209 protein-coding genes, 1 tRNA gene, 2 pseudogenes and 2 riboswitches (2 of these 214 cut by a window edge) are annotated in these 228,321 nt (G+C 70.8%); of the genes and pseudogenes, 112 read left to right on the plus strand and 100 right to left on the minus strand.

Annotated features, from left to right (window positions below):
• Positions 1–887, minus strand: the 5' portion of a protein-coding gene (locus ABD331_RS07045) for an MFS transporter (RefSeq protein WP_344471764.1). Its footprint begins 265 nt before the window's first position; only the first 887 of its 1,152 coding nucleotides appear in the window; its start codon is at positions 885–887; the stop codon falls past the left edge of the window.
• Between the two features lie 140 nt (positions 888–1,027).
• Between ABD331_RS07045 and ABD331_RS07050 the strand changes: the two genes are divergently transcribed.
• From ABD331_RS07050 to ABD331_RS07060, 3 genes are read left to right on the plus strand one after another with little or no spacing between them, the layout of a single operon-like run.
• Positions 1,028–1,768 carry an SDR family NAD(P)-dependent oxidoreductase gene (locus ABD331_RS07050; protein ID WP_344471766.1) on the plus strand — a complete coding sequence of 247 codons (741 nt, stop codon included), beginning with the start codon at positions 1,028–1,030 and terminating at the stop codon, positions 1,766–1,768.
• Positions 1,769–1,796: 28 nt separating this feature from the next.
• Complete coding sequence (locus tag ABD331_RS07055; protein ID WP_344471768.1) at positions 1,797–2,045, plus strand: type B 50S ribosomal protein L31; 249 nt, start codon at positions 1,797–1,799, stop codon at positions 2,043–2,045.
• 15 nt (positions 2,046–2,060) lie between these two features.
• Positions 2,061–3,008: a DUF1152 domain-containing protein gene (locus ABD331_RS07060; RefSeq protein ID WP_344471770.1), complete on the plus strand. Its 948-nt coding sequence runs from the start codon at positions 2,061–2,063 to the stop codon at positions 3,006–3,008.
• Here ABD331_RS07060 and ABD331_RS07065 read toward each other — a convergent pair.
• The gene (locus tag ABD331_RS07065) at positions 3,005–3,550 is read right to left on the minus strand and encodes a TetR/AcrR family transcriptional regulator (protein ID WP_344471771.1); all 546 of its coding nucleotides are present in this window, start codon (positions 3,548–3,550) and stop codon (positions 3,005–3,007) included. The genes ABD331_RS07060 and ABD331_RS07065 overlap by 4 nt on opposite strands.
• A 115-nt stretch (positions 3,551–3,665) precedes the next feature.
• Here ABD331_RS07065 and ABD331_RS07070 point away from each other — a divergent pair, with 115 nt between their 5' ends.
• Entirely contained in the window at positions 3,666–3,908 is a 243-nt protein-coding gene (locus ABD331_RS07070; protein ID WP_148443530.1) for a DUF3040 domain-containing protein, read from the plus strand.
• On the opposite strand, the gene ABD331_RS07075 is transcribed toward ABD331_RS07070, so the two are convergent.
• The 4 genes from ABD331_RS07075 to ABD331_RS07090 form a co-directional block, all read right to left on the minus strand.
• The gene (locus ABD331_RS07075; RefSeq protein ID WP_344471774.1) at positions 3,879–4,136 is read right to left on the minus strand and encodes a DUF6343 family protein; all 258 of its coding nucleotides are present in this window, start codon (positions 4,134–4,136) and stop codon (positions 3,879–3,881) included. The genes ABD331_RS07070 and ABD331_RS07075 overlap by 30 nt on opposite strands.
• A 10-nt stretch (positions 4,137–4,146) precedes the next feature.
• A complete protein-coding gene (locus ABD331_RS07080) occupies positions 4,147–4,851 on the minus strand; it encodes a maleylpyruvate isomerase family mycothiol-dependent enzyme (RefSeq protein WP_344471776.1) in 705 nt (234 codons plus the stop codon).
• Between the two features lie 16 nt (positions 4,852–4,867).
• On the minus strand, positions 4,868–5,563 hold the full coding sequence (locus tag ABD331_RS07085; RefSeq protein ID WP_344471778.1) for a DUF4344 domain-containing metallopeptidase: 696 nt from the start codon (positions 5,561–5,563) through the stop codon (positions 4,868–4,870).
• A 149-nt stretch (positions 5,564–5,712) separates the two neighbouring features.
• Complete coding sequence (locus tag ABD331_RS07090; RefSeq protein WP_344471780.1) at positions 5,713–6,399, minus strand: hypothetical protein; 687 nt, start codon at positions 6,397–6,399, stop codon at positions 5,713–5,715.
• 240 nt (positions 6,400–6,639) lie between these two features.
• Between ABD331_RS07090 and ABD331_RS07095 the strand changes: the two genes are divergently transcribed.
• Positions 6,640–7,512 (plus strand): PfkB family carbohydrate kinase, encoded by an 873-nt coding sequence (locus tag ABD331_RS07095; protein WP_344471782.1) that lies wholly within the window; start codon positions 6,640–6,642, stop codon positions 7,510–7,512.
• Here ABD331_RS07095 and ABD331_RS07100 read toward each other — a convergent pair.
• Positions 7,509–10,787, minus strand: a complete 3,279-nt coding sequence (locus ABD331_RS07100) for a galactose-binding domain-containing protein (protein ID WP_344471784.1) — start codon at positions 10,785–10,787, stop codon at positions 7,509–7,511. The two genes, ABD331_RS07095 and ABD331_RS07100, sit on opposite strands and share 4 nt — an antisense overlap.
• A gap of 240 nt (positions 10,788–11,027) precedes the next feature.
• On the opposite strand from ABD331_RS07100, the gene ABD331_RS07105 reads away from it, so the two are divergent.
• The 5 genes from ABD331_RS07105 (at position 11,028) to ABD331_RS07125 (ending at position 17,122) form a co-directional block, all read left to right on the plus strand.
• Positions 11,028–12,017, plus strand: coding sequence for a LacI family DNA-binding transcriptional regulator (locus ABD331_RS07105; RefSeq protein WP_148443523.1), 990 nt, complete (start codon positions 11,028–11,030; stop codon positions 12,015–12,017).
• 418 nt (positions 12,018–12,435) lie between these two features.
• The gene (locus ABD331_RS07110) at positions 12,436–13,788 is read left to right on the plus strand and encodes an ABC transporter substrate-binding protein (protein WP_344471787.1); all 1,353 of its coding nucleotides are present in this window, start codon (positions 12,436–12,438) and stop codon (positions 13,786–13,788) included.
• 4 nt (positions 13,789–13,792) lie between these two features.
• On the plus strand, positions 13,793–14,659 hold the full coding sequence (locus tag ABD331_RS07115) for a carbohydrate ABC transporter permease (RefSeq protein ID WP_344471789.1): 867 nt from the start codon (positions 13,793–13,795) through the stop codon (positions 14,657–14,659).
• Positions 14,656–15,588 carry a carbohydrate ABC transporter permease gene (locus ABD331_RS07120; RefSeq protein ID WP_344471791.1) on the plus strand — a complete coding sequence of 311 codons (933 nt, stop codon included), beginning with the start codon at positions 14,656–14,658 and terminating at the stop codon, positions 15,586–15,588. Before ABD331_RS07115 ends, ABD331_RS07120 begins: the two co-directional genes overlap by 4 nt.
• A gap of 4 nt (positions 15,589–15,592) precedes the next feature.
• The gene (locus tag ABD331_RS07125; RefSeq protein WP_344471793.1) at positions 15,593–17,122 is read left to right on the plus strand and encodes a glycoside hydrolase family 13 protein; all 1,530 of its coding nucleotides are present in this window, start codon (positions 15,593–15,595) and stop codon (positions 17,120–17,122) included.
• A 99-nt stretch (positions 17,123–17,221) separates the two neighbouring features.
• On the opposite strand, the gene ABD331_RS07130 is transcribed toward ABD331_RS07125, so the two are convergent.
• The gene (locus ABD331_RS07130) at positions 17,222–17,695 is read right to left on the minus strand and encodes a GNAT family N-acetyltransferase (protein WP_344471795.1); all 474 of its coding nucleotides are present in this window, start codon (positions 17,693–17,695) and stop codon (positions 17,222–17,224) included.
• Positions 17,696–17,759: 64 nt separating this feature from the next.
• On the opposite strand from ABD331_RS07130, the gene ABD331_RS07135 reads away from it, so the two are divergent.
• Positions 17,760–18,287 carry a carboxymuconolactone decarboxylase family protein gene (locus ABD331_RS07135; protein ID WP_344471797.1) on the plus strand — a complete coding sequence of 176 codons (528 nt, stop codon included), beginning with the start codon at positions 17,760–17,762 and terminating at the stop codon, positions 18,285–18,287.
• Positions 18,288–18,399: 112 nt separating this feature from the next.
• On the opposite strand, the pseudogene ABD331_RS60900 reads toward ABD331_RS07135, so the two are convergent.
• The 7 genes and pseudogenes from ABD331_RS60900 to ABD331_RS07165 all read right to left on the minus strand — a co-directional run.
• Positions 18,400–19,080: pseudogene (locus tag ABD331_RS60900) on the minus strand (phosphotransferase); the annotation flags it as partial.
• A gap of 5 nt (positions 19,081–19,085) precedes the next feature.
• A complete protein-coding gene (locus ABD331_RS07140; protein ID WP_344471799.1) occupies positions 19,086–20,327 on the minus strand; it encodes a phospholipase D-like domain-containing protein in 1,242 nt (413 codons plus the stop codon).
• A 49-nt stretch (positions 20,328–20,376) separates the two neighbouring features.
• Positions 20,377–21,372 (minus strand): LacI family DNA-binding transcriptional regulator, encoded by a 996-nt coding sequence (locus ABD331_RS07145; protein ID WP_344471801.1) that lies wholly within the window; start codon positions 21,370–21,372, stop codon positions 20,377–20,379.
• Between the two features lie 33 nt (positions 21,373–21,405).
• On the minus strand, positions 21,406–22,776 hold the full coding sequence (locus ABD331_RS07150; protein WP_344471803.1) for a GH1 family beta-glucosidase: 1,371 nt from the start codon (positions 22,774–22,776) through the stop codon (positions 21,406–21,408).
• On the minus strand, positions 22,773–23,576 hold the full coding sequence (locus ABD331_RS07155) for a carbohydrate ABC transporter permease (protein ID WP_344471805.1): 804 nt from the start codon (positions 23,574–23,576) through the stop codon (positions 22,773–22,775). The genes ABD331_RS07150 and ABD331_RS07155 overlap by 4 nt, the downstream gene beginning before the upstream one ends.
• Positions 23,573–24,535 (minus strand): carbohydrate ABC transporter permease, encoded by a 963-nt coding sequence (locus tag ABD331_RS07160; protein ID WP_344471807.1) that lies wholly within the window; start codon positions 24,533–24,535, stop codon positions 23,573–23,575. Before ABD331_RS07160 ends, ABD331_RS07155 begins: the two co-directional genes overlap by 4 nt.
• Positions 24,532–25,836, minus strand: coding sequence for an ABC transporter substrate-binding protein (locus tag ABD331_RS07165; RefSeq protein ID WP_344471809.1), 1,305 nt, complete (start codon positions 25,834–25,836; stop codon positions 24,532–24,534). Before ABD331_RS07165 ends, ABD331_RS07160 begins: the two co-directional genes overlap by 4 nt.
• Before the next feature lie 217 nt (positions 25,837–26,053).
• On the opposite strand from ABD331_RS07165, the gene fepB reads away from it, so the two are divergent.
• Both fepB and ABD331_RS07175 read left to right on the plus strand, forming a co-directional pair.
• Positions 26,054–27,037, plus strand: coding sequence for a Fe2+-enterobactin ABC transporter substrate-binding protein (gene fepB / locus ABD331_RS07170; RefSeq protein ID WP_344471811.1), 984 nt, complete (start codon positions 26,054–26,056; stop codon positions 27,035–27,037).
• Complete coding sequence (locus tag ABD331_RS07175; protein ID WP_344471813.1) at positions 27,037–28,002, plus strand: alpha/beta hydrolase-fold protein; 966 nt, start codon at positions 27,037–27,039, stop codon at positions 28,000–28,002. Before fepB ends, ABD331_RS07175 begins: the two co-directional genes overlap by 1 nt.
• A 139-nt stretch (positions 28,003–28,141) precedes the next feature.
• Here ABD331_RS07175 and ABD331_RS07180 read toward each other — a convergent pair whose 3' ends face one another.
• The 4 genes from ABD331_RS07180 to ABD331_RS07195 all read right to left on the minus strand — a co-directional run bounded on the left by ABD331_RS07180 (position 28,142) and on the right by ABD331_RS07195 (position 33,135).
• Positions 28,142–29,158 (minus strand): FecCD family ABC transporter permease, encoded by a 1,017-nt coding sequence (locus tag ABD331_RS07180; RefSeq protein ID WP_344471815.1) that lies wholly within the window; start codon positions 29,156–29,158, stop codon positions 28,142–28,144.
• Positions 29,159–29,243: 85 nt separating this feature from the next.
• A complete protein-coding gene (locus tag ABD331_RS07185; protein ID WP_344471817.1) occupies positions 29,244–30,215 on the minus strand; it encodes a FecCD family ABC transporter permease in 972 nt (323 codons plus the stop codon).
• Positions 30,216–30,260: 45 nt separating this feature from the next.
• On the minus strand, positions 30,261–31,151 hold the full coding sequence (locus tag ABD331_RS07190) for a serine/threonine-protein kinase (protein ID WP_344471820.1): 891 nt from the start codon (positions 31,149–31,151) through the stop codon (positions 30,261–30,263).
• A gap of 40 nt (positions 31,152–31,191) precedes the next feature.
• A complete protein-coding gene (locus ABD331_RS07195; RefSeq protein WP_344471822.1) occupies positions 31,192–33,135 on the minus strand; it encodes an N-6 DNA methylase in 1,944 nt (647 codons plus the stop codon).
• 76 nt (positions 33,136–33,211) lie between these two features.
• Here ABD331_RS07195 and ABD331_RS07200 point away from each other — a divergent pair, with 76 nt between their 5' ends.
• On the plus strand, positions 33,212–33,982 hold the full coding sequence (locus tag ABD331_RS07200) for a PP2C family protein-serine/threonine phosphatase (protein ID WP_344471824.1): 771 nt from the start codon (positions 33,212–33,214) through the stop codon (positions 33,980–33,982).
• A 182-nt stretch (positions 33,983–34,164) separates the two neighbouring features.
• A complete protein-coding gene (locus tag ABD331_RS07205) occupies positions 34,165–34,989 on the plus strand; it encodes a CHAP domain-containing protein (protein ID WP_344471826.1) in 825 nt (274 codons plus the stop codon).
• Between the two features lie 3 nt (positions 34,990–34,992).
• On the opposite strand, the gene ABD331_RS07210 is transcribed toward ABD331_RS07205, so the two are convergent.
• A complete protein-coding gene (locus ABD331_RS07210; RefSeq protein ID WP_344471828.1) occupies positions 34,993–36,045 on the minus strand; it encodes a glucose 1-dehydrogenase in 1,053 nt (350 codons plus the stop codon).
• A gap of 104 nt (positions 36,046–36,149) precedes the next feature.
• On the opposite strand from ABD331_RS07210, the gene icmF reads away from it, so the two are divergent.
• The 4 genes from icmF to tpx all read left to right on the plus strand — a co-directional run bounded on the left by icmF (position 36,150) and on the right by tpx (position 45,030).
• Positions 36,150–39,335 carry a fused isobutyryl-CoA mutase/GTPase IcmF gene (gene icmF, locus ABD331_RS07215; protein WP_344471830.1) on the plus strand — a complete coding sequence of 1,062 codons (3,186 nt, stop codon included), beginning with the start codon at positions 36,150–36,152 and terminating at the stop codon, positions 39,333–39,335.
• Positions 39,336–39,426: 91 nt separating this feature from the next.
• Positions 39,427–42,990, plus strand: a complete 3,564-nt coding sequence (locus ABD331_RS07220) for a S8 family peptidase (RefSeq protein ID WP_344471832.1) — start codon at positions 39,427–39,429, stop codon at positions 42,988–42,990.
• 108 nt (positions 42,991–43,098) lie between these two features.
• The gene (locus ABD331_RS07225; RefSeq protein WP_344471834.1) at positions 43,099–44,400 is read left to right on the plus strand and encodes a hypothetical protein; all 1,302 of its coding nucleotides are present in this window, start codon (positions 43,099–43,101) and stop codon (positions 44,398–44,400) included.
• A gap of 132 nt (positions 44,401–44,532) precedes the next feature.
• A complete protein-coding gene (gene tpx / locus ABD331_RS07230) occupies positions 44,533–45,030 on the plus strand; it encodes a thiol peroxidase (RefSeq protein WP_344471836.1) in 498 nt (165 codons plus the stop codon).
• A gap of 223 nt (positions 45,031–45,253) precedes the next feature.
• On the opposite strand, the gene ABD331_RS07235 is transcribed toward tpx, so the two are convergent.
• Together ABD331_RS07235 and ABD331_RS07240 are read right to left on the minus strand one after the other, a co-directional pair.
• Positions 45,254–46,156 (minus strand): TIGR03619 family F420-dependent LLM class oxidoreductase, encoded by a 903-nt coding sequence (locus ABD331_RS07235; protein ID WP_344471838.1) that lies wholly within the window; start codon positions 46,154–46,156, stop codon positions 45,254–45,256.
• A 4-nt stretch (positions 46,157–46,160) separates the two neighbouring features.
• A complete protein-coding gene (locus tag ABD331_RS07240; protein WP_344471840.1) occupies positions 46,161–46,970 on the minus strand; it encodes an SAM-dependent methyltransferase in 810 nt (269 codons plus the stop codon).
• 68 nt (positions 46,971–47,038) lie between these two features.
• Between ABD331_RS07240 and ABD331_RS07245 the strand changes: the two genes are divergently transcribed.
• Positions 47,039–47,785, plus strand: a complete 747-nt coding sequence (locus ABD331_RS07245) for a helical backbone metal receptor (RefSeq protein WP_344471842.1) — start codon at positions 47,039–47,041, stop codon at positions 47,783–47,785.
• A gap of 156 nt (positions 47,786–47,941) precedes the next feature.
• Here ABD331_RS07245 and ABD331_RS07250 read toward each other — a convergent pair whose 3' ends face one another.
• From ABD331_RS07250 to ABD331_RS07270, 5 genes are read right to left on the minus strand one after another with little or no spacing between them, the layout of a single operon-like run.
• A complete protein-coding gene (locus tag ABD331_RS07250) occupies positions 47,942–49,099 on the minus strand; it encodes an ROK family transcriptional regulator (RefSeq protein WP_344471844.1) in 1,158 nt (385 codons plus the stop codon).
• Positions 49,100–49,102: 3 nt separating this feature from the next.
• Complete coding sequence (locus ABD331_RS07255) at positions 49,103–49,948, minus strand: carbohydrate ABC transporter permease (RefSeq protein WP_344471846.1); 846 nt, start codon at positions 49,946–49,948, stop codon at positions 49,103–49,105.
• Complete coding sequence (locus tag ABD331_RS07260) at positions 49,935–50,906, minus strand: carbohydrate ABC transporter permease (protein WP_344471848.1); 972 nt, start codon at positions 50,904–50,906, stop codon at positions 49,935–49,937. Before ABD331_RS07260 ends, ABD331_RS07255 begins: the two co-directional genes overlap by 14 nt.
• Positions 50,903–52,273: an ABC transporter substrate-binding protein gene (locus ABD331_RS07265; protein WP_344471850.1), complete on the minus strand. Its 1,371-nt coding sequence runs from the start codon at positions 52,271–52,273 to the stop codon at positions 50,903–50,905. The genes ABD331_RS07260 and ABD331_RS07265 overlap by 4 nt, the downstream gene beginning before the upstream one ends.
• A 32-nt stretch (positions 52,274–52,305) precedes the next feature.
• Positions 52,306–53,193, minus strand: a complete 888-nt coding sequence (locus tag ABD331_RS07270) for a sugar phosphate isomerase/epimerase family protein (RefSeq protein ID WP_344471852.1) — start codon at positions 53,191–53,193, stop codon at positions 52,306–52,308.
• Positions 53,194–53,306: 113 nt separating this feature from the next.
• On the opposite strand from ABD331_RS07270, the gene ABD331_RS07275 reads away from it, so the two are divergent.
• From ABD331_RS07275 to ABD331_RS60905, 3 genes and pseudogenes are all read left to right on the plus strand, one after another.
• Entirely contained in the window at positions 53,307–54,335 is a 1,029-nt protein-coding gene (locus ABD331_RS07275; RefSeq protein WP_344471854.1) for a zinc-binding dehydrogenase, read from the plus strand.
• A gap of 2 nt (positions 54,336–54,337) precedes the next feature.
• Complete coding sequence (locus ABD331_RS07280) at positions 54,338–55,123, plus strand: sugar phosphate isomerase/epimerase family protein (protein WP_344471856.1); 786 nt, start codon at positions 54,338–54,340, stop codon at positions 55,121–55,123.
• A pseudogene (locus tag ABD331_RS60905) lies at positions 55,120–56,298 on the plus strand (MGH1-like glycoside hydrolase domain-containing protein); the annotation flags it as partial. The gene ABD331_RS07280 and the pseudogene ABD331_RS60905, both read left to right, overlap by 4 nt.
• Positions 56,299–56,307: 9 nt before the next feature.
• Here the strand turns inward: ABD331_RS60905 and ABD331_RS07285 are convergent.
• Together ABD331_RS07285 and ABD331_RS07290 are read right to left on the minus strand one after the other, a co-directional pair.
• Complete coding sequence (locus ABD331_RS07285) at positions 56,308–57,414, minus strand: zinc-binding dehydrogenase (RefSeq protein ID WP_344471858.1); 1,107 nt, start codon at positions 57,412–57,414, stop codon at positions 56,308–56,310.
• On the minus strand, positions 57,404–58,441 hold the full coding sequence (locus ABD331_RS07290) for a Gfo/Idh/MocA family protein (RefSeq protein ID WP_344471860.1): 1,038 nt from the start codon (positions 58,439–58,441) through the stop codon (positions 57,404–57,406). The genes ABD331_RS07285 and ABD331_RS07290 overlap by 11 nt, the downstream gene beginning before the upstream one ends.
• 29 nt (positions 58,442–58,470) lie before the next feature.
• Between ABD331_RS07290 and ABD331_RS07295 the strand changes: the two genes are divergently transcribed.
• Positions 58,471–59,433: a glucosyl-3-phosphoglycerate synthase gene (locus ABD331_RS07295; protein WP_344471862.1), complete on the plus strand. Its 963-nt coding sequence runs from the start codon at positions 58,471–58,473 to the stop codon at positions 59,431–59,433.
• On the plus strand, positions 59,430–60,548 hold the full coding sequence (locus ABD331_RS07300) for a glycosyltransferase (RefSeq protein ID WP_344471864.1): 1,119 nt from the start codon (positions 59,430–59,432) through the stop codon (positions 60,546–60,548). The genes ABD331_RS07295 and ABD331_RS07300 overlap by 4 nt, the downstream gene beginning before the upstream one ends.
• Here ABD331_RS07300 and ABD331_RS07305 read toward each other — a convergent pair.
• Together ABD331_RS07305 and ABD331_RS07310 are read right to left on the minus strand one after the other, a co-directional pair.
• On the minus strand, positions 60,537–62,939 hold the full coding sequence (locus tag ABD331_RS07305; RefSeq protein ID WP_344472490.1) for an FtsX-like permease family protein: 2,403 nt from the start codon (positions 62,937–62,939) through the stop codon (positions 60,537–60,539). The two genes, ABD331_RS07300 and ABD331_RS07305, sit on opposite strands and share 12 nt — an antisense overlap.
• Positions 62,939–63,670: an ABC transporter ATP-binding protein gene (locus tag ABD331_RS07310; RefSeq protein ID WP_344471866.1), complete on the minus strand. Its 732-nt coding sequence runs from the start codon at positions 63,668–63,670 to the stop codon at positions 62,939–62,941. The genes ABD331_RS07305 and ABD331_RS07310 overlap by 1 nt, the downstream gene beginning before the upstream one ends.
• A gap of 99 nt (positions 63,671–63,769) precedes the next feature.
• Here ABD331_RS07310 and ABD331_RS07315 point away from each other — a divergent pair, with 99 nt between their 5' ends.
• Positions 63,770–64,378, plus strand: a complete 609-nt coding sequence (locus tag ABD331_RS07315; protein ID WP_344471868.1) for a response regulator transcription factor — start codon at positions 63,770–63,772, stop codon at positions 64,376–64,378.
• Here the strand turns inward: ABD331_RS07315 and ABD331_RS07320 are convergent.
• Both ABD331_RS07320 and ABD331_RS07325 read right to left on the minus strand, forming a co-directional pair.
• Positions 64,319–66,406, minus strand: coding sequence for a sensor histidine kinase (locus tag ABD331_RS07320; RefSeq protein WP_344471869.1), 2,088 nt, complete (start codon positions 66,404–66,406; stop codon positions 64,319–64,321). The genes ABD331_RS07315 and ABD331_RS07320 overlap by 60 nt on opposite strands.
• Positions 66,407–66,479: 73 nt before the next feature.
• Positions 66,480–67,274: a universal stress protein gene (locus ABD331_RS07325; RefSeq protein WP_344471871.1), complete on the minus strand. Its 795-nt coding sequence runs from the start codon at positions 67,272–67,274 to the stop codon at positions 66,480–66,482.
• A gap of 79 nt (positions 67,275–67,353) precedes the next feature.
• Here ABD331_RS07325 and ABD331_RS07330 point away from each other — a divergent pair, with 79 nt between their 5' ends.
• Entirely contained in the window at positions 67,354–67,656 is a 303-nt protein-coding gene (locus ABD331_RS07330) for a hypothetical protein (protein WP_344471873.1), read from the plus strand.
• A 90-nt stretch (positions 67,657–67,746) separates the two neighbouring features.
• A complete protein-coding gene (locus tag ABD331_RS07335; RefSeq protein ID WP_344471875.1) occupies positions 67,747–68,508 on the plus strand; it encodes a phosphatase PAP2 family protein in 762 nt (253 codons plus the stop codon).
• On the opposite strand, the gene pip is transcribed toward ABD331_RS07335, so the two are convergent.
• The 3 genes from pip to mscL are packed head-to-tail and all read right to left on the minus strand — an operon-like array spanning position 68,439 to position 70,495.
• Positions 68,439–69,407 carry a prolyl aminopeptidase gene (pip, locus tag ABD331_RS07340; RefSeq protein ID WP_344471877.1) on the minus strand — a complete coding sequence of 323 codons (969 nt, stop codon included), beginning with the start codon at positions 69,405–69,407 and terminating at the stop codon, positions 68,439–68,441. The two genes, ABD331_RS07335 and pip, sit on opposite strands and share 70 nt — an antisense overlap.
• A 52-nt stretch (positions 69,408–69,459) precedes the next feature.
• Positions 69,460–70,035, minus strand: a complete 576-nt coding sequence (locus tag ABD331_RS07345) for a hypothetical protein (RefSeq protein WP_344471879.1) — start codon at positions 70,033–70,035, stop codon at positions 69,460–69,462.
• A gap of 37 nt (positions 70,036–70,072) precedes the next feature.
• Positions 70,073–70,495 (minus strand): large conductance mechanosensitive channel protein MscL, encoded by a 423-nt coding sequence (gene mscL / locus ABD331_RS07350; protein ID WP_344471881.1) that lies wholly within the window; start codon positions 70,493–70,495, stop codon positions 70,073–70,075.
• A gap of 250 nt (positions 70,496–70,745) precedes the next feature.
• Here mscL and glgX point away from each other — a divergent pair, with 250 nt between their 5' ends.
• Genes glgX through treZ form a run of 3 tightly spaced genes read left to right on the plus strand, consistent with a single transcriptional unit; the run spans position 70,746 to position 77,416 of the window.
• Positions 70,746–72,839: a glycogen debranching protein GlgX gene (gene glgX, locus ABD331_RS07355; RefSeq protein WP_344471883.1), complete on the plus strand. Its 2,094-nt coding sequence runs from the start codon at positions 70,746–70,748 to the stop codon at positions 72,837–72,839.
• On the plus strand, positions 72,832–75,711 hold the full coding sequence (treY, locus tag ABD331_RS07360; RefSeq protein ID WP_344471885.1) for a malto-oligosyltrehalose synthase: 2,880 nt from the start codon (positions 72,832–72,834) through the stop codon (positions 75,709–75,711). The genes glgX and treY overlap by 8 nt, the downstream gene beginning before the upstream one ends.
• Complete coding sequence (gene treZ, locus ABD331_RS07365; RefSeq protein WP_344471887.1) at positions 75,701–77,416, plus strand: malto-oligosyltrehalose trehalohydrolase; 1,716 nt, start codon at positions 75,701–75,703, stop codon at positions 77,414–77,416. Before treY ends, treZ begins: the two co-directional genes overlap by 11 nt.
• 311 nt (positions 77,417–77,727) lie before the next feature.
• On the opposite strand, the gene ABD331_RS07370 is transcribed toward treZ, so the two are convergent.
• Both ABD331_RS07370 and ABD331_RS07375 read right to left on the minus strand, forming a co-directional pair.
• Positions 77,728–78,708: a hypothetical protein gene (locus tag ABD331_RS07370; protein WP_344471888.1), complete on the minus strand. Its 981-nt coding sequence runs from the start codon at positions 78,706–78,708 to the stop codon at positions 77,728–77,730.
• A gap of 411 nt (positions 78,709–79,119) precedes the next feature.
• A complete protein-coding gene (locus tag ABD331_RS07375) occupies positions 79,120–80,238 on the minus strand; it encodes a winged helix-turn-helix transcriptional regulator (protein WP_344471889.1) in 1,119 nt (372 codons plus the stop codon).
• 138 nt (positions 80,239–80,376) lie between these two features.
• Here ABD331_RS07375 and ABD331_RS07380 point away from each other — a divergent pair, with 138 nt between their 5' ends.
• The gene (locus tag ABD331_RS07380; protein WP_344471890.1) at positions 80,377–80,964 is read left to right on the plus strand and encodes a hypothetical protein; all 588 of its coding nucleotides are present in this window, start codon (positions 80,377–80,379) and stop codon (positions 80,962–80,964) included.
• Between the two features lie 233 nt (positions 80,965–81,197).
• Here the strand turns inward: ABD331_RS07380 and ABD331_RS07385 are convergent, their stop codons facing one another.
• The 9 genes from ABD331_RS07385 to ABD331_RS07425 form a co-directional block, all read right to left on the minus strand.
• The gene (locus tag ABD331_RS07385) at positions 81,198–82,811 is read right to left on the minus strand and encodes an FAD-dependent monooxygenase (RefSeq protein WP_344471892.1); all 1,614 of its coding nucleotides are present in this window, start codon (positions 82,809–82,811) and stop codon (positions 81,198–81,200) included.
• Between the two features lie 93 nt (positions 82,812–82,904).
• Positions 82,905–83,195, minus strand: a complete 291-nt coding sequence (locus ABD331_RS07390) for an MTH1187 family thiamine-binding protein (RefSeq protein WP_344471894.1) — start codon at positions 83,193–83,195, stop codon at positions 82,905–82,907.
• 112 nt (positions 83,196–83,307) lie between these two features.
• Positions 83,308–83,631 (minus strand): hypothetical protein, encoded by a 324-nt coding sequence (locus ABD331_RS07395; protein ID WP_225272082.1) that lies wholly within the window; start codon positions 83,629–83,631, stop codon positions 83,308–83,310.
• A gap of 10 nt (positions 83,632–83,641) precedes the next feature.
• Positions 83,642–84,319 carry a uracil-DNA glycosylase gene (locus ABD331_RS07400; protein WP_344471898.1) on the minus strand — a complete coding sequence of 226 codons (678 nt, stop codon included), beginning with the start codon at positions 84,317–84,319 and terminating at the stop codon, positions 83,642–83,644.
• Positions 84,320–84,388: 69 nt separating this feature from the next.
• The gene (locus ABD331_RS07405; protein WP_344471900.1) at positions 84,389–85,765 is read right to left on the minus strand and encodes a M1 family metallopeptidase; all 1,377 of its coding nucleotides are present in this window, start codon (positions 85,763–85,765) and stop codon (positions 84,389–84,391) included.
• An 82-nt stretch (positions 85,766–85,847) separates the two neighbouring features.
• Positions 85,848–86,759, minus strand: coding sequence for a carbohydrate ABC transporter permease (locus tag ABD331_RS07410; RefSeq protein WP_344471902.1), 912 nt, complete (start codon positions 86,757–86,759; stop codon positions 85,848–85,850).
• Positions 86,756–88,138 (minus strand): ABC transporter permease subunit, encoded by a 1,383-nt coding sequence (locus tag ABD331_RS07415; RefSeq protein WP_344471904.1) that lies wholly within the window; start codon positions 88,136–88,138, stop codon positions 86,756–86,758. The genes ABD331_RS07410 and ABD331_RS07415 overlap by 4 nt, the downstream gene beginning before the upstream one ends.
• Positions 88,139–88,150: 12 nt before the next feature.
• Positions 88,151–89,476, minus strand: coding sequence for an ABC transporter substrate-binding protein (locus ABD331_RS07420; protein ID WP_344471906.1), 1,326 nt, complete (start codon positions 89,474–89,476; stop codon positions 88,151–88,153).
• Positions 89,477–89,483: 7 nt separating this feature from the next.
• On the minus strand, positions 89,484–90,731 hold the full coding sequence (locus tag ABD331_RS07425; RefSeq protein ID WP_344471908.1) for an ABC transporter substrate-binding protein: 1,248 nt from the start codon (positions 90,729–90,731) through the stop codon (positions 89,484–89,486).
• Between the two features lie 129 nt (positions 90,732–90,860).
• Between ABD331_RS07425 and ABD331_RS07430 the strand changes: the two genes are divergently transcribed.
• Genes ABD331_RS07430 through ABD331_RS07440 form a run of 3 tightly spaced genes read left to right on the plus strand, consistent with a single transcriptional unit; the run spans position 90,861 to position 94,356 of the window.
• Positions 90,861–91,367 (plus strand): PadR family transcriptional regulator, encoded by a 507-nt coding sequence (locus ABD331_RS07430; protein ID WP_344471910.1) that lies wholly within the window; start codon positions 90,861–90,863, stop codon positions 91,365–91,367.
• Positions 91,364–92,092 (plus strand): ABC transporter ATP-binding protein, encoded by a 729-nt coding sequence (locus tag ABD331_RS07435; protein WP_148434946.1) that lies wholly within the window; start codon positions 91,364–91,366, stop codon positions 92,090–92,092. Before ABD331_RS07430 ends, ABD331_RS07435 begins: the two co-directional genes overlap by 4 nt.
• Positions 92,089–94,356, plus strand: a complete 2,268-nt coding sequence (locus tag ABD331_RS07440) for an ABC transporter permease (protein WP_344471921.1) — start codon at positions 92,089–92,091, stop codon at positions 94,354–94,356. The genes ABD331_RS07435 and ABD331_RS07440 overlap by 4 nt, the downstream gene beginning before the upstream one ends.
• On the opposite strand, the gene treS is transcribed toward ABD331_RS07440, so the two are convergent.
• Positions 94,343–96,055: a maltose alpha-D-glucosyltransferase gene (gene treS, locus ABD331_RS07445; protein ID WP_148434948.1), complete on the minus strand. Its 1,713-nt coding sequence runs from the start codon at positions 96,053–96,055 to the stop codon at positions 94,343–94,345. The two genes, ABD331_RS07440 and treS, sit on opposite strands and share 14 nt — an antisense overlap.
• A gap of 263 nt (positions 96,056–96,318) precedes the next feature.
• A complete protein-coding gene (locus tag ABD331_RS07450) occupies positions 96,319–97,956 on the minus strand; it encodes an asparagine synthetase B family protein (protein ID WP_344471923.1) in 1,638 nt (545 codons plus the stop codon).
• Positions 97,957–98,063: 107 nt separating this feature from the next.
• On the opposite strand from ABD331_RS07450, the gene ABD331_RS07455 reads away from it, so the two are divergent.
• The gene (locus ABD331_RS07455) at positions 98,064–99,878 is read left to right on the plus strand and encodes a glycosyltransferase family A protein (RefSeq protein WP_344471924.1); all 1,815 of its coding nucleotides are present in this window, start codon (positions 98,064–98,066) and stop codon (positions 99,876–99,878) included.
• Here the strand turns inward: ABD331_RS07455 and ABD331_RS07460 are convergent.
• Positions 99,871–100,521 (minus strand): hypothetical protein, encoded by a 651-nt coding sequence (locus ABD331_RS07460; RefSeq protein WP_344471925.1) that lies wholly within the window; start codon positions 100,519–100,521, stop codon positions 99,871–99,873. The two genes, ABD331_RS07455 and ABD331_RS07460, sit on opposite strands and share 8 nt — an antisense overlap.
• Positions 100,522–100,563: 42 nt before the next feature.
• Between ABD331_RS07460 and ABD331_RS07465 the strand changes: the two genes are divergently transcribed.
• The 5 genes from ABD331_RS07465 (at position 100,564) to ABD331_RS07485 (ending at position 104,831) form a co-directional block, all read left to right on the plus strand.
• A complete protein-coding gene (locus ABD331_RS07465) occupies positions 100,564–101,181 on the plus strand; it encodes an anticodon-binding protein (protein ID WP_344471926.1) in 618 nt (205 codons plus the stop codon).
• Positions 101,182–101,305: 124 nt separating this feature from the next.
• On the plus strand, positions 101,306–102,688 hold the full coding sequence (gene lysA, locus ABD331_RS07470) for a diaminopimelate decarboxylase (RefSeq protein WP_344471928.1): 1,383 nt from the start codon (positions 101,306–101,308) through the stop codon (positions 102,686–102,688).
• Entirely contained in the window at positions 102,685–103,974 is a 1,290-nt protein-coding gene (locus tag ABD331_RS07475) for a homoserine dehydrogenase (protein ID WP_344471930.1), read from the plus strand. The genes lysA and ABD331_RS07475 overlap by 4 nt, the downstream gene beginning before the upstream one ends.
• 42 nt (positions 103,975–104,016) lie before the next feature.
• Positions 104,017–104,478: a hypothetical protein gene (locus ABD331_RS07480; RefSeq protein WP_344471932.1), complete on the plus strand. Its 462-nt coding sequence runs from the start codon at positions 104,017–104,019 to the stop codon at positions 104,476–104,478.
• Positions 104,475–104,831, plus strand: coding sequence for a hypothetical protein (locus ABD331_RS07485; protein ID WP_344471934.1), 357 nt, complete (start codon positions 104,475–104,477; stop codon positions 104,829–104,831). The genes ABD331_RS07480 and ABD331_RS07485 overlap by 4 nt, the downstream gene beginning before the upstream one ends.
• 3 nt (positions 104,832–104,834) lie before the next feature.
• On the opposite strand, the gene ABD331_RS07490 is transcribed toward ABD331_RS07485, so the two are convergent.
• The 4 genes from ABD331_RS07490 to ABD331_RS07505 are packed head-to-tail and all read right to left on the minus strand — an operon-like array spanning position 104,835 to position 110,444.
• A complete protein-coding gene (locus ABD331_RS07490; RefSeq protein ID WP_344471936.1) occupies positions 104,835–106,547 on the minus strand; it encodes a glycosyltransferase family 2 protein in 1,713 nt (570 codons plus the stop codon).
• Positions 106,544–108,499, minus strand: coding sequence for a glycosyltransferase (locus ABD331_RS07495; protein ID WP_344471938.1), 1,956 nt, complete (start codon positions 108,497–108,499; stop codon positions 106,544–106,546). Before ABD331_RS07495 ends, ABD331_RS07490 begins: the two co-directional genes overlap by 4 nt.
• Positions 108,496–110,010 (minus strand): glycosyltransferase family 2 protein, encoded by a 1,515-nt coding sequence (locus ABD331_RS07500; protein ID WP_344471941.1) that lies wholly within the window; start codon positions 110,008–110,010, stop codon positions 108,496–108,498. The genes ABD331_RS07495 and ABD331_RS07500 overlap by 4 nt, the downstream gene beginning before the upstream one ends.
• Positions 110,007–110,444, minus strand: a complete 438-nt coding sequence (locus ABD331_RS07505) for a hypothetical protein (RefSeq protein ID WP_344471943.1) — start codon at positions 110,442–110,444, stop codon at positions 110,007–110,009. The genes ABD331_RS07500 and ABD331_RS07505 overlap by 4 nt, the downstream gene beginning before the upstream one ends.
• A gap of 240 nt (positions 110,445–110,684) precedes the next feature.
• Between ABD331_RS07505 and ABD331_RS07510 the strand changes: the two genes are divergently transcribed.
• Complete coding sequence (locus ABD331_RS07510; protein WP_344471945.1) at positions 110,685–111,758, plus strand: glycosyltransferase family 2 protein; 1,074 nt, start codon at positions 110,685–110,687, stop codon at positions 111,756–111,758.
• Positions 111,755–113,380, plus strand: a complete 1,626-nt coding sequence (locus tag ABD331_RS07515; RefSeq protein ID WP_344471947.1) for a glycosyltransferase — start codon at positions 111,755–111,757, stop codon at positions 113,378–113,380. Before ABD331_RS07510 ends, ABD331_RS07515 begins: the two co-directional genes overlap by 4 nt.
• A 225-nt stretch (positions 113,381–113,605) precedes the next feature.
• On the opposite strand, the gene ABD331_RS07520 is transcribed toward ABD331_RS07515, so the two are convergent.
• Positions 113,606–115,093, minus strand: a complete 1,488-nt coding sequence (locus tag ABD331_RS07520) for a glycosyltransferase family 2 protein (RefSeq protein WP_344471949.1) — start codon at positions 115,091–115,093, stop codon at positions 113,606–113,608.
• Between the two features lie 167 nt (positions 115,094–115,260).
• Here ABD331_RS07520 and thrC point away from each other — a divergent pair, with 167 nt between their 5' ends.
• From thrC to ABD331_RS07640, 24 genes are all read left to right on the plus strand, one after another.
• On the plus strand, positions 115,261–116,319 hold the full coding sequence (thrC, locus tag ABD331_RS07525; protein ID WP_344471952.1) for a threonine synthase: 1,059 nt from the start codon (positions 115,261–115,263) through the stop codon (positions 116,317–116,319).
• Positions 116,320–116,347: 28 nt separating this feature from the next.
• The gene (gene thrB, locus ABD331_RS07530) at positions 116,348–117,253 is read left to right on the plus strand and encodes a homoserine kinase (protein ID WP_148434962.1); all 906 of its coding nucleotides are present in this window, start codon (positions 116,348–116,350) and stop codon (positions 117,251–117,253) included.
• Between the two features lie 457 nt (positions 117,254–117,710).
• Positions 117,711–119,822 carry a transcription termination factor Rho gene (gene rho, locus ABD331_RS07535; protein WP_344471955.1) on the plus strand — a complete coding sequence of 704 codons (2,112 nt, stop codon included), beginning with the start codon at positions 117,711–117,713 and terminating at the stop codon, positions 119,820–119,822.
• Positions 119,823–119,989: 167 nt separating this feature from the next.
• The gene (locus ABD331_RS07540; RefSeq protein ID WP_344471957.1) at positions 119,990–121,252 is read left to right on the plus strand and encodes a sensor histidine kinase; all 1,263 of its coding nucleotides are present in this window, start codon (positions 119,990–119,992) and stop codon (positions 121,250–121,252) included.
• A 9-nt stretch (positions 121,253–121,261) separates the two neighbouring features.
• Complete coding sequence (locus ABD331_RS07545) at positions 121,262–121,897, plus strand: response regulator (RefSeq protein WP_344471959.1); 636 nt, start codon at positions 121,262–121,264, stop codon at positions 121,895–121,897.
• A 127-nt stretch (positions 121,898–122,024) separates the two neighbouring features.
• Entirely contained in the window at positions 122,025–122,243 is a 219-nt protein-coding gene (gene rpmE, locus ABD331_RS07550) for a 50S ribosomal protein L31 (RefSeq protein WP_043616312.1), read from the plus strand.
• A gap of 90 nt (positions 122,244–122,333) precedes the next feature.
• Entirely contained in the window at positions 122,334–123,386 is a 1,053-nt protein-coding gene (gene prfA, locus ABD331_RS07555; protein ID WP_344471964.1) for a peptide chain release factor 1, read from the plus strand.
• Positions 123,383–124,237: a peptide chain release factor N(5)-glutamine methyltransferase gene (gene prmC, locus ABD331_RS07560; protein ID WP_148434966.1), complete on the plus strand. Its 855-nt coding sequence runs from the start codon at positions 123,383–123,385 to the stop codon at positions 124,235–124,237. Before prfA ends, prmC begins: the two co-directional genes overlap by 4 nt.
• 10 nt (positions 124,238–124,247) lie before the next feature.
• Positions 124,248–124,895 carry an L-threonylcarbamoyladenylate synthase gene (locus ABD331_RS07565; RefSeq protein ID WP_344471967.1) on the plus strand — a complete coding sequence of 216 codons (648 nt, stop codon included), beginning with the start codon at positions 124,248–124,250 and terminating at the stop codon, positions 124,893–124,895.
• A gap of 88 nt (positions 124,896–124,983) precedes the next feature.
• Positions 124,984–126,759, plus strand: coding sequence for a hypothetical protein (locus tag ABD331_RS07570; protein WP_344471969.1), 1,776 nt, complete (start codon positions 124,984–124,986; stop codon positions 126,757–126,759).
• Positions 126,759–127,127 (plus strand): hypothetical protein, encoded by a 369-nt coding sequence (locus tag ABD331_RS07575; protein ID WP_344471971.1) that lies wholly within the window; start codon positions 126,759–126,761, stop codon positions 127,125–127,127. Before ABD331_RS07570 ends, ABD331_RS07575 begins: the two co-directional genes overlap by 1 nt.
• Before the next feature lie 58 nt (positions 127,128–127,185).
• A complete protein-coding gene (locus tag ABD331_RS07580) occupies positions 127,186–128,451 on the plus strand; it encodes a serine hydroxymethyltransferase (protein WP_344471973.1) in 1,266 nt (421 codons plus the stop codon).
• Positions 128,452–128,508: 57 nt separating this feature from the next.
• Positions 128,509–129,801: a glycosyltransferase family 4 protein gene (locus tag ABD331_RS07585; protein ID WP_344471975.1), complete on the plus strand. Its 1,293-nt coding sequence runs from the start codon at positions 128,509–128,511 to the stop codon at positions 129,799–129,801.
• A gap of 130 nt (positions 129,802–129,931) precedes the next feature.
• Positions 129,932–130,354 carry a Cg1360 family ATP-synthase-associated protein gene (locus ABD331_RS07590; RefSeq protein ID WP_148434971.1) on the plus strand — a complete coding sequence of 141 codons (423 nt, stop codon included), beginning with the start codon at positions 129,932–129,934 and terminating at the stop codon, positions 130,352–130,354.
• A 64-nt stretch (positions 130,355–130,418) separates the two neighbouring features.
• Positions 130,419–130,634, plus strand: coding sequence for an AtpZ/AtpI family protein (locus ABD331_RS07595; protein ID WP_043616299.1), 216 nt, complete (start codon positions 130,419–130,421; stop codon positions 130,632–130,634).
• Positions 130,635–130,701: 67 nt separating this feature from the next.
• Positions 130,702–131,496, plus strand: a complete 795-nt coding sequence (atpB, locus tag ABD331_RS07600) for a F0F1 ATP synthase subunit A (RefSeq protein ID WP_344471979.1) — start codon at positions 130,702–130,704, stop codon at positions 131,494–131,496.
• A gap of 73 nt (positions 131,497–131,569) precedes the next feature.
• Complete coding sequence (gene atpE / locus ABD331_RS07605; RefSeq protein WP_043616287.1) at positions 131,570–131,800, plus strand: ATP synthase F0 subunit C; 231 nt, start codon at positions 131,570–131,572, stop codon at positions 131,798–131,800.
• 32 nt (positions 131,801–131,832) lie between these two features.
• Complete coding sequence (locus ABD331_RS07610) at positions 131,833–132,384, plus strand: F0F1 ATP synthase subunit B (protein ID WP_148434973.1); 552 nt, start codon at positions 131,833–131,835, stop codon at positions 132,382–132,384.
• Positions 132,384–133,193, plus strand: coding sequence for a F0F1 ATP synthase subunit delta (locus ABD331_RS07615; protein WP_344471983.1), 810 nt, complete (start codon positions 132,384–132,386; stop codon positions 133,191–133,193). Before ABD331_RS07610 ends, ABD331_RS07615 begins: the two co-directional genes overlap by 1 nt.
• Before the next feature lie 23 nt (positions 133,194–133,216).
• Positions 133,217–134,866, plus strand: a complete 1,650-nt coding sequence (gene atpA / locus ABD331_RS07620; RefSeq protein WP_344471986.1) for a F0F1 ATP synthase subunit alpha — start codon at positions 133,217–133,219, stop codon at positions 134,864–134,866.
• Positions 134,867–134,869: 3 nt separating this feature from the next.
• Positions 134,870–135,772 (plus strand): F0F1 ATP synthase subunit gamma, encoded by a 903-nt coding sequence (locus ABD331_RS07625; protein WP_344471989.1) that lies wholly within the window; start codon positions 134,870–134,872, stop codon positions 135,770–135,772.
• Position 135,773: 1 nt separating this feature from the next.
• The gene (gene atpD / locus ABD331_RS07630) at positions 135,774–137,222 is read left to right on the plus strand and encodes a F0F1 ATP synthase subunit beta (protein ID WP_344471991.1); all 1,449 of its coding nucleotides are present in this window, start codon (positions 135,774–135,776) and stop codon (positions 137,220–137,222) included.
• A 66-nt stretch (positions 137,223–137,288) separates the two neighbouring features.
• The gene (locus ABD331_RS07635; protein WP_080042501.1) at positions 137,289–137,690 is read left to right on the plus strand and encodes a F0F1 ATP synthase subunit epsilon; all 402 of its coding nucleotides are present in this window, start codon (positions 137,289–137,291) and stop codon (positions 137,688–137,690) included.
• A 45-nt stretch (positions 137,691–137,735) separates the two neighbouring features.
• Complete coding sequence (locus ABD331_RS07640; protein WP_344471997.1) at positions 137,736–138,101, plus strand: DUF2550 domain-containing protein; 366 nt, start codon at positions 137,736–137,738, stop codon at positions 138,099–138,101.
• 72 nt (positions 138,102–138,173) lie between these two features.
• Here ABD331_RS07640 and ABD331_RS07645 read toward each other — a convergent pair whose 3' ends face one another.
• Positions 138,174–138,764 carry a cob(I)yrinic acid a,c-diamide adenosyltransferase gene (locus tag ABD331_RS07645; protein ID WP_344472000.1) on the minus strand — a complete coding sequence of 197 codons (591 nt, stop codon included), beginning with the start codon at positions 138,762–138,764 and terminating at the stop codon, positions 138,174–138,176.
• 128 nt (positions 138,765–138,892) lie between these two features.
• Here ABD331_RS07645 and ABD331_RS07650 point away from each other — a divergent pair, with 128 nt between their 5' ends.
• The 4 genes from ABD331_RS07650 to ABD331_RS07665 are packed head-to-tail and all read left to right on the plus strand — an operon-like array spanning position 138,893 to position 142,420.
• Positions 138,893–139,789, plus strand: a complete 897-nt coding sequence (locus ABD331_RS07650) for an ABC transporter ATP-binding protein (protein ID WP_344472003.1) — start codon at positions 138,893–138,895, stop codon at positions 139,787–139,789.
• The gene (locus ABD331_RS07655) at positions 139,786–140,895 is read left to right on the plus strand and encodes an ABC transporter permease (RefSeq protein ID WP_344472006.1); all 1,110 of its coding nucleotides are present in this window, start codon (positions 139,786–139,788) and stop codon (positions 140,893–140,895) included. Before ABD331_RS07650 ends, ABD331_RS07655 begins: the two co-directional genes overlap by 4 nt.
• The gene (locus ABD331_RS07660) at positions 140,896–142,062 is read left to right on the plus strand and encodes a sensor histidine kinase (protein WP_344472009.1); all 1,167 of its coding nucleotides are present in this window, start codon (positions 140,896–140,898) and stop codon (positions 142,060–142,062) included. It abuts the gene before it with no gap.
• A gap of 40 nt (positions 142,063–142,102) precedes the next feature.
• Entirely contained in the window at positions 142,103–142,420 is a 318-nt protein-coding gene (locus tag ABD331_RS07665) for an STAS domain-containing protein (protein WP_344472012.1), read from the plus strand.
• A gap of 121 nt (positions 142,421–142,541) precedes the next feature.
• Here the strand turns inward: ABD331_RS07665 and ABD331_RS07670 are convergent, their stop codons facing one another.
• The 5 genes from ABD331_RS07670 to nucS all read right to left on the minus strand — a co-directional run bounded on the left by ABD331_RS07670 (position 142,542) and on the right by nucS (position 147,348).
• Positions 142,542–143,084, minus strand: a complete 543-nt coding sequence (locus ABD331_RS07670) for a TetR/AcrR family transcriptional regulator (RefSeq protein WP_344472015.1) — start codon at positions 143,082–143,084, stop codon at positions 142,542–142,544.
• 144 nt (positions 143,085–143,228) lie between these two features.
• Positions 143,229–144,701, minus strand: coding sequence for an aldehyde dehydrogenase family protein (locus ABD331_RS07675; RefSeq protein WP_344472018.1), 1,473 nt, complete (start codon positions 144,699–144,701; stop codon positions 143,229–143,231).
• Positions 144,702–144,739: 38 nt separating this feature from the next.
• Positions 144,740–145,288: a GNAT family N-acetyltransferase gene (locus ABD331_RS07680; RefSeq protein WP_344472021.1), complete on the minus strand. Its 549-nt coding sequence runs from the start codon at positions 145,286–145,288 to the stop codon at positions 144,740–144,742.
• A complete protein-coding gene (locus ABD331_RS07685; RefSeq protein WP_344472024.1) occupies positions 145,285–146,583 on the minus strand; it encodes a carotenoid oxygenase family protein in 1,299 nt (432 codons plus the stop codon). Before ABD331_RS07685 ends, ABD331_RS07680 begins: the two co-directional genes overlap by 4 nt.
• 102 nt (positions 146,584–146,685) lie before the next feature.
• Complete coding sequence (nucS, locus tag ABD331_RS07690; RefSeq protein ID WP_344472027.1) at positions 146,686–147,348, minus strand: endonuclease NucS; 663 nt, start codon at positions 147,346–147,348, stop codon at positions 146,686–146,688.
• Between the two features lie 36 nt (positions 147,349–147,384).
• On the opposite strand from nucS, the gene ABD331_RS07695 reads away from it, so the two are divergent.
• The 5 genes from ABD331_RS07695 to ABD331_RS07715 all read left to right on the plus strand — a co-directional run bounded on the left by ABD331_RS07695 (position 147,385) and on the right by ABD331_RS07715 (position 159,597).
• Positions 147,385–148,839, plus strand: coding sequence for a 3-hydroxyacyl-CoA dehydrogenase family protein (locus ABD331_RS07695; RefSeq protein WP_344472029.1), 1,455 nt, complete (start codon positions 147,385–147,387; stop codon positions 148,837–148,839).
• Positions 148,836–149,126: an ATP/GTP-binding protein gene (locus ABD331_RS07700; RefSeq protein WP_344472031.1), complete on the plus strand. Its 291-nt coding sequence runs from the start codon at positions 148,836–148,838 to the stop codon at positions 149,124–149,126. Before ABD331_RS07695 ends, ABD331_RS07700 begins: the two co-directional genes overlap by 4 nt.
• Positions 149,127–149,200: 74 nt before the next feature.
• Positions 149,201–149,905, plus strand: coding sequence for an alpha/beta hydrolase (locus ABD331_RS07705; RefSeq protein ID WP_344472033.1), 705 nt, complete (start codon positions 149,201–149,203; stop codon positions 149,903–149,905).
• Positions 149,906–150,125: 220 nt separating this feature from the next.
• The gene (locus ABD331_RS07710) at positions 150,126–153,335 is read left to right on the plus strand and encodes a LamG-like jellyroll fold domain-containing protein (RefSeq protein WP_344472035.1); all 3,210 of its coding nucleotides are present in this window, start codon (positions 150,126–150,128) and stop codon (positions 153,333–153,335) included.
• Between the two features lie 34 nt (positions 153,336–153,369).
• A complete protein-coding gene (locus ABD331_RS07715) occupies positions 153,370–159,597 on the plus strand; it encodes an RHS repeat domain-containing protein (protein WP_344472037.1) in 6,228 nt (2,075 codons plus the stop codon).
• A gap of 66 nt (positions 159,598–159,663) precedes the next feature.
• Here the strand turns inward: ABD331_RS07715 and ABD331_RS07720 are convergent, their stop codons facing one another.
• Positions 159,664–160,146 (minus strand): CAP domain-containing protein, encoded by a 483-nt coding sequence (locus ABD331_RS07720; protein ID WP_344472039.1) that lies wholly within the window; start codon positions 160,144–160,146, stop codon positions 159,664–159,666.
• 218 nt (positions 160,147–160,364) lie between these two features.
• On the opposite strand from ABD331_RS07720, the gene ABD331_RS07725 reads away from it, so the two are divergent.
• Complete coding sequence (locus ABD331_RS07725) at positions 160,365–161,108, plus strand: alpha/beta fold hydrolase (RefSeq protein WP_344472041.1); 744 nt, start codon at positions 160,365–160,367, stop codon at positions 161,106–161,108.
• 12 nt (positions 161,109–161,120) lie between these two features.
• On the opposite strand, the gene ABD331_RS07730 is transcribed toward ABD331_RS07725, so the two are convergent.
• The 3 genes from ABD331_RS07730 to mce form a co-directional block, all read right to left on the minus strand.
• Positions 161,121–162,248 (minus strand): AI-2E family transporter, encoded by a 1,128-nt coding sequence (locus ABD331_RS07730; protein WP_344472043.1) that lies wholly within the window; start codon positions 162,246–162,248, stop codon positions 161,121–161,123.
• A gap of 153 nt (positions 162,249–162,401) precedes the next feature.
• Positions 162,402–163,694: a DivIVA domain-containing protein gene (locus ABD331_RS07735; RefSeq protein WP_344472045.1), complete on the minus strand. Its 1,293-nt coding sequence runs from the start codon at positions 163,692–163,694 to the stop codon at positions 162,402–162,404.
• A 201-nt stretch (positions 163,695–163,895) separates the two neighbouring features.
• Positions 163,896–164,321 (minus strand): methylmalonyl-CoA epimerase, encoded by a 426-nt coding sequence (mce, locus tag ABD331_RS07740; protein ID WP_344472047.1) that lies wholly within the window; start codon positions 164,319–164,321, stop codon positions 163,896–163,898.
• 85 nt (positions 164,322–164,406) lie between these two features.
• Here mce and ABD331_RS07745 point away from each other — a divergent pair, with 85 nt between their 5' ends.
• Complete coding sequence (locus ABD331_RS07745; protein ID WP_344472049.1) at positions 164,407–165,594, plus strand: acetyl-CoA C-acetyltransferase; 1,188 nt, start codon at positions 164,407–164,409, stop codon at positions 165,592–165,594.
• 64 nt (positions 165,595–165,658) lie between these two features.
• Here ABD331_RS07745 and ABD331_RS07750 read toward each other — a convergent pair whose 3' ends face one another.
• On the minus strand, positions 165,659–166,033 hold the full coding sequence (locus ABD331_RS07750; protein ID WP_344472052.1) for a nitroreductase family deazaflavin-dependent oxidoreductase: 375 nt from the start codon (positions 166,031–166,033) through the stop codon (positions 165,659–165,661).
• A 60-nt stretch (positions 166,034–166,093) separates the two neighbouring features.
• On the opposite strand from ABD331_RS07750, the gene ABD331_RS07755 reads away from it, so the two are divergent.
• Positions 166,094–166,774: a TetR/AcrR family transcriptional regulator gene (locus ABD331_RS07755; protein ID WP_344472054.1), complete on the plus strand. Its 681-nt coding sequence runs from the start codon at positions 166,094–166,096 to the stop codon at positions 166,772–166,774.
• 3 nt (positions 166,775–166,777) lie between these two features.
• Here ABD331_RS07755 and ABD331_RS07760 read toward each other — a convergent pair whose 3' ends face one another.
• The gene (locus tag ABD331_RS07760; protein ID WP_344472055.1) at positions 166,778–167,140 is read right to left on the minus strand and encodes a hypothetical protein; all 363 of its coding nucleotides are present in this window, start codon (positions 167,138–167,140) and stop codon (positions 166,778–166,780) included.
• Between the two features lie 77 nt (positions 167,141–167,217).
• On the opposite strand from ABD331_RS07760, the gene ABD331_RS07765 reads away from it, so the two are divergent.
• Together ABD331_RS07765 and ABD331_RS07770 are read left to right on the plus strand one after the other, a co-directional pair.
• Complete coding sequence (locus tag ABD331_RS07765) at positions 167,218–168,639, plus strand: PI-PLC domain-containing protein (RefSeq protein ID WP_344472057.1); 1,422 nt, start codon at positions 167,218–167,220, stop codon at positions 168,637–168,639.
• Between the two features lie 153 nt (positions 168,640–168,792).
• On the plus strand, positions 168,793–169,905 hold the full coding sequence (locus tag ABD331_RS07770) for a terpene synthase family protein (RefSeq protein WP_344472058.1): 1,113 nt from the start codon (positions 168,793–168,795) through the stop codon (positions 169,903–169,905).
• 194 nt (positions 169,906–170,099) lie between these two features.
• On the opposite strand, the gene ABD331_RS07775 is transcribed toward ABD331_RS07770, so the two are convergent.
• From ABD331_RS07775 to ABD331_RS07785, 3 genes are all read right to left on the minus strand, one after another.
• Positions 170,100–170,252: a hypothetical protein gene (locus ABD331_RS07775; protein ID WP_187414375.1), complete on the minus strand. Its 153-nt coding sequence runs from the start codon at positions 170,250–170,252 to the stop codon at positions 170,100–170,102.
• 153 nt (positions 170,253–170,405) lie between these two features.
• Positions 170,406–171,077, minus strand: a complete 672-nt coding sequence (locus tag ABD331_RS07780) for a DUF4230 domain-containing protein (protein ID WP_344472060.1) — start codon at positions 171,075–171,077, stop codon at positions 170,406–170,408.
• A gap of 28 nt (positions 171,078–171,105) precedes the next feature.
• Positions 171,106–172,926: a hypothetical protein gene (locus tag ABD331_RS07785; RefSeq protein ID WP_344472062.1), complete on the minus strand. Its 1,821-nt coding sequence runs from the start codon at positions 172,924–172,926 to the stop codon at positions 171,106–171,108.
• Positions 172,927–173,205: 279 nt separating this feature from the next.
• Between ABD331_RS07785 and ABD331_RS07790 the strand changes: the two genes are divergently transcribed.
• The 4 genes from ABD331_RS07790 (at position 173,206) to ABD331_RS07805 (ending at position 176,808) form a co-directional block, all read left to right on the plus strand.
• Positions 173,206–173,757, plus strand: a complete 552-nt coding sequence (locus ABD331_RS07790) for a MarR family winged helix-turn-helix transcriptional regulator (RefSeq protein WP_344472063.1) — start codon at positions 173,206–173,208, stop codon at positions 173,755–173,757.
• Positions 173,741–174,682 (plus strand): tetratricopeptide repeat protein, encoded by a 942-nt coding sequence (locus ABD331_RS07795; RefSeq protein ID WP_344472065.1) that lies wholly within the window; start codon positions 173,741–173,743, stop codon positions 174,680–174,682. The genes ABD331_RS07790 and ABD331_RS07795 overlap by 17 nt, the downstream gene beginning before the upstream one ends.
• A 9-nt stretch (positions 174,683–174,691) precedes the next feature.
• Entirely contained in the window at positions 174,692–175,321 is a 630-nt protein-coding gene (locus ABD331_RS07800) for a cytidylate kinase-like family protein (protein WP_344472067.1), read from the plus strand.
• 77 nt (positions 175,322–175,398) lie between these two features.
• On the plus strand, positions 175,399–176,808 hold the full coding sequence (locus ABD331_RS07805) for an NAD-dependent malic enzyme (protein WP_344472069.1): 1,410 nt from the start codon (positions 175,399–175,401) through the stop codon (positions 176,806–176,808).
• Between the two features lie 110 nt (positions 176,809–176,918).
• On the opposite strand, the gene ABD331_RS07810 is transcribed toward ABD331_RS07805, so the two are convergent.
• The 4 genes from ABD331_RS07810 to ABD331_RS07825 all read right to left on the minus strand — a co-directional run bounded on the left by ABD331_RS07810 (position 176,919) and on the right by ABD331_RS07825 (position 181,337).
• Positions 176,919–177,422, minus strand: coding sequence for a hypothetical protein (locus tag ABD331_RS07810; protein WP_344472071.1), 504 nt, complete (start codon positions 177,420–177,422; stop codon positions 176,919–176,921).
• Between the two features lie 59 nt (positions 177,423–177,481).
• Positions 177,482–179,032, minus strand: coding sequence for a glycerol-3-phosphate dehydrogenase/oxidase (locus ABD331_RS07815; protein ID WP_344472074.1), 1,551 nt, complete (start codon positions 179,030–179,032; stop codon positions 177,482–177,484).
• Positions 179,033–179,037: 5 nt separating this feature from the next.
• Positions 179,038–180,516 carry a glycerol kinase GlpK gene (gene glpK, locus ABD331_RS07820; RefSeq protein ID WP_344472077.1) on the minus strand — a complete coding sequence of 493 codons (1,479 nt, stop codon included), beginning with the start codon at positions 180,514–180,516 and terminating at the stop codon, positions 179,038–179,040.
• A 74-nt stretch (positions 180,517–180,590) separates the two neighbouring features.
• Entirely contained in the window at positions 180,591–181,337 is a 747-nt protein-coding gene (locus tag ABD331_RS07825) for an IclR family transcriptional regulator (protein WP_344472079.1), read from the minus strand.
• A gap of 84 nt (positions 181,338–181,421) precedes the next feature.
• Between ABD331_RS07825 and ABD331_RS07830 the strand changes: the two genes are divergently transcribed.
• On the plus strand, positions 181,422–182,048 hold the full coding sequence (locus tag ABD331_RS07830; protein ID WP_344472081.1) for a TetR/AcrR family transcriptional regulator: 627 nt from the start codon (positions 181,422–181,424) through the stop codon (positions 182,046–182,048).
• A gap of 15 nt (positions 182,049–182,063) precedes the next feature.
• Here ABD331_RS07830 and ABD331_RS07835 read toward each other — a convergent pair whose 3' ends face one another.
• Positions 182,064–182,591, minus strand: a complete 528-nt coding sequence (locus ABD331_RS07835) for a hypothetical protein (protein WP_344472083.1) — start codon at positions 182,589–182,591, stop codon at positions 182,064–182,066.
• A gap of 111 nt (positions 182,592–182,702) precedes the next feature.
• Between ABD331_RS07835 and ABD331_RS07840 the strand changes: the two genes are divergently transcribed.
• On the plus strand, positions 182,703–183,281 hold the full coding sequence (locus ABD331_RS07840; protein ID WP_148435015.1) for a YqgE/AlgH family protein: 579 nt from the start codon (positions 182,703–182,705) through the stop codon (positions 183,279–183,281).
• Here the strand turns inward: ABD331_RS07840 and ABD331_RS07845 are convergent, their stop codons facing one another.
• Positions 183,282–183,899, minus strand: coding sequence for a TetR/AcrR family transcriptional regulator (locus ABD331_RS07845; RefSeq protein WP_344472085.1), 618 nt, complete (start codon positions 183,897–183,899; stop codon positions 183,282–183,284).
• A 143-nt stretch (positions 183,900–184,042) separates the two neighbouring features.
• On the opposite strand from ABD331_RS07845, the gene ABD331_RS07850 reads away from it, so the two are divergent.
• From ABD331_RS07850 to ABD331_RS07875, 6 genes are all read left to right on the plus strand, one after another.
• Positions 184,043–185,638, plus strand: coding sequence for an MFS transporter (locus ABD331_RS07850; protein WP_344472087.1), 1,596 nt, complete (start codon positions 184,043–184,045; stop codon positions 185,636–185,638).
• 135 nt (positions 185,639–185,773) lie between these two features.
• The gene (locus tag ABD331_RS07855) at positions 185,774–186,034 is read left to right on the plus strand and encodes a DUF3039 domain-containing protein (protein WP_148435018.1); all 261 of its coding nucleotides are present in this window, start codon (positions 185,774–185,776) and stop codon (positions 186,032–186,034) included.
• A gap of 78 nt (positions 186,035–186,112) precedes the next feature.
• The gene (locus tag ABD331_RS07860; protein WP_344472090.1) at positions 186,113–187,111 is read left to right on the plus strand and encodes a zinc metalloprotease; all 999 of its coding nucleotides are present in this window, start codon (positions 186,113–186,115) and stop codon (positions 187,109–187,111) included.
• 28 nt (positions 187,112–187,139) lie between these two features.
• The gene (locus tag ABD331_RS07865; protein ID WP_344472092.1) at positions 187,140–188,525 is read left to right on the plus strand and encodes an MFS transporter; all 1,386 of its coding nucleotides are present in this window, start codon (positions 187,140–187,142) and stop codon (positions 188,523–188,525) included.
• An 83-nt stretch (positions 188,526–188,608) separates the two neighbouring features.
• Positions 188,609–189,772 (plus strand): hypothetical protein, encoded by a 1,164-nt coding sequence (locus ABD331_RS07870; RefSeq protein WP_344472094.1) that lies wholly within the window; start codon positions 188,609–188,611, stop codon positions 189,770–189,772.
• A 124-nt stretch (positions 189,773–189,896) separates the two neighbouring features.
• Positions 189,897–191,648 (plus strand): DEAD/DEAH box helicase, encoded by a 1,752-nt coding sequence (locus ABD331_RS07875; RefSeq protein WP_344472096.1) that lies wholly within the window; start codon positions 189,897–189,899, stop codon positions 191,646–191,648.
• A 233-nt stretch (positions 191,649–191,881) separates the two neighbouring features.
• Here the strand turns inward: ABD331_RS07875 and ABD331_RS07880 are convergent, their stop codons facing one another.
• Both ABD331_RS07880 and ABD331_RS07885 read right to left on the minus strand, forming a co-directional pair.
• Positions 191,882–193,006, minus strand: coding sequence for a hypothetical protein (locus ABD331_RS07880; protein ID WP_344472098.1), 1,125 nt, complete (start codon positions 193,004–193,006; stop codon positions 191,882–191,884).
• Positions 193,007–193,016: 10 nt separating this feature from the next.
• On the minus strand, positions 193,017–194,090 hold the full coding sequence (locus ABD331_RS07885; protein WP_344472099.1) for a helix-turn-helix domain-containing protein: 1,074 nt from the start codon (positions 194,088–194,090) through the stop codon (positions 193,017–193,019).
• 351 nt (positions 194,091–194,441) lie between these two features.
• Between ABD331_RS07885 and ABD331_RS07890 the strand changes: the two genes are divergently transcribed.
• A complete protein-coding gene (locus ABD331_RS07890; protein WP_344472101.1) occupies positions 194,442–194,666 on the plus strand; it encodes a hypothetical protein in 225 nt (74 codons plus the stop codon).
• A 183-nt stretch (positions 194,667–194,849) separates the two neighbouring features.
• Positions 194,850–195,227 (plus strand): STAS domain-containing protein, encoded by a 378-nt coding sequence (locus tag ABD331_RS07895; protein ID WP_344472103.1) that lies wholly within the window; start codon positions 194,850–194,852, stop codon positions 195,225–195,227.
• A gap of 27 nt (positions 195,228–195,254) precedes the next feature.
• Here the strand turns inward: ABD331_RS07895 and ABD331_RS07900 are convergent, their stop codons facing one another.
• The 3 genes from ABD331_RS07900 to ABD331_RS07910 form a co-directional block, all read right to left on the minus strand.
• Positions 195,255–195,797, minus strand: coding sequence for a hypothetical protein (locus tag ABD331_RS07900; protein ID WP_344472105.1), 543 nt, complete (start codon positions 195,795–195,797; stop codon positions 195,255–195,257).
• Between the two features lie 117 nt (positions 195,798–195,914).
• The gene (locus ABD331_RS07905; RefSeq protein ID WP_344472107.1) at positions 195,915–196,484 is read right to left on the minus strand and encodes a nicotinamidase; all 570 of its coding nucleotides are present in this window, start codon (positions 196,482–196,484) and stop codon (positions 195,915–195,917) included.
• A gap of 15 nt (positions 196,485–196,499) precedes the next feature.
• Complete coding sequence (locus ABD331_RS07910; RefSeq protein ID WP_425565962.1) at positions 196,500–197,783, minus strand: nicotinate phosphoribosyltransferase; 1,284 nt, start codon at positions 197,781–197,783, stop codon at positions 196,500–196,502.
• A 46-nt stretch (positions 197,784–197,829) separates the two neighbouring features.
• Here ABD331_RS07910 and clpS point away from each other — a divergent pair, with 46 nt between their 5' ends.
• The 5 genes from clpS to ABD331_RS07935 all read left to right on the plus strand — a co-directional run bounded on the left by clpS (position 197,830) and on the right by ABD331_RS07935 (position 200,450).
• Positions 197,830–198,123: an ATP-dependent Clp protease adapter ClpS gene (gene clpS / locus ABD331_RS07915; RefSeq protein ID WP_344472112.1), complete on the plus strand. Its 294-nt coding sequence runs from the start codon at positions 197,830–197,832 to the stop codon at positions 198,121–198,123.
• A 28-nt stretch (positions 198,124–198,151) separates the two neighbouring features.
• Positions 198,152–198,676: a DUF2017 domain-containing protein gene (locus tag ABD331_RS07920; RefSeq protein ID WP_344472114.1), complete on the plus strand. Its 525-nt coding sequence runs from the start codon at positions 198,152–198,154 to the stop codon at positions 198,674–198,676.
• Positions 198,677–198,685: 9 nt separating this feature from the next.
• Positions 198,686–199,087 carry a M67 family metallopeptidase gene (locus ABD331_RS07925; protein ID WP_148435032.1) on the plus strand — a complete coding sequence of 134 codons (402 nt, stop codon included), beginning with the start codon at positions 198,686–198,688 and terminating at the stop codon, positions 199,085–199,087.
• Positions 199,088–199,228: 141 nt separating this feature from the next.
• Positions 199,229–199,501: a MoaD/ThiS family protein gene (locus ABD331_RS07930; RefSeq protein ID WP_344472116.1), complete on the plus strand. Its 273-nt coding sequence runs from the start codon at positions 199,229–199,231 to the stop codon at positions 199,499–199,501.
• 1 nt (position 199,502) lies between these two features.
• Positions 199,503–200,450 (plus strand): PLP-dependent cysteine synthase family protein, encoded by a 948-nt coding sequence (locus ABD331_RS07935; RefSeq protein WP_344472118.1) that lies wholly within the window; start codon positions 199,503–199,505, stop codon positions 200,448–200,450.
• 60 nt (positions 200,451–200,510) lie between these two features.
• Here ABD331_RS07935 and ABD331_RS07940 read toward each other — a convergent pair whose 3' ends face one another.
• Positions 200,511–202,367, minus strand: coding sequence for a DUF3352 domain-containing protein (locus ABD331_RS07940; protein WP_344472120.1), 1,857 nt, complete (start codon positions 202,365–202,367; stop codon positions 200,511–200,513).
• A gap of 85 nt (positions 202,368–202,452) precedes the next feature.
• The gene (locus ABD331_RS07945) at positions 202,453–202,779 is read right to left on the minus strand and encodes a hypothetical protein (protein ID WP_344472122.1); all 327 of its coding nucleotides are present in this window, start codon (positions 202,777–202,779) and stop codon (positions 202,453–202,455) included.
• A gap of 102 nt (positions 202,780–202,881) precedes the next feature.
• On the opposite strand from ABD331_RS07945, the gene ABD331_RS07950 reads away from it, so the two are divergent.
• The 3 genes from ABD331_RS07950 to ABD331_RS07960 all read left to right on the plus strand — a co-directional run bounded on the left by ABD331_RS07950 (position 202,882) and on the right by ABD331_RS07960 (position 205,365).
• A complete protein-coding gene (locus ABD331_RS07950; RefSeq protein WP_344472124.1) occupies positions 202,882–203,673 on the plus strand; it encodes a thioesterase family protein in 792 nt (263 codons plus the stop codon).
• 118 nt (positions 203,674–203,791) lie between these two features.
• A complete protein-coding gene (murI, locus tag ABD331_RS07955; RefSeq protein ID WP_344472126.1) occupies positions 203,792–204,616 on the plus strand; it encodes a glutamate racemase in 825 nt (274 codons plus the stop codon).
• Positions 204,613–205,365 carry an MBL fold metallo-hydrolase gene (locus ABD331_RS07960; RefSeq protein ID WP_344472128.1) on the plus strand — a complete coding sequence of 251 codons (753 nt, stop codon included), beginning with the start codon at positions 204,613–204,615 and terminating at the stop codon, positions 205,363–205,365. Before murI ends, ABD331_RS07960 begins: the two co-directional genes overlap by 4 nt.
• A 52-nt stretch (positions 205,366–205,417) precedes the next feature.
• Here the strand turns inward: ABD331_RS07960 and ABD331_RS07965 are convergent, their stop codons facing one another.
• Entirely contained in the window at positions 205,418–206,671 is a 1,254-nt protein-coding gene (locus ABD331_RS07965; protein WP_344472130.1) for an MFS transporter, read from the minus strand.
• Between the two features lie 53 nt (positions 206,672–206,724).
• On the opposite strand from ABD331_RS07965, the gene rph reads away from it, so the two are divergent.
• From rph to ABD331_RS07990, 5 genes are all read left to right on the plus strand, one after another.
• A complete protein-coding gene (gene rph / locus ABD331_RS07970) occupies positions 206,725–207,444 on the plus strand; it encodes a ribonuclease PH (protein ID WP_344472132.1) in 720 nt (239 codons plus the stop codon).
• Positions 207,441–208,031: an RdgB/HAM1 family non-canonical purine NTP pyrophosphatase gene (gene rdgB, locus ABD331_RS07975; protein WP_344472134.1), complete on the plus strand. Its 591-nt coding sequence runs from the start codon at positions 207,441–207,443 to the stop codon at positions 208,029–208,031. Before rph ends, rdgB begins: the two co-directional genes overlap by 4 nt.
• Before the next feature lie 46 nt (positions 208,032–208,077).
• A complete protein-coding gene (locus ABD331_RS07980; RefSeq protein WP_344472136.1) occupies positions 208,078–209,802 on the plus strand; it encodes a molybdopterin-dependent oxidoreductase in 1,725 nt (574 codons plus the stop codon).
• A gap of 125 nt (positions 209,803–209,927) precedes the next feature.
• Complete coding sequence (locus tag ABD331_RS07985) at positions 209,928–210,950, plus strand: toxin glutamine deamidase domain-containing protein (RefSeq protein ID WP_344472138.1); 1,023 nt, start codon at positions 209,928–209,930, stop codon at positions 210,948–210,950.
• Positions 210,947–211,216, plus strand: coding sequence for a hypothetical protein (locus tag ABD331_RS07990; protein WP_344472140.1), 270 nt, complete (start codon positions 210,947–210,949; stop codon positions 211,214–211,216). The genes ABD331_RS07985 and ABD331_RS07990 overlap by 4 nt, the downstream gene beginning before the upstream one ends.
• Positions 211,217–211,334: 118 nt before the next feature.
• Here ABD331_RS07990 and ABD331_RS07995 read toward each other — a convergent pair whose 3' ends face one another.
• From ABD331_RS07995 to ABD331_RS08010, 4 genes are all read right to left on the minus strand, one after another.
• Positions 211,335–213,815: an ABC transporter permease gene (locus tag ABD331_RS07995; protein ID WP_344472142.1), complete on the minus strand. Its 2,481-nt coding sequence runs from the start codon at positions 213,813–213,815 to the stop codon at positions 211,335–211,337.
• A 1-nt stretch (position 213,816) separates the two neighbouring features.
• Positions 213,817–214,569, minus strand: coding sequence for an ABC transporter ATP-binding protein (locus tag ABD331_RS08000; protein WP_344472144.1), 753 nt, complete (start codon positions 214,567–214,569; stop codon positions 213,817–213,819).
• 107 nt (positions 214,570–214,676) lie between these two features.
• Positions 214,677–215,345 (minus strand): response regulator, encoded by a 669-nt coding sequence (locus tag ABD331_RS08005; protein ID WP_344472146.1) that lies wholly within the window; start codon positions 215,343–215,345, stop codon positions 214,677–214,679.
• Positions 215,346–216,515, minus strand: a complete 1,170-nt coding sequence (locus ABD331_RS08010) for a sensor histidine kinase (protein ID WP_344472148.1) — start codon at positions 216,513–216,515, stop codon at positions 215,346–215,348.
• Positions 216,516–216,680: 165 nt separating this feature from the next.
• Here ABD331_RS08010 and ABD331_RS08015 point away from each other — a divergent pair, with 165 nt between their 5' ends.
• The gene (locus ABD331_RS08015) at positions 216,681–217,190 is read left to right on the plus strand and encodes a hypothetical protein (protein ID WP_344472150.1); all 510 of its coding nucleotides are present in this window, start codon (positions 216,681–216,683) and stop codon (positions 217,188–217,190) included.
• A 6-nt stretch (positions 217,191–217,196) separates the two neighbouring features.
• On the opposite strand, the gene ABD331_RS08020 is transcribed toward ABD331_RS08015, so the two are convergent.
• Together ABD331_RS08020 and bcp are read right to left on the minus strand one after the other, a co-directional pair.
• Positions 217,197–217,279: transfer RNA gene (locus ABD331_RS08020), tRNA-Leu, on the minus strand.
• Positions 217,280–217,382: 103 nt separating this feature from the next.
• A complete protein-coding gene (gene bcp / locus ABD331_RS08025; protein WP_344472152.1) occupies positions 217,383–217,856 on the minus strand; it encodes a thioredoxin-dependent thiol peroxidase in 474 nt (157 codons plus the stop codon).
• 148 nt (positions 217,857–218,004) lie between these two features.
• Here bcp and ABD331_RS08030 point away from each other — a divergent pair, with 148 nt between their 5' ends.
• A complete protein-coding gene (locus ABD331_RS08030; RefSeq protein ID WP_344472154.1) occupies positions 218,005–218,346 on the plus strand; it encodes a DUF3618 domain-containing protein in 342 nt (113 codons plus the stop codon).
• Positions 218,347–218,373: 27 nt separating this feature from the next.
• Here ABD331_RS08030 and ABD331_RS08035 read toward each other — a convergent pair whose 3' ends face one another.
• The gene (locus tag ABD331_RS08035; protein ID WP_344472156.1) at positions 218,374–219,561 is read right to left on the minus strand and encodes an amino acid deaminase/aldolase; all 1,188 of its coding nucleotides are present in this window, start codon (positions 219,559–219,561) and stop codon (positions 218,374–218,376) included.
• A 137-nt stretch (positions 219,562–219,698) separates the two neighbouring features.
• On the opposite strand from ABD331_RS08035, the gene ABD331_RS08040 reads away from it, so the two are divergent.
• Entirely contained in the window at positions 219,699–220,298 is a 600-nt protein-coding gene (locus tag ABD331_RS08040; RefSeq protein ID WP_344472158.1) for a DUF6286 domain-containing protein, read from the plus strand.
• 67 nt (positions 220,299–220,365) lie between these two features.
• The gene (locus ABD331_RS08045; RefSeq protein ID WP_344472160.1) at positions 220,366–220,860 is read left to right on the plus strand and encodes a hypothetical protein; all 495 of its coding nucleotides are present in this window, start codon (positions 220,366–220,368) and stop codon (positions 220,858–220,860) included.
• 10 nt (positions 220,861–220,870) lie between these two features.
• Here ABD331_RS08045 and ABD331_RS08050 read toward each other — a convergent pair whose 3' ends face one another.
• The 9 genes from ABD331_RS08050 to ABD331_RS08090 form a co-directional block, all read right to left on the minus strand.
• Complete coding sequence (locus ABD331_RS08050; RefSeq protein WP_344472162.1) at positions 220,871–221,128, minus strand: Txe/YoeB family addiction module toxin; 258 nt, start codon at positions 221,126–221,128, stop codon at positions 220,871–220,873.
• Positions 221,125–221,265: a hypothetical protein gene (locus ABD331_RS08055; RefSeq protein WP_344472165.1), complete on the minus strand. Its 141-nt coding sequence runs from the start codon at positions 221,263–221,265 to the stop codon at positions 221,125–221,127. Before ABD331_RS08055 ends, ABD331_RS08050 begins: the two co-directional genes overlap by 4 nt.
• The gene (locus ABD331_RS08060; protein WP_344472167.1) at positions 221,259–222,635 is read right to left on the minus strand and encodes an L-serine ammonia-lyase; all 1,377 of its coding nucleotides are present in this window, start codon (positions 222,633–222,635) and stop codon (positions 221,259–221,261) included. Before ABD331_RS08060 ends, ABD331_RS08055 begins: the two co-directional genes overlap by 7 nt.
• A gap of 54 nt (positions 222,636–222,689) precedes the next feature.
• Positions 222,690–223,079 carry a glycine cleavage system protein GcvH gene (gcvH, locus tag ABD331_RS08065; RefSeq protein WP_344472169.1) on the minus strand — a complete coding sequence of 130 codons (390 nt, stop codon included), beginning with the start codon at positions 223,077–223,079 and terminating at the stop codon, positions 222,690–222,692.
• The gene (gcvT, locus tag ABD331_RS08070) at positions 223,076–224,161 is read right to left on the minus strand and encodes a glycine cleavage system aminomethyltransferase GcvT (RefSeq protein WP_344472171.1); all 1,086 of its coding nucleotides are present in this window, start codon (positions 224,159–224,161) and stop codon (positions 223,076–223,078) included. The genes gcvH and gcvT overlap by 4 nt, the downstream gene beginning before the upstream one ends.
• A gap of 34 nt (positions 224,162–224,195) precedes the next feature.
• Positions 224,196–224,292: riboswitch (glycine riboswitch) on the minus strand.
• A riboswitch (glycine riboswitch) is annotated at positions 224,293–224,390 on the minus strand.
• A 52-nt stretch (positions 224,391–224,442) separates the two neighbouring features.
• A complete protein-coding gene (locus tag ABD331_RS08075) occupies positions 224,443–225,129 on the minus strand; it encodes a gamma-glutamyl-gamma-aminobutyrate hydrolase family protein (RefSeq protein WP_344472173.1) in 687 nt (228 codons plus the stop codon).
• 2 nt (positions 225,130–225,131) lie between these two features.
• Positions 225,132–225,896: a 3-oxoacyl-ACP reductase gene (locus ABD331_RS08080; protein WP_344472175.1), complete on the minus strand. Its 765-nt coding sequence runs from the start codon at positions 225,894–225,896 to the stop codon at positions 225,132–225,134.
• Between the two features lie 8 nt (positions 225,897–225,904).
• On the minus strand, positions 225,905–227,248 hold the full coding sequence (locus ABD331_RS08085; protein WP_344472176.1) for an aldehyde dehydrogenase family protein: 1,344 nt from the start codon (positions 227,246–227,248) through the stop codon (positions 225,905–225,907).
• Between the two features lie 3 nt (positions 227,249–227,251).
• Positions 227,252–228,321 carry the 3' portion of a glutamine synthetase family protein gene (locus ABD331_RS08090; protein ID WP_344472178.1) on the minus strand. 301 nt of this gene lie beyond the right edge of the window, so only the last 1,070 of its 1,371 coding nucleotides appear in the window; its start codon lies beyond the right edge, outside the window; it ends in the stop codon at positions 227,252–227,254.

A 228,321-nucleotide genomic window follows, 5' to 3' on the forward strand; every position in this document is an offset into this window, starting at 1 on the left:
ACCGCCACCACCGCCCCGGCCGCGTCCCGCCCGACCAGCGGCAGCAGGACGGCGGCCAGCCCCTGGAGCAGGAACATGGCGGCCGTGATCAGCGCGACGGGCCAGCGCGCCTGCAGCCCGGTGGTGACCAGCCGCCCGGTCACGGACAGCACCCCGAGCAGCCCGGCCACCCCGGCGGCGAACACGGGCTCGTGCCCGAGCGTGATGAGGTAGGTGATCAGCAGCACCCCCATGACGGCCACGGCGCCCGTCTGCGTCAGGAAGGCCGCCGCCAGCAGCCAGAACGGCCGCTCGCGCAGCGCCGCCCCGACGATCTCGCCCCGGTTCACGTGGGCGGGCGCGCCCCGGTTGCGGACGGCCAGCCCGTGCAGGGGGACGGCGATCAGCGCGTACCCGACGGCCAGGATGACCAGCGCCTGCCGCCACCCGTACAGCTCGACCAGCAACCCTGTCAGCGGCAGGAAGATGCTGGACGCGAACCCGGCCACCACGGTCACCGCCAGCAGCGCCCGCGCCCGCCGGCTCGCGTCGAACCAGGCGACGATCACCGCGAACGCGGCCTCGTACAGCACCATGGCGGACGCCACGCCGAGTACCCCGCACACCAGATAGAGCTGCGCCACCGAGCGCACCTGCGACCAGGCGAGCACGGCCAGCGCGCCGAGCGCGGACCCGAGCGTCATCAGGCCGCGTCCGCCGCGCCGGTCCAGGAGGCGGCCGATGAGCGGCGCGACGAGCCCGGACACCAGGACGGACAGCGTGATCGCCCCGGTGAGCTGCGCGACCCCGGCCTGCAGTTCGCGCGACATGGGCGGGATGAACACGGAGAACGCGTAATAGAGAATGCCGTATCCGGCGGTCTGGGTGATCGCGAGTGCGCCGATCATTCGCGCCGGCGCTTTCGGTCCTGCGGTCGTGATCACGATGTGATTTGTTCCCGTTCGCCTGCCGTAAATACGGTGATAAAAGTCACTTCGCCACCGAAAAGACTTCGAGAATTGCACCAATGCCGTCATAGCGTCGGATCATGACTGTTTCGTATGTGGTGACCGGCGGCGGGCGTGGCATCGGCAGGGCCGTGGTCGAGCGCCTGATCGGTGATGGGAGCGTCGTGGTGGCCGTCGAGCGCGACAAGGACGCGCTCCGCTGGGCGGGCCCCGGCGTCGTCCCGGTGATCGGGGACGCGGCCGACGAGGAGGTGGCCGCCTGGGCGGCGGACCTGGCCCAGGAGTCGGGCACCCTCGCGGGCTGGGTCAACAACGCCGCCGTGTTCCGTGACGCCTCCGTGCACTCGTCCCCGATCTCCGAGGTCAGAGCGCTGATCGCGGCCAACCTCGACCTGGCCGTGGTGGGCTGCGCCACCGCCGTGCGGCACTTCCTGGACGCCGGCACCCCGGGCGCCATCGTGAACGTCACCTCGCACCAGGCCACCAGGGCCGTGCCCGGCAGCCTGCCTTACTCCACGGCGAAGGCCGCGACGGAGGGGCTGACCAGGGCGCTCGCGGTCGAGTACGGCAGGCGCGGCATCCGCGTCAACGCCGTCGCCCCAGGCTCGGTGGCCACGGAGCGGTACGAGGCCACGCGAACGCCGCAGATGGAGTCGGAGCTGGCCAGACTGCACCCCCTGGGCCGCGTCGCGACCCCCGCCGAGGTGGCCTCCGTGGTGGCGCACCTGCTCTCCCCTGACGCCGCCTTCGTCAACGGCGCCACGATCCCGGTGGACGGCGGCCGTACGGTGCTCGGACTGGATCCAGAAGCGAGGGAATGAAAACCGTTGCCACTTGGTTGCAGGGGCCATGAAGAAGAACCTGCACCCCGACTACCGCCCCGTCGTCTTCCGCGACCCCAGCGTCGGCTTCGCCTTCCTCACCCGCTCGACCCTGACCAGCGACAGGACGGTCGAGTGGGAGGACGGCAGGACGTACCCGGTCGTCGACGTGGACGTCTCGTCCGCCAGCCACCCCTTCTACACGGGCCGCGGCCGCATCCTCGACACCGCCGGCCGCGTCGAGCGCTTCAACCAGCGCTACGGAAGGGGCAAGTGAGGCAGGATGTGACGTGTGCTTGACTCGCCGCTGTCCGCCCGGTTAGCGCGCTCCCGCCGGATCCTCGTCGCAGGCGCGGGCGGCGGCTCCGACGTGTACGCCGGGTTGCCCCTGGCCCTGTCGCTGCGGGAGGCGGGCAAGGAGGTGCACCTGGCGAACCTGTCGTTCAGCCACCTCGACGCCCTCGACCTCGACGTCTGGCTGTGCGAGGACGTCGCGGAGATCCGGCCCGACACCGAGGCCCGCGACTGGTACTTCCCCGAGGGCTGCCTGTCGCGCTGGCTGGCGGCGCACGGCCAGCCGTCCACCGTCTACGCCTTCCCCAAGGTGGGCGTCAAGCGGCTGCGCGCCGCGTACGCCAGGCTGGCCGAGCACCTCGCCCTGGACGCGGTCGTCCTGGTGGACGGCGGCACCGACATCCTGATGCGCGGCGACGAGGCCGGCCTCGGCACCCCGGCCGACGACATGGCGAGCCTGGCCGCCGCGCACGCCCTCGACGTGCCGGTCAAGGCCGTCGTCTGCCTGGGCTTCGGCGTGGACGCCCACCACGGCGTCAACCACGTCCAGGTGCTGGAGAACCTGGCGGCACTGGAGCGCGAGGGCGGCTACCTGGGCGCGTTCTCCGTCTCCAGGTCCACGAAGGCGGGCGCGCTCTACCTCGACGCCGTCGCCCACGCCCAGGCCGAGCTGCCGGCGTACCCGAGCATCGTGAACGGCTCGATCGCGGCGGCGGTGCGCGGCGAGTTCGGGGACGTGCGCTTCACCGACAGGACGAAGGGCAGCGAGCTGTTCGTCAACCCGCTGATGGCCATCTGCTTCGCCGTGGACCTCGACGCCCTGGCCAGGCGCTCGCTCTACCTGGACCGCCTCGGCGACACCGTGCTGATGCGTCAGGTCGTCTCCGTGATCGAGGCGTTCCGCGACGAGGTGACGCCCCGGCCGCCGAAGGCGTTCCCGCACTAGAGCAGCCCCATGGCGTCGGCGAGCGCGTCCATCTCGGCCGTCAGCAACGCCTCCCCGACGCCCGTGAACGGCCCCCGCAGCTCCACGCTCAGCACCCCTTGCAGCCGCGCCCACACCAGCACCGTCGCGGGCGGGCCGCCGCCCGCCGCCCCCGCGAGCACCGGCTGGAACGGCCTGAGCACCTCCTCGACGCCCGGCAGGGTCGGCGCCGAGGCCACCAGCCGGTACAGGCCCGGATGCGCCACGGCCCAGTCGAAGAACGCGCGCGCCAGCGCGTGCAGCCGCTCACGCGGCCCGCTCTCCGCGGTGGCGGTCCCGGCCTGCCGTACGGCCGCCGCCAGCTCGCCCAGCCCGTCGTCCACCAGCTCCGCGAGCAGCCTGTCGCGGCCGGCGAAGTACTTGTACAGGGCGGGCCCCGTCATCCCCAGCCGCCTGGCCACCGCGGTGACGTTCAGCTCCTCGCCCCCGCTGATCTGGGCGAGCGCGGCCTGCTTGATCTCCCTCCTGACCTGTTCCCTGTAACGCTGTCGCGGTGTCGCCATGCCCTCATTATCCTGAGTTTCCGGTCCGGCACACACTGTGATCACCAAGGCCAGGGCATGCGGGGGCTACCGGTGGGTAAAACACGGTCATCGGCGTGAGAGCAGTGGTGGTGTGATGAGTCTCTCCGGAAGGGAGCGCCGTATTCTCGCCGAGATCGAGCGAGCCCTCGAGCGAGACGACCCCGAGCTGGCCAGGCGCGTCGCGGCCATCAACAGGATCGAGGCAGGTGGCGAGCCGCTGCCCTCGCAGCCGTACGGTGACCGGCTGCGCATGTGGGCGCTGGCCCACGTCTGGGCGCTGTTCTGGGCCGCCGCGCTGGTGATCCTCCTACTGCTGCTGGCGGTGCTGACGACCTGAGCGGTGATGCCGCAGCACCACCAGGCTGGTCGCGGCGCACAAGGCGACCAGGGCGGCGATGGCGGCCTCCCAGCGCCACACCTCCTCGCCCGTCCGCACGGCCATCACGGTGCAGAACACGGCCGCCACGACCCCGAACGCCAGCGCGACGATCGACAGGACGCGCCGGGCGCGCAGCGGGCTGCGGGCTGTCAGCGGCTCGGTGCCCTCGCGGTTACGCAGCCACATGGCCCCCTCCTCACGCCAGGCACCTCAGTGCCGAGGCGATGCGCGGGTCGAGGTCGTGCGAGGCGGGCAGCCTGCCCACCGTGGCCTCGACGAACTCCGGGTACGACAGCGTGGCGGTCACCCCGTCCACGGCGGCGAAGATCTGCTCGGCCGTCTGTTCCACCTGCACCTTGGCGTCCTGCTCGGCCAGCACGAACCGGCCGACCGCCACCCGCCACAACGCCCGGCCGTCCGCCTCGTCGCCGGCGACGGGCGCGCCCACGTCGTCGGCGTGCGTGGCGTACTCGGAGTCGTAGTGGAAGGCCTGCTGACCGACGGGGTAGGGCCCGGCCATGGTGTCGAGCATGGCGTGACTTCCCAGCTCCCGCATGCGCGCGCGGGTCTCGCCGTTCTTCGTGCGCCACTCCGTCAGTACGTCCTCGACGGGCAGGTCCCTGCGCGCCCGCACGCACCACTCGTTGAAGTCGTTGTAGCCGCCGATGCCCTCGTCGGCCAGCCGGCCCATCAGGTCCTGCACGGTTCCGTCGAGGCAGGCGTGGTTGTACATCTCCTCGCCCGCCAGGTGCGCCAGCACGTCGCGGACCGACCAGCCCTCGCAGCGGGACGGCCGCCGCCAGCCGGCGTCGTCGAGGCCGGAGAAATACCTGTCGAGCCTGGCTGCCTCGGCGTCGAAGATGTCGAACGGGTTGAAGTCTTTGAGCAGGTCGTCGGCCATACCCGGACGCTACCCCTCACGTCCTGACTTTATCTCCCAGGGCAGTCCGGACCCGGCCGTACTCGCCCGCGCAGGACGGCGCGCGCCCGGCCGGCACCCAGCCGCCCTTGGCGATCTCGCCGTACTTGCCGGGGTCGGCGCCGTAGAGCAGGCAGGCGAAAGTGGCCGACTCGGCCATGCCCGACAGGTGGTCGATGCCGGTGTGCCCGGCGAGCAGGTGGCGGGCCTCGGCGGCGGCCACCACGCGCTTGGGCGTGTCGGCCACCAGCGTCAGCGCGGCGAACTGGTCGGCCTGGGCGTCGCTGTCGGTCATGCCGTTGAGCGTGGTCAGGGCGTGCCCGAGCTGGTGGTGGAAGAGCACGGACAGGGCGCCGCGCACGCGTTTCCTGGCGGCCTTCTCGCCGGTCTCCTCGGTCTCGGAGATGCCCTTGATCGTCCGGTTCACCTGGTCGACCAGCGCGTAGCAGATGCTGATCTCCCGCTTGTCGTGGTCCCAGGCGGCCTTCGGCTCGGCGCAGTCGCGGGCCACGACCTTGACCGGCTCGGGCAGCCGGACGCCGGTCTTCAGCGCGTCGCTCTCCTTCAGCAGCCGCTCGGCCTTCTCGGCGCGCGGTGAGTCGGGGCGCTCGTACCGGACGGACAACTCCGGCGAGGGTGCCGCTCCCAGCGTGCTCGTCATGGTGAGGACGAGGGCGATCACGGGATGCGGCATGCGTGTGCTCCTTCGGGGGTTCGATCAACGCAATGGGACTTCCCATGCGGCGATCGGATGATCGCTAAACCTCCCGAACGCGAAAAAGCCGGAGGCCCAGCCCCGAAGGACTGGGCCCCAGCATGATGGTGCTTCAGTACCTGGTGGTACTAGCGGCGCCAGGAGTAGACGCGCACGTAGTCCGAGCGGCTCTTGGCGCCCTCGAGCTCGTCGTCGCCGGCGTACACGGCACGGAAGGTGCCGCTCTTGTAGGCCTTGGTCTTGGCGTAGAACTTGCCGCCGCGACCGGTCCAGTCGGAGGCCACCCACTTCCAGCCACTGCGGTAGCTGGCCTTGTAGTAGATGTTCACCTTCTCGCCGCGGACGCCTTCCCAGCCGTCGTCGTCGGCGAGGAGGCGGCCGGAGAAGTGGATCGACTTGCCCTTGCGGACCTTGGACGGGTCAGCGCTGAAGCGCGAGATCGTGGTCTCGAGCTTGCCCTTCTCGACCTCGACCGAGAAGAACGCGTCGTCCTTGGCGATCTCCTTGCCGTCCTTGTCGAAGGCCACGGCGGTGGCCTTCCACTTGCCGGCGTAGTCGTTCTCGTTGAACCCGATGGCCCAGCGCCAGCCCTCAAGGTCCTTGATGTCCTTGGTGCGCAGCGTGCGGAAGTTGTTCTCCGCGGGCGCGACGCTGAGCTCGACCTTCTGGACGTCGGAGCTCGCGCCGACGTCGAAGTACGCCGTCGTCTCCGAGCCCTTCTTGACCACGACAGGGTTCGGGCTGATGTCGCGAATCACGAGCTGGGTGTCGGCCTTGGTGGCAGCCGAGGCGATCCCCGCGCCCGACACCAGCATGGCACCGCCGATAGTGGCGGAAAGGATACCTACTGCGATCTTTCTCATGAGGGTGCTGATTCCTCTCCCCGTATTGACTTCGGAGCCGACTTCGGGGCGGCCGGCTCCCTCTACTACTTTGAGGCACGATCAGGGGGAAAAGTTGTCTAAAGTTACGAAAAATATTTGATCACGGCTTTAACCAGGGCATATGCGGAAAAATCTCTTTTTGTCGACCTTGAGCGACTACAGTCGGGGCGCATGACCGACGTCTACACGCTGGGCGAGCCGCTGGGCGTGGTCTCCAGCGGTCGCGTCCGACACGAGAGCGAGGCCAGGCTCGACGTCTGCGGGCCTGAGTTCACCCTGGCCATCGCCCTGGCCAGGCTCGGCCACCGGTGCGCCTACCTGGGCAAGGTGGCCGGCGACGAGCTGGGCGCCAGGGCGCTGACCGTCCTGCGCGGCGAGGGCGTGGACGTCTCCGACATGCGCGTGGCCGAGGGCGCGCGCACCGGGCTGCTCCTGCGCGAGTCGCGCGTGGGCCGCGAACTCTCCGTCACCCACTACCGCACCGGCTCCGCAGGCGCGCTGCTCGCGCCGGGCAACGTGCCCATCGACCGCATCGCCGCCGCGCGCATGCTGCACGTCACCGGCCTCACGGCGGCGCTCGGCAGGGACGCGCTGGACGCCGTCCGCGCCGCCGTCGCCGCCGCCAGGAGCGCCGAGGTGCCGATCTCCTTCTCCGTCGAGTACGTCCCCGAGCTGTGGCCGTCCGTGCGCGAGGCCGAGGAGGTGCTCAGCGAGCTGGCCTGCGAGTCACACCTGCTCTTCCTCCGCCAGGACGAGCTCGACCTGGTCAAGCTCGCCCTCACCCCCGAGCGGGAGGTCGTGGTGGACCGCGGCGCCAAGGGCGTCAGCGTGCGGGCCGACCGCATGCGCTACGACGTCCAGGGCTGGCAGGTGCCCGTGGTGGACACCGCCGGAGCGGGGGAGGCGTTCGCCGCCGGCTACATCAGCGCCGCCCTCGACGGCCTCATCCCCCAGGAACGCCTGCACCGCGGGGCGCTGCTGAGCGCCGCCGCGGTGTCCAGCGTGAGCGACTGGCAGGGGTTGCCCACCAGGGCCGAGCTCTAGCTGATGTTGAGCGTGAACGTCGAGGTCGTGTTCTTGATGTTCTGCGCGTTGTTGCTGAACCGCAGGTTGCTGAACGTGGCCGAGCCGACCGCCGGGCCCTGACCCGGCTCGGGCAGCTCGTTCACCCAGATGCCGAACCCCGACTTGGCGTCGAAGGCGTCACCGCTCTTCTGCGCCCCGCTGATCGACACGTTCGTGAAGACCGTGTCCTTGATCGGGTTCAGCGGGGTGGTGGGGCTGGAGTAGCCGGTCTGGAACATGATCCCGCTGTACGTCGGGTCCACGATGTCCAGGTTGCTGACCCGGATGCCCTGGAACACCTTCGAGGAGGAGAACAGCCACATCGCCGGGAACGTCTGCTGCCCCCAGAAGTGCCCTCCGGCCCTGACCAGCGAGATGTTGTCGAAGGTCGTGGGCGGGCTGGCGCCGAAGCCGTGCATCGGGATCCCGAAGTCCAGCGAGCTGATCGTGACGCCCGAGTACACCAGCGTGTCGGCCACGTAGATGTTCCTGAACGTGTTGTCGTAGCCGCCGTACACGGCCAGGCCCGCGGCCCGCCAGGTCAGCAGCGACGTCAGGTTCTCGTAGACGTTGCCGAACTGCTCGCCCGAGTTGTTGTCGATGGCCGAGAACAGCGCGAAGCTGTCGTCGCCCGTGGACCTGGTCTCGATGTTGGTGACGTGGTTGCCGGTGCTGCCGTTGGTCATGTTCAGGCCGTCGGCGAACACGTTGCGGATCCGCGAGTTCCTGATCGTCAGGTTGTCCACGTTCGAGCCCCACAACATGCAGATCTGGTGCTCGATCCAGACGTTGTCGATCGTCATGTTCGCCACATTGTTGAAGTCGAACACCTTGCCGGGGCCGTCGATCCGCTCGACGTAGTTGCCGAAGTAGGCGAAGCCCGTGAACGTCGAGCCGTTGGCCGTCGCGTCCGCACGGAAGCCGACGTCGGTGTTCGACTGGCCGGACGGCGCGTGGAACCTGGTGAACCAGGGGCCCGCTCCGACGACCCTGATCGACTTGCCGTACACCTGGAACTTGGAGTTCGTCTGGTAGTCGCCGGGCGGCAGGTAGACGCCGCTCAGGCTGGCGTCCATGCGGGCCTTGTCGAGGGCGTTCTGCACGTCCTGGTGACCGAACCCGGCCGGTACGGCGTACTTCGCCGGGTCCGGGTTGGCGGCCTGCGCGGCCAGCTCGAAGTCCACGAAGTCGATCGCGTAGTTCAGCGAGTTGGCCGCGTCCTTCTGCAGCCTGATCCTGCTGCCCTTCGGCACGGTGGTGCCGAGCAGCAGGTTCGCCTCGTCGTAGATGTGCCTCGGCGGGCCGGAGCCCGGGTTGTTGTTCGGGCTCGCCTCGGCGCCGTACAGCCAGGCGTAGCGCGAGGTCAGGTTGATCGCCTTGAGGAAGGAGCCGTTGACGTAGACGTTCAGCGTCGAGCTCTGCCCGCCGCCGCCCGGCGCGTCCGGCATCGAGAAGCGGGTGACCAGGGTGTTGGTGTCCGCCCTGGTGGTGAACTCGACGTAGGCGCCCGTCTGGTTGAGCGTGACCGCCCGGCGGCCCGACGCCTCGCCGGCGATCGTGCCGATCTCCCTGCTCGGGCCGACGCGGGCCGCGCCGCCGCCGAGGGTGGCGTCCTCCGCCTCGTACGTGTCGTACGGCATGTTCGCGCCGCGGCCCACGAACAGCGGCAGCGTGCTGGTGTTGTTGGCGCGCTTGACCGGCAGCTCGTTGGCGTCGTCGGCGAGCACCGTCCTGACCGTGTACTTGCCGTTGGCGGCCGTCCACGTGCCCAGGGTCACCGGGCTGGTGGTGGCTCCGGCGGCGATCGCGCCGCTGGTGGAGCCGGTCAGCGTCCTGACCACGTTGCCCGCCTCGTCGGCGACCGTCAGCGTGATGCCGTGCGCGCCGCCGCCGGAGGCGATGGTGCCCTGGTTCTTGATCGCGACGGAGAACGTCACCGTGGTGCCCGCCGCCGGGTTGCCCGGCGTCCAGGCGACCGGGGAGGCGATCAGGTCGGCCGTGTCCACCGGCCGCACGGTCAGGGTGCACGTCGTGGCGTTGTTGCCCTCGTTCTGCTCGACGACCTTGTTGTCCTCGTCCACCTTGGCCGAGAGCTGGTACGTCCCCGCGTCCCTGGCCCCGATGCCCGCCGACACGGTGGCGGACGCCCCCGCGGCCAGCGCGCCCACGGCGGCGCTGCCCACCTTGGCGTCGCCTGCGTAGAAGTTGACCGACGTCGCGGCGGAGGCGGCGGTGCCGGCGTTCCTGACCGTCGCCGACAGCGTCACCGTGTCGGTCTCGACCGGGGAGGCGGGGGAGGAGGCCAGGCCCGACACGGTCAGGTCGGGGTTCGGGGCCGGGGTGCCGAAGATCTGGAACTCGGCCACCTGGCCGCTCGGCGCGCCCGAGTTGGCCGTGAACTGCAGCCGCACGTCGGCGGCCTTGCCCGTGACCGGGATGGTCACGCTGTTGCCCGAGGCCGGGTCGAAGGTGTAGGTGGCCTGGCCGAGCAGCGTGCTGAAGCCGGTCGCCGACTGCTCGCGGCCGAGCACCTGGAGGGTCTGGGTGCGGCGGCCCCAGGCCGGGTCGGGGTTGAGCTTGAGCACGATCGACGACAGGTCGGCGTTCGCGCCGAGCTGCGCGGTGAGGGTCGCCGGGTAGGCGGCGCCCTCCCAGTAGGTCTGCACGTTGTCGTCGTTGGCGTTGGCGGCCACGTACGTGTGGGTATGTCCCGACTCGGTCATCGTCTTGCCGAGCGCCAGGTTGGTGCCGCCGGGGCCGGGGCCCGGGTCCGTCTGAGTGGTGCCCCACACCTCCAGCTCCGAGAGCTGGCCTGCGGGCCAGCCCGAGTTGGCGGTGATCTGCACGCGCACATGGCGGGCGGTGGTGCCGGCGGTCAGCGTGATGGTCGCGGCAGGGCTGATCGTGTACGTCGCCGAGGCCGCGAGCGTGGTGAAGCCGGAGCCGTTCGTGCTGCCCTGCACGCTCAGCGTCTCGGTGCGGCTGGGCCAGCCGGCGGGCAGCTTCAGCACCACCTTGCTGAGGCTCGCGGCGGCGCCCAGATCGACCTGGACCCACTGCGGGAAGGCGTTGTTGGCCGACTCCCAGTAGGTCGCCTGGTTGCCGTCGGTCACGTTGGCGGCGCGGTAGACGTCGTTGAAGCTGCTGGCGGTCGCGCTCTTGCCGGCGGCGAGGTTCGTGTCGGCGGCGGCGTGCGCGGGAGGTACGGCGAGGAATCCGATGAGTAACGTAAGGGCGGCTAACAGAGCTCTCATGGGGGTGTGGCCCTTCGGGTAAGGCGGATGGCCGAACCATAAGATGTCGAGCAGATAGCCGCAATATTTCGACTACATTTCGCAAACAGTTGACTGACTCTGAGATTGCGCTTCCGGCTCCCGCCCCTGGTCAGAGCCCGGGAAGCGGCAGGAACCCCGGCGTGGACGCGGTGCAAGCCACAACGTCGGATGCACGTAAGCCGTTGCAAGCACTTGCGTGGAAGGCCGTATAGTTTGCGCATGACGCGACGACTCGCAGAGGTGGCCAAGAAGGTCGGAGTGAGCGAGGCGACCGTGAGCCGCGTGCTCAACGGCAAGCCGGGAGTGTCCGACGCGACCCGCGAAGCCGTGCTGACGGCGCTCGACGTCCTCGGCTACGAACGCCCCACCCAGCTCCGCGGCGACCGCGCCCGCCTCGTCGGCCTCGTCCTCCCCGAACTGCAGAACCCGATCTTCCCCGCCTTCGCGGAAGTGGTCGGCGGCGCCCTCGCCCAGCAGGGCTTCACCTCCGTCCTGTGCACCCGCACCGTCGGCGGCGTCTCCGAGGCCGACTACGTCGACCTCCTGCTCCAGCAGCAGGTCAGCGGCGTCGTCTTCGCCGGCGGCCTGTACGCCCAGGCCGACGCCTCCCACGGCCACTACGAGCTGCTGCACGAGCGCAAACTCCCCGCCGTCCTGATCAACGCCGCCGTCCAGCACCTCGACTTCCCGCAGGTGTCGTGCGACGACGTGGTCGCCGCCGAGATGGCCGTCGCCCACCTGCGGGCGCTCGGGCACGAACGCATCGGCATGGTGCTCGGTCCCAAGGACCACATGCCGTCGCGACGCAAGCTCGAGACCTTCCGGGGGGTCGGCGGGGATGAGGAGCTGGTGGAGCGGGCGATGTTCTCGCTGGAGGGCGGGCACGCGGCCGCTGCCCGGCTGGTCAAGCGGGGGGTGACGGGGGTGATCTGCGCCAGCGACATACTGGCCCTCGGGACCATTCGCGCCGCTCGGCGGGCTGGGCTCGCCGTTCCTGCCGACATTTCCGTCATCGGGTTCGACGACTCGGCGTTGATGAACTGCACCGAGCCGCCGTTGACCACCGTGCGGCAGCCCATCGACGCCATGGGGCGGGCGGCTGTGGATCTGCTGGTGGCGCAGATCGACAAGGCTGTTGTGCCGGCGGATGAGCTTCTGTTCGAGCCCGAGCTCGTCGTACGCGCCTCCACAACCCGCGCCCGCCCCTAACCCCGCACCCCGCCCCGCCCTGCTCCGCCCCGCCTCCGCCCGCGCCGCCTCGCCCGCGCCCCGCGCCGCCCCCGCTGCGTCGCCTGCGCTGCCCCGCCGCGCTGCCCTGCCCGCGCTGCGCTGTGTGTGGCGTCGGGCCGTGCGCTGCCGCTCGCCATGCCGCGGTGCGCCGCCCGCTCCATGCCGCGCCGCCCGCTCCATGCCGCGCGCTGCGCCGTCCGCCCCGCGCCGCCCCGCGTCGTCCGCGCTGTGTGGCGCTGCGGCGTGCGGGCGGCGTGCGGCGCCGTGTGCCGTGCCATGCGTCTGGCCTGGCCGCCCGGCGTAACTCAGTCGTTATCTTGCAATATGAAGTCGAAATCTTGCGCACATACGTCACGGATCCTATGGTGTGGGCACCTCGCATCAGAAGGGTCAGACCATGCAGAGATCCACCGGACTCTTGCTCGTATCCGCGCTAGCCCTGTCCACCGCGGCCTGCGGCTCAGGAAGCGAGCCCGCCACCCCCACCGCCGGCGGCGCCAAGGCCGTGTCGATCACGGTGGCCTGCCAGCCCGCGAAGTCGGCGCCGAAGGAGCGGCAGGCCTGGGACGACGACGTGGCCGCGTTCATGAAGGCGCACCCCGGCGTGACGGTCAAGAGCACGGACCAGCAGCCGTGCTTCGACCCCAAGACGTTCGGTCCCAAGCTGGCGGGCGGCCAGATGGAGACGGCGTTCGTGGTGCCCGTGACGAACTACAACGACGTGATGGCCAAGGGCCAGGCGCTCGACATCACCCCGTACACCAACCTGATCAAGAACTGGAACGACCTGCGCGCCGACCACAAGGCGCTGGTCACCAAGGACGGCAAGGTCTACGGCGTGCCGAACGTGCACTACAGCGTCGGCCTGGTCTACAACCGGGCGCTGTTCACGAAGGCCGGGCTCAACCCGGACGCCCCGCCCCAGACGTGGGCCGAGGTGCGCGAGGCGGCCAAGAAGATCGCCGGGCTGGGCGCGGGCTACGTCGGGTTCGGCGAGTACTCCGGCGGCAACACCGGCGGCTGGCACTTCACGCAGTCGATCTACGGTCGCGGCGGCAGCATCCTGTCGCCCGACAACAAGACGGCCGCGTTCAACTCGCCCGAGGGCAAGGCGGTGCTGCAGACGCTGCACGACATGCGCTGGGTGGACAACAGCATGGGCACCAAGCTGCTGGTCGGCTGGGAGTCGCTGATGGTCGCCATGGGCAGCGGCAAGGTCGGCATGATGCTGGGCGCGCCCGACGTGGTCACCGACGTGGTCAACAAGTTCAAGGGCAACGTCGCCGACTACGGCATCACCGGCTTCCCCGAGGCGAAGGCGTCGCTGAGCGGCGGCGAAGCGTTCATGATCAACCCGAAGGCCACGCCGGAGGAGGCCAAGGCCGCGCTGGAGTGGCTGGACTTCCGCTTCAACACCGTCGGCAAGGGCCGCTTCGACTTCGCCCGCGGCAAGACCCTCGGCAACCCCGTCGGCGTCCCCGACAACGCGGTCTACGGCGACTCACCGACCGGCCAGGCCATCCAGGCCGACCGGGTGAAGAACGCCTCGCTGCCGGTCGCGAACTACGAGACGTACGTGCAGGCCGCGGGCACGATCCCGCCGAAGGCCGAGCCGCTGTACGCGCAGGAGCTGTACGCCATCCTCGACGTGCCCATGTCGGGCGTGCTGAGCCGCAAGGACGCCAGCATCGACCAGCTCCTCGCGGACGCGGAGAAGAAGGCCAACTCGGTGCTGGCGGCCAAGGGCTGACCCTATGCAGATCTTGAGGCGCAATCTGACGGCCTACGGGTTCTTGTGCGCGGCGCTGGCGTGTTTCACGGTGTTCGCCTGGTATCCGATGGTCAGGGAGTTCATTCTGAGCTTCCAGAAGACCGACCTGATCAACGAGCCGGTCTGGGTGGGCCTGGACAACTTCGTGACGGCGTTCGCGGACCCGGCCTTCGGTGAGGCGTGGCTGAACACGCTGGAGTTCACGTTCCTCGCACTGGTCTGCGGCTATGCCGTGCCGTTCGTCGTCGCGCTCGTGCTGAACGAGCTGCGCCACGCCCGGGCCTACCTGCGGTTCGTGGTCTACCTGCCGGTCATGCTGCCGCCGATCGTGGCGGTGCTGCTGTTCCGGTGGTTCTACGATCCGGGGCCCGGGCTGTTCAACCAGGTGCTCGACTTCTTCGGCCTGCCGCCGCTGGCCTGGCTGGACAGCTCCTCGACCGCGCTGATCTCCCTGGTCATCGTCTCGACCTGGATGAACATGGGCAGCGCGACGCTGATCTACCTGGCCGCGCTGCAGAACATCCCGCCGGAGCTGTACGAGGCGGCGGAGCTGGACGGGGCCGGCATCTGGAAGCGGATCAGGCACGTCACGATCCCGCAGACGCGGCTGATCCTGCTGCTCATGCTGATGTTGCAGATCGTGGCCACCATGCAGGTGTTCATCGAGCCGTACATGCTGACCGGCGGCGGCCCGGAGAACGCCACGGTCACGGTCGCGTACCTGATGTTCCAGAACGCGTTCACACTCCAGGACTACGGCTCGGCGGGCGCGCTCGGCATGATGCTGATGATCGTGCTGCTCGTGTTCGCCGCCTTCCAGCTCCGCCTGACCAGGGAGGACAAGGCGTGATCTCCGTCGGAGCCCAGGTGACGACCCGGGGCAAGCGGGGCAGGAAGCGGTCGCCGAGGCCGATCGAGGTGCAGTTCCGCACGATCGTCTCGCCGCACCAGCTCAACAGCAGGTGGGGCAGGCGCATCTACTGGTTCGTGCTGACAGCGGTGCTCGTGCTGTTCACGCTGGCGTTCGTCTTCCCGCTGTACTGGATGGTGACCGGCGCGCTGAAGACGCCGGACGAGCTGGCGCAGATGCCGCCGACGCTCATCCCGGCCGACCCGACGCCGGACGCCTTCTTCGAGGCGTGGGACCTGTTCGACATCGGCACGCTGCTGCTGAACACCGGCTACTACTCGCTGGGCGGCTGGATCGTCTGCATGGCCGTGGACGTGTCGGCGGCGTACGCGCTGTCGAAGCTGCGCCCCATGTTCGGCAACGTCATCCTCGGCATGATGCTGGCCACGCTGATGATCCCGGCGATGGTGGTGCTCATCCCGCTGTACGTGACGGTCGTGGACCTGGGCCTGCTGAACAACCCGTGGGCGCTGTGGCTGCCCGCGGCGGCCAACGGCTTCAACATCTTCCTGCTCAAGCGCTTCTTCGACTCGATCCCGCGTGAACTGATCGAGGCCGCGCAGATCGACGGGGCGGGCTCGGTGCGGATCCTGCGATCGGTGGTCCTGCCGATCTCCCGGCCCATCCTGGGCGTGGTGTCGATCTTCACGATCGTCACCTCGTTCAAGGACTTCGTCTGGCCGCTGCTCGTCATGACGGACAGCGACAGGATGACGATCAGCGTGGGCCTGTCGCAGACGGCCGGAGCCGTCACCCAGAACCAGGTCATGGGCGGCCTGCTGATCACCAGCATCCCCATGATCATCGTTTTCTTCATCTTCCAACGGCACATCATGGCGGGTCTCACCGCCGGAAGCATCAAGGGATAAGCGCATGTCGCAAACGTGGTGGCGGGGGGCCGCGATCTACCAGGTCTACCTGCGTAGTTTCGCCGACGGGAACGGCGACGGCGCCGGCGATCTCGCCGGCCTGCGCTCCCACCTGCCGTATCTGAAGGATCTGGGGATCGACGCCATCTGGCTCAACCCGTGGTACCCGTCGCCGATGGCCGACGGCGGCTACGACGTGGCCGACTACCGCGACATCGAGCCGGTCTTCGGAACGCTGGCGGAGGCCGAGCGCTTCATCGAGGAGGCGCACGAGCTCGGCATCAAGGTCATCATCGACGTCGTGCCGAACCACAGCTCTACCGAGAGCGCCTGGTTCAAGGAGGCCCTGGCGAACCCGGCGGCCCGCGACCGGTTCTGGTTCGCCGACGAGCCGCTCAACGACTGGCAGTCCATCTTCGGCGGCTCGGCCTGGACGCAGGTGCCCGACGGGCAGTGGTACCTGCACCTGTTCGACCCGGGGCAGCCGGACTTCAACTGGAACAACCCGGAGGTCCACCAGGAGTTCGAGGACGTCCTGCGCTTCTGGTTCGACCGGGGCGTGGACGGCGTGCGCATCGACTCCGCCGCGCTGCTGATCAAGTCCGACACCGCCTACGAAGACCTCGACGAGGTCCACGACGTCTACCGTCGGTGGCGCGAGGTGGCCGACGAGTACGACGAGCGCATCCTGATCGGGGAGGTCTGGCTCCCCGACCAGGAGCGTTTCGCCCGCTACCTGCGTCCCGACGAGTTGCACACGGCCTTCAACTTCGACTTCCTGTCCTGCGCCTGGGACCCCGCCGACCTGCGCAGGTCCATCGACCTGACGCTGGCCACGCACACCCCCATCGGCGCCCCGCCGACGTGGGTGCTCGCCAACCACGACGTGACCAGACCCGTCACCCGGTACGGCCGCGCCGACACCTCCTTCGCCCACGGCGGCGCCCTGCACGGCACCCCGACGGACCTGGAGCTGGGCTACCGCCGGGCCCGCGCCGCGGCGCTGCTGGCCATGGCGCTGCCCGGCTCCGTCTACGTCTACCAGGGCGAGGAGCTGGGCCTGCCGGAGGTCGAGGACCTGCCGGACGAGGTGCGCCAGGACCCGATGCACGCCCGCTCGGGCGGCACGAACCCGGGCCGCGACGGCTGCCGCATCCCGCTGCCGTGGTCGGGCGACGAGCCGCCGTTCGGCTTCGGCACGGGCCCAGGTGCGGCCACGCCGTGGCTGCCGCAGCCGGAGAGCTGGCGCAAGCTGACGGCCGAGGCCCAGCGCACCGACCTGGGGTCGATGCTGAACCTCTACCGTACGGCGCTGCGCATCCGGCGTGAGCTGCTCGGCGACGGCACGCTCACCTGGCTGCCCTCTGGGGAGAAGGTGCTGGCCTTCACCCGCGACTCGGGCCTGACCTGCGTCACCAACCTGGGCGCGGAGCCGGTGCCGCTGCCGGCGGGCGAGGTCCTGCTGGCCAGCGGGCCGCTCGTGGACGGGCTCCTGCCGTCCGACACGACGGCCTGGCTCTCCCCGCAAGGCTGACGATCCGGCCCACCCCTGCGCCTGCGGCTCCGGCCGCCGGCGCAGGGTCCCTGCGACTACCACCAGGTGGCGCCGCACCTCGTCCGCCGCCTCCTCGACCTACCGGGTCAGCGTCACCAGGTAACGCCGCACCCCGTCCGCCGCCTCCTCGAACACCGCGCCGAGCCGCTCGGCCAGCCGCTGCGAGGCCACATTCCCGTCGTCCGTCTCGATGAGGACCTCCTTCAGCCCGGCCCGCCGGCCCGCCGCGAGCACCGCCCGGGCGGCCTCGGCCGCCAGCCCGGCGCCCCAGTGCGCGGGGTCCAGGCTGTAGAGCAGCTCCACCCGCTCCTCGCCGCGCCGCCGCAGCCCGCACACCCCGATGAGCACGTCCTGGAGGAAGACCTGCCACAGCCCGTAACCGTGCCGCGCGAACCCGGCCTCGCTGTCGCGCAGCAGCGTCTGCGCCAGCCGGGGATCAACCTCCCTGTCGTCGAACAGGTAGCGCCTGACGCGCGGGTCGTTCCAGTGCCGGACGAGCACGCCGAGGTCGCGCAGCCCGGCGGGGCGCAACTCCAGCCGTTTCGTGGACATCGCCGTCATGCCTCCACAGAACACCTCCCCGGGCGCGCAGAGAAGAGGCGGTTACGATCACGGGATGGCACGCCTGCGCAGGACACCACCGGACGAGCTGGGTCCGGAGGCCCGCGCCCTCTACGACAGGATCACCTCGGGGCCGCGCGGCCGGTTCATGGTGGACGAGGGGGGCGGGCTCACCGGGCCCTTCAACGCGATGCTGCTCAGCCCGGCCCTCGGTGATCCGCTCCAGGAGCTGGGGGCCGCCGTCCGCTACCGCTCCACGCTCACCGACCGGGCCAGGGAGCTGGCGATCCTGGTCGTGGCCGGGCACCGGGACAGCGCGTTCGAGCGGGCCGCGCACGAGCCGATCGCGCGTGGGCTGGGCTTCACCGAGGAGCAGCTCGCGGCGTTGCGCGACGGCTCGCCGCTGGCGCTCGCCGACGCGGGGGAGGCGGCGGTGCTGCGGGTGGCGCGGGCGCTGGTGGCCGAGGGGGATCTGGACGAGGAGGAGTACGCGATGCTGGGGGAGCGGGAGTTGTTCGAGCTGACCACGCTGGTCGGCTACTACTCCACGCTCGCCCTCCAGCTCCGCGTATTCCGCGTGTGAGACGGGCTCGGGCGGGCCTATCGGGGCGCGCCGCCAGGAACGCCCGCAGGCCGGGCGCGCCGGGGTCCGTCCCGTACGCCCGCACCGCCGCCCGGCCGTCGAGACGCGTCGTCCGGAGCAGGCAGGCCAGGTCCCATTCCACGGGTGCGGCCATGCATTCCTCGAAGTCGTTCCAGAGCAGCCCGGCGGGCGTGGCGAGCAGGTTGCCGGGATGCGCGTCCCCGTGCACGGCCTGAACGCCGGCGGCCTCGTCCCGTACCTGGGCGGCGAGCGCCGCGTGCGCCTCCCGCAGCCGCGCCAGCTCCCCGGCCCCGATCAGCCCTGAACCCCTCTCGGACAGCAACTCAAGCAGCCGCACCGGCTCGTCCAGCACAGGACCCAGGAAGGGCAGCTCCCCGGGGAACCCGCGCAACACCGCGTGCAGCTCAGCCAGCATCCCCCCGGCCACGTCAGGCGTGACGACGTGACCGGGATCGTGCGGGACGTGCGCCCAGAACGACATCGCGACGCCGTCCCGCAGATGAGGCCCGGCGGGCAGCAGGTCGCTGGGCGGCGCCACCGGCGCGCCCGCGTCGCGCAGGTACGACACGACCGCCACCTCCCGCCCCAGCGCCCCGGCGGGGTCGGGCCGGCCGAGGGCGGTGGTGGTGGGCACCCGCGCCACGACGGGCGCGGGCCGCAGCAGGATGCGCAGGTTGAAGGAGTCGTTCAGCACCACCGGCTCCACCACCCGCACCCCGTGCTCCTCGGCGACGGCGACGGCGGCGGACACGGCGGCGCTGCGGGAGATCATGTCCCCTATTGTCTACAGGCGCTCCGCAGCCCGTAGAACCAGGACAGGTACTGGTCGTGGACGGCGCGGCCGGAGATTCGGAGGAAGGCGTCGTCGGCGTTCTCCAGGGCGGTGAAGTTGGCGCTGCCCGTGTAGACGCGCGGGGTGATGTCGTCGTCGTAGAAGCCGTCGATCATCATGATCTTGTTGTGCGTCACGACCTCCCGCGTCCCCACCGTGAACCGGCAGGGCGTGACCTGGATCGTGCGCCCGTTGACCGTCGTGGCGAGGATCGAGCGGACGGTGTCGTCGACGTTCTTGGCGTCCTGCGGGCGGTTGTCGTAGTAGACGATGTCCACCCAGCAGTTCTCGCCGCGCAGCCGGACCAGCTCGTTCGCGATCGCCTGCCGGTTCTTGTTGAACGCGGTCAGCGCCATGCGGATGTCGGTCTGCCGCGTCACCCCCGCCTCGTCCTGGTAGCTGCATTCGACGAGCCGCAGGACGGAGACGACGGGGTCGGGGTCGGTGGCCCGGCGGGGCAGGAACGTGGCCCGGTGCGCGGTGCCCGTCGCGGTGGTCCAGTAGTAGCCGGGGTTGACGGCCTTGCGCCGCCCGGCCTGCAGGTCGGCGAAGTAGGTGCGGTAGGCGGCGTAGACGGTGGCGTCGGTGAAGGTGTACGCGTCGTTGTAGGAGTTGTACAGGTACCAGTCGGACAGGTTCGAGGACGTCTGGAACACCACGTTCGCGTGGCTGACGCCGCCGGACACCACGCTGGAGAACAGCGCGAACTTGCTGTGCAGGTAGTTCCTGCCGATGCAGCCGCGATCGACCGCCGACTCGTCGGGATACTCGCAGCGGATCACCCACGAGCCGGCCGACTCGGCGGTGCCGAGCGCGGCGGCGAGGGTGGCGGTGACGGCGTCGTTGGCGCCGTTCTCCATGCTGTCGAGGATGACCTTGACCTGGACGCCGCGCCGGTGCGCGGCGACGAGCTGGTCGGCGATCTCGGTGGACCGCTGGCCGGGGGAGAACTGGTGGTTGACGAAGCGGATCTCGGCGCCCTGCGGGGTGGCCTTGATCAGGCGGATGAGCTGGTCCATGACGGCCGACTGCGCGGCGCTGGGGGTGCCGGGCACGCCGGAGTCGGCGGTGGGGTCGTTGAACACCGGCGCGTTGAGCACCGGCGGTCCCGTGACGTCCGCGCGGGCGGGGTCAGTGATCGTGAGGAGGCCGGTGACGACGCATAACGCCAGGAGGACTCGTCTCATGTGCGGTTCCCTTCGATGGGGGCAGCACCATGATTATTGGGCAACGGCCCTAGGCCGACTCCCTGATCACCAGCTCCGTGGGCAGGATGATCGGGTCGGTCGGCCCGCCCTCGAACAGGTTGAGCAGCAGCCCGACCATGGCCGCCGCCTGCTCGGCGATCGGGTGCCGCAGCGTCGTCAGCGGCGGCTCGGTGTACTTGGCCGCCTCGACGTCGTCGAACCCGACCACGGCCACGTCGTCGGGCACCCGCCGCCCGGCCTGCCGCAGCGACTGCAGCGCCCCGACCGCCATCATGTCGTTGGCCACGAACACGGCGTCGAGCGCCGGGTCGTCGCCGAGGAGCTGCCGCATCGCGATCGCGCCGGACTCGCGGGTGAAGTCGCCGACCGCCACGATGGAGCGGCGGTCGGAGTCGCGCAGCACGTTGCGGTAGCCGGCCAGGCGGTCCTGGCCGGCGATCATGTCCTGCGGCCCGGCGATGGTGGCGATCCTGCGCCGCCCGGTCTCCACCAGGTGCCGCACCCCGGCCTCCGCGCCGCCGACGTTGTCGTTGTCGACGAACGGGATGTCCACCGGGACGGCGGGACGCCCGTACGAGACGACCGGCACCCGCAGCCGGGACAGCGCGGCGGGCAGCGGGTCGGCGCCGTGCATGGACAGCAGCATCACCCCGTCGACGTGGCCGCCGGAGATGTAACGCTCCACCCTGGCGTGGCTCTTCGGCGAGGACGCCAGCATGAGCACGACCTGCTTGTTGATCGCCTCCAGCTCCACCGAGGCGGACCTGATCGCGGTGGAGAACAGCGGATCTTCGGAGAAGACCCTCGTCCCCGGCTCGCTGACGACCAGGGCCACCGAGTCGGTGCGTTGGGTGACCAGGCTGCGCGCGGCGGAGTTGGGCACGTAGCCCAATTCGTCGATCGCGCGCAGCACGGCGTCGCGGATGTGCGGCGCCACCGTCGTCTGCCCGTTGACCACGCGGGAGGCGGTGGCGCGCGAAACGCCCGCGCGGGCGGCGACCGCCTCAAGGGTCGGGCGTCTCATGTCTGCACCAGGAGGGAGAGCACGTCAAAGAATCTACAGGCCGTTCCTGACGATCACGTCCCGGTACCACAGCGCGCTGTCCTTGGGGACGCGCTCCAGGGTCGAGTAGTCGACGTGCACGATGCCGAAGCGCCGCCGGTAGCCCTCGGCCCACTCGAAGTTGTCGAGCAGCGACCACACCAGGTAGCCGCGCAGGTCGGCGCCCGCCTCGATGGCCCGGTGCACCTCGCGCAGGTGCCCGTCGAGGTAGGCGACCCGCTCGTCGTCGTGCACCCGGCCGTCGCGCACGACGTCGTCGAAGGCGGCGCCGTTCTCCGTGACCATGAGCCCGACCTGCGGGTAGTCCTGGGAGAGCCGGACGAGCAGCCGCGACAGCCCGTCCGGCACGATGGGCCAGCCCATCGCGGTCGTCGGCGCGTCGGCCGTGGCGAATTTGACGTCCTCCGAGCCCGGCCACGCGGCGTCGGCCGGCAGCCCCGGGCCCGACTCGACGACGCACGGGTTGTAGTAGTTGACGCCGACCAGGTCGATCGGGGCGTTGATCAGCTCCAGGTCGCCGTCCTGGATGTGCTCCGTGCCGCCGTTGCGGGCCGCCGCCGCCAGCACCTCCTCCGGGTACGTCCCGTAGACGGCCGGGTCGAGGAACTGCCGGGTCAGCAGCGCGTGTACGCGGTGCACCGCGGCCGCGTCCGCCTCGCTCGGCACCGCCGACGGGTCGTTGACCTGGGCGGGGGTGAGGACGGGGGAGGAGTTGACGACGAGCATGAGCTTGCGCGCGCCGGCGTCGCGCAGCCGCCTGGCCGCCAGGCCGTGGCCGAGCATCAGGTGGTGGGCGGAGCGCATGGCGTCGGCGGCGCGGCGGCGGCCGGGCGCGTGCACGCCGTTGCCGTAGCCGAGGAAGGCGGCCACCCAGGGCTCGTTGAGCGTGGCCCAGTTGTCGACGCGGTCGCCGAGCTTGGCGTGGACGGCTTCGGCGTAGTCGGCGAAGCGGTAGGCGGTGTCGCGGTTCGTCCAGCCGCCGCGGTCTTCGAGGGCTTGAGGAAGATCCCAGTGATAAAGCGTGACATATGGCGAAATTTCGGCGGCTAGTAGTTCATCTACGAGCTTGTCGTAGAACGCCAGGCCGCGCGGGTTGACCGGGCCCTCGCCGTCCGGCTGGATGCGCGGCCAGGCCACCGAGAACCGGTAGGCCGCCAGCCGCAGCTCGCGCATCAGCTCGATGTCGTCGCCGTAGCGGTGATAGTGGTCGCAGGCCACGTCGCCGGTGTCGCCGTCGGCCACGTTCCCGGGGGCGTGGGAGAAGGTGTCCCAGATCGACTGGCCCCGCCCGTCCTCCTTGACCGCCCCCTCGATCTGGTAGGAGGCCGTGGCGGCACCCCAGACGAAGTCCTCGGGAAAAATCATCCCTTAACAGCTCCTTGCATGATTCCGCCGATGATGTGTTTGCCGAACAGCGCGAAGACGGCGACGAGCGGCAGGGTCCCGATCGCCGTTCCGGCCAGGCCGAGCACGTAGTCGTTGACGTACCCGCTGGCCAGGGTCGAGAGCGCCACCTGGACGGTCGGATTGTCCGGGCTGAGCACGACCAGCGGCCAGAAGTAGTCGTTCCAGGCCGACATGAACGTCAGCATGCCCAGCACCGCCGCCGCCGGCCGCGCGGCGGGCAGCACGACGTGCCAGAACAGCCCCCACGTCGTGCAGCCGTCCACCCGGCCGGCCTCCAGCAGCTCGGTGGGCAGGGCGCGCGAGAGGTATTGCGTCATGAAGAACACGCCGAACGCGTTGACCAGCGCCGGCACGATCAGCGCGTAGTTGGTGCCGGTCCACTCCAGCTTCACCATGAGCATGTAGAGCGGGATGATGCCGAGCTGGGCGGGCACCATCATGGTCGCGACCGTGATCACCAGCATGATGTTCTTGCCCCTGAACCGCAGCTTGGCGAAGGCGAACCCGGCCAGCGTCGAGAAGAACATCACCGCGATCGAGATCGCCCCCGCCACCATGAACGAGTTGGCCAGCGCCAGCCCGAAGGGCACGGTGTCGAAGACCCGGGACACGTTGGCGAAGAAGTTGCCGCCGGGGATCAGCGGCGGCGGCACCTCGGCCAGCGCGGAGTTGTGCCTGGAGGCCACCACGATGCTGTAGTAGAGCGGGAAGGCCGAGAAGAAGGCCACCGCGGTCAGGGTCAGGTATCGCAGTCTCACACCAGACCTCCCTTCACCTTGCGGGTGATCAGGAAGTTGATCCCGGCGACGACCACCACGGCCACGAACATCAGCCACGACGCCGCCGAGGCGTAGCCGAAGTCGAACGTCGAGTTCGCGAAGCCCTGCTCGTAGACGAACAGCGCCAGCGTCTGGAACTGGCGGTCGGGGCCGCCTGTGGCGATGCCGCCACCGCCGCCGCTGCTCTGCCCGAACAGCATGGGCTCGGCGATGATCTGCATGGCGCCGATCGTGGAGACGATGACCACGAAGATGATCGTCGGCCGGATCATCGGGATGGTGATCTTGCGGAGCTGGGTGAAGCTGCCGGCGCCGTCGATGGTGGCGGCCTCGTACAGCTCGCGCGGGACGGCCTGCATCGCGGCCAGGAAGATCAGCGCGTTGTAGCCGGTCCAGCGCCACATGATCATCACCGACAGTGCGACGTGCGAGGTGGCCGTCCCCGCCGCCCAGTCGATGTGACCGACGCCGAACCAGGACAGCATCCAGTTGATCAGCCCGAAGTCCCGGCCGAAGAGCTGACTGAAGATCACCACGACCGCCACCACGCTGGTGACGTTCGGCAGCAGCAGCGCGATCCTGAACACCGTCTGGAAGCGCAGCCGCCGGTTGAGCAGGTGCGCCAGCCAGATGGCCAGCGCGAGCTGCGGCACCGTCGACAGCACGCCGATCGACAGGGTGTTGAAGGTGGCGTTCCAGAAGTAGGCGTCGGTGAGCAGCGTCGAGTAGTTGCCCAGGCCGACGAACTCCTGCGTGTCGGAGAGCAGCGTCCACTCGTGCAGGCTCACCCAGGCCGTGTAGACCAGCGGGAACAGCCCGAAGGCGCAGAACAGCAGGAAGAACGGGGCCACGTAGGCGTACGGCGACACCCTCAGGTCGAGGGTGTGCCGCACGCTGCGCCTACGCCGTCGCGTGACCGCGAGGGGAAGGGTGCTCATTTGATCTTCTTGACGTCCTCGAGCACCTGCGCCCACGCCTCCTCGGGCGTCTGCTTGCCCTGCTCGACGCGGCCGAGGCCGTTGCCGATGGCCGTACGCACGTCGGCCTCCTTGGGGCCGAGGTGCTGCGGCTTGAGCGCCTTGGCGGCGTCGGAGTAGATCTTGCCGATGGGGGCGTCGCCGAAGAACGGCTTGGTGAAGTTCTGGATCGACGGGTCGTCGTAGAGGGCCGGGATCGACGGGAAGGTGCCCTCCTCCTTGAAGACCTTGGCCTGGTTCTCCTTGGAGGTGAGGAAGTCGATCAGCTCGGCCGCCTCCTTCGGGTGCTTGCTCTGCTTGGGCACCATCAGGTGCGAGCCGCCGCTGTTGCCCGAGCCGCCGGGCACGTTGGCGATGTCCCACTTGCCGGCCGAGTCCTTGGCCTGCTCCTGGATGAAGCCGGTCATCCAGGCCGGGCAGATGATGGTGGCGAACGAGCCCTTGGCGAAGCCGGTGTTCCACGGCGGCGAGAAGGCGGCCAGCTTGGCGGTCAGGCCGTCGGCGGTGAGCTGGTTCGACAGGTCCCAGGCCTTCTTCACGTCGGGGTTGGACTCGACGATGATGTTGTCCTGGGCGTCGTACAGGCCGACGGGCGCCTGGTTGACCATGGCGCGGAAGATCTCACCGGGGGAGTCCACGAACTTGGCGCCGGCCACGTTCGCGGCGGCGAACTTCTTGCCCGTCTCGATGTACTGCTCCCAGGTGGGCCAGAGCGCCGAGACCTCCTCGCGGCCCTCGGGCAGCCCGGCCTTCTTGAACAGGTCCTTGCGGTAGCACATGGCCAGGCCGCCGACGTCGGTGCCGAGGCCGAGCACCTGGGCGCCGTCCTTGCTCAGGCCCTGCTGCCACTTCCAGTCGAGGTAGTCGGCCTGGCGCTTGTCGAGCCCGTACTGCTTGAGGTCGGCGAACTTGCCCGGCTGGGCGGTGAACGTGCTGATGTAGCCCACCTCGACCGCCGCGACGTCCCCCGCGCCGGCGTTCGTGGCCAGCCGCTTGACCAGGTTGCTGTGGTGGTCGTTGAACTGGGTGACGTTCTCGACGATCTCGATGTTCGGGTGGGTCTTCTTGTACTCCTCGTAGAGCGGTTTGAAGCCGAAGTCGCCGAACAGGTCGACGGTCAGCTTGATCTTCTCTCCGGGCTTGGCGCTCGACTCGGTGGCGGTGTCGCCGCCGCCTGCGCCGCCTCCGCCGCACGCCGTCGCCAGGGCGAGGACGGACGCGGTGAGCAACGGCAGGCCGAGCCGCCGGATGCGAGGGGCCATGGGAAACCCTCCTGGGTCTTGCTAAGGGGGATGGGTGAGAGAGCGCTCTCTCAAGAGAGTCTCGGTGCTCACATGCTGCTGTCAACCGAGGTTAAATAACGATCTGCGTTACCCGAGAGAGCGCGATCTCAGGAGATGCGCACCCCCCAGGAAGCCCGTCCGGAGGTTAGGTTAGGCTCCCCTAATTGAAATTAGGCATACCTAACTTGGAGTTGATGTGGCATCCCTCATCCGCGCCGGCCTGGCCGCCCTCCTGGCCGCGGTCAGCCTCGCCGCGTGCGGCTCCGGCGACGACCCCGCCGCCGGAACCTCCGCGCAGGCAGGACCGGCACGTACGGTGCAGCACGAGGCCGGCACGACCGAGGTGCCCGCCACCCCGAAGCGCATCGTGTCCACCAGCGTCACCATGACCGGCCACCTCCTCGCGCTCGGCGCCCCCGTCGTCTCCTCCCAGGCCACCCCTCCCGGCCCCATCACCGACGCCAACGGCTTCTTCAAGCAGTGGTCCGACGCCGCCACCAAGGCCGGCGTGACCGTGCTCTACCAGGGCTACGAGGCCGACATCGAGAAGGTCATCGCGGCCAAGCCCGACCTCATCGTCGGCAGCGCCTCCGGCGCCGACAGCACCGCCAAGGTCTACGACCAGCTCAAGGCCGTCGCGCCGACCATCCTGTTCCGCCACGACAACGTCACCTGGCAGGAGCTCAGCACCAAGCTCGGCCAGGCGCTCGGCCTGGAGGCGAACGCCGCCAAGCTCGTCGCCGACTACGACCAGCGCGTCACCGAGGTCAAGAACAAGATCAAGCTCCCCGCCGAGGACGCCGTCGTCCTGCGCGACAACAACACCGACATCCCCGTCTTCACCGAGGCCTCCGCCCAGGGCGGCCTGCTCACCGCGCTCGGCTTCAAGCTGCACCCGGTGGACGCCGCCCTGGCCGCCGAGTCCAGCAAGGAGGGCGGCGGACGCAAGGACATCGTGAACATCTCCCAGGAGAACGTCATCAAGGCGTTCGGCGACAGCTCCATCTTCTTCGCCGGCCACAGCCCCCAGCAGATCGCCGCCACCGAGGCCAAGGCCCTGTGGAAGGACCTGCCCGCCGTCACCGGCAAGCGCGTCTACGACCTGGGCCTCGACTCCTTCCGCATCGACTACTACAGCGCCACCAACATCCTCGGCCGCATCGAGCAGCAGTTCTCCTGATGCGTGACCTCCCGCCGCGGGTCCCCAGGCCCGCACCTCCGCCGACCCTGCCCGCCCCCACGCTCGACCTGGACGTCTCACCCCTGGTGACCGAGGTGGACGCCGGCCACCGGGCCGTGACGTTCTCGTGGCGCGGGCAGGCGGCGGAGGTGCGGGTGCTGGCCAACAAGCTGACCCACGACACCGACGCCGCCCTGATGGAGCGCACCGGCGACCTGTGGCACCGCACCTACCTGGTGCCCGCGGGCTGGCGCGCCTCCTACCGCCTGTCCGTGGACGGCGTCCTGACCACCGACCCGCGCAACCCGCGGGTCTGGCAGGGCTTCTCGGTCGCCGAAACCGTCCCGCCGTCGCCCTGGCTCACCCCCGGTGGCGAGCCGCGGCACGAGCTCACCCGCCACCCCATCGGCTGGCGGTACGACCCCGTACGGCCGCCGCGCGCCACCCTCGTCGTGCTGGACGGCGAGCACTGGGTGGACGACCTGCCCGTCATGCTCGACAACCTCATCTCGGCGGGGGCGCTGCCGCCGGTCACGGCCTGGCTCGTGGAGTCGGGGCCGGAGCGGGCGCGGCTCCTCACCTGCAACCCCGCCTTCGTGGACGCGCTGCCGTACGAGGGGGCCACCGTGATCGCGGGGCAGAGCTTCGGCGGGCTGGCGGCCGTGTACGCCGCCCATCGGCGGCCTGACCGGTTCGTGGCGGCGGTGTCGCAGTCGGGGTCGTTCTGGTGGCCCAACGGGCCCTCGCCGGAGTGGCTGACGGGGGAGCTGTCCGGGACCGCGCCTACCGTTCACCTTCAGGTTGGCACCGACGAGTGGGCTCTGGCGGGGCCGACGGCTCGGTTGCGGGAGCGGGTGGGGGAGATGAGCACGTTCCGGGAGTTTGGGGGCGGGCATGATCGCTACTGCTGGCGCAACGAGCTCGCCGACGGCCTCATCACGGCCTTCGCCACCCTGCCCCGCTGACGCCGCCCCACCCCCGCCAGGGCGCCCTGCCCGCCGGCGGTGCACGGCGTGTTGACGGCGCCGCGCCGCGCCCGGGGCGTCCTGCTCGCGAGTGGTGCTCGGCTGATGGCGCCGCGCCGCGCCCGGGGCGCCCTGCCCGTTAGCGGCGCCACTCCCGGTACAGCAGCCAGGCCAGGTACAGGCCGCCGAGCCCCCCGGTCAGCACCCCCACGGGAAGCTGGCCGGGCGTCGGCAGGCGTTGCGCCACCAGGTCGGCCGCCGCCAGCAGCAGCGCCCCCATGGCGGCCGACGACCCGATCCCCGGCCCCGGCGCCCGGGTGACCCGCTTGGCGAGCTGCGGCGCCGCCAGCGCCACGAACCCGACCGGCCCCGCGCTCGACACCGCCACCCCCGACAGCCCGACCGCGACCAGCAGCAGCACCAGCCGCAGCCGCTCGACCCGCAACCCCAGCGCCCCCGCCGCCGCGTCCCCCATCTCCATCAGCGCGGCCGACCGGCCCAGCCCGAGCGCGACGGGCAACCCCACGACGACGGCCAGCGCCACGGGCCACACCCGGTCCCAGCTCGCCCCCGCCAGGCTGCCGATCAGCCACACCTTGGCCCCCTGCGACTCGTACAGGTCGGCCCGGGTCAGCAGGTACGCGATGAGCGAGTGCAGCATCGCCGTCACCCCCACCCCGACCAGCACCAGCCGGGTCCCCTTGACTCCCCGCCTGAACGACAGCGCGTACACCACCAGGCCCGCCGCCAGCCCGCAGGCCAGCGCCCCCAGCGAGACCCCCTGTCCCGTCTCCGAGCCCAGGACGAGGATCATCAGCACGGCCCCGGCGGCGGCGCCCGCGTTGACGCCGATGACGTCCGGGCTGCCCAGGGGGTTGCGTGACAGGCTCTGCACGACCGCCCCGCCGACGCCCAGCGCCGCCCCGACGAACAGGGCCAGCAGCACCCGGGGCGCTCGCAGGGTGTAGACGATCATCTCGGTGGCGGCGTCGCCGTACCCGAGGAGCGTCCGTAGCGCGTCGCCCGCGGACAGGGCCGAGCCGGTGCTGAGCGCGACCAGGGCCAGCGCGGCGCTCGCCGCCAGCAGGCACACCAGCACCACGCAGGCCCGCACGTGCACGCGCAGGGTCATCCCGGAGATCCGCACCGTCCTCACGCCGCCACCGCCTTGCCCGGTCCCGCCGTCCGCAAGGTCCTCACGCCTGCCGCCGCCTTGCTCAGCCTGGTGATTCGCAGCAGCCTCACGCCGCCACCGCCTTACGTCGCCGCAGCAGGTAGATGAAGATCGGCCCGCCCACGAACGCGGTGACGATCCCGCTCTCCAGCTCCCCAGGCCGCACCACCACCCGCCCCACCACGTCGGCGGCCAGCAGCAGCGCGGGCGCGAGCACGGCCGAGTAGGCCAGCACCCAGCGATGGTCGGGCCCGGTGAAGGCCCGTACGGCGTGCGGTGCCATCAGCCCGATTAACCCGATCGGCCCGGCCGCCGCCGTGGCCGCCCCGCACAACAGCGTGATCGCCACCCCGGCGAGCAGCCGGGTGCGCCCCAGCCGCACCCCCAGGGCCTGCCCCGTCTGCTCGCCGAGCGCGATCACGTTCAGCCCGCGCCCGAGCCCCAGCGCCAGCACGGCTCCCACCACCACGAACGGCGTCACCTGGAGCACCACGTCGAGGGAGCGTCCGGCCAGCGCCCCGACGTCCCAGAACCGCCACTGGTCGAAGACGCCGGAGTCCAGCGCCAGCACCCCGTTGATCGCGGCGACCAGCGAGGCGCTGACGGCGGCTCCGGCGAGCACGAGGCGGGTGGGGTGCTGGTTGCCGAGGGCGTACACGGCCACGGCCGCCACCAGCGCCCCCGCCATGGAGAACCACACCCAGGTGGTCATGTCGTGCGCGCCGAAGAACAGGATGGAGCAGACGACGGCCAGGGAGGCGCCCGAGTTCACGCCGAGCAGCCCGGGGTCGGCGAGCGGGTTGCGGGTCAGGCCCTGCATGAGCGCTCCGGCCAGGCCCAGCGACAGGCCGACGCAGAGGCCGAGGAGGGTGCGGGGCAGGCGCAGGTCGTAGATCACGGCGGCGGTCTCGCCGCCGTCAGGGTGCCAGAACTGCTGCCACACCTCGCTGATGGGTATCGCCTGCGCGCCGACGGCCAGGCTCAACGCCGCCATGGCCACCAGCACCGCCAGGGACAGCCCGAGTCCCGTCCACCGCATGCAACCTCTCCTCGTTAGGCAAGGCTTACCTTAGCGGTGCAGGGTTCAGGTGGTCAGGGCGCGTCCGGCCATGCGGGCGTACATGCGGCCGGGGCTCGGGGCCGCGGTCAGGAAGCCCGGCAGCATCGGCAGGTTCACGGCGAAGGGGTCGAGCCGCTCGTACAGCTCGTCGGCGTCGGCGGGCCGGTCGTCCGGCTTCTTCTCCAGCAGTTGCGCCAGCAGCGCGCTCAGCGCGTCCGGCAGCCCGGGGATCAGCGGCGGGCGCTCCTTGACCTGCTGCTCGAAGACCACGTAGTCGGTCGGCCCGGTGAAGAGCTGCCGTCCGCTCAGCATCTCGTGCAGGACGCACCCGAGCGAGTACAGGTCGCTGCGGGGCTCGGCGACGCCGTGCTGGATCTGCTCGGGAGCCATGTACGCCGGAGTGCCCAGGATCTGGCCGATCCGCGTGAACGTCGTGACGTCCGACTCCCGCAGCATGGCCAGCCCGAAGTCCAGCACCTTCACGCTGCCGTCGGGGCAGAGCATGAGGTTGGTCGGCTTGAGGTCGCGATGGCAGATCGCCAGGCTGTGCGCCGCCGACAGCACCGCGCACGCCTGCGCCGCGATCGCCGCCGCCCACGGCACCGGCAGCGGGCCGTGCTCGTGCACCACGTCGGCGACGGTGACGCCCTCGATGAACTGCATCACCTGGTAGAGGCGCTGCTCGTGGGTGCCGAAGTCGTACAGGACGGGAGCGCCCGGGTGCTCCAGCCTGGCCAGGATGCGCGCCTCCCTGATGAACCGGCGCTCCAGCTCGTGATCGGGCCCGCTGGGCAGCCGCAGCAGCTTCACCGCGACCCGGCGGTCGAGGTGGCGGTCGTGGCCCGCGTAGACCGCCCCCATGCCGCCCTGCCCCAGCGGGAGGTCGTCGAGTACATAGCGGTCACCGATGACCATCAACGCCCCTCCCGCAGCCTTTCGGGGAAAAACTACACCGTCAGGACTGCGGGTGCAGGTGCCCGTCGGCGAGGCCGTCGAGGCCCAGCCGGATCAGGGTCTGCCCCAGCGTCGAGGTCTCACGGATGGCGTCCTCCAGCACGGCCAGTTGCCTGAACGCCTCGCCGTACGCGCGCTGCTCCTTCAGCGACAGCCGCGGCAGGCGGGTGCGCCGCACGTCGAACCTGCTGGAGCCGGTCGTCACCCGGCCGCCCGCGGCCCGCAGGAAGCCGGCCAGGAAGTCGGGGTCGAGCCGGCGCGAGTCGACCCGGTACAGGGTCAGGTGGGGCCCCAGCACGGCTCCGCCGCCGTCCTCCACGACCCGGACGGCCGAGTAGGAGGCCACCACGTCGCCCGGCTGGACCGGCACGAGCCCCTGCTGCATGGTCGTCAGGCCGGACGGCGCGCCGCCGCTCAGCACGTCATCGGAGGTCAGGACCGGCACGTCGCCGCCGTCGGCGGACATCTTGGGCGGCGCCTGCGACGTCGTCACCAGGCCCTCCTTGATCAGGTCGCCGAGCGTGGTGGCGGGCTGGTCGAGCGGCTGCTCCAGCACCTTCAGGTCGGGCGGCACGGCCGCCGCCGACAGGAAGCGGTCGCGCGCCTCGGCGAACTCCCGGCCCACGTCGTCGCGCCGCTGGTGCCGGGCCGGGGTCATGTCGACCTCGTCGGCCAGCAGGTCGATGATGCGTACGGTCTGGTCGGAACGGTCCTCCAGGTACGCCTGCCAGGCCGGCTCGACGATCGACAGGTCGCTCGTGGCGTCCAGGATGAGCACCTCGGACGGCGGCCGCTCACCGGCGGCCGGGCGGCGCAGCAGCCACAGGTCGCTGCCGGGCAGCGCGACGACAGCGCGCAGGGCGCCGGCGCGCAGCAGGTTGGCGCGGATGCGGCGGCCCGCCTTGCGGCTGGCGGCGGCGGGCGGCATGAGGATGGCGACCAGGCCGCGCGGCTTGACGTGGGTGAGGCAGTGCTGCACCCAGGCCAGCTCGGGCTCGCCTCGCGGCGGCAGGCCGTACTCCCAGCGCGGGTCGCCGGTCAGCTCCTCGTAGCCCCAGGCCCGCTCGTTGAACGGCGGATCGCACACGACGGCGTCGGCCCGCTCGCCCGCGAAGCCGTCGTGCCGCATGGTGTCGCCGGCCACGATGCTGGCCTCGACGCCGCGCAGCAGCAGCCGGGAGGCGGTGATGGCGGCCGCGGTCTCGCTCAGCTCCTGGCCGAGCACGCGTACCGGGGCGAACCCGCCCGGGTCGGCGCCGCGTTCCTCTCCTTGCGTCCGGGCCGCGTGGACGCGTTCCTCTCCTTGCGTCCGGGCCGCGTGGACGCGTTCCTCTCCTTGCGTCCGGGCCGCGTGGACGCGTTCCTCTCCTTGCGTCCGGGCCGCGTGGACGCGTTCCTCTCCCTGCGCCCGCGCCGCGCGGAGTGGGGCGAGCAGCAGGGTGCCGACGCCGCAGGCCGGGTCGAGTACGGTGCCGCCGCCGGCGCCCACCAGCCGCACCATCAGCGCGGCGACGTCCTCCCGGGTGACCGAGAGCTGGCGCGAGTGGGCTTCGAGGTAGCGCTCGCAGAGGAACTCGTACGCGGCCGACGCGCCGTGCTGCTCACCCAGCTCGCGGACGAGACCGGCCAGCTCGCCGTCCAGCTCACTCGCGGTGTCCGCGCTGGTCAGCAGGGCTCCGGCCTGGGCGACCAGCTCGCCCAGCCGCAAATCGCCCGCGGCTTTCAGGCGTTGCCAGACCCGATCTCCCAGCGATACCTGGTAGGACTTCCCATAGCGCCGCAGCCACGACTCGACCTGCCGCAGCGAGAAGAGGGGCTGGTTGGCGGTACCGCCAACGGGCTGGGGGAAGTCGTCGTGGCGACGGCGCCAGTTGCTCACCGCGGCACGCCCGACACCTGCGAGCCGGGCGATGTCCCCGGCGTTCACGGTCGGGTCGTGGCTCATGGAGCCCACAGTAGTTCACAAGAGTCTTCAGCGCATCTGCTTGTGAAGTCTTTCAACCAATGATTTACTGCAGGGTATGAAGCACAACATCCGCTATGCCGCCGGATCAGACGTGGGCCGCCGCAGGGAGCAGAACGAGGATTCTGGCTACGCGAGCGGCCGGTTGCTCGTGGTGGCTGACGGGATGGGTGGACACGCGGCCGGCGAGCTGGCGAGCTCGGCGGCGATCGCCGTCATGCGCGAGCTGGATGCCACGCTTCCCGAGACGGGCTCCGACCTGGAGGCGGCGCTGGAAGGCGCCGTGCACGAGGCGGCTCGCAGGCTGGTCGAGCTGGCCGACATCGACCCCGCCCGCAGAGGCATGGGGACCACGGTGACCGCCATGCTGTGGGATGGCTACCACTTCGCCCTGGCTCATCTCGGTGACTCCCGCGGATACTTGCTTCGTGATGGCGCGCTCTACCAGATGACCAAGGATCACACACTTGTGCAGTCGATGGTGGACGAAGGCCGGATAACGGAGGATCAAGCCGCCGTGCACCCCCGCCGCTCGATGGTGCTGCGGGTGCTGGGCAGCGAGGGCAGGGCGGAGCCCGACATGGCGCTGCGCGAAGCCGAGCCCGATGATCGCTACCTCCTCTGCTCCGACGGGCTCACGACCGTGCTCGGGCCCGAGATGCTGCACGAAGTGCTGACCACGGTGACAGACCCGGCGGCATGCGTCCAGCGGCTCATCGACCTGGCGAACGAGGGCGGCTCGCCGGACAACGTGACCGTCATCGTGGCCGACGTCGTCGCGCCCGGACTCGGCGACGAGGGCGTCTACCGCGTGGGCGCCGGCGCCTAACGGCAGTAGTAGTCAGCCCCGCCCGTCACAGGAGTCACGTAGCTACCATTTCTCCTCGCAACCAGACACTTTCCGGGTAGATACGCGCGAATTCGCGATGGCGCTACTACAGTCCATCGTGATTTGTCGGTTTTCTGGGAGGAGTCACCCTGGACCCGATCGCGGATGAGCTGCTGAAGACGGTGCGGCAGGAACTCGGCTACAAGGAGAAGAGCGGCCAGTTCACCAAGTTCGGCCAGTGGTACGCGGATCGCGTCCAAGACACCCAGTACCGCGACGCGCCATGGTGCGACATGTTCCTCGCCTGGGCCGCGAACAAGTCCGGCCTCTCCGACTACGTCGGCGAGTTCGCCTGGACGCCCTCCCACGCGGCCTGGTTCATCCAGCAGAACGCCTGGAGCAGACAGCCGGAGCCGGGAGCGCTGGTCTTCTTCGACTGGCGCGGCGGCAAGAGCTACAAGGGCATCGACCACGTCGGCGTCGTGGAGCGGGTCGAGGGCACGAAGATCCACACCATCGAGGCGAACGTCGACCGGGTGTGGCTCAAACGCAAGACCAGGGAGACGGACAAGGTCGTCGGGTACGGCCTGCCGCGCATGGTCAAGGAGAACGTGGAGCGGCTGGACGAGATCCGCGCCACCGAGCGGCCGATCGTGGCGCCGCCGCGCGCCGGGACGGAGCACGGGTCGCCGCTGGACGTCCTGGGCACGCCGCCCGCGCTGCTGGCCGCGATGGTGCTCATGACGATCGTGCTCTCCTTACGCGTCACCGGGCGCCGCCGGGGCACCCATCGGCGGCTGGCGTGGCTGCCTTGGCGCGGCGAGCGCACCGGCCCTCCGGCCGGGCCCAGGGTGCCGTCGCCCCGCAACCCGTTCGCGGACGCGGCCGAGCAGGAGCCCAAGCCGCGTGCCGCCGCCGGGAAGGCCCGTGTGCCGGCGGGGGCCGGTCCCGCCTCCTCGAAGCCGCACCCCACCCCCAAGAGGCGCAAACCCTACGACCCGAGCTGATGCTCACGCCGTCAGGTCGATGACCACCTTGACGTCGTTCTCGGCGGGCTGGAACGCCTCCAGCGCGCTCGACAGCGGAACCCGCCGCGTGATCAGCCGCTCCAGCCACCCCCGATCCGCCGCCGCCAGCGCCGCCGCGGCGTCGCGGAAGTGGCGCAGGTTGGCGTTGACGGTGCCGAAGATGACGTCGTTCTCCAGGACCACGTCCCGGTTGATGACCCCCGCGTCCACCCGGTGCGTACGCCCGCCCGGCGCGAGCCCGCACAGGCACACGATCCCCGTCGCCGCCGTGGTGATCATGGAGTCGATGACGAGCTGCCCCGCCCCCGTGCACTCGATGATGATGTCCGGCTTGGCGTCGGCGAACGACTCCAGGGACGAGCCCGAGTGATAGGTCCCGCCCAGCGCCTCGACCAGGTCCGACTTGAAGCCGCGCGGCGCGCGGTCGAGCACGTGCACCTCCATGCCGCGCTGCCGCCCCAGCAGCGCCGCCAGCAGCCCGATCGGCCCGGCCCCCGTGACCAGCAGCGTGTGCGGCTCGAACCAGGCCCGCGAGCCGATCCGCTCGATCTGCTCCCAGCCCTTGGCGACCACGGACGCGGGCTCGACCAGCACGCCGACGTCGGCCAGCGCCGGGTCGAGCCGCACCGCGTAGGCGGCCTCGACGGTCCACTTCTGGCTGCCGTACCCGTCGATCTCCTTGATGCCCCGCTCGGTGTACCGGCCGTTGCGGCACATGTCGAACTCGCCGTGCTTGCAGGCCCCGCACGGCTCCGGGTCGGGCCGGCGGACCACCCCCACCACCAGGTCACCTGGTGAGAACGCGGAGCCGTCCGGCGACTCCAGCACCCGGCCGAGCGACTCGTGGCCGATGACCATGCGGTCCTTGCCTGGCGGCGGCCACCCGTACTCGGCCTCGTCCAGCTCCCGATCGGTCCCGCAGATCCCCAGGGCGAGTCCCTCGACCAGCAACTCGCCCCGCTGTGGTTCAGGGTCCGGTAGTTCTTCCACGTCGAGCGTGCCCTTCTCCCCCGGCACGAACGTCAGCGCGCGCATCGGCGTCACCCCCCTGCACACCCCTCTACCCCGACGCTCTTGGGAAATAGTAGGACGTCCTAGTATCTTCGGAAGGAGAGGCCTCCACGAAGGAGTGATCAGGCGTGCACGTCCCGGTTCACCCAGTACGCTTCGTGACCGCCGCGGCCCTGTTCGACGGGCACGACGCGGCGATCAACATCATGCGGCGCATCCTCCAGTCCCAGGGGGCCGAGGTCATCCATCTCGGGCACAACCGTTCGGTCGACGAGATCGTCACGGCCGCCATCCAGGAGGACGTCCAGGGCGTCGCGATCAGCTCCTACCAGGGCGGCCACGTCGAGTTCTTCTCCTACCTGGTGGAGCTGCTGCGCGAGCGCGGCGCGGGGCACGTCAAGGTGTACGGCGGCGGCGGGGGAGTGATCGTCCCCGAGGAGATCGAGCTGCTGCACTCGCGCGGCGTCACCCGCATCTTCTCGCCCGAGGACGGCCAGCGTTACGGCCTGCCCGGCATGATCAACAAGCTGATCGAGGACTGCGACGCCGAGCTGGGCGACCCGCCGCCGGTCGAGGCCGTCGTCTCCGGCGACCAGGCCGCGCTGGCCCGCGCGATCACCCTGATCGAGTCGGGCCGCGCCCCCGAGGGCCTGGTCGAGGGCCTGCGCGCGGCGGGCAGGCAGGCTCCCGTGCTCGGCATCACCGGTACGGGCGGCTCAGGCAAGTCCTCGCTCACCGACGAGCTGGTCCGCCGCTTCCGCGTCGACAACGACGACAAGCTGCGCATCGCGATCATCGCCATCGACCCCACCCGCAGGCGCGGCGGCGGAGCCCTGCTCGGCGACCGCATCAGGATGAACAGCCTGAGCGCCCAGACCTACTTCCGCTCCCTGGCCACCAGGGGCGCGCCCAACGAGGTGCCCGCCTGCCTCGACGACGTGATCACCGCCTGCCGCGCCGCCGGCCACGACCTGGTGATCGTGGAGACGCCCGGCATCGGCCAGGGCGACGCGGGCATCGTGCCGCACGTGGACGTGCCGATCTACGTGATGACGCCGGAGTTCGGCGCGGCGTCCCAGCTCGAGAAGATCGACATGCTGGACTTCGCCGAGGCCGTCGTGATCAACAAGTTCGAGCGGCGCGGCGCGGAGGACGCCCTGCGGGACGTGAGCCGCCAGCTCGTCCGCAACCGCGAGGCGTTCGGCGCCTCGCCCGGTGACATGCCGGTCTTCGGGACGATCGCCGCCCGCTACAACGACGCCGGCGTCACCGCGCTCTACCACCACCTCAAGCCGCTGCTCCCGACCGGCGCCGATGGCTCCGGGCTGCTTGCGGCGGTCGAGGGGCGCACGTCCAAGGCGTCGGCCGCGATCGTGCCGCCCGCCCGGTCCCGCTACCTGGCCGACATCGCCGAGACCGTGCGCGGCTACCACGCCGAGACGCTCGCCCAGGCCGAGGTGGCGCGCCGCCGCCAGCAGCTCGCCGCCGTCCGTGACCTGCTGACAGAAGAGGGGGAGCGGGAGATCGAGCGGGCCGGGCGGGAGCTGTCGGAGGAGAGCCGCGCCCTGATCGACGGCTGGCCCGCCGTCAAGGAGCGCTACACCGCCGACGAGCTGGTGGTGAAGGTACGCGACCGCGAGATCCACACCCCGCTCTGGCGCGAGACGCTCTCCGGCAACCGCATCCCGAGGGTGGCGCTGCCCCGCTACAGCGACCACGGCGACCTGCTGCGCTTCCTCAGGAGTGAGAACCTGCCGGGCACGTTCCCGTTCACCGCCGGGGTGTTCCCGTTCAAGCGCGACGACGAGGACCCGACCAGGATGTTCGCCGGGGAGGGCGACCCGTTCCGTACGAACAGGCGGTTCAAGCTGCTGTCGCAGGGGCAGCCCGCGACCCGGCTGTCCACGGCGTTCGACTCGGTGACGCTGTACGGCCACGACCCCGACGTCCGCCCCGACATTTACGGAAAAGTCGGCACTTCGGGGGTTTCGATCGCGACGCTCGACGACATGAAGGTGCTCTACGACGGGTTCGACCTGTCGGCGCCCAACACGTCGGTGTCCATGACGATCAACGGCCCGGCCCCGACCATCCTGGCCTTCTACCTCAACGCCGCCGTCGACCAGGCCAGGGACCGCTTCCGCGCCGAGCACGGCCGCGACCCCGGCGCGGAGGAGGACCTCGAACTGCGCGCCCGCACCCTCGCCACGGTCAGGGGCACCGTCCAGGCCGACATCCTCAAGGAGGACCAGGGGCAGAACACCTGCATCTTCTCCACCGAGTTCTCCCTGCGGATGATGGCCGACATCCAGCAGTGGTTCATCGAGAACGGCGTCAGGAACTTCTACTCGGTCTCCATCTCCGGCTACCACATCGCCGAGGCCGGGGCCAACCCGATCAGCCAGCTCGCCTTCACCCTGGCCAACGGCTTCACGTACGTGGAGGCGTACCTGGCCAGAGGCATGCGGATCGACGACTTCGCGCCCAACCTGTCGTTCTTCTTCTCCAACGGCATGGACCCCGAGTACAGCGTGCTCGGCCGGGTCGCCCGCCGCATCTGGGCGGTGGCGATGCGCGAGCGCTACGGCGCGGGCGAGCGCTCGCAGAAGCTGAAGTACCACATCCAGACCTCGGGCCGCTCCCTGCACGCCCAGGAGATGAACTTCAACGACATCCGCACCACCCTCCAGGCCCTCATCGCCGTCTACGACAACTGCAACAGCCTGCACACCAACGCCTTCGACGAGGCCGTGACCACCCCGTCGGCCGACTCGGTGCGCCGCGCCATGGCCATCCAGCTCATCATCAACCGCGAGTGGGGCCTGGCCAGGAACGAGAACCCGTTGCAGGGCGCGTTCATCGTCGAGGAGCTGACCGACCTGGTGGAGGAGGCGGTGCTGAGCGAGTTCGAGCGGCTGTCGGACCGGGGCGGCGTGCTCGGCGCGATGGAGACCGGCTACCAGCGCGGCAAGATCCAGGACGAGTCCATGCTGTACGAGATGCGCAAGCACGACGGCTCGCTGCCCATCGTCGGCGTGAACACGTTCACCAAGGACAGCGACGAGCCCGAGCCGCACAAGCTGGAGCTGGCCAGGGGCACCGAGCAGGAGAAGCAGTCGCAACTGCGGCGGCTGCGCGACTTCCACGAGCGCAACCGCTCCGAGGCGCCCGCCCACCTGGCGCGGTTGCGGGAGGCGGCGATGTCGGACGGGAACGCGTTCGCGGTGCTGATGGAGGCGGCCCGCCACTGCTCGCTCGGCCAGATCACCGACGCCCTGTTCGAGGCGGGCGGTCAGTACCGGCGCAACGTCTGATGGACGAATGATGGCGGGGTTGTGTCAAGGCGGGTATTCGCCAGCCCGATGACCTTCCCCGCCGATCAGCCGAACCGGTGGAATCCGGTTCATGCCCCTCACTCCCAGAACCCTCACCGGCGTCCTGGCGGCGGCGCTGGCGGCGACCGGCCTGTCGGTGCCCTTAGCGGCGCACGCGGACACCCGGACACCCGCGCGGACCCCGCAGGACACGGAGATCACCCTCATCACCGGCCACCGGGTCCACTACGTGGACGGCCCAGGCGACCAGGACACCGTCACCGTGGACCGCCCGGCCGACGCCCAGGGCGGCGTCCAGATCCAGCAGTCAGGCGGCGACCTGTACGTGCTGCCCGACGAGGCCGTGCCGCTGCTCGCGGCCGACCGGCTCGACCGGCGGCTGTTCAACGTCACCGCGCTGGCCGAGATGGGCTACCGCGGCACCCCGCCGGTGATCGTCTCCTACCCGGGCGCCACGCCGCGCTCGGCGACCGGCGCGCAGGTCGTCCGGGCGCTGCCCAGCGTCAAGGGCGCGGCCCTGCGGCTCGGCGCGGACCCGCGCCCGTTCTGGAACTCGCTCGGCACGGCCGCGGCGGCCCGCTCCGGCCCGGCCAAGGTGTGGCTGGACGGCAAGGCCAGGGTCGCGCTCAAGGAGAGCGTCCCGCAGGTCGGCGCCCCGCAGGCGTGGGCGGCCGGGCTCGACGGCGCCGGCGTCAAGGTCGCCGTGCTCGACACCGGCGTGGACGACACCCACCCCGACCTCAAGGGCCGCATCGCCGAGTCCGCCAGCTTCGTGCCGGGCGAGGAGGTCAAGGACGTCAACGGCCACGGCACCCACGTGGCCTCCACGGTGGCGGGCACCGGCGCCGCGTCGAACGGCGACAACAAGGGCGTCGCCCCCGGCGCCGAGCTGCTGATCGGCAAGGTGCTCGGCGACGACGGCTACGGCCAGGACTCGTGGATCATCGCGGGCATGGAGTGGGCGGCGGCCAGGGCCGAGGTCGTCAGCATGAGCCTGGGCAGCGGCCTGCCCGACGGCGGCGCCGACCCCATGGCACAGGCCGTGGACACCCTGTCGGCGCAGCACGGCACGCTGTTCGTGATCGCCGCGGGCAACAGCTACGGCGAGGGCACGATCGGCGCGCCAGGCTCCGCGGCCTCGGCGCTGACCGTGGGCGCGGTGGACAAGTCCGACAGGCGGGCCGCGTTCTCCAGCATGGGGCCGCTCGACCGGACCTACGGCCTCAAGCCCGACATCTCCGCGCCCGGGGTCGCGATCAACGCGGCGCACTCGTCGTACAACACCGAGGCGGACGGGCCGTACTGGAAGCTGGACGGCACCTCCATGGCCACCCCGCACGTCGCGGGCGCGGCGGCCATCCTGCTCCAGCGGCACCCCGACTGGACCGGGCAGCGGCTCAAGGACGCGCTCATGAGCTCCGCCAAGGCGGTGCCGTACACGCCGTTCGAGCAGGGCACGGGCCGCCTCGACGTGGCGGCGGCCGTGCGGGCTGCGGTGACCGCGACGGGCTCGGTGCCCACCGCGTTCTACGACTGGCCGCACGCCGGCGGCGACCCGAGAACCGACCGGACGATCACCTACCGCAACGACGGCGACGCCGCCGTCACGCTCGACCTGGCGGTCAGCGGCTCCACCGCGGCCACCCTGTCGGCGCCGCAGGTCACGGTGCCCGCCCACGGCACCGCCGACGTCACGCTGAGCATCGACCCGGCGGGGCTGGAGCCGGGCACGAAGGCGTCCGGGCTGGTCACCGCCACGGCGGGGGAGACGTCCGTGCGCACCGCGTTCGGCGCGGTCAAGGAGCGCGAGCTGTACGACCTGACGCTGAAGCTACGCGACCGCGACGGCGAGCCCGCCGCCGGACGCGTGGTGCTGGCCGCGTTCAACGGCGACATGATCCCGTACGACGTGGACGGCGAGCGCGTGCTGCGCCTGCCGCCGGACACCTACGTGGCGTACTCGCTGCTGGAGGTGGCCGGGCAGCGCGCCGACGCCCGCGGCATGGCCCTGCTGATCGACCCCGAGACCGTCCTCGACGGGAACAAGGAGGTCGTGCTCGACGCGAGCGAGGCCAGGCCGCTGAGCGTCAGCACGCCGCAGCTCGCCGAGCGGCGGCAGACCCAGCTCGACTTCGCCAGGACGATCCCGGGCCAGGACCGCCCGATCAGGCTCGGCTACGTGCTGCCCATCTGGTACGACAGCGTCTACGTCTCGCCCACCGAGCGGGTCACCAAGGGCACGTTCGACTACCTGACCCGCTGGCGCGCCGGCGAGCCCAACCTCACGCTCGACGTCCCGGGACGCGCCCCGCTGATCACCACCGCGCAGGGCGGCGGCACCCTCACCGACGGCCGCTCGCTGCTGCGCACCGTGAGCGCGGGCAAGGGCGCCGCGCAGGATTACGCGGGCGTGGACGCCAGGGGCAAGGCCGTGATCGTCACCCGCAGCGCCGAGGTCACCGCCGAGGAGCGCGCCAAGCAGGCCGTCGCGGCCGGCGCCAAGCTGCTGGTGGTCGTCAACGACGCGCCCGGACGCCTGTACGAGAGCTACGGCGAGGGCCTGCCGATCCCGATCGTGCTCGTCACCCGCGACGAGGGCGCCGGACTGGCGGGCAAGCTCGCCGTGGTGCGACAGCGCACCTACGCCTCCTACCTGTACGACCTGGTGGACCTGCACCGGGGCGCCGTCCCCGACCGCGACCTGACCTACCGCGCCCGTGGCCTGGCCGAGATCCGCGGCGTGTACCGGGGCGCCACCACCGGCCAGGAGGGCGGCGGCTTCCGCTACAACCTGGTGGACGGCTGGGGGCCCGCCTTCGGCTTCCAGGAACGCGAGCAATTCCCCGCCGAGCGCACCGAATGGGTCACGACCGGATCCGGTTACCGCTGGTACGAGAACCACTTCATCGGCGGCGCCGACGACTGGGAGATGCGGCAGAAGCCGCAGACCTACCGGGCGGGGCAGAAGGTCACGCATGAGTGGTTCGCCCCGATCGTCCGGCCGCGGCTGAGCACCGAGTACTGGGGGCCGTTCCGCGATCAGGGCAACGGCATGCAGTTCAACATCCCGCCGCTGGCCGACGGCACGCCGGGACACTCCGGTGGCGGCGGCGACGAGTACGCGAACATGTCGATCGCGCTCTACCAGGGCGACAAGCTGATCAGGAAGTCGGCGGGGCGCGCCATGGCCGTCTGGGACGGGCTGCCCGAGGAGGCGGCGCCGTACCGGCTGACGCTCGACGTCAACAGGGACGCCGGGCGCTGGCGCACCTCCACCCGCACCCACACCGAGTGGAACTTCACCTCGGCCCCCGTCGACCCTGAGGGTCCGTACCAGGTGGACATCCCGATGATGCAGCTCGACTACGACGTCAAGGTGATCGGCCCGATCGTCCGGATCGGCCTGTCGGCGACCACCCAGGAGTGGCTGGACTCGCCGAGCCGGGCGAACAAGGCCACGCTGTCGGTCTCCTACGACGACGGCGCGACGTGGCAGCCCGCCGTGCTCGTGCCGACGGGCAAGGGCGCGTGGACGACCGCCGTCCGCGGCGGCTCCCTGTCCTTGAAGGCCACCGCCTCGGACGGCAAGGGGAACACGGTGAGCCAGGAGATCATCCGGGCTCTTGTGAGCTAGATAACCGTGCAGTCACGATTCGGGGCCGAAGACGGCTATGTCGCCTTTGGCCCCATTTTCTCTCCCATACTGGTCGGCGATCCGGGCGAGCAGAGGGAGACGGGCACCGTGCTGGAGGCGCTGGGGCTCACGGCGGGCGAGGAAGCCGTCTACCGCCTGCTCGTGGACGCGCCCCGCTCCGTGTCCGACCTCGCCACCACCCTCGGCCGTCCCCCCACCGCGATCGAAACCGACCTCACCACCCTGACCAGCCGCGGCCTGGTCTCCCGCCACCCCGACCACCGCCCCGACGTCCACGCGGACGTCCACGCGAACCGCCACACGGACGGCCATCTGGACCGCCACGCCGACGTCCACCCGCACCGCCGCACGGACGGCCACCCCGACCGCCACCCGGACCGCCGCACGGACGGCCACCCCGACCGCCACGCGGATCGCCGTGCGGACGGCCACCGGGACCGCCGCCCGGGCAGCCATCCGGACGGACGCCCGGACCGCGACACGGACCGCCGCGCAGACGGCCGTTCGGGCAGGCAGGCGGGCGGCCAGGCGGACCGGCGCGCGGACGGTCGCGAGGGCCACCGCGCGGACGGCGGCGCGGATCGCCACGGCGACCGATACGCCGCCGCCCCGCCGTCCGTGGCGCTGGGCGGCCTGCTCACCGCGCGCAGGGAGGAGCTGCGCACGGCGGAGCTGGCGATCGTGGCGCTGGCCGAGCAGCACCGGATGGCCGCCGCCGGCCGCGCAGTCGGCGACCTGATCGAGGTCGTCACAGGGGTGGAGGCAGTGAGACAGCGTTTCCTGCAGATCCAGTGGGCCGCCCGCGAACGCGTCCGCTCGTTCTCCACGGCGCCCTTCGTGGCCGTCCCGCCCAGCGACAACACCGCCGAGGACCGGGGCGTGGACCGTGGGGTCGAGTACCAGGTGGCGATCGAGCGCGAGGTGCTGGCCACGCCGGGCGCGGTCGCCGGCATCGTGGCCTCGGTCCGCAAGGGCGTGCAGGTCAAGGTGGCCGACAAGCTGCCGATCAAGCTGATGATGGCCGACTCGGAGCTGGCGCTGGTCCCGCTGACCACCGAGCCGGGCGGCGAGCCCGCGGCTGTGCTGCTGCACCGCAGCGGCCTGCTGACCGGGGTGGAGGCGCTGTTCGAGGCGGTGTGGCAGCGCGCCTACCCGCTGCGAGCGGACGCGCTGGGCGAGCTGCGGGAGTCGCACGAGCCGGAGATCGGCGAGCTGGACAGGAAGATCCTCGCGCTGCTGCTGTCGGGCTTGACGGACGAGGCCGTGGCCGGCCAGCTCGACCTGTCGCTGCGCACGCTCCAGCGGCGCCTGCGCGCGCTGATGGATCTGGCGGGCGTACGCACCCGCGTCCAGCTCGGCTGGCACGCGGCCCGCCACGACTGGGCCTGACGGGCTAGCGCGATCGGCACGCCGCCCGCCACAGCCCAGCCCTGACGGGAGTGCGGCCCGCCACGACCGGGCCCGATGGGGACGCCGATAGGATCACGATGCTGGGAGAACATCGTTATCAGGAGGCTTTCCATGTCCGTCACCTTCAAGGGCAACCCCATCACCGTGGCCGGCACCTTCCCGAAGCCCGGCGACAGCGCTCCCGCGTTCAAGCTGGTGGGCGCCGACCTGGCGGAACGCACGCTGGAGGACTTCGGCCAGAAGACGAAGGTCCTCAACATCTTCCCGAGCGTCGACACCGGCGTGTGCGCGGCCTCCGTGCGCCGCTTCAACGAGGTCGCCGCCGAGCACCCCGAGGTGGCGGTGCTGTGCATCTCGGCCGACCTGCCCTTCGCCCAGAAGCGGTTCTGCGGCGCCGAGGGCCTGGAGAACGTCACCACGCTGTCGCTCATGCGCGGTCGTGAGTTCCTCGCCGACTACGGCGTCTCCCAGGAGTCGGGGCCGCTGGCCGGGCTGGCCGCGCGAGCCGTGGTCGTGCTGGACGCCGACAACAACGTGGTCTACTCCGAGCTGGTGCCGGAGATCACGCAGGAGCCCGACTACGAGGGCGCGCTGTCCGCACTCAAGTAAGCCCCACCCGCCGTCCAGGCGATCGACCGCTCAAGTGGGCCGCATCCGGCCGTTCGGGTGAGCCGCTGACCAGGTGAGCCGCATCCGTCGTCCGGGTGATCGGCCGCTCAGGTGGGCCGCATCCGGCCGTTCGGGTGAGCCGCTGACCAGGTGAGCCGCATCCGTCGTCCGGGTGATCGGCCGCTCAGGTGGGCCGCATCCGGCCGCCCGGGTGATCGGCCGCTCAGGTGAGGCCGCTCAGTTCCGCGTGGAAGGCTGCCGCCAGGTCGAGCAGGTGCCGGTCGTCCGTGGCGGTGTGCTGGAGGTCGAGGATCACCTCGTGCACCCCGGCCTCGGCCGCGGTGGCGAGGTAGGCGGCGATCCCGGCGACGGTGCCGCTTCTCGGCGGCGTGCCGTCCTCGGTGACCATGGGGTTGACGCGCAGGACCATGCGCAGGCCGGCGGGGTCGCGGCCGGCGTGCTCGGCGGCGCGGCACACCGTCCGCCACATCGACGTCAGCGCGGGGATCGGCAGCGCGGCGGTCAGCCAGCCGTCGGCCCTGCGCCCGATGCGGCGCAGCGCCGGCTCGGTGAAGCCCGCCAGGTAGAGCGGCGGGCGCCGGGCCGGTTTGGGCTCGATGTGGCTCGGCGCGATCGTCCACAGCTCGTGCTCGTACGACACCGGGTCGGTGGTCCAGATCGCCTCCAGGGCGTCGAGCGTCGCCTCGTAGCGCCGGGCCCGGCCTTCCCAGGGCACGCCGGCGGCGGCGTACTCGTCGGAGGACCAGCCCAGCCCGAGGCCGGCGTCGAGCCGCCCGCCGCTGAGGTGGTCGATCGTGGTGAGCGACCGCGCCAGGACGGCCGGGGCGTACCAGCAGGCGTTGAGCGCGCTGGTGCCCAGCCGCAGGGTCGAGGTGACCGACGCGGCGACCGACAGCACCGCGAACGGGTCGAGGAACACCCGGTGCGCCTCCGGGACGGTGCCGTCGCCGCCGGGGTAGCGGTCCTTCGGCTCCAGCGGGGTGAGCAGCCTGTCGCCGGCCCACAGGCTGTGGAAGCCCGCCGACTCGGCCTCGCGCGCCACCCGCAGCACGCTGGACAACTGCGCGAACCTGCCGTACTGCGGCACGGCCAGCCCGATCTCCACGACTTCAGACCTTCCTGCCCACGCCGCACAGGGTCAGCGACGACTCGGGGCCGTCGCGGAAGTCGATCAGGTCGGCCTGCTCGGGACGCCATTCCGGCAGCCAGACGAGGCCGGGCCGGACCAGCTCGAACCCCTGGAACAGCCTCCCGATGCGCTCCCGCCCGCGCAACGTGAGCGGCGTGTCGGCGCCGAGGTAGACCTCGGTGGCCCGCTCGACGACGGCGGCTCTGGCGTCGCTGGTGCCGTGCGACAGGACCAGGTGGCTGCCGGGGGCGAGGGCGTCGCGCAGCGTGGCGACGATCGCCTCGGGGTCGTCGGCGTCGGCGACGTAGTGCAGGACCGCCGTCAGCAGCACGCCCACCGGCCGGTCGAGGTCGAGGGCCCGCAGCAGGTCGGGGTCCTTCAGCAGCGCGGCGGGCTCGCGCAGGTCGCCCCTGACCACGGTGGTCTCGCCCTGCCCTGCCAGCAGCGCCCTGGCGTGCACGAGCACGACCGGGTCGTGGTCGACGTAGACCACCCGCGCAGACGGGGCCACCTCGTGCACGTTGCCGCGGGCGGGCAGCCCCGTGCCGATGTCGAGGAACTGGTCGATGCCGGACGCGGCGAGGAAGCGCACCGCCCGGCCGAGGAACGAGCGGTTGGCCCGCGCCGCAGCCCGCAGCTCGGGAGCGACCTCCAGGACGCGCTCCGCCGCTTCGCGGTCGGCCGGGAAGTGGTCCTTGCCGCCCAGGTAGTAGTCGTAGAGCCTGGCCACGCTGGGTGTTTTCGGATCGAAGCCGAGCGACTCCCGCTGCAACCCTCGCCCCCCGATCACGAGTAAACGATCTTTGGGTGGAAGTCTACGGCCAACCACCGACAAACGATCATCATAGGCTGGCGGGTGTGGATGACACCGGTGCGAGCGTGCGGATTCCCGAGACGGTGGGGCGGATCGTCTCCCTGGTGCCGTCGCTGACCGAGTCGGTGGCGGCGACCCTGCCCGGGGCGCTGGTCGGGGCGACCGACTGGTGCTCCCACCCGGCGGGCCTCGACGTGGCCAGGGTCAGGGGCACCAAGAACCCCGACCTCGACGCGATCAGGCGGCTGGCCCCCGACGTGGTGCTGGCCAACGCCGAGGAGAACCGGCCGCCCGACATCGAGGCGCTGCGCGCGGCGGGCGTCCCGGTGTGGGTGACGCGGATCGAGACGGTGGAGGAGGCGTTCGCCTCGCTGGAGCGCATGTTCGCGGTCGCCTGCCGTACGGAGCCGCCCGGGTGGCTGGGGCGGGCGCGGGAGGCGTGGCGCGCGCCCTTCGACGGGCCGAGACGGACGGCGGTCGTGCCGATCTGGCGGCGGCCGTGGATGGTGGCGGGCCGCGACACGTTCACGGGGGACGTGCTGAGGCGCCTCGGCGTGGACAACCTGTACGCCGGCCATCCGGAGCGCTACCCGAGGATCCCGCTCGCCGAGCTGAACGAGCGGCGCCCCGACCTGGTCGTCCTGCCCGACGAGCCGTACGCGTTCAGCCGGGACGACGGCCCCGAGTCCTTCCCCGGCCTGCGGTGCGCGCCGGTGAGCGGGCGGCTGCTCACCTGGTACGGCCCCTCGCTCGTCGAGGCGCCCGCCCTCCTGCGCGCCGCACTCGCTTGACCGCGCTCGCCCCGGCCGACGAGCCGACTGCGCGCTCCGGCCGAGGAGCGACTGCGCGCCCGGCCGAGGAAGCGACTGCGCGCTCCGGCCGAGGAAGCGACTGCGCGCTCCGGCCAAGGAGGCTGACTGAGCGCCCCGCCGACGAGCCGACCGCGCTCAGTTGACCGCGTTCGCCTTGTCGGCCAGGGCGGCGTCCACGGAGGCGGGGGAGAGCACGTGCTCCATGACGATCACCGCCATCCCGACGATCCCGGCCCGGTCCCCGAGCGAGGTGGTGACGATCTCCAGGTTCCGGGTCGTGTACGGCAGGCTGCGCCGGTAGACGATCTCCCTGATGCCCGTGAGGTAGTGCTCCCTGGTCTCGGCCATGTCGCCGGCCAGCACCAGCACGCCGGGGTTGAGCAGGCTGACCGCGGTGGCCAGCACGACGCCCAGCGTGCGCCCGGCTTCCTGGACGCCGGCGATGGCGCCAGGATCGCCGGCCTGCACGAGCCTGACCACGTCGCGGCTGGAGGCCACGCCCAGGTCGGTGGCCAGGGCGTGGCCGCTGGCGAGTGAGGCCACGCAGCCGCGCGAGCCGCAGGTGCAGACCCGGTCGTCGGTCTCGCGCAGCCGTACGTGCCCGATGTTGCCCGCGGCCTCCTCGACGCCGCGGTAGATCTGCCCGTCGAGGATGATGCCGGTGCCGATGCCGGTGGAGACCTTGATGAGGACGAGCGAGTCGGTGTCGCGCCAGAACGACCACCACTCGCCGAGCGCCATCGCGTTCGCGTCGTTCTCCACCAGGATGGGCACGTCGAAGGTGGTGCCGATGGCCTCGCGCACCGGGTGGTCGTCCCAGCCGGGCATCAGGAACGACCTGATCACCCGCCCGGTCGTGTGGTCCACCGAGCCGGGCAGGTCGAGGCCGATCCCGCACACCTCGCCGGCCGGCCGCCCGACCCGGTCCAGCATGCGCTGGAACGCCTCGCGCACCCAGGACAGCACGGCGTCGGGGCCGAGCTCGATGCGCATCTCGGTGCTCTCCTCGGCGATGGGCCGGGCGGCGAGGTCGGTGAGCGCCACCCTGGCATGGGTGGCGCCCAGGTCGGCCACCAGCATCAGGCGCTGGGTGGCGTCCACGTCGAGCACCGAGGGCGGTCGCCCGCCCCCGGAGGTGCCGACGCCGGACTCATGGATGTAGCCGGCGTCGATGAGCCGGTCGACCCGGTCGGTGATCGTCGATCGGGACAGGCCGGTCAGCTCGATCAGTTCCTTGCGCGTCCGGCAGGAGCCATCGCGAATGAGCTGGAGGACCTGGCCTGCCGTCAGCATGGTTCATCCCTTCTCCGCTCCTGCGGTGAGGCCCTCCGTCAGCAGGCGCTCGCTGGCGAAGAACACGATCACGATGGGCAGCGTGAGCACCACCGATCCTGCCATCAGGACCGTCGTCGGGATCTCTATGCTTCCCGCGAGCTGAGAGAGCCCCAGGGAAACGGTCCAGCTCTCCCGCCTCTCCACCAGGAAGAGCAGGGCGAACAGGAACTCGTTCCAGGCGATCATGAAGGCGTAGAGGCCGGTGGCCATCAGCGCCGGCTTGGACAGCGGCAGCACCACGCGCCAGATGGTCGACAACCTCGTGCACCCGTCGATCGCCGCCGCTTCCTCCACGCTTTGCGGCACGGTCTCGAAGTAGTTGCGGAGCATGTATACCGTGACGGGCACGGTTTGCGCGATATACACGAGGATCAGTCCGATCAGCGACCCACGCAGCCCGATCATGGTGAAGAGCACGAACAGCGGGATGGCCAGCACGATCGCCGGGAACAGGTACACCGCCAGGAAGAGGAAGTGCACCTGGCGGCGGCCGAAGAAGCGCAGCCGCGCGACCGCGTACGCGCCGGGGATCGAGATCAGCAGCGTGACCGCCACGGAGGCGATCGAGATGATCGCGCTGTTCTTGAGGAAGGTCAGGAAGCCCTGCCTGGTCAGCACGTTCACGTAGGTGTCGAGGGTGATGGCGTCGGGCCAGAGCGAGCCCGGCTCCAGGATGAGCTCCTGGATGTCGCGTACCGACAACATCACCATGTAGAGGAACGGGAACGCGGTGATCAGGAAGAGGAACGCGATCACCAGCGGCTTGAGCAGCGCGAACAGCCCGCGCTCGAACCTATCTCTGCTCACGTTCACCCCCGGAGAAGAACCTCAGGTAGATGATCAGGAAGACGACCAGGAAGACCGCCAGCACGATCGCCTGCGCCGCAGCGGCGCCGATGTCGTCGCGCGAGGTCAGGAAGTTGTAGACCCGCACGCTGACCACCTCGGTGCCGGCTCCGCCGCCGGTCAGCAGGTAGACGTCGTCGAACTTGGTGAAGGTGAACACGAACCGCAGCACCGCCAGCAGCGCGATCACCGACCACAGTTGCGGCAGGATCACGTGGCGGAAGAGCTGGGTCGGCGCGGCCCCGTCCACCACCGCGGCCTCCTCCAGGTCCGCGGGCATGGCCTGCAGCCTGGCCAGGATGAACAGGAACGCGAACGGGAAGTACCGCCACGCCTCGAACAGGATCACCGTCAGCAGCGCCACCGGGATCTTGAAGCCGAGGAAGTCGCCCTGGGCCTGGGTGAGGAACGCGATCGGCTCGCTCAGCCAGGTGTTGACGAGGCCGTACTGCGGGTTGAGCATCGTCTCCCACAGGAACGTCACGGCCACGACCGGCGCCACGTACGGGATCAGGATGGAGGCCCTGATGAGGGTCCGGCCCGCGAACCGCTGCCGCAGCGCCAGCGCGGCCACCAGCCCGAGCACGATCGACAGGCCCGTGCCCGCCACGGTGTAGACGAGCGTGTTGGCCAGGGACGTCCAGAAGCCCGGCTCGGAGATGACGTAGCCGAAGTTCTCCAGCGTGTAGTTGCCGAAGACGCCGGACCGGCGGATGTTGATCAGCCGCACGCTCTGGAACGCCAGCATGATCGCCCACATCAGCGGCAGCACCACCACGACGAGCGTGATGATCAGCGTGGGGGAGATGAGCAGGAGCCCGGCCCGCGCCTCCTGCTCCCGCAGCGTGCGCCCGCGCCGCTTGCGCTGCGGAGGTGGCGCCGCCCGCCGGGGACGTGGCGGCGCGCTCTGCCCGGTCACTGCCTGATCCCGCGCTTGATGGCCTCCACATCCTTCTGGGCCTGCTGGGCGGCCTGCTCGGGGGTCAGCGTGCCGTCGACGATCCCGCTCAGCGCCTTGGGCACGGGCAACTCGCCCATCGTGGCGCCGACCAGCTTGCCCTGGCCCTGGGCGATGCCCCAGCGGGCGAAGGTGTCGGGGCTGGAGCGCAGCGCGTCGAGCACCTCGGGCGGGTAGATGTCGGCCAGCGGCTTCTTGGTGTCGACGCCGGCCGGCAGCTTGGTCCACTGCTCCTCGAAGCCCTTGCGGGTGGGGAACTTGCCCTCGGGCGCCATGCCGAGCCAGCGCACGTAGCCCTCGTTCATCATGTACGTGACGAACTTGGCGGCGGGGTCCTTGGCGGCGTCGGCGGTGATCGCCCAGGAGACGATCTCGCCGTACTGGGCGGGCGCGCTCCCGTCGGGCCCCTTCAGCGCCGTGACCACGCCGGTGTTCTTGGCCAGCCACTCCGGGTCCTCGCGGCACTCGGGGCAGCTCGGCAGCGCGTCCTTACGCAGCCCGGCCATCTCGTCGAGGATGAACGACGACCAGATCATCATGGCCGCCTTGCCGGAGAAGTAGGTGGCCCTGGTGGTGTCGACGTCCTGCTTGCCCTTGACGGAGTGGTTGATCGCCAGGCTGGAGTAGAAGTCGAAGGACTTCACGCACTGCGGCGAGTTGAGTGCGACGTTGCCCGAGTTGTCGACGAGCTGGCAGTTGTCGGCCAGCGCCACGTGCTCGAAGCTCTGCGCGGTGAAGGAGTCCTTCGGCGCGATGGCCAGCGTGATGCCGGCGATCCCGCCCGTGTTCAGCTTGGCCGCCGCCGTCTGCAGCGCCTCGTAGGTGTCGGGCGGCTGCAGCCCGGCCTTCTCGAACAGGTCCTTGCGGTAGAGGATGAGCTGTGCCCACCCGTCGCTGGGCACCGCGAGCAGCTTCCCGCCGGAGGTGTCGAGCTCCAGCGCGCGCGGTGAGAACGTGTCGCGGCCGAGCTGGTCGACGATCTTGCCCGGCGTCTCGGTGTCGAGCAGCTCGTTGGCCTCCATCTCGCGGATGGAGGCCAGTGGCAGCGCGCCGATCACGTCGGGCAGGTCGCCGGCCGCGGCGGCCGCCGTGAGGGTCTGGCTGAACTGGTCCTCGGCGACGCCGACCAGCTTCACCTTGATCCCGGTCTTCTGGGTGAACTCGGTGATGATCGCGTTCTGCGCGGCCATCCGGTCCTCTAGGTTCTCCTCGGTCCAGACGGTGATCTCGTTGCTCGTTGACGACTGCTCGCCACCGCCGCCTGAGCAGGCCGTCAGGGCGGCGGCCAGCAGGGCGGCAGAGAGGACGGCGGTTACCTTCGTCGGCATGGCACGCTCCTCTGGTTGGGGATATGCCGCCCTTACCCGTGCACAAGAGGCCGCAACGTGCGGTAGGCGATACCGAGACCGGTCTGTACCCTCTCCGTGCTTCCGCTCCACACGGGGTCCTCGTGCTCGACGGAGACCACTCCGTCGTATCCGCCCTCGTAGAGCGCGTCGATCACCCGGGTCCAGTCCACTTGCCCGAGCCCCGGCACGCGGAAGCGATACCAGCCCTTTTCTCCACTTATCGGGCCGTAGAAGCCGTAGTGGTCGATCCGTCCTGGAAGGAACTGCGTGTCCTTGGCCTGCACATGTGCGATGCCCGCGATGTACGGGGTCAGTGCCGTTACCGGATCGATGCCCAGGGCCACGAGATGGGAAGGGTCGTAGTTGAGCTTGAGGCCCAATGTGAACATCCATTCCCATAGTTCGGGCGAGTAGGCCAAATTGCCCGGATATCCATCGGGGTGCCAGCTTTTCATCAAGCAGTTCTCGATGACGATCTCGACGCCGTTGGCGCGGGCGTGCTCGACGAGCGGCCCGAAGACGTCAGTGGCCTTGTCGAGGTTCTCGCGGACCGTGAGCCCGGGATCGCGGCCGATGAACGTGCCCACCGTGGGGCAGCCGAGCGCCGCGGCGGCGTCGATGCACCGTCTGACGTGCGCGTTCACTTCCTTCCCTGTCGTAGGGTGGAGATTGTTCTCGTAGTAGGCGATCGAGGAAAGCGTGAGTCCGGTCTCCGCGAAGACTCTGCGGACTCGCTCGCGTTCGACGTCGTCGAATCGATCCACTCTGATGTGATTTCGGTCATCCGGTGCCGGCCAGCCGGCCACTTCCAGAGCCTCGAAGCCCTGGGTGGCGGCCCAGCGAGCAATGTCGGTAAGGTCGCTTTCCGGAAGACACGCTGTCAGAAACCCCAATTTCATCAGTCACCTCCGACGGAAGTCGTAGACTTAAGAGTGTTACGAGCGCAACTATCGTGTGCAAAGTAACGCTAAATCTTTGACTTTTGCATGATCAAAAAGCGTAAGTGTGGGGAATGCGCGTCATCACCTTCGAAGAGCCAGGCCATGTCCGCATCAGCCTGGAGTCGCCCGCCGAGCTAGAGCCGGGCACAGTGCGAGTACGCACTCTCTATTCAGGAGTCTCAGCGGGCACCGAACTCACCGCCTACCGCGGTACCAACCCCTATCTCACTCGCAAGTGGGACATCGATCGTCGGCTCTTCGTCGAGGGCCAGACGCATGCCTACCCACTCAGCGGCTGGGGCTACCAGGAGGTAGGCGAGGTGGTGGAGGCCGCGCCCGATGTGGCCGACCCGCCGGTCGGCAGCCTCGTCTGGGGCATCTGGGGCCACCGCGCGGAAGCCGTCCTCCCGGCCGAGAAGCTCGTCGGCCACGTCCTGCCGCCCGGCGCCGACCCGCTGACCGGCGTCTTCGCCCGGGTCGGCGCGATCGCGCTGAACGCGGTGCACGCTGCCGACGTGCACCTCGGCGACCAGATCGCGATCTTCGGGCAGGGCGTCATCGGGCTGCTCGCCACCCGGCTGGCCGTGCTCAGCGGCGCCCGCGTGGTCGCCACCGACGCCATCCCCGACCGGCTGGAGCTGGCCAGGAAGTTCGGCGCGGCCGAGACCTTCGACGTGGCCTCCGGCTCGGTCGCCGAGTTCATGCGCAAGCGCGTCGTCGGCGCCGACACCGTCATCGAGCTCAGCGGCAGCCACCTCGGCCTGCACGAGGCGATCCGCACCGTCCGCAAGGGCGGCCGGGTCGTGGCCGCCGGGTTCTACCAGGGCGACGGCGTCGGGCTGCGGCTCGGCGAGGAGTTCCACCACAACCAGGTCCAGCTCGTCTCCTCCCAGATCGGCGGCGTCGCCTCCTGGCTGGCCCACCGCTGGGACGTCGAGCGGCTGCAGCTCACGTTCATGGAGCTCGTGCACCGCGGCGAGGTCGACGCCCGCGAGCTCGTCAGCCACGTCATGTCCGTCGACTCGGCCGCCGACGCCTTCGACCTGCTCGACAAGCACCAGTCCGAGGTTCTCCAGCTCGTCTTCGAATTCAAGGAGTAAACGTGAAGCTCGCCGTACAGGAGCAGCTTCTGCCCGGTCGCTCGCTGCAGGAGAAGTTCGCGTTCGCGCTCGATGCCGGCTTCGACGCCATCGAGCTGCGCGGCAAGGGTGACTTCCACTTCGCGGGCCGCCTGACGGAGCTCAAGCGGGCGCTGGCCGACGGCGTGGAGATGCCGACGGTCTGCGTGGACATGCCGCACTTCATCGGCGACTTCGACCCGGCCAAGCGCAAGGACGCGATCCAGCAGCTCCGCTCCCAGCTCACCGTCATCGGCGAGCTGGGCGGCGTCGGCGTCATGACCCCCGCCTCCTGGGGGCAGTTCTCCCGCCGCCTGCCGCCGTTCGAGCCGCCGCGCAGCCCCGAGGAGGACCGCGAGGTGTTGGCCGAGGCGCTGGGCATCCTCGGCGAGCACGCGCACCGCAACGGCGTCCTGATCATGCTGGAGCCGCTCAACCGGTACGAGAACCACATGGTCAACACCCTGGCCGAGGCCGTCTCGTACTGCGCCATGGACTCCATCAGGATCGTCGGCGACACCTACCACATGAACATCGAGGAGGACGACCCCTGCCGTGCGCTGATCGACGCGGCGCCGTACCTCGCCCACATGCAGATCAGCGAGTCGAACAGGAACCAGCCGGGCACCGGCCACCTCGACTGGGGCGCGCAGCTCGCCACGCTCGACGCCGTCGGCTTCGACGGCTACCTCGCCCTGGAGTGCAGGCTCCGCGGCGAGCCCGAGATCGTTCTTCCCCAAACCGCAGCATTCGTGAGGAAGTATCTATGATCCTCCGCGACGCCGTGCGCGTCCTGGCCAGCAACTGGGACGGCAGTTACACGGTTCCCTCCCGTCGCCTCTACCCCCACCAGTGGAGCTGGGACTCCGCCTTCATCGCGATCGGCAACGCCCGCTGGTCGCCGCGCAGGGCCCGTACGGAGCTGCTCAGCCTGTTCGGGGCCCAGTGGTACGACGGCAGGGTGCCGCACATCGTCTTCAACCCGCAGGTGCCCGAAGACGCGTACTTCCCCAGCTCCGACTTCTGGCGGACGGCGGCGCCCTCCGGGGTGCGCACCTCCGGCATCGTCCAGCCGCCGGTGCACGCGCTGGCGGCGTGGAAGACGTACCAGGCCGAGCCCGACCGCGCGTTCCTGCGCCGGATCTACCCCCGGCTGGTGGCCCAGCAGGAGTTCCTGCGCGACCAGCGGCGCTCCGACGAGGGGCTGATCTCGATCGTGCACCCCTGGGAGTCCGGCATGGACAACAGCCCGGCGTGGGACCTGCCGCTGGCCGCGGTGGAGACCACCGCGACCGGGTTCGTGCGCAGGGACCTGCAGAGCGTCAACGCCGACGAGCGGCCCACCGATCGCGACTACGTCCAGTACGTCGAGATCGCCCAGGCCTACCGCGAGTCCGGCTACCGCGAGCCAGGACCGTTCCACGTCGAGGACCCGCTGTTCAACGCCGCGTACGGGTCGGCGGAGTCCACGCTGGCCACCATCGCCGAGGAGCTCGGCCTCGACCCCGAGCCGCACCGGCGCGAGGCCGAGGCGCTCACCAAGGCCATGGTGAGGCACCTCTTCGACGGCAAGCTCTTCCAGCCCCGCGACATGCACAGCGGCACCCTGCTCGACTCCAGCAGCGTGGCGGGGCTGACGCCGCTCCTGCTGCCGGGCCTGCCGCCCGAGGTCGCCGACGCGCTGATCGGCACGGCGATCGACCGGTTCGGGCTGCAGAGCAACCCGTTGCCCAGCTACGCCATGGACGCGCCCGAGTTCGAGGCGGCCCGCTACTGGCGTGGCCCGAGCTGGGTCAACGTGAGCTGGCTGGTCTGGCAGGGCCTGCGGGAACGCCGCCCCGACCTGGCCAGGACGCTCGCGGACGCGACCATGCGGGCGGTGTCCGTGTCGGGCTTCCGCGAGTACTTCAACCCGCTCACGCTGCGCGGTCACGGCTGCCGTGACTTCAGCTGGTCAGCCGCCCTCATCCTGGACATCGTCGCGGAGCACACCCTGAACGGTCTGAAGCCGTCGCGCCGCGAGGCCGGTCAGGAATCGGGGCGCGTCAGAAAAGCCGACGACATCAGTGATCACGTGCTCGCGTAGCGCGCTCCCGTGCTGCCTGAGCAGGGCGATGGTGTCGGCGGAGAGCCGCTCCCTGTCCCAGGAGTGGGCCAGCCCGCGCGGCACCCGGCCGATCTGGGCGCAGCGCAGTGACAGCCCGTTGTGGTGGAACTCCTCGCCCAGCCGCACCTCGTCGGCGCCCTGGGTGTAGAAGGCCAGGTCCACCAGCGTGCCCTGGGGGCGCAGCAGCCGCAGGCCGAGCGCCAGCGCTCTGGGCTGGCCGCGGCACTGGAAGACCGCGTCCGCGCCGCGGTCGTTCTGGCCGTGCCGCCAGCGGCGCTTGAGCGTCACGGCCGGGTCGTCGTCGGCGGCCAGCACGTTCGCGCCGAGCGCCGCGGCGATCTCCAGCCTGGCCGGGGTCTCGTCCACGACCACGACCTCGGCCGCGCCGCCCGACATGGCGAACAGGGCCGTCAGCAGGCCGACGACGCCCGCGCCCACCACCACGATCCGCCTGCCGCGCACGCCGTCGCCCAGGTCGCGGGCGGCAGGGCCGTGCAGGTCGTGCGCCGCGTGCAGGAGGCCGTTGGCGCAGATCGGGCCCATGTGGGCGACGTAGATGCCGAGGATGGGGTCGAGGTCGGGCGGCAGCTCGACGAACCGGTCCGTCATCGGGTCGGCCACGTACGCCGTGCGGTGCCCGTAGCACATGGCGACCAGCGCGCCCTCGCGCACGGCCCGCGTCCGCGTCTCGACGACCCTGCCGACCTGCATGTACCCGATGCCGCGCACCGGGTACGACACCGACGGCGCGCCTTCCATGAACAGCCCGAGCGCCGGGTCCCAGGTCGCGGACAGGTAGGGGTTGGTGCCCTTGACGAAGGTCAGCTCGGTGCCGGCCGACACCCCGCTGTAGACGGTCTCCACCAGGAAGCCGCCGTCGGGCACGTCGGGCAGCTTCTCCTCGACCAGGCAGACCTCGCCCGGCTGGTCGATGCTGAGAACGTTACTGGTCATCATCGAGCATCACCGGCCTCTGTTCGATGGCGGAGCGCGCGAGTGCCAGCGCCAGGCGGTGGGTGCGCAGCGCTTCCTCGTACGGTACGCGGACGTCGGCAGGCCTGCCCTGCACGGCGTTGATGAACTCGCGGTCCACCCGCACCTTGGCCTGGCCGTCGTCCTCGATCACCCGCTCGCCGTCCACGAGCAGGCGGGTCTCGCTGAGCTCCAGCGCGATGCCGTCGGCGCACACCTCCAGCCCCACCCGGTGCTTGTGGGTGAGCAGGCAGGAGGTGGCCAGGAGGCCGGCGGCCCCGCCGTCGAAGCGCAGCACCGCGGCCGTGGCCCGGTCCACCTCGCCGTCCACGGCGTTCTCCGCGGGCACGGCGTGCACCATGGTGACCTCGCCGACGAGCAGCCGCGCCAGGTCCAGCACGTGGACGGCCTGCTCCACGATCTGGCCGCCGGACATGGTGGGATCCAGCCACCAGCCCACGGGGGGCACCTTGTCCAGCCAGTGGCCGAGCGCGAGCCGTACGGGACGGCCGGAGAGCAGGTCACGGGCCTGTTGGAGGATGTCGAGATAACGCCAGTGGTGGCCGACCGCCGAGGGGAGAGATCTCCGCTCGATTTCGGTCGCGATCGATTCTGCGGTTTTGAGGTCTAGCGAAAGGGGTTTTTCTACGAAAATCGGGAGATTGCACGACAGAACATCATGTTCCGGGTTACCGTGCGCGAAAGGAGGCACGCAGACGTAGACAGCGTCAAGACCGCCGGCACTGAGCAGGTCGGCATGGCCGCCAAAGGCGGGGGAGCCATGCTTCGAGGCCAGGGCCTCGGCCCTGTGGAGGTCTGTGTCGGCGATCCCAGCGATCGTGACATCGGGGAACCCGGACAGGACGTCAGCATGACGAGCGGCGACATTTCCGGCACCTACGATGCCGACACGGGTCATAGGGGACACAACCCGGCATATGCCACGTCTAGGCGGAATCAAACAAACATGTTCAAGTCCCCATAGACCGGGCAGAAGCCGTGACCTCATGAGATCGGGGCTGATGCATGGAGACTGATATGCGAGCCTTGGCCAGGGTCCAGGAGTGGTACGGCCCGCACTCGAGCACCGCCGCGGAATGGCCGGCGGATGCCTTAATGATGGCCAAGGGAGAAACCACGGTAAGCGTGGTCCTTCCCGCACGTGACGAGGAGAGCACGGTCGGCGGCATCGTCGCCGCCATCCGCCGCGACCTCGTCGAACGCACACCGCTCGTCGACGAGATCCTCGTCGTCGACTCCAACTCGACCGACGCCACCGCCCAGCGGGCCCGCGACGCGGGCGCCCGCGTGGTGGCGCAGCGTGAGGTGCTGCCGCACCTGCCTCCGCTCACCGGCAAGGGGGAGGCCCTGTGGAAAGGGCTTGCCGCCTCCAAGGGGGACATCGTCGTCTACATCGACGCCGACCTGCGCAGCTTCGGCCCGCACTACGTGTCGGGCCTGATCGGGCCGCTGCTGGTCGACGCCGACATCCATTTCGTCAAAGCCACCTACGAACGGCCCTACATCGGCTCCGACGGCGTCGCCCAGCAGGGCGGCGGCGGGCGCGTGACCGAGCTGGTGGCCAGGCCGCTGATCAATATGTTCTGGCCGGAGCTGGCCGGCTTCGCCCAGCCGCTCGGCGGCGAGTACGCCGCCCGGCGCGAGGTGCTCGAACGCGTTCCCTTCGCCACCGAGTACGGCGTCGAGTTCGGCCTCCTCGTGGACCTGCTCCAGCTCGTCGGGCTGGACGCGATGGCCCAGGTGGACCTGGGACACCGCACGCACACACACCAGTCGATCCCCGCGCTCGGCCGCATGGCCGGGCAGATCATGCTCACCGCCTGGTCCCGCCTCGAACGGCAGGGCCGCGTGCTCGCGTCGGAACCCCCGGCGCACACACTCCTGCAGTTCGGGCTCGAAGGGCAGGCAGACCTGGTGGACGTGGCCGTGGCGGAGCGACCCCCGCTCGCCTCCCTCGTCCTTGAGGAGGACGTGGCATGAAAGTCCTGGTGAATGCGGGGCCGTGGCTCTCGGTTCCGCCCCCCGGCTACGGGGGGATCGAGAACGTGGTGGCCACGCTCGTGCCCGCCCTGCGCTCGCGCGGGGTGCAGGTCGTGCTGGCCTCCGTCGGCTCCAGCACCCTTGAGGTGGACGAGCTGATCAGCGCGTACGACGAGGAGCAGTTCACCGAGCTGCAGAAGCCGTACAACCAGGTCATGGGCATCACCCACGCCCACCTGGCCCGCGTGGTGTCCGAGCTGCGCGGACGCGACGACATCGACCTCGTGCACGACCACGTCGAGGTGGTCGGCCCGGCGACGCTCTCCGCGTTCGGCGGCCCGCCCGTCCTGCACACCCTGCACTGGGACCTGCACAAGCATCCCGCCTTCTACGGCGCGTTCCCGCCGTCGATCGCGGTCAACGGCGTCTCGGAGTCGCAGATCAACCGCGCCCCCGACGCCCTGCGCGCCGCCTCGCTCGGCGCCGTCCACCTGGCCACCCCGCTCGCCGACCGCGACCTGCGCGTGGAGCGGGGCGAGCACCTGATGGTGATGGGACGCATCTGCGGGCTCAAGGGCCAGCACGTGGCGGCCAGGATCTGCCAGAAACTCGGCCTCCCGCTGATCCTGGCCGGCCCGGTCAGCGGCCGGAACACCGCCGCCGAGCTGGACGTCGTCACCCAGAACCCCTACCACCCGCTGCACAGCCACCCGGACGTGCGCTACCACCTCGACCAGGTCTCCCGCTACCTCGACGGCGACCTCGTCCGGTGGGTCGGCGCGGTGGGCGGCGACGAGCGGGACGAGCTGTACGCCTCGGCCCGCGCCGCCCTCTTCCCCATCCAGTGGGACGAACCGGGCGGCACGGCCGTCGTCGAGGCCATGGCGCTCGGCGTCCCGCCGGTGGGCCTGCGGCGGGGCTGCCTGCCCGAGCTCATCGACCACGGCCGCACCGGCTTCCTCGCCGACACCGAGGAAGAACTGGCGGAGTGGGTGCTCCGGGTCGACGAGCTGGACCCGGAGGAATGCCGCCGGGAGGCCCGCCGCCGCTTCTCGCCGTCGGTGATGGCGGACCAGTACCTGGAGCTGTACGAGAAGGTCATCTCAGGTCGATGACACCGCCTCAGCCGGGCGGATCTTGAGGGCCAGCCGGGCGGGGACAGCGGTGGAGACCAGAGCCAGGACGGCCGCCACGGCGATCACCAGCAGGTACGCCGCCGGCGGCACGTACGGCACCGCCGAACCCGTCATCCCCGCCCCGAACGCCGCCAGCGTCACCAGCGCCACCGCCGTGCCCACCACCACCGACGTCAGCACGGCGGACAGCGTCTCCACGCGCAGCATGCGCAGGACCTGACGGCGGGTGGCGCCCGCCAGGCGCAGCACGGCCAGCTCCCTGGCCCGGCCCGAGGTGGCCATGGCCAGGGTGTTGACCACGGCGATGGCGGTGAACGCGATGATCAGGCCCAGCGCCACCAACGCGACCTGCGGGTCGGCTGAGCCCGCCGTGGCCGTCGCGGCGGTCGCGCCCGGCAGGGCGACCCCGGGCGCCGAGACCAGCAGGGTACCCGCCGGGTCGTCCACGTGGCCGCGGACCAGCTCGTACGGCAGTGTCACGGCGCCGAAGCCCAGGCCGCGCGAGTAGACGGCGGCCACCTTCAGCGTGGCGGGGGTGCCGTCGCCCAGCGTCAGCCTGGCCCGGTCGCCCGGCCGCAGATCCAGATGGGCCGCCGCGGTGCTGCTGATCGCCACCGAGCCGGGGCCGAAGCCGTCCATCGTGCCGGACACGACGCCCAGGTCCAGGGTGCGCGGGTCGTAGGTGACGGCCTGCGCCGGATACTTGTCCAGGCCGAAACGGACCGACGTGCGCAGCACCGGCGTGACCGCCTGGACGCCGGGCACCTTGCTGATCTCCTCGGCGGAGGCGCCGGGCAGCACGTGGTCGGCGCGGGTGCCCGCGGCGGCCTGCTCCTGGGCGGCTGCTCCCATCGTGGTTTGGGTGAACAGGATCGTGCAGGTCATCGCCACCATGAGGGTCAGCGGCGACAACACCGACGCCAGCGCCTTGGGGGTGGCGCGCAGGCTCCTGGCGGCCAGGAAACCGCTCGCCCCGGCCGTCCGCGACGGCAGCCAACCGGACGCGGCGACCGGGGCTTTGGCGATCAGCGGGCTCAGGACCGTGACGGCGACCTTCGCGACCAGCGGGCCCAGCACCGTGACGGCGATCTTTGCGACCAGCGGGCCCAGCACCGTGACGGCGATCGTCCACAGCAGCGCCGTCAGCATCGTCACCGGCGTGGCCGCGGCCTCCGTGTCCAGCCCCGACAGCACCAGCGTGAGCGCCACGCCGCCGGCCAGCAGCACCGGCCCGGCCATCAGCCGCCAGCGGGGCAGCCGCCCGTCGTCGATCGCGGCCTCACCCAGCGCCTCCACCGGACGGATCCGCGCCAGCCGGCGGGCGGAGACGCGGGCCGCCGCCCAGGCCGCGGCGACGGTGGCCAGCAGCGCGGCCAGCGGCGGGAACGGGCTGACGACCAGCGGCAGGTTCGCCGGGGTCGCGCCCAGCGCCACGAACGCCGCGTGCAGCCCCAGCCCCAGCCCGACGCCCGCCGCCGCACCCGGCACCCCGGCCAGCACGCCCACCACCAGCGCCTGGCCGCCGACCAGCTTGCGGACCTGCCGCGGCGTCGCCGCCACGGCCCGCAGCAGGGCCAGCTCGCGCTGGCGCTGCTGGATCGACAGCGCGAACGTGCCCACCACGACCAGGATCGCCACGATCAGCGACGTCCCGGCCAGCGCGCCGCCCATGCTGATCAGCTTCACCCTGGCCGCCTCCGCGTCCAGGAACTCCAGCCTGCCGCGCTCGTCCCCGGTGTAGAGCACCGCCCCCTGCGGGGCCCGCGCGAGGGCGGGGTGGACGCCGACGGCGCTGACCATGCCGGGGTGCCCCGCCAGCCGGCGGGCCTGCGCGGTGCTGAAGAAGACGGTGTCCTGGCTGGGCAGGGCCTGCGCGGTGACGCCTGTCACGCGGTACCCGCGCAGCCGCGCGCCCACCTCCAGCCCGGCGCGGGCGTCCACCACGATCTCGTCGGCGCCGCGCGGCTCGCGGCCCCGCGCGATCGTGAACGGGGTCAGCCCGGCCGACTCCCAGCCGTGCCCCGTGTACGTGCCGAACGGGAACGTCACCTCGGGCACCACCTTCGACACGCCTGGCGTGCGCCGCAGCGTCTCGACCACCTTCTCCGGCAGCCAGGCCCGCTCGGCCAGCGGCTTGGCCTTCGTCTTCGTCTCGCCGTCGCCCTTGTCGACGCTCTCGCGGACGTACTGGTCGGCGGCCACGATCACGGGCGCGCCCGCGTACCGCTCGGGGGAGACCGCGCCGCGCAGGCCCGTCTCCAGCAGCATCAGGCACGCGCACACCAGGGCCGCCGCGCACAGCAGCGCCACGAACGCCCCCGCGAACGCGCCCTTGCGGTCCCGCAGCGTCCGCACCGCGAAGCCGATCATCACTGCCACGCTCCCAGCCTGGTCATCCGCTCGGCCACCTTCCCGGGGGTGGGGCCGCTCATCGAGTCCACGATCCGGCCGTCGGCCAGGAACAACACCGTGTCGGCGTACGAGGCGGCCAGCGGGTCGTGCGTCACCATCACCACGGTCTGGCCCAGGCCGTCCACCACCTCGCGCAGCAGCCGCAGCACGTCCCTGGCCGTCATCGTGTCCAGCGCGCCGGTCGGCTCGTCGCCGAACACCACCTCGGGGCCGGTGATCAGCGCCCTGGCGATCGCGACCCGCTGCTGCTGGCCGCCCGAGAGCTGCGCGGGACGGTGCCCGGCGCGGCCCTCCAAGCCCACCCTGCGCAGGATCTCCTCCAGCAGGCCCCGCGGCGCCCTGGCGCCGGCGAGGCGGAGGGGGAGGGTGACGTTCTCGACCACGTCCAGCGCCTGGACCAGGTTGAACGCCTGGAACACGAAGCCGACCCGCTGCCTGCGCAGCTCCGTCAGCGCCGTCTCGCCCATCCCGGTCAGCTCGGTGCCGCCCAGCCGCACCGAGCCGGACGACGGCACGTCCAGGCCCGCCGCGCAGTGCAGGAACGTGCTCTTGCCCGACCCCGACGGGCCCATCACGGCGGTGAACGAGCCGCGCGGGATGCCGACGGAGACCTCGCGCAGGGCCGCGACCGCGCCCTGGCCCTTCCCGTACACCTTGCTCACGGCGTCCAGCCGCACTGCCTCTGTCATGCCGTCAAGCCTGCCGACCAGCTCGTACGCGCCCCAGAGACGCCATCACCCGTCACCCATGACGTCCTCATGATTCGGACACGGGTGGACAATGCTTACGTGATTCGCATCCTTCTGGCCGAAGACCAGGCCGTCATCAGGGGCGCGCTCGCGGCGCTGCTGGGCCTGGAGCCGGACATCGAAGTGGTCGCCGCCGTCGAGTCCGGCGCCGCCGCCGTCGCCTCGGCCGCCGTGGAGCTGCCCGACGTGGCCGTCCTCGACATCGACATGCCCGGCGAGCTGGACGGCCTGGAGGCCGCCGCCCGAATCCACGCGCGCGTGCCCACCTGCCGGACGCTCATGCTCACCGGGCACGCCAAGCCCGCGCACCTGAAGCGGGCCCTGGCGGCTCAGGTGGGCGGGTTCATGCTGAAGACCGCGCCGCCCGAGGACGTGGCGGGCGCGATCCGCGACGTCGCGGCGGGCAAGCGGGTGCTGGACCCGTCGCTGGCGGTCACGGCCTGGGACCTGGCCGACAACCCGCTCACGCCGCGCGAGGCCGACGTGCTGCGGCTGGTGGCCGATGGCCTGGACGCCCCCGACATCGCGGGCCGGCTGCACCTCACGCCGGGCACCGTGCGCAACTACCTGACGGCCATCGTGGCCAAGCTAAACGCGCGCAACCGCACCGACGCGGTCCGTCTCGCCACCGAGGCGGGCTGGATCTAGCGGCGCCGTGGCGTCGAGCACGAACCAGCCCGCGTTCCCGGTGTTTCCTGTGGTGGTGAGGCGTCCGTCCAGGGCCGCCAGGCGGGTGGTCAGGTTGCCCAGCCCGGACGAGCCGCGCCGGGCCTCGGTAGCGCGGGCGCCGTCGTTGCGCACGGTCAGGCGCACCCGGCCGCCCTCGGCGGACGTGCTGATCAGGCAGTGCCTGGCGGTGCTGTGGCGCAGCACGTTCGTGACGGCCTCGCGCAGGACGGCGCTGAGCACGGTCTCCACCTCGGCGGGCAGCGGCGGGTGCGCCAGCTCGGTCGTCACCTCGACGCGGGCCGCGCCCAGCACGGACGCCGCCGACTCGGCCTCGGCGGCGAGCGACAGGTCGAGCTGTTCACCAGAGACCGAGCGCAGGTCGTGCCCGGCGCGTTCGGCCATCTCCAGCACGTCCGCCAGCTCCGCCCGCGCCCGGTCCGGCGGCAGGCGGCGGGCCAGCTCGCACTTGAGCAGGATCGCCGCCAGGTTGTGGCCGAGCAGGTCGTGCAGGTCGCGGGCGGCGCGCAGGCGCTCCGCCACGACGGCCGAGCGGGCCAGGCTCTCCCTGGCCGCCTGCAGCTCCTTCGCCAGCCCGGCCAGGCGCAGCAGGCTGTAGACGACCAGACCGGTGATCAGGTTGCTGGCGGTGACGTTCGCCGCCGCCGGGAACGGGAGGCCGAAGGCCGCGGCGATGGCGGCCGTGACGGCCAGGATCGCGGCGACCAGCGGCCAGGCCGTGCGCGGGCGGAAGGCCAGCAGCACCGGGCCCGCCAGGAAACCGCCCGTGCCCAGCCAGATCGGGCCGAACAGCGGGATCGGCGCGAACGCCAGCACCGCCATCACGCCCAACGCCGCCATGTGGCGGCCCGTCACCGACCTGAGCTGCATCACCACGACGACCGCCAGCAGCGCGAGGGCGGGCAGCAGCAGGTTCGCGGGGATCTGGAGCAGGGCCTTCAGGCTGAAGCCGACCAGCACGGCGGCCAGGAGCAGCACCGACAGGTCGGCCTTCCGGCGCTCCTCCGGCGCGCGTTGCGGGGCGGGCAGCGTCGCCTCCACCGTGTGGCGGCCCTGGTCGGACAGGGCGCCGGTCAGCCTGCCGCCCGCCGCCGCGACCTGGGGGGCCAGGTCGCTCAGCGCGTCGTCCTCGGCGGTGCGGCGGCCGTCGTCCGTGATGCGCAGGGTCACGGTGGACGGCTGCTCCGCCGTCTCCATCCGGCAGTGGGTGGCCGTGCCGCGGCGTACGACGTCCGTGACGGCCTCGCGCAGCACGGACGCCAGCAGCGCCCCCGCCGGGCCCAGCGGCTCGGCGTGCCCGGCGTGGATCTCCACGCTCATCCCGGCGGCGGTCAGCATGGCCTTGGCCGTGGTCAGCTCGGGGGTCAGCGACATCGCCCGGTAACCGGCGGCGGCGGCCCGCGCGTCCGCCAGCGACCGCCGCGCCACGGCGACCACCTCGCCCAGCTTCTCCTCTTCTGGGCGCTGGAGGGCGCGGCGCACCCCGTCCATGATCGTCGCCAGCCCGCGCCCCAGCCCGTCGCTCAGCTCCGCCGCGATCCGCAGCCGCTCCTCGCCCACCGCCGCCGCGGCCAGCGCCTGCCGGGTGGCGTGCAGCTCGTCCACGCGCTCCACCAGCCGGATGAGCCCCGGCACGATCAACGTCATCAGCACCGTGGTGATCGCCAGGTCCAGCGTCGTGCCGACGTCCCCGCCCCGGGCGTACGCGATCACCACCGCGCTGAACACCACCGCGGGGGCCGCCGCCCACAGCCGCGTCACCAGCAGCGACCCCGCCAGGAAGCCCAGCACCACCACCGACGAGCCCGTCCCCAGCGTCACCAGGTAGACGAGCACGGCCTGCGCCGCCAGCAGCCACCACGCCCGGGACCAGAGCGTGTACAGGCACTGCACCACGAACACCAGCACCGCGCCCGGCGCGCCCGCCAGCACGTACACGCTGGACAGCGCGGCCAGCACCGCCACCACGATCACCCGAGCCAGGAACACACCCGCCAGCCTAGGAGAAGCCCCTCAGCGGCACGGCGACCGGGCAGGCCCAGCCTCGGTGGCACAGCGGGACCTAGGAGAAACCCCTCGGCAGCACGGTGACCGGGCAGGCCGAGGCGCGCAGCACCTTCATGGCCAGCTCCCCGAGGAACACCCGGTGCGGCTGCGCGTCCTCGCTCGCCGCGCACACCAGCAGCTCGCCCGGCAGCCACTCCAGGTCGGCCAGCGCCGCCGTCACGTCGTGGCCCTCGGCCACCGCCGACTCCGCCTCGATCCCGGTCTTTTCCCACGCCAGCCGGACCGCGAGTGCCAGGTCGTCCCTGAGCCTGCCCTGGTCCTCGGTGCGCAGGTCGAGGGTGATCAGCCGGAGCGGCACGCCCAGCCGCAGCGCCGCCTGCGCCACCTGCCCGACGGCCGCGTCGCACTGCGGGCGGTGCACGTACGCCAGCGTGAGGCGGCCCGGCTCGACGGGCGGCACGTATCCGGCGGGCGCCAGCATGACCGCCTCCGACGACAGATGCAGCAGGTGGTCGGCGGTCGTGCCGATCGCGATGCGCCCGTGCTGCCCGCCCGACGCCGAGCCGACCACGATCAGGTCGGCCCTGATCCTGCTCGCCAGCACCGACAGGCCGCGCCCGGTGCCCCTGCTCTCGTACGTGATGTACTCGGCCGGCACCGGCCCCAGTTCCTCTGCCGCGTGCGCCAGGTTCGCCTGCGCCTCCACCGCCAGCCCTGGGCTGCCCGGCGGGTAGATCGTGGCGATCGTGAGCTCTCCGCCAGTGACACGGGTGATCGCGGAACCGAGGGCGAGAGCGTCTCTCCCGCCCGGGTCGTTCGTGTATCCGACGATCACGTGCGCTCCGATCACGATTGCCCTCTTACCCGCTCTGAACTGGGAATACGCGGCCTTGATCCGAACGTTGTAAACCTTTGGAGGCGCAAAGAAAGTGAAGATCACCCTTGATACCCGTTTCAACGGGTCCCTCGGCCCCGTCACGCTTCGTGAAGCGGTTCAGCAGCTCCGGGCGCACGACCTCGCGTGCACCGTGGCGGCCGAAGCTCTGGAGCGGAAGGTGTCCGTCTTCTCCGACTGCGTGGAGCGCGGGTTCACGCCGCTGCGCAGCGAGATCATGGCCGCGTACTACGTCGCCGAGCGCGACGCCACGACCGAGGCGTTCGACCGCGGCCTGATCACCCGTGGCGAGCTGGAGACCAAGCAGGCCGCGCTGGTCCGCCAGTTCCTCACTTAAGTAAGGCCATGTTTCGGCCGGATGACCGAGGCATTTGACGCGATCAGTCCGTAAGGTCGTGTCCATTCGTCGTTCACGGATTGGACACGCGTGTACCAGGACATCGTCGGCTTCTCGCTCACCACGCCCGCATGGCTGCACACCTTCGCCGAGGTCGGCACCGATGGCGGGTTATTCCTCTTCGCGGCGCTCTTCCTGGTGGCCGCCGTACGAGCGTGGCGAGGCCCGGCGCGTGACCTGGCCCTGGTGATCGCCGGGCCCGCCGGCATCGTGGGCGCGTACGTGGTGAGCGAGGTCGTCAAGCTCATCGTCCGGGAGGACCGGCCGTGCCGGGGCGGCGTGACGACCATCGCCGCCTGCCCGCCCCTGGACGACTGGTCCTTCCCCAGCAACCACTCCGTCATCGCGGCGGGCGCGGCGGCCACGCTCGTCCTGGCCTGGCGCGGGCTGGCCTGGCTGGTGTTCCCGCTGGCGGTTTTGATGGCGTTCTCGCGGGTGTTCGTGGGGGTGCACTACCCGCACGACGTGGCCGCCGGCTTCCTGCTGGGTGCGGTGCTCGCGCCCTTGTTCACGTTGCTGCTGGTGGGGGCCGTCACGCCTGCGGTACGGCTCGTCCGCGCCCGCTTGACAGGCGGAACCACCCTCGCCCACCCCACCCCCGGAACCACGTTCGCCCACCCCACCTCCGGGACGGCCCCCGGCCACCCCGCGCCCGGAACGGCCTTCGGCGCGAATCCCGCGCCCGGCGGTGCTCGGCCCTTCCCGCAGGCCGCGCAGGCCCCTCAGGCCCCTGCTGCCCCGAACCGGTCGGTCGCCGCGATGAGCCGATCCAATATCCCCGGCTCCGAGTAGGCGTGCCCGGCGTCGTCGACCACGTGGAACTCGGCCTCGGGCCACGCCTTGTGCAGGTCCCAGGCCGTAGCCATGGGCGTACAGGAGTCATAACGCCCCTGCACGATCACCGCCGGAATGTCCCGGATCACGTCCACACCCCGAAGAAGCTGGTCGGCCGGCTCGAACCACCCGCCGTGCCGGAAGTAGTGGTTCTCGATCCGGGCGAAGCAGACGGCCTGCCGGTCCTCGCCGAACTCCGCCACCAGCGCCGGATCGGGCAGCAACGTGACCGTGCCGCCCTCCCACTGCGACCACGCCTTGCCCGCCTCCAGCCGCTCCTTGTCGTCCGCCCCCTCCAGCCTCCTGCCGAACGCGGCGATCAGATCCCCGCGCTCCTCCTCCGGGATCGGCGCCACGTACCGCTCCCACAGGTCGGGGAACAGGTAGGAGGCGCCCTCCTGGTAGAACCAGCGCAGCTCCTGCGGACGCAGCAGGAAGATCCCGCGCAGCACGAGCTCGCTCGTCCTGCCGGGATGCGTCTGCGCGTACGCCAGCGCCAGCGCGCTGCCCCACGACCCGCCGAACATTTGCCACCGCTCGATGCCGAGGTGCTCGCGCAGCTTCTCCATGTCGGCCACCAGGTGCCAGGTGGTGTTGGCGGAGAGGTCGGTGCCGGGGTCGGCGGCGTGCGGCACGCTCCGGCCGCAGTTACGCTGGTCGAACAGGACGATGCGGTAGAGCTCCGGGTTCCACTGGCGGCGGTGCTTGGCGCTGCACCCGCCTCCGGGGCCGCCGTGGATCATGACGGCGGGCTTGCCGTCGGGGTTGCCGCAGACCTCGTAGTAGATCTGGTTGCCGTCACCGACGTCGAGCAGGCCGGTGTCGTACGGTTCGATGGGCGGGTACAGGGTTCTCATACGCCCTGATCCTGCCGCATCCCACGGCCGGACTCGCCTCTGGGGAACGGAGTCACGCACTCCACGCGAATCGGCTGAGGAACGCCTGGTCCCCGGTCGCGTACTCGTTGAACGCCTGCCGGACCTCCGCCAGCTCGGGCACCGTCGCCCGCACCATCGTCCCTTCCTTGTACTCCAGCTCGAACCCCGGCGAGACCTGCAGGAAGTGCCTGCCGAAGTTCACCAGCGCCACGAACGGGTTCTGCGCGGACATCGTCCCCAGCACGTCGTGCACCAGCCCCAGGTCGGGATCGTTGACCACCATCCCGTCCCCGGTGTGCAACTGCATGCCTTCGTACACCCCCAGCGGCGCCACGTTGTGCACCAGGTCGCGCTGAGGGTCGTAACACACCATCCCGTGCGCCCGCGCGACCGTGAACACCTGCGCCGACATCTCGTCCATGGTGTCCAGGTCCATGCTCACCAGCACGTGCCCCGGGTAGAGCGTGACCTCCCCGGGCAACTCCTTGGCCACCTCGGGCTCGACGCCGGCGCCGGGCGGGGTGCGCTTGACCGCCAGGTACGTGGCGCGCGCCTGGTCCCTGCTGATCGGCACCGGCTCGTCCCAGACCATCAACTCAACGCTCATCGGTCCATCTTGACGGACGGGCACCGGCCGCCGCGCGTCACTGCCTGGGTTTTTCCGAATCCGGCACCAGCTCCACCGTGCAGTGCGCGCACCGGCGGGCCTCGGTCGGGATGTCGGACAGGCATTCCGGGCACTGCTTGGTCGCGGCCGTCTTGTCGCGGTCGAGGAGGCTGATCAGCCGGGTCATCGGGGCGACGATCAGCCAGTAGACGATCGCCGAGATGATCAAGAAGGTGATCAGGTGGTTGAGGAAGTCGCCGTACTTGAACTGGCTGCCGTTGATGGTGAAGGAGTACTCGGCGAAGTTCGGCTGCCGGCCGCCGGTGATCGCGCCGATCAGCGGGGTGACCAGGTCGCGCACGAGTGCTTGGACGAGGCCGCTGAACGTGGCGCCGATGATCACGGCGACTGCCAGCTCGACGATGTTGCCACGGAGTAAGAACTGCTTGAAACCGCCCATGGAGTCGGCACATTGCCGCAGACGGCGCTTCGAAACCGCCCGGCGGGCTTGACGTCGGGAGGATGCTGGGTGCGTGGGCCGTCTCCGATACCGCGCCATCGGGGCGGCCCACCCCTTTTGACCTCGTACGAAACAAGCCGGAGTAATGACGCCGCGAGCGTGGGAAGGAACAGAGTGATCTAGTGGGGGCCCGGGGTTGTCCGGTGGAGCGGGGGAACAGAACATGGGGAGAGACCGCAAGGGAGCCTCGATGATCGAGATCTGGCCGGGAGACCCTTATCCGCTCGGGGCGACCTACGACGGCGCCGGCACCAACTTCTCGCTCTACACCGAGGTCGCCGATCAGGTCGAGCTGTGCTTGTTCGACGAGGACAACGTCGAGTCGCGGGTGCCGCTGAGCGAGGTGGACGGGTTCATCTGGCACGGGTACCTGCCGGGCATCGGGCCGGGGCAGCGGTACGGCTACCGCGTCCACGGCCCGTACGAGCCGGCGCACGGCATGCGGTGCAACCCGAGCAAGCTGCTGCTCGACCCGTACGCGATGGCCATCGAGGGCGGGGTCAACTGGAACGAGGCGGTCTACGGTTACCGGTTCGGCTCGCCGGACGTCAGGAACGACCGCGACTCGGCGCCGTACGTGCCGCGTTCCGTGGTGATCAATCCGTTCTTCGGCTGGGGGCACGACCGGCCGCCCGCGACGCCGTACCACGACACCGTGATCTACGAGGCGCACGTGCGCGGGCTCACGATAAGCCACCCCAAGATCCCCAAGCACCTGCGCGGCACGTACGCGGCCCTCGGCCACCCCGAGATCCTCGACCATCTCACCAAGCTCGGCGTGACGGCGCTGGAGCTGATGCCGGTCCACCAGTTCGTCACCGACCACATCCTGGAGCAGCGCGGGCTGTCCAACTACTGGGGCTACAACTCGATCGGCTTCTTCGCCCCGCACAACCGCTACTCCAGCCAGGGGCAGCGCGGAGGGCAGGTGCTGGAGTTCAAGGCGATGGTGCGCTCGCTGCACGAAGCGGGCATCGAGGTCATTCTCGACGTCGTCTACAACCACACCGCCGAGGGCAACCACCTGGGGCCCACGCTGGGGTTCCGTGGGATCGACAACCTCAACTACTACCGGCTGGTCGAGAACGACAGACGGTACTACGTGGACACCACGGGCACCGGCAACAGCCTGCTCATGCGCTCCCCGCACGTCCTCCAAATGATCATGGACTCGCTGCGGTACTGGGTCATCGAGATGCACGTCGACGGGTTCAGGTTCGACCTGGCCTCGACGCTGGCGCGGGAGCTGCACGAGGTCGACCGGCTGAGCGCCTTCTTCGACCTGGTGCAGCAGGACCCGGTGCTGTCGCAGGTCAAGCTCATCGCCGAGCCGTGGGACGTGGGCCCAGGCGGATACCAGGTGGGCAACTTCCCGTCCCGCTGGACGGAGTGGAACGGGCGCTACCGCGACACGATCCGCGACCTGTGGCGCGGGCAGGCGGCCACGCTGCCCGAGTTCGGCTCCCGGTTCACCGGGTCGAGCGACCTGTACAAGGACGACAGCCGCCGCCCTGCCGCCTCCATCAACTTCGTGACCTGCCACGACGGCTTCACCTTGCAGGACCTCGTGTCGTTCAACAACAAGCACAACGAGGCGAACAAGGAGGGCAACCGCGACGGCACCGACGACAACCGGTCGTGGAACTGCGGCGAGGAAGGCCCCGGCGGCATCGCCATCGAGTCGCTGCGCGAGCAGCAGAAACGCAACTTCCTCACCACGCTGTTCCTCTCCCAGGGCGTGCCGATGCTCTCGCACGGCGACGAGCTGGGGCGCACGCAGCGCGGCAACAACAACGGCTACTGCCAAGACAACGAGCTGACCTGGGTGGACTGGTCGGACGTCAGGGAGAACTGGCTGCTGCTCGAATTCACCCAGAGCCTGGCCGAGCTGCGCAAGAAACATCCGGTGTTCCGGCGGCGCAGGTTCTTCTACGGCAAGCCGGTACGCGGGCTGCGCGACATCGCCTGGCTCACCCCGGCCGGCGAGGAGATGAACGACGGCGACTGGCACGTCGGATACGCCAAGTCCCTGGCCGTCTTCCTGAACGGCGACGCCATCACCGAGCCCGACAGGCGTGGCCGGCCGATCAGGGACGACTCCTTCCTCCTGCTGTTCAACGCGCACTACGACACCATCAAGTTCACGATCCCCAAGGACTATGGCGAGATGTGGCATACGGAGATCGACACGGCCATGCCGATCAGGCTGGACGCGCGGATGGTCAAGGCGGGCGACGCGATCGCGGTGCCGGGCCGCAGCGTGCGGGTGCTGCGCCGTGTCTAGGCCGCCGGGCACCTCCAGGCCGCCGGGCTTGTTCCGGCCCGTGTCCACCTACCGGGTGCAGCTCACCCCCGACTTCGGCTTCGCCCAGGTGGCCGAGATCGCCGGCTACCTGCGCGACCTCGGCGTAAGCCACGTCTATCTCTCGCCCATCCTGCAGTCCACGCCCGAGTCGCGGCACGGCTACGACGTCACCGACCACTCCAGGATCAGGGAGGAGTTCGGCGGCGCCACCGGGTTCAGGGAGATGGCGCAGCAACTCGCCGCCCAGGACCTCGGCATCGTGGTCGACATCGTGCCGAACCACATGAACACCGTGAACGCCCAGTTCTGGTCGGTGCTCAAGGACGGGCCCGCCTCGCCGTACGCCTCCTGGTTCGACATCGACTGGGTGGACGGCAAGGTCGCGCTGCCCGTCCTCGGCGACGACACCCCGCCCGTCGTGGACGGCGACGTGCTGCGCTACCACGAGCACGCCTTCCCCCACCCCGGCCACTACCGGCTCGTCGACTGGCGCGAAGGCCCCGGCTACCGGCGCTTCTTCGACGTGTCGACGCTGATCGGCCTGCGCGTCGAAGACCCCGCCGTGCTGTTCGCCACGCACGAGGTGATCTTCTGGCTGCTCGACGAAGGGCTCGTCGACGGGCTCCGCGTCGACCACCCCGACGGCCTCGCCGACCCGCGCGGCTACCTCGAACGGCTGCGCGCCCGCGCCGGCAGCGCCTGGACCGTCGTCGAGAAGATCCTCATCGGCCCCGAACGGCTGCCCGCCGACTGGGCCTGCGACGGCACCACCGGCTACGACGTGCTCAACCGCGTCAACGGCCTGTTCGTCGACCCCGCCGGCAAGGAGCCGCTCATCCGGCTCTTCGCCGGCCTGACCGGGCAGCCCGCCGAGTACCGGCCGGTGATGGCGCAGGCCAAACAGGAGGTGCTCGACCTGTTCTTCGGCGCCGAGGTGGACCGCCTCGCCAGGGTCACCTCCTGCGACCCCGCCGCCGTCCGCGAACTGCTCGCCGCCATGCCCGTCTACCGCGCCTACGTGGTGCCCGGCGAGCCGCCGCCCCCCTCCGCGATCGACACCGTCGAACTGGCCGCAGCCTCCTGCTCCGCCGCCGTCCGCCCCCTCGTCCAGGAGGTCCTGTACGGCTCCGCCGAGGCGATCGTCCGCTTCCAGCAGGCGTGCGGGCCCGTCATGGCCAAGGGCGTGGAGGACACCGCGCTCTACCGCTGGTTCCCGCTCGCCTGCCTGAACGAGGTGGGCGGGGAGCCCGACGTCTTCGGCGTGTCCGTGGAGGAGTTCCACGAGTTCTGCGCCGACCTGCCTCCCTACACGATGACCACCCTCTCCACCCACGACACCAAACGCTCCGAGGACGTGCGGGCCCGGCTGTCCGTGCTCTCCGAGATGCCCGGCGAATGGGCCGCCGCCGTCGCCGAATGGTCCGCCCAGGTCAGCTTCGACCCGCACCTCGACTACCTGGCCTGGCAGAACCTCATGGCCGCCTGGCCCATCTCCGCCGAACGCTTCACCGACTACCTCCTCAAGGCCGCCCGCGAAGCCAAGACCGCCATCTCCTGGGTGAACCCCGACCCCGACTACGAACGGCGCCTGCGCGCCTTCGCCGAGGCCGCCGTTCGCCTCCCGGTCGGCGGCTTCACCGAGCGCATCGACCCGTACGCCGTCTCCAACTCCCTCGGGGCCAAGCTGGTGCAGCTCATGATGCCGGGGGTGCCCGACGTGTACCAGGGGAACGAGACCACCGACTTCTCCCTCGTCGATCCGGATAACCGGCGGCCCGTGACGTACCCGCGCAAACCCGAGACCTCGTGGGACTCGGCCAAGCTCCTCGTCACCACCCAGGCTCTGCGGCTGAGGCGGCGGCTGGGGGGCGCGGCGGCGTACCTGCCGTTGCGGGCTGAGGGGGCTCGGGCTGAGCATGTGATCGCTTTCGCTCGGGGGTCTGCGGGTGATGTCGTGCGGGACGTGCCCGCCGGCCACCGGCCTGAGACGGTCGCCGACCACCGCACCGGCGCGGTCAACGACCACCGGAGCCAAGCAGCCGCCGGCCACCGGACCCAGGCGGCCGGCGACCACCCGCACCAGGCGGCGAACGCGTACCTCAACCAGGCGGCGACCAGCGACCACCCGCTCCGGGCGGCGACCAGCGACGACCAGTCCCGGGCGGCGACCAGCGACGACGAGCCCCGGGCGGCGACCAGCGACGACCAGCTTCGCGCGGCGACCAGCGACGACCAGCTTCGCGCGGCGACCAGCGACGACGAGCCCCGGGCGGCGACCAGCGACCACCAACCCCAGGCCGCCGATGAGCGCCATGCCCAGACGGCTGATGAGCACCACGCCCAGGCCGCCGATGAGCACCACACCCGGACGGCTGATGAGCCCCACTCCCGGACGGCTGATGAAGCCTACGCCCAGGTGGCCGATGAGCCCCACGCCCATTCGGCCGATGAGCCCCACGCCCGGTCGGCCGATGAGCACCACGCCCAGGCGGCCGATGAGCCCCACACCCAGACGGCGGGCGAGCACCAGGCGCGGGCCGAGGCGGGGGAGCGGTCGCAGGCCGATGCCGGGGCGCGGGCGCAGACCGATGCCGGGGCGTGGGCGCGGACCGAGGCCGGGGAGCGGGCGCGGGCCATCGCCGAGGCCGGGATGCGGCCGAGGGCGGTCGTGGTCGCCACCCGCCTCCCGGTGGGCCTGGCCGCCTCGGGCGGATGGGGCGCCACCACGTTGACGTTGCCCGCGGGCACCTGGCGCGACCTGCTCACCGGTGGCCTGTTCACCGGACGCATCCCGCTCGCGCACCTGCTCGGTCAGTATCCGGTCTCACTCCTGGAGAGACATGATCTTTGAGGTCTGGGCACCGAAGGCCACGGCGGTGGAAGTGGACGTCCTGGGCGGGCGGCGGGCGATGTCGCCCGGTGAGGGGGGCTGGTGGTCGGCGGAGGTGGAGGGAGCCCAGCACGGCACCCGGTACGCCTTCGTGGTGGACGGCGACGGGCCGTACCCCGACCCGCGCACCCGTCGGCAACCAGAGGGGATCTTCGGGCAGAGCGCGGTGTACGACCACGGCCGCTTCACCTGGTCCGACCACGACTGGAAGGGGCGCGACCTGCGCGGATCCGTGATCTACGAGCTGCACATCGGGACGTTCACCCCGGAGGGGACGTTCGCGGCGGCCATCGAGAAGCTGCCGCACCTGGTGGAGCTCTGCGTCGACTTCGTGGAGGTCATGCCGGTCGCGCCCGTGCCCGGCGGGCGGAACTGGGGCTACGACGGCGTCGATCTCTACGCCGTGAACGAGACGTACGGCGGGCCGGACGGGCTCAAGTCGTTCGTCGACGCCTGTCACCAGGCCGGGGTCGGGGTCATCCTGGACGTCGTCTACAACCATCTCGGGCCTTCCGGAAACTTCCTGCGGCCGTTCGGGCCGTACTTCTCCGGCTTCGACGGCAGCTACTGGGGCGAAGCGGTCAACCTGGACGGGCCGGAGTCCGACGAGGTGCGGCGCTACTTCATCGGCAACGCGCTGCAGTGGCTGCGCGACTACCACATTGACGGGCTGCGGCTGGACGCCGTCCACGCGCTGCACGACAAGCGCGCCAAGCACCTGCTGGCCGAACTGGCGGAAGAGGTGGACACGCTGGCCTGCTCGGTCGGCCGTCCGCTGTCGCTGATCGCCGAGTCGGACCTCAACGACCCGCGCATGGTGCGCTCGCTCGACGCCGGAGGGCTGGGCATGACCGCCCAGTGGGACGACGACGTCCACCACGCCCTGCACTGCGCCGTCAGCGGCGAGAGCCACGGCTACTACCAGGACTTCGCCCAGCTCACAGCCCTGGCCAAGGTGCTCACGCACGGCGTCGTGCACGACGGCACCCACTCCAGCTTCCGCGCCAGGGCACACGGCAGCTCCTTCGCGGGCGTGCCCGGATACCGGCTGGTCGCCTGCCTGCAGAACCACGACCAGATCGGCAACCGGCCCGCCGGCGACCGGCTCCCGATCCCGGCACTCAAAATCGGCGCCGGACTGCTCCTGACCTCGCCCTTCACCCCCATGCTGTTCATGGGCGAGGAGTGGGGGGCGCGCACGCCGTTCCTGTTCTTCTCCGATCATGTCGAGCCCGAGCTGCGGGACAGCGAAGGGGTGCGGCGGGAGCGGGAGTTCGACGGCTTCGGGTACGTGTGGGAGGCGCCGAACCCCTCGGCCGAGGAGACGTTCCTGCAGTGCAAGCTGGACTGGGGGGAGGTCAAGGAGGAGGCGCACTGGTCGTTGCTGTGCTGGTATCGCGACCTGATCGCGCTGCGCAAGGCGTTGCCCGAGCTGTCGGACCCGCGGCTGGACCGGGTGCGGGTGGAGATGGACCCGCTCGGGAAGTGGCTGCTGGTCTGGCGGGGGGAGCTGGCGGTGGCGGTGAACTTCTCACAGGAGTCGGTGACCGTGCCGTTGACGCCTGGGACGGTGTTGCTGGCTTCTGACGAGCCGGTGGCGGCGGATGGGGAAGGGATGCGCCTTCCTGCACAGTCCATGGTGATTTGTCGGCCTGCTTCCGGGTGAGTGAGGTAGGTCGTTGGGTTCTGCGCCTGCTGCTGCGTCTGCTTCTGGCCCGGGCGCACACGCGGTAGGCATGCGGGGGCGACTCAGTAATGCAGCAGGCGTGCGCGGGGTGGCTCGATGGTGGGGAGGCGTGTCAGGAGCGGCTCGATGATGCTGGAGGCGCGGGCGAGGGGCGGCTCCATGGTGCTGGAGGCGTGCGAGGGGTGGCCCAAGGGTGCCGGTAGGCGTACTCGGGGGCTTGGCGGTGCGGGTGAGCGTCTGCAGCGCGGCGTTGGGTGTTGAGGGGCGGGGGCCGGCTGGGGTGGTGTGGGTCACGCTGCGAGGACGCGGGCCGGCTCGGGTGGGCGGAAGTCGACTGAGGTCAGCGTGGCGTGGTGAGGGGCTTGGGTGGCGCAGAGCCAGTCGTTCAGGGAGCCCGTGAAGCCTGAGGGCGGGCCGACCTTGAGGCAGGTGACCTGACCGGTGCCGGGGGCTGGGCCGACCTTCAGGCGACGGATGCTGCCGGTGCGGCCCAGCTCTCCCGCGTCCGCGTCGTACGGGGTGAGGCGGACGCCGAAGGGGAGGCCGCCGTCCGGCTGGTCCGAGGGCTGGATGTGGAGGAAGTCATCGATTTTGCGGGTGGTGGCTTCCGGGTGGATGGCCAGGTAGGAGAGGTGGTCGGTCAGCAGGCGGTTGGCGACCGTGCGCAGGAGGTTGGTGGCGCACAGGTTGTGGGCGCAGGCGGCGCCGTCCAGGGTGATCTCCGGTAGGGCGAAGCGGCGCAGGCCCCGGGACGTGACGCGCAGGCAGTCGCACGCACCCATGTCGGACGGGTCCCACGGTGGGCAGGTGGCGGCGTCGTGGACCTGGACGTCCCAGGACAGCCAGTCGTCGTCCAGGCGGAAGTGGGTGGGCTCGCCCGCGCATCGGCCGCACGTGAGGATCGTCGAGTCGGTCACGGGGTCTATCAGGAGGCCGTCGCTCTCCCTGGCCAGGGCCCTGGCTGAGGCGCGGGCCACTTGCACGGCGGTCGGGAGCCGGTGCGGGGGTGCGGTGGTGGAGACGATCACATGTTGTTTCGTGCGGCGGAGGCGGCGTCTCTCGTCGTCGGTGAGAGTGGTGGCCGTTGGTTTCCAGGGGGTTGCGTGGTGGGCGACCGAGAGGGTGCCGTGGGCGGCTGCGGTGATGGCGGCGCGTTTGAACGGGCCGCCGACGCGCCAGGGGACGAAGGACTCGACGTCGAAGGGGACTTGTTCCATGGCGACGATGAAGTGGGAGGTCAGGGTGCTGGGGAGAGGGATTGTGATCTTCATGGTGGGGCCTCCGGGTGGGTGGGCTGAGGTCAGCTCCGGGCTTGGCTGGGGTTCGGAGGCACCCAGGATCTGAGATTAGGGGTGGGGGTTGTGGAGCCGAACGGGGTTCTGTGGATGAGTGGGGGAAGGGGGGCGGGACCTGTGGATAACTGCGTCAGGTGAGTGGTTGGTGGCGATCGGGTTGAGTGCGTGGGAGGCGGGCGTTCAGCGATGTGGGCGTTCAGGGTGGGGGCTGGCCAGGGTGGCGGGTGTTCAGGGCGGTGGGCGCTCAGCCACGTGAGCGTCCAGGGCGGTGGGCGTTCGGGAGGCGACCGTCCGGGCCGGCGGGCGTCCAGGGGGATCGGCAAAGTGAGGTGGGGTGGGCCGCTTGGACGAGTGGGCGTGGCCGGGGCTGGGCTGGCTGGGTGAGGGTCAGCGGAGGGTGTGGGCGGCTTCGGTGGCTTCGGTGATGGCTGCTGGGATGTCCAGGACTGGGAAGACGACGTGGCGGATGGTTCGTGCGCGGTCGATTACCAGGATCAGGCGCTTGAGCTTCAGGTCCTGACCGGCGCGGAAGGTCGGCAGGCGCAGGGCCGCTGTGAGGCGCAGGTCCACGTCGGAGAGCAGGGGGAACGGGATTGACTCTGCGGCGGCGAAGGCGGCCTGCTGGTCCGGGCGTTGTGTGCTGATGCCGTGGACGGTGATGCCGGCGGCGGTGAGGTCGGGGTGACGGCCGCGGAACAGGCGGTTCTCGAGTGTGCAGCCGGACGCTCCTGGCACCTGGTCCCAGTCCGGGGGCAGGGAGGTGGCCGGGCCGGTCGAGGGATAGGTGAACAGGATGGTGGCGCGAGCGTCGGCGACCACGTCGAGGTGGAGAGGTGGTGCGGTGTCGAGGGTGGCGGGCTGCGTGGCGCCGAGGGTGGCGGATGGCGTGGCGCCGAGGGCGGCGGGTGGTGCGGTGTCGAGGGTGGGGCGTGGCGCGGTGTCGAGAGTGGCGGGCTGCGTGGTGTCGAGGGTGGCGGGTGGTGTGGTGCTTTGGGGGGTGGGTGGTCCGGCGGTGCAAGTGGTGGGTGAGGGTGTGTCAGGGGTGGCTGGTGGTGGGGGTCCGGTGGTAGCGGATGTCAGGGTGGCGGGCAGGAGGAGGGGGGAGGGGAGTGTAGTGCCGAGGAGGGCGTGTACGCGGGCCACCTCCGTTCCTTCGGCGCGAGGCATCCCCGTAGCCGAGCCGTCCCCCAGCAGCCAACGATCGGCCCAGTCCTGCATGCTGACCAGCGTCGGCGCCAGTGCCCAGCCCGTTTCCGTCAGCAGGTACTCGTGCCGCACCGGCCGCGACTGGTAGGCATCCCGTCGCAGTACGCCGTGCTCCACGAGATGCTTCAGCCGTTCGGTCAGCACTTTTCGGGAGATGCCCAGTTCTCGCAGCAGGTCGTCGAAGCGCCGGTGGCCGCGTGTTACTTCGCGGACGATCAACAGGCTCCACCAGTCGCCGATGACGGAGGCCGCCTGGGCGATCGAGCACTGGACGTCTTGCTCGCGTAGCTCCCTGACCATGGGGTGGACTTTACCTCGGTGGGTCTCTGATGGGAACTTAGTTAGTTTCGAAAGGAGACTGGTGTGACGGAAAAGTCCAGGGTCGTTCTGAACCGGAGAGCGCGGTCTGCCCGTCAAAGTGACGTGATCCCGTTTGAGATGATCGACGAAGATCTACGCACGGCACGCCGGCGGGCGCGCCGCTGGGACGAGCTGAACGAGCGCCGCGCGGCGGCCGCTGGCCTGGTGGGGGAGGCCTGGCGTGAGCTCGACAGGACGGACGTGTGGGATCAGGAGCGCGTGGCCGTGGTGGAGGCCAGGCTGGGGGCGTACCGGATCGTGCTCGCTGCGGTTGAGCGGGAGCTGGCCGAGGTGGGGCCGGCGCGCGAGCTGTATGAGGAGCTGCTGGTACGGGAGGAGCTGCGGCTGACGGGCTCGGCCGATCCGCGGGGTGCGGAGTTGCTGGAGATCGGGCGGATGGTGACCGAGTTGGACGTGGAGCTGCCTGCGACGGAGCGGGCCGGAGCCGCTGGTCGTGAGGTTCTGGACGGTGCCGGTGATCGGGGGGAGGCGGTGGCCGCGTTCGTCAGGGACGTAGGTGCGCTGGGGATGACGGTCGCGGCGGGCGTGACGGATGGTGAGGTGGAGGGGCTGGTGGCGCGGTTGGGGGAGCGCTGTGGGGAGCTGGCACGGCTGCGCGACACCCTGCGCGCCCGGCGTGAGGAACTGCTCCTGGGAGCAGCGTAAGAGCGCGGGAGCTGCTCTTGGAAGGGGGGCCTGCTCGTGTAAGCAGCGCGAGGGGGCAGGGAGCGGTGCTGAAAGGAGTGTGGGGGCGCGGGAAGCGGTGCTGAAAGGAGCCTGGGGGCGCGGGGAGCGGTTCCGGAAGGAGCGTGAGGGCGCGAGAGGCTGCTCGTGAAAGAAGGCGCGGGAAAGTGTTTCTCGGGGGTGCGAGGGGCGGCTCCTGGGAGAGAGTGTGAAGGTCAGCGTCTTAGGATCTGCCGGAGCACCTGCTCCAGCGTCCCCGCCGGATCCTGGACCGCCCCCGGCGACCGCCAGGCCACGTACCCATCCGGCCGGACCAGTACGGCGCCGCCCCCGCTGACGCCGTACCGCTCCTCGAAACACCCCTCCACGTCCAGCAGTTCGTCATCCACCGGCAGCCGCGTCAGCGCCACCCCGAGCCGTTCCTTGACGACCCGCCCCGCCTCCATCCACGCCTGCCGCCCCTGCTTGGCGGCCATGAGGACGAAGCCGGACCCGAACAGGTCGATGGTGGAGATGCGTTGCCCGTCCCAGTCGAGCACGACGTGCGGGGCGCGGCTGCCGGGCCGGCCGCCGGCCAGGCGGGGGTCCTCCAGGATGGAGCCGTCGTCGCCGGGCTCGGAGAGGATGGCCGTGGAGTGGTAGCGGTGGCCGAGGAGGGTGTGCAGGAGGTCGGGCAGGGGTTCCGGGTAGCCGATGCGGGCGGCCGGCGGCATGCGGGCGCCCAGTTCGGCGAGTTGCGCGTCGGCCGTCAGGGTGCCGATGGGCCGGCGTTCGGCGTCGTAGGTGTCGAGGAAGGCGGGCGCGGCCTGGCCGGTGAGGACCAGCCACAGCCGCCAGGCCAGGTCGGCGCCGTCCTGCAGGGCGGTGCTGCCGCCCTGGCCGCCGGTGGGCGGCATGGTGTGGGCGGCGTCGCCGGCGAGGAACACCCGTCCCGAACGGTAGGTGTCGGCGAGGACGTGCGCGATGCCGAACGTGGCCCGGTCGAGGATCCGCACGTCCAGGTCGGGGCGGCCGGTCGCCAGGCGGACGAGCTCGGCGCAGCGGTCCACGGGAAGAGGCCCCTCGGCGTCGTGCACGCCCAGGACGTGCGCTCCGGCCCCCGCGTCGTGCACGCCCAGGACGTGCGCTCCGGCTCCCGCGCCGGTCACCAGGGCGCCGGTGAGGTCGTCGTTGCGCAGGTACCAGAGCGTGACCTCGCGTTCGCGCACCAGGTCCGACAGGTCGGCGTCGAACATGATCGAGCACATCCTGCTCAGCTCGCCCCTGCCGGAGGTGGGCACGCCCAGCGCCGTACGCAGCGGGCTGTGGTGACCGTCGGCGGCCACCACGTAGTCGGCGCGTACGAGCCGGTCGCCGTCCTTGCCGCGGATGAGTGCCGTCACGCCGTCGGCGTCCTGCTCCAGTGAGACCAGCTCGGTGGAGAAGCGCAGGTCGGCGCCCAGCTCCTCGGCCTTGACCCGCAGCACCCGCTCGATGTCGGCCTGCGGCGCCCCCACCATCGCGACCGGCGTGAGAGCGGCCAGGAAGGCGCGCTCGGCCTGCCCGCCGTCGGTGATCAGGTGCGGTTCGGGGTCGGCCATGTCGCGGGCGATCGCGATGCGCATGCCGTCCCCGATGCCCGCCCAGATGTCCCTGAGCTCGTCCTCGATCCCCTGAACGGGGCGCAGCAGTTCGAGCGCCCGCGGCCCGATCCCGAACGCCTTGGGCTGGACGGAGGTGCTCGGATGCCGTTCGACCAGCATCACGGGCACCTCGCGCCAGGCCAGCAGCGTCGCGGCGCTGAGCCCCGCGTACCCGCCGCCGACCACCAGAACGGGCACTCGTTCCATTGAAGCCACCTCCGAGCACGCGTACTATCGCGTCTGCGTCAGGGCAACACGATATGACGCGTGCGTGGAGGGGTCAAGATATATCGCGAAATATCAGGACAGGTGGCGTTCCAGGGACTCGAGCTTGGAGGTCATGCCGTCCGAGACGCCCTCGCGCAGGTCGGCCTTGAGCACCAGGCTCACCCGGGGAGCGACCTCGGCCACGGCGTCCACGGCGCGCTTGACGACGTCCATGACCTCGTCCCACTCGCCCTCGATGGTGGTGAACATGGCGTCGGTGCGGTTGGGCAGCCCGCTCTCGCGCACGACCTTGACGGCGCGGGCGACGGGCTCGGCGACCCCTTCGCCGACGCCCAGCGGGGTGATGGAGAAAGCGACGATCATCAAAGCTCCTCAGCGAACTCGGCGAGAGACAGCGAGAAACAGCAAAAGACAGCGAAAAGCCACGACGTCCGCAGAACGCCGTGGCCGCCGCCGTACATCACGTCACGTCACGTCACGCGTGGTCGTGCTCTTCGTCGTCCTCTTCCTCGCTCGGCCCCTCGGACGGCTCGACGCCGAGCACGGCCTCGCGGGGCTCGATCTCGCTGATGTGGTCGACGAGCTGCAGCACGTGGTCGGGCTCGATCAGCCACTGCAGCGCCGAGGCGCCGGAGTCGTCGGAGCCGACCAGCTCGGCCTGCTCGGTGCGCTCCTCATCGGTGAGATCGGCGTCCGGATGCCGGATCTCGGCAAGCGCCGCGGCCTGCAGCGCGTCCATGTCGAGCACCTCCACGGTCAGCTCGACCGTCAGGCGCAGGAACTTCGGTTCATCACTCATGGCGACGATGCTAGGGCAGCTTCCACTCCACAGGCGCCGCGCCTTGCGCGGCGAGCAGCTCATTCGCGCGGCTGAAGGGCCGCGAGCCGAAGAAACCGCTGCGCGCCGACAGCGGGGACGGGTGCGCCGACTCGATGCGCGGCACCTGGCCGAGCATGGGCGCCAGGTTGCGCGCGTCGCGCCCCCACAGGATGGCCACCATCGGCTTGTCGCGCGCCACCAGCGCGCGGATGGCCTGCTCGGTGACCTGCTCCCAGCCCTTGCCGCGGTGCGAGGCGGGCTTGCCGGGCATCACGGTGAGCACCCTGTTGAGCAGCAGGACGCCCTGGTCGGCCCACGGCGTCAGGTCGCCGTTGGCGGGACGCGGGAGCCCCAGGTCGGTCTCCATCTCCTTGTAGATGTTGACCAGGCTGCCGGGCAGCGGACGCACCTCGGGCGCCACGGAGAACGACAGGCCGACGGGGTGACCGGGCGTCGGGTACGGGTCCTGACCCACGATCAGCACCTTGACGTCGTCGAAGGGCTGGTTGAAAGCACGCAGCACGTTGGCGCCGGCGGGCAGGTACTGCCTGCCTTCGGCGATCTCGTTGCGCAGGAACTCTCCCATCAGGGAGATCTGCTCGGACACGGGCTCGAGGGCGCGCGCCCAACCCTCTTCGACGACTTCGTTCAACGGACGACCGGCCATGGCCGTTGAGCTTAGTCAGGTCTGGTACGGCTTGCCTGCCAAACCCAGGGACAAGCCGTACCAGAATGATCACAACGACGGCTTGCCGGGCTTGAACAGCCACGCGTCGAAGAGGCCCGCGAGATCCCTGCCCGACACGCGCTGCGCCAGCGCCACGAAGGCGGCGGTGTCGGCGTTGCCGTACCGGTGCTCGCGCACCCAGGCGCGCAGGATCGCGAAGAACGCGTCGTCGCCGACCGCACCTCGCAGCACGTGCAGCGTCATCGCGCCGCGGTCGTAGACGGGGGCGTGGAAGAGGTTCTCGGGGCCGCCGGGGTCGGCGGCTGGGGTCTGCCAGAACTCGTCGTCGGCCGGCCGCGCGTACGCCTCGTCGAAGGCGTCCTGCACGCTCTGCGCGCCGCGCTGCTCGCTCCAGAGCCATTCGCCGTACGTGGCGAAGCCCTCGTTCAGCCAGATGTCGCGCCACAGCGTGGGCGTCACCGAGTTGCCGAACCACTGGTGCGCCAGCTCGTGCGCGAGCAGCGACTCGCTGGGGACGCGCGGGTAGATGGGCCGGGTCTGCGTCTCCAGCGCGTAGCCGACCTCGGGCGCGTGGTCCACGATGCCGCCGGTCGAGGAGTACGGGTACCGTCCGAAGAGCCCGCTGAAGTAGTCGAGCACCGGCGGGTGCCGCTCGGCGAAGCCCGTGGCGTCACCGGCCGCCTTCGGGTCCACGGCGGTGGTCACCCGGTAGCGGCCGATCCGGGCGTCGGCCAGGCCGAACGCGCCGATCGACACCGTGGCCAGGTAGGCGGCCATCGGCTCGCGGGAGTTCCACACGTACGTGGTGCGCCCGCCCTTCGACGCCTTGCGCACCAGGTCGCCGTTGGCCACCGCGACGACGGGGCCGGGCACGGTCACCGTGAAGCGGTGCGTGGCCTTGTCCGTCAGATGGTGGTTGCCGGGGTACCAGGTCATCGCGCCCTGGGGTTCGTTGGCGTTGAAGACGCCGTCATCGGTCTTGATCCACCCGTCCATGGAGCCGTCGGGGTCGATGACGTGGGCGGGGTTGCCGTCGTACCGGATCACGACGGAGAAGCCGCGCCGGTCGCGCAGTGTCCTGCGCGGGGTGACGACCAGCTCGGAGCCGCTCTGCGTGTAGGAGGCAGGCCTGCCGTCCACGGTCACGGAGCGGACGGTCAGCGTGTCGGCGAGGTCGAGGTTGAAGCGGCTCAGCGCCTGTGTGGCCCGTGCCGTCAGATCGGCGCGGCCGGACAGGCGGCCGGAGGCGGGGTCGTAGTCGAGGGTGAGGTCGTAGTGGAGGGCGTCGTACCCGCCGTTGCCCTGGCCGGGGAAGTACGGGTCGCCCGCGCCGGGCGCGCCCGGCGTGCCCGACGGGTCGGCGGTGGCGGGGGTGAGTGGAAGCGTGAGGAAGGCTGCTGCGGTCAGAGCGAGAAGACGCTTCATGAAAAAGCATCGAAACTGCTCGTTTGGGCGTTACGGCGGGCGCCCGCCCCCCACAAGTGGGAGCGGGCGCCCGTTCAAGCCGTCACTTGACGGAGCCGGCCATCATGCCCTGCACGAAGTACCGCTGGAACGCGAAGAACAGCACCAGCGGAATGATCAGCGACATGAACGCCCCCGACGAGAGGATGTCGGTGTTCGACCCGAACTGCCGCATCTGAGACTGCAGGTACTTGGTCATCGGCTGGTTCCCGGTGTCCGCGAAGACCAGCGCGATGAGCATGTCGTTCCACACCCACAGGAACTGGAAGATGCCCAGCGAGGCGATGGCGGGCTTGCCCAGCGGGAACACCACCGACACGAAGATCTTCCACTCCGACGCCCCGTCCATGCGCGCCGCCTCCAGCAGCGAGCCGGGGATGCCGACGAAGAAGTTGCGCAGCAGGAAGATCGCGAACGGCAGGCCGAAGGCCACGTGGAACAGCACCACTCCGAGGATGCTGCCGAAGATCCCGGTGCTGCCGTAGAAGGAGGCGATGGGGATCAGCGCGATCTGGACGGGCACGATCAGCAGCCCGACGACCACGAGGAACGCCACGTCCCTGCCGGGGAAGTCCATCCACGCGAACGCGTACCCGGCCATGGCCGCGATGCCGATCACCAGCACGGTGGTCGGCACGGTGATCGCGACCGTGTTCCAGAAGGACGCGGAGAACCCGCCGCCCAGCAGGTTGCCGTAGTTCTGGATGGTCAGCTCGGCCGGCTTGGTGAAGATCGTCCACCAGCCCTCCGCGCTGTTGACCTGGTTGGTCCGCAGTGAGACGACCAGCAGGCCGAGCGTCGGCACCAGCCAGAACAGGCCGAGCACGATCATGACGACCTGGACGGCGCCGCTGCCCAGCTTGTCGACGACTCTGCTGGCCAGGCCCCTGCGGGGCGCTCCGGACTCCAGCCCGGACGAGCCCGCGGGTGGCGCTGTGGCTGTCGCGGTCGTCATGACTCTCCCCTCCTGAACCGCCGGATGTTCATGACCATGAAGGGCAGGACCAGAACGAGCAGGAAGATCGCCAGCGCGCTGCCCAGTCCCTGGTTGTTCCCGCCGCCGAACGACACGCGCCACATCTCCAGCGCGACCACGTTCGCCTGCGGCTGCACCGAGGCCGGCGCGATGATGAACACCAGGTCGAACACCTTCAGCGTATTGATGATCATCGTCACGAAGACGACGAGCAGTACCGGCGACAGCAGCGGCACGGTGATCTTGCGGAACACCTGCCACTCCGTGGCGCCGTCGATGCGGGCCGCCTCCAGCGCGTCACGCGGGATGGCCGCCAGGCCGGCCGCGAGCAGCACCATGGCGAACCCGGCCCACACCCAGACGAACGCGCCGATGATCGCGGGCGTGATCAGTGTCGGGCCCAGCCACTGCAGGCCGCCGTAGGAGGCCTGGAAGTTCGACTGCGGCAGCCGTACGGTGTAGGCCCCCGGCGCCAGGCCCTCGAAGCGGAACGTGCCGTCCTCGGCCGTCGTGGCGGTGCCCGCGACCTGGCCGTTCTGCACCGCCTCGACGGTCATGCCGGGCAGGCCCTTCTCGGTGCCGTCCACGACGCCGCTCTGGCCGCCGCCGCCCTGCGTGAAGTCGAACCAGACGGTCCCCGACAGGCCGTCGCCCGCGGGGGCGGACTTGGCGGGCTGCGCGTTGGACGGCATGATCTCCGGCTTGACCCCGACGATCGGGATCAGCACCGGCGTGCCGGCCTGGGCGGGCTGCTTGGTGACGACCGCGCCGTCCTGCGCGGCGACCTGCGACTGGTCGCCCTCGCGCGGCCGGGCGTCCGGATAGCCCTGCGAGGAGGAGAACGTGTCGGCCACGGTGGTGAGGATGGCGTTGGCCAGGCCCTTGTCCGGGCTCTGCTCGTAGACGAGGCGGAAGATGACGCCCGCCGCCATGAGCGAGACGGCCATCGGCATGAACACGATCAGCTTGAACGCCGTCGCCCACTTGATGCGCTCGGTCAGCACGGCGAAGATCAGGCCCAGCACGGTGACGATGATCGGGGCGACGATCACCCAGATCAGGTTGTTGCGGATCGTCGTCAGCGTGCCCGCGTCGGTGAAGATCGACACGAAGTTGCCGAGCCCGACGAACTCGGTGAACCCGTTGGCGCCGTAGAGGCTGCGGATGAGGGAGTAGACGATCGGATAGACCACCCAGATCCCCAGCAGCACCGCTGCCGGGAGGAGGAAGGCGATGGCGACCGCCGGCGAGGGGCCGAGGCGTCGTCTGGTACGGGGGGTTTCAGCCGGTCCGGTGGAGGTGCCGCCCGCGGTCTGCGCCGCGGGCGGGTCCTGCCGGCCGTCCAACCGTTCGGTCACGGCCTTACCTCTTTACTTCCAGGCCTTAGCGGCCTCTGCTTCGAGCGCCTCCTGGGTGCCCTTGACGTCGCTGGGGTCGCGGACGAAGTCCTGAAGGACCTTCCACTCGCCCTTGCCGTCGGTGCCGCCGAACGCGCTCGGCGCCAGGTCGGACATGTCGTAGCGGACGGCGTCGCCGGCGGAGACGATCGTCTGGCCGAGCTGCTTGGTCAGCTCGTCGGGGTAGTTGTCGGGCGAGACGTTCTTGTTGGGCGACAGGTAGCCGGGCAGCTTGGCCCAGACCTCGCCACCCTCCTTGGAGGCCAGGAACTGCACCAGCGCCATCGCGCCGGGGGTGTCCTTCATGGCCACGGCCACGTCGCCGCCGAGCACGACCGGAGTGGTGTCACCGGCCTTCGGGAACGGGAAGTACTTGGCCTCCTCGCCGACCTTGGCGCCGGCGTTCACGGCCTCGACGGCCACGAAGTCGGCCTCGATGACCATGGCGGCCTTGTCGGTGCCGTACACCTTGGTCACGCAGGTCGGGAAGTCGGTCTGCATGGTGCCGGAGGTGCCGTCGACCAGGTAGTCGCTCTTGGACGCGATCTGCGCGATCTTCTCCAGCGCCACGCCCACGGTCGGGTCGGTCCACGGGATCTCGTGGTCGGAGAGCTTGTCGTAGTTCTCCGGGCCCGCGGTGGACAGGTAGACGTTCTCGAAGAGGTCGGTCAGCGTCCAGCCGGAGGCGCCGCACAGCGAGAACGGCGGGGTGCCGGAGTCGGCCACGGTCTGCGCGGCCTTCATCAGCTCGTCCCAGTTGGTCGGCGCCTGCACGCCGGCGTCCTCGAACGCCTGCGACCGGTACCACACCAGCGACTTGTGCGCCGCCTTGACCAGCACGCCGTACACCTTGCCGTCGACGGAGCCGAGCTCCTTCCAGTACGGCGTGTAGTTGGCGTCGATCTCCGCCGTGACCTCGGGGGTCAGCGGCTTGAGCGCGTTCTGCTCGACGTACTGCTCCACCAGGCCGGGCTGCGGCAGGATCGCGACGTCCGGCGGGTTGTTGCCCTGGATGCGCGGGCCGAGGTAGGCGCCGGTGTCCTCACCGGTGGAGGCGTAGGTGACCTCGGCGCCGGTCTTGTCGGTGAAGGCCTTGAGCACCTGCTCGAAGTTCTTCTGCTCCGCGCCGGTCCACTTGGCGGCTACCTCGATCTTGACGCCCTGGAGCGACTTGGCGCCGCCGCTGGTCGCCGATGCCGAGCCGGCCGCGGTGGGCTCGGTCGTCGTCGGCGCGTTGCCGCAGGCGGCGACGGCTACCGCGAGCCCGGCCAGGATCGCTGCTGCACTGCCTTTTCGCATGGCTGCCTCACTGGGTTCTGATGATCTCTTCGAGTTCTGACTTCATGCCGGCCGCGACGTCGTCGGCGGCCGTGGGGGAGGGGTTGCCGAGCGCCTTGGCGACCGAACTGGCGATCACCAGGCTCAGCTGGTTGTAGTTCGCGCTCACCGGCCGTGGCCGGGCGGCGAGGATGCTCTCCTTGAGCACGGGCAGGTAGGGGAAGCGCTCGATGAGCTCGGGGTCGTCGTACAGCTCGCTCCACACGGGCGGGAACGAGCCTTCGGTGAGGACCCGGCGCTCGTTCTCCAGGCTCGTGAAGTAGCGGATGAACTCCTGCGCGGTGTGCTGGTGCTTGGAGTAGGCGCTGATGGCCAGGTTGGCGCCGCCCAGCGTGCTGGAGCCCGGCCCGTCGAGGCCGGGCAGCCGGGTCACGCCCAGCTTGCCGCCCAGCTCGGCCTTGGCCGGTCCGTACGCGTGCGGCCAGTTACGGGCGAAGGCGAGCCGGCCCTCCTGGAAGGCCAGGCGTGACTCCTCCTCCTTGTAACTCAGCGACTCCTTCGGGATCCAGCCCTCGCGCAGGCCCTGGAGCAGGAAGTCCAGGGCGACCCTGCCCTTGGCGGGGTCGAAGGTCACTTCGGTGCCGTCGCGGCTGACGATCTCTCCGCCGGCCGACTGGACGGCCTCGGAGAAGTTGACCGTGAGCCCTTCGTAGGCCAGGAACTGCCCCGCATACCCTCCTATGTTGTGCTTTTTCGTTATCTCGCGTGATTGGTCGCGAAGTTCGGCCCACGTCCGAGGCGGCTTCTTGACCAGGTCTTTCCTGTAGTAGAGCAGCCCAGCGTTGCTCGTGTACGGAACGGCCCAGAGCTTGTCCTTGTAGACGGCCGTCTCCACGACGGGCGGCAGGAACCTGTCGAGCGGGAACAGCCCGCGCTCCAGGGGGATGATCCAGCCGTTCTCCGCGAATTCGGCAGTCCACACCACGTCGAGCCCCAGCACGTCGTACCGGCTGCTCTGGGCCTGGAGGTTGGCCGCGATCTGAGCGCGTTGCTCGTCGGCGGCCTCGGGCAGCTCCAGCAGCGTCACCTTCTCGGCCGGGTGGGCCTGGTTCCAGCGATCCAGCAGTGGTTGCAGGTACGCCGTGGTGTCGCGTCCGGTGGCGAAGGTGATCGGGCCTGTTCCGCCCGTCCCGGTCTCGCCGCCGCCCTCGTCGCCCGCCGTCGCGCAGCCGGCCGCCAGGGTCACGGCCAGGAGTGCAGGCAGCAGGCGAAGCACCCTGTTTCCTCCACGTTCAGGTCGAATTACATACGTGTTAGGTAGATGCATTCATGTTATGCACAGCGGTAATCTGTAGGTCAACGGATTGGTCTGTAACGCGTACGTAACAGACCGGGGAGGAGAGCGGTGAGGCCTCACCTGCTGGCGCTCCTGGCGAAAGAGCCTGCCCATGGCTACGAGCTCAAACAAGCGCTTGAGCAGACGTTCGGCAGCGCGTACCCCTCCCCGAACATCGGGCAGATCTACGTCACGCTCGGCAGGCTGGAGAAGGACGGCCTCATCAGGGCCGTGGACGTCGAGCAGTCGAACCGGCCCAACAAGAAGGTCTACTATTTGACCGCGAAGGGCCGGGAGTCGCTCGAAGCCTGGGTGGACGAGCCGACCGAGGGCCCCAGGGTGCGCGACGAGTTCTTCATGAAGCTCGTGCTCGCCCCGCTCACCGGCATCGCCGACCGGATGGCGCTGATCAGCCGGCAGCGGCGGCACTACCTGTCGCTGATGGGCGATCTCAACGACCTGCTGTCCCGCACCGCGCCGAGCGATCGGGTGGCGATGCTGCTCATCGAAGGGGCCATGTTGCATCTTCAGGCAGATCTTGACTGGCTCGAACGCTGCCAGGAGGATCTGGCATGAGCCCGGTTGTGAAAACGGTCAATCTGGTCAAAATCTACCAGGATGGCGCGGTCCCCGTCCCTGCCGTGCGCGGGGTGGACCTGGAGGTCGAGCCGGGAGAGTTCGTCGCGATCATGGGCCCGTCCGGCTCGGGGAAGTCCACGCTCATCCACATGCTGGGCGGCCTCGACGCGCGCACCAGCGGCGAGATCTGGCTCGACGGCAAGCGCACCGACACGCTCTCCGAGAGCGCCTGGGCGCTGCTGCGGCGCAAGAAGATCGGCTTCGTCTTCCAGTTCTTCAACCTGGTCGCCAACATGACGGTGGGCGACAACGTCGAGCTGCCCGCACTGCTGGCCGGAGCCTCGCCCAAGGTGGCCCGCGAGCGGCGCGAGAGCCTGCTGGCCGCGCTCAACCTGACCGACAGGGCCGACGCCGCGCCCGCCCAGCTCTCCGGCGGCGAGCAGCAGCGGGTCGCGCTGGCCAGGGCGCTGGCCAACGAGCCCGCCCTGCTGCTGGCCGACGAGCCCACCGGCAACCTCGACAGCCGCAACACGCGCGACGTGCTGCGCCTGCTGAGCGACGTGCACAAGCAGGGCCAGACCATCGTCATGGTCACCCACGACGCCCGCGTGGCCAGCCTGGCCGACCGGCTCGTGTCGCTGTTCGACGGGGAGATCGTGGACGACGGCCGCATCGCGCGCCGCCGCACGCGTACGGCCGGAGAGGTGATCGACCTCCGATGAGCACAGCGCTGGCCGGTAGCCGGTGGATCAGGGCCGACCTGCGGGCCAGGACAGGGGAGGCGGTGCTCACCGTGCTGGCCGTGGCCGGCATCGTGGCCGCGCTGATCACCGCCGCGACCCTGCTGGAGGACAGCACGAACCCGTGGCGCAGCCTGTCGGCCCAGACCGACGGCGCCCACGTCTGGATCTACATCAAGGACAGCCCCCAGGTCGCGCTCGGCGGCATCGACGGCGTCACGCAGACCGCGGGCCCGTACCGCTCCGCGCCCGTCACGGTGGCGCAGGACGGCAAGAAGGAGCCGGCCTCGCTGCGCGCGATGCCGGCCACCCCTGCGGCGGTGGCGCACCCCCTGGTGGCCGAGGGCCGCTGGCTCGACCCGTCGCAGCCCGACGGGGTGGTGGTCGAGCGCTCGTTCGCCGCCTCGCTGGGGCTGCGGCTGGGCGCCCCGTTCAGCATCATCACGATCAACGGCGAGCGCCACACCCTGTACGTGCGCGGCATCGCAGACTCCGCCGACCAGGGCTTCTACCCCGAGTGGACCCCCGGCCTGGCCTACGTGCTGCCCGTCATGCTCGACCGCGTCGAGCCCATGCTGGGCCGCAGCGAGTGGGTCACCGGGCTGCGCCTGGCCGACCCCGAGGCCGCCCAGGTCGTCTCACAGCGCGTGGTCGTGCTGCTGGAGGACCGGCTGCAGCGCGTCTACACCTGGCGCGAGGTCAGGTCCGCGATGGAGCTGGACAACCGGCTGCTGGGCACGCTGCTCGCGCTGTTCGGCGTGGTCGGCCTGGTGGCCGCCGCGCTCGCGCTGGCCAACGCCGCCGGAGGCCGGGTGCTGGGCCAGCTCCGCGACCTGGCCACGCTCAAGTCCATGGGCTTCACCAGGGGCCAGGTCGCGCTGCTGCTCCTGGTCGAGCACGGCGCGCTCGGCCTGCTCGGCGTCGCCATCGGGGCCGTGGTGGGCTGGGGCGTGATGGTGGCCATGCTCGGCGTGGGCTCCGTGGCGCCCTTCCCCGTGCTGGCCATCGTCGGCGGCACGGCGCTGGTGGTGCTGGCCGCCGTCGGCGTGCCCGCCTGGCGGGGCGGGCGCACGCCGCCGATCCCCGACGTGCCCTCCGCGCCGCCCCGGGGCCACCTGTCCAGGCTGGCTCGCCTGGCCCTGCTCGTACGCCTCCCGCCCGCCCTCGTGCTGGGCACCAGAGACGCCTTCACCCGCCGCGTGCCGGCGTTCCTGACGGCGTTCGGCCTGGCCGTGCCGATGATGATGATCACGATCGGCCTCGGCGTGTGGGCCACGCTCGACAACTTCTCCGCCCATCCCGAGCAGGTGGGCCAGCACGCCGCCCTGTACGTCAAACCGGGCAAGGAGGAGCCGGCCGTCGCCGAACGGCTGGCCGGCCAGGACAAGGACGTGGCAGAGGTCTACCCGGGCACCGACGTGAACGCGCTGGCCCCCGGCGAGGCCCGATCGGTGCGGGTGCGGGCCATCGGCAGCTCGGCGGCCCCGTACCCGTTCCCGGTGGTCGAGGGCCGCATGTACGCCAGACAGGGCGAGGCGGTGGCCGGGCAGGGCCTGCTCGACCTGCTCGGGCTCAAGATCGGCGACCGGGTGCGGCTCACGGTGGGCGGCACCCCGCTGATCGTCAGGATCGTCGGCCGCACGGTCGAGCCCGAGCAGGACGGCGAGGTGCTGTCCGTGGGGCTCGACAGTTTGGCGGCCAAGGACGCGGTGCCGCCGGAGTACTACGCGCTGGCGCTCAAGCCGGGCGCCGACCCGCTGGAGGTGCGGGGTCGGCTGCTGGCGGGCTCGCAGGAGGGCCTGGACGTGCAGGCCGCGGTCAACCCGGCCGACCGGCTGTCGATCATCCGAGTGGTGATCGTGGCGCTGATCGCCGTGCTGGCCCTGATCGGCCTGGCCAACCTGCTCACCGCGAGCGCGCTGGGCCTGCGTGACCACGCCTTCGACCTGGCCGTGCTGAAGGCCATGGGGCTGACCCCGCGCCAGGTCATGGCGACGCTCGTGACCGGCACGGGGCTGCTGGTGGTGCTGGGCGTGGGCGTGGGCACGGCGGCGGGCATCTCCGTCGTCACCGGGCTGATCGACTGGCAGGGCCACACCAGCGGCGTCGGCGCGGGCATCGGCCGCGCGCCGTCGGCCCTGACGCTGGGTGTGGCGGTGCTGGTCGCCGTGGGCACGGCCCTCGCGGTGGCGCTCATCCCCGCGCGCCGCGCGGCCCGTGCCCAGGTGCCGGTCACCTCTCGATGAGGCTGTCCTCGGGCTTCTTCAGCGCGAACCAGTAGAAGCCGTGCCCCGGCAGGGTGAGCAGGTAGGGCAGCTCCCCGATCGCGGGGAACGGCACGCCGCCCCTGGCCTCGACCGGCGTCATGCCCTCGAAGCGCCGCAGGTCCAGCTCGACCGGCTGCGGGAACTTCGACAGGTTGTTGACGCACAGCATGACGTCGTCGCCGTCCTCGCGCACGTACGTGAGCACGCAGGGGTTCGACGACCACATCTCCGTGTAGGCGCCCACGCCGAACACCGGGTGCCTGCGGCGGATCTCCAGCATCTTGCGGGTGAAGTGCAGCAGCGACCCCTCGTGCCGCTGCTGGGCCTCCACGTTGACCGCCTGGAAGCCGTAGATCGGGTCCATGACGGCGGGCAGGTAGAGCCGGCCCGGGTCGGCCGAGGAGAACCCGGCGTTGCGGTCGGGGCTCCACTGCATCGGCGTGCGGACCGAGTCGCGGTCCTCCAGCCAGATGTTGTCGCCCATGCCGATCTCGTCGCCGTAGTAGATGACCGGCGAGCCGGGCAGCGACAGCAGCAGCGCGGTGAACAGCTCGATCCGGTCGCGGTCGTTGTCGAGCAGCGGGGCCAGCCGGCGGCGGATGCCCAGGTAGGCCCGCATGCGCGGGTCCTTGGCGTACTCCTTGTGCATGTAGTCGCGCTCTTCCTCGGTCACCGTCTCGAGCGTCAGCTCGTCGTGGTTACGCAGGAAGATGCCCCACTGCGCGGTCTCCGGCAGCTTGGGCGTGCGGGACATGATCTCGGAGATCGGCTCCCTGGTCTCCTTCTTGACCGCCATGTAGATGCGCGGCATCAGCGGGAAGTGGAAGGCCATGTGGCACTCGTCGCCGCCCGTGGTGGGGTCGCCGAAGTACTCCACCACGTCCTCGGGCCAGCCGTTGGCCTCGGCCAGCAGCACCCGGTCCGGGTAGAGGCGGTCGACCTCCGCGCGGATCTTCTTCAGGTACGCGTGCGTCTCGGGAAGCCCGGAGCACGCGGTGCCCTCGCGCTCGAACAGGTACGGCACCGCGTCCAGCCGGAAGCCGTCGATGCCCAGGTCCAGCCAGAACCGCAGCACCTCCAGCATGGCCTCCTGCACCGCCGGGTTGTCATAGTTCAGGTCCGGCTGGTGGTGGAAGAAGCGGTGCCAGTAGTACTGCTTGCGCACCGGGTCGTAGGTCCAGTTGGACTCCTCGGCGCCGATGAAGATGATCGGCGCGTCGGGGTAGCCGCCGGGGTGGTCGGACCACACGTAGAAGTCGCCGTACGGCCCCTCGGGGTCGTGCCGGGACGCCTGGAACCACGGGTGGCGGTCGCTGGTGTGGTTCATCACCAGGTCGGTGATGATCCGCAGGCCCTTCTCATGGGCCTTCTCGATCAGCGCCACGAAGTCCCCCAGATCCCCGAAGTCAGGGAGGATCTTCATGTAGTCCGAAATGTCGTATCCGCCGTCACGCAGCGGAGACTCGTACAGGGGCAGCAGCCACAGGCAATCCACGCCCAGCCACTCGAGATAGCCCAGCTTCTCGATGAGACCGCGCAGGTCGCCGGTGCCGTCGCCGTTGGAGTCCTTGAACCCCCGGACGAGAACTTCGTAGAACACCGCCCGCTTGTACCAGGCTGGGTCCTCCGAGACGAAGGCCTCGGAGATCGGCTCCGGCGTTGGGGATGCGTTGATCATGATGTCGCTCACAGGAAGAGATGTGGGCAGGACGAAGTCACCGGTTGCCCCGGCGTTGTTATCTGGTGACCGCGCCGCGTGGAGTCGTCATCCCTGCGAACTCCACTGCCCTCAACGGGACCGGATTTGTGATCTGGTGCCCGTTTGTGCGGCGCTTACGGGCCGAACACTACCAGCCCGTTGGCTTTCCGGAACCCGCTTCTGCTGTGCGACGTGTAATACCCGCGAGATCGGGATGTAATCGCCCTGTTACCCAGAGTCCACTAAAAAGGTGTGGCCAGGTCGGAGAGGTCGTTCTCGAAGTCGTTCAGCCAGAGGCCGAACAGCACCAGTCCACGCACCCAGAATCGATCGTTCCAGCCGTTGAACCTGGTCAGCGCGTCGGGCCCGCCGGCGACCACTTCGTGCAGCTCATCCGACAACAAGTTCGGAATCCGGCCAGCCAGAACCTCCAGCATCCGGTGCGAGTAGTTCCGGGCCGGAGCCGCCGTCGAGCGCAGCGGCACCCGCTGGAGCGGCTGCTTGATCACGTTCGTCGAGGGCAGCGCCGCCACGCGCGGGTTGGCAGCGTACAGCACCTCGCGGTAGAAGCGGCCCTTGTCCTTGCGCGCCACGCCCACCGACAGCGCCGCGTCGAAGAACTCCGGATGGATGAACGGCGCCGCGAACGACGCCTCAGGGCCCACCAGGTTCACCGCCGAGCGCGCGATGCCCCGCACCGTCCTGGTGTGCAGCACCGACAGCGGCAGCTCGGCCCGGTGCCCGTGCAGCATCGAGGTGGTGGCCAGGAACTGCTCGCGCACCGTCTCGTCCATCCACTGCGCCGCCGCCTTCGACAGGAACGGCTGCGTCGGCTGGCCCAGCGAGAGCGAGGCCAGCACCGCCGCCGACCGCTCCGCCTGCGACGTGGCCTCCAGCGCGGCCCCGCTCACCATGAAGTTCTTCAGCAGCGGGCCGCCCGCCAGCCCGTCGATCAGGATCCGGCCCGCGCCGTGCACCTCCTTGGCGAAGGGCGCGTACCAGGCGTGGTGCGGCGTCAGGTACTCCAGCCTGCGCGCCACCTCCATCGCGTCGGCCGGATAGGCGGCGGCGTCCTGCGTGACCACCCGGTGCGGGATGCCCAGCTCCCTGGTGATCGACCTGGCGAACGCGATGTCGGTGTCGGTGCCGTCGTCGGGGCTGGTCGTCCACGACTCCACGTCGAACCCGCGCGCCGAGGCCACGCTCGCCAGCAGCCGCGAGTCGTAGCCGCCGCTGACCGGCACCAGCAGCTTGCGCCCGTCGTAGTCGCCGTAGACGCCGTGCAGCAGGTCGACGATCTCCCGCGGGCTGATCCACTTCTCGTACGGCTCCGTACGCAGCCAGCGCGGCAGCCGCCGCTCGGTCGCCAGCCGGTCGTGCTCGAACACCAGCGCACTGGCCCCCGGCAGCCGCTTGACCTCCGTGTACGGCGTCGCCTCACCCAGCGGGAACGTCACCTGAAGGATCGAGGCCCACGCCGACCAGTCGATCCGCACCGGCACCAGGCTGAGCAGCGGCTGGATCAGGGACGAGAAGTAGACCGCCTCGCCCAGCCGCACGTAGTAGACGTCCACCAGGCCCAGCGCGCCCGTGTGCAGCGTCACCTTCCGGCCGTCGCCGATCAGGCCGGGCGTCTCGTACGTCTCCGCGACCGTGATCCACTCGTCCTCGGCCGTCTTCGGCCTGCGCTCGCCCCAGGCGAAGGCGTACGCGTCGCCCGACCGGCGGTAGGGCGGCAGCGGGGACGAGCTGAACAGGGCCGCGTCGGCCGACTGGAGCGCGGGCCAGACCTTGGGGCCCGCCGCCATGAGTTTGCCGAGCACGGCGGTGTCGATCCGGCCGAGAGCGCCGCAGATGTAGGGCCGCACGTTGAACTGCACCGGATCTCAATCCCTTCGAGACGCTTCTCGGCAAAGAGTATCCTTTGGCGGGCTACGAGAGCGGAGGTCCGGGTTTGTCTATAGAGCTGGAGAGCACGCGGAGGGCGTTGCGCGATGCGATCGCGCAAGCTGAGCGGGCTGCCGAGCTGGCCAGGCTGCTGGACGCCGCCCAGGCCGAGCTGGCCGCGGCGCAGGAGAGCGCCGAGGAGGCCAAGGCGCTGGCCGAGCAGCTCGGCGACGCCGAGGAGCGGCTGGCCGCCGAGCAGGCCACCGCCGACAAGCTGCGCAGGGAGCTGGCGGAGCAGCGTTTCCAGGCCGAGGTCGCGCAGTGGAAGCTCTCGTCGATGAAGGTCGCCCGCTGGAGCCGCCTCGGAGACGCCATCAAGAGCGGCAAGAGCAACCCGGTACGCCTCGCCAGAGGACTCAAGGGCGCCGCCAAGCCCGTCAAGCGCCCCACCGCGCCCAAGCGCAAGCCCGTCGCCGGCGCCGCCAAGCCCAAGGACGAGCGCCCGGGAGCCGCCTTCCAGGCCACCACCACGACCAGGACACTCGGCGGCGCCTCCTTCAAGCTCAAGCCGTACCGCGTGCCCACCGGCCCCAACACGCGCCCCCACCTCACGGCCGCCGTCATCGCCGACCCGCATGCCGAGGCGCTGCTGCGCTACGAGTGGCGCCAGACCACCGGCTTCACGCCCCGCGACTTCGCCAGGGTGCTGCCCCTGGAGGTGCCGCACCTGCTGGTCGTCGAGTCCGTCACGCAGGGCCCGTGGGCCGAGGAGTTGACCGGCGAGCCGGGCGAGGGGCTCAAGGCGCTGCTCGCCTGGTGCGCCGAGCGCGGCATCCGCACCGTCTTCTGGCACACCAAGGGCGACGTGTCGGCGTACGCGGCGGCGGCCGACCTGTTCGAGCACCGCTTCACCGCCGACCTGACCGTGGCCTGGCCGCGCCTGCAGTTCGGCGTGCAGCCCCGGGTGCACAACCCGCTGCCGCTGGCCGGCGGCCGTATCGACCGGGTGCTCACGCTCGACCAGCTCCTGCCGGGGCACCTGACCTACCCCGACGTCCTGACCTCCTACCGCTGGCCCGCCGCCGCCGACTGCCCGCCCGGCACCCCGCAGTGGCGGCTGGCCGAGATCGCCGCCTGCGGCACGCCGATCGGCACCGAGGCCGACTCCCGGCGCGCGCACGTCGCGCTGCGCAGGGCGTACGCGATGGGCACGATGAGCGAGCGTGTCGACGAGCTGCTCGACGCCGTCGGCCTGCCCAGCGCCCGCCCCACCCTCAACACCTCCGTCCTGCTGCCCGTGCTCGACCCGTACCTGATGGAGCACGCCCTGGCCCAGGTCGCCAAGCAGTCCGGGGTCGACCAGCTCATCGTCATCGGCCCGCCCGAGGCCGAGCTGCGCGCCCGCGACGTGCTGCCCGACGTGGAGGTCATCCACCGCCGGCCGCAGCCGTCCATGACCGAGGGCGCCATGCTGAACGTCGGCATCGACCTGTGCGAGGCCGACCTCGTGGCGGTCATGGACCCGCGCGACGTCTACGGCCCCCACTACCTGTCGGACCTGCGCCGGGCCTTCCTGTTCAGCACCGCCGACCTCGTCGGCAAGGCCGCCTTCTACGCCCACCTGCGCAAGCCCCAGGCCACGCTGCTCAAGCAGCCCGAGGCCGAGTACTCCTACCTGCCGGAGATCACCGGCGGCACCCTCCTGGCCCGCCGCAACACGCTGCGCGAGCTTGGGTTCGCCGACCTTACTGAAGGCTGGGACGAGGTCCTGATGCGGCAGTGCCGCACGGACGGGATCAAGGTCTTCTCTGCGGACCGGTTCGGCTACGTGCGGGTGCGCGACGAGGACCGGTGGCTTCTGGGGGCCGCGCAACTGGTCGAGTACGGGTCGGCGGAGCCGCACGCGCTCATCTGAGCCACAGGGCCAGGGCCAGTGCCAGGAGGGTGTAGCCGCCCGCGGTCGCGACCCAGGTCCGAGCGGGGTGGTTCCGGGGGAACACGCCCGCGAGGCTCGCTTCGGCGATCGTCACCAGCACGAGCCAGGGGCTCCACGCCACCAGGAGGCAGCGGGCGACCTCCTGGCAGATGAGCGCCACGCTGTGGATCAGGGGCAGCGGGCTCAGCAACGACCCATGACGCTCGCCGGGCTCCTCGATCTCCTGCGTTGCGAGCGTCCGCAAGGCCAGCGTGAGGGAGCCCAGCATGACGCCGAGCCCCACGAGGAAGCTCCACACCCCCATCCACGCCGCCTCCGCCGCCCCCAGCCCGCCCCAGGCCACCAGCCCCAGCCGCAGGGCCTCGTTCAGCGCCGCCACGATCACCCCGATCACCACCGGCGTGATCGGCAGGCGCAGCACCTTCACGACGGCCGCCCCGCACAGCCCGGCCACCACCGCCGCCCCCACCACCAGCGCGACCGCGAGCCCCAGACTGCGCCACGTAGGCGCCGACACCCACCCGGCCAGCCCCGCCCCGGCGAGCACGGTCAGGATCACGTCCCGCTGCGCCTCCCGCATCCGGCGCCTGGCCCAGACCCTCCCGCGAACAGGTCCCGTCATGGCTCCTCCTCCGGCACCCCGTTGCTGCGTAGGGTCGTCTCCATGACGCTGCCTGACAAGCTCGCCGAGGCGCTCGGGGAGCCGCCCGCGCCGGAGGGCACGTGGGACGAGGAGGTCGGGTACGTCTCCGCCGCCGCTCTGCGCCGCCGCCTGCCCGCCGAGGACCTGGCCGCCAGGGTGCGGGAGCTGGACGGGGTGGCCGCCGTGGAGATCCAGGGGAGGGGTTTCCTGCGGATCGTCCTGACCGAGCCCGTTCTGGACGCCGAGCCCGCAGCCGTCCCGTATCAGCCGGTCTGGCCGGACTTCCCGCGCACCTGGGACAACCCGGGGTTCGTGGTGCGATACGGACATGCGCGGGCCTGCGCCGTCCTCAGGTGGGCCGGGCAGTTGGGCGTGGGGGGCGGGTTCGCGGCGGCGGAGCTGTCCGACCGGTACCACCGGCGGGTGCTGCGGGTGCTGGCCGAGTTGCCGGGAAGGATGGTCAGCCGGGAGCCGGGGTGGGAGGGTTATCTCCTGCGGCTCGCGCTGGCGTACCACGACGCGCACGAGCGGGCGCCCGCCGTTCCGGTCGGTGACGAGGAGCCGGGGCCGGTGCACGCCGCCCGCGTGCGGGTGGCGGACGTGGTGCGGAAGGTCCTTCCAGGCCCCGACCGTTTGTGACCTGTCACAAAATATCCGGCTAAACGGCGAAAAATCGTAAAAATATCCCTTCTGGGGCGTGATCGCGTCTCGATACGTGGTCACAGGGTCATGGCGTACTTGCGCTTCCGATAGCCTCGATCGGGTGAGTCGATTCGCCCATCCCGCCGGGGACCGGCACGCTGAGATGCTGCCCCAGGAGCGCCCGCCGCTGGCGCCCGCCGACCTCAACCGGATCAACCCCGCGATCTGGCCCCGAACGTCGACCCGGACCGAAGGCGCGCTCACGGTGGGCGGCGTGGACGTCCGCGATCTGGCCCGCGATCACGGCACGCCCCTCTACGTCATCGACGAGGACGACGTGCGCTCGCGCATGCGCGACTACGCCACGGCGTTCGCCGGCTCCGAGGTGCACTACGCCGGCAAGGCGTTCCTGTGCAAGGAGATCGTGCGCTGGCTGCAGGCCGAGGGCCTCGGCCTCGACGTGGCCAGCGCCGGCGAGCTGGCGGTCGCGCTGAGCGTCGGCTTCCCCGCCGAACGCATCACCATGCACGGCAACAACAAGTCCGTCGCCGAGCTGACCAGGGCCCTGGAGGCCGGGGTCGGGCACATCGTGGTCGACTCCTACGACGAGATCGCCAGGCTCGGCTTCCTCGCCGAGCAGCACGGCAAGCGGCCCAAGGTGATGATCAGGGTCACCACCGGCGTCGAGGCGCACACGCACGAGTTCATCGCGACGGCGCACGACGACCAGAAGTTCGGCCTGTCGCTGAACACCGGGGCGGCAGCCGAGGCCGTACGCCGGATCCTCGCCCTGCCCCAGCTTGAGCTGGTCGGGCTGCACTCCCACATCGGCTCCCAGATCGTCGACACGGCCGGGTTCGAGGTGGCCGCGCGCCGCCTGACCGCGCTGCTCGTCCAGATCAAGGACGAGCACGGCGTGGTCCTGCCCGAGCTCGACCTCGGCGGCGGCTACGGCATCGCCTACGTCGAGGGCGACGAGGCCCCCGACATCAAGGAGCTGGCCGACGGCCTGCGCGAGATCGTCTCCAAGGTCTGCGTGGACGCGGGCCTGCCCGTGCCCCGCCTGACCGTCGAGCCGGGCCGCACCGTCGTCGGCCCCGGCGGCGTCACCCTCTACGAGGTCGGCACGATCAAGGACGTCGAGGGGCTGCGCACGTACGTGAGCGTCAACGGCGGCATGAGTGACAACGTGCGCACCGCCCTGTACGGCGCCGAGTACACCGCCGTGCTGGCCAGCCGGGCCAGCCAGGCCGAGCCCATGCTCAGCCGCCTGGTCGGCAAGCACTGCGAGAGCGGCGACATCATCGTCCGCGACCTGCACCTGCCCGCCGACCTCGCCCCCGGCGACCTGATCGCCGTGGCCGCGACCGGCGCCTACTGCCGCTCGCTGGCCAGCAACTACAACTACCTGCCCAGACCCGCCGTGGTCGCCGTCTCGGACGGCGTCTCCCGGGTGATCGTGCAGGGCGAGACCGAGGACGACCTGTTGAGGGGGCAGCTGTGAAACCGCTGAAAGTGGCTCTTCTGGGCTGCGGGGTCGTCGGCTCGCAGGTCATCAGGCTCATGCACGAGCAGGCCGACGACCTGGCCGCCCGCGTCGGCGCGCCGCTGGAGCTGGCCGGCGTCGCCGTGCGCCGGCTGGGCCGCAAGCGCGACATCGACGTCGACCCCGAGCTGCTGACCACCGACGCCGAGTCCCTCGTCACCCGCGACGACGTCGACATCGTGATCGAGGTCATCGGCGGCATCGAGCCGGCCCGCTCGCTGATCGTCGCCGCCCTGTCCAGGGGCAAGTCGGTCGTCACCGCCAACAAGGCGCTGCTCGCCGAAGACGGCTCCACCCTGCACGAGGCCGCCCGCACGGGCAACGGCGACCTGTACTTCGAGGCCAGCGTGGCCGGCGCCATCCCGCTGCTGCGCCCCCTGCGCGAGTCGCTGGCCGGCGACCGCGTCAAGCGGGTGCTCGGCATCGTCAACGGCACCACCAACTACATCCTCGACAAGATGGACTCCACGGGCGCGTCCTTCACCGACGCGCTGGAGGAGGCCCAGACGCTCGGCTACGCCGAGGCCGACCCGACGGCCGACGTCGAGGGCTTCGACGCCGCCGCCAAGGCCGCCATCCTGGCCGGGCTCGCCTTCCACAGCCGCGTACGCGCCGACGAGGTGCACCGCGAGGGCATCACCGAGATCACCGCCACCGACGTGGCCTCCGCCAAGGCCATGGGGTACGTCATCAAGCTGCTGGCCATCTGCGCCCGCTCCGACGACGGCCGCTCCTTCGGCGTCCGGGTGCACCCGGCCATGATCCCCCGCTCCCACCCGCTGGCGGGGGTGCGCGAGGCGTACAACGCGGTCTTCGTGGAGGCGGAGTCGGCGGGCCAGCTCATGTTCTACGGCAAGGGCGCGGGCGGCGCCCCGACCGCCTCCGCCGTCCTCGGCGACCTGGTGGCCGTCGGCCGCAACCGCCTGGCGGGCACCCACGGCCCCGAGGAGTCCACCTACGCCGACCTGGCCGTCCACCCGATGGGCGAGACCGTCACCCGCTGCCACGTGGCCCTGGACGTCGCCGACAAGCCGGGCGTCCTGGCGCAGGTGGCGGAGCTGTTCGCCAAGCACGACGTGTCGATCCAGACCGTCCGGCAGGAGGGCCACGGCGACGACGCCCAGCTCGTCATCGTCACCCACCGGGCCACGGACGCGGCGCTGTCGGCGACGATGGCGGGGTTGCGGGAGCTGGACATCGTGCGGGCGGTGGCCAGCGTGATGCGGGTGGAGGGCGACGAGTAGGGCCGATTGACTTCGGAATAAGTTCCGAAGTACGGTCGTCGCGTGGATACGCCGACGGTTCCTTTCAGCGATCTCTCCAAACATTCCAAGGAAGTCGCCGAAACGGTCAGCCGCGCGCATCGCGTGCACATCAGGCGGCGTGACGGTGAGGACCTCTACCTCACGACCGCCCGGCACGACCGGGAGCGGGAGGAGACCGCGAGTGTCGTGGCTCACCTGCTCTCGGCGCTCGTCATGAGCGAGGAAGGCGTCCGGGCGGTCGAGCACGCGCTTCCCGCCGTCTTCTCGTGGACCCGGCACCTGTCCACCGAGGAGCAAGGCGAGTTCGTCCGTGACCTCGTGGACGCCACCAAGGACGCCGCCGAGCTGGACGTTCACGCCACCCTGCACAGAGTGATCGCCGAGTGGCGGGCGACCGCTCGCATCCTGGCCGATCCGGCGCTGACCGCCCACCTCACCCGCTCCTTGCCGGACGAGGACCACGGTGAGGTGCTCGCGCCGTGAGCCCCAAGCGTGGGGACGACGTGGCGCCTCCTCTGACGGGCGACGAGTGGCGCATGCGGTTCGCCACCAACGAAGCGGCCAAGGGGTGGGCGGCACTGTGCGCGCAGGTCCCGGGAAACGCCCGCCGCTGCTACGAGGCGCTGCGCACGGACCCGCTCTCTACGGACAACCCTGATCGGCAGCACCGGCTGCGCGGCCGTCTGGCCACCGCGAGCCTCGGCGGCCGTGACCTGCCACAGTGGGAGTTCGAGGTCACCGCTGCTGGACGCGTGCGATACCTCGTCGACATGGACCGGCACACCGTGCACTTCGTGTACGCCTCCGACCGGCACCCGAAGGACACCGGCGCGTAGGGGTCAGTCGCCGGGAAAGGCCAGGTCGCGGACGCGGCGTACCGCGCGCCTGAGCACCGTGCGGTTCCGCTCCCCGGCCAGCCGCACCGCCTCCCGGCGCCACGTCTCGGCCTTCTCGCGCCACCGCGCCGCGTCCCGCCCGTTCTTGCCCGCCTCCCTGCGCGCCTGCGCGAGCTCGGCCCGCAGGGCGGCGACCCGCTTGCGGTAGCGGGCGACCTCCTTCTCGTGCTCGGCCGTGAGCACCGCGACCTCGGACGGCGGGCGCCGGCGCGGCGGGTAGACGGCGGGCCGGCGTTTGAAGCCCCACGTCTCCCCGTCCACCCACTCCAGCCCGAACAGCGAGTCCACGAGGTCGTCCAGGTGTTCGCCCGGCGCGGCGACGAGGGCGGCGCGGGACAGGGCGGCCGTGCGGTCCAGGCGGGCGACGGTGACGCCGCGCGCGGTCTCCTCCAGGGCGACGCAGAGTGAGCCGGAGTCGTGTTGCTCCAGGTGGGCGACCAGGCGTTCCACGGTGTCCTTGGAGACGACCCACCCCGGCGGCACCGACAGCCGGAACGGGGCCGTGCCCGCGCGCGGCGGGGTGAAGTGGACGCGGGGGTCGTGGTCGAAGGCGGCGTGGACGAGGCGCAGGTCGAGGTGCGGGTCCGTCAGCGGGGGGCGCCGGTCGGGGGTGAGCAGGTTCCACGCTCCGGCGACGGTGACCCTGACGTCGGGCAGCGAGCCGCCCAGCAGGGAGTCCACGGTGGCCCGTACGTCCTCGTAGGAGCCCTCCGCGACCGTTACGTCCACGTACGGCACCAGCCACTGCCGGCCCGCGTCCGCCCGCAGGTAGCGCCGGTACGGCACCCGGTCGGCGACGTACGGATCGTTGTGCCGCTTGAGCGCCCGGTGGTCGCGCATCGCCGTCGGCAGCCCGAGATGCCAGGCCCTGGACTCGGGGTCGGGCACGTAGACGGCGCCCGCCTGCGTGAGCCGATAGCCCAGCTCGGTGTCCTCGGCCAGCACCAGGGAGGTGTCCATGCCGCCCGCCGAGCGCAGCAGCGCCGCCGGGTACGACACCGTGGCCCCCACGTGGATCCTGGTGGCCAGGGAATTGGGGGCGGTGCGCAGGCCGTCGTGGTCGGCGATGATCTGCTCGGCCCAGTCGTGGCGGTGCGGCGACAGGGGGAAGAGCCGCTCCTCCGAGCCCGCCGCGAGGGCGGACACGACGTCCTCCGGGGTGGGGAGCGGGCCGGGGCCGGTGAAGTCGATCCAGCCGAGCGCCACCACGTACGGGGCCAGGTGGTGCCAGCGGAGCTGCGCCTCGACGTGGCGGCGGTGCGGCACCATGTCGGCGTCCAGGACGAAGACGACCTCGCCCGCCGCCGTGTCGATGCCCGCCTGCACCGCCCAGGCGCGGCCCCAGCCTCCGGGCGGGGCGGAGATGAGCTTGGTCCTGGCCGGGACGGTCTCCGGCAGGCGGAGCGGTGTGGTGCTGCCGTCGTCCACCACGACGACGTCCATCAGGTGGCCGGGGTAGCTCTGCGCCGACAGGGCCGCCAGTGTGAGGTTGAGCGTCTCCTGGCGGTCGTGGGCGGGGATGACGACGGTGACCGTGAGCGTGGGCTCCCAGTCGCCCAGCGCGGGCGGGGTGAGCACGCCGAAGTCGTTGTGCGGGATACGCGCGGAGTCGTGAGGGTTGTGCGCGGACTTGCGCGGGATGCGGGAGGTGGTCACGGGAGAGGGCTTTCTTCGAGCGCCATCAGCGCGTTGGGCCGGAAGCCGCGCCACTGCCGCCTGTTGCGCTGCAGGAACGTGCCGATCGGCTCCTGCCAGGTGTGGTTGGCGGCGGGGCCTCTGCGCAGGATGTACCCGAGGCCGTGCGTCCGGTAGATCTGCCCGCCCGCCGCCTGCAGCGCCTCCTGGAACTGCGTGTCCACCGAGCGCGGCAGCGGCCGGAACCCGCCCACCGCCTGGAACGCCGACCGCTCGACCAGGATCGTGCCGCCGGCCACGAAGCTGGTGATCTGCTCGGTGACCTGCCGCCGGTGCACGGTCACGTCGATGGACGACAGGTACACGAACTCGGGCACCGTCCCGACCACCTGCGCCCCCGAGTAGGAGTGCGCCAGCAGCAGGTCGGCCAGGAAGTCGGGCCCGTACCAGTCGTCGTCGTCCATCTTCAGCAGGAACGACCCGGCGGCTCTGGCGGCGGCCAGGTTCAGCACCTCGCCGAAGACGGCCCGCCGGTCGGCCTCGAACACGGTCAGCGGCCCGTCGAACGCGGAGATCGCGGCGGCGACGTCCGGATGCCCGGCGGGCACGCCGTGCAGCGCCAGGACGACCTCCAGCTCGGCGCCGCGCTGGCGGGCGATCTGGCCGAGCGCGAACGACACCATGTCGGTGCGGCGGGTGGCCAGCAGCACCGAGGTGAGCGGGGGAGCGGGCGCCGGCGCGCCGAGCTGCTCCCAGCGGGCGGCCACGCCGTGGGTGCGCAGCGCCGCGCGGCGCAGCAGGATGCTGTGCTCCTCGCGCCGCAGCTCGTCCGCCAAATCAGGGGTACGGGTGAGCAGCGCGACGAGTTCGTCGCCGAGCGCGCCCGCCCAGCGCGGCACCGTGCCGGCGACCAGCGGCACCCCGGCGGCGCTCAGCCCGGCCAGCACCCGTACGGCCGTCAGCGGGCCGCTGTGCGCGTGCCGCCAGTCGACCTCGACGCCTCTGATCTGGCGCAGCCTGGCCACGTCGGCGTCGGTGACGCCGCCCGACTCGGCGAACGACGTCACGACCTTCCCGTCCAGCAGCACCGACCAGCGCCCGTCGCGCTCGGCCAGGGACGCCATGCCGCGTGACGGGGTGGTGACGAAGCCCTGCGGGTTCACCAGGCGCTCGTCCACGGGCGGGATCATGGACGGCTCGGCGAGCACGTCGGGGTCGGCCAGCGGCGAGGCCGCCATGCCGGGCCGGCCCAGCCGTTCCCAGGTCACAGCTTCGAGAGTGGGCCGCTCGATCGGGGTCTCGGCCCCCGCCCATGCGGCCTCGGGCGCCGCGAAGGACACACCGGTGGTGGACGGGGACGCGTCCGGGCCAGGCGCAGGGTCCAGCACGTCCGTTGTCAGCGTGCGCAGCACCACGTCGCCGCCCGGCGCGCCGACCCGCTCAGGCACGGGCCCGCCGACCTCGGCGGGTGTCGCGTTCGGGTCTCCCGGCCGCCAGTCGGCCGCGCCGACGCCCGCGATCGCCGCCGCCGGCGCCGCGATCACGTCGAGGCGGTGCCCGGCGAACGCGCGGGCCGTGGCCGTCACGGTGCGGCCGGCGGGCGTTGCGGCGGAGAAGCGCGCGTCCACCACCCACACCCGGTTCTTCGGCTGGTAGACCCGCAGGTCCGTGAGCGCCCGCCACCGGTGCGCGGGCGTCGGCGTGGGAACGGGCGCCGGGTGCGAGGCGGGCGTGTCGAGCACGGCGACGACGACCCGCTCGGCGTGCGGCAGCAGCTTGTGCAGGGTGGCGATCCTGCGCAGGTCGGCGGGCGTCATGGCGAGCACCAGCACGTCGCGGCAGCGCTCGGGCTCGGCGTGCGGCTCCAGCAGGTCCCTGTCCAGGTCCACCGCGCCGTGCAGATGGGCGCTGTCGTCGATCCCGGCGAAGAACACCCGCGCCCCGCGCAGCTCCGCCAGCAGCCGCTCGATCATCCGGTGCTCCGGAGGTGGCGCATGAGCGAGGTGAGCGGCCCGCCCGGCCCCTGCGCCCGTGGCGGCTCCTGCTCGGCGGCGGGTTCCTGGGCGAGCCGCTCGACCTCGGCGGACAGCCGTTCCACGGTGGCCTTCAGCTCCTTGATCTCGGCCGCCCGCTGCCCGGCCAGCGCCCGCCACTTGGCGGGCTCCCCGGCCAGAGGCTCGGCCTCGTCCGCCGGAACGACGTCGTACTCTGCGCCGCTCACCCACTCCGACCCGAACATCTCGTCCACCAGGTCGTCCGCCCTGCCGGGGAACAGCGCGGCGCGGGCGAAGGCGGCCGTGCGCTCCAGCCGGACGGCCACGACACCTTCCGAGCTCTCCGCGAGTGCCACGCTGACCAGCCCGAGCAGGTCGCGGTCGGCGTGCCGGACGAGCCTGGCGAGCGAGTCGGCACCCAGCACCCACCCGGCGGGCAACGTGACCAGGAACGGGGCCGGCGCCGCCGACACCGGTACGCTCTCCGCGAACTCGACGCGGGGCTCGTGCGCGTACAGGTTGTGCAGGAGACGCAGCTCCAGCATGGGGTCGTCGAGGTTCGAGCGCCGCTCGCCGGTCAGCTTGCTCCAGGGCCCGACGAGGGTGACCGCCGCGTCGGTGAGCGTGCCCGCGAGCGCCGAGTCCACGCTCGCGCGCGTCTCCTCGTACGTCGTGGCCGTCACCGCGACCCGCACGTACGGCACCAGCCAGTGCCGTCGCGGATGCCCGCGCAGCCAGCGCAGATCGGGGATCAAATCACCGAGGTACGACCAGTTGTGCCGGTGCACCTCCTTCTCCCGCAGCATCACGGTGGAGGGCCCGACGTGCCACGCCCTGGCCTCGGCGTCGGGGATGAACACCGCGCCCGCCTGGGCGAGCCGGTAGCCGAGCTCGGTGTCCTCGGCCATGTTGAGGCGGGCGTCCACGCCGCCCGCCGCGCGCAGCAGCTCCGCGCGCACGGAGGTGGAGGCGCCTGTGTGCAGCAGGTACGGGTTCGCCCCCGCGTCCCTGAGCCGCCGCGTCGAGTCGAGGATCTTCCGCGTGTACGCGGTGGGCTCGCCCTCCTCACCAGGCGCGTCCACGAACCGCGTCTCGCCGATCACCACCGCGTAGTCGATCAGGTGGTGCCAGCGCAGGTGCGCTTCCAGGTGGTCGTCGGCGAGGAGCATGTCGGAGTCCAGCCAGTGGATCACGTCGCCGGTGGCCGCGAGCTGTCCCGCCTGCCTGGCCGCACCGCGTCCCCACCCGTCGGCCACCCGGACGACCCGCGCGCCCGGCACCCGCAGCGGCGGGTCGCTGCCGTCGTCGGCGACGATGACCTCGACCAGTTCGGCCGGGTACGTCTGCCGCGCCAGCGCGGGCACCGTGCGCTCCAGCGCCTCCTGGCAGTCGTAGGCGGGGATGACCACCGACACCCGCAGCGACGGCTGCCACGAGCCGGGCTCCGGGGGCCGCAGCACGCCGTAGTCGTTGTGCCTGATCCGGGTCATACGCGGTCCTTGGCCAGGCTCCTGACCTCCTCGCGCAGCTCCTCCACCTCGCGGGCGCGCGCCATGGCGTTGACGCGGTCCTCGCCGAGGGAGGCCAGGATCGCGCCGAGGTCGTCGGCGCGGCGCGCGGCGGAGTCCTCGACGGCCTGCACCAGCACGTCCAGCCTGGTCTCGATGGTCTTCAGCGCGGCGGTGGTCCTGGCCAGCTCGGCCTCGTGCTTCTTGATGCGCAGGTCGATGCGGTGCGCCTTGCCGTCGAGGCGGCGCACGGTGAGGACGAGCAGCGCGAGCACGGCCAGCACGACCAGGAACGCCACGGTCGTCGCGGCGGCGCCGAGCGTGATCAGGTCGGCCAGGACGAGGAGCGCGAGCACACCGAGGGCCAGCGCTGCGAGGGGTGCGGCGGTCGCCGCCAGCCGGCGGGGCGAGAGCATCCGCGCATACCTTTCGTTGTTCACGACTGGGAGGACATCGGAGGCTTCAAGGACATTTGTGGACTATTGACACCCTAATCAACATGGGTCACCACCGTGCCACAACTTTCAGGAGGTTCCCAGCGAATCATCAGGCGAAGGGCAGGTCCTGCCGAATCTGTCATGCGGGTCTACTCGCCAGTAAAACGGGCGTAAGGTAGGCGCCGATCACACCCCGAGCGGCCAAGGAGCACACCACCCATGTCCGTCACCCCTTGCGGCTTCACGCGTACGCCGGAGAAGGGGCTGGCCCGCCTGCACTGGGGCGACACCGGCTGGGCGGTGGAGGGTCAGCCGCCCGACGTGCCGGCGCTGCGCCCGCTGCGCGGCCTGGAGATCGAGTGGCCGGACGGGCGGGTGCCGCTCGACGGCCTGCTGGGCCTGGCCGCCGCCGGGGTGCCGCTGACGGCGGAGAACGCGCCGCCGTGGGTGCCGGGCGACCTCGCGGCGCTGCTCACCGACCGCGAGTGGCTGGACCACGCCGCCGACGGCACCGCCCGCTCGCTGGGCGACCTGCGCCGCGAGGAGCACAGCGTACGCCTGCGCCGCCTCGCCCACCCCGTCGCCGCCCCGCAGGTCAGCATCGTGATGGCGACCAAGCGGCCCGCCCTGGTCGGCCAGGCGCTGGCCCAGATGGAGCGCCAGCGGGACGTCCGCGCGGAGGTGCTGCTGGGGCTGCACGGGGTGCGTCACGACGAGGTGCGCGACGCGGTCGCGGCCTGCTCGCTGCCCGTGCGGTGGGTGGAGGCGCAGTCGTCCGTGCCGTTCGGCGAGGTGCTCAACCAGGCCGCCGGGCTCGCCAGTGGTGACCATCTGGCGAAATGGGATGACGACGACTGGTACGGCCCGCGCCACCTGGCCGACCTGTTCATGGCGATGTCGTACACCGGGGCCGACGTGGTGGGCACCACGGCCGAGTTCTTCTACCTGGAGCCGTTGCAGGCGACGGTCAGGCGGACGACGTTCGCGAGCGGGGCGAGCTATCCGAGCGAGGTGTTCGCCGATCACGTGGCCGGTGGCACGATCATGGTGTCCCGCGCGAAATTCCATGAAATAGGGGGATTTCCGGGATTGCCGCGTGCCGTCGATCTCGAATTCCTGAAAGCGGCGCAGAAAGCGGACGCCCGCGTCTACCGCACCCACGGGCTCGGCTACGTCCTGCGCCGCGGCCTCAGCGCCGACCACACCTGGCAGCTCCCGCTGTCCCACTTCCTCAAGGTGGCCGTCAACCAGTGGCGCGGCTTCCGCCCGAGCCTGCTGATGGAAGCCGCATGACCGGACGCGGCAGGGTGCGCGGGAACGACTACCGGGTTCTCGCCCCCGACGAACACTTCACGCCCCGGCTCACCGTCAGCGTCGTCATCCCGGCCTACGGCGGTCAGGACAAGCTCGACCTGGTGCTCGCCGCGCTGGCCAGGCAGACGTACCCGGCGGAGCTCACCGAGATCATCGTCGTCGACAACGGCAGCTCGCCGCCGCTGCGCCTGCCCGAGGGCACGTCCGCCCGGCTGGTGGTCTGCGACCGCCCCGGCCGGGCCAGCGCACGCAACGCCGGCCTGGCGCAGGCCAAGGGCGAGGTCATCCACTGGCTCGACTCCGACGTGGTGCTCACGCCCGGCGCCGTCGAGGCGCACATGCGCTGGCACCACGCCGCCCCGTACCTCGTCGTCACCGGCTACCTCCGCTTCACCACCGCCGAAGCCGGCGCCGAGCTGCCGGACGACCTGGAGGCGGCGTTCGAGCCGGCCGAGCCGCACACCTGGATCGTCGACCTGGTCGAGCGCACCGACGGCCTCACCGACAACCCGCAGCGCCCCTTCAGCCTGCACGTCGGCGGCGCCACCTCGGTCAACGCCCGGCTCATCGAGGCGGCCGGGCCCATGGACGAGGACCTGATACTCGGCCAGGACACCGAGCTGGGCTACCGGCTCTGGCAGGCGGGCGCCGTCTTCGTCCCAGAACCGGCCGCCCGCGCCTACCACCTCGGGCCGACCATGCGCATGCGCGACAAGCAGCCGATCGACCGGGTCAGCCACGCGTTCGTCGCCGACCGCATCCCGGCCTACCGCTGGCTGCGCGGGCATCCGGGCCGTCAGTGGAAGGTCCCGTACGTGACGGCGGTCGTGGACGGGACGCGCGGCTACGACGACGTGCGCGCGACGGTCGACGCGGTGCTCGCCGGCACCGTGCCCGACGTGTCGGTGCTGCTCACCGGCCCCTGGTCCACCCTCGAACGCGACCGCCGCGCCCCGCTCCGCGACCCGGACCTGGAGCTGGTCCTCGTCCACGGGCACTACCTGCACGAGGGACGCGTCCACCTGGCCGAGACGCTGGACGTGGACCCGGCCGTGCCCTTCGTGCTCCACCTGCCGGCCGGCTGGGTCCCCGGCGAGGACACCCTCGCCCGGCTGCTCGACCTGGCCCGCGACGACGGCCTCGGCCTGGTGAACGTCCTGCTGCACGAATCGTCCGAAGGCGTCGTCGCGGCGCGGCTGGAGCGGGCCTCCGCCTTCGCCAGGGCCCGCCTCGTCGTCACCGCCGGTGAGGATTTGGACGACGTGGTGGACGAAGTTTCGGGGGTGGCCTGGGTCGAGGGCGAGACCTACGGCTTCTCCACCGAGGCCGCTGTGCCGCTGGGACGGCGGGGGGCGTACCGGGCGCGCCTGGAGGCGCAGGCCGAGGCCGACAGGCTGGCCAAGGAGGCCGAGCGGCTGCGGGCGCAGGTGGCCAAGTGGCGGGAGGAGGCGGGGCGGTGGCGCAAGTCCACCGTGGAGCTGCGCCGTGAGGTGGGTGCCCTGCGCCGCCAGCTCGCCGCCGCCAACCGGGCGCAGCAGGGGCTGCGCACGCTCGTCTCCACCACCATGAAACGCGCCCTGCGCAAACGACTGCGCGGCTGACCCGCCGCCGGTCGCGCGGCTTCGGCCTGAGCACGGCTGACCGGCCGCCGATGGCGTCGCGTCGCGTGGCCTGGCGTGCGCCCGACCGCCCGCCGGTCGCATGGCGTGGCGTGGCCTGCGCGGCGCGCGCCGGACCGGCCGCCTGCGGCGTGGCGTGGCGTGCGGCGGGCGCCGGACCGGCCGCCTGCGGCGTGGCCTGGCCTCCAGCGCGCGCCTGACCGGCCGTCAGTTCGGGCGCAGGGCGGACTTCAGGCGGCGGAGCAGCGAGTTCTCCGGAGACTCGACCGAAACCGGCACGGGTTCAGGCGCGGCGGGCGGCGCGGGGATGGTGACCGGCTCGGGCTGGGCGGGCGCGGGCCAGAACCGATCCGGCGGCTCGTGCCGTACGCCGTGCGTAGCCGAGATGACCTCGTCCACGTCCTCCCCGGCCCCCGTGAGCAGCAGCGCCCGCCCCAGGGCGGAGGTCCGTTCGAGCCGGGCCGTCCGCCCGTCAGGCAGGTCCACGACCAGCACCCCGGCCAGGTCCTTCTGCACCGACTCGACCATGCGCTCCAGCGTCGCCCGGTGCAGCGGCACGTCCACCGGCCCCCGGTAGCGGAACGGCGTCGGCGCGGGCGTCGGCGCGGCCTCGTCGATGAGCCTGATGCGTTCGTCGTTGGCGAACAGGTCGCGCATGAGCCGCAGCTCGAAGCACGGGTCCGACAGGCCGAAACGTTCGGGGGAGAGCCGTGACCACGGCCCCACCAGCGTCACGACGACGTCCTGCAGCTTGCCGTCCAGGGCGGCGGCCACGGCCTGCCGCACCACGGACTCGCTGGTGTCGGTGACGTCGAGCACCACCTCCACGTACGGCACCAGCCACCGCCGCCCCCGGTCCTTGCGCAGGTCCCTGCGCAGCGGGATGCGGTGCGCCAGGTACGGCTCCACGGCCCGCACGGCGCGCTCGCGGTCGCGGTGCTGGGAGGGCAGCCCGAGGTGGACGGCCTGGGCGCTCAGGTCGGGGACGAAGACGACGCCGTGCATGGCCAGCCGGTAGGAGAACTCGGTGTCCTCGCCGCGGATCACGGTCGGGTCGAGGCCGCCCACGGCGTGGAAGACCTCGCGGGGCAGCGCGAAGGTCGGGCCGGTGCAGACGTGGTACGGGTTGCGGCTCTTGCGCAGCCCGTCGGTCTTGGCGATCGTCGCCTCGGTCGAGCTGGCCACGGCCCCGTCGAGGTCGAACAGCTCTCCCAGGTGCCCGGCGTGGAAGACCTGGCGCGGTGTGACGGGCGGCGCGTCGACGAACTTCTTCATCCCGATCGTGACCAGGTAGTCGGTCACGTGGTGCCACCGGGCCAGCGCCTCGATGTGCTCGCGGCAGGCCACCATGTCGGAGTCGAGCCGCTGGATGATCTCGCCGTCGGCGGCCTTGGCGCCGGTGTTGACGGCGTTGGAGATGCCCCAGCCGTCCTGTACCCGTACGAGACGGGTGTTGACCGGGCGGATCTCCGGCAGCCGGATCGGCGGCCGGCTGCCGTCGTCGACGACCAGGACCTCCATGAGGTGCGCCGGGTACGTCTGCGCGGCCAGTGCCGCCAGCGTCAGGTCGAGCTTGTCCTGCCCGCCGTGCGCGGGTACCACCACGCTCACGGAAAGGGCGGGTGACCAGGCGCCGAGCTGCGGTGCCGCCAGTGGTGAGTAGTCGTTCTGCCTCAGAGCAGGACGCGCGTTCATGGTCGTGACCCCCTTCCGCGACCTTATCGGGAGATGCTGAGAATTTCCTGAATAGTGCTCCTGTCCAATGTGGATCAGGCGCGGACGTCCGACCCGTGGACGCGGCTCCGCGGCACGCGCGTACACCCCGTACACTCGGTGCCCAACACCGCAGGTAGGGAGTCATCATGAGCAGGTCGTGGCGTGGCCTCATCGAGGAGTACCGCGAGCGTCTTCCGGTCACCGCGAAGACGCCGGTCATCACGCTGCTCGAAGGCGGCACGCCGCTGGTGCCCGCCCACCGCGTCTCGGCCCTCACGGGGTGTGACGTCTACCTGAAGGTCGAGGGGGCCAACCCGACGGGCAGCTTCAAGGACCGCGGGATGACGATGGCCATCAGCAAGGCGGTCGAGGAGGGGGCCAAGGCGGTCATCTGCGCCTCCACGGGCAACACCTCGGCGTCCGCCGCCGCCTACGCCGTTCGCGCGGGGCTGACCTGCGCCGTGCTGGTGCCGCGCGGGAAGATCGCCATGGGCAAGCTGGCCCAGGCGCTCGTTCACGGGGCCACGCTGCTGCAGGTCGAGGGGTCGTTCGACGACTGTCTGGAGATGACCCGCAAGCTGTCGTCCAGCTACCCGATCGCCCTGGTCAACTCCGTGAACCCGTTCAGGCTGCAGGGGCAGAAGACGGCGGCGTTCGAGATCGTCGACGCGCTCGGCGACGCGCCGGACATCCACTGCATCCCGGTCGGCAACGCCGGCAACATCTCGGCGTACTGGATGGGCTACCAGGAGTACGCCGACGACGGCGTCTCGACGAAGCGGCCGCGCATGTTCGGCTTCCAGGCCAGCGGCGCGGCGCCGATCGTCGATGGCGCGCCGGTGGCGCATCCGCACACGATCGCCACCGCGATCCGCATCGGCAACCCCGCCTCCTGGGCGCTGGCCACCGCGGCGCGCGACGACTCGGGCGGCACCATCCAGGCGGTGACCGACCGGCAGATCGCGGCCGCGTACAAGCTGCTGGCGCAGGAAGAGGGCGTGTTCGTGGAGCTGGCGTCGGCCGCCAGCGTCGCGGGCTTGCTGCAGGCGCACGCGCAGGGCATGGTTGAGGCGGGGCAGCGCATCGTCTGCACGGTCACGGGCAACGGGCTGAAGGACCCTGACTGGGCCATTTCGGGGGCCCCGGCGCCGGTGGTCATCCCCATCGACGTGCACGCCGCCGCGGCGGCGCTCAACCTCGCCTGACGGGGAGTGACGAGGGAAAAGTGAATCAATGAGGACCGTTGACATTCGCGTGCCCGCGACGTCGGCGAACCTGGGGCCGGGTTTCGACGCGCTCGGGCTCGCGCTGAGCCTGCACGACGAGGTGCGCGCCACGCTCACGGGGGAGCGGGGCGTGCACGTCACCGTGGAGGGCGAAGGTGCGGGGGAGGTGGATTCCGGCGAGGGCCACCTGGTCGTCAAGGCCATGCGCAAGGCGTTCGAGCGCATGGGCGTGCCTCAGCCGGAAGGCATACGGCTGCACTGCCGCAACCGGATCCCGCACGCGCGGGGGCTGGGATCGTCGTCGGCGGCGGTGTGCGCGGGCATTCTCGCCGCGCGCGCTTTGGCCGACAGCGAACTCTCCGACGACGACGTCTACGCCCTGGCCACCGAGATGGAAGGGCATCCCGACAACGTCGCGCCCTGTCTCGCGGGCGGGCTGACCATCTCGTGGTCCGACCACGACGGGCTGCCGCGTATGGTGAGACTGGCTCCCGACCAGCGCGTTCGTCCAGTCGTCGTCGTTCCTTCGACCCGGCTTTCCACGGAGGCGGCGCGGGGGCTGCTGCCGAAGGACGTGCCCCACAAGGACGCCTCCTTCAACGCCGGCAGGGCCGCGTTGCTGATCGCCGCGCTGACCCGACGGCCCGAGCGAGAGCTGCTGCTCGCCGCCACAGAAGACCGGCTCCACCAGGGATACCGCGCGCCTGCGATGAGGGCGAGCGCGGATCTGGTAGAACGTCTCCGTGCAGTGGGCGTGCCCGCGGTCGTTTCGGGAGCGGGTCCCACGGTTCTTGCGTTTTCGACCTCGGATACGCAGGATTTGATCGCGCCAGAAGTGGGTAATGACTGGCACATCCAGCTAATGGACGTCGACCCGGTTGGTGCGAACGTTCAGTTCCCCGAGACACGCTGATGCCTCTTTAGACCTTCAGGGAATAGCCGTGTGCGCTGGTGATGTTAGGCTGATAGCCGCACCAGATGCCCCCTTGGTGGGTGCGTGCTTGTCAGCCACACATCGCTGCATCATGCTTCACGTCGCGAGGCGGAAGCAGCGCGGCTGTCTCCCCGGAATCCGTTGCCTCCGGTTGGCCCACACCCGGTTGGCTCGACGTGAGGTGGCGACGACGGGGATCTGCGCGTTCGAATCACATCGACATCTGGTTGGCGACAGCAATCTGGGGGGTGTCAGCCACGCGCCAAGGGCCATCGGCGGCGTGGAAGAACCCCTCCCCAAGAGTGGCGGCCGTCTGCATCGACAGCCGAAGATCGCAAAGTGCACCCCGACCCGGTCTGTCCCGCCGGATCGCAAGCACCTCCGGGACGCTCGGAAGAACAAATCCGGCGCCCGACCCCTGGGAAGGACCTTTTAGTTGAGCGACACCACCGAACTCCTCTCCGACGCATCAGGCGCTGAGCCGGCGTCCGGCGACACCCCCACCCGCGCAGCGGCCAAGCCGCGTGCGCGTCGCTCCGGCACCGGCCTGTCCGCCAAGGTGCTGCCCGAGCTGCAGAAGATGGCAGCTGAGCTGGGCATCAGCGGGACCGGGCGCATGCGGAAGAGCCAGCTCATCGCGGCCATCCAGGAGAAGCAGGGTGGCGGATCCGGAGATGGCGCACCGACGGCCGCGGCTGTGGCCGAGCCCGCCCCGGCCCCGGCGGAGGCGGCCCCCGCGGCCGAGCGGCCCACCCGTACGCGCAGGGAACGTTCCCGCACCAAGACCGTGGAGAAGCCCGCTGAGGAGACCGCTCCGCAGCCCGCCGCGCAGGCTCCCGAGCCCGTGACCGCCGCGCCCGAGCCGGTCGCCGTGACCGCGGCGGAGCCCGTCGTGGAGCAGCAGGCCCAGCCCGCGGAGGCCCCGCAGGGCGAGTCGCGCTCCGAGCGTGGCGAGAGCAGGCGCGAGCGCCGCAGCCGCGGCGAGCGCCGCGAGCGTGGCGACCGCGGCGGCGACCGCGGTGAGGGCGGTCGCGCCGAGAGCAGCCGTGACGGCGCCCGCGACGGCGCCCGTGACAGTGCTCGCGACGGCGCCCGTGACAGTGCCCGTGACGGCGCTCGTGACAGTGCTCGTGATGGGCGCGACGGCCGTGACAGCCGCGACGGTGGCCGTGACGGCCGCGATGGTCGCGACGGCGGCCGTGACGGTCGCGACGGACGTGGCGAGCGCGACCGCGTCGCCGCCGACAGCCGTGGCGACCAGCGCGGGGGCCCCCGTGACGGGGCTCGCGACACTCGCGACGGCGACGACGACGACCGCGGCGGGCGCAGCCGCAGGGGCCGCTTCAGGGAGCGCAACCGTGGCCGCGGCCGCGAGCGCTTCGAGGCCGGCGACCCCGTCATCGGCGACGACGACGTGCTCATCCCGATCGCCGGCATCCTCGACATCCTCGACAACTACGCCTTCGTCAGGACCAGCGGCTACCTGCCGGGCAGCAACGACGTCTACGTCTCGCTCGCCCAGATCCGCCGCAACGGCCTGCGCAAGGGCGACGTCATCACCGGCGCCGTCAGGCAGCCGCGCGAGGGCGAGCGCCGCGAGAAGTTCAACGCCCTGGTCCGCCTCGACACCGTCAACGGCATGGACCCGGAGCAGGCCCGCAACCGGCCCGACTTCAACAAGCTGACGCCGCTCTACCCGCAGGAGCGCCTGCGCCTCGAGACCGAGCCGAACATCCTCACCACGCGGATCATCGACCTCGTCTCGCCGATCGGCAAGGGCCAGCGCGGCCTCATCGTCTCCCCGCCCAAGGCCGGTAAGACGATGGTGCTGCAGGCCATCGCCAACGCGCTCACCCGCAACAACCCCGAGTGCCACCTCATGGTCGTGCTCGTGGACGAGCGCCCCGAAGAGGTCACCGACATGCAGCGGTCGGTCAAGGGCGAGGTCATCCACTCGACCTTCGACCGTCCCGCCGAGGACCACACCACGGTCGCCGAGCTCGCCATCGAGCGCGCCAAGCGCCTGGTGGAGCTGGGCCACGACGTGGTCGTGCTGCTCGACTCGATCACCCGGCTCGGCCGCGCCTACAACCTGGCCGCGCCGGCGTCCGGGCGCATCCTGTCCGGTGGTGTCGACTCCACGGCGCTCTACCCGCCCAAGCGCTTCTTCGGCGCCGCCCGCAACATCGAGAACGGCGGCTCGCTGACGATCCTCGCCACGGCCCTGGTCGAGACCGGGTCCAAGATGGACGAGGTCATCTTCGAGGAGTTCAAGGGCACCGGCAACATGGAGCTCAAGCTCAACCGCTCCCTGGCCGACAAGCGCATCTTCCCCGCGGTGGACGTCGACGCGTCCAGCACCCGTAAGGAAGAGATCCTCATGGCCAAGGAGGAGCTGCAGATCGTCTGGAAGCTGCGGCGAGTGCTGCACGCGCTCGACATGCAGCAGGCGCTGGAGCTGCTTCTGGAGAAGATGAAGGAGACGAAGTCCAACGCGGAGTTCCTCCTTCAGGTTCAGAAGACCACGGTGAGCAACGACCGCGACTAGCGGCAGGCTCTCCCGAAAGGGGCGGCGGGTTCTTCCCGCCGCCCCTTTCGCGTGCTGTGGTGCGTGGCCGGAGTCGCCTGCCTCACCCCGGGGGTGGAGCTAGCCCCACCCCTTGACTGCTGCTCGCCGTATTCCCGGCGACCCCGCCCCCGGGGGACGCTGTCGGCATGCGAACGGTGGCGTTGAAAGACCGCGTGCCGTGGGGGCCGTTGGGGCCGATCGGCTTGCTGGTGGATCCGATGACGTGGCGCGCGGCGCCGTACCTGCTGGTCAGCGGGGCGTTCGGGCTGATGTGGTACTTCGTGCTGGCCATCACGATCTCCGTGTCGCTCGCCCTGGCGGTGGTCTGGGTCGGGGTGCCGCTGGTCATCGCCACCATGCTGCTGTGGCGCGGCGGGGCCAGGCTGGAGCGGCGGGTGCTGCGGCTGGCGTTCGGGCTCGACATCGCAGACCCGTACCGGCCGCGCCCGAGGCGGGGGCTGGGCGCGCACGTGCGGTGGCTGATGAAGGACCCGGCGACCTGGCGCGACCTGGGCTACCTGCTCATGCTGCTGCCGCTCGGCTTCGTCGAGGGCGTGCTGTCGTTCATGTCGTGGATGGTCGCGGGCGGGCTGCTGCTGGCCCCCATGCTGTACGGGCTGCAGGAGGCGAGCGGCGGCTCCGGGTACTTCGTGGAGGGCTGGACGGAGGCCTGGTTCGCGGGCGTCTGCGGCGTGCCGGCGCTGATCGGGTGCCTCTACCTGGTCCGGGGGATGGCCTGGCTGCACGGGACGCTGGCCACCGTCCTGCTCGGCGGGGGCGAGGAGGAGCGGCTGCGGGCCAGCAGGGCACGCGGGGTGGACGCGGCCGAGGCGGAGCGGCGCAGGATCGAGCGCGATCTGCACGACGGCGCGCAGCAGCGGCTGCTGTCGGTGGCGGTCGACCTGGGGCGGGCGCAGGCGAAGTTCGACAGCGACCCCGAGACGGTCAGGGAGCTCATCGCGCAGGCCCACGCCGGCACCAAGGCGGCCATCGCCGAGCTGCGGAACCTGGCCAGGGGCATCCACCCGGCCATCCTGAGCGACCGGGGGCTGGACGCGGCGCTGTCGGGGCTGGCGGCGCGGGCGCCGATCAGGGTGGACGTGTCGGTCGAGCTGGCGGACCGGCCGCCGGCCGCGGTGGAGAGCATCGCATACTTCACCGTGGCCGAGTCGCTGGCCAACATGGCCAAGCACTCGGGAGCGACGGAGGCGTCGGTGACCGTGTTCAGGGACCGGCGCGGCGTGGTCGTGGACGTGTGGGACAACGGCATCGGCGGCGCGGCCGTCGTACCGGAAGGCGGGCTGTCGGGGCTGGCCGACCGGGCGGCCACCATCGACGGCGTGCTGGTCGTGCACAGCCCCATGGGCGGCCCCACGTTCATCCGTGCGGAGCTGCCGTGCGAGTGGTAGTCACGAGTCATGCGTGTCGTCATCGCGGAGGACTCCGTACTGCTGCGTGAGGGGCTGGCGCGGCTGCTGGCCGACGGCGGCGTCGAGACCGTGGCGGCCGTCTCCGACGGGGCCGCCCTGGAGGCGGCGGTGCTGGAGCACGAGCCCGACCTGGCCATCGTCGACGTGCGAATGCCGCCCACGCACACCGACGAGGGCCTGCGCGCCGCCCTGCGGGTGCGCGCGGTCAGGCCCGGCTTCCCGATCCTGGTGCTGTCGCAGTACGTCGAGGAGCGCTACGCGGGCGACCTCATCGGCAGGGCAGTCGGCTACCTGCTGAAGGAGCGGGTGGCGGACGTGACGGAGTTCCTCGCCGCGGTGCGGCAGGTGGCGGCGGGCGGCACGGTCATCGACCCGGAGGTGGTCGTGCAGTTGCTCAGCCGCCAGCGCCGCGGCGCCCCGCTCGACTCGCTGTCGCCGCGCGAGCGCGAGGTGCTGGCCCTGATGGCGGAGGGCCGCTCCAACACTGCCATCGCGGCCCGCCTGGTCGTCACGGAGGGCGCCGTGGAGAAGCACATCTCCGGCATCTTCGCCAAGCTGGCGCTGGGCCCGGCGCCTGAGGACCACCGGCGGGTGCTGGCCGTCCTGACGTACCTCGGGCGCTGATCGACGGGAATGACCGATGGCCTGGGATGGTTACACGATCTGGCACACTGGTAGCTGACCATTTTCGCGGTTCCGGTTCACGCCATGCGTGAAGGCGACCCGGCGGCCGCGCCCCGAAAGGACAGCGATGAAGCGCGACATCCACCCTGACTACCACGTGACGCAGGTCTCCTGCTCCTGCGGTAACACGTTCACCACCCGTAGCACCGCCAAGAACGGCGTCATCCACGCCGACGTGTGCTCGGCCTGCCACCCGTTCTACACGGGCAAGCAGAAGATCCTCGACACCGGCGGCCGGGTGGCCCGCTTCGAGAAGCGCTTCGGCAAGAAGGCCACGGGCAAGTAGCTCCACCCACGCCGGCTCGGACGCACCCTGTGCGGCCGGGTCGGCGTTGTTGGTGAAACGGCCACACTTCACGAAAACAAGGGACCCACGGTGAATCTCGACGAGTTGCTCAAGGAGTATTCCGAGCTGGAGCTGCAGCTCGCCGACCCCGCCGTGCACGCAGACCAGAACAAGGCCCGCACGCTCGGTCGTCGTTACTCGCAGCTCACCCCGATCGTCGGCACCTACCGCGAGCTCGACTCGGTCCGCCAGGACCTGACGGCCGCCAAGGAGCTGGCAGGCGAGGACGAGGCGTTCGCCGCCGAGGCCGCCGAGCTGGAGGAGCGCGTCCCGCAGCTCGAGGAGAAGCTCAGGCACCTGCTCATCCCGCGCGATCCCAACGATGACAAGGACATCATCATGGAGATCAAAGCGGGCGAGGGCGGCGAGGAGTCCGCGCTGTTCGCGGGCGACCTGCTGCGGATGTACCTGCGCTACGCCGAGCGGCTCGGCTGGAAGACCGAGATCATCGACAGCCAGCCCTCCGACCTGGGCGGATACAAGGACGTCACGGTCGGCATCCGGGCCAAGGGCGACGAGGGCGTCTGGTCGAGGCTCAAGTACGAGGGCGGCGTGCACCGCGTGCAGCGGGTGCCCGTCACCGAGTCGCAGGGCCGCATCCACACCAGCGCCGCCGGCGTGCTGATCTACCCGGAGGCGGAGGAGGTCGACGTCCAGATCGACCCCAACGACCTGCGCATCGACGTCTACCGCTCCAGCGGCCCCGGCGGCCAGAGCGTCAACACCACCGACTCCGCGGTCCGCATCACCCACCTGCCCACCGGCGTCGTCGTCTCGTGCCAGAACGAGAAGAGCCAGCTCCAGAACAAGGAGTCGGCGCTGCGCATCCTCCGGGCCAGGCTGCTGGCCATCGCCCAGGAGGAGGCCGAGGCCGCCGCGCAGGCCGAGCGCAAGTCGCAGGTGCGCACCGTCGACCGCTCCGAGCGCGTCCGCACCTACAACTTCCCGGAAAACCGGATCTCCGACCACCGCGTCGGCTTCAAGGCGTATAACCTCGACCAGGTTCTCGACGGCGAGCTGACCGCCGTCACCCAAGCCCTCATCGACGCCGAGACGGCGGAGAAGCTCGCACAACACTCATGACATTTCTGCTGGACGAGATCGCGCTCGCCACCGCCCGGCTCGCCGAGGCAGGCGTTCCTTCGCCGCGCACCGACGCGGAGGAGATCGCGGCGTTCGTCCACGGCGTGCGCAGGAGCGAGCTCCACACGGTCAAGGACTCCGAGTTCGACGCGTTGTTCTGGGAGGGCGTCGCCCGGCGCGAGGCCCGCGAGCCGCTGCAGCACATCACCGGGCACGCCTACTTCCGCTACCTGGAGCTGGCCGTCGGGCCAGGCGTGTTCGTGCCGCGGCCCGAGACCGAGGTGGTGGCCGGCTGGGCCATCGAGACCCTGCGCGAGATGGACGTCAACGCGCCCCTCGTCGTCGACCTCGGCACCGGCTCCGGCGCGATCGCGCTGTCCATCGCCCAGGAGGTGGCGCTGGCCGAGGTGCACGCCGTGGAGGTCGACCCCGCCGCGTACACGTGGGCCAAGCGCAACATCTCCGAGCACGGCCAGGGCCGCACCCACCTGCACCCGGAAGACCTCGCCGAAGCGCTGCCCGAGCTCAACGGCAAGGTCGACCTGGTCATCTCCAACCCGCCGTACATCCCGCCCGGCGCGATCCCGCGCGACCCAGAGGTGCGCGACTACGACCCCTCCAGGGCGTTGTACGGCTCGGGCGACGACGGGCTCGGCGAGGTGCGCGCGGTGGAACGCACCGCCCGCCGCCTGCTGCGCCCCGGCGGCTGGGTGGCCGTCGAACACGCCGACGAGCAGGGCAGGGCCGTGTACCTGACCTTCCCCGAGGACAACGGCTGGCGCGACGTACGCCTGCGCCAGGACCTGACCAGAAGAGACCGCTTCGTCACGGCCCGGCTGGGCCAGGACTAGGATGCACGCCGTGGGACGACGTTTTGACTGCTCCGACCCCGACCAGCGGGCCATCGCGCTGATGGAGGCCGCCGCGGCGGTGCGCCGCGGGGACCTCGTGGTGCTGCCGACCGACACGGTGTACGGCATCGGCGCCGACGCCTTCACCCCGGCGGCCGTCCAGTCGCTGCTCGACGCCAAGGGCCGTGGCCGCGACATGCCGCCGCCCGTGCTCGTGGGCACCGTCAGAGCCGCCACAGCGCTCGTGGACGACCTGGGGCCGTACGGGCAGGACTTGATAGACGCCTTCTGGCCCGGGCCGCTCACGCTCGTCTGCAAGGCCAACAGGGCCCTTTCCTGGGACCTGGGCGACACCAAGGGCACGGTGGCCGTCCGCATGCCGCTGCACCCGGTCGCCCTCGACCTGCTCAAGGAGACCGGCCCGATGGCCGTCTCCAGCGCCAACCGCTCGGGCGCGCCCGCCGCGACCACCGCCGAGGAGGCCGAGGAACAGCTCGGCGACTCCGTCGAGGTCTACCTCGACGGCGGCAAGACCACCGACCACACGCCCTCCACCATCCTCGACCTCACCACCGCCGTGCCCCGCATGCTGCGGCGCGGGGCCATCCCGGTGGAGAAGCTGCGCGGCATCATCGGGTACGTCGCCACCGACGACTGACGTATACCGGCTGCTTATTCCGGCTGCCATCGCCTCCGGGCCGTGATTACGGTGAGGCCCGGAGCGGTGCGACGTCCGGGAGTGGCCGATGGGCAAGTACGACGGCATGGATCCCCAGTTGGTCCGTGACCTGCTGACCGAGGTGAAACACGCGGCCGAGCAGATGCGCGGGGTGGAGGATCGGGTCCGGGCCACCATGGCGCGCATCGGGGTGCCCGTCGTGGCCAGCCATCGGCCCGTGCAGGTGGCGGATGCCGTGGGGGAGATGGTCAGGGACGTCGATGGGCGGCTGGCCGTGCTGGAGAAGCGGGTCGAGGGGGATGGGCCCAAGGACGTGCGGGGGGATGGGGATCGGTACGGGACCCCACGTACCGGTGAGAGTGACGGTGACGGGGACCAGAAGACCGGATCCGAGGGGAAGACAGGCTCCGAAGGAAAGACGGGCTCCGACGGAGTGACGGGCTCAGACGGGAAGACTGGCTCGGAGGGGAAGACGGACTCCGAGGGAAAGACCGGCTCTGACGGGAAGACCGGCTCCGAGGGAAAGACCGGGGCCGATGGGAAGACCGGGACCGACTCCGACGGGAAGACCTGCGACGACGCGGCGGGCAAGGGGACGGGATCCGAGGGGACGACCGGGGATCGGCCCGCGGAGTCGCCCAAGGACGACGATCTGGGCAGCAGGCGCGATCAGGGGACCGAGACGGATCGCGGCGTGACGGAACCGCCGGCCAAGGACACCGACGCCCCTGCCAAGGACACGGACACGCCCGCCAAGGACACCGACACCCCCGCGGCGAACGGCCAGAGCGCCGCACAGCCGCGCGTCGTGGTGGTGGACGGCGTCAAGGTCCTGCAAGTGCCGCTCGACGCGCCCCAGGCGGCCGTGATCGAGGACATGCTCAAGAACCCGGACCAGGTCCAACCCGCCGACATGCCGAAGCTCCCCGCCGACGGCGGCGACGTGGTCTCCTCCGAGGCGAACCCGCCCGACCTGGACGCCCTCCAGACGGTCATCGAGGACCACCGGCAGATCGCGCCGCAGGACATGCCGGGGGTGCAGGTGCCGGAGGGCGAGTACGGCAAGGGCGAATGGGCCGAGCGGGACATCCGCCCGGACGGGCCCGCCGGGTCGATCGACGCGGGCGGCGCGAGCACGGGCGCGCCGCTGACGCCTCCTGGGACGGACACGACGAGCGTGGCCGGGGGCGGCGTGGCGGAGGTCAGCACCACACCCGGTGATGACGCTTGCGGCTCGGGCCAGGACACCACCCCCGACCAGCCGAAAGACGACGCGCCAACGGGCGACCAGCCCGCCGGCGACGGACGTACGGACGACCAGCCCGCCGACGACCAGCCTGCCGGTGACGGGCGTACGGACGATCAGCCTGCGGGGGACCAGCCCGCAGGAGACCCGCCTGAGCAGGGCGCAGGCCGCCCAGGCGAGCCGGTCGCCATCCCACCCACCAACCCCGCCGACACCCCAGGCACAGCCCCCGAGACGGGCCAGGGCGGCGGCGCGCAGACCCCCGCGCCGGGCGGCAACGCGGCGGGTACGGGCTACGGGGCGGCGCCCGAACAGCAGGGGAACGGCGGCGCGGACCCCGCGTACAACATCATGATCGCCTACGACGTGGACCAGGTCCAGGACGACGGCGACGTGGTCACCTCCGACACCACCCCACCCACCCTGGACGCCCTGAGAACCGTGATCGACCACCACCGCGACATCCAGCCCCAGGACATGCCCTCCGTCCAGATCCCCGCAGGCGAGTACGGCAAGGGCGAGTGGGCCCCCGAGGACGTGGGCCCGGACGGCCCGCTCGGGGCGATCGACCCGGGCCGCCCGGAGAGGAGCCAGTGATGTACGCCGACCCGCCGGCCCCCCGCCCCAAGGGCGCGAACGAGTCCCCGCCCGCCTCGCCCGGCGGCTCCGACGGCCTGCAGCACCCGTGGAAGTGGAACCCCGACTACCAGAAGCTGATCGACGCCTGGGAGGAGCTGCTGCCGCGCCTGGACGCGCTCACGACCACGCTGGACAAGGCGTACTCGCTGTCGAGGAGCCCGCAGACGTGGGACGCCGCGGTGGGGGAGCGTTACGTGGAGGACATCCGCGAGTGGCGGCGCAGGCTGGCGCTGTACCGGCTCTCCGTGCTGACGGCGCTCAGCGACAAGGCGGAGCGGATGCCGCGGTGGGTGCGGACGACGGACGTTCCGCAGCCGTTCTGGTGAAATTTCGGTTCTACCCGGACATATGGGCAAATCGGACATCGGGCCGTATGGTGGAACGATGGGTGCGGAGCCCTACTACGGTCCTGACTTCGGGATGCTGGAGAGCCGGGATCCCGAGATCGCGCGGATCCTGATCGACGAGCTCGACCGGGTCCGCGGCGGCATCCAGCTCATCGCGAGCGAGAACTTCACCTCGCCTGCCGTCCTGGCCGCGCTCGGCTCCACGCTCACCAACAAGTACGCCGAGGGCTACCCGGGCAAGCGTTACTACGGCGGCTGCGAGGTCGTGGACCGGGCGGAGCGGCTGGCGGTGGAGCGGGCGTGCGGCCTGTTCGGGGCGGAGCACGCCAACGTCCAGCCCCATTCGGGCGCCTCGGCGAACCTGGCCGCCTACGCCGCGCTGCTGCAGCCCGGCGACACCATGCTGGCGATGGCGCTGCCGCACGGCGGCCATCTCACGCACGGCTCCAAGGTGAACTTCTCGGGAAGATGGTTCGACGTCGTCTCGTACGGAGTGCGTCGCGACACCGAACTCATCGACTACGACGAGGTGCGCGACCTGGCGCTGCGGCACCAGCCGAAGCTCATCGTGTGCGGCGCGACGGCGTACCCGAGGCTGATCGACTACACGGCGTTCCGCGGCATCGCGGACGAGGTGGGGGCGTGGCTGCTGGCGGACGCGGCGCATCCGATCGGGCTGATGGCGGGCGGGGCGATCCCGTCGGCGGTGCCGTACGCGGACGTGGTGACGTTCACGACGCACAAGGCGCTGCGCGGCCCACGCGGCGGCGCGATCCTGTGCACGCGGGAGCTGGCCGGGAAGATCGACCGGGCGGTGTTCCCGTTCGTGCAGGGCGGGCCGCTGATGCACGTGGTGGCGGCCAAGGCGGTGGCGTTCGGCGAAGCCGCGCGTCCCGACTTCGCCGACTACGCCAGGCGGGTGATCGCGAACGCTCAGGCGCTGGCCGAGGCGCTGGCGGTGGAGGGGATGCGGGCCGTCTCGGGCGGGACGGACACGCATCTGGCGCTGATCGACCTGCGCGGGGCGGGCGTGACGGGCGCGGAGGCGGAGCGCAGGTGCGCGGCGGCGGGGATCACGCTGAACCGCAACGCCGTCCCCTACGATCCGGAGCCGCCGGCGATCACCTCGGGCATCCGCGTGGGCACGCCGTGCGTGACCACTCAGGGGATGGGGCCCCAGGAAGTCAAGGAGATCGGCGTGCTGGTGACCCGGGCGGTGCGGCATCCTGGCAGCGCTGCGGAGATCAGGGAAAGAGTTGCGGCGCTTCTGGCCATCCATCGTCCATATCTCAGCGAATATTAAGCGGTTCTGTGTCGATTTCCGGTCACAGCTGGCCGGAGCATCCGGGAAACTAGGTTCGTGCGCGAATACCTGTTCATGGCGCTCATCTCGGCGGCGGTCACGTATCTGCTGGTGCCGCTGGTGCGCCGCTTCGCCATCCGCATCGGCGCCATGCCCGAGGTTCGCGAGCGCGACGTGCACACCACGCCGACGCCCAGGCTGGGCGGCCTGGCGATGTACGGCGGCCTGGTCGTCGGGTTGCTGACGGCCAGCCAGCTCACCCACACCGGCGAGGCGCTGGCCAGGTACGACGCCGACGTCGTCACCGCGCTGATCGTGGCGGGCGGGCTCATCACGGTGACCGGGTTCCTCGACGACTGGTGGGGCATGGACGCCTTCATCAAGCTCGGCGGGCAGATCGCGGCGGCGGGTGTGCTGGTCTTCTTCAACATGCGGCTGCTCTACATCCCGCTGCCGAAGGACTGGGGCGGCTCCACCAGCCTCGACTACACGCTCAGCACGATCATCACGATCCTGGTCGTGGTCGTGACCATCAACGCGGTCAACTTCGTCGACGGGCTCGACGGGCTCGCGGCGGGCATCGTCTGCATCGCCGCCATGGCCACCTGGGCGTACTCCATCTTCCTGGCGCAGAGCATGAGCGCCGGCAACATCACCACGACGGCCGCCATCGCGGCCGTGCTCATCGGCACCTGCCTGGGCTTCCTGCCGCACAACTTCCACCCGGCCAAGATCTTCATGGGTGACACGGGGGCGATGCTGATCGGCCTGGTGCTCGCCTCCTCGATCGTGACGGTGACGCCGCTCGACCCGGCCGCCATCGAGAGCGTGAACAAGGTCGGTGTGCTGCTGCCGCTGATGCTGCCCGCCGCGGTGCTGGTCCTGCCGCTCATCGACCTGATCACCGCGGTGGTCCGCCGCACCTCGCAGGGCCTGTCGCCGTTCGCGCCCGACCGTGGCCATCTGCACCACCGGCTGCTCGACTTCGGGCACTCGATGCGACAGTCCGTGCTGATCATGTACGCGTGGGCGTTCCTGTTCGCCTTCGGCGTGGTGCTGCTGGCGCGCGTGGGTGTGCCGGTGCTGTGGTTCGTGGTGTTCATCATCCTGGCGCTGGGCGTGCTGGTGCTCATGGCAGCCCCGCGCTGGCGCGGCAGAGGCGGTGCGCACTCCGCGCCGCGGGGCAAGCACCCCGAGGACGATGACGGCCCGCCCACCGGCCCGATGCCGCCGATCCTGCCGGACACGCAGGTCAGAAGACCGCAGATGCCTCCGTCGGACGGCTCGTCGCGAGAACGCGCGACCGCGGAGGGAAATCCGGTCATTCCAGTCTTTCCGAGCCGTTCTTGATCGCGAACTAGAAACGGCAGGTAAAAGCGGTCTTCCGTGAGCTTGTGATATCTTTCACGAGCAGGGACTCCAGACTGACCGGTTCTGGAGGTAGCAAACGCTCGCTTGATAACTTGCTGATGGAGCACCGATGCAGGCCAATGACGTGCGCGTACTCAAGAGCGCCGCGATTCCGACCGCACTGGTTGGGGTGGTCGCCGTCGTCGTGGCGCTGCTTCTGGCAGGAGGCAAGGGAGCACTCGGTGCGGCCCTCGGAACCTTGCTGGTCGGGGTTTTCTTCAGCATCAGCGTGGTAGCGGTGTCCTATGCCGCCCGCGTCTCCCCGCAACTGATGGCGATCGCGGCGATGGGCAGCTACCTCGTCAAGGTCGTCGTCATCATGATCGTGCTCTCGTCCTTCAGCGACACCACGCTGTGGAACACCCGGGCGTTCGCCTGGGCCGTGGTGGTGTGCACGCTGGTCTGGACGGGTTTTGAAGTGCGCGCCTTCGTCAAGACCAAGATGCTCTACGTCGACCCCGACGCCAAGGTCCCCGGAAAGGGCGACTCATGAGCCGGGCACTTGACGGGGCCCGATATGACTAGTCCTCCACTCGCCTGCTATCGTCGGGGCCGCGATGAGCGCACAGGAACGCCGACCGGAAGAAGACGGTCGCGACTTCGCCGACGCCATGTGGTCGATCCCCAGCTATCTGCTCGCAGGGATGGCCGTCTATGGCGGAATCGGGTGGTTGCTGGACCGGTGGCTGGACATGTCCGCGTTCTTCCCCATAGGCATCGTCCTTGGGCTGGTGCTCGCTGGCTACCTGGCCTACCGGAAGTTCTCTCGCTGACTCGCGGAGACTCCGCCAAGGGAAACCCTTGTGATCCACACTACGACGTTGATGAAGGGAACGCCGCGTGAGTGCGCTGACGGCCCCAGCTCCCGCCCCACAGTTCCAGGCGCCGACGCCTGAAGAACTGTTCAACCTGCCACCGATCATCCCCGGGGTCGAATGGTTCACCAAGCCGGTTCTGCTGGCACTGCTGGCCGCGGTCCTGGTGATCGGTGTCACCTGGGCGGCGTTCGGCAATCCGAAGGTCGTGCCGCGGGGTGTCCAGAACGTGGTCGAGTACGGCTACATGTTCGTCCGCGACCAGGTCGCCCGCCCCTTCCTGGGCAAGGACGCCGACCGGTGGATGGGCCTGCTCGTCTCGCTGTTCTTCCTGGTGCTGGTCTGGAACCTGATGGGCGTCGTGCCCCTCCTGCAGTTCCCGGTGGCCTCGCACATCGCCTTCCCGGCGGTGCTGGCCATCTCGATCTACGTGCTCAAGGTCTACCTCGGCATCAAGCACCAGGGCGGGGTCGGCTACTTCAAGAACATGATGTTCCCCCCCGGGCTGCCGAAGGGGATCTACGTTCTGCTGGCGCCGATCGAGTTCCTCTCCAACATGATCATCGCCCCGTTCACGCACGCCGTCCGACTGTTCGCGAACATGTTCGCCGGGCACATGCTGCTGGCCTTCTTCAGCATGGTGGGCTTCTGGTTCCTGTTCGAGCAGTTGACCCCGCTGGGGGCCCCCGTCGGCATCATCGGCGTGGTGATGACCATCATCTTCACCGCGTTCGAGATGTTCATCCAGTTCCTGCAGGCGTTCCTGTTCGCGATGCTGGCATCGATGTACATCGGTGGCGCGCTGCACCCGGATCACTGAGAACCACCTACCGGAATATCCATGACCGGTGGACAACCCGCTTCACCGGCCGTCCAGTAAAGGAATAACAGCAATGAGCGTTCTCGCTGAGGTCTCCGGCAACGTCACCGCCATCGGTTACGGTCTCGCCGCCATCGGCCCCGGCATCGGCGTCGGCATCATCTTCGGTCAGGGCGTGCAGGCCATCGCGCGTCAGCCCGAGGCTTACGGCCTGATCCGCCAGAACATGCTCCTCGGCTTCGTGCTCACCGAGGCCCTCGCCCTGCTCGGTCTGGTCGCGCCCTTCATCTTCGCGGGCATCTAAGACCAGAAGAATTCTGACGAAAGGCTGCGTCCATGATTAAGGCAGCTACGCTCCTCGCGGCGGAGGAGGGTGCTAACCCGCTCATTCCGCACACCTATGAGCTTGTCGTCGGTATCTTCTCGTTCGCCGTCGTCGTGTTCGTCGTCGGCCGGATGCTCGTACCGCGCATCCAGAAGACGCTGGCCGAGCGGACCGACGCGATCGAGGGCGGCATCAAGAGGGCGGAGGAGGCGCAGGCGGAGGCTCAGGCCCTGCAGAAGCGCTACTCCGAGCAGCTCGAAGAGGCCCGTCGCGACGCCGCGAGGCTGCGCGAGGAGGCCCGTGAGCAGGCCGCGCAGATCAAGGCAGAGCTTCGTGAGGAGGCGCAGGCCGAGGCCCGCCGCCTCGTCGAGGCCGCGCACGCGCAGATCGAGGCCGACCGTCAGGCGGCTTTCGCCCAGCTCCGTACGGAGATCGGTCGCCTGTCGACCGATCTGGCCGGCCGCATCGTCGGTGAGTCCCTGGAGGACGAGGTCCGCCAGAGCCGCATCGTCGACAGGTTCCTCGACGAGCTGGAGAGCTCCAACGCGCAGGCGGTGCGCTGATGCGCGGTTTGAGCAGGACCTCGCTGGCCGGAGTCGAAGAGCGCTTCAACGCGGTCGCCGGTAGTGCCGACCTCGGTGCGCTCTCCGACGAGCTGTTCGCGGTCGCGGATCTGCTCGACCGCGAGCACGGTCTGCGCCGGGCCCTGTCCGACCCGGCCAGGGCCGCCGAGCAGAAGGCGGGCGTCGTGCGCTCGCTGCTCGACGGGAAGGTCGGCGCCGCGACCCTGGCCACCGTCGAGGCGGCGGTCTCGGCCAAGTGGTCGCGCGCCGGCGACCTGGCCGACGTGCTCGAACGGCTCGGTGTCGTCGCCGCGGCGGCGGAGGCGGAGAGCCAGAGCCGGCTCGACGAGGTGGAGGACGAGCTCTTCCGCTTCGGCCGCATCGTCGCCGCCAACCCCGACCTGCGCCGGGCGCTCGCTGACGCGGCCGCTCCCGAGGAGGGCAAGCGCACGCTGCTGCGCAGCCTCATCGAGGGCAAGGTCGCCCCGTCCACCCTGCGCCTGGTCACGCAGCTGGTGGTGCACCCGCGCGGGCGTAGTTTGGAAAGAGGCCTGGAAGAGGTCGGTCAGCTCGTGGCGCAGCAGCGCCAGCGCCTCGTGGCGGTGGTCCGCAGCGCGGTCGAGCTGACCGAGGCGCAGAGGGAGCGCCTCGGGGCGTGGCTGCGCACCTCCTACGGCCGTGACGTGCACCTGAATGTCGAGGTGGACAAGCGAGTGCTCGGTGGGTTCTCGGTCCGCATCGGCGACGAGATCATCGACACCACAATCGTGGGACGAATCGAAGAAGTCCGCCGCCGGTTGGCCGGCTAGGCGAAGAGGGAGACAGAGTAGAGATGGCGGAGCTTACGATCCGGCCGGACGAGATCCGGGACGCGCTTGAGCGCTTCGTCCAGGCGTACGAACCGGAAGGCGCCGCGCGCGAGGAGATCGGGACCGTCGTCGACGCCGGCGACGGCATCGCCCATGTCTCCGGCCTTCCCTCGGCGATGGCGAACGAGCTGCTCGAGTTCGAGAACGGTACGCGCGGCCTGGCACTGAACCTCGACACCCGCGAGATCGGTGTCGTCATCCTGGGCGAGTTCAGCGGCATCGAGGAGGGCCAGACGGTCCGCCGGACGGGCGAGGTCCTGTCCGTGCCCGTCGGCGACAACTTCCTCGGCCGCGTGGTCGACCCCCTGGGCAACCCGCTCGACGGCAAGGGCGCCATCGAGGCCGAGAGCGTGCGCGCCCTCGAGCTGCAGGCTCCCACGGTCGTCCAGCGCCAGCCCGTGAAGGAGTCGCTGGCCACGGGCATCAAGGCGATCGACGCCATGACGGCGATCGGCCGTGGCCAGCGCCAGCTCATCATCGGCGACCGCGGCACCGGCAAGACCGCGATCGCCGTCGACACCATCCTCAACCAGCGCGAGAACTGGGCCTCTGGTGACCCTGCCAAGCAGGTGCGCTGCGTCTACGTCGCGGTCGGCCAGAAAGGCTCGACCGTCGCGCAGGTGCGTGCCCGCCTGGAGGAGGCCGGCGCGATGGAGTACACCACCATCGTCGCCGCTCCCGCCTCCGAGGCCGCCGGTTTCAAGTACATCGCCCCGTACGCCGGCTCGGCGATCGGTCAGCACTGGATGTACCAGGGCAAGCACGTCCTGATCGTCTTCGACGACCTGACCAAGCAGGCGGACGCCTACCGCGCCGTCTCGCTGCTGCTGCGCCGTCCGCCGGGTCGTGAGGCGTTCCCCGGTGACGTCTTCTACCTCCACTCCCGGCTGCTGGAGCGCTGCGCCAAGCTCTCCGACGACCTGGGCGGCGGCTCGATGACGGGTCTGCCGGTCATCGAGACCAAGGGCAACGACGTCTCGGCGTTCATCCCGACCAACGTCATCTCCATCACCGACGGGCAGGTCTTCCTCGAGACCGACCTGTTCAACGCCGGTGTGCGCCCGGCCATCAACGTCGGTGTGTCGGTGTCCCGAGTCGGCGGCTCCGCTCAGGCCAAGGCCATGCGGAAGGTCGCGGGCACGCTGCGTCTGTCGCTGTCGCAGTACCGCGACCTCGAAGCGTTCGCGGCCTTCGCCTCCGACCTCGACGCCGCCTCCAAGGCCCAGCTCGAGCGCGGTCAGCGACTGGTCGAGCTGCTCAAGCAGGCCCAGTACAGCCCGTTCTCGCTGGAGCGCGAGGTCGCCTCCATCTGGGCGGGCACGACGGGCGAGCTCGACGAGGTGCCGATCGAGGACGTGCGCCGCTTCGAGGGCGAGTTCCTCGACTACATCCAGTCGTCGCACAAGGGCATCTTCGACACCATTCGGGAGACCCGCGAGCTGTCCGACGACACGGTGACCGCCCTCAAGGACGCCATCACGGAGTTCAAGAAGGGCTTCACCACCTCCTCGGGTGAGCTGCTGGTCAAGGACGAGCCGGTGGCGCCGCTGGGGGCCGACGAGGTCGGCCAGGAGAAGATCAAGAAGGTCGTGCGTCCGGCGGCGGAGAAGTAGGACATGGGTGCCCAGCTAAGGCTGCTGCGGCGGCGGATCAGCTCGGTCAAGTCGACCGCGAAGATCACGCGCGCCCAGGAGCTCATCGCCTCCTCACGGATCGTGAAGGCGCAGCAGCGGATGCAGGAGGCGCTGCCGTACGAGCGCGAGATCACTCGCGCCGTCACGGGCGTCGTCAGCAACGCCGCCAGCGTCGACCATCCGCTGACCGTGGCGAAGGAGAACCCCGCCAAGGCGGGCGTCCTCGTCGTCACCAGCGACAGCGGCTTCTGCGGTGGCTTCAACGCCAACGTGCTGCGCGAGGCCGAGGCCCTGCGCGGGCTGCTGGAGAGCCGCGGGCTGACCGTGGTGCCGTTCGTCACCGGGCGCAAGGGTGTCACCTGGCACACCTTCCGTAACCGGGAGATGGGCGGCAGCTGGGTCGGGTTCTCGCGGAAGCCGGCCTACGCCGACGCCAAGGAGATCGCGAACACGCTGATCGACTCGTTCAAGGACGAGAACGGGATCGACGAGATCCACATCGTCTCGACCGAGTTCGTCTCGATGCTCACGCAGAACGTCGTGGTCAAGCGGGTCCTGCCGCTGGAGGTCGAGGAGACCGAGGCGACGGACTCGACGGTGATCCCGCCGTACTTCGAGTTCGAGCCGACCGCCGGCGACGTGCTGGAGTCGCTGCTGCCGCGGTACGTGGAGTCGCGCATCTTCACCGCGCTGCTCCAGTCGGCGGCCTCCGAGGAGGCCGCGCGGCGGCGCGCGATGAAGTCCGCGACCGACAACGCCAACGAGCTGATGCGGGTGCTCACCCAGCAGATGAACCAGGCTCGCCAGGCCGAGATCACCCAGGAAATCAGCGAGATCGTCGGTGGCGCCAACGCGCTCGCTGACGCCGCAGCGGGGAAAGAGTGAAATGACTGCAGAGGCTGTTGAAACTGTAGAAGCCCCCGCGGCCGGCACTGGCCGCGTGGCACGTGTCACCGGCGCCGTCGTCGACGTGGAGTTCCCCGTCGAGGCGATGCCCGACATCTATAACGCGCTCAAGGTCGAGGTGACCCTCGGCGGCGAGACCAAGACCCTGACGCTCGAGGTCGCCCAGCACCTGGGTGACAACCTCGTCCGCGCCATCTCCATGCAGCCCACCGACGGCCTGGTCCGCGGCCAGGCGGTCGCCGACACCGGCGCGCCGATCTCGGTGCCCGTCGGCGACGTCGTCAAGGGTCACGTGTGGAACGCGCTCGGCGAGACGCTCGACGTCCCAACCTCCTCGCTGAAGATCGAGGAGCGGTGGGGCATCCACCGGCCGTCGCCGCCCTTCGACCAGCTCGAGTCCCGTACCGAGCTGCTCGTCACGGGTATCAAGGTCATCGACCTGCTCACCCCGTACGTGCAGGGTGGGAAGATCGGCCTGTTCGGCGGCGCCGGCGTGGGCAAGACGGTTCTCATCCAGGAGATGATCCGCCGAGTCGCCCGCAACTTCGGTGGTACGTCGTGCTTCGCCGGTGTGGGCGAGCGCACCCGTGAGGGCAACGACCTCTGGCTGGAGATGGAGGAGGCGGACGTCCTCAAGGACACCGCGCTCGTCTTCGGCCAGATGGACGAGCCGCCGGGCACCCGGCTGCGCGTGGCCCTGTCGGCCCTGACGATGGCGGAGTACTTCCGCGATGTGCAGAAGCAGGACGTGCTGCTGTTCATCGACAACATCTTCCGCTTCACGCAGGCCGGTTCCGAGGTCTCCACGCTGCTCGGCCGTATGCCGTCCGCCGTGGGTTACCAGCCCACGCTGGCCGACGAGATGGGCGTGCTCCAGGAGCGCATCACCTCGACGCGCGGTCACTCGATCACCTCCATGCAGGCGATCTACGTGCCCGCGGACGACATCACCGACCCGGCCCCGCACAACGCGTTCGCGCACCTCGACGCGCAGACCGTGCTCTCGCGGCCGATCTCGGAGAAGGGCATCTACCCCGCGGTGGACCCGCTCGACTCCTCCTCCCGCATCCTCGACCCGCAGATCGTGGGCGAGGAGCACTACCGGGTGGCCCAGGAGACCAAGCGGATCCTGCAGAAGTACCGCGAGCTCCAGGACATCATCGCGATCCTCGGTATCGACGAGCTGTCCGAAGAGGACAAGGTCACCGTCCAGCGGGCCCGCCGCATCGAGCGCTTCCTGTCGCACCCGATGTACGCGGCCGAGGCCTTCACCGGCCAGCCGGGCGAGACCGTGCCGCTCGACGAGACCATCGCCTCCTTCAAGGGCCTCTGCGCGGGTGAGTACGACCACCTGCCCGAGCAGGCGTTCTTCATGGTCGGTGGCATCGACCAGGCCATCGCCAAGGCCAAGGAACTCGAGCGCCGCTAATCGCCCCACGGTGGTGGTACGGCATGATCGTCGTACCACCACCTGATCGGAAAGGAACCTACACAAGTGGCGAAGCTACGCGTAGGGGTTGTCTCACCCGAGCGTGAGATCTGGTCGGGCGAGGCCGACATGGTGATTGCCAAGACCGTGGACGGCGAGATCGGTATTATGCCGCAACACGCACCTGTGCTCGGCGTCCTCGTCGAGGGCGGCGTGCTGCGCGTGAAGCGGGAGGGGGAGCCGGAGCTGGTGGCGGCGGTGCACGGGGGCTTCATCTCCGTCGCCGACGACGAGGTCTCCGTGCTCGCCGAGGTCGCCGAGCTCGGTTCCGAGGTCGACGTCGCGGCCGCTCGCGATGCTCTCGACCGGGCCCAGGCCTCGATCGAGGCCAACCAGGAAGACGCCGACGCGGCAATCGAGGCCAAGCGTGCCAGGGCCCGGCTGCGCGCGGCGGGCGAAGAGGTTTAATACATAGCAAGTGGGCTTCTGGGGGGCGGCATGGTAGCGACAGTTGTGATTCTCGTAGTGCTGCTGGCCGCCCTCATCGTGCTGCGCGGGGTGACGCTCGCCCGATCGCGCGGCAGTGTGCCCTGTCGCCTGCGGGTGGGGGACCGCGGGTGGCAGAGCGGGGTGGCCCGGTATGCCGACGGGGAGCTCCATTGGATCCCGCTGCTCGGCGTCCGACTCAGGCCGCGTCACGCGATTGCGAGACGCGGCCTTGTCGTTTCCGCCCGCCGGGAGATCGACGGGGGGCTGTTCGCGGTCGACTGCTCGGGCAGCACGCGGGGGGTGTCGCTGGCGATGAGCGCCGATGCGATGACGGGCTTCCTGGCGTGGCTGGAGTCGGCGCCGCCGAGCGCCTACCTGGACGTCGCGTAACCCGCCGTAGTCCTCAGCGACGTCGCGCGGCCTGCCGTAGTCCTCAGCGACGTCGCCCGGTCCGCCGAGTGCTCAGCGGGTGCCGCCGGGCTTCCAGAGGATCTCCTCGCCGGCGTGCGCCACGCGGCAGGCGACGAACAGCAGGTCAGAGAGCCGGTTGAGGTACTTCGCCGTCAGCGGGTTCATGTCGTCGTGCGCCTCCAAGGCGGCCCAGGCCGTCCGCTCGGCCCTGCGCACCGTGACGCGGGCCACGTGCAGGGCGGCCGTGGCGGGGTCGCCGCCCGGCAGGATGAAGCTGCGCAGCGGCTTGAGATCGGCGTTGAAGCGGTCGATCTGCTCCTCCAGCCGGTCGATGTAACCCTGCTCGACCCGCAGCGGCGGGAACTCCGGATTCTCGACGACGGGCGTGGCCAGGTCGGCGCCGACGTCGAACAGCTCGTTCTGGACGCGGAGCAGGCACTGGGCCAGGTCTTCGGGGAACGTGCCGTGCGACAGCGCCAGGCCGAGGTGGGCGTTGGCCTCCTCCACGTCGGCGTAGGCCGCCAGCCGGGTGTCGGTCTTCGGGGTGCGGCTCAGGTCGGACAGCGCTGTGGTGCCGTCGTCCCCGCCGCGGGTGTAGATATGTGAGAGAACGACAGGCTTGTCCTTATCGGCGCGCGTCATGGCTTCAGCGTAATGACAAATGTCATCCGGATCCTCCGCAGGATCCACATCGGGCCGGTGATTTCCACGACTACCTGCGCGAACCCCTACGAAGCCACCATTGACCCCATGATGAAGGAGATGACCTGATGCTCGAGATCAGCGAGCTGCGCAAGCGTTTCGCGGGCGGTCCCGACGCCCCCGGCGGCAAGGTCGCCCTCGACGGGATCAGCTTCGCCGTGCGGCCGGGTGAGATGTTCGGGTTCGTCGGCGCGAACGGCGCGGGCAAGACCACGACGATGCGCATCGTGATGGGCGTGCTTCAGGCGGACTCCGGCTCGGTGAGCTGGCAGGGCAGGCCGGTCGGCTCCGACGACCGGCGGCGGTTCGGGTACATGCCCGAGGAGCGCGGCCTGTACCAGAAGATGCGGGTCGCCGAGCAGATCGAGTACTTCGGCCGCCTGCACGGGCTGAGCGCGCCGGCCGCGAAGAAGGCGACCGACGACCTGCTGGAGCGGCTCGCGCTGACCGAGCGCAGGGGCGACGCGGTGCAGGCGCTCTCACTGGGCAACCAGCAGCGCGTGCAGCTCGCCGTGGCGCTGGTGCACGACCCGGAGGTGCTGATCCTCGACGAGCCGTTCTCCGGCCTCGACCCGATCGCGGTGGACGCGCTGGCCACGGCGCTGCAGGAGCGGTGCAGGGGCGGCGTGCCGGTGATCTTCTCCAGTCATCAGCTCGAACTGGTCGAGCGGCTGTGCGACTCCGTGGGCATCGTCTCCGCGGGCCGCATGGTGGCCTCCGGCACGGTGGCCGACTTGCGGGCCGCCGAGAGCGACACGCTGCGCGTGGTCGTGCGCGAGCCGGCCCCCGGCTGGGCCGACGGCCTGCCCGGCACCGTGACCGTGAACGGCGACAGGCAGGTCCTGCTCACGTCGGAGGGCGACGACCAGGAGATCCTGCGCCGCGCCATGAAGGCCGGCCACGTCGAGCACTTCGGCGTGCAGCAGCCGTCCCTCACCGAGATCTTCAAGGAGGCCGTGGCGTGAACGGGTTGATGCTGGTCGCCCGGCGCGAGATCAGCACGCAGATCAGGACCAGGGCGTTCGTGATCGGCCTGCTCATCACGGCCCTGCTGGTGGGGGCGGTCTCCTTCCTGCCCAAGATCATGGGCGGGGGCGACAGCTACACCATCGGCCTGGTCAACTCCCAGCAGCTCCCGCTGCACACCGCGGCCCCCTCCATCGAGTTCGAGTGGCGCAAGCTGCCCGACGAGGCGGCGGCCAAGAAGGCCGTGCTGGACGGCGACGTGGACGCGGCGCTGATCGACGACAAGCGGGTGCTCACCGACGGGCAGCTCGGCACCGAGCTGGAGGTGCTGCTGCAGAGCGTCAACCGCGAGTTCAAGCTGGGCGCCGCCGGTGTGGCGATCCCGCCGCTGGAGATGCAGTCGGTGGGCGCGGACACCCGCTACGAGGACGCCCGCAGGGGCCTGGCCACGGTGCTCGTCCTGCTGCTGTTCATGCTGCTCATGGGGCAGATCGTGATGGTCGCCATGGGCGTGGTCGAGGAGAAGGGCAGCCGGATCGTGGAGATCCTGCTCGCCGCGGTGCGGCCGTGGCAGCTCCTCGGCGGCAAGATCCTGGGGCTGGGCGTGCTCGGCCTGATCAACCTGGCCACGATCCTGGCGATCGGCCTGGCCGCCTCGTCGGTCTCCGGGCTGGCCGCTGACTTCCCGCCGGGCATGGTGGGGCTGGTGGCCGCGGTGCTGGTGTGGTTCGTGCTCGGGTACGCCTTCTTCGCCACGCTGTCGGCGGCGTTCGCCTCGCTGGTCTCCCGGCAGGAGGACGTGAACACCGTCCTGACGCCGCTCACCATGATGATCATGGCGACCTACTTCGTGTCGTTCTACGTCACCAACGAGCCGACGGGCACGCTGGCCACGGTGCTGTCGTACGTGCCGCCGTTCTCCGCCATGGTGATGCCGGTGCGGATGGCCGCGACCGAGGTCCCCCTGTGGGAGACAGGGCTGTCGATGGTGGCGATGGTGCTGGCGGTGGTGGTGGTGCTGAAGCTCGGCTCTACCGTGTACGAGCGGGCCGTGCTGCGGACGGGGGCCAGGCTGAAGTTCGGCGAAGTGCTGCGTTCCCGGTAGATGAACGAGTTCGAGCGGGCACGGCGCTACACCTGGCACGTCCTGATCTCGGGCATCGCCGCCACGTGGGTGGTCATCGCCATCAGCGTCGGCACCAGGCTCGAAGAGGGATTGCTGAACTGGTGGCGCATCGTGCCCGCGCTCATCGCCGCGGTCGCGTTCACCTGGCTGTGCCCGCGCGTCATCCGCGCGGTGCTGGACCGCCGTTACCCCACCAGGCTGGTGGTGGTGGCGGCGGTCCTCGCGTTGACGGCCGCGCTCCTGGGCGGGCCCGACCCGACCGGGTGGGGCTTCATCCTGGTGGCCTGGCTGTCCATCGCCACGCTGCACATCAGCCGGCGCGCCTCGCTGCTGGTGGCGGCGGGCACCTGGACGGTCGGCGTGGCGGCGGCGTCGGTGACCTGGCGGGACAACCTGTTCGTCATCGGGCTGGAGCTGTCGTCCGGGGAGGTGCTGTTTCTCAACGCGCTGGTGTACGGGGTCTTCTGCCTGGTGGTGCCGCCGTCCAACAGGCTGTGGGTGTGGATCTGGATGCTGGCGGAGGAGGCGCTGAAGGGCCGCGAGGCGCACACGAAGCTGGCGCTGGCCGAGGAGCGGCTGCGCTTCGCCAGGGACCTGCACGACCTGGTGGGGCACCAGCTCTCGGCCATCGCGGTCAAGACGGAGCTGGCCGTACGCCTGTCGGACGTGGACGGCGAGGCCGCCAAGGCCGAGATGGCCGAGGTGAACACGCTGACCAGGAAGGCGCTCAAGGAGCTGCGGCAGGCCGTGCGCGGCTACCGCGAGCTTGACTTGGCCGCTGAGGTGAATAGCGTGAAAGGTGTGCTCGAAGCGGCCGGGGTCCGCTGTGAGGTGCGCCTGCCCTACCGCGAGCTGCCGCCCGGCGTGGCGCCGGTGTTCGCCTACGCCGTGCGTGAGGCGGTGACGAACGTGCTCAAGCACAGCACCGCGACGTTCTGCGAGATCACCATCCGGTTCACCGAGCAGGAGGCGGAGCTGAGCGTCCGCAACGACGGCGCGGCCCGCAGGCAGGCGGTCGACCTGGGCAGCGGCCTGGCGGGCATGAGCGAGCGGCTGGGCGCCGTGGGCGGCCGTGTGACGGCCGCTCCGGCGGCCGACGGACACTTCCTGCTCACGGCGGTCGTGTCATTGCCGCTGACGGGGTAGGGGAGTAGTACGTGCGTACGTGCGTGACTGAGGAGGTGGCATGCGCGTCCGGGGCAATCCGGGTGCCCAGGTGGTGCGGATCGGCGCCCGGCTCGACGCCGGGACGTCCGCCGGAGTGCGCGAGCGCCTGCACCAGGCCCTCGACTCCGGCGAGGGCGACCTGATCCTGGATCTCGCCAAGCTGGAGATGATCGACGCCACCGGGCTCGGCGTGCTCGTGGGGGCGCACCGGCGCGCGCTGAGCGTCGAGCGCCGCCTCGTTCTTCGGGGGGTGCCACCGAGGATCATGCGGATACTCGCGGTGACCCGGCTGAATCGGGTGCTGCACGTGGAGGCTCCGGCGGCCGCGGTGGCCTGAGGTCGCATATCTGAGCGGGTGACGATCAGCCGTTACCCGCTCTTTTCATACTTAGACAAAATATAGATTCCGGCTGTCCGAGTCCGCTAAACGCCCGATGAATGACCGGTGCATAACGCGTTCAGCCGGTGCCGAGGCTGCGGTTGAAGATGTGGACGGCGACCGTCACGAGTTCGTCGATGTCCGGCTGCTCTTCGGAGAGCAGCCATTCGATGAGCAACTCTTGTAACGCCCCAATTACTCCGAGTGCCACCAGCCGCCGATTCATCCCGGTGCCCAGCGGGAAATCGGCGGAAGCCTCCTCGACCAGGCGGGCGAACGCGGCCACCGCGCGCTGACGTGACAGTGTCAGCACGTCCCCGGACCTGCGGACCTCCACGTGCATGATCCGGGCGCGCCGCCAGTCGGCCGTTGTGAATTCGATATAGGCGCGAATCCCGGCCTTGACTCTTCCGTCAAGCGTGTTCGGCGCCTCCTCTAACGCCTTGGCGACGACCGACAGGCTTTCCTCCACGCAGCGCTCGTGTAACGCCTGGAGGAGCTCCTCGCGCCCGCCGAAACATTCGTAGAAGGCGCGGTTGGAGATCCTGGCCTCCGAGCACAGCCTTTCGATGGTCGTCGCCGTGAAACCCGGCTTCGCGTATAGCGTGTACGCGGCCGTCATCAGCCGCTCTCGTCTGTCTGCCAGCCTTTGCTCAGCCGACATTCCCCGGTAAGACCGGTTCACATTCCACCCGTCCAACATGATCGTGGCCCCCAGAGCACACAATTATGGACGGATGATCCGTTAAGGGAAAGGGCAAGAAGATTATCTTTTACGTCGCCCATGCAAGAACGTGACGAGTCTGACCAGTCGCTCAAGCTCGGCGGGGCCCCGATTGAACGATGTCAGGTTCATCCCGGGCAGCGCGAACCGCTGCCTGGCGATGGCCTTCGAGCGGGCGAACTCGCGCAGCCCGTCGGCGCCGTGGATCCGGCCGAACCCGGAGTCGTCGATCCCGCCGAAGGGCAGCGAGGGCACCCCGGCGAACGAGATGACGGAGTTGATCGCGGTCATCCCGCTGCGCATGAGCCGCGCCAGCTCCGTCGCGCGGCGGGCGTTGCGGCTGAAAATCGTCCCGCCCAGCCCGTACGACGACGCGTTGGCCAGCGACAACGCCTCCTGGGCGTCGCGGGTGCGGCGCACGGTGATGGTGGGGCCGAACGTCTCCTCGCGCACGGCAGGGGAGTCTTCCGGCACGTCCTCGACGATCACCGGGTCCACGTACGGAGCCCGCACCGAGCCGGGCCCGCCGGTGATCACCTTGCCGGCCTTCGTGGCGTCGTCGATGTGCCGCTTGATGATCTCCACCTGACCGGGCATGGTGATCGGCCCGTACTGCTCGCCGGCCTTCACCTTCGACACCCGGCCGGACAGCTCGCGCATGAAACTTTCATAGACGGCGTCCACGACGTAGACCCGCTCGACGCCGACACAGGTCTGGCCGGCGTTGGCCATCGCGCCCCACAGGCAGGCGTCGGCGGCGGCGCCGAGGTCGGCGTCGTCGTCCACGATGAAAGCGTCCTTGCCGCCGCACTCGGCCACGATCGGCGTGAGGTTCTCTGCGCAGGCCGCCATGACCCGCTTGGCGGTGGCGGTGGAGCCGGTGAAGGCCACCTTCTTGACCCGGGGGTCGGCCGCCAGCGCCGCGCCGGTCTCGCCCAGCCCCGTCACGGTCTGGAGGACCGGGTGCTCGGGCACCGACTCCGCGAACAGCTCGGCCAGCCGCACGCCGACGCCGGGGGTCAGCTCGCTGGGCTTGAACACGATCGCGTTGCCGGCCGCCAGCGCGTACGCGATGGAGCCCATGGGGGTGAAGACGGGATAGTTCCACGGGCCGATGACGGCGACGACGCCGAGGGGCAGGTACTCGAGGGTGGCGGCCAGGTTGAGCCCGATCATGCCGGTGGCGACCCGGCGGCGGCCGAGCACCTTCTGGGCGTTGCGTGCGGCCCAGTCGAGGTGCGTGAGCGTGAGGACCAGCTCCAGCGTGGCGTCACCCACCGGCTTGCCGGTCTCCTGATGGACGAGCTCGGCCAGCTCCTTGAGGTGCTGGGCGAGCACCGCCTTGTAGTCCAGCAGCCGCCGCCTGCGCTCCGCGTGGCCGAGCGCGGCCCACCAGGCGGCGGCCTCCTGCGCCCGGCCGACCGCCTCGTGCACGGCGTCGGGGGTCTGCTTGGGGTGACTGCCGACGATCTCGCCGGTCGCCGGGTTGAGTGAGTCGAACGTCAGCGTCGTCATGGCGTCACCATAAACCGGTAAGGCGTCACTTACCAGAATCAGGGGGCAGGTCGCCACATGCCCCACACCGGTGGGCCGTCGGGCAGGGTGAAACGGCTGGTCACCTCGAAGCCGTGCCGCTGGTAGAAGGGGATGTTCGACTCCTTGCTGCTCTCCAGGTAGACGGGCCCGTCGCAGCGGGCCAGGCCCTCCCACATGAGGGCGCCGCCGACGCCCGTCCCCTGAACTTCGGGCACCGTGCCGATCTGGGCCAGGTACCAGTGCGGCTGCCGCGGCCTGTGACGGGCCATCGTCTCGTCGAGCGTCATCCCGTACGACACCCGGTCGCCCATCGCGGCGATCAGGTCAGGAACGGCGGCCTCGTCGTCGGGGCGGTGGCCGGGCGGGTCCCAGATGGCGGCGCCGGAGACGTCGCCCGCCACGTCGGTGATGGCGTGCACGTGCCTGGCGAGCGCGACGAACATGGCCGCGACGCCCTTCCCATCGGGCAGCAGCCATCCGATGACCGGATCGTCGTGGAAGGCTCTGGCCAGCGCGTCGCCGATCGCCTCCGCCTCGTGCTCCCAGTCGGCCGCTCTGATCGTCACTGCTCCTCCAGCCAGGATCCGTGGAAACCCGCGGGCACACGGCGCGGCAGCCGCACCGAAGCCACGTCGGACAGGTCGCGCGCGTCGAGCACCAGCAACCGCGAGGAGTCGCCCGCGGTGACCACGGACAGCAGCCAGCCCTCGTCCTCGCCGGCAGCCCCCGCGGCCGGCACGAACACCGCCTCGCCCGTGCTGCCGCCGGTCTGTCTGACCTGCGAGCCGCCGTCGCGCTGGTCGTACTTGACCACGGCGTCGTCGGCGACCGTGTAGAGGTAGCGGCTCTCCCGCCCGAGCAGGTCCTCGTTGAAGGTGGGGAACTCCACGCCGCGGTCGTCCAGCGGCTCCTCCTTCGCCACGCCCGTCGCCGGGTCGAGCGTCCAGCGGTGCAGCACGGCCGCGCCCGACGCGGCGGCGGGCACCGCCGGGTCCTGCTCGCCGCCGATCCTGCCCCACAGCGGCGCGAAGCGCTCGCGGGTGTAGCGGGCCGCGTTGAGGACGATGCGCCCGTGAGCGTCCTCCCAGGCGTTGCCGACGTGGAAGACGTAGCAGGGGTCCACCTCGAACCAGCGCGTCGGCCCGCCCGCCCTGGGGGTCACGCCGATCCTGGCGCCGTAGTCGTCCTCCCACGCGTACGGCATGCCGCCGCGCTCCAGGCGGAAGACCAGGGGCAGGTCGAGCCAGACGAGGTGGTGCTCGGTGACGGCGAAGTCGTGCGTCATCGTCGGGCCGGGCACCTCGATCTCCCTGCTCTCCACCAGCTCGCCGGCCGCCGAGAGCCGGTGGTAGGTGAGGTAGGGCGGGAAGAAGCCGTAGCCGAAGAAGTGCAGCTCGCCGGTGAGCGGGTCCTGCTTGGGGTGGGCGGTCATCGCGGTGGTGAGCCGGCCGCCGAAGTCCACCGGGCCGACGGTGTCCAGCTCGGGCGTCACCTCGTACGGAAAGCCGCTCTCGACCAGGGCCAGGATGCGGCCCGAGTGCCGGATGACGTGCGTGTTGGCGGTGACCGCCGCCAGGTCGACGCCCGTCTCGCCGACGAACGGGGCGTCCTCGGTGAACGCCTTCGTGCGCACCCACCGGTTCCTGTACCACTCGGCGCGGCCGTCGCGCAGGCGCACGCCGTGCAGCATCCCGTGGCCGGCGAACCAGTGGCCGGGGTCCTCGCCGGGGCGGGGGTTGGGGCCGTTGCGGAAGTAGCGGCCGGTCAGCTCCTCCGGCAGCTCGCCGGTGACGGGCAGGTCGTGGGCGTCGATCTCGTCGGGGACTGGCGCGAGATCGCCGCTGAGGTAGTCGGGCGTCATCGATCCTCCAATGTTGATAGGTCGAAGGTAAAACGTCCATCATCGACCTGTCAACATTGGAATATCCGAGCATGGGAAAGCCGTCCCCGGCGAAGGGGACGGCTAGAAGAGGGTCGGGTTCTCCGGCTCGATGCCGCGCAGGGCGTCGTAGTCGAGCGTCACGCAGTCGATGCCGCGGTCGGTGGCCAGCACCCTGGCCTGCGGCTTGATCTCCTGGGCGGCGAAGACGCCGCGCACCGGCGACAGCAGCGGATCGCGGTTGAGCAGCTCCAGGTAGCGGGTGAGCTGCTCGACGCCGTCGATCTCACCGCGCCGCTTGATCTCCACCGCCACCGTCGCCCCCGTGGAGTCCCTGCACAGGATGTCCACGGGCCCGATCGCCGTCATGTACTCGCGCCGGATCAGCGAGTAGCCGTCGCCCAGCGTCGTGATGTGCTCGGCGAGCAGCTCCTGCAGGTGCGCCTCGACGCCGTCCTTGATCAGGCCCGGGTCGACGCCCAGCTCGTGACTGGAGTCGTGGAGGATCTCCGCCATGGTCAGGACCAGCTTCTCGCCGGTCTTGCCGTGGGTGACCGTCCAGGTCTCGCCGTCCTCCTTGAGCTTGCACGGCGGATTCATCCAGTTGAGCGGCTTGAAGGCGCGGTCGTCGGCGTGAATGCTCACGCTGCCGTCCGCCTTGATGAGCAAGAGCCTCGGCGCCATCGGCAGGTGAGCCGTGAGCCGTCCGATGTAATCCACGCTGCATCGCGCGATGACCAGCCGCATGACCGTCCACCTTAGTGCCTCTGGAAAACTGGACGCATGGCGTTCGAACGGGTGGGTGTGGTCGGTCTCGGCACGATGGGTGCCGGGATCGCGGAGGTGTTCGCGCGGGCGGGGCTGCGCGTGATCGGGGTCGAGGCCGACGCCGAGGCGCTGGCCAGGGGGCGCGGCCATCTGGAGAGGTCCACCGGCCGCGCCGTCGACAAGGGCAGGCTGACCGCTGGGGAGCGGGCGGAGATCCTCGGCCGCGTGACGCTGACCACGGCCAGGGAGGATCTGCGGGACGCCGACCTGGTCGTCGAGGCCATCCCCGAGATCCTCGACTACAAGGTCTCGCTGTTCCGCGACCTCGACCGCGTCTGCAAGCCCGAGACGGTGCTGGCCACCAACACCTCCTCCCTGTCCGTCACCGCCGTCGCCGCCGCCACCGGGCGTCCCGGGCGGGTGGTCGGCATGCACTTCTTCAACCCCGCGCCGGTCATGCGGCTGGTCGAGGTCGTGAGCACGGTGGTGAGCGAGCCCGCCGTGGTCAGCGACGTCACCGAGCTGGCCGGCCGCCTGGGTAAGACCGCGGTGAGCGTGGGCGACCGCGCCGGGTTCGTGGTCAACCGCCTGCTGCTGCCCTACCTCAACCACGCCGCCGTGCTCATGGAGCAGGGCGTGGCCGGGCGCGACGACATCGACCTGGCGATGAAGCAGGGCGTGGGGCTGCCGATGGGGCCGTTCACGCTGCTCGACCTGATCGGGCTCGACACCGCGTACGAGGTGATGGGGGTGCTCTTCGACGAGACCCGCGACCGCAGGCACGCGCCGGCGCCGCTGCTGCGCGAGCTGGTCACCGCCGGCCTGCTGGGGCGCAAGTCGGGGCGCGGGTTCTACGGTGAGGAGCAGGCGCGCTCCTGCGCGCCAGGGCGGTCCGGGGTGATCTCGTTCGACATCGTGGGGGAGGACGCGGAGGAGCTGGCGCGACGGCTGGCGGCGGCCGGGTTCAAGCGGGTGGGCGAGGGCGCCGACGTCGTGCTGCGGCTGGCCGACCGGCCGGTGGTCGAGCACGCCGTACGGCTGCCCGACCCCGCCACGATGGTCGGCGTGCACCTCGTCGGCGACCAGGTGGCCGAGCTCGCGGCCACCGTGCTGACCTCCGGCGACGCGGCCAGAGCGGCCACCGACCTGATGAAGGTGGCCGGGCTGACGCCGGTGGCGTGCAAGGACAGGGCCGGGTTCGTGGTGGACGCGCTGCTGCTGCCTTATCTGAACGACGCCGTGCGCATGTACGACTCGGGCTACGCCTCGATCGGCGACATCGACGCGGCCATGCGGCTGGGCTGCGGCTATCCGGCCGGCCCTTTCGAGACGCTGGAGTCACTGGGCCTGGCCCGGGTACGCGACGGCCTGCGCGCGCTGTACGCCGAGTACCGCGAGCCCGCCTTCGCCCCCGCCCCCCTGCTCGATCAGCTCGTCACCGCCGGCGCGAGCGAGTTCCCGCGCCGATGAGCCCCCGTCGCGCCCGCCGCAGGGAGTCCTCCCGCCCCTTCGGCTTCCCGACCGGCCTGGACAAGGTGGAGGAGTGGCCCGACGGGGAGTGGAAGGTGCGCATGCTCACCGGCTCCTCCTCGACCAAGAACTACCGGTGCCCCGGCTGCGACCAGGAGATCCGCAGCGGTCAGCCGCACGTCGTGGCCTGGCCCAACTGGCCGGGCGGCGACGAGGAGCGCCGCCACTGGCACCAGACCTGCTGGCGCAAGAGACTCGACCGCGGCCCCGGCCGTACCCGCTACTGAAGACCCGCGGCCCCGGCCGTACCCGCTGCTGAAGACCGCGGCCCCGCCGCACCCCGCCTATGGAAGGGACCCCTGTGGAGATTCGCGCGGCGACCGAGCTGCCCGCCCGGCGCGAGCCGATCGAGCTGCACACGGCCGACGGCCTCACCCTGGTCGGCGAGCTGGCCCAGCCCCTCGACCGGCCGCCCGTGGCGACGCTGGTCACCCTGCACCCGCTGCCCACCCACGGCGGTTTCATGGACAGCCACGTCTACAAGAAGGCCGCCAACCGGCTGCCCGCGCTGGCCGACCTGGCGGTGCTGCGCTTCAACACCCGCGGCACCTCCTCGGACCGAGGCACCTCGCAGGGCGCCTTCGACGGCGGCGAGGGCGAGCGGTACGACGTGGCGGCGGCCCTGGAGTACGCCGAGTACCACGACCTGCCGCACGTGTGGGTGGTCGGCTGGTCGTTCGGCACCGAGCTGGCCTTGAAGTGGGCGCACGACCCGCTGGTGGAGGGCGCGATCCTGCTGTCGCCGCCGCTGCACAGGGCCACCGACGCCGACCTCGACGCCTGGGCGCGGTTCGGCCGGCCACTGACGGCGCTGGTGCCGGAGTTCGACGACTACCTGCGGCCGGAGGAGGCCCGCGCCCGGTTCGCCAGGGTGCCGCAGGCCGAGGTGATCGGCGTGGACGGGGCCAAGCACCTGTGGGTGGGGGAGCCGTACGTCCGCACAGTGCTGGACGAGATCGTCAAGCGGGTCAATCCGGCCGCCTGGCCGCTCCCCACGGAGGTCTGACGGAAAGCTCCGCAGATAGTGCGGTCATGAAGAAATCTTTGAGCAGAATGACCAGAACTATGGACCGCGTGTACGACCCGGAGTGAGAATCCGATCGTCAACAGAAGATCGTGGAGACGCCGGGCGGCCTCCGTCCCGGGCGTAACCCCTGCTCGGCATGGGCGAGGTTCGTATGCGGGTTGTGCATGGTCTGGTCGCGGCGGCGTTATCTATCACGGCATTGACGGTCCCCCAACCGGTGGCCGCCCAGGACGAACCAGAACGGCCCCCGGCCTCGCAGCCTGCGCAGGAGCGCGCCGCGGTCGCCGCGGCCCGCGACGCGGGCAGGCCGGTCGAGATCGAGTCGATGCGCAGCGAGACGCGCACCGTCTACGCCAAGCCCGACGGCACGCTGTCCATGGAGCTGAACGTCCGGCCCATCCGGGTGCGCAAGGAGGGCCGCTGGGTCCCCGTGGACACCACGCTGCGCCTGCGTCCCGACGGCGCGGTGGAGCCGGTGGCCGCCGCGGTCGGGCTGACGTTCTCCGGCGGCGGCGACGCCTCGCTCGCCCGTCTGTCGCGCGGCGGCAAGTCGATGGAGCTGGGCTGGACGGGCACGCTGCCCAAGCCCACGCTGAGCGGCGACACCGCCACCTACGCCGAGGTCATGCCGGGCGTGGACCTCCAGGTCACCGCCGACGTGGACGGCTTCTCGCACCTGCTGGTGGTCAAGTCGCGGGCCGCCGCCGAGGGGCTGGCGGAGCTGACGTACCCGCTGTCGGCCGACGGGCTGAAGCTGGCGGCCGACAAGGCGGGCAACCTGGAGGCCACCGACGGGAACGAGGGCACGCTGTTCGTCGCGCCCACCCCGAAGATGTGGGACTCCGAGGGCATCACCAGCCAGAAGGCGCTCAAGGAGGGCCGCTCGCCCGAGGCCCGCGAGGCCACCATGGGCGTCGAGCTGAAGGGCAGGAACCTGCGGCTCAAGCCCGACAGGAAGATGCTGACGGCCGCGGACACCAAGTTCCCCGTCTACCTGGACCCGTACTTCTCGGCCGCGCGCAACGCCTGGACCGCCGTGTGGAGCAACTGGCCGAACTCCAACTACCTCAACTCCAGCGACGTCGCCAGGGTGGGGCACGTCGAGTCGCAGAAGAACCGCTCGTTCTTCCAGATGAACACCGGCTCCACCATCCACGGCAAGCAGATCATCAAGGCGACGCTGCGCACGTACGAGACGTGGTCGTACTCGTGCAGCGCCCGCAAGGTCGAGGCGTGGGCCACCAACTCCATCAGCAAGGCCACCACCTGGAACAAGCAGCCCGCCTGGGTGACGCTGCTGGACACCAAGAACATCGCCAAGGGCTGGGGCGCGAGCTGTCTGCCCGGCGGCGTGGAGTTCGACGTGACGCCGCAGGTCGTCAACGCCGCGGCCAAGGCCTGGCCGAACGTCACCATCGGCCTGCGGGCCACCAGCGAGACCGACGTCTACGCGTGGAAGAAGTTCAAGAACAACCCGAGCCTGGTCATCGAGTACAACTCGATCCCGGCCGACCCGCTGGCGGCCGACGTGTGGTCGGACCCGGGCGGCCCGTGCGTCTCCGGTGACGGCCGGCCGGTCATCAGCACGTCCGTGCCCAAGCTGTGGGCCAAGCTGAAGGACACCGACAACTCGGTCAGGGGCCGCTTCGAGTGGTACAACGCCGCGGGCGTGAAGTCCGGCGAGTACCTCAGCCCGCTCGGCTCCACCGGCACCGCGTTCTCCGCCACGATCCCGGCCACCCTGTACGCCGACGGCGCGCTGATCCGCTGGCGGGTGCGGGCCGAGGACGGCAAGGCCAACAGCGCCTGGAGCCCCTGGTGCGAGGCCACCGTGGACGCCACCGCGCCCGGCAGGGAGCCGCTGGTCTCCTCGCCGCAGTACACCGAGGACTCCTGGAACGACGGCGTCGGCCTGCCCGGCACGTTCACCTTCGGCTCGAACGGCGTCGCCGACGTGGCCACCTACGTCTACGGCCTGGACACCACGCCCAAGACGGAGGTCGCCGCAGGCCAGGACGGCTCGGCCACGATCGCGCTGACCCCGCGCCACGACGGCCCGAACGTGCTGGCGGTGCGCAGCAAGGACCGCGCGGGCCAGCTCGGCCCGATCCGCACCTACGTCTTCAACGTCAACGCGGGCAGGGGCCCCAGCGGCCACTGGATGCTGGACGAGGGCCAGGGCACGAGGGCCGCCGACGCCACGGGCGCGCACCCGGCCACGCTCAGCGGAGCGACCTGGACCACCGGCAAGACCGGCGGCGCGCTCAAGCTGGCCAACTCCTACGCGCAGACCTCGGCTCCCGTCATCGACACCAGCCGCAACTTCACCGTCAGCGCCTGGGCCCGGCTGACCGGCAACGCCGCCTCCGCCACCGCCGTCACCCAGGAAGGCGGCAGGACGGGCGCGTTCGCCCTGCAGTACGTCAAGGCCAATGACCGCTGGGCGCTCACCCTGGCAGGCTCCGACGCCGACGGCGCGGCCACCGTGCGCGCGCTGTCGGCCGCCGCGCCCCGGCTGAACGAGTGGACCCACCTGACCGGCGTCTACGACTCGGCGGCCGGCCAGATCTCCCTCTACGTGAACGGCAAGCTGGAGGGCACGGCCGCCGTCACCGCACCATGGAACGCCACGGGCCCCCTGACGATCGGCCGAGGGAAGGTCGGCGGGGCGGCTTCGGAGTACTGGCCCGGAGACGTCGACGAGGTGCGCGCCTACGGCCGCGCCATGTTCGCCGACGAGATCGCCGATCTGGTCAACAGCGCTGCCACGCTGGTGGGCCACTGGACGCTGGACGAGGAGTCCGGCGTGTCGGCGGCCGACTCCTCGGGCCGGGCGACCGCCGCGACGCTGTCCGGAGCCGCCTCGTGGACGTCGGGCTGGCTGGACGGGGCGCTCGCGCTCGACGGCGTGGACGGCTACGCCCAGACGAGCGCCCCGGCCGTCAACACCAGGACCGGCTTCACCGTCACCGCCTGGACGCAGCTCGACTACCTGCCCACCCGCGACACGGCGGCCGTGGCGCAGCCTGGCGGGCGGGCCGCCGGGTTCCAGCTCGGCTTCGACAAGGAGCAGGGCAGGTGGTCACTGGGCATGGCCGCCGCCGACACCGACACAGCCGCCCTCGTCAGAACCCGTTCCGACGCCATCCCCAACCCTCTCGAATGGACGCACGTCGCCGGCGTGTACGACCCCCTCGCCGGTGAGCTCCGCATCTACGTCAACGGCCGCCTGTCCACCACCACCGTCACCAGTCACCTGAGCAACTGGAACGCCACCGGCCCGCTGCAACTGGGCCGGACCAAGGCCGCGGGCGTCTTCACCGGCCACTGGCCGGGGACCGTCGATGACGTCCGCACGTACGACGGCGTACTCAGCGCCGAGCAGATCGCCCAGCTAGCCGCCCAGTAAGTCCCGTTTCCGCCCCCCGCACTGGGAGAGGTACATGGACCCGCAGGATGAGTTAGACCTGCCCGAATCCCGCTGGAATCGTTTTCAGGAAACCGACGAACCCCACCTTCCCGACACGTCCTGGAACAACTACCGGGACGAGGCCAAGCCCGAGTCCCCCTGGCCGCGCAGGCTGGCGGCCTCCCTCGCGATCGCCGTCACCGTGCCGCTGGTCTACGCGATGCCCGCGCAGGCCGCGCCACGGGAGGCCCCGTCCGTGCAGCGCGAGGCGCCGGTCACGGGCACCAGTGTGCCGGTGACGCCGCCGCTCGCCGATCCCGTACAGAAACAGGCGTGGAAGGCGCCACCAGGCGTCACCTGGCCCAAACCACAGAAGGCGGAGCTGAGCAAGAGCGCCAAGTCGGTCGCCGGGTTCCCCGTGCAGGTGGCCGCCGACAACAGCGCCGACCTGAGCGCCGACCCGGTGAGCGTGGAGCTGCTCGAGACCGACCGGCTCGGCCTGGCGATGCGGGTCTCGCCGGGGCAGGGCGTGGCGGTGGCGGCCAAGGCCGCCAAGAAGACCCCGCTGAAGATCGACTACTCCGGCTTCCGCTACGCCTACGGCGGCGACTACGGCGCCCGCCTCGGCATGGTCAAGCTGCAGGAATGCGCGCTGAAGTCGGCCACGGCGACCGCGAGCTGCCCGCAGCCCGAGCCCGTCAAGAGCACCAACGACCCCAAGACGGGCACGCTGAGCGCCGACGTCGAGGCCGGAGCCGTGTACGCGCTGGCCGCCGCCCCGTCCGGCCAGTCCGGCGACCACTCGGCCACCTCGCTGTCCCCGTCGGCTGACTGGAGCGTCGGCACCCAGTCCGGCGACTTCTCCTGGGGCTACGAGCTGCGCGTGCCGCCCGCGCTGGGCGGCGACGAGCCGGAGGTGGCGCTCTCCTACTCCTCGCAGAGCGTGGACGGCCGCACCGCCTCCACCAACAACCAGGCGTCCTGGGCCGGTGAGGGCTTCGAGCTGAGCCCCGGCGGCTACATCGAGCGCCGCTACAAGTCCTGCATGATCGACGGCAAGAAGACCGGCGACCTGTGCTGGGACCAGGAGAACGCGGCCCTGACGCTGGGCAGCACCACCGTCGAGCTGATCAAGGACGCCACGTCCAAGCAGTGGCGGCCCAAGCGCGACGACGGCACCCGCGTCGAGGCCCTCACGGGCGCGACCAACGGCGACAACAACGGCGAGTACTGGCGGGTCACCACGCCCGACGGCGTCCAGTACACCTTCGGCCTGAACCGCCTGGCCGGCTGGGCGACGGGCAAGGCCGAGACCAAGTCGGTCCAGACGGTGCCGGTGTTCGGCAACAACAGCGGCGAGCCCTGCTACAACAGCACCCCGGCCAACGCCTGGTGCCAGCAGGCCTACCGGTGGAACCTGGACTACGCCGTCGACACCCACGGCAACGCCACCACCTACTGGTACACGCAGGAGAAGAACTACTACGGCCGTAACGGCAAGCCCGAGCTGGGCACCGTCTACGACCGCGCCGCGTACCTGACCCGCATCGACTACGGCTACCTCAAGGGCGAGCTGTTCACCAAGACGCCGGCGACGCGCGTGCTGTTCGAGGTGGCCGAGCGCTGCCTGCCGAGCGGCACGATCACCTGCGCGCCCGCGGAGCTGAAGAAGGAGACCGCCAGCAGCTGGCCGGACGTCCCCTTCGACCAGATCTGCGACTCGGGCGTGAAGTGCACCGACCGCACGACGCCGACGTTCTTCACCCGCAAGCGGCTGACCAAGGTCACCACCCAGGTGCTCAACGCGGCCGGGCAGTACTACGCGGTGGACTCGTGGGCGCTGAAGCACCAGTTCCCCGCCCCGGGCGACGGCCTCAGCCCCGCGCTGTGGCTGGCCTCGATCCAGCAGAGCGGGCACGTGGGCGGCACGCTGACGCTCCCGCCGATCACCTTCATCGGGATCCAGCTCCCCAACCGGGTGGACGCGAACGAGGGCCGGGCCCCGCTGGTCAAGTGGCGCGTGCAGGCGATCAACAACGAGTCCGGCGGTGAGCTGCGGATCAACTACGCGCCCGCCGAGTGCCAGGCCGGCGCGCTGCCGGCCGCCGACAAGAACACCAAGCGGTGCTTCCCGCAGCGCTGGGCGCCCCCGAACGAGGGCGAGGTGACCGACTGGTTCCACAAGTACGTCGTCGCGCAGACCGTCGAGGTGGACCGCGTCGCGGCCTCGCCGAGCGTCGTCACCAGCTACGAGTACCTGGACGGCGCGGGCTGGCGCTACGCCGAGAACATCCTGGTCAAGCCCGAGCACCGCACGTGGTCGGACTTCCGCGGGTTCGGCCGGGTCAAGGTCCGCGAGGGCGACGGGCAGGACACCAAGCGCACGCTGACGGAGTTCCGCTACTTCCGCGGCATGCACGGTGACAAGCAGGCCGACGGCACCAAGCGCAGCGTGCAGGTGGAGGACACCGAGGGCGGCAAGCTCGACGACCTCGACCAGTACGCCGGGCTGGAGCGGGAGGAGATCCTCTACGACGGCGACGGCGGGCCGATCTCGACCGCCACCGCCGAGGAGCCGTGGTCGGCCAAGACGGCCGAGTCCACGCAGGGCGGCGTCACCAAGGCCGCCCACATGGTGCAGGCCAAGTCCATGGTCACCCGCACCGCGATGCCGGGGGACAAGTGGCGGCGTACCGGCGAGGAGCGCTCGTACGACGCCAAGGGCCTGCTCCTCCAGGTGGACGAGAAGGGCGACCTGGCCACCGCGGACGACGACGTGTGCACCCGCTACACCTACGCCCGCAACGACACGTCCTGGATGATCGACTACCCGAGCAGGGTCCAGCAGGTCGCCGCGGGCTGCGGCACCGGGGTCTCCACCCTCGCCGCCGGCGAGGTGCTCTCCGACGAGAAGATCGCCTACGACAACCAGGCGCACGGCCAGCCCCCGACCAAGGGCGACGTGACCGCGGTGCAGGAGCTCGTCTCCGCCGACGGCCAGACGATCACCGGCAGCGCCCACACCTACGACGTCTACGGCCGGGAGACCAGCGAGACCGACCCGGTCGGCACCAAGTCCGTCACCGCCTACAGCCCGGCCACGGGCGGCCCGGCGACGGAGACCACCGAGACCAACCCGCTCGGCCACGTCGAGCGCACGCAGGTCGAGCCGGCCTGGGGCGAGCCCGTCTCCGAGGTCGACGCCAACAACCGCCGCGTCGACATGGAGTACGACCCGCTCGGCCGCCTGACCAAGGTCTGGCAGGCCGACCGCAGCAAGGCCGCGGGGCAGTCGCCCAGCACCGAGTACGTCTACACGGTGCGCAACAACGGCCCCAGCATCGTCACCACCAAGACGCTGGGCGCGGACGGCGCGTACACCGTCAGCCACGAGCTGTACGACGGCATGATGCGCAAGCGCCAGACCCAGGAGCCCGCGCCCACCGACGACCAGGCGAGCGATCCCGCGCTGCGTGACGGGCGCACGATCACCGACACCTTCTACAACTCCCAGGGCGAGGAGTACAAGACCAACACCGGCTACTTCGCCACGGGCACCCCGTCCACCGACCTGCTGGCGGTGACCGACGCCGCCGTCCCGAACCAGGTGGTGTCGCTGTTCGACGGCACCGGCGACGCCAACGCCGAGGTGCTCAAGGTCAAGGGCGTGGAGAAGTACCGCGTGACCGCCAAGGAGGAGGGTGACCGGCTGCACGTCACCCCGCCGCCGGGCGGCACGGCCACGACCCGCATCGGTGACGCCGAGGACCGGCTGATCGAGCTGCGCCAGTACAAGGGCGCGACCCCGACCGGCGAGTACGAGGCCACCAAATACACCTACGACCCGGCCGGACGCCTGGCCACGGTGACCGACCCGGCGGGCAACGTCTGGCGCTACACCTACGACCTGCGCGGCAGGGAGATCAGGACGGAGGACCCGGACAAGGGCGTCACGACCACCACGTACAACGACGCCGACGAGATCGTCACCACCACCGACTCCCGCGGCAAGACCCTGTGGTACGGCTACGACGACCTGGGCCGCCAGACGCAACTGCGCGAGGGCTCGTCCAGCGGCGCCCTGCTGGCCGAGTGGAAGTACGACGCGCTGGCCAAGGGCGAGCTGCACGCGAGCATCCGGTACGTCGGCGGCCAGGCCTACAAGGCCGAGATCAACGCCATCGACGCCGACTACCGCACCCTGCGGCAGACCATCACCATCCCCGAGCGGGAGGGCAAGCTGGCAGGCTCCTACCAGCTCAACACCCGCTACACGCTCGACGACCAGGTCCAGTCGGTCAGCTTCCCCGCGGCCGGCGGGCTGGCGGAGGAGTCGGTCGTCTACAGCTACGACGCGCTCAGCCAGCCGACCAAGGTCACCGGCCTGTCGGCGTACGTGAGCGCGGCCCGCTACTCGAAGATGGGTGAGACGCTCCAGTACGAGCTGGGCGAGGGCAGCAAGAAGACCTGGCTGACCTACACCCACGACGAGGGCACCCGCAGGCTGACCAGCATGCGGCTGGACAGGTCGGGCGCGGCGGCCAGCGACCTGGACCTGAGCTACAGCTACGACGCGGCCGGCAACATCACCAAGATCGCCGACAAGGCCGTGCAGGACACGCAGTGCTTCAAGTACGACCATCTGCGCCGGCTGACCTCGGCGTGGACGGCCACCGACGACTGCGCCGCGGGCACCCCCACGGCCACGACCATCGGCGGCGTGGCGCCGTACGCGTTCAGCTACGCCTACGACCTCACCGGCAACCGGACCAAGGAGACCAAGCACGGCTGGGGCGGCCTGGCCGACACCGTCCGCACCTCCACGTACCCCGCGGCGGGCGGCAAGCAGCCGCACGCGCTGCAGAGCGTCGGATCGGACCTGTTCCAGTACGACGCGGCGGGCAACACCACCCGGCGCAAGGTCGGCAACTCCGACCAGAGCCTGGTGTGGGACGCCGAGGGCAACCTGGAGTCGGTGACCGAGGCCGGCAAGACGACCTCGTTCATCTACGACGCGGACGGCGACCGCCTGCTCCGCAAGACCGCCACGGACGCCACCCTCTACATCGACGACATGGAGCTGCGCCTCGACTACGCCAAGAACGTCGTCGAGCAGACCAGGTACTACACCTTCGGCGGTGAGGCCATCGCGGTGCGCATGCCGGACAACCAGGTCTACTTCATGGCCAACGACCACCAGGGCACCGCGCAGGCCATGGTGAACGCCGGCACCGGCGACATCGCCGTCCGCAGGCAGACCCCGTTCGGCGAGGACCGGGGCACGGCGCCACCGTGGTGGCCGGGACAGCGCGGGTTCGTCGGTGGCACCAACGACGCCACCACCGGGCTCGTCCACCTCGGCGCCCGTGAGTACGACCCGAGGAACGGCCGCTTCATCTCGGTGGACCCGATCATCGACGAGAGCGACCCGCAGCAGCTCAACGCCTACGCCTACGCCAACAACAGCCCGATCACGATGACCGACCCCGACGGCCAGTGGGTGTGGTTCGCGGTGGCCATCGGCATCAGGATCGCGGCGCGCATCGCGGCGAGGCGGGCGGCGCAGGCCGCGGCCAGGCGGGCGGCGCTCGCCCTGGCCAGGCGCAGGGCCGCCGAGGCCGCCAGGAGGCGTGCCCTGGAGGCAGCCAGGAGGAGAGCCGCCGAGGCGGCCAGGAAGCGGGCCGCGGAGGCGGCCAGGAAGCGAGCGGCGGAAGCGGCGAGGAAGAGAGCGGCGGAGGCGGCCAGGAAGCGGGCCGCGATGCAGGCCAGGAAGAAGGCCGCACTGGCCAGGCAGCGGGCGGCAGCCGCGGCCGCCAGGCGCAGGGCGGCGGCGGCACAGCGCAGGGCCGCGGCGGCCAGGCGCCGGGCCGAGGCCGCGCGCAGGGCGGTGACCAGGCGGGCCAGCAGGCCCAAGGCCGCCGTCAGGCACCGGCCGGCGGTACGTCCGAGCAGCCGCAGGGCGACACAGCGGCAGGCGCCGCCCAAGGCGCAGCGGACGTCGACGAATACCGGGCAGTCGCAGTCACGCGGGCTGAGCGAGGCTCAGAAGCGGTCGATCGACGAGCAGCTCGGCAGGGTGAATCCCACCGGGGCCTCCACGCGGACCAGCAGGACCCAGACGGAGGGCATCGCCGACCAGGGCACGGGTCACGGTCCGGCTTCCAAGCCGTGGACGTCGGACTACCCGGCCGCCGGGTCCAAGGGCAAGACGATCCTCTGGCGGCTCTGGCAGCTCTTCAGGCCGATCGACAAGGCGACCTGATCCGCACCGCCTGATCCATCCGAATGTCTCCGGTGGCCGGTCTTCCGGCCGGCCACCGGAGCTTTTTCACGCCGGGGGCACGTTCTCCTGGTGCTCGCCCTCGACGTTGCCCGCGGGCTCGAAGACGAAGACGATGTACGTCTCGTAGTGCGAGGGGCCCTGGCCGGCCACGCGGGCGGCGCCCATCGCCTTGCTGGACCTCCAGACGAGCTGGCTGAAGTGGCAGGGGCGCGGATCGTTCCAGTCGTAGCCCGTCCGCTCGGCGTACCAGCCGGCCACGGCCTCGGCGGCCCCGCTCATGTCGTCGCCCTCGCTGTGGTAGGCGATCTCGCCGGTGCCCGCTCGCACGGGGCCGTACCCGGTCCGCCGGGAGAGCTCGGCCGCCCTGGTTTTGGCGTACTCGACGAGCAGGGGGTCCATGGCCAGGGGCGGGACGTCGTGGTAGGCGCGGCGGAGGTTCGTCTCGCGCAACGCCTGGAGCAGGAAGTCGGCGTTGGTGGCGTCAGGGAGCGCGGGGCGGGTGCCTGCCATGCCTGTGGGACCTGTCATGCCTGTCACCTCGGAATGCACGTCACTGTGCCTGGATTGTGCGCGTGAATTATTCGTAGGGCAATGTCAGATTTATGGCTGGTATGAGTCGAGTGAGGCTTTTGTCAGCGCACTAAGGGCCGATCGGCATGGACCATTGAGTGATTGTCGCCGTGAACCGGGCTACCGTGTGATCCGTGCAGCTCTACAAGAGATCTGCCGGGACCGGGATCCCGGTTGTGCTGCTTCACGCGTTCCCGCTCTCGTCGGCCATGTGGCTGGCCCAGCGGGAGGGGCTGGCCAAGGTCTGCCGGGTCATCACCCCTGACCTGCGCGGCTTCGGCGGGTCGCGGCTGGGTGAGGACGAGCCCTCGCTCGATGTGATGGCCGACGACGTCGCCAGGCTGCTCGACGAGGAGGGCATCGACCGGGCGGTCGTCGGCGGGTTGTCGATGGGCGGTTACGTGACCATGGCGTTCTGCCGTCGTCACCCCGACCGGGTGCTCGGGGTGATCCTGGCCGACACCAAGGCCGGCGAGGACCCGCCCGCGGCCAGGGACAACAGGGAACGCATCGCGCAGGCCGTGCTGACCGAGGGCAGCGAGGTGCTGGTCACCGAGGTGCTGCCCGCGCTCATCGGGCGGACCACCAGGGAACGCAGGGCCATGGTGGTCGGCCGGGTCAAGGGGCTGGTGCAGTCCGCGCCGCCGGGCGCCGTGGCCTGGGCGCAGCGCGCCATGGCCGCGCGGCCCGACTCGTTCGAGACGCTGAGCGCGCTCAAGGTGCCGCTGCTGATCATCGTGGGGGAGGAGGACGAGCTGTCGCCGCCCTCCGACGCCGACGCCATGGCGCAGGCCGTGCAGGAAGGGAAGGTGGAGATCATCCCCAGGGCCGGGCATCTCAGCGCGGTCGAGCAGCCGGAGGCGTTCAACGCGGCGGTGATCGAGTTCCTCAAGGCCGAGCTGGGCGGTGGTCGCAGATAGCCCCGGGCCCTGTCAGGCCCGGTCCTGGCGGGGGAGCACCAGTTCGCGGATGATCAGCGAGATCGCCGCCGCCACCGGGATGGCCAGCAGGGCGCCGACGATGCCGAGCAGCGCGCCGCCGAACAGCGCGGCGATCACCGTCACCGCGGGCGTCACGTTCACCGAGTGCTTCATCACCCTGGGATAGATGAGGTAGTTCTCGACCTGCTGGTAGGCCACGAAGAAGACGGCGCACGCGATCCCGGCGGGCCACGAGTCGAGCAGCGCCACCGCCGTCACCAGCACCGCGCCGATCGTCGCGCCCACCAGCGGGATCAGGTCGGTCAGCGCCACCACCAGGGACAGCGCGAGCGCGTACTGCACGCCCGCGATCGACAGGAAGATCCACGTCACCACGCCCGCGATGACCGAGATCAGCACGTTGCCGGCCACGTATCCGCCGATGCCGGACAGGATCTCCTCGGAGATCGCCCGCGTCCGCGTCCTGCGCGAGGCCGGGACGAGCTTGAGCAGGTAGTCCTTGATCGTGTGCAGCGAGCCGAGGAAGTACAGCATCAGCACCAGCAGCGTCACCGTGGTGAACACGCCGTTCAGCACCACCAGGCCCGCGCCCATGATGCCGGTCGCCAGCGACGGCCCCAGCGTGCCCGTCACGAACGTCCTGAGCTGCGGGAGGAGCTGGTAGTCCTGGTCGAGCTGGCGCAGCGTCGGATGGTTGCTCAGCTCCGTGATGTAACCCGGCACCGCGTCGATGAACTCGGTGAGCTGCTTGCTCACCGGCGGCACGATCGCCAGCCCGAACAGCGCGAACGCCACGATGACCCCGGCGAACACGATCGAGATCGCGCCCCGCCTGGCCAGGCCGCGCCGCTGGAGGGCCTCGACGGCCGGGTTCAGGCCGACGGCCAGGAACATCGCCACGACGATCAGGATGATCGTGCTGAGCGAGGCCACGATCATCTGGGCCAGCGCGATCGCCGTCAGCACGCCCAGGCCGCCGACCAGGCCGAACAGGAAGGGGCCGCGGGCGAACGGCTTGCCGGGCAGCCCGTACGACGAGGGGCCGGTCTCGTCCTTGGCCTTTTCCCGGGCCTCCGGCTCTTCCTTCTGCGTGGTCACCGGCTCGACGTCTGCGGACAAGGGGGACACACTCCAGGGGGATCGGCAACACAGCATGACGGACTCGTACCACTTCGTACACGTCCGACGGCAAAGAGAGAGCCTAGCGACCATCAGGCCGCCAGGCTCTCCCCAGCCGTCATTCAGCCCCGTGTGTCTTCGCTTCGTCCGGCGTTACTCCTGCCACCACTCGGCGTCGTCGTCGGCCTTCTTGACCTCCACCTTGGGAGCGGGGGTCGTGGCCGGAGCCACCGGCTCGGCCACGGGCGCGGCGAGAGCGGGCTTCGGCGGGGCCGCGGTGACCGCGGGCTCGGGGTCCATGCCGGGGAGGGCGGCGCCGCCGAGGAGCTGGCGGAGCTGGGCCAGGTGGCTGGTGATGCTGTCACGCTGCCGGGTCAGCTCGTCGACCTGGCGCTGCATCGCCGTACGGGTGCGCTCGGCCTCGTTCTTGGCCTCGGTGACGATCGTCTCGGCGCTGCTCTTGGCCTCGGAGACGATGGTCTCGGAGCTCTTGCGGGCGTTGGCGACGAGCTGCTTGGCGTGCAGGTCGGCCTCGCGGCGGGTCTGCTCGGCCTGCTGCGTGGCCTTCGTGGCCCGCGACTCGGCGGTGGCGGCGCGCTGCTCGGCCTCGGCGACCAGCTTCTGCGTGGCGGCCTGCGCGGTGGCGTGGCGCTCGGCCTCCTGGCGCTCGGCCTCCTCGCGGCGGGAGGCGAGCTGGATCTCGAACTCCGCCTCGTCCTGCGCCCGCTTGGCCTCCGACTCCTCCAGCACCCGCTGCGCCTGTGCGCGCATCTCGTCGGCCTGCCGCTTGGCGGTCGTCAGCACCTCGTCGCGCTCGCGCTTGGTCGAGGCGCGGAGCTGGGCGACCTCGCGCTCGGTGGTGGTGCGCAGCTTGGCGATCTCCCGCTCGGCGTCGGCCCGCTTCTCCGCCACCTCGTGGTCGGCGGTGGCGCGCAGCTTGGCGGCCTCCCGCTCGGTGGTGTTGGTCAGCTCGTCGGCCTCGCGGCGCGCGGTCGAGCGGATGTCCTCGGCCTCCCGCTCGGCGGTCGTCCGCATCTCGTCGCTCTCGCGCGCCGCCTGGGCGCGCTTCTCGGCGGCCTCCGCCTCGGCGGCGGCCCGCACGTCGGCGGCCTCGACCTTGGCGGCGGCCTTGATCTCGTTGGCCTCGGACCTGGCGGCCTGGACGAGCTCGGTGGCCTGCTCCTCGGCCAGGCGCAGGAGCTGCTCGATGCGGGCGCCGAGGCCGGAGTAGGTGGGGCGCTCCTGCTCCTGTAGCTGGCGCTGGGAGTCGGACAGGTCGCGCTGGAGGTTGCCGACCTGCTCGCGGGCCTGACGTAGCTCCCCGTCGAGCTGCTTGAGGTGATCGTGGACCTGATGCCGGTCGTAACCCCGCAGCACGACGTCGAACTCGCGTGCTGGGGCATCCTCGAAGAAGTTGTTGAGCTGGGCGTCGATGTCGGACTGCATGGAGGCTCGATCCTGGGTTGTCGAGACGGCTACACGGGCCGGACGGGGGGTTCGGGGCATCCGTACCAGGAGCCTGTGCCTCTCGGCAGGCCCCATGTCCGGTGGAAGGTCAAGCGTACTCCGCTGGTGCCACCTGCGAAGCCCCGTCCATCTTTATGCGTGACTAGTTACATATGAACGTTTTTTACGTTTTGTGTGGGTTTAATCTTGTTTGGCCGCTTGGACCAGCTCGGTCAGCATCCCGCCCACATCCTTCGGGTGCAGGAACGCGATCTGCGAGCCCATCGACCCATGGCGGGGACGCTCGTCCAGGAGCCTCACACCCTTCTCGCCGATCGTGGCCATGGCCTCTTCGACGTCCGGAACCCCGAACGCCACGTGATGGACGCCTTCGCCCCGCTTCGCCAGGAATTTTCCCACAGGAGAGTCGTCGGAGAGGGGCTCCAGGAGCTGAATGTAGGAGCCCCCGCCTTCGCCGTCGGCGATGTGCAGCATCGCCTCCTTGACTCCCTGCTCCTCGTTGACCTCCCTGGCCACGACCGTGAGCTCGAACGTACGGGAGAAGAGCTCGATCTTCTCCTCCAGATCACGGCAGGCGATCCCGATGTGGTCGATCCGCATGAACATGTGTGGCCTACCTCCATGGCGAGCGACGGCGTACTCGTGGGTATCGTGTCAAAGACCGGACGCGCGAGCACAGGAGGCCGTTGTCATGTCCAGTTCCGTCATCGTCGCCGGAGCTCGTACCCCCATCGGCAAGCTCCTCGGCTCCCTGTCCGGCCTGCCCGCCGTCGAGCTGGGCGGCATCGCGATCAAGGCCGCGCTGGAGCGGGCCGGCGTCGCGCCGGAAGCCGTCGAGTACGTCATCATGGGTCAGGTACTCCAGGCCGGAGCCGGGCAGATCCCCTCCCGCCAGGCCGCCGTCAAGGCCGGCATCCCGATGACCGTCCCCTCCGTCACCATCAACAAGGTGTGCCTGTCGGGCCTCGACGCCATCGCCCTGGCCGACCAGCTCATCAGGGCGGGCGAGTTCGACATCGTGGTGGCCGGCGGCATGGAGTCCATGACCAACGCCCCGCACCTGCTGCCCGGTCTGCGCAAGGGCGTCAAGTACGGCGGCTCGCAGGTCGTCGACTCGATGGCGCACGACGGCCTGTTCTGCGCGTTCGACCAGTGCGCGATGGGCGAGTCCACCGAGCGCTACAACACCCGCCTCGGCATCGGCAGGGAAGAGCAGGACGCGCTGTCGGCCCGCTCCCACCAGCTCGCCGCCGCAGCCGCCAAGAACGGCGCCTTCGAGGACGAGATCGTCCCCGTCGAGATCCCGCAGCGCCGCGGCGAGCCGCTGGTCGTCAAGGAGGACGAGGGCGTGCGCGGCGACACCACGGTCGAGACCCTGGCCAGGCTGCGCCCAGCCTTCGCCGCCGACGGCACCATCACGGCCGGCTCCGCCTCCCAGATCTCCGACGGCGCCTGCGCCGTGGTCGTCATGTCCAGGGCCAAGGCCGAGGAGCTCGGCCTGCCCTGGCTGGCCGAGATCGGCCGGCACGGCAACGTCGCCGGCCCCGACGCGTCCCTGCAGTCGCAGCCGGCCAACGCCATCAAGCAGGCGATGGCCAAGCAGGGGGTCACGGCCGCCGACCTGGACCTCGTGGAGATCAACGAGGCGTTCGCGAGCGTGGTGCTGCAGTCGGCCAAGGAGCTGGGCGTGCCCCTCGACAAGGTCAACGTCAACGGCGGCGGCATCGCGCTGGGGCACCCGATCGGGGCCTCGGGCGCCAGGATCGTGTTGACGCTGGCGTACGAGCTCAGGCGGCGTGGTGGCGGGCTGGGCGCCGCGGGGCTGTGCGGCGGCGGCGGCCAGGGCGACGCCCTGCTCATCAGCGTCCCCAAGGCCTGATTCCGCGTCAGCGTTGCTGCGGCCTGAGTCCGCGTCCGCGTTCCTGAGGCCTGATTCCGGCCGTTCAGCCTGCGGCCAGGTCCATCCGTAAGAACTCGGTGATGCGCAGCACCTTCGGCGGGCGCGCCACCGTCTGCGGCAGGGCCTGGAACGCCTCCTGCTTCTCCACGAGGCGGGGAGCCGTCAGGCCCACCTCCTTGCCGTCCACCCGCAGGCGCGCGTCACCGGACGCCAGCACGTTCTGCACCCAGTCCGACCGCGACCCGTACACCAGGATGAACAGGTAGCCGCCCTCGACCGGATGCGCGTCCATCGGCGTCCGGTAGGTCGCGCCCGACTTGCGGCCGACGTGCGTCAGCACCGGATACTTCCCGCTCGCGATGGCGCGCGGGTTGAACACCCGCTTGTTCACGTGCCCCCACCACAACGGCATCGGCATGGCGTGTCTCCTTCCACACTCGCTGGCTTACACCTGTAAGGCTGACTTACGCTTGTAAGGTTGTCAATCGCCGATTTCGCCGGAGCCGTCGTGTCGCCACCCTCCCAACCGCTCAGCAGGGCACTCGTGCTGGAAGCCGCGATCAGGGTCGCGGACCGCGGCGGCGTGGAGTCCATCACGATGCGCCGGGTGGCGCAGGAGCTGGGCGTGGAGGCGATGTCGCTCTACCACCACGTGCCGAACAAGGACGCCGTCCTCGACGGCGTCGTCGACATGGTCTTCGACGCCATCCGGCTGCCCGCCCCCGGCGGCGACGACTGGCGGGAGGCGATACGGGCGCGCGCCTGCTCCGCCCGCGAGGTCCTGTCGCGCCATAGCTGGGCACTCGGCCTCATGGACTCCCGCCGCAACCCGGGCCTGGCCACGCTGCGCCACCACAACGCCGTCCTCGGCGTGCTGCGGGAGGCGGGGTTCACGCTGCCGATGGCCGCGCACGCCATCTCGCTCATCGACAGCTACGTGGGCGGCTTCGTCCTCCAGGAGTCGAACCTGCCGGTGATGACGCCGGACGACGTCGAGGAGGTGGCCGGGAACATCCTGGAGCACCTGCCCGCGGACGAGCTGCCGTACCTGGCGGAGATCATCGTCGATCACGCCATGCGGCCCGGCTACGACTACGCCAGCGAGTTCCTCTACGGCCTGGACCTGATCCTGGACGCGCTCGAAGCCCGCCGGGGCTAGCGCCTACTCCTCGTTGATCGTCTGATCTCCGCCGGCCTGGTAGATCCGCCCCTGCCCGGACGCCTCGGCGCGCATGCTGACGTTGGTCGTCCCGTCGCCGGTGGAGACGATGCCCGAGTTGTCGCCCCCGATGGCGACCGACCTCGGCCCCGACGCGGACACCCCTGGCGCTTCATCCGCCTGCGCAGGCCGGTCGCGCAGGCCGTAGATCGCCACCGCCAGCCCCGCCACGGTGCAGAACAGGCCGATCACGCTGGCCAGCTTGTCGGCCTCGTCGAGCCCGACCCGTACGAAATACCAGATCAGCGCCGCCGCGGCCACCACCGCCACCGCGGCCCCGCCCCACACCAGCCCACGCTTGCGCATACAGCCATCATCGCCGGACCTCTCCTGAGGTGTCCACGGCTCTTGCCGCGGCGGGCCGCCGAGATGAAGATCAGGGAGTGCCTCGCATCGGAGCCGTTCCCGCCGTACTGACCCTCGCCGCCTCCGCCCTGCTGACCAGCGGCACCGCCGAGGCGGCGGCCGACGTCCCGTTACCCTCGGCGATCTTCCGCGCCACCCACAACAGCTACTCGGGCAACATCGCCGGCGCCCGCAACTCCATCGCCTACCAGCTCGACCACGGCATCCGCTTCATCGAGCTGGACATCCACGACAACGGCTACGCCACCTCCCGCGACTACTCCATCGGCCACGACTCCCCTGGCCACCAGGTCGACCACGCGGGCAACCCCGCCTCGAACCTCCTGCGCGACTGGCTCGCCGCCATCGACGCCTGGTCCGCGCAGCACCCCGCCGCCGCGCCGATCGTCGTCGCGCTCGACGTGAAGGACGACCTGACCGACAACACCTCCCATGCCGCGGGCAACCTGGCCGCGCTGAACCAGCAGCTCACCTCCGTCTTCGGCGCGCGGCTGCTCAGGGCGGAGGACTACCCGGCGACCCCGCCGACGGTGGACGCGCTGCGGGGCCGCGTCCTCGCGCTCATCTCCGGCGACGGGAAGACCCGCGGCTCGTACGTGCGCGACACCGGTCACAACCCGGCCGTCGCGATCAACGCCCGCGGCCAGGTCGTCGAGGTGCACGACTCCGGCTCGGGCGAGCTGTGGTACTGGAGCGGCGCGTACGGCGCCGACGGCCGCGTCACCTGGCTGCGCCACGGCAGGTACGACAGCGGCGTCACCCCCGCCGTCGCGCTCAACGACGACGGCGACCTGGTCGAGGTGCACCAGTCGCAGAGCGCGACCACCCTGTGGTACCGCACCGGCAGGATCGGCGCCGACGGCGAGATCACCTGGTCGGCCAGCCGCAGGTACGACAACGGCGTCCTGCCGACGGTCAGGTTCACCGACCCGGCGGGCACGCGGCTGCGCGAGATCCACCGCAGCCAGAGCTCCAGCCAGAACTGGCAGTGGGACGGCGTGCTCGACGCCGGCGCCGGGACGGTCGCGTGGAGCGGCAACGCCAGGACCTCCGACGCCCGCTTCGACAAGACCACCGCCACCAGCGGCGGCTCCCGCGTCCGCGTGTGGACCGGCGCGGACGGCGCCACGTCCGCGCAGACGCTGCGCGTGGACACCGACAGGCACGCGGGCGACCGCGTCCGCTACCGGCAGGTCGCCTTCACCGAGTTCCAGCAGGGCGACAGCGCGGAGCTGCGGCAGGGCGCGCTGTTCTACGCGGCGCAGGCCAACGCGTCGTCGTTCATCACCGCGGCACGGCAGGCAGGGAAGCTGGCGCGCGGCTGGGACTTCGACTCGGCGAGCCAGGCCACCGACCCGCTGGCCAGCTATCCCGCGACGAACAGGCCCTACGACGGCTGGTACGCCGATCTGCTCACCCGGTCCGGCGCCGTTGACTGAGGGTTGTGATCACATCACTCCACGTGTTCATAATGGAGTCACATCCTTCAAAATCGCCCCAGCAAGAGCGTCAACTCCTCCAGCCTCGTGCCTCCTCGCGGAGGTCATCCGGTCTCGTCGAAAGCACCTGTTCCGAGCGGAGGATCGCGCCCCATGCCCCCTGATCCGTCCCCCTCCTTCGTCATCCCCGCCCTCTACCAGCCCACCCCCGCCCTGCTCAGCCCGCACGCCGACGCCGCGCGCGCCCACTCCACGACCTGGGCCAGGTGGACGGGCCTGCTCGACCACGTCGACCGGGGCGGGGCGCGGGTCTGGGACGAGGCGCGGTTCACGTCCATGGCGATCCCGCTGCTGGCGGCCTACGGCCATCCGGACGCCGCGCCCAGGGAGCTGGAGCTGGCCTCCGACTGGTACGTCTGGGCGTGCTGGTTCGACGACCACTTCACCCAGGTGTTCAAGCGGCCGGGCGCCCGCGTCAGGGCGAAGGCGTACCTGCACCGGCTGCGCCGTTTCACCCCGCCCGACTCCCCGCGCACGCCCCGCCCGGCGAACCCGGCCGAGCGCGGGCTCGCCGACCTGTGGCCCCGCACGTTCCCCGGGTCCTCGCGGGGCTGGCGGCTCAGGTTCGCGGCCAGCACGCAGGCGCTCATGCGGGGCTGCCTGCGCGAGCTGGAGGACGCGGGGACGTACCGCGTACCCGAGCCGATCGAGCACCTCGGCCTGCGCCGCACCTCGGGGGGCGCCGCGTGGGCGGCGGACCTCGTCGAGCGGGTGGCCGGCGCCGAGCTGCCCGCCCCTGTCGTCGGGACGCGGCCGGTCACGGTGCTGCGTGACACCTTCACCGACGCGGTGCACCTGCTCAACGACCTGTACTCCTACTGGCGGGAGGTCGGCGAGGAGAGCGCCCCCGACAACGGGATGCTGGTGCTGCGGCGCTTCCTCGGCTGCGGGGTGCAGGAGGCCGCCGACCGGGTGAACGAGCTGCGCACGTCGCGGCTGCGGCAGTTCGAGGCGGCGGTGCTGACGGAGCTGCCCGCGCTGATCGAGGAGAGCGGGCTGGGCACGCAGGAGCGGGGCCGGATCGCCCGGTACGTCCAGGGCTTGCGGGACTGGCAGGCCGGGGCTTGCGCGGGGCACCGGCGCTCCAGCCGCTACCTCGACCTGGGCCCCGCCTCGCGGGCGGCGCGGCGGATCGAGCTGTCGGCTGGGCAGGCCAGCGCGGCGCCCGCGCCGAGCGATCAGGGCATGCGCCGCCAGCCGCTGTGACCGGTTGCTCTGACGGGTCGCTTCGAGCGGTTCGGAACAGCGCGAAGCCCCGGTCCCACCAGGAAGGGGACCGGGGCTTCGTGGCGTTCCGCCTCCGGCTCGACCAGGAATTCGGGCCGAAGGCGTCGTAGCCCCCTAAGGGGGCATCTCAGCCCGGCCGCGAGGGAGGATGCGGCCGGGCTGCTTGTGGACGGTCATGAAGCGAGGAAGCGGGCGAAGACCGAGCGGTGACGCCGCTCGACCGGCCTGGTCCTGCTCGCCTCACGCACCCGGCGCTGCTCGGCGGCGGCGGCGCGCAGCTCGGCGGCGTGGTGCTGCATCATGGTGTATTCGAGTTCGGCGTTCATCCGACTGCTCCCTTGTCTTGTTCCCTGCACTCTCAAGATTCGGCCTAAGGCCCCCTCCGGCACATCGGGCGTATGCCTTATCTCTCGGCACAAGCGCAGCCAGGGAGGTACCTAGGAGGGTGCACGGGACGCCTAAGGCGCAGGTGACGATGCCTAGGGCTCGTCGGTGAACTTGACGGTGACCTTCGAGAAGCCGAGCGACTTGAGCATGCCCGTCAGCATGTTCTTGGTGTTGGCGTCGGCCCTGGCGCGCAGGTCGCTGGCCACCGCCGCCTCGCTGATCTTCTTCTCTGCCAGGAGGTAGAGCTCCCGCTGGTCGGTGGGGGAGCCGGAGAGGAAGTCGCTGACCCGGTCGAACAGGCCGCGCTGCTGGGCGAAGACGTAGGAGCGGCTGTTGTCCAGGTTGGGCTTCTCCAGTTGGGCGCGGGGCAGGCGGATGGTCGCCTCGGTGCGGTCCTGCGAGACGGTCACGCCGTTCTCCGTCATGGCGGAGAAGTCCACGTACGCGTCCACGCCGCCCGCGCCGACGAACAGCGTGCGCGTGCCCTTGATCGCGTCGGGCAGGAAGTTGGCGTCCTTCTCCAGGTCCACGACCACCTGGAAGGTCCCCGTCGCGGCTTCGAACCGGCTCAGGTCCTTGATCGACTGCAGCAGCACCGGCTGGCTGCGGTCGATGGTCTGCTCGCCCATCGGGTTCAGCCACGACCAGGCCACCCGGGCGCCCACGAGGAGCAGGACGGCCAGCACCAGGAGACCGGCCAGATATCGCCACCGGCGGCGTCGCCCGGAGGTCACCTCGGGCGACGCCGTTTGGGAAGTCGTCATGCGAGCATGACTACCCTTCAGGCGATCATCATTGCCAGCCCTTTGGTGACATCTTGGCTCCCCAGCCGTGTCCGTTTCCTGGCGAGCCGTGCGCCGGGCGCCCGCGAGAGGCGGTGACCTGCTCGGAAGCCCTCGCCGCGCCCCCAGCCTGAGCCCGCGCCACCGGCTGAGCCTGTGCCGCCGGTCGGGCCTGCGCCGCCGGTCGGGCCTGCGCCGCCGGTCGGGCCTGCGCCGCCGGTCGGGCCTGTGCCGCCGCCTCGGCGGCCCGGGCCGGAGCGGACTCACCGGCCGCCTGCACGGACGTGTCCTCCTGCGGCTGTGCCTGCGCGGACTGGGCCTGCGCGGACTGGGCCTGCGCGGATCGTCCCTGCGCGGGTTGCGCATGGGCGGGTCGGGCCTGCGCCGCTTGGGCCTGCGCCGCTTGGGCCTGGGCGGGTTGCGGCGGCGTCGGGTCGAACACCGGCCAGCTCACCCCCGACGTGTCGGGCGTCCACCGCTCGGCGGGCGCCTCCCGCGTGTAGCTGCTGCCGGAGGCGCCGGGCGTGACGCCCGTGCCCGGCACGGCCGGCGCCGAGCCGGCCGGAGTGGCGCCGCTCGGGCCCGGATACACCGGGTAGACGTGGCTCGACTCGGGCGTCGGCCGCACCGACGGCGCCACCTGCGCGTGCGAGGGGCCACCGCCGAAGTGCGTGCTCGACAGGCGGCACCCCTGGAAGTCGCTGTAGAACATGCGCAGCCACTCCCTGCGCTGGTGCTCGCTCCACGAGGAGAACGACGTCGTCGCGTAGTGGTGCTCGGGCAGCGGCGTGCCGGGCAGAGGCTCACCGCGCAGCCACGCCACCACGATCTGCCGGTAGCCCTCCGCGACCGCGCTCTGGCACCTGGGCGCCAGCGCCTCGATGTACTCGTGCGCCGCCTCCTCCGCGAACCCGGAGGACAGGTCGGGCACGTGCACGGGAGCCAGCCCGTTCGACGGCTTCAGCGGGTCGTCCAGCGGGCGCTGCTCCACCCGGGTGAACGCGGCGGGCGTCCCGGCGAGCCGCGAGGCGATCTGCGTGAACGCGGCCCCCAGCTCGGTCAGCCCCGCCCGCATCCCCGGATGCATGCAGACCGTGATCGGCCACTCCTGGCAGGTGTAGGCGATGTCCACGGCCGCCGCCGGCTTCGGCTGGGCCAGCACCCGCGACACGCCCATCCCCGCGGTCAGCACCGCCAGCAGCGCGCACGCCAGCACCAGGGCCTGCCTGGTGACCAGCGCCGCCCAGCCGAGCAGCAGCGCCGCCGTGATGCCCAGCAGCCAGATCGTCTGGTCGAAGAACGGGGCCCCGTTCAGACCTTGGAACAGGTCGTACGGCTCCCCGGTCCCCGGCGCCAGCTTGTCGGCCCAGCCGCGGTCGTCGGCCAGCCACGAGAACACCCCGTAGCAGGCCAGCCCGGCCAGCGGCGGCGTGAACGGCCGCGGCAGCACCCAGCCCGCCACCCAGCCGATCACCGAGTACAGCGCCAGCCCCGCCATGCCCATCGCCAGCCCGGTCAGGCTCAGCCGGCCCGACTGGTCGGTGAGCACCGTCTTGACCGCCAGCACCAGCACCGTGGCGCCGAACGAGCCGACCACCACCATCACGATCGCCAGCGGCGCCTTGAGCGCCCGCCACGTCGTGAGGGAGCGCCCGCGCAGCGCGCGGCGCTTGCGCAGCGCCACCCAGGCGGCGAAGGCCGCCGCCACGGGCCCGGTCAGCCGGAGCGAGCCGATGACCGCGGCCACGATGTTCTCCCACGCGTCCACGCCAGGAATCAGGACGTTCCACGCCGCGAACAGGCCGACAGCCAGCAGCACGGCAACTGTCACAGCCGCGCTGTGCTTCAGCTCCTCTCGTGAAACGCCCGCGTGTTCACGCACCCTTTTCCCCGTTGACGTTCATCAAGCACCCCCCGTGCCCCTCGGTGACGCGGAAAAGGCGTGATCCCGGCCGTCCCCACGGCCGCTGGATTTGGCATCCGCGTCACCATACGTAGGAGAACCATAACTGAGCGTGATGATTGATGTCCGGATTCTTGGTCAAGCGAAGAAGCCTGTCGCTGAGAGTGACCAGACGAACCGGGACGAGCGGCGCGCTACCGTAGCGCTGTGTCGCAGCCGAAGCCGCTCAACCTGCCGTTCGACCCCATCGACCGCGCCGCGGAGAGCTGGCGCGCTCACTTCGGGCCTTCCGCCGCCATGGCAGCCGTTACCTCGATCATGAGAGCGCATCAGATCCTGCTGTCGCAACTTGACTCGCTCCTGAAGCCATACGACTTGACCTTCGCGAGGTACGAGGGATTGGTCCTGTTGACCTTCAGCAAGACGGGCGCGCTGCCACTGTCCAAGATCGGCGAACGTCTCATGGTTCACCCCACCAGCGTCACGAACACGGTGGACAGGCTGGAGAAGTCCGGGTTCGTCCGCCGCCTGCCCAATCCGCGCGACGGCCGCGGCGTGCTCGCGGAGATCACCGACGCGGGCCGCGCCGTCGTGCGCAGCGCCACCGCCGACCTGATGGCGGCCGAGTTCGGCCTGACGATGTACGCCGAGGACGAACTCCACCAGATGTTCGACCAGTTGCGCACCCTCAGGGTGGCGGCGGGTGACTTCCCGGCTTCGTCCATGCGGCAAGATGAAGGGCATGGCGGACTTCTCTAGGCCTGGGTCCCTCTACGGAGCGGTGGACCTGGGCGCGCGCAAGCAGGCTCTGGAGGCGCAGGCCCGGCGGGAGGCGGCAGGTCCCCAGGCGGCCTCGTCGGCCTCGATCGTCGACGTGACCGAGGAGACGTTCACGACCGACGTCATCGACCGGTCCATGACCGTGCCCGTGGTCCTCGACCTCTGGTCGCCCAGGGCGCCCGGCAGTGCCCAGCTCAGCCCCGTGCTGGAGAAAGTCGTCGGCGACCTCGGCGGCAGGGCCGTCCTGGCGAAGGTCAACGTCGACGCCAGCCCGCAGATCGCGCAGGCGCTGCGCGTGCAGGCCGTGCCGACCGTGCTGGCGATCTTCCAGGGGCAGGCCGTCACCGGCTTCCAGCAGGTGCTGCCCGAGCAGGAGGTGCGCCGCTGGCTCGACGAGCTGATGGGCGCGGTCGAGCAGTTCTACCAGGCCAACCCCGACGCCAGGCCGCCAGGAGCGGAGGACGACGGGCAGGAGATGCCGGCGGGGCCGCCCGCCGACCCCGACCTGATGGCGGCCGAGCAGGCCATCGACCACGGCGACTTCGACGCGGCGATCGAGGCCTACCAGCGGCTGCTGGCCCGCGTGCCGGGCGACGAGGACGCCAAGATGGGCCTGGCGGGGGTCAACCTGATCAAGCGCACCTCCCTGGCCGACCCCGCCGACGTGCAGCGGCGCGCTCAAGACCCCTCCGACGTGGAGGCCCAGTTGCTCGCCGCCGACTTCGAGATGCTCTCCGGCGCGGTCGATGAGGCGTTCGCGCGCGTTATCGCCCTGGTCAAGCGCACCTCGGGCGACGACCGCGACAAGGCCAGGCGCCACCTGCTCGGCCTGTTCGAAGCATTGCCGGCGGAAGACCCATCTTTGGCGAAGGCGCGCAGAGCTTTGGCCAGCGCCCTGTTCTAACCTGGAGATATGCGGGTCGTCACGATATCGGCGACATACGGCACGGCCGGCAGCCAGATAGGCCCGGCCGTCGCCGAGCTGCTCGGCGTGCCGTTCGTCGATCGCGCCATCCCCAGCGCCGTGGCCGAGGAGCTCGGCTGCACGCTGGAGGAGGCACTGGCCCACGACGACCGGGCCGAGCACGGGCTCGGCCGGCTGTTCGCGGGCGCCGTGCGGCTGCCGACGGTCACGTTCGGCGGCGTCGACATGTACGTGCCGGGCGCGATGCCGCTCGCGCCCGAGGAGTTCGTCCGGCGCACGGAGCGCATGCTCACCGAGATGGCCCGCAACCAGGGCGGCGTGTTCCTGGGCAGGGCCGGGGCGGTCGTGCTGGCCGGGCATCCCGGCGCGCTGCACGTCAGGCTCGACGCCCCGCTCCGGCGCCGCATCCGCCAGACGGCCACTCTGGGCGAGCTGAGCGAGCGCGAGGCCCGCCGCATCATCGAGGACAACGACCGGGCCCGCGCCGCCTACGTGCGGCACTTCTATCGTGCCGATCCCGGTGATCCCTGCCAATATCACCTGGTTCTCGACAGCACCACGATCCCGGTGAGGACGTGCGTCGAGCTGATCGTCAAGGCGGCCGAGTCGCTCGATTGAGCGGGCGTCGAGTCAGGTCACAGTCAACTGCCCCTAACATGGATGCATTCTTGGTCAGTCCCGAAGGAGCGATTGACGTGGCGACCGTCCCGAGTGTGTCGTACTCCATCACCGTGCGTCTCGAGGTGCCGGCCGGCGGCAAGGCCGTCAGCCAGCTCACCCACGCCGTAGAGTCGGCCGGGGGCGTCGTGACCGCCCTCGACGTCACCAACGCGGGGCACGAGAAGCTCCGCATCGACGTCACCTGCGCCGCCAGGGACACCGACCACGCCCAGGCCATCGTCGACCAGCTCGAGGCCGTCGAGGGCGTCGTCATCCACAAGGTGTCCGACCGCACGTTCCTCATGCACCTCGGCGGCAAGATCGAGATGAAGTCCAAGGTGCCGCTGCGCAACCGCGACGAGCTGTCCATGGCGTACACGCCGGGCGTGGCGCGCGTGTCGATGGCGATCGCCCGCAACAAGGAGGACGCGCGGCGGCTGACCATCAAGCGCAACACCGTGGCCGTCGTCACCGACGGCTCGGCCGTCCTGGGGCTGGGCAACATCGGGCCGGAGGCGGCACTGCCGGTCATGGAGGGCAAGGCCGCGCTGTTCAAACGCTTCGCGGGCATCGACGCCTGGCCGATCTGCCTCGACACGCAGGACGTGGACGAGATCGTCCGCACCGTGCAGGTGATCGCGCCCGGCTTCGGCGGCATCAACCTGGAGGACATCGGCGCGCCGCGCTGCTTCGAGGTCGAGCGCCGGCTGCGTGAGCTGCTCGACATCCCCGTCTTCCACGACGACCAGCACGGCACCGCGATCTGCGTGCTGGCCGCCCTCACCAACGCGCTGCGCGTGGTGAACAAGAAGATCGAGAACGTCAAGATCACCATGGCGGGCGCGGGCGCGGCGGGCAACGCCGTCCTGCGGCTGCTGCTGGCCTCCGGCGCCCGCAACGTCGTCGTCTGCGACTACCTCGGCGCCGTTCACAAGGGCCGCGACGACCTCGACGAGTCGCTGCGCTGGATCGCCGACCACACCAACGCCGAGGGCTACTCCGGCGACCTGCGCGGGGCCGTCAAAGGCGCCGACGTGTTCGTGGGGGTCTCCGCGCCGGGCATCCTGACCGGCGACGACATCGCCGCCATGGCCAAGGACGCGGTCGTCTTCGCGCTGGCCAACCCGGAGCCCGAGGTGTCGCCCGACGAGGCCGCGCAGCACGCCGCCGTGGTGGCCACCGGGCGCTCCGACTTCCCCAACCAGATCAACAACGTGCTGGCCTTCCCCGGGGTGTTCCGCGGGCTGCTGGACGCGCAGGCCAACGGGGTGACGCAGGAGATGCTGCTGGCCGCCGCGGGCGCGCTGGCCGCCGTCGTGACGCCGGAGGAGCTGGGGCCGAACTACATCATCCCCAGCGTGTTCCACCCCGACGTGGCCACCGCCGTGGCCGCGGCCGTGCGCGAGTCGGCGGGCGGCCGGGCACGCGGCTTCACGGAGGCCTGATCGCACCGGGCGCGCGGGCTTATGGAGGCCTGATCGCGCCGGGCGCGCGGCTTACGGAGGCTCGATCGTGCCCGGCGCGCGGCTGACGGAGGCCTGATCGCGTCCGGCGTTCAGGGTGTCCCGTGGTGCGCCGGGGTCGTGAGCGCGGGCATCAGCCGGTAGCTCTCCTGGAACACCAGGTTGTGCGCGTCCCCGGCCGCGATCACCCGCAGGGTGTCCAGCTGGCCGGCCGCGTCCGCCTCGTCGAAGACGTTCAGCGGCCAGTCGCCGACCGTGTTCCCGCGCAGGTGCGGGTGGTGGAAGTCGCAGCCGAAGTGGGCGACCACCGCGATCGGCTGGATCCCGCTCTCCCGCTGCTGCTGCCACGTCAGCGACCACATCGCGTTCAGGCCGCCCTCGCGTGACCGGGTGACCCCGCTGGCCACCACCTGCCCGGTGCCGAGCAGCAGGTCGGCGTTGGCCTCGTCGAGGGCTCTGCGCGCCACGGGGTCGAGGAGCTCGACGGTCCTGGCGAAGAGGCGTTCCTTGTCCTCCCGCGTGACGGCGCTGCCGTGGCCGCCGTCGCGCAGGTCCGTGAAGTGCCTGAGCAGGGCTTCGTTGATGGGAGTACGCATGCCTGCCCCCTGCCCAGGCTGGGCGCCTGGCCACCTCTCCTGGCGGCTCAGGCGAGCGATCAGGCCAGCAGGGCCGCGATCCTGGTGCGCACGTCCTGCGTGTCGAGGCCGCGTACGGTGAGGGTGGTGCGGCGGCGTACGACGTCGTCCACCGTGGCCGCCCACTCGTGGTCGCGGGCGTAGACGGCCTGCGCCCAGATGTCGGGCCCGCCGGGGTGGATGCGCTCGCCGAGCGCGGGGTCCTCCCTGATGAGCCTGGCCAGCTCGAACGCGATCGACCCGTAGTGCGTGGCCAGGTGCCTGGCCACCAGCGGGTCCATGCGGGCGCCCGGGTCGCGGTCGGTCCACAGGCGCAGGGCGACCGCGTCGGGGCTGGCCAGGCCGGGCAGGGGCACGGCGGGCAGGATGTCGGCCAGGTCGTCGCCCAGGGGCCGGCCAGGCAGGTGGGCGAGGATGTCGAGCACGTGCTTGCCGATGTGCCGGTAGGTCGTCCACTTGCCGCCGGCGACCGACAGCATGCCGCCGGAGCCGCGCGACAGCACCGTCTCCCGCTTGGCCGCCGTCACCTGGGCGGGGCCGCCGGGCAGGACGCGCAGGCCGGCGAAGGCGTAGGTGATGTCCTCGCGCCTGAGCTGCTCGTCGCGCACGGAGTGGCCGGCCTCGTCGAGGATCTGCGCGATGTCCGCCTCCGTCGGGCTGACCGCGCCCGGATCGCCCTCGTACGGCTCGTCCGTGGTGCCCAGCAGCAGGTGGTCCTCCCACGGAATCGCGAACGAGACGCGGTACTTGTCGATCGGCGTGGTCAGCGCCGCCTTCCACGGCTCGTGCCGGCGCAGCACCAGGTGGGCGCCCTTGGACAGCCGGATGCTCGGGGCGGCGTCCGGGTCCTCCATGCGCCGCAGGTGGTCCACCCACGGGCCGGTGGCGTTCAGCACGAGCCTGGCGGACACGCCGAACTCGGCGCCGTCGAGCCTGTCGCGCAGCTCGGCGCCCGTCACGCTGCCGGACGTCTTGCGCAGCCCGACGACCTCGGCGTGGTTGAGCACGGTCGCGCCGGCGTCGGCGGCGGCCCGTACGGTCATGACCGCGACCCGGCTGTCGTTCATCTGGTGGTCACCGTAGACGGCGGCGGCCCGCAGCCCCTCGGTGCGCAGCGCGGGCACCTTGGCCAGCGCCTGATGCGGTGTGATCACCTTGCCCATGCCGTCGCCGAACACCGACAGCGCCGAGTACAGGAACACGCCCGCGCCCAGCTTGGCGGCCCCGTGCGGCCCGCCCTTGTAGATCGGGACCAGGAACGTCAGCGGCTTGACCAGGTGCGGCGCGATGTCGGCGGCCAGGGCGCGGCGCTCGCGGTGGTTCTCGGCCACCAGCCTGACGTTGCCGGTCTGCAGGTAGCGCAGGCCGCCGTGGACGAGCTTGGAGGAGGCGCTGGAGGTGGCTCCGGCGAAGTCGCCGGCCTCGACCATCGCCACCCGCAGCCCCGCCTGGGCGGCCATCCAGGTCACCGAGGTGCCCAGGATGCCGCCCCCGATCACGAGCAGGTCGTAGGTGGTGGTGGACAGCTCCTGCCGGACCTCCGCCCGGTCGGTGCCGATCGCGGTCGTCATCCCCGTCATCCCTCCTGCTCGACCCAGCCCAGGGTGCGGGCCACGGCCTTCTTCCAGTTGCGGTACTCGCGTTCGCGGGCCGCCTCGTCGATCTCGGGCCGCCATTCGGCGGCCTTGTGCCAGTTGGCGCGCAGGGTGTCGAGGTCCGGCCAGTAGCCGGTGGCCAGGCCCGCCGCGTACGCCGCGCCGAGCGCGGTCGTCTCGGCCACCATCGGCCTGATCACCGGCACGGCCAGCACGTCGGCGAGCGTCTGCATGAGCAGGTTGTCGGCGGTCATGCCGCCGTCGGCCCGCAGCGTCGTCAGGTCGAGGCCCGAGTCGGCGTTCATGGCGTCCACGACTTCGCGCGTCTGCCACGCCGTGGCCTCCAGGACGGCCCGCGCGATGTGCCCCTTGTTCACGAAGCCGGTCAGCCCCGCGATCACCCCGCGCGCGTCCGAGCGCCAGTGCGGCGCGAACAGCCCCGAGAAGGCAGGGACGAAGTAGCAGCCGCCGTTGTCGTCGACCGTCTTGGCCAGCGTCTCGATCTCGGCCGCGCTGGAGATCAGGCCGAGGTTGTCGCGCAGCCACTGCACCAGCGAGCCGGTGACCGCGATGGCGCCCTCCAGTGCGTACGTGGCCGGCCCGGCGCCGATCTGGTAGCCGACGGTGGTCAGCAGGCCGTGCTTGGAGACGACCGGCTCGTCGCCGGTGTTCATCAGCAGGAAGCTGCCCGAGCCGTAGGTGCTCTTGGTCTCGCCGGGCGCGAAGCAGGTCTGCCCGAACAGCGCCGCCTGCTGGTCGCCGAGCGCCGACGCCACCGGCACGCCCTTCTCGGTGTGGCCGTAGACCTCGGCGGACGGGCGGATCTCCGGCAGCATCGCGCGCGGCACGCCCATCGCGTCGAGCAGCTCGTCGTCCCAGGCCAGGGTGTGGATGTTCATCAGCATCGTGCGGCTGGCGTTGGTCACGTCGGTGATGTGGCGGCCCGTGAGGTTCCACAGCAGCCAGGAGTCCATGGTGCCGAACAGCACCTCGCCGCGCTCGGCGCGTTCGCGCAGCCCGTACGCGTCGAGCAGCCAGCGGATCTTGGGCCCGGCGAAGTAGGTGGCCAGCGGCAGCCCGGCCCGCTCCTTGAACAGGCCCTCGTGCTCGGCCAGCGCGCGCGTGAGCGCGTCGGTGCGGGTGTCCTGCCACACGACGGTGGGGCAGACGGGACGGCCCGTCTCGCGGTCCCACAGGACGGTGGTCTCGCGCTGGTTGGTGATGCCGAGGGCGGCGATCCGGGTGTCCTCGATGCCGGCCCCGCTGACCGCCTCGGCGAGGACGGCCTGGACGTTGCGCCAGATCTCCTCCGCGTCGTGCTCGACCCAGCCGGGCTTGGGGAAGATCTGGCGGTGTTCGCGCTGGGCGACGGAGACGATGTTGCCGGCCTCGTCGAACACGATGCACCGGCTGGACGTGGTGCCCTGGTCGATGGCTGCGACGTAGTGCGATCGAGGCACTGGGTTCCTCGCAAGGCTCATGGTTCGACAATGCCGAACGAATGGTATGTGGTCCGCCGAAGCTTGTTCAAGTGTCATCGGGCGAGGTCGCGGGTGATGGCCCGGGCCGCGTCGCGTACGTACGAGACGAACTGCATGTTCAGGCCGCCGTCAGGGGCCAGCCGCTCGACCGCCCCCCGGATGCCGATGGCGCCGACCACCAGGCCGCGCGGGTCCTTGATCGGGGCGGCGATGGCCACTTCGCCCTCCGTCAGCTCCTCCATCTCGGCCGCCCAGCCCCGCGACCGCACCTGGTCCAGCTCCGCCTCCAGGGCCGCCGGGTCGGCGATCGTGTGCTTGGTGCAGGGCTCCAGCGGCTGCGCGGCCTCGCCGTACGGGTCGTGCGCGAGCAGCACCTTGCCCAGCGCGCTGGCGTGCGTCGGCAGGTACGTGCCCACCTGCAGCGTCTGCATGCTGTCGTCGGGCCGGAACACGTGGTGGATGACCAGGACGTGACCCTCGTGCAGGGTGCCGATCCAGGCGCTCTCCCTGCTGCGGCCGGCCAGCGCGTCGGCCCAGTTGATGGAGCGGGTGCGCAGCTCGTTGACGTCGAGATAACTGCTGCCCAGATGGAGCAGCGTGGCGCCGAGACGGTACTTCCCTGTGTCCGCGTCCTGCTCGACGAAGCCCACGTGGACCAGGGTGCGCAGGATGCCGTGCAGCGTGCCCTTCGGCAGGCCCATCGCCCGCGCCAGCTCGGCCACCCCGAGATGCCGTGGACCGGAGGCGAGCAGCCGTAGGATCGCGGCGGCGCGCTCCACCGATTGAATCGTCTCTCCCACAAGGGGAACCCTAACGCAGTTCGGCAATGCCGAACACCCGGGGAAGTGTGCCGATAGTGCGATGTATGCCGAGAAGGAGACTTGATGGACCAACCTTCCCGTTCTGCGGGAACCGTGCGGCCGGGGGGCCGCACAGCCCGGGTGCGCACGGCCGTCCTGGAGGCCACCCAGGACGAGCTGGTCGAGCGCGGCTTCCACGGCCTGACCATGGATCAGGTCGCGGCCAGGGCAGGCGTCGGCAAGACGACCGTCTACCGGCGCTGGGGGAGCACCCCCCGGCTGGTGGCCGACCTCATGAACGAGCTGGCCAACCAGTCCTCCGACCACGCCGACACGGGGAGCGTCGAGGCGGACCTGCGCGCCAACGCGCTGGCCGTGCTCGACGCGCTCAACGACGGGCGGCTCGGCGCGACGTTCCAGGCGGTGATCGCCGCCGCCACCTCCGACGAGCAGGCGGCGCAGGCGCTGCGCGGCTTCTACCTGCGCCGCATCGAGGAGTGGGCCAAGGTCGTGGACCTGGCCGTGCGGCGCGGCGAACTGCCCGAGGGCACTGACGGTGGCGAGGTGATCAGGGCGGTCTCGGCCCCGCTCTACTACCGGCTGGTGGTCACGAGAGAGCCGGTGACGCGGGTGGTCGCCGAGCAGTCCGTGGCCCGGGCGCTGGCCGCCGCCAGGGCCGGAGCCTTCGTCGTGGCGCCGCCGCCGGGCTGATCGCCGCATCATCGGTCAGGGGTTCGGGCGGGGCCAGATCCAGCCGTACCACCACAGGATCCCGCCCATCACCACGAGCCCGCCCGCCGTCGCCAGCTTCCCCATGAGGTCGGCGGGCGGGCCCGTGTAGGGCAGGTGGCCGTGGCGGCGATGCCCCCACGGGCAGTCGTTCTCGACGTGGCTGGAGTCGATCAGCGTCTCGGGCTCGTGGTCGCTCACCGAGTACGCCTCGATCTCCGCGCCGCTGCCCTTGCCCACCGGCACGTGCCGCACGATGGTCTTGCGGGCCGGGATCGAGCCGCTCGCCACGCTGGCGCCGTCGGCCTTCAGGTCGAAGCGGGCGAGCTGGCGGGTCTGGTTGTGCAGCCGCACGGGCACCTTGCCCGAGCGGCAGCCCATGTCGTCCACGGTCATCGTGAACGGGTCGCCGGCGTCGTGGCGCGGCCAGGGCCAGTCGCGCTCCTGGGCGTCGGAGACGGAAGGCAGCAGAGCGATGGCGCCCAGCGGCAGGGCGGCCAACAGGAAGCGGAGTCTGGTGCGCATATGTTCCCCCGAGCCATATTATCGCTACCTAAAGTTCCCAAGCGTGCACGAAAAGTAACATCGACACACTGGGGGAGCGCGCACCCCCGCAGGTACTTCATGATGGAGGGTATGGCGGAAGCGATCTACGTCGGCGGGTTGCTGGTGGCGACGCCACTTCTCGACGACCCCAACTTCCGGCGTAGCGTCGTGCTGATTCTCGAACACGACCACGACGGCGGCACCCTGGGCGTCGTGCTCAACAGGCCCAGTGACATCTCGGTGACACAGGTGCTGCCTGTGTGGGATCCCCTCGTGACCGGTCCCTCCGTGCTCTTCGAGGGCGGGCCCGTGCAGACCGACAGCGCGCTGGCGCTGGCGGCGGTCCCGAGCGGGGAGGAGCCGCTGGGGTGGCGCCGCCTGCACGCGGGCACCGACGCGGTGGCCCGGCTGGGCACCGTCGACCTGGACGCGCCGCCCGAAATCCTCCAGGGGGAGATCGCGCAGATGCGCATCTTCGCGGGGTACGCGGGCTGGACGTCGGGGCAACTGGAGAGCGAGATCGCCGAGGGGGCCTGGTACGTCGTCGACTCCGAGGTCGGCGACACCTTTCACGCCGATCCCGCCTCGCTGTGGCGGCGGGTGCTCCGGCGTCAGCGGGGCGAGCTGGCCTTCGTGGCGACCTGCCCCGACGACCCCACCATGAACTGACTACACGTCCCAGCCGGGGCGCAGGGAGCGTTCCGCCAGCGCGATGCTCTCCGCCATCCGGCGCCCGACCTCCCCGATCGTGCCGTCACGGCGCGGGCACTCGAACCCGACGCGCATGGTCGACATCGCGAACGCCACGATCAGGTGCGTGAGCTGATCCTGGTCGGCGTCCACGCCCCGGCGCGCGGCGATCACCTCGGCCAGGTGCCGCTCGGTCTCGGCGCCCCTGGCCACCGACAGGCCGACCAGGCGCGGATGCTCGTCGAGCAGCCGCCGCAGCTTCAGGAATCTGCGCGCGTCCTCGGGTGTTGAGCTCTCGAGGTCGGCCAGGACGGCGCGCATCGCCTGCATGAGGCAGGTGAAGGGCGGCTCGTCGGCCGGCCGGCCGGCCAGGGCCTCCAGCATGAGGTCCTCGGCGTGGTCGTGGAACAGCAGGACCAGGTGATCCTTGCCGGTGAAGTAGCGGAAGAAGGTGCGGGGGGAGATCTCGACGGCCCCCGCTATCTGCTCGACCGTGGTGGACTCGTATCCTTGTTCGAGGAACAGGTCCAGCGCCGCGTCGAGGATCGCCAGGCGCGTCTTCTCCTTCTTGCGTTCCCGAAGACCCACTGTGGTCACTCCCTCGAAACCTTTCTGTCACAGTGTGCCATAAGTCATAGGACGACGAATAAAAGTCGTTTGTCACACGTCACAGACTGACAGTAGATTACCTGAGACTTACGAGATCTATGCCCTGATGTGGGTGCTTTGAGGGGGATTCAATGGCTGATACGAAGGCGGTCGCGGCACCGTCCTCGTCCGGCCCTGGCAAGCCGGGGACGGGGAGCAACCCGTGGCTTGTGCTGCTGGCGGTGAGCCTTGGCGTGATCATGGTGATGCTCGACGGCACGGTCGTCGGCATCGCCAACCCGGTCATCCAGGCCGACCTGAAGGCGACACTTTCCGACCTGCAGTGGGTGACCAGCGGTTACCTGCTCGCGCTCGCGGTGTTCCTGATCACCGCCGGCAAGCTCGGCGACCTGTTCGGGCACAAGCGAGTGTTTCTCATCGGTGTGGGAGGCTTCGCGCTGTCCTCCGTGGGCATCGGGCTCAGCGCCGAACTGGCCGACATCATTCCCGGCGTCACCCCGATCGGCGCGCTGATCGGTCTGCGCGTGCTGCAGGGTCTGTTCGGCGCGCTGCTGCAGCCCGCCGCCCTGGCGCTGCTGCGTGGCGCGTTCCCCGGTGAGAAGCTGAACCAGGCGATGGGGGCCTGGGGCGCGATCATCGGCCTGTCCAGCGCCGCCGGCCCGATCGTGGGCGGCGTGCTGGTCGAGAAGGTCAACTGGGAGTCGGTCTTTTTCATCAACGCGCCCGTCGGCGTCATCGCCCTGATCATGGGCGTCCTGCTGATCAAGGAGAACCGCTCGCAGACGTTCGCGCGCATCGACTGGCTCGGCGTCGTGCTGCTGTCCGGCGCGATGTTCTCGCTCGTCTGGACGATCATCAAGGCGCCCGAGTGGGGCTGGGGCGACAGCACGACGCTCTCCTTCATCGGCGCGTTCGTGGTGCTCCTGGCCGCGTTCGTGTTCTGGCAGAGCAGGGCCAAGCAGCCGCTGGTGCCGCTGTCGCTGTTCGCGAACCCGTCCATCTCCATCGGCACCTTCCTGATGATGATGGTCGCCTTCGCGATGTTCGGCGCGATGTTCTTCCTCGGCTTCTTCTTCCAGGGCGTGCACGGGCTGTCGCCGCTGGAGGCCGGTCTGCGCATGCTGCCGATGAGCGCGGGCATGATCGTCGCCTCGCCGCTGGCGGGCATGGCGCTCGGCAGGCTGGGGCCGAAGATCACGATGGGGGCCGGGCTGCTGGTCACCGCGCTCGCGATGTTCCTGATGTCCCGGCTGTCCATCGACGCCTCGTTCATCGAGAGCGGCATCCCGTTCGTGCTGCTGGCCTTCGGCCTCTCGCCGGTCTTCGTGGGCGCCACGGAGATCATCGTGGGCAACGCGCCGGTCGGGCTGAGCGGCGTCGCGGGCGGCCTGCAGCAGTCGGCCATGCAGGTCGGCGGTGCGCTCGGCACCGCCATCCTGGGCGCCGTGATGGCCGCCGAGATCTCCGACACGCTGCCGGGCCACCTCGGCCCCGTCGCCGCCGGGATCCCGCCGGCGCAGCTCGAAGGGCTGGAGAAGGCCGCCGCCTTCGGTCAGGCGCCTCCCGGGCTGCCCGAGCAGATCGGCGACGCCATCCACCTGTCGTTCATGGACGGCATGCACCTGGCCTTCCTGGTGAGCACCTGCGTCGCGGTGCTGACCGCCGCGCTGACGCTCTTCGTCAGGGCGGGCAGGAAGACTGAGGGCGCGCCCGTGCACATGGGCTGACCGGTCCGGTCCTTTTCACGGCCTCCGTCCCGCAGGGGCGGGGGCCGTCCGGCTTTGTACGGCCTCCGTCCCGCAGGGGGCGGGGGCCGTGGTGCGTTGCGGGGGGCGGTCGCGGGCGGGCATAAACTCAATGGGGTGAGCACGAAGATCCTCCCAGAGCAGGAGACCACTCCGCGGACGTCGCACGGCGACGGCGATCACGAGCGGTTCGCCCACTACGCGGACAGGAACAAGATCACCGAGAGCATGGTGACCGGCACGCCCATCCGCGCCCTCTGCGGCAAGGTCTGGGTGCCCAGCCGCGACCCGAAGAAGTACCCGGTCTGCCCGGAGTGCAAGGAGATCTACGAGGGCCTGCCGCCGGGCGGCGGCGAGGGCGGCGACGACAAGCAGTGAGTGTTGCTGTGCGGTAATCCCCGCGCGTGGAGCTACGGTCTGTAGCCAGACCAGCTCATATCGTAGTGGGGGTACCGCATGGTCCGGCGCGCGTCCGCCGTCTCGTTGGCATGCCTGCTCGCGGCCGGGTTGCTGCCGCCGCTCCAGCCCGCCGCCGCCCTGACGGCCGCCTGCGCCGCCACGGCGCCTCCCGCATCCGAACGCACCGCCGCGGCGCTGCCTGCGGCCGGGCCTGCCGCGGTGCCGCCCGCGACCGGACGAGCCGCCGCGGCGCGTACGCGTGGGCGCGCGCCCTGGCGCGTGCCGGGGCGGCCGGGGCCGCGTTCGCCGAAGCCGCAGGACGTGGCCATGGTGATGGCCGAGCTGGGCGAGCGGCTGAACGGGGTCACGCCGCCCAGCGCGATCACCGTCCCCACGCGGGTGCACATCATCTCCTCCGGCGCCGAGCGCAAGGTCTCCGACGCGGCCGTCCACGCCCAGATCGACACGCTGAACTCCGCGTACGGCGGCAAGTTCGGCGGCGTGGACACCGGCGTGCGCTTCCGCCTCGACGGCATCTCGGTCAAGGAACAGCCCGCCTGGTTCGGCGACCCGATCCGCAGCGAGCGCGACATGAAGAGCGCGCTGCACGTCGGCGGCGCAGACACGCTCAACCTCTACATAGCCCAGCTCAGCGAGCTCATGCTGGGCTTCGCCAGCTACCCCTACTGGTACGCGGGCGCGCCCGCGCTCGACGGCGTGGTGATCGACTGGCGCAGCCTGCCCGGCGGGGCGATGAGCGACTACAACAAGGGCTTCACGGGCGTGCACGAGATCGGCCACTGGCTCGGCCTGTTCCACACGTTCGAGAACGGCTGCAAGGCGCCAGGCGACGGCATCGACGACACCTCGCCCGAGGCCAGGCCGACCGAGGCGTGCCCGCAGGGCAAGGACACCTGCCCCGCGCAGGACGGGCAGGACCCGGCGCACAACTACATGGACTACGCGCACGACCGGTGCATGTGGGAGTTCACGGCCGGGCAGGCGGACCGGATGCACGAGATGTGGGCGGCCTACCGCAGCACGCCCGCTGTCTGACATGTCGGGCCCCGTCTAAGATATGTAGGTGACAGCACCAAAAGCACTCGACACTCCCCACAAGCCCGCGGGAATCCTCGGCCCCGAGTACCGCACGGCCACCTTAGGCATCCTGCTGGTCGTCACGCTGATCGCCTTCGAGGGCATGTCCGTCGGTGTCGTCATGCCCGCCATCGCCGAGGAGCTCGACGCCCTCGACCTGTACGGGCTCAGCTTCTCCGCCTTCCTCATCGCCAGCCTGTTCATGAACGTGGTGGCCGGCCTCTGGGCGGACCGCCGCGGCTACGCGCTGCCGTTCCTGGCAGGAGTGGTGCTGTTCGCCGTCGGCATGGCGCTGGCCGGCGCGTCCGGCTCGGCCGGGATGTTCCTCGTGGCGCGGGCCGTGCAGGGGCTGGGCGGCGGGGCCTCCATCGTGGCGCTGTACGTGATGATCGCCCGCGTGTACGCCATGGAGGTGCGGCCCAAGGCGTTCGCCGCCGTGTCGGCCGCCTGGGTGGTGCCCGCCATGGTGGGGCCGTCCGTGGCCGGGTTCGTCGGCGGCCATTGGGGCTGGCGCTACGTCTTCTACGGGATCGTGCCGCTGGTCGTGCCCGCGCTGGTGATGCTCGTACCGGCGTTGCGGATGGGCTCTCCCGCCGAGGCCCAGCCGGGCACGGGGCCGCGGTCCAGGCCGGTGGCGATGACGCTGGCCGCCACCGCGACGGCCGGCGGTGCCGGGCTGCTGCTGCACGGCGTGGACCGGCTGCACGTCGCGGCCGTGACGGCGGGTGTGGAGACCGTGGCAGGGCTGGCCCTGCTGGTCTACGGCCTGTACCGGCTGCTGCCGCCGGGCGCGCTGCGGCTCCGGCGCGGGCTGTCCACGACGGTGCTCATGCGCGGGTTCTTCTCCGCCTCCTTCTTCGGCGTGAACGCCTTCATCCCGCTGGCGTTGCAGCACGTGAAGGGCTTCGACACGACGTCGGCCGGCATCGCGCTGACCACCGGGGCGCTCGGATGGTCCGCCGGATCGTGGCTGCAGAGCAGGCGGCCCGGCGAGGCGCACCGGCGGATCAGGCTCGGCGCGGGCTGCGTCACCGTCGCGATCCTGGTCTGCCTGCTCTGCGTCATGCCGGGGGTGACCGGCTGGATCTCCGTGCCCGCGTGGATCGTGGCGGGCTTCGGGATGGGGTTCGGCATCACCACCATCAGCATCACGGCCATGAAGCAGTCGCCGGTGAACGAGCAGGGCGCGAACTCCGCCTCCCTCTCCGTCACCGACCAGCTCGGCTCGGCGCTGTCCATCGGCATCGGCGGCGCGCTGGTGAACGTCATCGGCCACTCCTCCACCCAGATCGCCACCGGGTTCCTGGTCATCTCCGTGCTCATGGCGGTCATCTCGCTCAGCGCGACCCTGCTCGCCGGCCGCGTCCGCTGAATTCCGTCCCTCCCGTCACAGCGATCACGGTTCTCCTGATCGTCGTGGCGGGGAGTGATAGGACAGCGGGCAAGGAGGTGTTCATGGAGGGTGATCACCGTGTCTGGCCGCCGCAGCCGGGGCCCAGGCATCGCCGTACTCCTCCTCCAGGGGACCCGGAGGCCGAGGGGGAGCCGCGTGAACGTCCGCCGGAACCGCCGCCGGCCTGGGGGCGGCGCGGGCGTCCGTACGCGGACGAGCCCGTGCGCCCGGCCACCCAGCGGCAGGGGCCCGCGCGAGGGGACCCGGAACAGGAAGGCCCGCAGAGCGGGGACCTGGCGCGGGAAGGCCCGCTGAACGGGGTCCCGGCGCGGGAAGGCCCGCAGGACGGGGACTCGGCACGGGAAGGCCCGCAGAACGGGGACTCGGGCTGGGGGCGGGACGCGCCGTCGCGCGGGGACGCGGGCTGGGGGAGGCCCGATCCACCGGGACGCCGATCGCATCCGCTCGACCTGGAGCCGCGCCGAAGACCGAGGTTCGAGGAGCCGAGCCCGCCGTTCGGCGAACCGAGACCGGCGTTCGAGCGGCCTGGACCGGCGTTCGAGGAGCCTGGACCGGCGTTCGAGGAGCCGGTGCGAGACCCTCAGTGGGACGACGCGCTTCCCCCATCGGCCCGCCTCCACGGCACCCCGAAGGACCCGGGCGCGCGCAGGACCCACCGCACCGGGGCACGGCGGTGGCGGCGCGTCGGGGTCGTGCTGGCGGCGCTGGCGGCGGGGACGGGCCTGGTGGCCGCGGCGACGGCGGCGGCGCTGTGGCTGACGAGCCCGCCGGGCGACACGGGGAGGCTGAGCGACGCGCTGGCCGGGGTGGCGGCGACGCTGCCGCAGGGGTGGAGCGAGGGCGCGGTGCCGCCGGTCACGGGGTTCACCTCGGTCGTACGCGACGGTCACGGGGGACTGGTGATGGCCAGGCCGGTGCAGGGACCGGTCGAGGACGCCGAGAAGGCCACCAGGGAGGCGGCGGAGCTGTACTCCAGGCTGCTGCTCAGGGGGGACCGCGTGACGGTGGTCGAGGATCGGCGGCTGCCCGACGGCCACACTCGTGCGCTACGAGCGGAATACCAAGATGTGGTGAATCGTCCGGCGTACTTGAGAGTGATGCTCCTCACCCGCGAGTCGCGCCCCGTCCTGCTGGTCGGGCTGCTCCAACCTGAGGAAACAAGGAGCAGGCAGGCGCTGGACGCGGTGATGACGAGCCTCCGATAAGCCGCATAGCACGTGAGGAAGACCTTGGCCAGAATCCTCGGCTCACGGCACGTCTTGTCAGTGGGCCCGATTACTCTTGGGTCACTGTGAGAGAGCGAAGCACACGAACCCCAGAGGTGATGCGGTGAGCACCTTCGCCGCGTCCCACCTATCGCCTTCCTACCCCGACCGGGCCGCGTGGGGCACCGCGCCCAAGCTGCGCGCCTGGCAGCAGGAGGCCTTCGACCTCTACTTCAGGCGCGAGCCGCGTGACTTCCTCACCGTGGCGACGCCGGGCGCGGGCAAGACGACCTACGCCCTGCGCATCGCCAGCGAGCTGCTCGCCAACGGGGTGATCAGGGCCATCACGGTCGTGACGCCCACCGAGCACCTCAAGCGCCAGTGGGCCGACGCGGCCAGCCGGGTCGGCATCGCCATCGATCCCGAGTTCAAGAACAGCCAGGGCGCCACCTCGCGCGACTACACCGGCGTGGCGGTGACGTACGCGCAGGTCGCCATGCATCCCGCGCTGCACAGGGCCCGCACGGAGAACCGCAAGACCCTGGTCATCTTCGACGAGATCCACCACGCGGGCGACGCCAAGTCGTGGGGCGACGGCGTGCGCGAGGCGTTCGAGCCCGCCACCCGCCGCCTGCAGCTCACCGGCACGCCGTTCAGGTCCGACGACAACCCGATCCCCTTCGTGGCCTACGAGGAGGACGCGGAGGGCCTCAAGCGCAGCGTCGCCGACTACTCCTACGGCTACGGCCCCGCCCTCGACGACAACGTCGTCCGCCCCGTCATCTTCCTGGCCTACTCCGGCGAGATGAAGTGGCGCACGCGCGCCGGCGACGAGATCGCCGCCACGCTCGGCACCCCGCTCACCAAGGACCAGCTCTCCCAGGCCTGGCGGGCCGCGCTCGACCCGAAGGGCGACTGGATCCGCCAGGTCATGCAGGCCGCCGACCGCCGGCTCACCGAGGTGCGCAGAGGCGTTCCCGACGCGGGCGGCCTGGTCATCGCCACTGACCACGAGACGGCCCGCGCCTACGCCCGCCACCTGCGCAACATCACCGGCGAGGGCGCCACGGTGGTCCTGTCCGACGACCCCGGCGCGTCCAAGAAGATCAAGGCGTTCGCGGCCTCAGAAGACCGGTGGCTGGTGGCCGTCCGCATGGTGTCGGAAGGCGTCGACATCCCGCGCCTGTGCGTCGGGGTCTACGCCACCTCCACCTCCACCCCGCTCTTCTTCGCCCAGGCCGTGGGCCGCTTCGTGCGGGCCCGCAAGCGCGGCGAGACCGCCTCCGTCTTCCTGCCCTCGGTGCCCACGCTCATGGGGCTGGCCAACGAGATGGAGGTCGAGCGCGACCACGTACTCAACAAGCGGCCTCCCGAGGACGGCCTCGACGACTCGCTGCTGGAACAGGCCAACCGCAAGCAAGACAATCCGGACGTCCTGGGTGACGAGCTTCCGTTCGAGACCATGGAGACCTCGGCCACCTTCGACCGGGTGCTGTTCGACGGCGGCGAGTTCGGCACGGGCGCGGAGGTCGGGTCGGCCGAGGAGGAGGACTTCATCGGCCTTCCCGGGCTGCTGGAGCCCGATCAGGTGGCCCAGTTGCTGCGCAAGCGGCAGTCCGATCAGCAGGCGGCCAAGCGTAAGCAGCAGACGGAGGAGCCCAAGCAGGAGCTGGCGCCGCACGAGCAGATCGCTGAGTTGCGGCGGGAGCTCAACGGGCTGGTGGGGGCTTGGAACCATCGCACGGGGCAGCCGCACGGGGTGATTCACTCGGAGCTGCGGCGGGCTTGTGGTGGGCCGCCCATCGCTCAGGCGACGGTGGAGCAGATTCAGGAGCGCATCGCCACGATCCGGCGCTGGGCCACCCAACGACGCTGACCCGGCCCTTCGCGAGAAGCGACCCAGGGCAAGCGGCCTGAAGAGGCGGCGCCCTGGACGGGAGCCTGCGTAGGCAGTCCGAGCGGGCGCCCTGGGCAAGCGTGGCGGGCAGGCCGAGCGGGCGGCCGGCGCGCGCAGGCGGAGCGGGCGGGTCGGCAGGCGCCGGTCCGGCAGGCGGGCGGACGGCGCAGGCGGGCGTGCCAGCCGCGGGCTGGGTCGGCGGGTTGGGGGCGTTAGAGGGACGAGCGCCAGGTGAGTGCGGGGGCGCCGGGCCGGGTGAGGCGGGTCAGGGCGTCGGGCACGTTCCAGGCGAGCCGTGAGTGCCTCTTGAGGTGCTCGACCCACCCCCGCCGATCCTGCTGCCAGGCCTCGACGTACCGCACGCAGAGCTCAGCCTCGATGGTGCGGAGCCGGCCGAGCGCGGCCCGAACCGAGGCCTCCATGGCGCGGGACCGGACGCCGGCGGGCAGGCGGCCGGCGCGGCGCAGCACGTCCAGCAGGAAGGACGAGCGCCGGAGCAGGAAGCGCCGCCAGTAGGCCGGGTCGGCGGCGGCCGTCCAGTCGGCGCCGCCGTGGTCGTCGAGCAGCCAGTAGACGCCTTCGGCGAGCACGTCCCCCAGCTCCTGGTCGCGGGCGCGCGCGGGCCGGTCGAACGGGTCGTAGGGGTGCTGCCTGGCCGTCCCCGTCACGGCGAGGCTGCGCAGGGAGCGCTCCTCCAGCAGGTAGAACCAGTCCTCGTTGTAGACGCCGGGGAAGAACGACGGGTTGCGGAAGGTCTCGACCGCCAGCGCGCCGCCGCCGACGAACGACTCCTGGTGCCCGCCGGTGAGCCGGTGCGCGTGGCAGACCACGGAGTTGTCGGGGAAGCCGCCGAGGCGCAGGCCCACCGCGTCGTAGCGGTCGAGCAGGGCGGCGGCCCGCACGAGGTCGCCGGGCGCGTCCACCTCGACGTCGTCGTCCAGGAAGACGACGCGTTCCCAGCCCAGCAGGGTGGCCAGGAGGAGTCCGAGGTTGCGTTTCGCGCCGATGTCGGTGGTGCGCTCGAACCTGGTGCTTCTGAGCAGGGCCGTGGTGCGGAGGTCCGGCAGGTTGAGCAGGCGTTGCTCGCCGAGGTCGATGGCCAGGTACGGGGTGCCCTCCGGCATCAGGTCGGCCGCGAGGTCGGCCCTGCTCCACCACCGGCTGTGCAGGCTCACCAGGGGGCAGCGCAGCCGGCCGGCCAGGCGCATGGCGTGGGAGAGGCAGCCGGGGGTGCGCACCGTGGGCACGATGATCGCGTCCACGTGCCCGCGCGCGGGCGGGGCGGTCGCCGGGGAGGTGTCGATGAGCTGCCGGTGCGAGCCTCGGTGGTGCTCCATCGGGATCTCCTCAGTCGGCGGCGGACGGCATGGACCATTCGTGCAGCCGGTAGGAGTCGCGGGTCCAGTCCGGGGTGAGGACGATGCGGCCCTCCATCCGCACCCGGGTGAGGATGCTGTAGGCGGCGGCGGTGCCGAAGCGGGCCCTGAGGTGGGCGGCGTTCCGCTCGCTGAATCGATGGTCGGTCAGTGCTCTGACCACTCCGTAGACGCCTCTGGCGTACATGCCGTTGCAGATGCTCAGAGTGCGCTCGATGTTGTTGGGATTGGGGCCCCGGTAGAAGTGCCCCACGTCCTCCAGCAAATCTTTCGCCTGCTGGAGGACGGGGTGATAGCGCTGTCGCGCCTCGACCTCGAAATAGGGGCCTTTCTCGCCGTTCCAGTCGGAGACCTGACGTACGGGTAAGCGGACCCGGCGCAGCATGGACGCCGTCATGTCGTTGTAGTCGGGGCCGCCGAGCAGCACCACGTGGTTGGTCAGGTCGTCGGCGTTCAGCTCCTTCACCGCGCGCAGGCTGACCGGGCTGCGCGGGTTCAGCGCGCGCAGGTGTCCGTACAGCTCGAAGAGCGAGTCGAGGTCGGCGAACCTGTACAGGGCCACGTAGTCGGGCACGTTCCGCATGACCTCGCGGTGCGCGGAGGGCGGCAGCTCGGAGCAGATGATGGTGATCCGGCCGCCGTCGGGGAAGTGCCACGGGTCGGCGGGCGGGCCCGCCCGCTGCGCCGGCTTGCCGGGCTCGGCGGTCAGCGCGCGCAGGGCGTCGGAGCGCAGCCTGCTCAGCTCGCCGAGGAGCCTGCGCTGCTCCTCGCGCTCCTCCGGGCTCAGCTCGGCCGGCGGCAGGACGCGGGGCACGCCGTCGGCGAGCGAGCGCCTGGTGGCGAAGAAGGCGGCGTACGCCTCCAGCCGGTGCAGGGGCGGCACCCTGGGCGTGCCGCCGGCCGACTCCCAGGAGGAGATCAGCGGCACGCTGACCCCCAGGGCTCTGCTCAGTTGCTGCTGGGTGATGCGCAGGCCCGGCCACTGGCCTTCACGGAGCCGGCGCAGCCGTCGCGCCAGCGCTCGGGACAGGTCGTTCGCCACCATCGAGCCCCCTCGCCGGGTGCGTCAACCTTAAGTAAACATCGGCCCGCGAGCTGAAGTCGAGAGCGGCGGCGCGGGACGCGTCCGCTCAGCCGGGCCGTCGCGCAGGCGGCGGCGGGGGCTGGGTTCAGGTGACGACGCTGAACTTCAGTGAACCCCGGGACGCCCGTGGCCGGGCCGCCGGCGCCCCCACTTCGGGTGCGGTGAAGTTCGCCTGGGTCCGGTGAAGCGGGGTAGTGAATGGCTCGTTCGGTTTCTTCAGGTGAAAAGAGCGCGCGTGCTTGCTGGCCCGCCGCTTTAACGAATTACATAATCCCATCATTCGGCGCGGGCCGGAGAATGGAAAGGAAGAAAATGCATACGCTGTCCCTCGCATTCACCGCGGGGATCTTCGCAGCCATCGAGCCCAGGCAGGTGTCGCTCGTCATCCTGACCGTCCTGATCGGGGTGACGGTGGCCGCGATGCGCAAGATGGCCCGCCACTCGCACGTCGTCATGGTGGTCGGGGGTACGAGTGTCCTGCTCGGGGTGCTCGCGGTCCTTACCCTGGCGTACCTCATCACCTATCGCGCGGTGTGAGGGCGGAGGCCCGGTGACGCGCGTCCGCGCAGGCCGAAGCGTGCGAACCGGTCGCCGGGCCCTTGGTCACGATGCGTGACTCTGCGCATTTGGACACAGAGCAGTGGCCTTCTGTTAGAAGCTCGACGTAAGCGGCAACAACCACTCTTGGCTGTCTTGCGGATATGCAGAAGGACTTTGCCCATGTCGTCCGAGGCCACCGGGAAATCGACGCTCGCCGTCACTTCCGGCCTCTCTCGAAACGCCATCATCATCCGGCTCGAGGGGGAGCTCGATGTCAATGCGCTGCCGCTCCTGCGGGAGCATCTGCAGCGCATCTGGGACCTTCCCCCCAAATCCTTCCTGATCCTGGATCTCGGCGAGATCTCCTTCTGCGACTCCATGGGGATGAACGAACTCGTCGACATCATGCAGCGCTGCGAGTCGAGGGGCACCAGGCTGTTGCTCGGAGGAGTTCAGGGGGTGATGGCCCGCGTGTTGTCGATCACCGGGTTGCGCCACGCCTTCGAGGTGTTCGCGGTGTTCGACGACGCGCTGCGGACGGCCATCGCCCATGCCTGAACCCCATGTCTGAGCCCCATGCCTGAGCTAGGTGAGCGGGATCGGGCGTCCGCTGCGCCCGTCCGCCGGGGTGAGGCGTTCCTCGCGGTGTAACGGGACCGTCAGTGACGCCGTGCCGTCCTTGACGTGGACCGGCAGCGTGAGCAGGCCCTTGCGGGACTCGTGCCGCCCGGTGCGCGGGGTGGTGCGCAGCCAGATCAGCAGCTTCCTGTCGCCGGCGAGCAGGGCGACCTCGGCGCAGCCGCACTCGCGCGGCGCGGCGGGCCAGCTCAGCAGCAGCTCGTTGCCGTGCCTGACCTCGGCGGCGTGGGGGACCTGGGCACGCTCGTCGCAGGAGGCGGGCATCGGGGTGGCGGCGGTGCGGGTGGGCGGGGCCGGCAGGGGACGGGCGGCGGCCGGCCTGATGGGGATGGCGGGGTGCGGGATGGAGGTCATCGCGATCGTCCCGGCCTCCAGCAGGGCTAACGTCGCGATCGCGGCCGCCCGCTCGCGATTGCTGCCCTTGACGAGCAGCCACAGGCAGAGGGGTGCGAGCAGGAGCCAGGCCATGCCGAGCGAGAGGGGCAGCAAGTCGAACCTCCCACGGGATGGAGAGTGGTCACTCTCCGTGTTACTCCGGTTTCGGAGTGGGTTCGCCCTCTTCGATATCACATGACCGGAGCGTTGCCCAGTGCATACCCTTCGTGATCACCCGAGGGCGGGCGCTCCCCGCAGGGTGGCGCCCGCGTCGCGCAGCTCCGCCAGCGCCGCCTCCGTGGTGGCCGGGGCGACCCCCGCCGTCAGGTCCAGCAGGACGCGCACCGCCAGCCCGTGCTTGACCGCGTCGAGGGCCGTGGCCCGCACGCAGTGGTCGGTGGCGATGCCCACCACGTCCACCTCGCGCACCCCGCGCTCCCTGAGCCAGTCGGCCAGCGTCTCGCCGTCGCCCGACGTGCCCTCGAACCCGCTGTACGCGGCCTCGTACGCCCCCTTGCTGAAGACCTCCTCCACGGCCGACACGTCGAACGACGGGTGGAAGTCGGCGCCGGGGGTGCCGGCCACGCAGTGGGCGGGCCAGGTCGAGACGTAGTCGGGGGAGGCGGAGAAGTGGGTGCCGGGGGAGATGTGGTAGTCACGGGTGGCCACGACGTGGTCGTAGCCGTGGTCGGCCACGTGGCGGGTGATCCCCGCGGCCACCTCCGAGCCCCCGGCCACGGCCAGGCTGCCACCCTCGCAGAAGTCGTTCTGCACATCGACGATGATCAACGCGGTGCCCATACGCAGCACCATACGTCAGGCGAACTCGGTGGGGATCGCCGCGTACCCGCGGCCGAGGTGGAGGGCCTCCTGGGGGAGGGCGGCGACGGCGGCGGCGTGGCGGTCGCGGGCCGCCGCCAGGGGCTCGCGGCCGACGACCTCGCCGTCGCGCACCAGCTCGTGCAGCAGGGGGACGCCGCCCTCCGGGGCGAGGCCGCCGGTGGTGATCAGCTCGGTGTCGGCGTGCCCCTGCTCGTCGAACAGCCGGTACGCCTCCTTGCGTCCCCCGCGCGACGGCTTGCCCACCGACCGCTTGGCCACGGCCTCCAGCTTGCCCGTGGCCGTCTCGCGCGCCACCAGTTTGTACACCAGGGCCGCCGTCGGCACGCCCGAGCCGGTCACCAGGGAAGTGCCGACGCCGTAGCCGTCCACGGGGGCGGCGGCGAGCGCGGCGATGGCGTACTCGTCGAGGTCGGAGGTGACCAGGATGCGGGTGTCGAACGCGCCGAGCGCGTCGAGCTGCTCGCGCACCTCCTGCGCCGCCGCGGCCAGGTCGCCGGAGTCGATGCGGACCGCGCCCAGCTTGTCGCCCGCCAGCTCCACGGCGGTCCGTACGGCGGCGGGCACGTCGTAGGTGTCGACCAGCAGCGTGGTCTCCGGCCCCAGCGAGGCGATCTGGGCCTCGAACGCCGCCCGCTCCGAGTCGTGCAGCAGCGTGAACGCGTGCGCCGCCGTACCGGCCGTGGGCACCCCGTACAGGCGTCCGGCCATGAGGTTGGAGGTGGAGGAGAACCCGGCGAGGTAGGCGGCCCTGGCGGCCGCCACCGCGGCGGCCTCGTGCGTGCGGCGCGAGCCCATCTCGATGAGCGGCCGCTTGCAGGCGGCGTTGGTCATGCGGGAGGCGGCGGAGGCGATCGCGCAGTCGTGGTTCAAGATGGACAGCGTGACGGTCTCCAGCAGCACGGCCTCGGCGAACGTGCCCTCCACCACCATGATCGGGGAGGCGGGGAAATAGAGGTCGCCCTCGCGATAGCCGTAGATGTTCCCGGAGAAGCGGTAATCGGCCAGAAACGCCAGAGTGGGCTCGTCCACGACTCCGTGCTCACGCAGATAGGTGAGTTCATCGTCACCGAAACGGAACCGTTCGAGCTCGTCCAGGACACGTCCCGTACCGGCGACAACCCCGTATCTTCGCCCTCCTGGCAGGTGGCGTGCGAACACCTCGAAGACCGCGCGCCGGTGGGCCGCGCCGCTCTGCAGAGCGGCCTGCAGCATCGTCAGCTCATAGTGATCTGTGAGCAACGCAGTGCTCATGGTCATTGTCACGACTCGAAGACTACGGCTCACATAGGGCAGACTGCGGGATGTGGGTAGCACCGCTCCAATCGCCGTCGAGCGTCCGTCATCGGACGTCCGGCCCGATCTGCCATGGGTGACCATCGTCTGGAATGACCCGGTCAACCTCATGTCCTACGTGACCTATGTCTTCCAAACGGTCTTCGGCTACACGCGGGAGAAAGCCGAGAAACTGATGCTGGACGTGCACCACAAGGGCAGGGCTGTCGTGTCCAGTGGCACGCGCGAGGAGATGGAAAGGGATGTGCAGATTCTCCACTCCTACGGCCTGTGGGCGACGCTCCAGCCGGACTCGGTCAAGTGAAGCGCAAGAGGGCAGTGAGGCGGCACCGGTGAGCTCGGGGTTCTCGCGGGGAAGAAACGGCGGCGTCGTGGCGGTGTTCGAGGCGGCGGAGATCTCGCTGCTGCGCTCGCTCGTCTCGATGATGCTCGGCATCGTCTCGCCGGGGCACACCAGCGACGACCCGCTGGAGCGGGCCCTGGGCATCGGTGACGGCGCGGCGCCGTCCGATCCGGTGCTGGCCAGGCTGTTCCCCTCGGCGTACGAGGACGAGAAGGAGTCGTCCGACTTCCGCCGCTACACCGAGGCCACGCTGCGCGACGGCAAGCGGGCCGACGCGCAGACCGTGCACGAGACCGCCCGCTCCGGGCGCTTCGAGCTGTCGCCCGAGGAGGCGCAGGCGTGGCTGCGGTCGCTGAACGACCTGCGCCTGACGCTCGGCACCAAGCTCGACGTGACCGAAGAGGTGCACGACGAGATCGCCACGATGTCCGAGGACGACCCGCGTTACCCGGCCTACGTGACCTACGACTGGTTGACCTACCTCCAGGACAGCCTGGTCCGAGCCCTCTGGTAATTTCCGGGCATGCTGTCGATCCCGCAGGAACTGGTGGACAAGATCGTCGCCCATGCCCGGGCCGATCACCCGGACGAGGCGTGCGGCGTCATCGCGGGCAAGAACGGCGTTCCCGAGCGGTTCATCCCGATGGAGAACGCCGAGCGTTCCCCGACCTTCTACCGCTTCGACTCGATGGAGCAGTTCCGGGTGTGGCGGGAGATGGACGACCTGGACGAGGAGCCGGTCGTGATCTACCACTCCCACACCGCCACCGAGGCGTACCCGTCGCGCACCGACGTCTCCTACGCCTCCGAGCCCGAGGCCCACTACGTCCTGGTCTCCACGAGGGACGAGAACGAGGTGGAGTTTCGCTCCTACCGCATCCTCGACGGAGTGGTAACGGAGGAAGAGGTAAGGTTTCTCCCATGATGGCCAGGCCGGTGCAGAGCTTCCTCTTCGCCCATACTCCTGCTGTCGTCGTCTACGACTGTCACTGACGCGGAATCCGCATCCAGCCATCGGCGTTGCATGCCGATGGGACGACGACCTGATCTGAGGAGACTGACCGCGATGGCCATCGAGGTTCGCATTCCGACCATCCTGCGTACTTACACCGACGGCGCCAAGGCCGTCAGCGCCGAGGGCAAGACCCTCGACGAGCTGATCAGCAATCTCGAGGCCGCGCACCCGGGCATCAAGGAGCGTCTGGTCGACGGCGGCAGCCTGCGCCGCTTCGTCAACGTCTACCTGAACGACGAGGACGTGCGTTTCCTCGGCGGCCTCGGCACGCCGGTGTCCGACGGCGACACGGTGACCGTGCTCCCCGCAGTCGCCGGCGGGTGACATGCGTTTCGACTCACTGATCGACTCGGTCGGCCGCACCCCTCTGGTGGGGCTGCCGAGGTTGTCGCCCTCCGCCGACGTGCGGGTCTGGGCCAAACTGGAGGACCGCAACCCGACCGGCTCGATCAAGGACCGGCCGGCCCTGTGGATGATCCAGGAGGCCGAGAAGGACGGGCTGCTCACGCCGGGCTGCACCATCCTGGAGCCGACGAGCGGCAACACCGGCATCTCGCTGGCCATGTCGGCCAAGCTCAAGGGCTACCGGCTGATCTGCGTGATGCCGGAGAACACCTCGGAGGAGCGCCGCCAGCTCCTGCGCATGTGGGGCGCCGAGATCATCTCATCGCCCGCGGCGGGCGGCTCCAACGAGGCCGTGCGGGTCGCCAAGGGGCTGGCCGCGGAGCACCCCGACTGGGTGATGCTCTACCAGTACGGCAACCCGGCCAACTGGCGCTCCCACTACGAGACCACCGGCCCCGAGATCCTGGACGACCTGCCCACGATCACCCACTTCGTGGCCGGGCTCGGCACCACGGGCACGCTCATGGGGGTCGGCCGGTTCCTGCGCGAGCGGGTGCCGGACGTCCAGATCGTCGCGGCCGAGCCGCGTTACGGCGAGCTGGTGTACGGGCTGCGCAACGTGGACGAAGGGTTCATCCCCGAGCTCTACGACGAGTCGGTGCTGACCACCCGCTTCTCGGTGGGCTCGGCCGACGCGCTCAAGCGCACCCGCGAGCTGCTGGCCGCCGAGGGCATCTTCGCCGGCGTCTCGACCGGGGCCGCGCTGCACGCCGCGCTGGGCGTCGCCAGGAAGGCCGTCCAGGCCGGTGAGCGGGCCGACGTCGTGTTCGTGGTGGCCGACGGCGGCTGGAAGTACCTGTCCACGGGCGCCTACGAGGGCACCCTGGAGGAGGCCGAGGAGCGCCTGGAGGGCCAGCTCTGGGCCTGAGAGCGCAAAACGAAGGGCGGCCGGTCATCGTCGACCGGCCGCCCTTTCGTTCTATCGCCGTCAGTTGAACAGCAGCCGCAGGGAGAACGTCGCCTCGGTGTCGGTCTGCGTGCCGCTCAGCCCGACCGCCCGCAGCACCTGGGCGTTGGCCTTGTCGTCGCCCTCCATGGAGGCCAGGTAGAGCTTCTCGACCTTGTCGAGGTCCACGAAGAGCGCGTAGTTCACGTCGGACGCGTTGGGGATCGCCGTCTGGAACGTCTCCGAGTCGGCCAGCGTGCCCTCCGCGGCCAGCGCCTTGGCGTACTCGTCGGTGGTCGCCACCGTGAAGACGCCGTCGCCGGAGACCTTGGCGATCTGCGGGGCCGCGCCGCCGTTCTGCGCCAGCGCAGCCTGCACCTTGTCGAGGATGGCCTGCGCCTTGGCCGGGTCGGTCATGATGCGCACGCCGCCCTTGATCTGGTCGCTGTCCAGGCCCTGGCTGTCGACGGCGACGGTGAAGTTCTTGCCGAAGACGGTGGCCAGGTCGCCGGGCAGCTCCAGGCCGAACTGGGTCTTGGCCTGCTGCAGCATCTGGCTGATCTCGGTGCTGCCGGCCGCCGTGGCCTGCTTCTCGATCTCGGCCCACTGCTTGGTGACGATCTGGTCGAGGCCGGAGATCGACAGGGCGCCCGCGGTGGAGGCGGGCAGCGTGCCGAGGTCGGCCTTGGGCAGGTCGCCCTGCGGGGTCATGCCCTTGGCGCCCCGGACGATCCCGGCCAGCTCGACGTAGGCGCTGTCGAAGCGCAGCGCGCCGGCGAACCTGGCGTCCTTGACCTGGTCGACGGCCGCCTGCTGGTCGGCCGGGATCTCCTTCTTGGCCAGCTCGATCAGGCCGCCCATGTCGGCCCAGAACGACAGCACGCCCTGCTCGCCGACGGTGCCCATGTCGTCGCTGAACTCGGCGTTGTCGGACAGGCTGCCCTCGGCCTGGGCGTACTTGTCGGCCAGCGCCTGGGTGGAGCTGAGCAGCGCGTAGTCCTCGCGGAAGGCGACGCCGTACTTGTCGCCGTCCATCAGCTTGGCGATGCCGGCCTTGGCCAGTTCCTGGTCCTTGACCTGGACGGCCACCGCGACGTCTGGCTCCTCCTTGCCGGAGGGGACGGCGGCGAAGCCGATCCGGCTGCCCAGCCACGGGTCGACGTCCTTGGCGAAGTCCAGCTCGCTGTCCTCGTCCTGCTCGTTGATCAGGTCGAACACCGCCTTGCGCGGGTCCTCGCCGGAGAAGGAGTCCTTGGTGACCGTGAACTTCCTGGCGAGCTGGAACAGCGCCAGCTTCTGGTTCGCGGCCGGGTCGAGGTCGAGGCGGGCGTAGGCGATCGAGTTCGCGGGGAGCACGTCGTTCGGCTGGGTGCCGCCACCGCCGAACGCGCCCACGGCCCAGACCGCGCCGCCGCCGAGCAGGATCACGGCGAGCGCCGCCGAGACGGCGATGATCCAGCTCTTGCGGCCCTTCTTGACCGGCGCGGGCGGGCCGAAGCCGTCGGGGCCCTGCTGCTGCCAGCCCTGCTGAGGCTGCTGGTCCTGCTGCCAGCCGCCCTGCTGAGGTTGCTGCTGCCAGCCGCCTTGGTCCTGCTGCCAGCCCTGCTGGGGCTGCTGGCCGCCGTACTGGGGCGCGCCGCCGTAGGAGGGCTGCTGCTGCCCGTACTGGGAGCCGTAGGAGGGCTGCTGGCCGTAGGACGCCTGCTGACCGTAGGCACCCTGACCTTGAGCGTCGTACTGCGGCTGGCCGTACTGCTGCTGCTGGTACGGCTGCTGCGGCGGGTAGGGCGGGCCCGGGTACTGAGCCGTCGGCTGCTGCTCCGGTTGCTGCCCCTGGTTCCAGTTGTACGCCGTGGTCCGGTCAGGATCCTGGCCATAGGGGGGATTGTTCGCAGACATCACTCAACTCACAATGTGGACTTTTGACCACAGAGAAAGTAGCTGATGTTGCTAGACGAGCGCTTGCAATGTGCTGAAGTTGAAATTAGACCCTGTTCAGCTCTTTTCTCAGGACATCGATGTGCACCTCGCCGTCCCCGTAGTCCATGACGTTCTCCCACGGCACGAACGTGCAGCCGGCGTAGACCAGGCGCGCCAGCGTCCGGGACAGCCACGCCGATCGGCCCTGGCGATCACGGGTGAGGCCGAGCAGCAGCGGGGCGCGGCGGCTGGAGACAACCAGGCCGTAGACCGTGTGGCTCTGCTGGAGCTCGCCCCTGTGCCTGACGACCCGGATGTCCACCACGAAACCGACCCACACCCCGTTGGAGTCCCAAACGGACTGACCGATGAGTTCGGTGACACTTGCCATGATCAAACGTTGTCAGCCGAATCACGTTTTCGCAGGTAGGCGCGCTGAGGGAAGAATGCTCTAGAGTGTCTAGAACATAGTTCCAGATATGAGGCAGGGCGGATGACCAAGTTCGACGAGGCCACGCAGGCGATCCGGGTGGACGAGAACACCTACGACGTGTGTCTCGACCCTGGATACGCGATCGGCGGCCCGCTCAACGGCGGCTACCTGATGGCCGTGATCCTGCGCGCGGCGGTGGACGCCTCGCCTTTCGAGCACCCCGTGAGCCAGACGGCCCAGTTCCTGAAGGCGCCGGTCGCCGGGCCCGCGCAGGTCAGGATCGAGCCGCTGAAGGCGGGCAGGACGGCCGCGTTCGCCAGGGCGACGCTGGTGCAGGACGGCGTGGGCGTGATCGAGGGCCTGATCACCACGGCCACCTTGCACGACGCCGAGCCGCTCTACCGCGACGAGGCGCCGCACCGCATGCCCCCGATCGAGGACTGCGCCAAGCTGCCCGAGCCCAAGCCCGAGTCAGGCATGACGCTGAACGCCCAGATGGACCTGCTGTTCGACCCGCCCACCATCGGCTGGCTGAAGGGCGAGCCGACCGGGCGGCCGGAGTCGCGGGCGTACTTCAGGATGGCCGAGCCGCAGGACGCCGACCCGTACGTGCTGGCGCTGGCCGTGGACGCGCTGCCGCCCGTGGTGTTCTCCGCCGGCGGGCGCGGCTGGGCGCCCACCGTGGACCTCACCTGGCACCTGCGCGCCCTGCCCGCGCCCGGCTGGCTCACGCTCCTCGGCAGCGGCCGGCTGGTCGCCGACGGCTGGTTCGACGAGGAGGTGGAGGTGCGCGACTCGGCCGGGCGTCTCGTCGCCCAATCCCGTCAGCTCGCCCGCGTCGGACGGGGCTGAAATATCGCGCTAAGTGCGCTTCTGGTGTGAGGAAGGCAACAGCCTTTCAAGCCACACGCGCCGCAGTGTGAGCATTCTTACGCAGTGTTGATCGTGCAGGTCGCCTACCCTCTAGAGCGTGCCGGACGCAAGTATTGGGATCTTCGACAGCGGGGTCGGCGGCCTGACGGTCGCACGTGCGATCATCGACCAGCTCCCTCACGAATCCATCACCTACGTGGCCGACACGGCCCACCAGCCGTACGGGCCCAAACGCATCGCGGAGTTGCGCGCGTACGCCCTGGAGGTCATGGACCACCTGGTCGAGCAGGACGTCAAGATGCTCGTGATCGCCTGCAACAGCGCCAGCTCGGCCGTGCTGCGCGACGCCCGCGAGCGCTACGACGTCCCCGTCGTCGAAGTGATCATGCCGGCCACCCGGCGCGCGGTGCGCGCCACCCGCAACGGCCGGGTCGGCGTCATCGCCACCAGGGCCACCATCGACTCCATGGCCTACCACGACGCCTTCACCGCGGCGCCCGACGTGCAGCTCACCGGCGTGGCCGCCCCACGCCTGGTGGACTACGTCGAGCGCGGGGAGACGACGAGCGACGAGCTCATCGAGGTCGTCCGCGAGTACCTGGAGCCCGTCAAAGCGGCCGGATGCGACACGCTCATCCTCGGCTGCACGCACTACCCGCTGCTCACCGGCGCCATCTCCTACGTCGCCGGCGAAGGCGTCACGCTGATCTCCAGCGCCGACGAGACGGCCAAGGACGTCTACCGGATCCTGCACGACCGCGACCTGGCGGCGGGAGGCGGAGCCACCCCCCGGCACCGCTTCCGCGCCACCGGCGACTCCCTGCTCTTCGCCCGCCTCGGGCGACGATTCCTGGGCCCGGAGATCGACGTGGTCGAAGTAGCACCAGTGGGGGGTACTACCTATAACGGGAGGCCCACATGAAGGTGACCATCGTCGGATGTTCCGGGAGCTACCCCGGCCCCGACAGCCCCGCATCCTGCTACCTTCTCGAAGCCGACGGGTTCAGGCTGCTGCTCGACCTCGGCAGCGGGTCGCTGGGCGCGCTGCAACGCCACATCGGCCTGTACGACGTGGACGCCATCTGCCTGTCGCACCTGCACGCCGACCACTGTCTCGACGTGTGCGGATACCACGTGGCACGCACCTACGGCCCTTCCGCGCCGTATCCCCTGGTGCCGGTCTACGCGCCCGCCGACGCGCCCGCCCGGCTGGCGGCCGCGTACGGCATGCCGGAGGAGCCGGGGCTGGAGACCGCGTTCGAGTTCGTCACGCTGACGCCGGGCTCGTACGAGATCGGGCCGTTCACGCTCACCGCCGGGCTGGTCAACCACCCCGTCGAGGCGTACGGGTTCCGCGTCTCCAACGGCGGCAGGAGCATGGCCTACTCCGGCGACACCGGCGAGTCGAACGAGCTGGTCAAGCTGGCCGCGGGCACCGACCTGCTGCTGTGCGAGGCGTCGTTCGTGGAGGGCCCCGACCTGCCTCCCGACCTGCACCTGACCGGCCGCCAGGCGGCCGAGCACGCGGCCAAGGCCGACGTGGGCAGGCTCGTGCTGACGCACCTCGTCCCGTGGAACGACCAGGCCACCGTGCTGGAGGAGGCCTCGGGCGGCGGTTACGCGGGGCCGGTGGAGCTGGCCCGCAGCGGCGCCGTCTACGACCTCACCTGACGGCCCGCGACCTGGCGTCCCGCGACCTGACGGCCGTGACCTGGCGGTGCGGTCAGGTCTTCGCCTGCAGGTCGGTGTAGTCGCGCGCGTGCGGCAGCGGCGAGAACAGCAGCGGCACGAACGCTGCCACCCGGCAGATCATGAGCAGCCACAACGCCTCCCGCACCCCGATCTGCTGCGCGACGAGCCCGCCCACCAGCGCGCCCAGCGGCATCACGCCCCACGTCACGAAACGCACCGACGCGTTGACCCGGCCGAGCAGGTGATCGGGGGTGACGGTCTGCCGGTAGGTGGTCTGGCCGACGTTCGACATGGTCGCGGCCCAGGAGATCATGATCGAGGTGACGGCGAAGCACACCACCCGCCAGTCGGCCTGCGTCATGGGCAGCAGCAGCCCGGCCGGGGCGCCGATCAGGATGGCCAGCCAGGTCGCCCTGGCGCTGCCCAGCTTCCTCGCCAGCCAGCCGCCGGTCAGCCCGCCCAGCACGCCGCCGATCCCGCCGGACATGAGCAGCACGCCGACCGCGCCGGGCGACAGCCTGACGGTCTGGGCCAGGAACAGCACCGACAGGCCGAGCACGCCGCTCACGCACAGGTTGTTGATCCCGGACGTGGCCACGAAGGCCCTCAGCAGCCGGTCCCGCCACACGTACGACAGGCCCTCGCGGATGCCCCGCAGCAGCGGCCCGTGCTCGGCGTCGGCGGGCGGCTTGTCCGGCGCCCTGATCGCCAGCAGCAGGAACACCGAGGCCAGCGCGCCGATCGCGGTGGCCACGATCGTGCGCGGCGCGCCCACCAACTGCACCAGCGCGCCACCCACCCCCGGCCCCGCCAGGAACGCTCCCGACCGGACGACCTCCAGCTTGGCGTTGCCGTCGCTGAGCTGCGGCGTGCTCACCAGATGAGGCAGGTACGTCTGATCGGCCACGTCGTTGAAGACCTGCGACACCCCCGCCAGCAGCGCCACCGCGAACATCATCTCGATCGTCAGCACGTCGAGTGCGGCCGCCGCCGGAATGCTTCCCAGCAGCACGAACTTCACCAGGTCGGACACCATCATCACGCGTCGCTTGCGCATCCGGTCGACCCACACCCCCGTGGGCAGACCGATCAACAGGAACGCCGCCGTCTGTAACGACGACAGCACCCCCACCTCCGCGGGTCCGGCGTGCAACACCAGCACGGCTACCAGCGGAAGGGCCACGCGCGAGATATTCGCCCCAAGTTCGTTCGCCACATGCGAACTGAGGAACCGGAGGAAGTCAGGGTTTCGCAACACCCCCGTTGTCATTGCGTAAGGATCCATGTGGCGGACACATTTGGTCAAGAGTGTCGTGCCGCGGAGATAGGGTGATCTGCATGTCCCGACAGGATGGCCGCAACCCCGACCAGCTACGCGCGATAACCATCACCAGGCAATGGCTGACGCATGCCGAGGGGTCCGTGCTCGTCGAATTCGGCGGCACCCGGGTGTTGTGCGCGGCGTCCGTCCAGGACAGCGTGCCGCGCTGGCGCAGGGGCAGTGGCCAGGGCTGGGTTACGGCCGAATACGCGATGCTGCCGCGGGCGACCAATACGCGTAACGATCGTGAATCGGTCCGCGGCAAAATCGGCGGGCGCACGCACGAGATTTCCCGGTTGATCGGCCGTTCGCTGCGCGCCTGCGTCGATTACAAGGCGTTGGGGGAAAACTCCATTCTGCTCGACTGCGACGTGCTGCAGGCCGACGGCGGCACCAGGACCGCCGCCATCACCGGCGCCTACGTCGCGCTGGCCGACGCCGTCGCCTGGATGCGCGAGCGCCGCATGTGCCCCGGCGACCCGCTCATCGGCTCCGTCGCCGCCGTCTCCGTCGGCGTGGTCGGCTCCGTGCCGATGCTCGACCTGTGCTACACCGAAGACGTCGCCGCCGAGACCGACATGAACGTCGTGATGACCGGCGACGGCAAGTTCGTCGAGGTCCAGGGCACGGCCGAGGGCGCTCCCTTCGACCGGCGGGCGCTCGACCAGCTCCTCGACCTGGCCGTGGCCGGCTGCGAGGAGCTGACCCTGATCCAGCAGGAGGCCCTGGCGTCATGAAGATCGTGCTGGCCACCCGCAACGAAGGCAAGATCGCGGAGCTGCGCCGCATCCTCGCCGGGTTCGACATCGTCGGGCTCGAAGAGTTCCCCTCGATCGGCGAGATCGCCGAGACCGGGGTCACGTTCGAGGAGAACGCCCTGCTCAAGGCGCACGCGGTCGCCCAGGGCTCGGGCCTGCCCGCCGTCGCCGACGACTCAGGCCTCTGCGTGGACGTGCTGAACGGCATGCCCGGCGTCTTCTCGGCCCGCTGGGCCGGCCGCCACGGCGCCGACGACGCCAACCTCGACCTGCTGCTCGCCCAGGTCTCCGACGTGCCCGACGACAAGCTCACCGCCCACTTCGCCTGCGCCGCCGCGCTCGCGCTGCCGTCCGGGGAGCACCGGGTGGTGGAGGGCACGCTGCCGGGCAGCCTCGTCCGTGCGCGCCGCGGGTCCGGAGGCTTCGGGTACGACCCGATCTTCGTGCCTGAGGGGGAGACGCGCACCACGGCCGAGCTGACGCCCGAGGAGAAGGACGCCATCAGCCACCGGGGCCGGGCCTTCCGCGCCCTGGCGCCCGTCGTGCGCGAACTGCTCGCGTCGTAACCCCCGCGTAAGGATTGCCCTGCCCGCGGGGACGTACCTTCGTGGTGTGCAGAGGAAAACAACGGTTCCCGCTTGGGCGGGGGCCCTGGCGGGATTGGTCTCCGGGGGCGTCGCCCTCGGAGTCGCGCAGCTCGTGGCCGCCCTCGTGGGGCCCACGACGTTCCCCGTGGTGGCCGTCGGTGACGCCGCCGTCGATCTGACGCCCGCCCCGGTCAAGGACTTCGCCATCCGGGCGTTCGGCGAGAACGACAAGGCCGTGCTGGTGGGCGGGGTGCTGGTGGTCCTCGCCGCCGTGGCCGCCGTCATCGGGCTGGTGGCGCGGCGGTGGTTGTGGGCCGGGTATCTGGGGTTCGCGCTGTTCGGGGTCGTGGGCGTGGTGGCGGTGGTCACCCGTCCTGACGCCGGAGCCTTCGACGCGGTGCCCACCGTGGTGGGGGTGGCGGTCGGGGCTTGGGCGCTGGGGTGGCTGCTGCGGCGTGCAGTGGTCGGCGAGGCGTCTGACGTACGCGGCGGCGCGTCCGGTGAGGCGTCTGACGGACGCGACCGCGAGCCTGACGAGGCGCCGGCCAGGCGTGGTGATGCGCCCGGTGATGCGCCCGGTGAGGCGTCCGGCGCGGACGACGGTGCCTTGCCGCAGGGCGGAGGCGGCCCCGGGCCGGAGGTGGAGCGGCCGGTGGTGATGCGGGCCGGAGGTGAGGCGCCTACGTTCGACCGGAGGCGGCTGCTGACCGGCGTCGCAGGAGGCGTGGTGGTGGCAGGGGCGGGCGCGGTGCTCGGGCAGCAGCTCGGCAGCCGGCGCACCGTGGACGCCGCGCGCGGCGGGGTGACGCTGCCCAGCCCGGCGGTCGCCGCCAAGCCCATCCCGGCGGGCGCGGACCTGCGGATCGGCGGGCTGTCCCCGTTCATCACGCCGAACAAGGACTTCTACCGGGTGGACACCGCCCTGGTCGTCCCCCAGGTGGACCCGGCCGACTGGACGCTGCGCATCCACGGCCTGGTGGACCGCCCCGTCGAGCTGACGTTCGCCGACCTGCTGAAGCTGCCGCTCACCGAGGCGGACGTCACGCTGACCTGCGTCTCCAACGAGGTCGGCGGCCCCTACGCGGGCAACGCCCGCTGGCTGGGCGCGCGGATGGCCGACGTGCTGCGCAGCGCCGGGCTGCGGTCCGACGCCGACATGCTGCTGTCCACCTCGGCGGACGGCTTCACCTGCGGCACCCCGCTGGACGTGGTGATGGACGGCCGCGACGCGCTGTTCGCGGTGGCGATGAACGGCGAGGCGCTCCCCGTGGACCACGGCTTCCCCGTGCGGCAGGTGGTGCCCGGCCTGTACGGGTACGTGTCGGCCACCAAGTGGGTCGTGGACGTCAAGGTGACCAGGTTCGACCAGGACGAGGCGTACTGGACGCCGCGCGGCTGGTCCGCCAAGGGCCCGATCAAGACGCAGTCGCGCATCGACGTCCCCAGCTCGGGCGGCTCGCTGAAGGCGGGCTCCGCCACGATCGCCGGGGTGGCGTGGGCGCAGCACACCGGGGTGGACGCGGTGGAGGTGCGGGTGGATCGCGGTCAGTGGCGGCAGGCCAAGCTGGCCGAGGTGCCCGGGCCCGACACGTGGCGGCAGTGGTCGATCGACTGGGCGGCGACGCCCGGCGAGCACACGATCGAGGTGCGGGCCACCGACGCCGCCGGGCGTACGCAGACCGAGCAGCCCGCCCCACCCGCGCCCGACGGCGCGACCGGCTGGCACTCGATCACCGTGCAGGTGGCGTGACGCCATGGTTTGGGGTGTTATCGCTGGTGAAGGCCTCAGTGAAGGTGGAGATTCTTCGCGGAGTACGTCCCTCTGACACGGCGCCGCCTCTACGATCGGTCGTCGAGCATGACAGGAGGCAGGCCGTGGTCAGCGAGCGCAAGCCGAGTGTCCGGTGGGCCCTTCAGGACGGGTGGTACAACCCTGTGGTGGGCGAGGGCGTGCGGTGGCTCGACTACGAGCTGGCCGCCGACCCGGCACGGACCGACGACGAGCCGGCCGGCGGGCAGGTGTGGGCGGGGCATGAGGCGGCTGCCGGTCGTCTGCCGGGAGCCAGCCGAACGCGACCGGGCGACGCGCTGCCCGGCATGGCGCGACCTGGCGACGCACTGCGGGGCATGGCGTTGCCAGGCATGGCGCGATCGGGCGAGGCGTTGCCTGGCACGGCCGGGCCGGGCCGGGTGTGGCCTGGGCAGGGGTTCGGTTACGAGCCGATCGCCTGCCGGGGGCGGGACGGTGGTGCGGAGTTCGGGGTGCCCGTCGCCGAGCAGGACTGGTTCGACGGGCCCAACCGGCCGCCCAAGCTCGCCGACAGCCGCCCGTACGGGATGCCGGGCGGGCTGGCTCAGCCGGACCCGCAGGTGGAGCGGGACCTCGCCGAAGCGCTGCGGCCCGGCGTGAGGTTCCCTGACCCGCGCGGCACCTGGGTGCGACTGGTGAACGGCGGCGGCCCAGCGGACGACCCGTTCCGCTCGTCCAACGCCGCCGACTGCGCGCTGGCCGTGCTGTCCACCTGGCACGGCGAGCCCGCGACGGCCGCGCCGAGGCTGCCCGAGTACGACCGGATCGGCCGCCCGGTGCTGACGGGCGAGCAGGGCAGCGTGGCCAGGATCGAGCGGTGGGCGGGCCACCGCCTCCAGTACGCGGGCCAGGGCCGGCACGCCTACCCGCTGATCGCGCGCCGGCTGCTCGACGCCGGGCACGGCGCGGCGGCCGTGATCGTGGTGCGCTGGCCGGGCGGCGGTTCGCACGCCTGGAACGCGGTCAACTACGACGGCGAGGTGATCTGGATCGACGCCCAGCGGGGTCACCTGTCGGTCGAGCCGCCGTACCGGACGGTGACCGGGGTGTTCTGCGTGATTCTCGATCGGCGGGGGCGTCCGCGATGAACCTGGAGGAGGCCAGGGCGCTGGCCGAGGAGTACTACAACGGCGTGCGCCCGCCCGGGGAGGCGCTGCCGGTGGGGGTGTTCGGGTTCGACGGCGGGTACGTGGCGTGGGTCCGCGACCTGGAGCCGGACGATCCGGCGAGGTTGCCGGAGACGGTCGGGGGCGGGTGCGTGGTGATCGACCGGTTCACGGGTGAGGTGGTGGCGCGGCCGCTGCTGGACCCGGAGACGGTGGCCGACCTGTGGCCGGGCCGCACGCCACGCTGATCGCCACGCTGATCGCCGCAGTACGAGGCCGGGCGCCGCCCCCATAAGACGCCCGACCCTGCACGTACCATCTATCCGGGTTTTTCGGATTTATTCGGCAAAGGGGTATTCGTCCGGGTCAGCCGGTGGCGAGGGAGTCCACGATCGAAGCCCGGGCAGCCCGCCGGCCAGGCAGCACCGCCGCCAGCACCCCCGCCACCCCCGACAGCACCACGAACAGCACGATCTGCCCCACGGGCGCCGAGAACAGGGCCCCGTTCAGCATCGCGCGCATCGCCGCCCACCCGAAGGCGACCCCCAGCACCACCCCCACCAGCGCCCCGATCAGCCCGAGCACCAGCGCCTCCACCGACAACATGCGGCGGAGCTGCGGACGGGACAGGCCGAGGGCGCGCAGCAGGGCGGACTCTCTGGTCCGTTCGTGGACGGAGAGCGAGAGCGTGTTGGCGATGCCGAGGAGCGAGATGAGGATCGCCAGCCCCAGCAGCCCAGTGATGATCATGAGCAGCATGTCGAGGGTCTCGTCGAACTGCCCGCGTACCTCCGTCGAGCTGGACACCAGCACGGTCGGGTAGGGCGCGGCGGCGGCGTCCACCACCGCGCGGGCCGTGCCGGCGGGCACGCCGTCCGCGATGGTCACCATCACGCGGGAGTCGGGCACCGCGCCGAAGTAGGACTCGAACGGCTGCTCCGCGACCGTGACGGGCGGCAGCGACGACTGGTCGCCGTCGAGCAGCGCGACCACCTTCAGCGACACGGTGCCCGCGCGCTCCGTCCGCATCGTCACCGTGCCGCCCAGCCGGGCGCCGACCCGCTCGGCCGTGGCCTCGTCCAGCGCCACCTGGCCCGCGCCGAACCCGTTCATCGAGCCGGCGGTGACGAACGGGTCGATGCCGCCGCTGAACGTCCCCACGGCCAGGCGCTTGCCCGCCACTCGCGTCTCGACCTCGCGGATCTGCCCCACCGACGACAGCTCGGGACGGCCGCGCAGCTCCTCGGCCACGGACCTGGGGATGACGGAGTCGCGTTCCTGACTGGCCAGCAGGTAGTCGACGGGGAACTGCTCGTCCAGCTTGGCCGTCATCGTCAGCCTGGTGGACGCGGTCACCACCGTGATCAGCGTCATCAGCGTCACCCCGATCGTCAGCGCGACCGTGGTGGTGGCGGCCCGGCGCGGGTTGCGTCCTGAGTTGTCCACCGCGAGGCGGCCCGGCACCCCGAACAGCCGTCGCGGGAGCCAGCCCACCAGCGCGCTCAGCGGCCTGACCAGCACCGGGCCCAGGATGAGCACCGCCAGGAAGGTCAGCGTGCCGCCGCCCATGACCGCGAAGAGCGCGGGCTCGCCGGGCTCCAGCACGAACGCGCCGGCGACCGTCGCGCCGAGCCCGGCCACCAGGAACAGCGCCGTGAAGCCGGCGCGCGCCAGGCCCGTGCGGAACGTCTGCTCCTCCGGCTGGCTGCGCAGCGCCGCGATCGGCGGCACGCGGGTGGCGGAGCGGGCGGGCAGCAGGGCCGCGCCCATCGTGACGACGACCCCCACGGCCAGACCGGTCGCGATGGTGAGCGGGGTGAGCGAGACCGCCGCGTCGGTGGGCAGCGGGGCGTCGAGCGCGCCGAGCACGGTCAGCGTGAGCGTCGCGAGGCCGTACCCGATGAGCAGGCCCAGCGCGGAGGCCAGCAGGCCCACGACGGCCGACTCCAGCACGATCGAGCCGAACACCTGCCCGCGCGTGGCCCCGATGCAGCGCAGCAGCGCCATCTCCCGGGTGCGCTGGGCGACGAGGATGTTGAAGGTGTTGTAGATGACCAGCGCGGCCACCATCATCGCGACGACGCCGAACATCAGCAGGCCGAGCGTCAGCATCCGCGACTGCACGCCGGCCGCCGCGGCCAGGTCCTCGGCCAGCTCGGCGCCGGTCTTGACGGTGTACACGCCGCCGGTGGCCGCCGCCACGGCCTGCTTCGACACCGTGCCCGCCACGTCGATCTCCGCGTACCCCTTGGCGCCCGTCATGCGCTGCGCGACCGCGGGGGTGAAGCCGACCGCGCCGGTGTAGGTGAGCAGCTGGTCCACGCCGGTGTCGATCAGGCCGACCAGCCTGAACGTGTGCCGCTCCTGCCCCGGGCCGAGCACCGTGATCGGGTCGCCGATCCGGAAGCCCTCGGCCTTGGCGGTGTTCTCGTCCAGGACGGCGGCGCGGTCGTCGGTGCCGGGGCCGGTGCCTGAGACGACGTCGGTGCGGTCGAGCGGGCCGCGGACGACGGACAGGGCCGTGGTGGGCAGGTTGCCGGCGGCCTTGCCGTCCTTGCCGAGGACGGGCGCGCTCGCCCTGATCAGCCCCTGCGCCTCGGTCACGCCGGGCAGCGCGCGCACCCGTTCCAGCACCTCACGGGGGATCGTCCCGTCGGGCCCGGCGGGCAGCACGGCGACGTCCACCTTGCCCGCGTCGGCCGTGACGCGCTGGTCGAAGCCGGCCTGGACGGTGTCGTTCAGCACGAACGTACCCGCGATGAACCCCACCCCGAGCATGATCGCAAGCGACGTGAGCAGCAGCCTGAGCCGGTGCGCGCGCAGCCCGGCGAGCGCGGTCCTGAGCACCTCACGCCTCCAGCCGGACGAGGGTGTCCAGCACGCTCTGCGGCGTCGGCGCGGCCAGCTCGGTGACCAGCTCGCCGTCGCGCAGGAACACCACCCGGTCGGCGTACGAGGCCGCGACCGGGTCGTGCGTGACCATGACGATGGTCTGGCCCAGCTCGCGGACCGAGGTGCGCAGGAAGGACAGGACCTCGGCGCCGCTGCGCGAGTCCAGGTTCCCGGTGGGCTCGTCGGCGAAGATCACCTGGGGCTTGCTGATGAGCGCCCTGGCCACGGCCACCCGCTGCTGCTGGCCGCCCGACAGCTCGGCGGGCCGGTGCGCGAGCCTGTCGCGCAGCCCGACGGTCTCGATCACCCGGTCGAACAGCACCTGGTCGGCCTGGCGGGCGGCGATGTCGAGGGGCAGGCGGATGTTCTGCTCGGCGGTGAGCGTGGGCAGCAGGTTGAAGGCCTGGAAGATGAAGCCGATCCGCTCGCGGCGCAGCAGCGTGAGCCGCTTGTCGCTCAGCCCGGTCAGCTCCACGTCGCCGACGTGCACCGTGCCGGACGTGGCCGTGTCGAGGCCGGCCAGGCAGTGCATGAGCGTGGATTTGCCGGAGCCCGACGGGCCCATGATGGCGGTGAACGCCCCGGTGGCGAAGGACACGTTCACCCCGCGCAGCGCGTGCACCCGGGCGTCGCCCTGGCCGTACACCTTGCTCAGGTCGGTGGCCACCACGGCGGGCGGGGCCTGGCGCCGGGTCTCTGTGAGCGTCACTTTCACTCCTTGTCGTGATTTGCAGCCGCGACTCACGCTAGGAGTGGAAATTTCGTATCTCGTGGGCCTTGAGGAGGGACTTCGGGTGCGCCGCTGGATGACCCCGCTCAGACTTTCGGCCGATTCTCGCGCCCACCCGAGGGCACCACCAGCCCCGCCTCGTACGCGAACACCACCACCTGCGCCCGGTCGCGCAGCCCCAGCTTGGCCAGCACCCGCCCCAGATGCGTCTTGACCGTCGCCTCGGCCACCTCCAGACGCGCCGCGATCTCCAGGTTCGACAGGCCGCGCGCCACCATGAGCAGCACCTCCCGCTCGCGCGGCGTCAGCTCGCCCACCGCCGGCGTCACCGGGGCGTCGGCCGGGAGCTGCGCGGCGAAGCGGTCCAGCATCCGCCGCAGCGTGGCCGGCGACACCACCGAGTCGCCCGCGTGCACCACCCTGATCGCGCTGACCAGGTCGGCCGGCGGCACGTCTTTCAGCAGGAACCCGGCCGCGCCCGCCTTGACCGCCGCGAAGGCGTACTCGTCGAGGTCGAACGTGGTCAGGATGAGCACCTTCGGGCCCTGGATGTGCCTGGTGGCCTCCACGCCGTCCATGACGGGCATGCGCACGTCCATCAGCACCACGTCCACCTCGGTGGTCTTGAGCAGCTCCAGCGCCGTGACGCCGTCGCCCGCCTCCGCCACCACCTCGATGTCGGGCTGCGCCCCGAGCACCATCCTGAACCCGGCCCGCAACAGCTCCTGGTCGTCGACCAGCATCACCCTGATCATCTACGCCGCCTTCGCCATGGGCAACCTCGCCAGCACCTCGAAGCCGCCGCCCTGCCGGGGGGCCGCCGAGACCGCGCCGCCGTACATGCCGACCCGCTCGCGCATGCCGATCAGGCCGTGCCCGCCGGAGCCCGGCGGGGCCGCCGCGCCCCGGCCGTTGTCGGTCACACGGACGACCAGCTCGGAGCCGAGGTAGTCGATCTCCACGGCGGCCTCGACGCCGGGGCCGCCGTGCTTGAGCGCGTTCGTCAGCGCCTCCTGGACGATGCGGTAGACCGTGAGCTGCTGGCCCTCCGGCAGCTCGGCCGGCGCGCCGCCGACCCGCAGGCTGGCAGGGACGGCCGAGCCGCGGACGAGGTCCTCAAGCTGGCCCAGGCCCGGCTGGGGCGTGTAGTCGGTGCCGTCGTCCTCGTTCTCGCGCAGCACGCCCACCATCCTGCGCATCTCGGCGAGCGCGGCGCGGCCGGTCCTGGAGATGTTCCTGACGGCCAGGCGGGCCTGCTCCATGTCGCTGTCCATGGCGTAGCCCGCGCCGTCGGCCTGGACCACCATGACGCTGACGTTGTGGGCCACCACGTCGTGCAGCTCCCTGGCGATCCTGGCCCGCTCGGCCGCCGCCGCCATCCTGGCCTGCTGGTCGCGTTCGCGCTCCGCCCGTTCGGCGCGTTCCTCCAGGCCCTCCAGGTAGCGGCGGCGCGTGTTGGCGTACAGGCCGGTCAGCCAGATCGTCACCACGAAGATCGAGCCGCTGAAGAACATCCCGAACGTGGCGATCTCCCAGTTGAGCAGCGCCAGGAACACCCCCAGCTCCGCCACCAGGCACGCGGCCAGCGCCCAGCGGAACGAGCACTGGTAGGCCACCGCCCACAGCGCCACCAGCACCGCGAGGTTGGCGGGCTGCAGATCGACCTCCGCCAGCCACTGCCCGAAGCTGACCAGCGACACGACGGCGAACGAGACGAGCGGCCTGTCACGCCACCACAGCGGTGCGATCAAGGCCGCCGCCAGCCCCAGGTAACCGGCCACGTGGAGGAGGACGTCGCCGCCCGGGGGAGTCGTCGCCGCGTACGGCACCGCCAGGAGGGCGCACAACACCCCCAGGGGGCCCACCCGCAGGACGCCCGCCAGCTTCGCGTGGCGCGTGGACCACGCCCGTACCCTGCCGAACACATCATCACGATATGTAGCGCCGATCGCACATTGGTCCACCTGAAGGCGGAAGTGAGAGTACGACCCAGGTCTTACATGGATTTGCTCTTACATGGGGCTTACGGTGGCTTTGGCATCCTCTATTACTGGGAGCGCCCCCTGCGGGGCGAGTAAAGGGAGATCGTGATGGCGGATCATGATCGCGACGCCGGGTCGCGCGGCGAAGAGGAAGCGCCGCGCGACCCGACCTTGTCTCAGCCGACGCAGGAGCTGCCCGAGCCGGGACCGCTGAAGTACGGCGAGCAGGCCGACCAGGCCTACGCCTACATCCCGCCCACCAAGCCGAACCCCGCCCCGTGGGAGCGCGAGTCCTCCTCGCCCTTCGCCGACTACCTGCGCCGCCGGCGCACCCAGCTCATGGGCGCCGGGCTGATCGGACTGCTGGTCGGCGGCTTGCTGGGCGGCGTCACCGTGGCGGCCTTCAACGACCTCGCGCACGAGGGCGACAGGTACGACATGTTCATGGAGGACCCGGGCTGGGGGCGGCACCGCCACTGGGGTCCCGAGCTGAGAGCGCCCGACTGCTACCTCGAAGAGGACCGCGGCACGTGTGTCCTGCAGCCGTATGAAGAGATCGTGCCCGACGAGTCGTCGGACTCCGACTATCTGTATCCGGAGCCCACCTACACGGGCTGACAGGTGTGCGGGCGGGGGGACTCGAACCCCCACAGTGTCTCCACCAACAGGACCTAAACCTGCCGCGTATGCCATTTCGCCACGCCCGCGCATCCCCGCCGCAGCGGGCTGGACACAGTTTAGCGCTCCACATGCGGGCTGGAGGCGTTTGTGGCGACGAGGGCCCTTCACGGCGGAAGGGCCCGCCGGCTGTCAGGACAGGCCGAGCTTCTTCGTGAGCGAGGCCACGTGGCCCGTCGCCTTCACGTTGTAGAGCGCCTGCTCCACCTTGCCGTCGCCGTCGATGACGAACGTCGAGCGGATGACCCCCACGACCTCCTTGCCGTACAGCTTCTTCGGGCCGTACGCGCCGTACGCCTGGTGCACGGTCAGGTCGGGGTCGGACAGCAGCGGGAAGGTCAGCGCGTCACGCTCGGCGAACTTGGCCAGCTTCTCCGGCTTGTCCTTCGACACGCCGAGGACGACGAAGCCCTCGTCCGTGAGCCTGCCGAGGTTGTCGCGGAAATCACACGCCTGCTTGGTGCAACCGGGAGTCATCGCGGCAGGGTAGAAATAGAGGATCACCCGCTTGCCGCGGTAGGTGTCGAGCGAAACGGTACCGCCGTCGGCTGTGGGTAGCGTGAACTCCGGCGCGGCGTCGCCGGGCGTGAGTCTGGTCTCGGTCAATGGGCCCTCCTGGGTTCTTCCAGCCAACCTACCGGCCCGGCCGTTGTGCCGTACGGCGCGCCGACCTGACAGACTGATCACGACCAGAACGGACGGAGCCCGCTCGGCACGCGGCGCGGGGCACGCGCGTACGGTCGAAAGGAGAGCCATGGCTGACACCGATCCCGACGAGCTGGAGCGGCGGATCGCACGGACGCGCGCGGAGTTGGCGCACACGGTCGACGCCATTGCCGACCGGGTGAGCCCCAAGCGGGTCGCTGAGCGCACGGTGGCCGACGTCAGGAGCAGGGCGGGCCACTTCGTGGCGTCCGTGGGCGACGCGCTGGGGGTGACGCCGCGGCCGGTCGAGTTCGGCGACAATCCTGAGCAGGTGTGGGACGAGGAGCGTCCCGAGGTGGGGCCGCTGCTGATCGGGGTCGGCGCGGTGCTGGTCGTGGGGGCGGCCATCGTGCTGTGGCGCCGCAGCCGCCGCAGGCGCGGCCTGCGCTAGAGGGGTTTTGGCGCCGCAGGCTCTGAGCTAGAGGAACGTCCGGCCCTCGCCCCGGTACGTCGGCACCGACTCCGTCACGGTGTCGCCGTCGATGAGGTGCAGCGCGTCGAAGTGCTCGCACAGCTCGCCCGCCTTGGCGTGCCTGAACCACACCCGGTCGCCGATCCGCAGGTCCTGCGCCGCCTGGCCGAGCAGCGGCGTCTGCACCTCGCCCGCGCCCTCCTCGGGCGCGTACCGCAGGCCCGCGGGCAGGTACGGCTGGGGCGCGCGGGCCGGGCCGACCGGCCCCGAGGCGAGGTAGCCGCCGCCCAGCACGGTCACCGTGCCCGCGGCCGGGCGGCGCACCACCGGCAGCGCGAACAGCGCGGCGGGTCGCCCGGTGAAGCGGCGGTAGAAGTCGAACAGCCGCGGATGGAAGAAGCCTGAGCCAGCCGCCAGCTCCGTCACGGCCTTCTCCCTCGTGGTGAGGTCGACGGAGCCGGTGCCGCCGCCGTTGACGAACTCCAGGTCGGCGAGCTGGCGCACGGCGTTCACGACGCGGCCCCTGCGCACGATGAGCTCCCTGGCGGACAGCGACTGCATGACCCGGATGAGGCGGGCGCGGGCGGCGTTCGAGGGCGGCGCGTCGCCGACGCCGGCGATCTGCGCCTCGTACGCCAGCAGCCCCGCCAGCCGCAGCCCCGGCCGCTTGGCGATGGCGGCGGCCAGCTCGGCGGCCTCGTGCGGCTCCCTGATGGGGGAGCGCAGGGCGCCCGCCCGGCGGCCGAAGGCGACGAAGGCGGCGTCGAGGTCGAGGCAGAGCCGGAGCTCGGCCCGCGGGCGCACCTCCGATACGGCCGCCTCGATGTGATCGAGGTGGGCGGCGGAGTCGACCGTCACGGTGATCTCCGCGGCGGCGCGCGTGTCACCGGCGAGGGCGGCCAGGGCCTGCCGGTCGGCCGTAGGGTAGGCCACCAGGATGTCGGTGAGGCCGTTCCGGGCCAGCCAGAGCGCCTCGGGCAGCGTGTACGCCATGACGCCGCGGAAGCCGCCCATGGCCAGGATGCGCTCCAGCAGGGGGCGGCTGCGGATGGACTTGCTGGCCACCCTGATCGGCTTGCCCGCGGCGCGGCGCACCAGGTCGGCCGCGTTGGCGCGCAGGGCGGCGAGGTCCACGACGGCGAACGGGGGTTCGAGGGCCGCTGTGGCGCGGTCGTAGCGCTGGCGGTCATCCATACCGGCAGCGTAACCGCATAACGGGCAAATGAATATGAGGCTTGTTCGCGTTAGCGGCCGTCCCCGTAATGATCGGGCAAATCGGCGGCGAGGGCGCGGTTCAGGCCATGCGGGGCCCATGTACCTCTGACGTTGTGATGACCACGCTTCAGCAGATACTGCCCGGCGCCGTCGTCGCCCCGCGGGACACCGGGCTGCGCAGGGCGCGCAGGGTACTCAGGCCGGCGCGAGCCGTCCCGGGAGCCCTGGTCGCGCTCACGCTCACCGCCGGACTCGGGGCGACCGCGGCCGAAGTGGTGTCCGCGCTGCTCGGCGCGCCGCTCGGCTGGGTGCCGGTGAACGAGGTGGTCGAGCTCGCGGGCCGCACCACCTGGCCCGACACCGCCACCCCCGCCCTGCTGTCGGCCGCCGCCGGCACCCTGATGCTGCTGCTGGCCGCCGTCCCGGGCCGCTCGGGGCTGGTGCCGGTGGAGACGTCCGACCCGCTGATCGTCATCGGCATCACCCGCTCCGGCCTGCGCCGCACCCTGTGCGCGGCGGCGCGGCAGGTGGCGGGGGTGGACAAGGCCCGCGTACGGCTGCGCCGGCGCACCATCGAGGTCACGGTCACGACCGGGGCGGAGAGCTCCGGCCAGATGCTCAGGCAGGTCGGCACGGCGGTGGGCGACCGGCTGGCGGGCGTGGGCACCCTCGGCACGGGCGAGGTCGTGGTACGGCTGCGCAGGAGGGCCGTGTGATGGCTCGCCGTACGCCTGCGCAGGAGGGCCGTGTGCGGCGGCGTCTACTAGGCAGGAGGGCCGTGTGATGCGTCAGTACCCGGGTAACCGCGTCGGCCTGGCGGTCGTCGGAGCGACGTTGCTGGGCGTGGGCGGATACGCCTGGCTCCGCGGCCACGACCGCTTCTTCGACCTCACGCCCACCGCCAAGGTCCTGCCCGCCCAGGCACACCGGGCGCTGGCCGAGGACCCGTGGCCGCTCTGGTTCCTGGCCCTCGGCCTGCTGCTCCTGGCCCTGGTCTCGCTGCGCTGGCTGCTGGTCGGCCTCGGCTGGGGCCGCCGCGGCACCCACAACGGCACCGGCACGGCCATGCTCTTCGTCGGGCTCAAGGGCGTGGACGGGCTGAGCAGGACGGGCGTGCGGGTCGCGGAGGACGGCCTGCGCATCGGCCTGACCTGCCCGTCGCCGGCGGACGTGGGCGCGGTGGTGAGCAAGCTGGACCAGGACATCGTGGGACGCATCCGGCGCGAGATCCGCGACGACGAGACACCCGCGCTCGTCCGGCTGCACGTGCGGCGGTAGGAGCCAGGTCTTATTCGTAGGGGTAGCGAGCCTGCAGGACGACGATCTCGTCTTCCATGGGCAGGTACACCAGTCGGTGCTCTTCGGTGATGCGCCGCGACCACGCGCCTGCCAGAGCGTACTTCAGCGGCTCGGGCTTGCCGATGCCCTCGAAGGGGTCGCGCAGCGCGTCCTCGACAAGGCGGTTGATCCGCTTGAGGATCTGCCGATCGGCCGTCTGCCAGTGGACGTAGTCGTCCCAGCCCTGCCGCGTGAAGGCGACCTTCACCCGGAGGCCTCGTCGTCCATGAGCTCGTGCCTGTCGTGGCGGCCCGCGAGCGCCTCCTGGAGGGCTTCGTACTCTTCCGCGGCCACCAGGTAGGCGTTCCCGCTCTTGGACACGATCTCCACGGCGGTGATCAGCACTCGATGACGTTGACCGCGAGCCCGCCCCGAGACGTCTCCTTGTACTTGTCGAGCATGTCCCGCCCCGTGTCCCGCATCGTCTTGATGGCCTTGTCCAGCGCCACGTAGTGCTTCCCGTCGCCGCGCAGCGCGATGCGGGCCGCCGTGATGGCCTTGTTGGAGGCCACGGCGTTCCGCTCGATGCACGGGATCTGGACGAGGCCGCCGATCGGGTCGCAGGTCAGCCCGAGGTTGTGCTCGATGCCGATCTCGGCGGCGTTCTCCACCTGCTCGGGCGTCCCCCCGAGCACCTCCGCGAGGGCGGCGGAGGCCATCGAGCAGGCCGAGCCGACCTCGCCCTGGCAGCCGACCTCGGCGCCGGAGATCGAGGCGTTCTCCTTGAACAGCACGCCGATCGCGCCCGCCGTCAGGAGGAAGCGAATGACGCCGTCGTCGTCGGCGTGCGGGACGAAGCGGGTGTAGTAGGTCAGGACGGCCGGGATGATGCCGGCGGCGCCGTTGGTGGGGGCGGTGACGATGCGGCCGCCGGCGGCGTTCTCCTCGTTGACGGCCAGGGCGAACAGCGTGACCCAGTCCATGGCCTGCAACGGGTCCTTCTCCGCCGGCTCCGACTGCAGGCGGCGGTGGAGCTGGTTGGCCCGGCGCTTGACCTTGAGGCCGCCCGGCAGCACGCCCTCCTTGGAGATGCCGCGGCGCACGCACTCGGACATGACCTGCCACAGGTTGAGCAGGCCATCGCGGATCTCCTGCTCGGTGCGGCCGAACGCCTGCTCGTTCTGCAGCATCAGGGCGGAGATCGACAGCCCGGTGTTGGAGCAGTGCTTGAGCAGCTCCTCGCCGGTGGTGAAGGGGTAGGGCAGCACGGTGTCGTCGGGCTTGATGCGGTCGGCGCCGGTGGCCTTCTCGTCCACCACGAAGCCGCCGCCGACCGAGAAGTAGACCTTCTCGCGGAGCTGCTCGCCGGAGGCGTCGCGGGCGGTGAAGCGCATGCCGTTGGGGTGCTCGGGCAGGGAGATCTTGCGTTCGAAGACGAGGTGCTCGCCGATGACGAAGGGGATCTCGCGGGTGCCGTAGAGCTTGACGGTGCCGGACTCGCGCATCTGCGCGACGCGGGCGTCGACGGTGTCCACGTCCACCAGCTCGGGCTTCTCGCCGGACAGGCCGAGCAGGACCGCCTTGTCGCTGCCGTGGCCCTTGCCGGTCAGGCCGAGCGAGCCGTACAGGATGGCCTCCACGCTCGCGACCCGCTCCAGCAGGCCGTCCTCGTGCAGGCCGCGGACGAACTTGTGCGCCGCCGCCATCGGGCCGCCGGTGTGGGAGCTCGACGGGCCGATGCCGATCTTGAAGAGGTCGAAGACGCTGATCGCCATTGATGTGCGCCCTTCATGAGAGGCCGGGGCCCGCGCGGGGCCCCGGCGGTTGGGTCAGGACCCGCCCGAGGTGAGAGCGGTGTACTCCTCAGGCGTGAGCAGGTCCTCGGGGTCGCCTTCGACGCGCACCTTGAACATCCAGCCCTCGCCGTACGGGTCGCTGTTGACGAGGCCAGGGTCGTCCACGACGGACTGGTTCACCTCGGTGATCTCGCCGCCCACCGGGGAGTAGATCTCGTTCACGGACTTGGTCGACTCCACCTCGCCGACGGAGTCGCCCTGCTCGACGCTCGTGCCGACCTCGGGGAGCTGCACGTAGACGACGTCACCAAGGGACTCGGCGGCGAAGGCCGTGACGCCGATCGTCACGGTGGTGCTGTCGTCAAGACCGGCCACCCACTCGTGCTCCTTGGTGTAGCTCAGGTCGTCAGGGATGTTGCTCACTTGTTCCTCCTGTAAAAGGGCAGCTCAACCAGGTCCATAGGTTCATGGCTGCCCCGGATGTCCACAGCCAGGCCTGAATCGGCGCCGGTGTCGACGTAGGCCATCGCGATGGGCTTTCCCAGGGTCTGGGAGGGCGCACCGCTGGTGACCTCGCCGACGACGACGCCGTCCTTGGTGACCGGGTAACCGTGGCGCGGCACCCGGCGGGTCCGCGCGACGAGGCCGACGAGCCTGCGCCGCGGCGGGTCGTCCTTGACCGCCTCGAGCGCCGACCTGCCGACGAAGTCGCCCGGCTTGTCGAATTTCACCACCCTGCCCAGCCCCGCGTCGAACGGGGTGAGCCGCTCGCTCAGCTCGTTGCCGTACAGCGGCATGCCCGCCTCCAGCCTGAGCGTGTCGCGGCTGGACAGGCCCGCGGGCTTGATCCCGTACGGCTCCCCGGCCGCGGTGAGGGCGTGCCAGAGCGGCACGGCGTCCTCGTTCGCCACGAACAGCTCGAACCCGTCCTCGCCGGTGTAGCCGGTACGGGCGATCAGCGCCTGCCGGCCGTCCACCACGCCGGGCAGGCCCGCGTAGTACTTCAGCCCGTCGAGGTCGGCGTCGGTGAGCGTGGCGAGGATCTCCTGCGAGCGCGGGCCCTGCACGGCGATCAGCGCGTACCGCGCGGAGCGGTCGTCCACTTCGGCGTCGTAGGAGGTGGCGCGCTCCCGCAGCTCGGCGGCGACCCGCTCGTAGTTGGAGGCGTTGGCCACGACCATGAACTCCTCGTCGCCGAGCCGGTAGACGATGAGGTCGTCGAGCACCCCGCCGCGCTCGTTCACGATCATGGTGTACCTGGCCCTGCCGGGCGCCAGCGCCGACAGGTGGCCGACCAGCGCGTAGTCGAGCGCCTGGCCCGCCTGCGGACCGGTCAGGAAGATCTCGCCCATGTGCGAGAGGTCGAACAGCCCGGCCGCCTCGCGCACGGCCCGGTGCTCCGCGGACTCGCTGCCGTACCGGAGCGGCATGAGCCACCCGGCGAAGTCGGTGAGGGTGGCGCCGAGGCTCTCGTGAACGTCGCGTAGCGGTGTCGGTCGGGACATTTGTCGCACCTCAGGACAGGAGTGGATGCCAGCATCCTCCCCCTCTGTCATCGATGCCTGAGAGCTTCGCCCGACTTTTGCCGGACTTTCACCTTCGGCGAGGCCGCACGGGCCTGCTTTCCAGAGGACACCTCGTCCGTGCGGTCCTTTGCCTTGAGAGGTTTGCGGGGAGGGCTTGCTCCTTCAGGGGCCCTGACCGGCTGTCAGGGCGCTCTCCCGCACGGTTTCGACGGTGATGTCCGTCAGCCTAGTGCCGTAACAGGGCTGTTGTCGCGTCCGTCTCAGCAGGCTCGCACGAGCGCCTCGAACAACGCGTGGTCCTCGCCCGCCTCCGGATGCCACTGGACGGCCATGGTGAACGTTCCCTGGGCTTCCACGGCCTCGATCGTGCCGTCCTCGGCAGTGGCGGTGACCGTCAGGCCCGGGGCGAGCCGGTTCACGGACTGGTGGTGGTAGTGCGGGACCGGTACCGGCTCCTCGCCCAGCACCTTGGCCAGGCCGGTGCCGGGGACGGGGGTGACCGGCAGATGCCCGAAGACGCCGGGCCCAGGGCAGTGGTCCGTGTGGCCGACCACGTCGGGCAGGTGCTGGTGCAGGGTGCCGCCCAGGGCCACGTTGAGCACCTGGAGGCCGCGGCAGACGCCCAGGAAGGGCAGGTCGCTGTCCAGGGCGGCGGCCAGCAGGCCGAACTCCGCCTCGTCCCGAAATTTCCTGACGTAGCCGCTGCGCTCGTGCGGCTCCGCGCCGTACCTGGCCGGGTCGATGTCGCCGCCGCCCGCCAGGATCAGGCCGTCCAGGCGGCCGGCCAGCCCGGCGGGCGCACCCGCCGGGGGCAGCAGGACCGGTTGGCCGCCCGCGCGCACGACCTGCTCCACGTACGTGTACGGCAGCAGCGCCGCGCGGGTGTCCTGCCAGACCGTGAACGAGGCGGTCTCGGCGTAGCAGGTGATGCCGATGACGGGTCCCATGGCTACAGCGGCGTGACGTAGGCGCTGGAGATGCCGCCGTCCACCAGGAACTCGGCGCCCGTGATGAACGAGGCGTCGTCGCTGGCCAGGAACGCCACCGCGGCCGCGATCTCCGACGCCTCGGCGAAGCGGCCCACGGGCACGTGCACCAGCCGCCGCTGCGCCCGTTCCGGGTCCTTGGCGAACAGCTCCCGCAGCAGCGGCGTGTTGACGGGCCCCGGGCACAGCGCGTTGACCCTGATGCCCTCCCTGGCGAACTGCACGCCCAGCTCCCGCGTCATCGCCAGCACCCCGCCCTTGGAGGCGGTGTAGGAGATCTGCGAGGTCGCCGAGCCGAGCACGGCGACGAACGAGGCGGTGTTGACGATCGAGCCCTTGCCCTGGCGGCGCATGTACGGGATGACGTGCTTGCAGCACAGGTAGACGCTGGTCAGGTTCACCTCCTGGACGCGGCGCCAGGCGTCGAGGCCCGTCTCCAGGATCGAGTCGTCGTCGGGCGGCGAGATGCCCGCGTTGTTGAAGGCGATGTCCACACTGCCGTACGTGTCGTACGCCGTCCGGAACATCCGGACGACGTCGTCCTCGCTCGTCACGTCTACTTTGGTGAACAGGCCGCCCACCTCGGCGGCGGCCTTGACGCCCGACTCCTCGTCGATGTCCGCGCAGACCACCTTGGCGCCTTCGTCGGCGAACCGGCGGGCCGTGGCCAGCCCGATCCCGCTGCCCGCGCCGGTGATGACCGCCACCCGATCCTGCAACCGCTGCATGTGTGCACTCACTCCGTCGAAATGAAGACGTTCTTGGTCTCGGTGAACGCCGCCAGCGCGTCAGGGCCGAGCTCCCTGCCGAGGCCGGACTGCTTGAAGCCGCCGAACGGGGTCCAGTAGCGGACCGAGGAGTGGGAGTTCACCGACAGGGCGCCCGCCTCGACGGCTCTGGCCACGCGCAGCGCCCGCCCGACGTCGCGGGTCCAGATGGAGCCGCTCAGGCCGTAGGGGGTGTCGTTGGCGATCCGTACGGCCTGCGCCTCGTCCTCGAACCTGGCCACCGACACCACGGGGCCGAAGATCTCCTCGGTGAACGCCCGGTCGGTGACCTCGGGGGTCAGGACGGTCGGCGGGAACCAGTAGCCCTTGCCCTGGGGACAGGACGCCTGGAGGTAGGGGGTGCCCTCGACGAAGCCGCGGACGCGTTCCAGGTGCTCGGCGCTGATCAGGGGGCCCATCTCGGTGGCCTCGTCGAGGGGGTCGCCGACCACGACGCCGCGCACGGCCTCGGACAGGTGCTCCATGAACGCGTCGTACACACTCGCCTGGACGAGGATCCTGGAGCGGGCGCAGCAGTCCTGCCCGGCGTTGTCGAACACCGCATAAGGCGCGGTTTTTGCCGCTTTTTCGAGATCCGCGTCGGCGAAAACGATGTTTGCGGACTTGCCGCCCAGTTCCAGCGTGAGCCGCTTGACCTGCCGCCCCGCCTTGGCGGCGATCTCCTTGCCCACCTCGGTCGAGCCGGTGAACACGATCTTGGCCACGCCGGGATGCTCCACCAGGCGGGCTCCCGCGACCTCCCCTGCCCCAGGCAGAACCTGGAGCACCCCCTCGGGGAGGCCCGCCGCCAGGGCCAGCTCGGCCAGCCTCAGCGCGGTCAGCGGAGTCCACTCGGCGGGCTTCACGATCACCGTGTTGCCCGCCGCCAGAGCGGGGGCGGCGCCCCACATCATGATCACCATGGGGAAGTTCCACGGCACGATGATCCCGACGACGCCCAGCGGCTCCTGGAACGTCAGGTCCACGCCGCCGGGCACCGGGATCTGCTTGCCGTGGTTGCGCTCGGGGGCGCCGGCGTAGAAGTGCAGCACGTCACGGACGTTGCCGGCCTCCCAGCGGGCGTTGCCGATCGTGTGGCCGGCGTTGGCCAGCTCCAGCCGGGCCAGCTCCTCGCCGTGCTCGTCCACCAGGTCGGCGAACCCGCGCAGCAGCCGCGCCCGGTCGCCCGGCGACACCTCGCGCCAGGCCGCCTGCGCCTTCCTGGCACGCTCCACGGCCCGGTCCACCTCGGCCGCGTCGGCGAGCTCGACGTCGGCGACGACTTCCTCCGTCGCCGGATTGACGATCTTCATACGTCACATCCGCTCGAAGCCACGGAACAGCTCCCAATCCGTCACCGCCGCGTCGAACGCGGCCAGCTCCACCCGCGCGTTGTTCGCGTAGTGCTCCACCACGTCGTCGCCGAACCTCTCGCGCGCCAGCTTCGACGCCTCGAACAGCGCCAGCGCGTCCCGCAGCGTGTGCGGCACCGTCTCGGCGCCGGAGTCGTAGGCGTTGCCGGTGTACGGGTCCTCCAGCGGCAGCTCCGCGTCGATGCCGTGCAGCCCGGCCGCGACCAGCGCCGCCACCGCCAGGTACGGGTTCACGTCGCCGCCCGGCACCCGGTTCTCCACCCGCAGCGAGGGGCCGTGGCCGACCAGCCGCAGCGAGCAGGTGCGGTTGTCGACGCCCCACTTCACGGCCGTCGGGGCGAAGCTGCCCGGCACGTACCGTTTGTAGGAGTTGACGTTGGGCGCGTACATGAGGGTCAGCTCCCGCATGCAGGCGAGCTGGCCCGCCACGAAGCGCGCCCCGAGCGGCGAGAGCCCGAACGGCCCCTCTCCCGCCATCACCGGGTCGCCGTCGAGGCTGCGCAGCGAGATGTGGATGTGGCAGGAGTTGCCCTCGCGCTGGTTCGGCTTGGCCATGAACGTGATCGACCGGCCCTCCTGGGCGGCGATCTCCTTGGCGCCGGTCTTGTAGATGACGTGGTTGTCGCAGGTGCGCAGCGCCTCGTCGTAGCGGAAGGCGATCTCGTGCTGGCCCAGGTTGCACTCGCCCTTGGCCGACTCGACGTACAGGCCCGCGCCCTCCATCTCGCGCCTGATGCGCCGCAGCAGCGGCTCGATGCGGGCCGTGCCCAGCAGCGAGTAGTCCACGTTGTACAGGTTCGCGGGGGACAGGTCGCGGTACGCGCGCCGCCACGCGTCCTCGTAGCTGTCGTCGTAGACCACGAACTCCAGCTCCGTGCCGACGTAGGCGGCCAGCCCGCGGTCGGCGAGGCGGGCGAGCTGCCTGCGCAGGACCTGGCGCGGGGAGGCGGTCACGTCGCCGCCGTCCTCCCAGGCCAGATCGGCCATCAGCATCGCCGTCCCCTCGTGCCACG

Source organism: Nonomuraea monospora (genome assembly GCF_039531895.1).
Classification (GTDB): domain Bacteria; phylum Actinomycetota; class Actinomycetes; order Streptosporangiales; family Streptosporangiaceae; genus Nonomuraea; species Nonomuraea monospora.

Coding starts and splice junctions, on each gene's coding strand:
- ABD331_RS07895 (WP_344472103.1), top strand. CDS start 194,850: ATGTCGTCCGAGGCCACCGGGAAATCGACGCTCGCCGTCACTTCCGGC.
- ABD331_RS07575 (WP_344471971.1), top strand. CDS start 126,759: ATGTACGCCGACCCGCCGGCCCCCCGCCCCAAGGGCGCGAACGAGTCC.
- ABD331_RS07770 (WP_344472058.1), top strand. CDS start 168,793: ATGCCCCCTGATCCGTCCCCCTCCTTCGTCATCCCCGCCCTCTACCAG.
- ABD331_RS07670 (WP_344472015.1), bottom strand. CDS start 143,084: ATGACGGCCGCGTACACGCTATACGCGAAGCCGGGTTTCACGGCGACG.
- ABD331_RS07125 (WP_344471793.1), top strand. CDS start 15,593: ATGTCGCAAACGTGGTGGCGGGGGGCCGCGATCTACCAGGTCTACCTG.
- ABD331_RS08040 (WP_344472158.1), top strand. CDS start 219,699: ATGACCACGCTTCAGCAGATACTGCCCGGCGCCGTCGTCGCCCCGCGG.
- ABD331_RS07505 (WP_344471943.1), bottom strand. CDS start 110,444: ATGCTCTCGCCCCGCCGGCTGGCGGCGACCGCCGCACCCCTCGCAGCG.
- ABD331_RS07715 (WP_344472037.1), top strand. CDS start 153,370: ATGGACCCGCAGGATGAGTTAGACCTGCCCGAATCCCGCTGGAATCGT.
- prmC (WP_148434966.1), top strand. CDS start 123,383: ATGACATTTCTGCTGGACGAGATCGCGCTCGCCACCGCCCGGCTCGCC.
- ABD331_RS07115 (WP_344471789.1), top strand. CDS start 13,793: ATGCAGATCTTGAGGCGCAATCTGACGGCCTACGGGTTCTTGTGCGCG.
- nucS (WP_344472027.1), bottom strand. CDS start 147,348: ATGCGGCTGGTCATCGCGCGATGCAGCGTGGATTACATCGGACGGCTC.
- ABD331_RS08030 (WP_344472154.1), top strand. CDS start 218,005: ATGGCTGACACCGATCCCGACGAGCTGGAGCGGCGGATCGCACGGACG.
- ABD331_RS07800 (WP_344472067.1), top strand. CDS start 174,692: ATGCGGGTCGTCACGATATCGGCGACATACGGCACGGCCGGCAGCCAG.
- ABD331_RS08015 (WP_344472150.1), top strand. CDS start 216,681: ATGGCGGATCATGATCGCGACGCCGGGTCGCGCGGCGAAGAGGAAGCG.
- ABD331_RS07285 (WP_344471858.1), bottom strand. CDS start 57,414: ATGACCAGTAACGTTCTCAGCATCGACCAGCCGGGCGAGGTCTGCCTG.
- ABD331_RS07625 (WP_344471989.1), top strand. CDS start 134,870: ATGGGTGCCCAGCTAAGGCTGCTGCGGCGGCGGATCAGCTCGGTCAAG.
- ABD331_RS07760 (WP_344472055.1), bottom strand. CDS start 167,140: ATGCGCAAGCGTGGGCTGGTGTGGGGCGGGGCCGCGGTGGCGGTGGTG.
- ABD331_RS07840 (WP_148435015.1), top strand. CDS start 182,703: ATGGCGGAAGCGATCTACGTCGGCGGGTTGCTGGTGGCGACGCCACTT.
- ABD331_RS07695 (WP_344472029.1), top strand. CDS start 147,385: ATGGCGTTCGAACGGGTGGGTGTGGTCGGTCTCGGCACGATGGGTGCC.
- ABD331_RS07965 (WP_344472130.1), bottom strand. CDS start 206,671: ATGGATCCTTACGCAATGACAACGGGGGTGTTGCGAAACCCTGACTTC.
- ABD331_RS07940 (WP_344472120.1), bottom strand. CDS start 202,367: ATGTCTGCGAACAATCCCCCCTATGGCCAGGATCCTGACCGGACCACG.
- ABD331_RS07500 (WP_344471941.1), bottom strand. CDS start 110,010: ATGACCCGGATCAGGCACAACGACTACGGCGTGCTGCGGCCCCCGGAG.
- ABD331_RS07190 (WP_344471820.1), bottom strand. CDS start 31,151: ATGGTCATCGGTGACCGCTATGTACTCGACGACCTCCCGCTGGGGCAG.
- ABD331_RS07385 (WP_344471892.1), bottom strand. CDS start 82,811: ATGGAACGAGTGCCCGTTCTGGTGGTCGGCGGCGGGTACGCGGGGCTC.
- ABD331_RS07300 (WP_344471864.1), top strand. CDS start 59,430: ATGAAAGTCCTGGTGAATGCGGGGCCGTGGCTCTCGGTTCCGCCCCCC.
- ABD331_RS07610 (WP_148434973.1), top strand. CDS start 131,833: ATGATTAAGGCAGCTACGCTCCTCGCGGCGGAGGAGGGTGCTAACCCG.
- ABD331_RS07085 (WP_344471778.1), bottom strand. CDS start 5,563: ATGCCGCATCCCGTGATCGCCCTCGTCCTCACCATGACGAGCACGCTG.
- ABD331_RS07310 (WP_344471866.1), bottom strand. CDS start 63,670: ATGACAGAGGCAGTGCGGCTGGACGCCGTGAGCAAGGTGTACGGGAAG.
- ABD331_RS07185 (WP_344471817.1), bottom strand. CDS start 30,215: ATGCGGTGGACGGGACTCGGGCTGTCCCTGGCGGTGCTGGTGGCCATG.
- ABD331_RS07830 (WP_344472081.1), top strand. CDS start 181,422: ATGGACCAACCTTCCCGTTCTGCGGGAACCGTGCGGCCGGGGGGCCGC.
- ABD331_RS07130 (WP_344471795.1), bottom strand. CDS start 17,695: ATGTCCACGAAACGGCTGGAGTTGCGCCCCGCCGGGCTGCGCGACCTC.
- ABD331_RS07665 (WP_344472012.1), top strand. CDS start 142,103: ATGCGCGTCCGGGGCAATCCGGGTGCCCAGGTGGTGCGGATCGGCGCC.
- rpmE (WP_043616312.1), top strand. CDS start 122,025: ATGAAGCGCGACATCCACCCTGACTACCACGTGACGCAGGTCTCCTGC.
- ABD331_RS08045 (WP_344472160.1), top strand. CDS start 220,366: ATGCGTCAGTACCCGGGTAACCGCGTCGGCCTGGCGGTCGTCGGAGCG.
- ABD331_RS07295 (WP_344471862.1), top strand. CDS start 58,471: ATGCGAGCCTTGGCCAGGGTCCAGGAGTGGTACGGCCCGCACTCGAGC.
- ABD331_RS07945 (WP_344472122.1), bottom strand. CDS start 202,779: ATGGCAAGTGTCACCGAACTCATCGGTCAGTCCGTTTGGGACTCCAAC.
- ABD331_RS07815 (WP_344472074.1), bottom strand. CDS start 179,032: ATGACGACCGCGATCGGCACCGACCGGGCGGAGGTCCGGCAGGAGCTG.
- ABD331_RS07400 (WP_344471898.1), bottom strand. CDS start 84,319: ATGGCCGGTCGTCCGTTGAACGAAGTCGTCGAAGAGGGTTGGGCGCGC.
- atpA (WP_344471986.1), top strand. CDS start 133,217: ATGGCGGAGCTTACGATCCGGCCGGACGAGATCCGGGACGCGCTTGAG.
- treZ (WP_344471887.1), top strand. CDS start 75,701: ATGATCTTTGAGGTCTGGGCACCGAAGGCCACGGCGGTGGAAGTGGAC.
- ABD331_RS07615 (WP_344471983.1), top strand. CDS start 132,384: ATGCGCGGTTTGAGCAGGACCTCGCTGGCCGGAGTCGAAGAGCGCTTC.
- ABD331_RS07570 (WP_344471969.1), top strand. CDS start 124,984: ATGGGCAAGTACGACGGCATGGATCCCCAGTTGGTCCGTGACCTGCTG.
- ABD331_RS07175 (WP_344471813.1), top strand. CDS start 27,037: ATGCGTGACCTCCCGCCGCGGGTCCCCAGGCCCGCACCTCCGCCGACC.
- ABD331_RS08035 (WP_344472156.1), bottom strand. CDS start 219,561: ATGGATGACCGCCAGCGCTACGACCGCGCCACAGCGGCCCTCGAACCC.
- ABD331_RS07135 (WP_344471797.1), top strand. CDS start 17,760: ATGGCACGCCTGCGCAGGACACCACCGGACGAGCTGGGTCCGGAGGCC.
- ABD331_RS07055 (WP_344471768.1), top strand. CDS start 1,797: ATGAAGAAGAACCTGCACCCCGACTACCGCCCCGTCGTCTTCCGCGAC.
- ABD331_RS07750 (WP_344472052.1), bottom strand. CDS start 166,033: ATGCCGATGCCGTTGTGGTGGGGGCACGTGAACAAGCGGGTGTTCAAC.
- ABD331_RS07850 (WP_344472087.1), top strand. CDS start 184,043: ATGGCTGATACGAAGGCGGTCGCGGCACCGTCCTCGTCCGGCCCTGGC.
- mce (WP_344472047.1), bottom strand. CDS start 164,321: ATGTTCATGCGGATCGACCACATCGGGATCGCCTGCCGTGATCTGGAG.
- ABD331_RS07435 (WP_148434946.1), top strand. CDS start 91,364: ATGAGCCCGGTTGTGAAAACGGTCAATCTGGTCAAAATCTACCAGGAT.
- ABD331_RS07590 (WP_148434971.1), top strand. CDS start 129,932: ATGCAGGCCAATGACGTGCGCGTACTCAAGAGCGCCGCGATTCCGACC.
- ABD331_RS07660 (WP_344472009.1), top strand. CDS start 140,896: ATGAACGAGTTCGAGCGGGCACGGCGCTACACCTGGCACGTCCTGATC.
- ABD331_RS07105 (WP_148443523.1), top strand. CDS start 11,028: ATGACGCGACGACTCGCAGAGGTGGCCAAGAAGGTCGGAGTGAGCGAG.
- ABD331_RS07160 (WP_344471807.1), bottom strand. CDS start 24,535: ATGAGCACCCTTCCCCTCGCGGTCACGCGACGGCGTAGGCGCAGCGTG.
- ABD331_RS07100 (WP_344471784.1), bottom strand. CDS start 10,787: ATGAGAGCTCTGTTAGCCGCCCTTACGTTACTCATCGGATTCCTCGCC.
- ABD331_RS07440 (WP_344471921.1), top strand. CDS start 92,089: ATGAGCACAGCGCTGGCCGGTAGCCGGTGGATCAGGGCCGACCTGCGG.
- ABD331_RS07540 (WP_344471957.1), top strand. CDS start 119,990: ATGCGAACGGTGGCGTTGAAAGACCGCGTGCCGTGGGGGCCGTTGGGG.
- ABD331_RS07275 (WP_344471854.1), top strand. CDS start 53,307: ATGCGCGTCATCACCTTCGAAGAGCCAGGCCATGTCCGCATCAGCCTG.
- ABD331_RS07140 (WP_344471799.1), bottom strand. CDS start 20,327: ATGAGACGAGTCCTCCTGGCGTTATGCGTCGTCACCGGCCTCCTCACG.
- ABD331_RS07210 (WP_344471828.1), bottom strand. CDS start 36,045: ATGCGCGCGCTGACGTTCGTGCCGGGGGAGAAGGGCACGCTCGACGTG.
- ABD331_RS07835 (WP_344472083.1), bottom strand. CDS start 182,591: ATGCGCACCAGACTCCGCTTCCTGTTGGCCGCCCTGCCGCTGGGCGCC.
- ABD331_RS07050 (WP_344471766.1), top strand. CDS start 1,028: ATGACTGTTTCGTATGTGGTGACCGGCGGCGGGCGTGGCATCGGCAGG.
- ABD331_RS07960 (WP_344472128.1), top strand. CDS start 204,613: ATGAAGGTGACCATCGTCGGATGTTCCGGGAGCTACCCCGGCCCCGAC.
- ABD331_RS07510 (WP_344471945.1), top strand. CDS start 110,685: ATGTCCGTCACCCCTTGCGGCTTCACGCGTACGCCGGAGAAGGGGCTG.
- tpx (WP_344471836.1), top strand. CDS start 44,533: ATGTCCGTCACCTTCAAGGGCAACCCCATCACCGTGGCCGGCACCTTC.
- ABD331_RS07090 (WP_344471780.1), bottom strand. CDS start 6,399: ATGCTGGTGTCGGGCGCGGGGATCGCCTCGGCTGCCACCAAGGCCGAC.
- ABD331_RS07390 (WP_344471894.1), bottom strand. CDS start 83,195: ATGATCGTCGCTTTCTCCATCACCCCGCTGGGCGTCGGCGAAGGGGTC.
- ABD331_RS07405 (WP_344471900.1), bottom strand. CDS start 85,765: ATGAAGCGTCTTCTCGCTCTGACCGCAGCAGCCTTCCTCACGCTTCCA.
- gcvT (WP_344472171.1), bottom strand. CDS start 224,161: ATGTCCCGACCGACACCGCTACGCGACGTTCACGAGAGCCTCGGCGCC.
- ABD331_RS07950 (WP_344472124.1), top strand. CDS start 202,882: ATGACCAAGTTCGACGAGGCCACGCAGGCGATCCGGGTGGACGAGAAC.
- ABD331_RS07265 (WP_344471850.1), bottom strand. CDS start 52,273: ATGCCGACGAAGGTAACCGCCGTCCTCTCTGCCGCCCTGCTGGCCGCC.
- ABD331_RS08080 (WP_344472175.1), bottom strand. CDS start 225,896: ATGCAGCGGTTGCAGGATCGGGTGGCGGTCATCACCGGCGCGGGCAGC.
- ABD331_RS07150 (WP_344471803.1), bottom strand. CDS start 22,776: ATGATTTTTCCCGAGGACTTCGTCTGGGGTGCCGCCACGGCCTCCTAC.
- ABD331_RS07520 (WP_344471949.1), bottom strand. CDS start 115,093: ATGAACGCGCGTCCTGCTCTGAGGCAGAACGACTACTCACCACTGGCG.
- ABD331_RS07545 (WP_344471959.1), top strand. CDS start 121,262: ATGCGTGTCGTCATCGCGGAGGACTCCGTACTGCTGCGTGAGGGGCTG.
- ABD331_RS07465 (WP_344471926.1), top strand. CDS start 100,564: ATGACGCTGCCTGACAAGCTCGCCGAGGCGCTCGGGGAGCCGCCCGCG.
- ABD331_RS07220 (WP_344471832.1), top strand. CDS start 39,427: ATGCCCCTCACTCCCAGAACCCTCACCGGCGTCCTGGCGGCGGCGCTG.
- ABD331_RS07070 (WP_148443530.1), top strand. CDS start 3,666: ATGAGTCTCTCCGGAAGGGAGCGCCGTATTCTCGCCGAGATCGAGCGA.
- ABD331_RS07925 (WP_148435032.1), top strand. CDS start 198,686: ATGCTGTCGATCCCGCAGGAACTGGTGGACAAGATCGTCGCCCATGCC.
- thrC (WP_344471952.1), top strand. CDS start 115,261: ATGAGCAGGTCGTGGCGTGGCCTCATCGAGGAGTACCGCGAGCGTCTT.
- ABD331_RS07580 (WP_344471973.1), top strand. CDS start 127,186: ATGGGTGCGGAGCCCTACTACGGTCCTGACTTCGGGATGCTGGAGAGC.
- ABD331_RS07720 (WP_344472039.1), bottom strand. CDS start 160,146: ATGACAGGTCCCACAGGCATGGCAGGCACCCGCCCCGCGCTCCCTGAC.
- ABD331_RS07650 (WP_344472003.1), top strand. CDS start 138,893: ATGCTCGAGATCAGCGAGCTGCGCAAGCGTTTCGCGGGCGGTCCCGAC.
- ABD331_RS07345 (WP_344471879.1), bottom strand. CDS start 70,035: ATGAGCGTTGAGTTGATGGTCTGGGACGAGCCGGTGCCGATCAGCAGG.
- ABD331_RS07700 (WP_344472031.1), top strand. CDS start 148,836: ATGAGCCCCCGTCGCGCCCGCCGCAGGGAGTCCTCCCGCCCCTTCGGC.
- ABD331_RS08085 (WP_344472176.1), bottom strand. CDS start 227,248: ATGAAGATCGTCAATCCGGCGACGGAGGAAGTCGTCGCCGACGTCGAG.
- ABD331_RS07860 (WP_344472090.1), top strand. CDS start 186,113: ATGGTCCGGCGCGCGTCCGCCGTCTCGTTGGCATGCCTGCTCGCGGCC.
- ABD331_RS07685 (WP_344472024.1), bottom strand. CDS start 146,583: ATGACGCCCGACTACCTCAGCGGCGATCTCGCGCCAGTCCCCGACGAG.
- ABD331_RS07250 (WP_344471844.1), bottom strand. CDS start 49,099: ATGCTGACGGCAGGCCAGGTCCTCCAGCTCATTCGCGATGGCTCCTGC.
- atpE (WP_043616287.1), top strand. CDS start 131,570: ATGAGCGTTCTCGCTGAGGTCTCCGGCAACGTCACCGCCATCGGTTAC.
- glgX (WP_344471883.1), top strand. CDS start 70,746: ATGATCGAGATCTGGCCGGGAGACCCTTATCCGCTCGGGGCGACCTAC.
- ABD331_RS07905 (WP_344472107.1), bottom strand. CDS start 196,484: ATGGGCACCGCGTTGATCATCGTCGATGTGCAGAACGACTTCTGCGAG.
- ABD331_RS07935 (WP_344472118.1), top strand. CDS start 199,503: ATGCGTTTCGACTCACTGATCGACTCGGTCGGCCGCACCCCTCTGGTG.
- ABD331_RS07780 (WP_344472060.1), bottom strand. CDS start 171,077: ATGACGACTTCCCAAACGGCGTCGCCCGAGGTGACCTCCGGGCGACGC.
- ABD331_RS07270 (WP_344471852.1), bottom strand. CDS start 53,193: ATGAAATTGGGGTTTCTGACAGCGTGTCTTCCGGAAAGCGACCTTACC.
- ABD331_RS07460 (WP_344471925.1), bottom strand. CDS start 100,521: ATGACGGGACCTGTTCGCGGGAGGGTCTGGGCCAGGCGCCGGATGCGG.
- ABD331_RS07645 (WP_344472000.1), bottom strand. CDS start 138,764: ATGACGCGCGCCGATAAGGACAAGCCTGTCGTTCTCTCACATATCTAC.
- rdgB (WP_344472134.1), top strand. CDS start 207,441: ATGAAGATCGTGCTGGCCACCCGCAACGAAGGCAAGATCGCGGAGCTG.
- ABD331_RS07885 (WP_344472099.1), bottom strand. CDS start 194,090: ATGGTGGCGAACGACCTGTCCCGAGCGCTGGCGCGACGGCTGCGCCGG.
- ABD331_RS07200 (WP_344471824.1), top strand. CDS start 33,212: ATGAAGCACAACATCCGCTATGCCGCCGGATCAGACGTGGGCCGCCGC.
- pip (WP_344471877.1), bottom strand. CDS start 69,407: ATGAGAACCCTGTACCCGCCCATCGAACCGTACGACACCGGCCTGCTC.
- ABD331_RS07495 (WP_344471938.1), bottom strand. CDS start 108,499: ATGATCGAGCGGCTGCTGGCGGAGCTGCGCGGGGCGCGGGTGTTCTTC.
- thrB (WP_148434962.1), top strand. CDS start 116,348: ATGAGGACCGTTGACATTCGCGTGCCCGCGACGTCGGCGAACCTGGGG.
- ABD331_RS07075 (WP_344471774.1), bottom strand. CDS start 4,136: ATGTGGCTGCGTAACCGCGAGGGCACCGAGCCGCTGACAGCCCGCAGC.
- ABD331_RS07080 (WP_344471776.1), bottom strand. CDS start 4,851: ATGGCCGACGACCTGCTCAAAGACTTCAACCCGTTCGACATCTTCGAC.
- ABD331_RS07065 (WP_344471771.1), bottom strand. CDS start 3,550: ATGGCGACACCGCGACAGCGTTACAGGGAACAGGTCAGGAGGGAGATC.
- ABD331_RS07675 (WP_344472018.1), bottom strand. CDS start 144,701: ATGACGACGCTGACGTTCGACTCACTCAACCCGGCGACCGGCGAGATC.
- ABD331_RS08005 (WP_344472146.1), bottom strand. CDS start 215,345: ATGATCAGGGTGATGCTGGTCGACGACCAGGAGCTGTTGCGGGCCGGG.
- ABD331_RS08075 (WP_344472173.1), bottom strand. CDS start 225,129: ATGGGACCCGTCATCGGCATCACCTGCTACGCCGAGACCGCCTCGTTC.
- ABD331_RS07420 (WP_344471906.1), bottom strand. CDS start 89,476: ATGCGAAAAGGCAGTGCAGCAGCGATCCTGGCCGGGCTCGCGGTAGCC.
- ABD331_RS07375 (WP_344471889.1), bottom strand. CDS start 80,238: ATGGTCAGGGAGCTACGCGAGCAAGACGTCCAGTGCTCGATCGCCCAG.
- treS (WP_148434948.1), bottom strand. CDS start 96,055: ATGATCAACGCATCCCCAACGCCGGAGCCGATCTCCGAGGCCTTCGTC.
- ABD331_RS07990 (WP_344472140.1), top strand. CDS start 210,947: ATGAACCTGGAGGAGGCCAGGGCGCTGGCCGAGGAGTACTACAACGGC.
- ABD331_RS07515 (WP_344471947.1), top strand. CDS start 111,755: ATGACCGGACGCGGCAGGGTGCGCGGGAACGACTACCGGGTTCTCGCC.
- mscL (WP_344471881.1), bottom strand. CDS start 70,495: ATGGGCGGTTTCAAGCAGTTCTTACTCCGTGGCAACATCGTCGAGCTG.
- ABD331_RS07795 (WP_344472065.1), top strand. CDS start 173,741: ATGGCGGACTTCTCTAGGCCTGGGTCCCTCTACGGAGCGGTGGACCTG.
- ABD331_RS07095 (WP_344471782.1), top strand. CDS start 6,640: ATGACCGACGTCTACACGCTGGGCGAGCCGCTGGGCGTGGTCTCCAGC.
- ABD331_RS07870 (WP_344472094.1), top strand. CDS start 188,609: ATGGAGGGTGATCACCGTGTCTGGCCGCCGCAGCCGGGGCCCAGGCAT.
- ABD331_RS08060 (WP_344472167.1), bottom strand. CDS start 222,635: ATGGCGATCAGCGTCTTCGACCTCTTCAAGATCGGCATCGGCCCGTCG.
- ABD331_RS07410 (WP_344471902.1), bottom strand. CDS start 86,759: ATGACGACCGCGACAGCCACAGCGCCACCCGCGGGCTCGTCCGGGCTG.
- ABD331_RS07735 (WP_344472045.1), bottom strand. CDS start 163,694: ATGCAGTCCGACATCGACGCCCAGCTCAACAACTTCTTCGAGGATGCC.
- ABD331_RS07165 (WP_344471809.1), bottom strand. CDS start 25,836: ATGGCCCCTCGCATCCGGCGGCTCGGCCTGCCGTTGCTCACCGCGTCC.
- ABD331_RS07880 (WP_344472098.1), bottom strand. CDS start 193,006: ATGGAGCACCACCGAGGCTCGCACCGGCAGCTCATCGACACCTCCCCG.
- ABD331_RS07370 (WP_344471888.1), bottom strand. CDS start 78,708: ATGAAGATCACAATCCCTCTCCCCAGCACCCTGACCTCCCACTTCATC.
- ABD331_RS07775 (WP_187414375.1), bottom strand. CDS start 170,252: ATGAACGCCGAACTCGAATACACCATGATGCAGCACCACGCCGCCGAG.
- ABD331_RS07305 (WP_344472490.1), bottom strand. CDS start 62,939: ATGATCGGCTTCGCGGTGCGGACGCTGCGGGACCGCAAGGGCGCGTTC.
- ABD331_RS07395 (WP_225272082.1), bottom strand. CDS start 83,631: ATGAGTGATGAACCGAAGTTCCTGCGCCTGACGGTCGAGCTGACCGTG.
- atpD (WP_344471991.1), top strand. CDS start 135,774: ATGACTGCAGAGGCTGTTGAAACTGTAGAAGCCCCCGCGGCCGGCACT.
- ABD331_RS07930 (WP_344472116.1), top strand. CDS start 199,229: ATGGCCATCGAGGTTCGCATTCCGACCATCCTGCGTACTTACACCGAC.
- ABD331_RS07380 (WP_344471890.1), top strand. CDS start 80,377: ATGATCGACGAAGATCTACGCACGGCACGCCGGCGGGCGCGCCGCTGG.
- ABD331_RS07290 (WP_344471860.1), bottom strand. CDS start 58,441: ATGAGGTCACGGCTTCTGCCCGGTCTATGGGGACTTGAACATGTTTGT.
- ABD331_RS07810 (WP_344472071.1), bottom strand. CDS start 177,422: ATGCGTACTCCCATCAACGAAGCCCTGCTCAGGCACTTCACGGACCTG.
- ABD331_RS07745 (WP_344472049.1), top strand. CDS start 164,407: ATGTCCAGTTCCGTCATCGTCGCCGGAGCTCGTACCCCCATCGGCAAG.
- ABD331_RS07145 (WP_344471801.1), bottom strand. CDS start 21,372: ATGAGACGCCCGACCCTTGAGGCGGTCGCCGCCCGCGCGGGCGTTTCG.
- rph (WP_344472132.1), top strand. CDS start 206,725: ATGTCCCGACAGGATGGCCGCAACCCCGACCAGCTACGCGCGATAACC.
- ABD331_RS07910 (WP_425565962.1), bottom strand. CDS start 197,783: ATGACCATGAGCACTGCGTTGCTCACAGATCACTATGAGCTGACGATG.
- ABD331_RS07110 (WP_344471787.1), top strand. CDS start 12,436: ATGCAGAGATCCACCGGACTCTTGCTCGTATCCGCGCTAGCCCTGTCC.
- ABD331_RS07595 (WP_043616299.1), top strand. CDS start 130,419: ATGAGCGCACAGGAACGCCGACCGGAAGAAGACGGTCGCGACTTCGCC.
- ABD331_RS07195 (WP_344471822.1), bottom strand. CDS start 33,135: ATGAGCCACGACCCGACCGTGAACGCCGGGGACATCGCCCGGCTCGCA.
- ABD331_RS07890 (WP_344472101.1), top strand. CDS start 194,442: ATGCATACGCTGTCCCTCGCATTCACCGCGGGGATCTTCGCAGCCATC.